The sequence below is a fragment of the Pacificoceanicola onchidii genome (assembly GCF_004804335.1).
Classification (GTDB): Bacteria; Pseudomonadota; Alphaproteobacteria; order Rhodobacterales; family Rhodobacteraceae; genus Pacificoceanicola; species Pacificoceanicola onchidii.
In genome coordinates this window covers 55,013-281,185 of the sequence record NZ_SRXY01000003.1, presented here as the reverse complement: position 1 = coordinate 281,185, position 226,173 = coordinate 55,013, and the positions used below count along the sequence as shown (strand labels likewise).

Genomic DNA, 226,173 nt, shown 5'->3' with positions numbered 1-226,173 from the left:
GTTCAAGCATCTCACGCGCCCAGAAAGACGTGGCAACAACGACATGGCCCGCGGTCACCTTGCCCTTCGGCGTATCCAGAACCCATTTACCGGCCTCCCGGACCAGAGCCTTCACAGGACAGTGGCGCTCGATCAAAGCCCCATGCTGCCGCGCGGCCTGTGCCAGCGCGTTTGTCGCCCCGGTCGGATCCACATGGCCGTCGGTGGGGGTGTGTGCCGCGCCATAAATCGCAGTGGTGTCGAGAAAGGGATGAAGCTCGGCCACCGCCTCGGGACTTCTGATGTGAAACGGGATGCCCAATTGAGCGTATCGGGGCGCATAGGCATGAAACAGCGCCAACTCCCGTTCGGTGGCGGCGAGGCGCAAGCTCCCCGTCTGGTGAAACCCCACGGACTGCCCGGACTCCGCCTCGGCTTGCAGGTATGTGCGGATGGAGCCCGCAAAAAGCGCGGTCATCTTGGGATAAGGGCCGAAATAGGTCGTGTTGCCAGCGGCGTGCCAGGTTGAGCCGGACGTCAGCTCCCGCCGCTCCAACAGAACACTGTCGGTCCACCCCATCTTGGCCAACCAGTACAAAACGGACGCGCCAACGATCCCGCCACCGATCACGGCGACCTGTACATCCGTCTTCATGTCTCCCCCCTGTTCATTGCCCCTGCCCGGTGCAAAGCCTAGGTCACATCCAGATAGGCCCGCGCCTGCGCGCTGCTCTCGAATATGTGGGTGCGCGCTTCGGGGAAAACCTCGCGCAGTTTCATGCGCATGAAGGCCGAACCCGAATAGCGCGAGACATTGCGGTAATACCGCTGCGTCATGGCATTGACCATTCGGGCCCAGTCCGCCTCAAGCGTCTCGTCTATCCGGAAGCCGTCGTAGTTGACGATGACATCCACCCTATCGGTCAGCGGCGCGCAAACCTCGGCAACAAGGCGTCCGACAAGATCAACATCTTCGCGCGTGCGCACGCGCATCTTCTCGAAGTTCAGGTAAAGCTTGCCGTCCGATGCGTCTATGGCGATCCGATCCGGCAGATCGAGGTGCAACAGATCCGTGCGCAGGTCCATTTCCTCCGGCCGGAACACCCGTGGATCCATCAGGGCAATCTCTTCGGTGATCGGGGCCACTTCCATCAGCGCCAGGATGTCGCGCTCTACGTCGATGCCGGGCGCGACTTCGGTCAGTTTCAACCCCTGCTCCGTCAACTCGAAAACACAGCGTTCCGTCACGTAGAGCACAGGCTGGCCAAGCCGGGCGGCTCGGGCGCCCGAGAAGGTGATTTGCTCAACTGCCTTGAGAAACTTGCGGGATCGGCCTTCCTCGCGGATCTCCACCGCGCCGTCGGTCACAGCAATGTCGAGGTCCAGCGCCGTAAAGGTGCCGGCAAAAACAACCGAACGTGCGTTTTGCGAGATGTTGATGAAGCCACCCGCGCCAGCCAGACGCGGACCGAAGCGCGAAACATTGACGTTGCCCGCCACATCGGCCTGCGCCAGCCCGAGACAGGCCATGTCGAGACCGCCCCCGTCGTAAAAGTCGAACTGGTTGTTCTGCGGGATCACCGCGTCGGTATTGATCGCCGCGCCGAAATCAAGGCCGGAGGCAGGCTGTCCACCGATCACGCCGGGTTCGGCGGTCAGGGTCAGATGGTCGAGCAGCCCCTCTTCCGCAGCCACGGACGCCACCCCTTCCGGCATGCCGATGCCTAAGTTCACCACGCCATTGATCGGCAGTTCAAAGGCACAGCGCCGCGCGATGATCTTGCGGGCGTTGAGCGGCATGGCCGGAATCTCGCCGTCCGGCGGGCGAATGCGATTGGTGAACGTCTGGCTGAACCGGGTTCCGTAGGTCTGCACATGATTGTCCGGCTCCGCAACGACAACCGCATCGACAAAAATTCCCGGAATGTGGACGTCGCGCGCGGGCAGCGTTTTTGCCCGGGCCACCCGTTCCACCTGAACGATCACCACACCGCCGGAGTTCTTGACCGCCATCGCCTGCGCGAGGTTGTCCATGATCAGCGCTTCCCGCTCCATGGTGATATTGCCCGCCTCATCCGCCGTCGTGCCACGCAAAAGCGCGACCGTCAGCTTTCGGGCCGGATAGAACAGCACGTCCTCCCCGCCGATCTCCATCAGTTCGACCTGCGGCTCGGTGGAAATATCGTTGATCGCACCGCCCCCGTTGCGCGGGTCAACAAAGGTGTCCAGCCCGACCTTGGACAGCATGCCCGGCTTTCCGGCGGCGATGTCGCGATAGAGTTGGCTGATGCAGCCTTGCGGCAGGTTCCAGCCTTCGATCTTGCCTGCCACCGCAAGCGCCGCCACCTTGGGAATGAGGCCCCAATGCCCGCCGATCACGCGCTTGAGCAACCCGTCATGGCCCAGCCGGTTCAGTCCCCGCTCCTTGCCATCGCCCTGACCTGCCGCAAAGAACAGCGTCAGATCCCTTGGTGCGCCTGTTTCGACAAAACGGGCCTCGATGGCCATAAGCAACTGGTCCGGCACACCGATCCCGACAAAGCCGGAGGTCGTAACCGTATCGCCGTCCTTTATCAGAGCGGCAGCATCGGCAGCGGTGACTATCTTGTTGCGCATGATGATCCTTTCAAGCTGCCGCCCACATGCCGCGCGCCCTCACAGCGTCCGGGATCTGGCATGCGACCAGCGGGTCAGGGGTGAGCCGGGGTAAATCGCGATACATGGGATCCCCGCTTCAGCCACGTCCGGCGCGCTGGTTTTGCCCTGCCAACAGCGCCATGCTTCAAGGCAGCGTAGGCGGAGTTGAAAGGCGAGGCAACCAGACCATGCGCCGGGGTCATGCTTCCTCTGGTTACGGTCCCGGCAAGGTCCGCCTGTGTCTGCGCCTCGCCGAGTATCCAACGGTGTTTGACGCGCCTCCACGGGAAGACGTGGCTTTGACGGTTTTCCGGGTCATGACGCGGCACGCCCTGCCATCGCCATCTGGCTTTCCTATACGGCTGGGATTGGACGGTACCTTTTTTGGATGTGGGCCATTGCAGCGGAACCCACATCCGTTACCGATCTCGCTTTTGCCGGGCTGATGCAATTGGCCTGCAGCAGCCATTGAGTTCACCCCGTCCCGGACTTGATCCCGGACCTCAGGGTTAGAGCACAAGCCGCGCCTATCGGCGGGCCGTGGTACGGCGATCCTACCTCTGATCCCCTTGATTTATCCCTGCCACTGGCGCGCTAGGCCGGTGTGGTGCCCAGCACCAACCCAATCGCCGTGCCGCAGGGACGGCCCGTCGATGGGCGCGGCGGCCTGCGGCCTTGTTCCGCGCCTGTGGTGAGATGACCATCCGTTTCAGGCCAATTTCGAAACCGGAACGGCTCACGGTCAGCGACACCTATGTGCGCGCAACCGCCTCTCCCCCTCAGCTGTCCAGCACAATGCTGATCCGGCGGTTCTGTTTGCCCTTGTTCTCGACTTTGCGGATCCGCACCGCGCCGATCTCGCCGGTGCGGGCGACGTGGGTGCCGCCGCAGGGTTGCAGATCGACCCGCCCCTGCCCTTCGCCGATCCAGACGAGCCGCACCGCGCCAGAGCCGCGCGGCGGTTTGACCGAGAGGGTTTTCACGAGGTCGGGGTTGGCATCAAGATCCGCTTCGGTGATCCAGTCCTCGCCCACAAGAAGGTCCTGATCGACCATCTGGTTCAGCGCGCGTTCCAGCGCATCCTTGTCGCTTGGCGGCTCCGGCATCATGAAATCGAGCCGGCCACTGCCCGCCCCGATCTGACCGCCGGTGACCGGCAGGGGCACCACCACGCTGAGCAGATGCAGCGCCGTGTGCACCCGCATGTGCTTGTGCCGCCGCTCCCAGTCGAGCACCTGCACCACATGCGCGCCCTCGGGCGGCAGCGCCGCAGGCTCGGCGGGCACCAGAACAGAGCGCGCGCCGTCGTCATGTTTGACCGCCGTGGCGATGGGCAGGCGCTTGCCATCCCATTCGAGCCAGCCGCTGTCGCCCGGCTGGCCGCCGCCCTTGGGGTAGAACAACGCAGGCTCGACGATCACGCCGCCCTCGTCCGTGTGGCCGGTTACGCGGCCCTTGGCCTCGCGCAGGTAAGGGTCCGTTCGGTAAAGCGCGTCGCTCATTTGTCTGCATCCCCGTCGTCAAAAGCCGGTCCCGAGGCCGCGCGGCGCGCCACTGGATCGACAGCCGTGTAGTCCGGCCCTTGGTCCGGTGCAGGCTTTTCCCCGACCAGAGCCTCCGGGTTCCGGATCCAGATATCGCGCTGCGCAAAGGGTATCTCGATCCCCTCGTCGGCAAAGCGTTCGTTGATCTGGTGGTTCATTTCGGTCTTGACCCCAAGCCCCTTGTTGATGTCGCGCAGGATGGCGCGGATCTCGAAATCAAGGCTGTCCGCGCCAAAGCCCTTGAACACCACGTAAGGCGCGGGGTTCATCAAAACCATGTCGTGATGGCGCGCGATGTCCAGCAGGATGCGCTCGACCTTGCGGGTGTCATTGCCATAGGCCACGCCCACCGGCACGATGATCCGCCCCAGCACGTTGCCGCGCGTGTAGTTCGTCACTTGCCCGGACACCAGATCGGCGTTCGGGACAATCACGTCAAAGCGGTCAAAGGTCTCGATGCGGGTGGAACGGACGGAGATATCCTTGACGATGCCATGCCGCCCGCCAACCTCGATCCAGTCGCCTTCGGAAATCGGGCGCTCGATCAAAAGAATGATGCCGGAGACAAAGTTCGACACGATATTCTGCAGGCCGAAACCGATACCCACCGACAGCGCACCGGCCACGATGGCGAGCGACGACAAGTCCAGCCCCCCGGCGGTTACCGCGATCACAGCGGCAAGGAATATCCCGATATAGCCTACGCCGGAGACCACGGCGTTCTGCGCGCCCTGATCCAGTTGGGTCTTTGGCAGGACGGTGCTGCGCAGCCCCCCCTGCAGCAGCCGCGTGAGCGTCAGAAGCGCGACAAAGACCACCGCGACCAGCAGGAAATCGGTGGGAGAGATGCGCGTCTCGCCCATCTGGAAGCCTTCGCGGAACTGCGTCCAGAGTTCCGTCAGATCCGCCACCCGCGCGCCCCAGATCAGGGCCAGCGCGGGGATGGCCGCGAGGATCAGCAGGATCCCGGCAAAGACCGGAAGCAGGCTGCCGGAGTCCTCGGCGCATTTGCCGGTGACCAGCTCATAGAGGTCATTGACCACCCGCTGCAGCACCAGCACGAGCCCCACCACCGCCAGCGTGGCGATGAACGGGTAGATCAGCATCTCGCCGACGCGGAAGTAGCCGATCGCCGACATCAGCGGCCCCAGCACCCCCAGCACCATAGCCGCGCGCCCCAGCAGGCGGGCAAAGCGCAGGCGGAACGGGCCTTCGTCCTCGCGCGCGGCCTTGGTGCCTGCCAGCGGCGCGTGGTTGCGCACGCGGCCCAGACGGAACAGGAAGAAGCCGGACAGCGCCAGAAGCGGGAAGTCCATCACCGCCGTGGCGGCCTCCGGGATGTTGTCAAACTCCACCAGTGCCTGCAGCACGGAGCGCAGCACGTATGTCACCGCGAGCAGGTTGGCATAGGTGCGCGCCCGGTGGCGTTCGTCTCGCGCCAGCGGCATGGTGGCGATGTCTTCGTCGTCGTTGAAATTCTGATCCGCCAGCCAGCGGATGGTCAGCATGATCAGCGCCCACGCAGGCACCAGCTCAAGGATCACAGTCCAGCGCTGCCCCACCATGCCGGTGGCGAACAGCGCCTCGGTCAGCGCGTAAATCCCGGCAAAGGGCAGAATGATCTGCCCCAGAGACAGCACAAAGCGCCAGATGCCCGTGCCCCGGCGTGTTGCGCCGCGCAGCTTGTCCACAGCCGTTCGCGCCCAGCCCTGTCCGCGCATCAACAGGGTAACCGCCAGCGCCACCAGAAGCAGGATCAGCGGCAGGTTTTGCCGTGCTTCGGCCTGCAGGGCAGCAGAGCCGACATTGCGTTTAAGTTCCGACCACGCATCGCCGATGGCCGAGTTCAACGCCTCCAGCGCGTCGTCCCAATGCGCCGGGTTTAGCGGCGACGGGCCGAGGTTCAGAAGCTCTTCGGTCTGGCGGTTGCGGATGGTCAGGTCGATCTCGGAGATGATCCCGTCCGCCCGCGTATAGGCCTCTTCGGCACGGGTCACGGGCGCGCGCAGGCGGGTCAGTTGATCGGTCAGGTCGGCACGGCGCGCGGCCAGTTCTTCGTCTTCGCTCTCGCCCTCGGCCGGGGCGGGGCCAAGCGCGGCAAGCTGCGCCTCCACACTGCTGATGCGCGGCGCATTGGCATCCTGCGCCGCCAGAAACGTATCGCGCCAGCCGGTCAGCTCTGCGCGCAGCGATTCCAAAGCCGTGTCGGAAGCCCGGCCCACCTCCACGGTGGTTTCCGCGCGCACGGCCAGAGCGGCCCATGCGTCATAGTCGAGCCTCTCGGCGTCCTGGGCGAAAACCGCCCCCGCCAGAGACAGAAACAGCGCTACAAGGAGCGCTGCTGTCCGATATGCTACTTGTGTCATTGGTCCTCAAAGACACCCGGTATGCTGGCCGGCGCCCGGGTCAGCCATGGCGGCGTCGGCAGGCCTTTTTCAGCAAGGAATTCCGGGTTGTAGAGTTTGGATTGATAACGTGTGCCGTAGTCACACAGAATGGTCACGATGGTATGGCCCGGCCCCATTTCGCGCGCCATGCGGATCGCACCGGCCACGTTGATGCCCGACGAGCCGCCAAGGCAGAGCCCTTCGTCCGCGAGCAGGTCAAAGACCACCGGCAGCGCTTCGGCATCGGGGATGTTGTAGCACATGTCCGGCGTGAAGCCTTCGAGGTTGGCGGTGATGCGCCCCTGCCCGATGCCCTCGGTGATGGAGCCGCCCTCCGCCTTGTGCTCGCCCGTGGTGTAATAGTTGTAGAGCGTCGCGCCGTCCGGGTCCGCAAGGCCGATCTTCACGCCTTTGGGCTGCAGCGCCATGCCGACGCCTGCCAGCGTGCCGCCCGAGCCCACAGCACAGACAAAACCATCGACCTTGCCGCCGGTCTGATCCCAGATTTCCGGGCCGGTGGTTTCGATATGCGCCTGACGGTTGGCGACGTTGTCGAACTGGTTGGCCCAGATCACGCCTTCATTGGTGGTGCGCGCCAGCTCTTCGGCCAGACGCCCGGAGTAGCGCACATAGTTGTTCGGGTTGCGGTACGGCGCGGCCGGCACCTGCACCAGCTCCGCCCCGGCAAGGCGCAGCATGTCCTTCTTTTCCTGGCTCTGCGTCTCGGGGATGACGATGACCGTCTTGAAGCCCATCGACGCCCCCACCAGCGCAAGGCCGATGCCGGTGTTGCCCGCGGTGCCTTCAACGATGGTGCCGCCGGGTTTCAGCAGGCCCTTGTCGATGGCGTCCTGAATGATGAAGAGCGCGGCACGGTCCTTGACGGACTGGCCGGGGTTCATGAACTCCGCCTTGCCGAGGATCTCGCAGCCGGTCTCCTCCGACGCCTTGTTCAGGCGGATCAGGGGGGTGTTGCCAACGGCCTGAGCCAAATCCTTCGCGATCCGCATGCGGTGTCCTTTCAATTCGCTTGTCCGTAATGGTGTAGGGCCGGGACTGGGGGAACTCAAGGGGGCGTGGGGGGTGCGCAGAGTATCCGAGGCTGGCCAAACGTCCTCAAAGCTTTTTCCCGAGAGTCGACTGGCGGTGCGAACGGCCCCAAGTAGCCCCCGGATCGCCTTGCGATCCGGTTCGCGCATGCACTTTGCATGCCTCCGGCATGGCCTCGCCCCCGTTTCGCCAGAGGCGAACCTTTGGTTCGACGGCGGGTGCGAAATGGTGGGACGGTGCAACTGGTTGTAAAGTGGATGCTTTGAAGGGATGTCGGTGCCAATGACATGGCCGCCCTCGAGGCCGGGCGCGAACCTCTGTTTCGCTCAGACCGCCGCCCGCAGCCCGTCCCGCTTTGTCGCCAGCCACAGCAGCATCATCGCCAGAGGCACCGCGTTGACCTCGCCGCTCTCGATCAGCGCCATGGCCTGATCGAAGGGGATCACGTGGTTGCGGATGTCTTCGTTTTCCGACGCCAGACCGCCCTGCCCCTGCGCCGCGCGGTCCGACAGATCGCAGACCCCGAGGAACATGTGAAAGAACTCCGTGGAGTAACCGGGAGACGCATAGCCGTTCAGCATCGGCTCGATCCGGTCGATCTTCAGCCCCGCTTCTTCTACCGCCTCACGGCGCGCGGTCTCCGACGGCGGCTCGCCCACATCCACCAGCCCGGCAATCGGCTCCAGCACCCAGGGCGCGGGATCGCCGCGCTGGATCGGGCCAAAGCGCAGCTGTTCGACCAGCATCACCCGGTCCGTCACCGGATCATAGGGCAGCACCAGCGCCGCATCGAAGGCCACAAAGGTCTCGCGCGGGATCTCACCGCTTTGGCCGCCGTCAAAGCGTTTGTGGGTCAGGTTGAAGGCCTTGATCCGGAAGAACCCGTCATAGCCCTCGCGCTCGCGCACGATCCGGACGTCGTCCATGGTCATCGGGTTGCGCAGGGTCTGCGGCGCGGCCACGCGGGCCATCTGCCGCGCCCAGGCGCGGGCGCGGAAAAACGGCAGAAGGGTCTGAATCAGAGCGGCGTCCTGCTTGCCATAGCGGTCCATGACCTCTTGCGCGGCGATCATTGTCATGTCCGCCCATTGCGCGGCCCAGGCCTCCAGCGACCAGAGCGGACCGGTCTGCCAATGCCCTTCGCGCGGGAAATAGACCTGCGCGGGGCGCGGGCCGTCTTCGGTTTGAACGGTCACCTCGATCAGGTCGTAAGCAAAGCCGCCCTCGTAGAAATCGAGCCGCTTGACGTCTTCCTCTGACAATCCCGGCATCAGGACGCCCTGCGCCGCGGCCTCGGGGTTTCGGACGATCATCGGGAAAGGCTGATCCTTGGCCTGATGCGCGGCAAAGCCGGGCAGGCTGGCTTCGACGCGCTCCGGCACATCGCGCCCCAGAACCAGCGACAGCAAAGGCACATGCCGCAGCGTGCCGTAAAAAAACAGGTCAGGCAGAGGTTATCTCCAACGTCCGGCAGCAATTTCCGAAAAGAACCCGGTCACCAGCGCGCCGCAGATCAGCGACATGAGGACCGTGGGGTTGATCAGCACCTCGCCGAACTCCACCATAATCTGGAAGGTGTCGGCAAAGGCCTCTACGGGCCCTTCATAGCGGTGCTTCATGGCCTGTCCGACCATTTCGTTCACCGCCTGTACAAACAGCCCCCAGAACACCAGCGCCACCACCCCGGTGATGCCGTTGCCCACTGCCGCCGACTGCCCGCGCCCGGCGCGGTTGCCCACGACGATCCAGCCGATCACGAGGCCAAGGCCTGCGTTGATGATGCTGAAGATGCCGAAGGCCGTGGAGGCGGGCAAAAGCGTCTTGATCAGTTCCGACACGCCAAACCCAAGCGCCGCAAGGCACAGGGCGGCAACAAGTTTGGCGGCGGTGGGCATGAGAGGCTAGCTCGGTTTGGTGACTGTTATCTGTGTTACATCACAGTTACCGAAGTGAAACGTCGCCGCGCAAGCGGTAAGATAGAAATTCCACATTCTTTGAAAACGAGTGTCGAATCCCTGCCGCGCAATCTGGGGCCACTGTTCGTTGAAGTCCTTGTACCAGCGGCGCAGGGTGATCGAATAGCTCTCGCCAAATTCCTGGCTTCCGCCGTCCAGCAGCCCGGCCTTGGCGATCTCTTCGCGCAGGATCACCGGGCTGGGCAGCATGCCGCCGGGGAAGATGTACTTCTGGATGAAGTCAACCCCGTTGCGGTAGACCTCCCAGCGGCGATGCTGAACGGTGATGATCTGCAAGGCAGCAGAGCGCCCCGGTTTCAGGCATTTCTTCAAAGTGCCGAAATAGACCGGCCAGTATTTCTCGCCCACCGCTTCGAACATCTCGATGCTGGCGATGCCGTCATAAACGCCGGTCTCGTCGCGGTAGTCCTGTAGTTTGAAGGTGACTTTGTCCGACAGGCCCGCCGCCTTGATGCGCGCCTCGGCATAGTCGAACTGTTCTTTGCTGATGGTCAGGCAGGTGACGCGCAGGCCGCGCTCGGCGGCGGCATATTCCGCAAATCCGCCCCAGCCGCAGCCGATTTCCAGCACGTGATCACCGGGGCGCACCCCCATGCGGTCCACGAGGGCCGCGTATTTGGCGATCTGCGCCTCTTCGGTGGTCTCTGTGCCGGTCTCAAAGAGCGCGGAGCTGTAGGTCATCGTCTTGTCGAGCCACAGCCCGTAGAAGTCATTGCCCAGATCATAGTGGTGCGCGATGTTCTTTTTCGAGCCGCGTTTGGAGTTGCGTTGCAGCCAGAAGCGCAGCTTTTCATAGGCGCGGACCAGCCCCATGCCGGGATAGCCATCGTACAGCTCGTCATTGTCCGCATGCACCAGATCAAGGAAGGTCTGCAGGTCCGGCGAGGACCACCATTGCTCCACATAGGCCTCGCAAAACCCCAGATCGCCTTCGCGGATCAGCCGGGCAAAGACATCCGGGTTGTGGACATTCAGCACCGCTTCGGGCCCTTGCTGTTTGCCCGTCGCACGGAACACGCGGCCATCGGGCAGGACAAAATCGATCTGTCCTTTCTGCATCTCCGAGGCCGCCTTGAAGACCTGCGCAAAGTAGCGTGGCAGGCCGGCTTGTCCGTCGGTGCTAGTGAGCACTTCCACGAACTGGCTTTCATCAACGTGTTTCATCAACATCCCTCCCCGGGGCTAGTGTAGCAGAAAAAGACGCCTCTGGGGGCCGCGCTGTGTTTTTTGTCGGTCTCAAGGGTCAGAAGCCCCTGTTTTCATAGGCATTCAGCGCCGCCCTGCGCCCGGCATCCAGCGCCACAACAGGGGCCGGGTAAGGATCGGAGGCGGCGATAGGCCAGCTTTGCGGGATGGCGTCGAAGTAGCTCAGGGCGGTTTCGGACGGGATCAGCCGCCCTTCGCTGAGCCAACGGTCCCGATAGGCCTTGTCCGGGTCGAACTTCTCCGCCTGCGTGTCGGGGTTGAACACGCGGAAATAAGGCGCGGCATCCGGCCCGCACCCCGCAACCCATTGCCAGCCCATGGCGTTCGAGGCCGGATCCCAGTCAATCAGGCAGTCCTCGAACCAGCGCATGCCGATTTTCCAATGGGCCATCAGGTGCTTGGTCAGGTAGGAGCCGACAATCATCCGCACGCGGTTGTGCATCCGCCCGGTCACATACATCTCGCGCATCCCCGCATCGACAAAGGCGATGCCGGTGCGGCCCTGTTTCCAGGCGATGACCTCCGGGCGGCTCTCGTCCCCGGACCATGGGAACGCCTGCCATTCCTCGCGCCAGTTGTCGCTCAGCATATGCGGCGTGTGCCACATCAGGTGGTAGGCAAACTCGCGCCAGGCCAGTTCCTTGAGGAAATGCTCCGCCCCGGCTGCGCCTTCTTGCATGGCGCGCTGGCCTGCGTGCCAGCAGGTGGCCGGGCTGATCTCACCCAGCGCGAGATTTTCCGACAGGCAGGAGGTGGCGTCTACCCCGGGAAAATCGCGGCGCGCTTTGTAACCGGAGGCCTTTTCCGCGATGAACGTCTCGAGCCGCGTTTGCGCCGCCGCCTCCCCCAATTGCACGTAAGGGCGCACCACCGCCGCGCCCCGGCGCATGGCATGGCCAAGGGTCCAGTCCGCGAGGGTTTCGCTGGCGGGCCAGCTCTCGGGCACGGGCAGTTTTCCGGGTGCGGGCAAAGGCGCGGGCACGTCATGGGTGCGCGCCTCGCGCCAGAACGGGCTGTAGACGCGGTAAAACCCGCCCTGCTTGGTCTGCACCGTCCACGGCTCGAACAAAAGATGCCCGGCAAAGCTCTCTGCCTCTACACCGTCCTGGCTCAGCATGGCCTTAACGGATTTGTCGCGCGCCACGCTTTGCGGATCATAGGCGCGCATCCAGTACACCGCCCCTGCACCAGTTTCGGCAATCAGCGCCTTGAGCACCGCCTGCGCCGGGCCGGAGCGCAGGATGAGGCGGGAACCGACGCTGGCAAGCGCTTGCGCGAAATGCTCCAGCCCAAGCCCGAACCGCCATTTTGGAGCGGCGCCAAGACCGTCGACGCTTTCGTCGCGGATGAAGACGGGGATGACCGGGCGGCCCGATTTTGAAGCGTTAAAAAGCGCGGCATGATCACTGAGCCGCAGATCACGTCTGATCCAGACCAAAATGGGGGATGTGTGCGGCAAGCCTGCCTCCGAGGTTCTGTTTCAACGGTTATCAAGCCGCTGTTTGTCATGTGTACGGAGGAGGTTACCGGCTGGATCAAAACTTGTCGCAGCAGATTTGCCCGCCACGGCGGGGTCTGCCGGACGGGGGTTCGCCGATATGTGATGTAAGAGCCTGAAAAAGGCGGCCGCCAAGATACGGATAGTCATGGCCGGGGCGTTCAAACCCGGCATATTCGTCTGATCAGATCGAACATCCCCCAGGTGGGGCTGCCCGCATGGCTGGTGAGGGCCGCGCGGATCAATCCGAGTTTTCAGTTGGATCCGGGGAGAAACCTGCCTTGCGTTCGTGAACAAGGGGTTAGTGGAGCGTGCGGTGGCCTGGAGGCCCCGGGTCATGCCCGGGGCGGGAAGGAATGGTTTGTTCCGCGCCAAAGCCGTCACAGCCAAGGCCCCTCCTCCGGCATGAACACGATATCCGACACCGGGGCATCGCTTCCGGCGGCGGTCAGCATGGCGTGGATTTGCCCCCGGTGGTGGGTCTGGTGGTTGAACATATGCATGATGCAGAGCCCCAGCGGTTTCTCCAGCGTGCTGTCACTCAGGGCCGAATACCATGTGAGCGGCCCGGTCAGGTCAATCGCCTGCAGCCCTTCGGCCCATTTGAGCAGCGCGGCATCGGTGCGGAAGCGGTCCACCGCCCAGGCGTCGCTCCCGTCGGTCATATCGGTTCCCGGCGGCGGTGTGTCTGGCGCCTCGCCCACCCCGAAGCGGTTCAGCCACATCCTGTCCCCCCAGAGCAGATGGTTCGCAGTGCCAAGGATCGAGCCAAAGAACGCCCCCCGCTCCTTGGTCAGCGCGCCTGTGTCCAGCGCGTCGAAACAGGATTTGAGCTGGCGATTTTGCCAGCCATTGTAGCGCGCCATCGTCACGCAATACTCTGGTGTGATCATCTTCGGCAGTCCTTTGGTGGTTTGAAACAAGGGTGCGGCACGTCTTGCCGCAACGCAAGGCACAAGGGTCAGGATGCGTGGTTGCAGAGCGGGCCGTGTGTTGGCATGCTCCGAACGCTGAAAAAACGGAAGTTCCATGACCGACCTGCCCGATTTTGATCTTGCGCGTTTTACGCCTTACCGTCTTGCCGTTGCCGCGCAGGCCACGTCCGAGGAACTGTCACGGCAGTATCGGGACCGGTTCGGCATCTCGATTCCCGAATGGCGGGTGCTGGTGCATCTGACACAGGCGGATGATGTTTCTGTGCGGGACATCGAAGCGCGGGTAGCGATGGAAAAAAGCAAGGTCAGCCGCGCCGCGTCACGGCTGGAAGCGGCCGGGCTGATCACCAAACGGGCGCATGAGACGGACCGGCGTCTGCTGCGGCTGTCGCTGACCGGCAAGGGGCGCACGATGATGGCGGAACTGCTGCCGGTGGCGGAAGCCTACCAGCGTGAGATCGAAACCCGGCTCGGCCCGGCTTTCGAAGCGCTTGAGGCGGGGCTGGCCGCGTTGCTTGAGCAGGAGAAGTAGGGCTGCCTTTGACGGGCATAGATTTGCGCAAGCCATGAGGTCCCGGATCAGGTCCGGGATGGGGTGTGCTCAAGTACAGCCCTAAAGCCATGACCCGCTCATCATCCAACAGCAATTGAAAGGAAAATGGCGCACCTTAGAGGATTCGAACCTCTGGCCTCTGCCTTCGGAGGGCAGCGCTCTATCCAGCTGAGCTAAAGGTGCCTGAAGGGGCGTATAACGCCCCTCTTTCGGCCCTGCAAGACAGAACCGCAGATCAGCCGAAGAGTTCCTGCGCCAGTTCCAGCGCATCCACCAGAACGTCCACTTCCTGCTTCGTGTTATACAGGCCAAAAGACGCGCGGCAGGTGGCCGTTACCCCGAGGTGATCCATCAATGGCCCGGCACAATGGTGGCCTGCGCGCACCGCGACGCCCTTCTTGTCGAGGATCGTCGAGATGTCATGCGCATGGGCCGCGCCCCTCATGGTGAAGGAGAAAATCGCCGCCTTGTCCGCCGTGGTGCCCTGAACGTTGAGCCAGTTCAACCCGCCGAGCTTTTCGCGCGCATAATCACGCAAGGACGCCTCATGCGCCGCGATGTTCTCCATCCCGAGGCCCATCATGTACTCAAGCGCCACCCCAAGCCCGATCTGCTGGACGATGCCGGGGGTGCCGGCCTCGAACATCATGGGCGGGTCGTTATAGGTGACCTCCTCCTTGGAGACCTCCTTGATCATGTCGCCGCCGCCCAGGAAGGGGCGCATCTCGGCCATGCGGGCCTTGCTGATCCAGATCGCGCCGGAGGCGGAGGGGCCATAGAGTTTGTGCCCGGTGATGGCGTAGAAATCGCAGCCGATCTCTTCGACGTTGACCGGCATATGCACCGCCGCCTGAGAGCCGTCGACCAGAACCGGCACGCCCTGCGCCCGCGCCCCGTCACAGATCGCCTTGACGTCAACAACCGTGCCCAGAACGTTGGAGCATTGCGTGACGGCAATCAGTTTGGTCTTGGGCGTGATGGCATCGAGCACCTTTTGCGGGTCCAGCGCGCCGGTGGCGTCCACATCCACCCATTTGATCACCACCCCCTGCCGTTCGCGCAGGAAGTGCCACGGCACGATATTGGCGTGGTGCTCCATCACCGACAGGATGATCTCATCCCCCGCCTCAAGCCGCGGCATGGCCCAGCCGTAAGCGACAAGGTTGATGCCCTGCGTGGTGCCGGTGGTGTAGACGATCTCTTCGGGATCGGAGGCGCCAAGGAAGCGGGCGATGGTCTCGCGCACGGCTTCGTATTTGTCGGTGGCGAGGTTCGACAGGTAGTGCAACCCGCGGTGGACGTTGGCGTATTCTTCGGCATAGCCGCGCGTGACCGCGTCGATCACCACCTGCGGTTTCTGCGCCGAAGCCCCGTTGTCGAGGTAGACCAGCGGTTTGCCGTTTACCTCGCGGGAGAGGATCGGAAAATCACGGCGGATTTCGGTGACGTCATACATTGCCTGTAAGCCCTGTTGGAGTGAAGCCCATGAGGCCGAGAAGGAAAGACAGCCCGACCGTCGCGGCGACAAGGCCGAGGATCAACACGGCGACCGCCTTGATCGGGCTGGAAAACCCGTGCGCCTCGTCAATGAAAGCGACGCAGATATACGCGCCAAGCGCGGCGACGCCAAAGGCGAGAAGATTGGTGATACCGCCGAAGAGCGGTTGCAGTAGGCTGAGCGCCGCCTGCGGGACAAGGCCGATCAGGTTGAGCCAGATCAGCAGCAGCGCGATGTCGCGGAACTTTGCCTTGCCGCCAAGGAACAGGCCCACAACCGTGAAGCCGGCCATGGTGGCCAGCATCAGAACCGCGCGCAGCCCCATCAGCGCCAGCGGGCTGCCGAGCGCACCTGCGAGCCCGGCCGGTGCGGTCAGCACGATGGCCATAGCATAAATCAGCGCGTTGCAGATGATGGCCAGCGCAAAGCCCAGAAGCAGCGCCTCGGTCGGCAGGCGCAGGCTGAGCAGCAGCCGCGCCACCTGGTTCGGGGCGGTGACGGTTTGCACGCCAAGCTTGATCAGCCCGTCCATGCCTACGCCCCCTGCCCGCTGCCTGCGCGATGCGCGCCGCGCATGCCCTGCACCCAGAACCACGCAAAGACGGCAAACCAGACCGCGCCCACGATGCTGAGCGCCGGGCCTGCGCCGATGAACCCGGCCACAAGCCCGTTCAGCAGAACCAGCGGCGAAGAGGCCAGCAAGGCCCAGACCAGCGCCAGCCGCGCGCCAAAGCCGCCGCCGCGAAAGCCCAGCGGTGTGCCGATGACCCCGGTGAGAAACCCTACCGCGTAAACGATCAGCGGAAAGATAAAGACAATCGCCAGAAGCGTGCCGCCGAGCAGCATGTTCAGGTCCTTGTCCGCAAGATGCGCCTCGCGCGCCAGCGCAGGCCAGCGCGCAACAAAGAAGATCACGCAAGCGCCCATGACAAGCGCCAGAAGCCGGTCCTCGCGAGGACCGGCTTGCAGCAGGCGTTCAACCACCTTGCCGGGGCCGCGATAGGTCGCGACGATGTCCTGTGTGACAGGCATCAGCCGCGACGACGCGCCAGCCAGCCGGCAACGCGGCCGTTGATCTCTTCCTGCAGGTCTTCGTCCTCGATCTCCTGCACCGCTTCGGCGATGAAGGCGATGGTCAGAAGGTCCTCGGCGATGCCGCGCGGCACGCCGCGCGCGCGCAGGTAGAAAAGACCGTCCTCGTCGATCGCGCCAGAGGTGGAGCCGTGCGAGCAGGCCACGTCATCGGCGTAGATCTCCAGCTCGGGCTTGGCGAGGAACTGGCTGTCGTCATCCAGAAGCAGCGACTGGCTGATCTGGTAGCCGTCGGTTTTCTGGGCGTCGGGCTTCACAAGGATCTTGCCCTGGAACACGCCGGTTGCGCCGTTGCGCAGCACCTTCTTGAACACCTGGCGGCTTTCGCAATTCACCGCGTCATGGGTGATGAACACCGTGTCGTCGTGGTGAAAATCACCATCGCCCATGCAAGCGCCCGCCACATGCGCCACCGCGTCATCGCCGGTCAGCTCGATCACGCACTCATTGCGCGTCATCACGCCGTTGGCGGTCAGGGTGAAGCTCTTGAAGGTGCTCTCCTTGCCCAGCCGCGCAAAGGTGTGCGTGGCCGCGCGGCGCTCGTGATCGCGCCCCTGCGTGCGGACATGGTGCAGCGCGCCGGTGTCGGCGATGTCCACTTCCATGACCTTGTTGAAGCGTGCCGCCGCCGGGCCGTTTTCGAGGATCGTCACCTCGGCATCGGCATCTACCTTGATCACGTGATGCAACATCACGTCGGAGGTTTCAGAGGCGTGGCTGTAAATCAGGTTGATCGGCTTCGACGGCTTGCCCGTGACGTGGATCAGCACGCCATCGCTGGCAAACGCCGTGTTCAGCGCCGCAAGCGGGCGTTCCACCGGATCCTGACCATTGGTTTCCAGAACACCGTAGATATCCTTGGCCCAGTGGATGTCCGCGACATCGGCCAGACGCGCGATGCTCACGCCTTCAAGGCTCAGATCGTCCGAGGCTTCGGCGTCAAAGACACCATCGACAAAGACGATTTTGAGCCGGTCGCGCGCGCCGAACATGTCTTCTTCTTCGCCGTCAAACAGCGCCGCCGGAAGCGGCTCTGCGCTGACCAGCGATTGCGGCTTGGTGTATTTCCAATACTCGTCGCGCGAACCCGGCAGGCCCATCTGGCGCACCCGCGCCAGCGCGTCCTGCCGCGCGGCATCCGACCAGCCGCCCGCAGGCAGGGTCAGCGCCGCGATGCGTGCTTCGGTTGCGTCTGTTTTGACTTGTGCAACAGCCATTTACGCCTCCTCAAGCAGATGGGCGTAGCCCTGCGTTTCGACCTCAAGCGCCAGCTCGGGGCCGCCGGTCTTGATGATACGGCCATTCGCCATGATGTGCACGACGTCCGGTTTGATGTGGTCCAGAAGGCGTTGGTAGTGGGTGATCACGAGGAAAGAGCGGCCCGCATCACGCAGCGCGTTCACGCCATCGGCGACCAGCTTCATCGCGTCCACGTCGAGGCCGGAGTCGGTCTCGTCCAGGATGCACATCTTCGGCTCAAGCATGGCCATCTGCAGGATTTCGTTACGCTTTTTCTCACCACCGGAGAAGCCGACGTTGACCGGGCGCTTCAGCATGTCGGCGTCGATCTTCAGATCCTTGGCCTTGGCGCGGATCACCTTGAGGAACTCGGCAGAGGTCATTTCCTCTTCGCCGCGCGCCTTGCGCTGTGCGTTCACGGCGGTGCGCAGGAAGGTCATGTTGCCGACGCCGGGGATCTCCACCGGGTACTGGAACGCCAGGAACAGGCCCGCTGCCGCGCGCTCTTCGGCTTCCATCTCAAGGATTTCCTCGCCCTCAAGCGCCGCCGTGCCTTCGGTCACCTCGTAACCGTCCTTGCCCGAGAGCACATAGGAGAGCGTCGACTTGCCCGACCCGTTCGGGCCCATGATCGCGTGCACTTTGCCAGACTCGACGGTCAGGTCGACGCCTTTGAGGATCTGCTTGTCCTCGTCTTCGAGCTTCACGTGAAGGTTCTTGATTTCCAGCATCTCGGTTTCCTCTTCGTCCAGATGCGCCGCTCAGGGCCGCAGCATGAAATTGACAAACCAGAGCAGCCGCTCCGGCTCGATGGGTCTCGGGGTCACATGGAACTGGGCCATGCGCCCGGTGATTTTCGGCTGGCCGAGGATTGCCTCGACCTTGTGGTAATGTTTGCGCTGCACATAGTCGTCGAACAGCACGGTAACAGGCTTTTGCGCCATGTAGGCGGCGGTCAGGGCGCAGGCCTGCCGGAAGCGGCCGTCGACCAGGATCACATCGGGCTGTTTGAAACCCGCCCTGCCCCAGACATCGAGCGCGTAGCGCGGGTAGCGCTGGAACTGCTCGTGATCCACAGGATGACCCCATTCCTTCGTGGCACCGATGTCGGACCAGAGGATCTCCACCTCGGTGCCCGCCGCCGGTGGGTTGTCCGCCAGATAGCCGCGCATCATCAGCGCCCAGTCCTTGCCGGATTCGACGGAATAAACCGTCTTGCCCGGCAGTTCGGAGGCGAGCACGGTCGAGCCGCCGGAGCCATACTCAAGGATGACATCCGCCGCCGTGTAGGCCGCACGCACCAGCGCGCCCTCGGCCTCCGGAAGGGTCAGTTCCGGGCGTGTTATGGTGGTCTGGGTGCTCACCCGAGCACCACCGCCGTGCCCGAAGCGCTGACCATCAACATGCTGTCGCCCACCACTTCGTAGTCCAGATCCACACCCACGACCGCCGTGGCCCCGCGCGCCGCTGCGCGCTCTTCCAGCTCACGCAGCGCGGTTTCGCGCGCGTCCTGCAGCTTGCTCTCATAAGCGCCGGAGCGGCCGCCCACGATGTCGGTGATCCCGGCAAAGAAATCCCGCACGACGTTTGCGCCCATGATCGCCTCGCCCACAACGATGCCCTTGTAGTCGGTGATCTTGTAGCCTTCGACGGATTGGGTTGTGGTCAAAATCATTGCTGTTCTCCAAAGATTTGCGCGCGATGCGCCGGGTTGGAACCGGTTGTGGCCCGATCTGCGATCCTGCGGCGCATCACTTCCCCCGCTTCATCACAAGCTGGGCAAAGAGGCTGCCGCAAAAGCCAGACACAAAGGACAGGCCGATCAGGACGGGCGGCGACAGCGCCATGCTGAGCGCCCCGACAACAACCGAGAAGAGCGCACAAAAGACGCCAGTCAGAACCGAAGTCATCAGGACCGCCCGTGCCATGGCTCAGCCCGCCTTCGACACGGCAGCGGCCTTGCGCAGGACGCCCTGCGCCAGCCGCCGGGCCTTGCCCGCGCCCACGGTTTGACTGATGGCTGCGACGAACACTGTGCGTCTCCCTTGCCCGGCTGTCCCGACTGTCCGTAGGGCGGGGCTCTGCCCCGGCCCTGCCCGGGCCTTAGCCCACCGATCCTTCCAGCGAGATGGCCACAAGCTGTTGCGCTTCCATGGCAAATTCCATCGGCAGAGCCTGCAGAACCTCACGGCAGAACCCGTTCACAACCAGCGCCACGGCTTCTTCTTCGTCCATGCCGCGCTGGCGGCAGTAGAAGAGCTGATCGTCGTCCACCTTCGAGGTGGTCGCCTCGTGCTCGACGCGCGAGGAATTGTTCTTCACCTCGATGTAAGGCACCGTATGCGCCCCGCATTTGTCACCAATCAGCAGGCTGTCGCACTGGGTATAGTTGCGGCTGTCCTTGGCCTTGGGGTGCATGGACACAAGACCACGATAGGTGTTCTGGGCCACGCCCGCGCTGATGCCTTTCGACACGATGCGCGATTTGGTGTTCTTGCCCAGGTGCACCATCTTCGTGCCGGTGTCGGCCTGCTGGTGGTTGTTGGCAATCGCAATCGAGTAGAACTCGCCCTGGCTCTCTTCACCGCGCAGGATGCAGGACGGGTATTTCCAGGTCACGGCAGAGCCGGTTTCGACCTGCGTCCACATCACCTTCGCCCGGTCGCCCCGGCAGTCGGCGCGTTTCGTGACGAAGTTGTAGATGCCACCCTTGCCGTTCTCATCCCCGGGGAACCAGTTCTGCACGGTAGAGTATTTAACCTCCGCGTCTTCCTCGATGATGATTTCAACCACAGCGGCGTGCAGCTGCGAAGTGTCGCGCTGCGGCGCGGTGCAGCCTTCGAGGTAAGAGACATAAGAGCCCTTGTCCGCGATGATCAGCGTGCGCTCGAACTGGCCGGTGTTTTCGGCGTTGATGCGGAAATAGGTGCTAAGCTCCATCGGGCAGCGCACGCCCGGCGGCACGTAAACAAAGGACCCGTCAGAGAAGACCGCACTGTTCAGCGTGGCATAGAAGTTGTCCGAAACCGGAACCACCGAGCCGAGGTATTTCTTCACCAGCTCGGGATGTTCGCGGATCGCCTCGGAGATCGAGCAGAAGATCACGCCCGCCTCTTTCAGCTCCTTTTGGAAGGTCGTGCCGACAGAAACGGAATCGAAAACCGCATCCACGGCCACCCGACGCTCGCCCTCCTTGGCCTCGGCAGGGGAGCCATCGGCCCCCTCGACCCCGGCAAGGATCATCTGTTCTTTCAGCGGAATACCAAGCTTTTCGTAGGTCGCCAGAAGCTTGGGATCGACCTCGTCGAGGGACTTGGGCTTCTCGGTCATGCTCGCCGGGCGGGCATAGTAATACTGATCCTGGAAATCGATTTCCGGATAGTCGACCATCGCCCAGTTCGGCTCTTCCTTCTGCAACCAGCGCTCGTAGGCAGCCAGACGCCACTCGGTCATCCACTCCGGCTCGTCATTCTTGGACGAAATCAGGCGCACGATGTCTTCGGTCAGCCCTTTTGGGGCGTATTCCATTTCGATCTCGGTGTCCCAGCCGTATTTATACGTGCCGACAGACTTCACCGCATCCACGGTTTCCTGATCCACGCCATCCTTGACGGTGACTTCATCCATAGCTGACATTCACGTTTCCTCTCGGTCAGGCGCCCCGCGCGCGGTGCTTCCGGTATTTCTCGGCCCAGACGTCGGCGAAACGCAGGACCTCTTCTTTGGTTGTGGATGGGCCAAGGCTCACCCGAATGGCACTCGACGCAACCGCGTCGTCATACCCCATCGCTGTCAGCACGCGGCTGGCGCGCACCTTGCCGCTGGAGCAAGCGCTGCCGGCGCTGATGGCAAATCCGGCGAGGTCCATCTGCATCACCTGCGTCTCCCCTTTCCAACCGGGAAGGGCAAAGCAGGATGTGTTCGGCAGGCGGTCCGCGGATTTCCCGATGAAAATAGTCTCTTTTGCAAAAGCCTCAATAGTTATTTCTAGAATATTTCTAAATTCTTCCACCGGCTCCCAGACGCCATCCGCCAAATCCCGCGCCGCCGCCTGCGCTGCGGCACCGAACCCCGCGATTCCAATGACATTTTCCGTCCCGGAGCGCCGTCCCATTTCCTGACCGCCGCCCTTGATCTGCGCGGCGATGTCCGTGCCGCGCTTGATCACCAGCGCGCCAATGCCTTTGGGCCCACCCAGCTTGTGCGCGGAAATCAGCGCCATGGTGCAGCCCATCCAGTTGAAAGCCACAGGTAATTTTCCAAAAGCCTGGGTGGCATCCACCACCGCCAGACCCTGCGGCAGGGCCTGGATCACCCCGGTCTCCGAATTGGCGGCCTGCAATACGGACCGCGCGGGATCCGCGACCTGAACGGCGCCCGCCTGATCCACGGGCAGGCCATCGTCCACCCAGGCCGCAACCGCGTCATGCTCGATCGCCGCGCCAAGATAACCCTGACCGGCGCAAGCCAGCGCTGCCGCCTCCGTCGCGCTGGAGACAAAGATCACATCCGCCCCATCCGCGCCAAAGGCCGTGGCCACCTGCGCCCGCGCCTTTTCGACAATCGCCTTGGCGGCACGGCCTTCCGCATGCACGGAGGACGGGTTCCCGACCACGTCCATCGCGGCCAGCATGGCCGCGCGCGCCTCTGCCCGCAAAGGCGTTGTCGCGTTCCAGTCAAGATAGGTCCGGCTCACCGCTGCCCCTGCTTCTTCTCTGTTCAAATATCCAAAACGCCGGGGCGCAGCCCCGGCCTACCGACCGGTGTCACTTGTCCTCATCGACAACCGCAAAAATCGACGGCACCGCCGGGCACGGGGCCAGCGTGTTGTCGATCACATCCGCAAGTCGCGTCTGGTGCAGGTACACATAGACCTGCGCCGAGAGGCTCTGCCACAGACGGTTCGACAGCGACTGCGCGCGCGAGCCGGAGGCCGCGCCGGAGGCCCCTGCCCCCTTGTGCATCGCGTCCACCGTTTCATCCACGGCGCTCAGAACATCCACAACACGAATGTCAGACGCGGACTTGGCCAGCTTGTACCCGCCACCCGGACCGCGCACCGAATCGACAAGACCGGCGCGGCGCAGCTTGACGAAAAGCTGTTCGAGGTACGGCAGCGACACGTCCTGCCGCTTGGAAATCTCGCTCAGCGTGACAAGGGTGCCTTCGGGTTGCAGGGCGATGTCGGTCAGCGCCACCATGGCATAGCGCCCCTTCGTACTCAGTTTCACGGCATTCCCCCTTCCCGCACCCGCGATTCGGGTGGCAATTCAATTGACCTCAGCCTGTCAATTGCTTATCTGCAATCCAGCCTGATCGAAACCGTGTACCACAGCGGCGCTCGATTTAGAATGTTTCTAATATTGCCGACTGAATTTGTCAAGAATTCACCTGAGGCCGCAAGAGGAAAACCCGTTTTATGCCCGAGGTCATCTTTCCCGGACCCGAAGGCCGCCTGGAAGGCCGCTACCACCCGCAAAAAGACCGTGACGCGCCGATTGCCATCGTGCTGCACCCGCATCCGCAGTTCGGCGGAACGATGAACAACAAGGTTGTCTACAACCTGCACTATGCGTTCTACAAAATGGGGTTCACGGTTCTGCGCTTCAACTTCCGGGGCGTGGGCCGGTCTCAGGGTGAATATGATCAGGGTGTGGGCGAGTTGTCCGATGCGGCCTCCGCGCTCGATTACCTGCAGTCAATGAACCAGAACTCCAAGCACTGCTGGGTGGCCGGTTTCTCCTTTGGCGCCTGGATCGGCATGCAGCTGCTGATGCGCCGCCCGGAGATCACAGGGTTTGTCTCGGTGTCGCCGCCGGCGAACATGTACGACTTCTCTTTCCTCGCGCCCTGCCCGTCTTCGGGTCTGATCATCAACGGCACCGCCGACAAGGTGGCCCCGCCCGCCGATACGCGCGCGCTGGTGAACAAGCTGCACGAGCAGAAGGGTATCACCATCACCCATGACGAGATCGACGGCTCCGGGCACTTCTTTGAAGAGCCCTACATGGACACGATGATCGACAACGTCACCGGCTACGTGAAACGCCGCCTGACAGAAAACACGCGCTAAGCCAGAGGCTTAGCGCAGAAGTTGCAAGAGAACCTGCGGGCTGCTGTTGGCAATCGACAGCGCCTGCACAGCAAGGCTCTGCTGGACCTGGAGCGCTTGCTGGCGGGCAGAGACCGCGGTCAGATCCGCGTCAACCATCGTGCCAACCCGCGATTTCAGCACCATCGCCATATCGTCTGCAAAGCGCGCCTGCACGTCGATCTGACGCTCTGCCGCCCCAAAGGCGCTCGCCGCCCGCGCGGCCACATCGACGGCAAGATCAATCCGGTCGAGCGCCGCCGTGCGGTCCGAGGCCTGCGTCAGGTCCAACCCGTTCAGAAACCCCAGGCCGCCCCCGCTGCTATCGGTGGCATCATATTGCCGGACGCGCACGGTGAAACTTCCCGATGGGGCATCTGCGCCAACCGAAATGGTCATCTGACCCGTCGCGGCGCCCGCCGTGGCGGTGATTCCGCATCCCGATAACCCACTGTCCGTAATATGTTTATTGAAGGCCGAGATCAGCGCCGTCTTGACGTCATTGCCGGTGGCGCTGTTGCCCGCAACAAAAGCCAGATCGCTTTCGGAGGTGGTGTTCAATCCCGAAAACCCGCCGCTCGCGCCGGTGATCTGCAAGGAAAACCCGGTCCCTGCGGCGAAGGAATCGCGGACGGTCACGGTGGAGGAGCCCCCGGCGGACAGGCTGGCCCCGCTTTCCATCGCACCTGACATCGCATTCAGCGCGTCGAAGACCGCGGTTGACCCGGCCGTGATCTCTGCCGCGTCCAGACGCAGGTCCTGTCGGGCCACGTTGAATTTCAGCGAGTCGGCGAAGCGTCCACCCGCAAAGGCCATCACGTCGAAATCGCCGGTTTCTTCGCCGGCCCCTTCGTCGCGCAACAGGTTCAGACCGTTGAACTGCGCCGAGCGCACCACGGTTTCCACCTGCGCCATTTGTGCCTCGAAGCGGGCTTGCAGTTTTTCCGCGTCCGCCGCCGGAGTATCGGCAGCGATGATTGTTTGCTTCATGTTCCCCAGCGTGTCGACAAGGGATTCCGCCCCGGAGCGCGCAACCGATATCGTCGCCTTCCCCATGTCGAGGCTGGATTGGACCGCGACAAACCCCGCGACATCCGCTTCCACCGTTTTCGAAAGCGCCCAGAACGCGGCATTGTCCTGCGCGTTGGCCACCCGTTTTCCCGTCCCAAGCGCATTTTGCACGCGGTCGGCATCTGTCGCGATGGCTTGCAACGTGCGCAACGCCACCTGCGACGACATATTCGTCACAAAGCTTGTCATTTTCACCCACCCAAAGTGATGCGGGCGCAAAACACGCCCGGATCTCATTCATTCCGCTCTCACCCAAGAGCGAGGTCCAAAAGAGCAGCCCAGTGTTAAAATAGCCTGAAGCCCGCCAAGTTTTTTGCAGCGGGTTGAGCTTCATCTGCCCGCTGGGCATAGTGCCGCGCATCCGCCCCGTTACAGGAAAGATCGCACCCGCATGTCATCCGTGCTCGAAGACCTTGCAGACAAACTCGCCGCTGACACCATCAAAGCGATGGACGCGCTGGATGAAGACCGGCTGTACGAACAGGTGGCCAAGGTGCTTGGGGCCTCGTCGCAGACCGCCGAAGAAGCGTATCTGACGTCGATCCGAATTCGCCTTGCGGAGCGCCGTGGGCGGGAGTTCCTCACCAAACACGTCAAAGAGGCGTTGGAGGCGAGGAAGCGCGGCGAGGCGATCCCCGAGGCTATCGCGCCCGGATCGGACAACGAGAATCTGTGATCTACGGCTCCGCGCGGACCGGCCAGCGTGTGTTCAAATCGTCCAGCCCGGCCCGGATCAGCTCCGCCAGAACATCCTGATCCACCTGGCTGAGCCGCCCGAGATAGAGGCAGGACTTGCCCAGCTTGTGCGGCCCAAGCCTTTGCAGAATATCGGAAAAATCCGAATACCCCGGCATGATGTAAACCACCATGTTGGCTTTGCGCGGGGCAAATCCGGTGGCCAGGAAATCGCCCTCGCGGCCGCTGTCATAAACGTAGTGATAGGCGCCGTAGCCGATGATGCTCGGTCCCCAAAGGCGCGGGGTGAAGCCCGTCACGCGGCGAAACAGGGCGTCGAGTTGCAGCGCATCTTCGCGGCGCCCCGGCGGCTCTACGGCGTGCAAGAACGTCGGCACATCCGTGCCCGTTGCCTGCGTCTTGTTCTGGGACATCTTGCCCTCCTGCGCGCTTGGCGTCACACCTTGGTCATGATGCAGTCTGACACATCCCGCCTCGACGCCCAAATGGCCTTTCTCATGGAAGCCGACCGGCTGAAATCCGTCATCCGCGCCACCAAGCTGGCCGATGGCTCGCGCAAGGAAACCACTGCCGAACATTCATGGCAGGTGGCGCTGTTCGCGCTGACCCTGGCCGAGCATGCGCCGGAGGACATCGACACGGCGAAGGTGGTCACCATGTTGATTTTGCACGACCTTGTGGAAATCGACGCGGGAGACGCGCCGGTGTTCGGGGAGCACGACGCGGCGGCGATCGAGGCGCAGGAACAGGCGGCGGCGGATCGGATTTTCGGGTTGTTGCCAGAGGATCAGGCGATGCGGTTCCGCGCGATCTGGGACGAATTTGAGGCAAATAAGACGCCCGAGGCACGGTTCGCCAAGTCACTGGACCGCTTCGTGCCGCCAAACCTGAACCTTGCGAACGGCGGCGGGTCCTGGGTGGACTACAACGTCAGTTTCGAGACCTTCGAGACCCGTGTCGGCGCAAAGATCCGCAATGGCGCACCGGCGCTTTGGGATTGGGTCAGGCCACGGGCGGCGGCGTTTTTTGACAGGCTGGGGATGCGGTGATGGCCTGGAGTTGTCATTGAGCGCACACCCGTCTCGGACTTGTTCCGGGACCTCATCGTCAGTGCGCAAGCCGCGCCCATCGACGGGCTGTGGTACGGCGATCAAACCTCTGATCCCCTCGATTTATCGTAGAAACTGGCGCGCTAGGCCTATGTGGTTCGATACACAAACCCAATCGCCGTGCCGCGGGGACGGCCCGTCGATAGGCACGGCGGCCTGCGGCCTTGATTCCGCGCCTGAGGTGAGATGAACGGCCGCCAAAGGCCAAACCTGACGCATCAAACGTCAGAAATGGATCGCCCGGCCAAAGGCGTCCAGCACGCTTTCGTGCATCATCTCGGACAGCGTCGGATGCGGGAAGACCGTGTTCATCAGGTCCTCTTCGGTGGTCTCAAGTTGCCGCCCGACCACATAGCCCTGAATAAGCTCGGTCACCTCTGCCCCAACCATATGCGCGCCCAGCAGCGCGCCGGTTTTGGCGTCGAAGATGGTTTTGATCAGCCCTTCCGCTTCGCCCAGAGCAATGGCCTTGCCATTGCCGATGAAGGGGAAACGGCCTACCTTGATGTCATAGCCCTGCTCCTTTGCCTGCGCTTCGGTCAGACCAACGCTTGCAACCTGAGGATGACAATAAGTGCACCCTGCGATGCTGTCCGGATCAACCGCATGCGGATGCCCGCCCGCGATCAACTCTGCCACCATCACCCCCTCATGGCTGGCCTTGTGCGCAAGCCAGGGCGCGCCTGCGACGTCGCCAATCGCATAGAGCCCGTCCACGCCGGTTCGGCACATGGGATCGGTCACAACATGGGTCCGGTCGAGCTTCACACCCAATCCCTCAAGCCCCAGCCCTTCGACATTTCCAATAATTCCAACCGCTGAAATGACCGTATCAAAGGATTCTTTTGTGATTTTTCCACCTTTTTCGAGATGCGCCGTCACCGTACCCTCGCCGCGATCCAGTTGCTTGACCATGCAGCCCTCGCGGATGTCCATGCCCTGCTTCTGGAACTGCTTTTTGGCAAAACCGCTGATCTCGGCGTCTTCGACGGGCAGGATGCGGTCCATGACCTCGACCACCGTGACCTCTGCGCCAAGCGTGCCGTAGAAGCTGGCAAACTCGATGCCGATGGCTCCGGAACCAATCACCAGAAGCTTCTTGGGCATACGGGGCGGTTGCAACGCATGCTTGTACGTCCAGACCAGATCGCCGTCCGCCTCAAGCCCCGGCAACTCCCGCGCCCGCGCGCCTGTGGCCAACACAATCGACGGTGCGGTGAGCTGTTCTTCGCCCTTGTCCGTTTTGACCGTCACCTTACCCTTGGCGGGCAGATGTGCCTCGCCCATGATCACAGTGACCTTGTTTTTCTTCAAAAGATGGCCGACGCCGGAGTTCAGCTGCTTGGCCACGCCGCGCGAGCGTTTGACCACCGCGTCGAGATCGAAGCTGATGCCTTCGGCCTTCAGCCCATACTCGCCAGCGCGCTTCATGTAGTGGAAAATCTCTGACGACCGTAGCAGCGCCTTGGTCGGGATGCAGCCCCAGTTGAGACAAATGCCGCCCAGATGCTCGCGTTCCACCACGCAGACCTTGAGGCCCAGTTGCGCGCCCCGGATCGCGGCGACATAGCCACCCGGCCCCGCGCCAATCACGATCATGTCAAAGCTCGATGCGCTCATCCGGCCCTCCCTGCCTTATCGTCTTGTCTGACGCTAACGCAGGCTGCGGCAAAAGAAAACCGCGCCCCGACGAGGACGGGACGCGGTTCATATTTCAGAGGCTGGATCAGGCGGCGACTTGCTGCATGTCCCGCAGAACCGCGCCATAGCCGCCACGATCAAAGAACGCCTGTTCCGCAGCGGTTGTGGTGCGGCCCAGTGCTTCGTTGCGATAAGGGAAGCGGCCGAACATGCGGATGATCTCGCGGTGCACCCGTGCGTGGAGCAGATTGTCCGGCCCGCCGGGCATGCGATCCTTCAAAAGGCGCACGCAGCGGTCCTGATCACACAGGTTCTCCGAGTGCATCAGCGGCAGATAGAAGAACTGGCGCGCGGGCGGGTCGATCTTGAGATCCCACCGGCGATGAATGGCCTGTTTGGCCGCCGCAAGCGCGACACTGTCGGAGGCAAAGGCCTTGGCGTCGTCGCGGAACATGTTGCGGGAGAACTGATCGAGCAGGATGATATAGGCCAGAGTGCCGCTCGGGTAAGTGAGCCAGAGGCCATAGCGTCCTTCCATCGCGGCGTTCCAGGTTTCCCCGAACCGGGTGCGGATGGTCTCATCCCGCGCGTCTTCCTGCTTGTACCAACCACCCGGACCGACCTCGTCGAGCCAGAATGCCAGGATATCCTCGGGCGTCGCCATACCTACTCCTCCGTGCGGCCTACGCAATACTGTTACAAAAACGTTAACGCCTGAGCGGACTCAGGGGTAATCACGATTTTTGTCATAGCTGACATGAAAAGAAAGTCAGGGATTCCGGAAGTTTAGGGACAGGCGGCCAGAGCGTGCGCAAACATCAGTTGCTCGCCCCGGCTTCCTCTTCTTCCGCCTCTGCTTCTTCGGCGGCTTCGATCGCGTATTCCTGCGCGGCCTCCATGAAGACCGGCGTCGCGCTTGGGGTGATCGGCGCGTAGCTGCCGGTGTCTGCCACGGGCAGCGCGGCACGGCGGGTCATGCGGAACAACGCATAGAGCGCCATGGTGCCCAGCAGCACCGCGAGCAGAACAAAGAAACCGTAAGGACCAACAACTTCCATAACGTAGCCGATAACCAGCGGACCGGTGATCGCGCCGAGCCCGTTGATGAACAGGAGCCCGCCCGAAGCGCTGGCCATGTCCTCCGGTTCCAGAAAGTCCGTCGTATAGGCAATCAGCAGCGAATACAGAGGGTTAGAGCACCCTCCGATGACGAAGGCGGCGGCAGTGATGGCGTAGAACCCGCCCCCCGAAAGCACCGCGTAGACCGAGGCCGCGCCGCCGAATGCCGCGACCAGCATGATGAGTTTGCGGCGGTCGGTGCGGTCCGACAGCCAGCCCAGCGGGTACTGCATCACCATCGCGCCGACATAGAAGGTCGCGACGAAAATGGAGATCTGGCCGAGGGTCAGACCCGCTTGCGTGCCGTAGACCGCCGCCATGCCGAACTGGGCCGAGAAGATCCCGCCGAGCAGGAACATGCCGACCATGCCAAGGGGCGAGACATCGTAGAGTTCCTTGAGCGTCATGGGCTTGGTCGATTCAAACGCCGGGGTGGGTGTAATTGACAACAAAATGGGCGCAAAGGAGATGGAAACGAGCACGGACGGGATCACGAAAAGCAGGAACCCGCTGGCATCTGGCACTACGAGAAGTCCCTGACTGGCAATAACGCCAGCCATCTGAACAATCATGTAGGCCGAAAGCGTCTGGCCGCGTGTCTCGTTTGTGGAGGCATTGTTGAGCCAGCTTTCCGCCGTCACATAGACCCCGCAGAAGCAAAACCCGATCACCATGCGCCCGAACGTCCAGGCGATGGGGTCCTGGAAGGCGGGGAACAGGATGAGCGCTGCCGAGACGAAAGAGCCAAGCGCGGCGAAGACCCGAACGTGTCCCACCCGGCGGATCATCCCCGGCACCATGCGCGAGGCGACGAGGAACCCGGCGAAATAGGCGGACATGATGATCGACATGGTGCCTGCGCCAAAACCGGCTTCGGCCCCACGCACACCCAGAAGCGAGCCCTGAAGGCCGTTGCCCACCATGAGCAGGAGCATACCGAGCAAAAGCGCCCAGGATTGTCTGATTACGTCGAACATGCCTGCGCCCTTCAGATACGTTGTTCGGAATCACTAACACGGCGCGCACCGCCATCCTATGCCACGAGCGACCCATTTGCTCTTTTGCGACGTCGCGGGCGCGCCCGTTGATGAATTTTTGCCATCAGGCTCGGGGTTTACCCTTGGTTTGTCATCCCTAGGGCAGCAAAAGCGACGCGTCCCCATAAGAGAAGAAGCGATAGCGTTCGGTGACTGCGTGATCATAGATAGCGCGGATCCGCTCCTGCCCCATCAGAGCCGAGACCAGCATCATCAGCGTGCTTTTGGGCAGGTGGAAATTCGTCATCAGCGCGTCGGCCACGTGGAAGGTGAAGCCGGGGTAGATGAAGATGTCGGTCACATCGCGGTACGGCTGAATCGTGCCGGAGCGGGCAGCGGTCTCGATGAGGCGCAGCGCAGTGGTGCCGACCGGGATCACCCGTGCGCCGCGCGCCTTTGCGTCCGCGATGGCCTGAGCGGCTGCTTCAGAGACCTCGCCCCATTCGCCGTGCATCTTGTGCTGGGTCACATCGTCGACCTTGACCGGAAGGAAGGTGCCCGCCCCCACGTGCAGAGTGACATGGGTGAACAAAACGCCCTTGGCGCGCAGGGCGTCCAGCAGAGGTTCATCGAAATGCAGGGAGGCCGTGGGGGCGGCCACCGCGCCGGTTTTTTCCGCCCAGACAGTTTGATAGTCCTCGCGGTCCTGCGCATCCGCCGCGCGTTTGGCGGCGATGTAGGGCGGCAGAGGCATGGCTCCGGCGGCGTTCAGCGCCGCGTCGAAGTCCTCGCCTGTGAGGTTGAACCGCAGGTAGCCCTGCCCGTCGCCGCGTCCTTCGACACAGGCTGACAGGGCGTCCGAAAAGATCACGGTCTCGCCGTCCTTCACCTTTTTCAAAGGCTTGACCAGGGCGCTCCACGTCCCGTCGGCGCGCGGCTCCAGCAAGGTGACCTCGATCTTCGCCTCGGTTGCGCCCGCCTCGCCCATGCGCCGCCGCAGACCGGAGAGCCGCGCCGGGATCACGCGGGTGTCGTTGAGCACCAGCAGGTCGCCGGGGTTCAGCCAGTCCACCAGATCGGAGACGCGCGCATCGGTGATCGTCTCAGGTGTCGCCACCAGAAGACGCGCGGAGGAGCGCGGTTTGGCCGGGCGCGTTGCGATCAGCTCATCGGGCAGGTCAAAGTCGAAATCGGAGAGATGCATGGGCGGACTCATGTGGTTTGCGCCCCTCTACCGCAGGCGCGCCTACTGCGCCACCCGTGGCGGCGGCCTGCGGAAGATGTCGCGGAACATGCCCGGTGTGAAAACGGAAAGCGGGTTCACGCTGACACGCGGCCCCGAAACCGGCCCCCGCAGGTTGAAGTTGAAACCGATCAGCCCTTCGCCCTTGCGCGCGATCAGACGTCCGATGCCGTTGAGGATATAGATCGGCGAGAGCACCCCTTGCATGTCCATCGAGCCGCTGTTCATATCGTAATAGCCGTCCATGGAAATCCCCATGGAAGGGCCAACCGCCGCCGCTTCGGTCAGGATCACGGTGGAGGGGGTCAGGCGGAATTTGGCGTCCACTTCGGTGAAGAAGATCCCCGGCCCATTGGCCTGATCCAGAAGGCCGACAATGGAAATCGCATCGAGCAGCGCGCCGATGGCCGGGGCGTTGCGCAGGCGCGGGCCTTTGCTTTGCATACGGCCATCATAAGCCCCCACCTGCCCCGGCACCGGCTTGAGATCGAGTTCAAACGTGCCGTTTTGCACGGTTTTGAGAATGCCTGCCGCCTTGAGGATGTCGCCCGCGTCCTCACCCTTGACCCGGAACGCGCTGCGCCCGCCCTGCGGGATCACCTCGCCTTCGACCGGGGCCTTGCCGCCCAGACGCCCGTCAAAGCGCCCTTCGAGCCCGCGCGCGGTGTCGAAATTGCCCCGGAACTGGTCAAGGTAAATGCTGTCGGTGATCTGCAGCCGGTCCAGCGTCAGGGCCAGCGGTCCGCCGCCCGAAGGATCGCCGCCGCTGCTGCCACTGCTGCTGCCGGAGGTGCCAAAGGGCGCGGTTCGCATGTCGGCGCGGCCCTGGCTGACCTCGATCGCTGGGGCCCGCCCCCCACCGCGATTGCGCAGGACAGCGCTGGCGTCGAGCCAGTTCCCCACTTTGATCCGGGCTAGGCGCAGCGCGTCAAAGCTGCCGCTTTGGGTCAGCTCCACCGTGCCGTTCGCCTCCAGCCCGGCCCCGCTGAGGGACATGCCATCCACGGCAATCGGCTTGCCCAGGCTACCGGCGATCTGGAAACGCCCGGTTTGCCCGGTGCCCAGCCCCCAGCCCAATTGCGGCACGCTGAGACCAAGGCCCGCCAGCGTGCTGGTCACCGTGAAGCCGGGACGCTCGCCCTTGCGCAGGGTCAGTTCCAGCTTGCCCGTGCCCTTGCCGCGCACCATGCCGGACGGCAGGGAGATCCCGGCGGCGCGCAACGTCTCGTCCGTCACGGTCACATCCGCAGACACCCGGCCCGCGCCACCGTTCAAAGGTTGCCGCCACGTGCCGGTGGCGGGCACGCCCGAGAGCATGACCGGCCCGGTCAGCGTCACCGCCGCACTCGACAGGGCCATCTCCAGGCGCTCCGCCGTCAGCACCCGGTCCGGCACCAGCGTGTCGCTCCTCACATCACGCAGCACGCCTTTGAGCGCGAGCGAGACATCGTCGCGCGTCACCCCGCGGCGCAAAGGCAGGGAAATGTCGCCCGAGACCTCCGCATCGCCCGAGGCAATGCTCGGATCACGCCCGATCCGGCCCAGCACCTGCCATTTTTCATTGTCGATGAAGGCAAGCCCCGCCGTGACCCCGCCACGCGCTTTCAGCCCCACGACGCCAAGCGCCGGGCGCGCGGTGATGTCGGGAATGATGAAATGCGAGCCGGACAGGTCGATCATCCCGCCCTGCCCCGGATCGCTCTGGCCTTTCTCCACATAGACCGCGAGCCGATTGCCATTGATCGTCATGCGCCCCACACCATCGGTGATCACCGGCAGGACCGGGTTGTAACGCACGCGGCCCTCTTCGAATTGCAGATCGAGATAGGGCACGGGTTTCTCGCCCGGCGCGCGCCGCAGGGCGAAGGCGGCGCTGTGGATGCGCCCGCCGAGAATGTTCTGACTGACCCAGTTGCGGGTCTTGGGCACGACGGTTTCGGGCCAGAAGCTGAGAACCTGATCCTTGTTGGTTTCGGCGACACGGGCATCAAGCGCCACCTGCCAGCCGTCGGAAAAGGCGCTCAGCCGGCCGCTGGCCTGAAGGGGATAGTCCGGATCGCTGATCCTGAGCGATCCGACGGTCACGGCAAACGGATCGAAGGTCAGTTTGAAGGCCGCATCGGCACCGGTGATCTCAACCGCACGATCCAGAAACGGCGCTTCGGAGAGCGCAATGCTCGGCAGGCGCACCTGCGCGGTCAACCCGCTGGGCCAGCCGCTTTCCCAGCCGTCCAGCGTGGCGCGGCCTTCGGCGCTGAGCTGCAACTGGTCGGAGCTGACGGAAATCTCGTCAAACCGCAGGCTCTCCTGCGCCGGATCATAGGTGAAATAGGTGCGGGCGCCTTCAAAGGGGATCGGCTTGAGATCGCGGTTCGGCTGCAACACGCCTTTGCCGATCTGCAAGGTGGCATTGAGCGGCGTCAAGCTGCCGCTCTCGTCCAGCCCAGCCCGCAGCGCGCCGGAGATTGGCGCGTCAAGCAAGTCCATCCAGGCCATGGCAGGGGACTGCGTGGCGATGTCGCGTGACCACAGATCGCCGAGGCGCAGGCCGAACTCCAGCGTCGGCGCGCCGATGGGGCTTTCGGCGCTGACCTCGATGGTGGACACGCGGTTGCCGCCGCCGAGCACCGCCACATCGCCGGAAATGCGCAGTTTGCCGTCCTCGCGCGCAAAGCGGATGCGCCCGCCATCGGCGGTCCAGCCGCGATGGGCGCGGATGTCCTCATAACGCAAGGTCAGCGCGTCGGCCTCGAAGGCGTTCAGCCCGGCGAGGCGCGGATCGGCCAGCGCCTGGTCAATCCGGGTGAGGATTTCGGGAATGTCCGGGGCTGCGGTGCCCGAGGCAAAAACATCGCCAAGCGCAAGGCCGAACCGCCCCTGCGCATCGCGCCGCATGGTCAGGAAGGCACCGGAGACACGCGCGCTCTGCAGAACCGGCTTGCCGCGCAGGAGCGCGAGCGGGGAAAAGCCCGCCTCGATATCGGACAGGGCTGCTATCGGCTCCCCCCGGGTGTTGCGCAGGTCCACATCCCACAGGATCACGCGCGGCTGGCCTTTCCGGCTGAGCGCCACGCTCATGCGTCCAAAGCCCAGCTTGGCGCCGGGCACGCTTTTGTCGATCCGCGCCTCGATCCGTTTGCGCAGCCAATCGGGGGCGGCCACAGGCTCGGCCAGCGCAATATAGGCAGTCAGAAGCAGGCCGAAGAGCACCACAAAGGGTGCAGCAAGAATTGCCGCGCGTTTCCGGCGGCTGCGGCGTTTCTTGACGGGTTGCTCGGTCTCGCTCACTGGACCTGCGGCCTCTGGGGTTTATTCTTGTGGTCTGATCTGATCTTACCTTATCGCAAGCCTCGCAAGGAGACACCCACCGATGACGCAAATGGCACCTGATTTTACCTTGCCCGCAACAAATGGCGAAGTTTCGCTGAGCGGGCTGAAGGGCACGGCCTTCGTGCTGTTTTTCTACCCGCGCGATGACACCTCGGGCTGCACGAAGGAAAACGAGGCCTTCACCGCGCTGCAGGGGGACTTCGAGGCTTTGGGGGTGAAGCTGTTTGGCGTGTCCAAGGACAGCATCGCCAGCCACGAGAAATTCATGAAGAAAAAGGCGCTGGAGGTGCCGCTGATCTCGGACGAGCACGGCACCCTGTCCGAGGATTTCGGTGTGTGGAAGGAAAAATCCATGTACGGCAAAAAATTCATGGGGATCGAACGCTCTACGTTTCTGATTGGCGCGGATGGCGCGATTGTGCACGAATGGCGCAAGGTGAAAGTGCCCGGCCACGCCGAGGCGGTTCTGGAGGCGGCGCGCGCGCTCTGACGCCGGGGGAAAATTTTGCCGGGACAAAATTTTCGTTCGGGGCGCTGCCCGTCCATCCCACAAACGCTCCGCAGGAGCGTTTGCCGCGTTGCGGACAGGGATGAACCCCCGAGGTATTTTAAGCCCAAAGAAACAAGGACGCATGCGACATGGCGATGAGCCTTTGCGAGATGGCGGTGGATGTTCTGACCACCGCCGATGGCCGGGAGAAGACGGCGAAGTCGCGCGCTTATGCGGCGCTGTGGTTTGCCGCGCGCAAGGCGGGTGAGACGCTGGAGATCGGGCGCGCGGAGCCGCCTTTGCGCCCGTCCCGGCCGGAAAAGCCGGAGCTTCTTGATCCGCGCAAGGTGCCGAAGCGCAAGCCCGGCAGCCCGCAGGGGCGCATCGCGCTTCTGCATGCGGTGGCGCATATCGAGCTCAATGCGGTGGATCTGCATTGGGACATCATCCCGCGGTTTGCCCATATTCCGATGCCGCTCGGGTTTTATGACGACTGGGTCAAGTCGGCGGATGAAGAAAGCAAGCATTTCAATCTGATGTGCGATTGTCTTGAGGAATTGGGCAGTTTCTACGGCGCACTGCCGGCGCACGCGGGCATGTGGCGCGCGGCAGAGGATACGGCGGAGGATCTGCACGGGCGTCTGGCGGTGGTGCCGATGGTTCTGGAGGCACGCGGATTGGACGTAACCCCCGGCATGATCGAGATTTTTCGCAAAGGGAATGTGCCGCGCGCCGTGGAAGCGCTGGAGGTGATCTATTCCGAAGAGGTTGGCCATGTGGCCTATGGCTCCAAGTGGTTCCACTTCCTGTGCGGACGGCACGAACAGGACCCCAAGGACGTCTTTCACGCGCTTGTTCGGACCTATTTCCACGGCCCGCTGAAGCCGCCCTTCAACGAGGAGAAGCGCGCCGAGGCCGGGTTGCCGCCGGATTTCTACTGGCCGCTCACAGAGGTGACCTAACCTAAAGAACAGGTCCGAAGCCGTTGGATATCGGCGGAATTTCGCCATTTGCGCAACAGACCGCGCGTGTTCGCGAATCACATATTCAAAAAGCTTGCGGAAATGTGACCGGCTGGATAAGCCCTTTCTTCGTGGGATCGTGGGCTTTGGGGAGCCCCTCTTCCATGGGGATGGAATTGAGAAGGGCGTTCAGGTGAGAACACGTCTGGCTATCAAGACTCATGCGCTGATCGAGCGCTTTTTTCCGGAACGCCGTCTGTTCTTGCGATCAGACACCGACACCCGCTTCATTCGCCTTCGGCCCGAGACGCAGGCTTTTGCCTTTGCAGGCTCTGCGGTCATCGTCGCCTGGACCATTGTCGCCACCGCCATTTTGCTGATGGACTCCATCGGCTCCGGCAACTTCCGCGAACAGGCGCGCCGCGAGCAGGTGACTTATCAGCAGCGTCTGAATGCGCTGTCCGCCGAACGTGACAAGCGCGCCGGGGAGGCCTTGGCGGCGCAGGAACGTTTCAACGCCGCGCTGCGCCAGATTTCCGTGATGCAGAGCGAGCTTCTGGAAAGCGAGACCCGTGGCCGGGAGTTGGCGACAGGGATCGACGTCATTCAGGCCACGCTGCGCGAAACCATGAAAGAGCGCGAAGCGGTGTCTGACCGGCTGGCCGCGCTGGAAGAGCAGATCGAGACCGGCAGCACGCAGGTTGCCTCCGCCGGGCAGAGCGACAGCACCATGGATTTCCTCGCAGATGCGCTCGCCCGCACCGCCGAAGAGCGTGACAAGGTGGTGGCCGATGCGCAGGCCGCACTGATCCGCGCCGCAGAGATGCAGGCCGAGATCGAGCAGATGGAAGACAAGAACGACCGCATCTTCCGCCAGCTCGAAGAGGCAATGACGGTTTCGGTCAAGCCACTCGACAAGATGTTCGAGAAGGCGGGCATGAATCCCGACAGCATCCTGAGCCAGGTGCGCAAGGGCTATTCCGGCCAGGGCGGCCCGCTGACCCCCCTCTCCTTCTCCACGCGCGGCGAAGAGCCGTCCGAGGACACCAAGCGCGCCAACCGCATTCTGGGTGAGATGGACCGGTTGAACCTCTACCGGATCGCCGCGCAGAAAGCGCCTTTTGCGACGCCGCTCAAGGATCCGTTCCGCTTTACCTCCGGCTTTGGCTATCGCTGGGGCCGGTTGCATGCGGGCACGGACTTTGCCGCGCCGCATGGCACCCCGATCTATTCTACTGCTGATGGTGTGATCACCTTTGCGGGCTGGTCCTCCGGCTATGGCCGTCTTGTGAAGATCCAGCACGAGTTCGGCATCGAGACCCGCTACGCCCACCTGTCGAAAATTCGCGTGAAGGTTGGCCAAAGGGTCTCGCGTGGACAGCGCGTAGGTGATATGGGGAACACTGGACGGTCGACCGGGACCCATCTTCACTATGAGGTCCGCGTCGGCGGCAAACCTGTTAATCCGATGATCTACATCAAGGCTGCGAACGATGTTTTCTAAAAGCAAAATCAATGAACCCGGCAACAAGGCCGAAGACACCGGCGCGGCAAAGCCCGCAGCCCCGGCAGAAGCGCCCCGCGCCCCGGCTGGCGATTTCGCCAAGCCCGCCGCGCCCAAGGCCAAGCCGCCGGCCTCCGTGCTGTCGAACGATCTGCACATCACCGGCAACATCCGCACCACCGGTGACATTCAGGTTGAAGGCACGGTTGAGGGTGACATCCGCGCCCACTTGCTGACCATCGGCGAGAGCGCAACCATCAAGGGTGAAGTGATCGCCGACGACGTGGTTGTGAACGGCCGCATCGTGGGCCGTGTCCGTGGCCTGAAAGTCCGCCTGACCGCCACTGCGCGCGTTGAGGGTGACATCATCCACAAGACCATCGCCATCGAGTCCGGTGCCCACTTCGAAGGCTCCGTGCAGCGTCAGGACGATCCGCTCTCCGGCGGCAAGAAGCCTGCCCCGGCAGCGCCTGCGGCACCGCAAGAAGGCTGAGTGCTTTCAACTCATTCGCGAAAGGCCGTCCTGTTCAACAGGGCGGCTTTTTTCTTTGTTTAGAGGACGTCGGGAGGGAGGGGTTCTATTGGGGGCTTGTGCAGACGATGTACGCGTTCCGCCGTGACCGCGACCCGGGCCTAATGACCAACGCTTCATCCGGAGAGAAAGCCGCGCTATCGGCGGGCCGTGGTATGGCGATCCCCGCTTTGGTCCCCTTGATTTATCCCGGCCACTGGCGCGCTAGGCCGGTTTGGCACGATACATCAACCCAATCGCCGTGCCGCGGGAACGGCCCGTCGATAGCGCGGCAGCCTGCGGCCTTGATTCCGCGCTAGCGGTGAAACGAACGAGCGGGAGGCGGCCCTCGCCCTCAAAACCCGCATTTGTCCCGCAAGAACGCCAGCGCCACGCCAAGCCCGTCCGGGGAAATCCCGTGGCCGGTGCCTTCCATGACGTGACCATAGATCTCTTTCCAGCCTGCGCCCTGAAGCGCCTCGGCGGCCTGCGGCATGGATTGCGGCGGCACCACGTCGTCCTGATCGCCATGCACGAGCAAGATCGGCGGGCGCGAGACGACTTCATCGGACAAAAGCTCCGGCTCCAGCAGGCGGCCCGAGAAACCGACAACCCCGGCCAACTCGTCCTCGCGGCGCGGGGCAACGTGCAGGCTCATCATCGTGCCCTGGCTGAAACCGACCAGCGCCACCTGCTCGGGCAGGAGGTCTTCGTCGACCATCAAGGCATCGAGGAAGGCGTTCAGATCGTCGACGGCGCGGTCCATGCCCGCCCGCGACTCTTCCTCGGATGAGCCATCAATCCATGGGATCGGGAACCACTGGAAACCCATGGGCGAGCCTGCGCAGTCCTCAGGCGCATCGGGCGCGACAAAGAGCGTGTCGGGCAGGTGCTCTCCCAGAGGATCGGCCAGCCCGAGCAGGTCTGCGCCGTTGGCGCCGTAGCCGTGCAGGAACACCACGCAGGACCGCATTTCACCGGATACCGGCCCTTTGCGTCCGGTCTTGAGCACTCTTGTCACCTAGATACCCTCTCTGTTTTTCTCGACATGGTAGTAGGCCCAGAGGATGCGCGCCGCAACCGATCTCCATGGGCTCCAGTCCTCCGCCATTTGCCGCAGCGCCTTTTCCTTGGGCCGCTCGTCCAGTGCAAAGAGGATGCGGGCGCCTTCCTGCAAGGCCAGATCGCCCGGCGCAAAGATGTCTGCGCGGCCAAGGCTGAACATGGCGTAGATCTCGGCGGTCCAGATGCCGATGCCCTTGACCGCCACAAGCGTTTTGACCACCTCGCCCGCTGGCAGGCCGCGCAGTGCGTCATAGTTGATGTCGGCCTCGGCGAGCGCGCGCGCATAAGCGGCCTTCTGGCGGCTGAGGCCAAGCCCGCGCAGCTCCTCTTCGCTGACACGGAGGATCGCCTCGGGCGTGACCATGCCCGCCGCCTCCAATTTGGCCCAGATCGCGCGGGCGGAGGCGACGCTGACCTGCTGGCTGACAATGGCCGAAAGCAGCTGGCCAAACCCGTCCGGGCGCAGGCGCAGCGGCAGCGGGCCGGTCTGATCCAGCGCAAAGGCGAACCGGGGGTGCCGCTCTGCCAGCCAGGCCGCACCTTCCGCCACGCAGGAGTCACCGCGGATGATCCGTTCGTTCAGCGCTGTATCCACCGCACAGCCTCCTCTACCGATGTCACGCGCGGCCCGTCCGGTCGGCGTGGGCGGTCCAGCATGGCAACCGGCAGGCGCAGGTGGCGCGCGGCTTCAAGCTTGGGCCAGCTGCCACGCCCGCCTGCATTGCGCAACAGCAGCCAGTCGATGCGCTCGCGGCGCATCAGGGCGATTTCATGCGCAAGGCTGAACGGCCCTTCCCCGCAAAGATACCGGGCGCGCGGCAATGGCGGGTAGCCTCCGGGATGCGCGCCGATGTGCCGAACCAGACAGGTGGCCCGCACCCTGCGCAGTCCGGGCAGCAGCGCCCGGCCGGTTGTGACCAGAACATGCGCCGAAGGCGGGATCACAAGCGCGGCGTCCTGCGGCGCCTTGAGCGAAACCCAGGTGTCCCGTGCGGTGGCGCGCCAGGGCGGGCGCACAAGCTGAACATGGTGCACCCCGGCGGCGCGGCAGGCGCGGGCCACGGCAAAGGCCGTCTTGTCGTCGCAGGGATGCGCGGCCTCAACCACCGTGTCCGTGCCGTCAAGCCAGCCGTCGGGCAGCGGCCCCGCCTCGACCGGGCGCGGCCAGGGGCCGGGTGTGCGTTCCGGGACAGGCAACAGCACCCGCGCCCCGGGCAAGGCCCGGGCCAGATCGCGTGCTTCCGCCGCGCCGCCAATGATGGTGATCCTGCGCATGATGCCCAAGACCTATCCGGCGCGCGGGCCATGTACAATTATATTGTACCAAGCTTTGCGCCGGGGCTTGCCCATGTCTGCAACAGATCATACGCAATGCATATGACAGACACGACCGCCTCATCCTCTGACCGCACCGCACGCCGCAACGTGATCGTTCTGGTCCTTGCCCAGGCCATTCTTGGCGCGCAGATGCCGATGATTTTCACCGTCGGCGGGCTGGCCGGTCAGGCGCTGACCACAAACCCGTGCTTTGCCACGCTGCCGATCTCGCTGATCGTGCTGGGCTCCATGCTTTCGGCGACGCCGCTGTCGAACCTGATGCAGAAACACGGCCGCCGCGCCGGGTTCTGGGCCGGGGCCGCGGGCGGCGCTGTGGGTGGGATCATCTGCTTTGCCGGACTGTTCTATGGCTCTTTCCCGCTCTTTCTGCTGGGCTCGCTCTGCACCGGTATCTACATGTCCGCGCAGGGTTTTTACCGCTTTGCCGCCGCCGACAGCGCCTCGGACGAATTCCGCCCCAAGGCGATTTCCTACGTCATGGCCGGCGGGCTCATCTCCGCCTTTGTCGGCCCGCAGCTGGGCAAGCTTGGCAACGGGCTGATTGACAGCCCGTCGGCGGTGGTGACGGCCTTTGCCGGGATCTACATGTTTGTGATTGCTCTGAACGTGATCGGCTCGGCACTGTTCCTGTTGCTCGACATCCCCAAACCGCCGCAGCCTTCCGAAGACGCGCCGCGCGGGCGGACCCGGATGGAATTGCTCAAGACGCCGCGCATCGCCGTGGCGGTGATCTGCGCCATGGTGTCCTACGCCTTGATGAACCTCGTGATGACCTCGACGCCGCTGGCGGTTGTGGGCTGCGGGTTCGAACAGAACGATGCCGCCGATGTGGTTTCAGCCCACGTGATCGCCATGTTCCTGCCGAGCTTCTTTACCGGTCACCTGATCGCGCGCTTTGGCGTGGAAAAGATCGTGGCGACGGGCCTGGTGATCCTGGCCGGTGCCGGTGCCGTGGCGCTGTCCGGTGTGGAGCTGGAACAGTTCTTCATCGCGCTGATCCTGCTGGGATTGGGCTGGAACTTTGGTTTCATCGGAGCCACGACCATGCTGGCAGGCGCGCATGAGCCGCATGAGCGCGGACGGATGCAGGGGCTGAACGACCTGCTGGTGTTCGGCGGCGTAACCTTTGCCTCGCTGGCCTCGGGCGGTTTGATGAACTGCTCTGGCGGCTCGGCGCAGCAAGGATGGGTTGCGGTGAATATCGCCATGGCGCCGTTCCTTGTGCTGGCCGGTGGCGCGCTGATCTGGCTGGTCATGCGACCCAAGGACGAAGCCACCGTTTGACCCCAAGGCGGGCGAAAATTTTGCCGGGACAAAATTTTTATTCGGGGCTCGGCCCCGGACCCCGGGATATTTCCGGCACAAAGAAACGGGTCTGAGCCGCCTCAGCGCAGCGTTGCGGCGAGAAGGCGCGCGCGTTTGGAGAACTCGCTCAAGGCAAGTGTGCCGTCCTTGACCCGAACCGGCGATTTGGCTGCGAGGCGCAGAAGCGGCGCGGTCTGCCAGGCCGCAAGGCGCGCGGGCTTTGCCGGTTTGGGCCGGGAGGCGGTTTTGGCCAGACGGTTCAGGCCCTGCTGTGCCAGCGCGGCCACGGCCTCCGGCCTGCCGTCCGGCAGCGGTTGGCGTCCACGGGCTTCAAGATCGGGAATGGCGCGCAGGTAGCCCGCAAGACCCGTTGCCGTGCCAAGCGCCTGCGCCGCAGCTGTGTCCGTTTCTCCGAAGCATCGCGCGGCGGCGGCCATCAGGCTTCCACCGGTTTTCTCAAGATAATCCCAAAGCGCCGCCTCATCCGTGAAAGGCACGCGTTCGATGTCAAGGCGGCGCGCGTCGACAAGCGATTGCAGCTGTTCCGCGCTTGTGCTGTCCAGGATCATGGCCAGTGGCGTGACCACCTCGTGACGCCGCACGATGCCGCCGTTGCGGATCTCTTCCAAGGCATCCCACCACCATTGCAGGCGCATCTGGGCGATCATCGGCTCCTGCGTCACCCAAGGCGCGCGGCTGACCTCGACGTTGAAGGCGTAGAGCGGAAACAGAATGGTACGCGCCTGAACCGGCGCGGCCATGGTGGCGACAAAGCGCTCCGGATCCCCCTGCTCGACCAGCTTGGCGCAGGCGATCAGGTCCGGGTTGTTGGCAAACGGATCGCTCACCGCGCGCGCAGAACGCTGAGCGCGTAGCCGAATTCTTCGTTGTGGGCCCGCCAGAGGGCGGCTTCGGCCGCGCCTTCATCGAGCACGGCAGCAAGCGCCGCATCGGCACCGGGGCGCAGCCTCGCGATGCGTTGATCCATCGGCCCGTAGTACGCTTCCCAAGACGCGCGGGGCAGCATCTTCTGGGCGACAATCTCGAAGCCCTCGGCCTCGATGATGCCGTTCAGGCGATGGGTCGTGCCTATCGCCGGGTATTCTTTGGTCAAAGTGCACCGCACCGGCTCTGACGGCTCCGGCACCCGGAACACCAGTTCGGAGAACACGAGCGTGCCGCCCGGGGCCAGCTTGCCGCGCATGGCATCGAGCCCGTCGCGCAGCCCGAGGAAATACAGCGCGCCTGCACACCAGATCACGTCAAACGGTCCTTCCGCCGCGCGCATATCACCGGTGGTCAACGTCACGCGGCTGTCCCGGCCCCAGCGTTTGGCGGCTTGTTCGATGAAGGGCGCATGAGCATCGACGGCGGTCACATGACCTCCCGGCGCGGTTGCCAGCAAAAGCGCCTGAATGTCCGCCCCCGGTCCGCACCCCGCATCGAGAATGCGCGCACCCGGCTTCACCCCGGCCACCCCCAAGGCCCAGGCGACATCCTCCGGCCGGCCCGGCCCTTCGCGGGGCAGATCCTTGTGCAGCTCGAAGAAAGCAGACCAATCCATGTCACGCACTCCACTCATCCCGCATCAGACGGCTCCCCGTCGCGCACCAGCTTCCAGCGTACCGCATCCAGCAGCGCTTCGAAACTGGCATCCACGATATTGGCGCTGACGCCAACGGTGGACCAACGGCGGCCGGAGTTGTCTTCGCTGTCGATGGTGACGCGGGTGACGGCCTCCGTGCCGCCTTGCGTGATACGCACTTTGAAATCCACCAGGCGCATATCGTCAATCAGGGCCTGGTAGCGCCCCAGATCCTTGGCCAAAGCCTTCGACAATGCGTTCACCGGCCCGCGGTCACAGCCCAGCGTGTCCATCGATTCCGACACCGAGAGCTTCTTCTCGCCGTCAACTTTCACCACCACAACCGCCTCCGACAGGCTGACCATGCGGTTATACTTGTTCTTGCGCCGCTCCACCGTCACCCGGTAGCGCTTGACCTCGAAGAAATCCGGCAACACGCCCAGTTCCTCGCGGGCGAGGATCTCGAAGCTGGCCTGCGCCGTGTCGTAGGAATAGCCTTCGCTCTCCCGCGCCTTGACCCGTTCGAGGATCCGCGACAGCGCCGGATCGCCCTTTTCGACCTCGAGCCCGGCTTCTGCAAGCCGCCGCCGCAGGTTCGACTGACCGGCCTGGTTCGACATGGGGATGATGCGCTCGTTGCCGACGCGCGCCGGTTCCACATGTTCATAGGTGCTCGGATCCTTGAGGATCGCGCTGGCGTGCAGCCCGGCCTTATGCGCAAAGGCAGAACCGCCCACGTAGGGCGCCTGCTTGACTGGAACACGGTTGAGAATGTCATCGAGCATCCGGGCCGTGCGCGTCAGCCCCTGTAGCGCGTCCTGCGTGACGCCGGTGTCAAACTGGCTGGCAAAGGGCTCCTTGAGCAGCAGGGTCGGGATGATCGAGGTCAGATTGGCGTTGCCGCAGCGCTCGCCAAGGCCATTCAGCGTGCCCTGCACCTGCCGTGCCCCGGCCAGAACAGCGGCCAGCGAGCCAGCCACGGCGTTTTCCGTATCATTGTGCGTGTGAATGCCCAGCCGCGCGCCCTCAACCCCGGCCGCGATCACCTCCTGAACGATCTGCCCGATTTCATGCGGCAGCGTTCCGCCATTGGTATCGCACAGCACAACCCAGCGCGCCCCGGCCTCCAGAGCCGCCTTCAGACAGGTCAGCGCATAGGCCGGATTGTCCTTGTAGCCGTCAAAGAAGTGCTCGGCATCAAACAGCGCCTCGCGCTCGGAGGCCACCAGATGCGCCATGCTGGCGGAAATGTTTTCAACATTCTCGTCCAGCGTGACCCCAAGCGCCTTGGTGACATGGTAATCGTGGCTTTTGCCCACAAGACAAACCGCCCCGGTTCCAGCGTTCAGAACCCCGGCCAGCACATCGTCGTTCTCCGCCGAACGCCCCGCCCGCTTGGTCATGCCAAAGGCGGTCATACGCGCCTTCGTCTCGCCGACCTCGTCGAAAAACGCGGAGTCCGTCGGGTTTGCCCCAGGCCAGCCGCCCTCGATATAGTCCACGCCCAATTCATCCAGCGCCGCCGCGATGCGCAGCTTTTCGGCGGTCGAAAACTGGACACCTTGCGTCTGCTGCCCGTCCCGCAGCGTGGTGTCATAGAGATACAGGCGTTCTTTCATGAGCCCGCTCCCTGCTTCTTCTCTGTCAAAATATCCAAGCTCCCGGCGTGGCCGGGACAGCGCCCGGAAAGCCGGGTCCGGTCAAACGGGTTTGCGCCCCCACTCATAGCAAAGCCTCCAGCTTGCCCGCATCGAACCCCGCGCCGGGGACAAGATCCACACCCGCCTTGCTCATGCGCACTTCGACGCCAGCCTCGACCAGAGCCGATTTCAGACGGTCAACCTCGGAGAAGTCCTTGCTTTCCATGGCCGCCGCGCGTGCGCCTGCCAGAAGCTCGGCAAATGCGCCCAGATCCACGTCCACGGCGGCCCATCCGCCCAGGGCCTCGGTCAGCAGACCGAGCAGCCCTGCCCCGGCCCTGAGACCCGCCGCATCCCCTGCCGCCGCGAGCCGGTGCAGCTTCGCAATCGCGCCTGCGGTGTTCAGATCGTCCGCGACACAGGTCAGCACCGCCTCCGGGATCGGACCTGCGTCGACGCCATCGGTCAAGGCCCGCCACTTGCGCAGCGTCGCTTCCGCCTCGCGGGCCTTTTCCGCTGTCCAGTCCATCGGCTTGCGGTAGTGCGTCGAGAGGAAGACAAAACGGATCACCTCGCCCGGCACGCCGGGTTGTCCGTCATGGCCATCAAGCAAATCGCGCACGGTAAAGAAGTTGCCCAGCGATTTGGACATCTTCTTGCCTTCAACCTGAAGCATCTCGTTGTGCATCCAGATATTGGCAAAACCGCCCTTGGGGTTCGAGCAGCAGGACTGCGCAATCTCGTTTTCATGGTGCGGGAACATCAGATCGTTGCCGCCGCCGTGAATGTCAAAGTTGGCCCCAAGCAGATCCTGCGCCATGGCCGAGCATTCAATGTGCCAGCCCGGACGCCCCCGGCCCCAGGGGCTGTCCCAGCCCGGCACGGTTTCATCAGACGGCTTCCACAGGACAAAATCCATCGGATCGCGTTTGTAGGGGGCCACTTCCACCCGCGCGCCCGCGATCATGTCATCGACAGAGCGCCCGGAGAGAGCGCCATAGTCCTTGTAGCTGTCCACCGAGAAGAGCACATGGCCTTCCGCCGCATAGGCGTGACCCGCTTCGATCAGCCCTTCGATCATTTCGACCATCTGCGGGATGTAGGCCGTTGCGCGCGGCATATGGGTCGGCTCCATGGCGCCAACTTCGGCCATGTCATCGAGATACCATTGCGTGGTCTCCGCCGTGATCTCGCCAATGCTGCGCCCGCTTGCAGCAGCGCGTGCGTTGATCTTGTCATCCACGTCGGTGAAATTGCGCACGTAAGTCACGTGATCCGCGCCATAAACTTCGCGCAGCAGCCGGAACAGCGTATCAAAGACAATCACCGGCCGCGCGTTGCCGATATGCGCGCGATCATAGACCGTCGGACCGCAAACATACATCCGCACGTTCTCAGGATCGATCGGTTCGAACCGCTGTTTCTTGCGGGTCATCGAATTGGTGAGACGGATCTCCATGGCGCGCTCCAGGCTAGGGTCGCGGCGGGCTTAGCAACTTCACTTGAGGATTGGAATAGAAGACAGGCCCGCCGACAATGTCAGAGGGTAATGCAGCAAATGCAGAGGGTGCGTGCAGTCTTCATGAATCGTTGGGTAACACGAAATGCGCGCCCCGCATAGGGGCGCGCTGACTTCATTTCAGGAACCAGGGCCGCACACAGGGCCAACCCAGACGGCTTCGGATCACATGACAGTGGATGCGGTCCGGGTAGCCGACGAAAAACAGAGCGTCAGTCATATTGCACCAACTCAAACTCCACCCCGTCGGGCCCGTCGAAATAGAAGCGGCGACCAGGTTCGTAATCCGCGTGGCTGTGGGTCTCGAAGCCAGCCGCCCGGACCCGAACTTCCATGGCGTCCAGATCATCCACCACGATCCCCACATGGTTCAGCCCGCCTTCCGGGCTGTGCCGGGGCGCTGCTTTCGTGCTGCCGGATCCCGGACGGTAGAGCGCGAGGTAGCTGCCTTCGCCGCCCACATGCACCGAGTAACCATTGTCGATCGCCGCCCCTTCCCAGCGCACGGTCCAGCCGAACAGATCGCACAGGATAGCGGCGCTGGCCTTGGGATCGGAGACGGTGATGTTTGCGTGTTCCAATGTTGCACTCATGGGTTTTCTTCCTTCTTTGCGATTTGATGCTGACAAGCTTACTTCTTCAAGTTAACTTGAAAGCAAGAGCTCAGAATTAAATGAAAACAATGATATGCCGAACACCGGACTGACAATTGGCGATGTGGCAGAGCGGGTTGGCCTGGCAACATCCGCGATTCGACACTACGAGGCTGAGGGTCTCGTCTTTCCGGCGCGCAGCGCTTCGGGCCAGCGGCTCTTTGCGCGGTCCGACATTCGCCGCCTGTCATTTGTGCTGATCGCCCAACAGCTCGGCTTCACGCTTGCGGAGATCAAGACACAGCTGGACGGCCTGCCCCATGACCGCGCCCCGACCAAGCGGGACTGGGAACGGATTTCGCGCCGCTTTGGCCGCGTTCTGGACCAGCGCATCGCGACGATGGAGCGTTTGCGTGACAAGCTGGACGGCTGCATCGGCTGTGGCTGCCTGTCGCTGCAGAGCTGCCATCTGTACAACCCCGAAGACCGGGTCGGGCTGAAAGGACCGGGGCCGGGATTGGTTCTGGGTGGGCGGTGACGGGTGGTCCGGACTTTGGCGGATGCCCGGCGCGCCCGCCCTGCGCCTGAGCGATGAGGTCCCGGTGCAAGTCCGGGACGCGAGACCGCCCTTTGCCAACCTCCCCCTTGCCCATTCCTCCAAACCAAAGCATCCTCCCCCAATGTCCCGTGACACCGTCAATTCGATCTGCAAGAGCTTCCCCGGCGCCGAATGGTCGGACCCATGGGGCGGCGGGCATGACGCGTGGAAGGTGGGCGGCAAGATGTTTGCCTGTATCGGCGCGGTTCAGGATGGCGTGTCGGTCAAGACCCCGTCCATCGAAGACGCGCAGCTGTTGATCGAGATGGAGCGTGCGATCAAGGCCCCCTATTTCCACCGCTCCTGGGTTCGCATCGATTGGGATCACATCCCCGAAGACGAGTTGCGGGACCGGCTGCAAACCTCCTACGATCTGATCTTCAAGAGCCTGACGAAAAAGGCGCAGCGAGCCATTTCCGGCACATGACTCCGCTTTACCTGCACGGTCTGCCCGGCAGCGGCGCGGAACTGGCGCTTGGCGGGCGGTCCATGCCTGTGCTGGATCGGAACGCACCGAGTTTCGCCCAAACCGCGATCCGCCTGCCCGCAGGTCCGCTGCATCTGATCGGCTTCTCGCTTGGGGCCGCCTGCGCGCTGCGCCTTGCCGTGCTTGCGCCGGAAAAGATCGGACGGGTGACGCTCATCTCCGCTGCCGCCCCGCTGGAGCTGGGGGACTTCCTGCCTGCCATGGCCGGAGCGCCGGTGTTCCGGCTGGCCCGCAGCCATGCGCGGCTGACCATGCTGACAACGATCCAGAGCACCCTCGCCCGGCTCAGCCCGGCGCTGATGCTCAAGCTGTTGATGAAAGGCGCAGATCCGGCGGATCTGTCCCTCTACGCGGGCCCGGACGGAGCGATTGTCCGCCGCGCCGTGACCGAAGGGCTGACGCATCACAAAGCCGTCTACTTGCGTGAAGTCGCCGCCTACGTGCAGCCCTGGGCGCGGCATCTGGCCTATGTGCGCTGTCCGGTTGATCTTCACCACGGCCGTGCAGACCGCTGGGCGCCTTTTGAGATGGCGCAGACCCTGACCAAAGCGCTCACCCGGGCGGACGTCACGCTGCACCCGCACGCGGACCTTGGCCACTACAGCACCTTGAAACAGGTCCTGCCCACGCTTTGATCCGGCGCGCGGGCTGGAGGGCGGGCCGCTGAGCCACAGGCTCAGTCGGGGCGGACGGAGGCCGCGCGTCAGTTGCGCTCTGCCTCCAGCCGACGATACGCCGCCACGTTTGCGTTATGCTCTTCAAGTGTCTCGGCAAAGTTGTGCCCGTCGCGCGGATCCAGCGTTTTGGCCACGAAGAAGATGTAATCCGTACTGGCCGGGTTCAGCGCCGCCTCGATGCTTGCGCGTCCGGGATTGGCAATCGGGGTCGGCGGCAAGGCCGGGATGACATAGGTGTTCCACGGCGTCGCGCCGCGCAGTTCCGAGGCGCGCAGGCCCCGGCCCAAAACGCCCTGCCCCTTGGTGATGCCATAAATCACCGTCGGGTCCGTCTGCAGCCGCATGCCGCGATCCAGACGGTTCACAAAGACCGATGCCACATCAAAGCGCTCATCCGGCCCGCCCGTCTCTTTTTCGATGATCGAGGCGAGGATCAGCGCCTCTTCGGGGCTGTCCAGCGGCAGGCCATCCGCGCGGTTTTCCCAGGCCTGCGCGAGGATCAGCTCCTGCGCCTGCTGCATGCGCGCAATCACGCTTGCACGGGTGTCGCCCGGCGCCACTTCGTAGCTGTCCGGCGCAAGCGCACCTTCCGCGGGCACCTCTACGGTGCCGTCCAGCACGTCCACCTGCGCCAGCTCCTGCACCACTTGCCAGCTGGTCACACCCTCGGCCAGAGCAACGCGGTAACGTGTGTCGCTCTTCTCACGCACCTGCGTATAGACCGCAGGCACGTCGCCCTTGCCGGGGTTGAAGGAGGCTTTCTCTTCGTAACGCCCGGTCGCCGGATCAATCTCGCGGACCTGCACGGTCGCGCGGGTGATGCCGATGCGGTAGACCACTTCGGTGCCGCAGGTGCTTGCGCCGCCTTTGGTGACGATGTCGACGATCTCGGACATGCTCGCGCCGTTCGGCACAAGGTAGCTGCCCGCCTTCAGCAGTTGCGTGCGGTCGGTGTAATCCGCCCCGAGCCGGAACATCGGCGCGTTCGAGATTGCGCCGCGCTCCGCCAGATCCTCGGAGACGCGCTTCATGTTGGTGCCGCGCGGCACCTCAAGGCAGATCGCGGCGTCCAGCGGCCCTTCGGCGCTGTATTCGTTCTGCGCCCAGATCAGCACGCCGCCAAAGAGGAACACCGCGACAACCAGAAAGGTCAGCGCGTTCGAAGCGATGTTGCGCCACATGGGCTTAGCTCACTTTCCCGAAGATCACCGACGCGTTGGTGCCGCCAAAGCCGAAGGAGTTGGACAGGGCATAGCTGATCTCGCGCTCCTGCTTGGCGTTCGGCGCAAGGTTCAGCGCCGTTTCCACCGCAGGCGTGTCGAGGTTGATCGTCGGCGGGGCGACCTGATCGCGGATCGCGAGGATCGAGAAGATCGCCTCAATGGCACCCGCCGCGCCCAGAAGGTGGCCGGTGGCGGATTTGGTCGAGGACATGGTCGCGGTGCTTGCCGCATCGCCCAGCAGGCGTTCAACCGCGCCCAGCTCGATGGTGTCGGCCATGGTCGAGGTGCCGTGCGCGTTGATGTAGTCAATCGCCGCAGGCTCCAGCCCCGCGTCCTTCAGGGCCGCACGCATGGAGCGCTCGCCGCCTTCGCCGGTCTCGGACGGTGCGGTGATGTGATACGCGTCCCCGGTGAGGCCGTAGCCGCAGACCTCGGCATAAATTTTCGCGCCGCGCGCCTTGGCGTGTTCATACTCTTCGAGCACCACAACACCGGCGCCCTCGCCCATCACGAACCCGTCGCGGTCCGCGTCATAGGGGCGCGAGGCCTTTGTCGGCTCATCGGCGCGTTTGGTCGAAAGCGCTTTACAGGCGTTGAAGCCCGCGATGCCAATCTCGGAGATAGCCGCTTCCGCGCCGCCCGCCAGCATCACATCCGCATCACCGTATTTGATCAGCCGCGCCGCATCGCCGATGGCGTGCGCACCCGTCGAACAGGCAGTGACAACCGCGTGGTTCGGACCTTTGAAGCCGTATTTGATCGAGACGTTGCCGGAGATCAGGTTGATCAGCGCCCCGGGGATAAAGAACGGCGAGACGCGGCGCGGGCCTTTTTCCTTGATCAGGATGGCCGTGTCCGCGATGGAGTTCAGCCCGCCAATGCCGGAGCCGATCATCACACCGGTGCGCTCGCGCGCCTCATCGTCTTCGGGCGCCCAGCCGCTGTCAGCCACAGCCTGCGCCGCAGCCGCCATGCCGAACTGGATGAACTCATCGACCTTGCGCTGCTCTTTCTTGTCAAGATAGGCGTTCGGATCGAAGGTGCCGTCCGAGCCATCGCCATAGGGCACTTCGCAGGCATAGGTCGTGGCCAGATGGCTGGCATCGAACTTCGAGATGGTCCCGGCACCCGACTGTCCATCAAGCAGACGGCTCCATGTCTCTTCAACACCGCTTGCCAGCGGTGTGACCAGCCCAAGTCCTGTAACGACAACCCTGCGTGCCATGGCTTTGCCCTTCCTCATGTATCCTTTCGCTGCCTATAGCCTGTCAGAGCAAGAATGGGCAAGAGCGGGACTGCCCCTGCCCCGCGCGGGATGTTGCCCATGCTGGCTTTCCGGCAGGCAGACGGCCTGCGCCCTTTATTGATGGGCCGCCTCAACCCGGCTCAACGCGTCTTTGAGCGCGGCCAGCGTATCCCCCTCGCGCAGCACTTCGCGCTGGAACCAGTCTTCATGCACGGCCACGATCTTGAGTGGAAAGCTTGGCAGATCAAGCACCTGCGACATGACAAACCGGTGGTTGCCGGAGCCGGACTTGGCCAGCCGGCCGTCTGCGTCGATCACGGCTGTCGATTCAAACCCGGTCTTGTCCGGGCGAAACCCGTCCTTGCGCAGGCTGGCGATCAGCGGCTGCACGTAAGTGCGGAAAAATGCGACGATCTCCGCCTCGCTGCGCATCTCGACCGTTTTGTGCCGGGCGATGCCGGTTTGCCGAAGATCTTCGCAGAGGTCCTGAAACCAGAAGGTTTCCTCAAGCTGCCTGTCCCGCCCGATAAAATCGGCGATCTTGCGAAAGCGGTCCGTGCGCTCCACAGGCACCGGCTCTTTGAAATGCTCCGCCGGGATTACAAAAGGCTCCTGCCTTTTGAGCGCAGGACGGATCAGGTTGACGAGCGGCTTGGGCCAGCGCGCTTCAAGCCGCTTGATCCGGCCCTTGGCCACCGGCCACTTGGTGCCGACATAACCGGGCACACGGGACGGCCGCACCCCCAGCACAAAACTGTCGCGAACCCGGGCGCTCATGGCGCGCTGCTTCATTTGTGAAGGTTTCATGACAGTAATGTAACAACGCAGCCGGGGAGTGCAATTGGGGTTGGCGCAAGGCCAGGGCCTTGACGTTGCGTTGCACACCGTCCGCGAAATACGCCACTATCGCGGCGTTCATATCTTCAGAGCAAGGATCGCAGGTCAGTATGGTGCATAATGTGTTCGGTTCTTTCGGAGCCTTGTTTTCGCTGCTGAGTTTGTCCGCCGTTTTCTCATTTGGTCCGGTGTCAGCCAAGGCGGCCTGCACAGATGAGAAGACCGCCCTTGAGATGTCCTTGGAGCAGCTTGAGCGCATTGATCCATGCAACGCGGTTGTCGAAATGTTTCGCGGCGGGTTCGCTACATCGGCCATTCCGAAGAGGCCGCACTCTTCCAAAGACATCGAGAAATACAAGTATTACCCGATGATACGGCTGTACCTGCAGCGAAAGGAAAACCCCCACTCTGCCGATTTTTCCATTGAATTTCGCTACTTGATCTCAGCCAGCCTGTTTGTGAGCGCGGAGAACTCGCGCCGCCAAGCCGCTTACGCGGCCTACATTATGAATGAGTATTGGAGCGATCTAGGAGAGGTTCGGGGGGATGGTGCCGCCTGGATGGAAATGTCCTTGCAGGAAGCCTTCATCGCAACGGGATTTCCGGACATCGCGAGCCTGTATTGCTTCATCAAGTACGATATGCCGAGTTTGGACTTTGAAACCATCACCGGCTCAAATGCGTTCAGGTCTTGCGTAAAGCCGTGACTCTCAGGCCCAGTCCGCGCCCAAATCCGCGTTGGCCCGGTCAATCCAATGCTCGCGCAGCCAGTCGCAAGGTTTGGAGTGACGGATGAAAGAGCCGTTCCAGCCTTCCAAGGCGTCCGTCATCTTGGGCCGACCGTGGAAGCATACCACGCGGGCATCCGTCGGCAGTCGCGGGGCGTGGAGCCAGTTGCCGGGGAACGGGTTGCAGTCGTATTTGAACGAGACCACCCACTCTTCGGGAATATAGGTGAAGCAGCCGCGGTCCATGGCCTTGTGCGAGGTGTAGCGCTGCTCGGAGCCGCGGGCTTTTTCAACCTCTGCATAGGCGTTTGCCGCAAGGTCTTCGTAAAGGAAGCCATGCTCTGCCGGATCGAAACGGAAGACAGAGCCGTGTCCTGTCGGGCGGCCTTTGCGCTTTTCCGTCCAGTCATGGCGCATCGCCACCGTTCGCGGCGCGAGATCGTGGATGTCGTCCAGCGCCCCGGTGATCACCACGTCGAGATCAAAGCCCAGAACCGGCCCTTTCAGATCAGGCACCAGATCGGGCCGGAAGAGCGAGACCTTGCGCATCGCCCCTTGCCGGTTCGCCACCGCCAAAGCCTCTGCCATCGGCTTGGCAAACGGCTCCACCGGCAGGTCTAGGACCTCGATATCCGGGTGCAGGCCTTCGCTGTGTTCCGTCATGCACAGGAACCGCACCGGGCGTTTGAGATTGCGCCGCACCCCGGAATAGAGGCGGTTGACGTATTCGGGGCCAAAGAGGGTGCCCCACTTGATGCACATGATGTTGACTGGATCGCTCATGGCTGCTCTCTACTCTGAGGGATGTGCCGTGACCAGTGGAAAGACTTATGAAACGCCTGCTCCTTGCTTTGCTGATTGCTGGCTCGCCTGCTTTGGCGGAGGACGTGACCTTCGAAGAGTTTATGACCGGTGGGCTGCACTTCACGGATGAGTTGACCGAAGGGGCTGCGTTTTTTCGCAGTCTGCCGGTGGAGATGCAGGACAAGATTCTGGTTGGGCTCGGCGCGATTCTTTTGGATCTCGGCGGCCAACGTCTGTTTCTTGATGCCGGGATCATGACACTGGGACAAAGAGCCTTGATGGAACTTCGGTTCCCGGAATTGGACCCGGACAATGGCGCCATTTTCTACCGCGTTTTTCGGGAAAAGCAGCAACTCGGAGAGCATGATGCCTACCGAGGCGCACTTGTGGGCTTTGGCCGTTTTGGACGTGACCACATCGGTTTGGAGGCCGCCGCTCAAGGGTTCTTTGGCAAACCGACTGAGACGCTCAACGATCATGAGTTGGCCTATTGCCTCGGACACGGCCCAGACCTTTTGATTGCTTATGTCCCGCCTAGGCGCGAACTGCGTTATAGAGAGCAACGGATAGCACGCGTCTGGAACGATTGGGTTGACCAAGGTTTGATCACCGTCGCAGAGGGCACCGACGCTGTGGACAGGCTGACCGCAGAAACCCTCGCTCTGCAAACCCTCCCCGAATAACCCACCCTTGCGCGTCCCGGCTGGGGCTTCTATTCTGCACCTGCAATCCAACTTCGGAGACTTGATGGAGCTTGCATTGATCCTCCGGGCCCGCGCCCCGCGCGCATGAGGTCCGAGACCACATCTGACCCCGCCGCCCGCGGGGCCAAAAGACATGTCTTATCAGGATCGATCCATTGACCGACATCACCCTTGCCAGCCTTGGCTGGTCCGACTTTTTTGAAAACCAACTGGAACCCACCGAAACCCTGCTCACCCCTGCCCGCGTGCATGAGGTCCAGCGCGACCGGATTCGCGTGTTGACCGAGCAAGGCCCGCTGCAACTCTTCCCCACCGAAGCGGCGGGGAACTATGCGGTGGGCGATTGGGTGCTGACCGACGGCACGCAGGCGCTGCGCATTCTGGAGGCGCGTACGGCGCTGACGCGCAAGGCGGCGGGCCACGTGGCCTATACCCAGCGCATCGCGGCCAATGTGGATACGCTTGGGATTGTCTCGAGCTGCAATGACGACTTCAACCTTGCCCGGATTGAGCGCTACTTGGCACTGGCCGCCACGGCGGGCTGCACGCCGCTGCTGATCCTGACCAAAGCAGACAAGAGCGAAGACGTGGCGCATTACGCCGCAGAAGCGCGGACCTTGTCTGAAGACCTGGGCGTGCTTGCTCTGAACGCCAAGGATGCGGGCGAGGCCGCCCCGCTCCACCCTTATGCCAGCGAAGGCCAGACACTTGCGTTGCTCGGCTCGTCCGGGGTGGGCAAGACCACGCTGCGCAACAGGCTGACCGGCGAGAGCGCTGCGACGCAGGGCATTCGCGAGGATGATGCGAAAGGACGGCATACGACGACCTACCGCAGCCTTGTTCAAACCCAGACTGGCGGCTGGCTGATCGACACCCCCGGCATGCGCGAGCTTCAACTGGCGGATATGGCGGAAGGGATCCAGGAGGTCTTTGACGATCTTCTGGAGCTGTCGGCGCAGTGCAAGTTCCGCAATTGCGACCATGTCAGCGAGCCCGGCTGTGCGGTTCAGGCGGCGATTGCCGATGGTACGCTCGATCCGGCCCGGCTGGAGCGCTGGCGCAAATTGCAGGCCGAGGACGCGCGCAACACCGAGTCGATTGCGCGGCAGCGGGCGCGGGGAAAGGCGTTTGCCAAGATGGTGAAAGGCGCGAAGAAAGCCAAACGCGTGCGGTGACGCCCCTCTGGGGCGTGCAGGAGGCGCTGCCTCCTACGGCTCGATGAGCCTACCTCCGAGGTATTTTGGGCCCAAAGAAACCAAGTCGGGCGCGCTTCGGGACGGTGGGCGGGGCGACGTGCCTTGGCACAAGCGTCGCCCCGTCCCTTTTTTATGCAGGCATGCGCTGTTCGACGATCTCAGCCCACCACGAACAACCGGCCGGGATGGTTTCATCGTTGAAGTTGTATTCGGGGTGGTGCACCGGTGCGGTATCGCCGTTGCCGACCAAAATGTAAGCGCCGGGCCGTTCTTCGAGCATGAAGGCGAAGTCTTCGCCGCCCATGACAATCGGGGCCTCATCACATTGACCGGAAATGGATTTTGCCACCTGGGCGGCAAATTCCGTCTGCTCTTCGGAGTTCACCATCACCGGATAGCCGAGGTAGTATTTCACTTCCGCCTCACCGCCGTAGGTGGCGGCCACGCCAGCGCAGATCGCCTTGATCCGTTCTTCGGCCAAGGCGCGCATGTCCTTGGACTGCGTGCGCACCGTGCCTTTCAAATGCACCCGCTGCGGGATCACGTTAAAGGCTTTGGAGGAGGTTTCAAAAGATGTGACCGACACCACAACCGGGTCCACGGGATCGGCGTTGCGGCTGGAGATGGTCTGCAGGGAAAGGACGAGCTGCGAGGCCATGACGGTCGTGTCGACCGCTTCCTGCGGTTTGGCCGCATGCCCGCCCTTGCCTTCCAGCAGGATTTCGAACTGATCCGTTGCGGCAAAAAACGCGCCCGGGCGGATGGCAAAGGATCCGACCGGACGGCCTGGCCAATTGTGCATGCCGTAGACTTCCTGAATGCCCCAACGATCCATCATGCCGTCGTCGCACATCTCCTTGCCGCCGCCGCCGCCCTCTTCGGCGGGTTGGAAAATCACTACAACCGTGCCGTCGAAATTGCGGGTTTCGGACAGGTATTTCGCCGCCCCGAGCAGCATCGCCGTGTGCCCGTCATGCCCGCAGGCATGCATCGCACCGTCTGTTTTCGAGGCGTAATCCAGCCCCGTCTGCTCATGGATGGGCAGCGCGTCCATGTCGGCACGCAGCCCGATGACCGCGCCCTTGGTGTCTGTTTTGCCTTTGATCACACCCACAACGCCGGTCCGCCCGATACCTTCTGTCACCTCTTCACAGCCAAACGCGCGCAGTTTTTCCGCGACAAGCGCGCTGGTGCGGTGGGTTTCAAACAGGATTTCCGGGTTTTCGTGGATGTCCCGACGCCAGGCGATGATGTCCTGCTGCAATTCGGCAAAGCGATTCTTGACGGGCATGAAAGCTCCTTGGGGTGCTGTGATGAGGAATTTGATCAAACCCTGCCACCACGCCACGCGCACCGCAAGCGGTCTGCTTATAAATTCGGGCCGGGGACGAGTTTTGAGCCATCACGGAAGCGTGTGATACGGAACCGGCTCAGATCATGGCCCGGGTCCTGGCCCATGGCGAGGGCCACCGCGATGCGGCCAAAGGCCGGACCAATGCCAAATCCATGGCCGCACATGCCGGTCACAACCGTGAGGCCAGGGAGGGTTGGTTCATTGTCGACAATTGGTACAACGTCGGGCAGGACATCGATCATCCCGCCCCATTCGGCGCGGCTGTTGACGGTTTCCACCGCAGGATAGATCGCTTCAAAGCCCTCCTTCAACGCCTTGGTCTTCTTGGCATTTGGAGAAGGGTCGAGCACGCGCATCCGCTCAAACGGCGTTTCCTCTCCGTCCGACCACTTGCGCGCGGTGCGCAGGGCGTCCGGGTAGTCAGCGGGCGCAGGACCGCAAAGTTTCACATCGAATTCACCGGACAAGGCCAAAGGCAGGTAGCGCCGCAGATGGCGTACCGCATCCGGCCCGACAAAGAGTTCTGCAAAGGCCGCAGGCGCCAAGGTGTAGCCGCCGTCGGCGCGCGGGCGAAACGCGATGCGATCGTCTACGGCGGCCGCGGAAACCACCTGCGGCAAAGGCTGCGTTGCCAAAACCGTTGAGCGTACAGAAAGCTGTGGAATATCAATGCCGTGCCGTCTGAGGAACAGGCTGGACCACGCCCCGCCTGCGAGCACGACACGCTCGGTTCTGATCGCACCGGCTTCTGTGACAACGCCCGTTATCTTGCCAGAGGATCGCAGCAACCCGCGCGCGGCGCAGCGTTCCCGGATCACGGCCCCCTCAGTCACGGCCAGGCGCGCCAGTTCGGGCACCGCGACCCATGGCTCTCCCTTCATATCCGTGGGCGTGTGCAAGGCCCCGATCCAGGGGGCTTTCGGTTCACCCAGAAGAGCAGATGTTTCCTTTTCTGTCAGAAGCTTGGAGGACACACCTAAGGCCTCGGCCTCCTGTAGCCACGCCTCAAAGGCAGCCATTTCGCCAGCAGTCCGGGCAAGATAGGTCACGCCCGTTTGCCGCACGCCCAATCGGCCTTCGCAGGTTGTATCGAGTTCCTGCCAGAGCCGCTGCGCTTCCAAAGCAATCGGGATTTCAGCAAGGTCGCGCCCCTGAACGCGGATCCAACCCCAGTTGCGGCTGGATTGTTCTGCGGCGACGCGGCCTTTCTCAAGCACGATGACGGAAAGCCCCTGCCGGGCTGCAAAAAGTGCTGTGGAGATTCCGATCACACCGCCGCCAATCACAACAAGATCAACGGCTTGCGGCAAGTCTGCGCTGTGTTCGATCGGTCCTTCGTCCCGGATGGGAAAGCTCACGCCAGCCGCTCCACCAAGCGCTCCATGAAGCGCTGCCCTTTGTTGAACTGTGCAACGGTGATGTATTCGTCCGGCTGATGCGCCACGTCGATGCTGCCCGGCCCGCAGACGACAACGTTGTAGCCTCCGGCCTGAAAATGGCTGGCTTCGGTGCCGTAACTGACAAAACCGTCGGAGTTGTCGCCGGTGATTTGCCGGACCAGAGCTTCGGCGGTGTTGTCTTCAGACGGGGCAAAGGGCGGCAGGGCGAACTTTTCTTCGACCTCGATCCACGCCTCCTCACGTATCGCTTTCATTCCCGCTTCCAGATCTTTGACTTTACTCTCAAAAAGCTCTTTCCAGCGATCAGGGTTCTCTCCCGGAACGATGCGGAATCCAAAGCCGAACTCGCAGTCCTTTGCAGCGATATTATGTGCTGTGCCGCCGCTGATCTGACCGACATGCGCGTTTGTGTAGGGCGGATCAAACAGCGCCGCCATGCTGGACGGCGGTGTGTCCTCCTGTGATGCATTCACCTGATTGGCCCAGTCGATCAGCTTTGCCCCCCACATGATCGCGCTGACGCCGGTGTGCAGAAGCGAGGAATGGACCTCGAAGCCGTGCATGTGCACCCACCATGTCAACCCGCCCTTGTGGCCGGTGACCGCTTTCAGCATGGTCGGCTCACCGACGATCACGTCGCTGGCTTTTGGCAATATTTCCATGGCCTTGACGAGCGGCGGCGCGCCGGTGCAGCCGATCTCTTCGTCGTAGCTCAGGGCGATCTGCAACGGGCGTGAGACCCCGCGATGCTGCGCCTCGACCATGGCCCAGACCGCGAGCGCGTCAAATCCCTTCATGTCCGTGCAGCCGCGTCCGAAAAGCCGGCCGTCGCGTTCTGTCACCACAAATGGATCGCTGGACCAGGCCTGCCCTTCAACCGGCACCACATCCGTATGCCCGGAGAGCACGACGCCGCCTTCCACCTCTGGGCCCACATGAGCAAAAAGCGCTGCCTTGTCGGAGGTTTCGTTGTAATGACGATGGCAAGTGATGCCATGACCGGTCAGGTAGTCTTCGACCCAGTCGATCAGAGGCAGGTTGCTGTCGTGGCTGACCGTCGGAAAGCCGACGAGCCGGTCCAAGATCTCACGTGGCGAAAGCCTGTCCATAGCGGCCTCTGTTTCTTTGTGCTCAAAATATCCCGGGGAGCGCGAGGGGCTGGCCCCTCGCTCCCGTCCTATCCATCAGTAGCCGCTGTCTGTGATCAGAACCCGGTGACCGGGCGATACCTCGCGGTATTCCGAAGGTTCAGCGGTGTAGTCAACGGAGTGGATTGGAGAGGGAATTGGTTTGAAATTCAAATCCTTCTCGGACTTTCTTTGAGTCGGATCAGCAATGGGCACCGCCTTCATCAACGCCTGTGTATACGGGTGCTGAGGGTTCTCAAAAACCGCCTGACGCGGGCCGATTTCGACGATCCGCCCAAGGTACATCACCCCAACCTGATGGCTCACCCGTTCCACAACGGCCATATCGTGGCTGATGAAGAGGTACGACAGGCCAAGGTCGGATTGCAGCTCCATCATCAGGTTCACCACCTGCGCCTGCACTGACACGTCGAGCGCGCTGACCGCTTCATCTGCGACGATCAGCTTGGGGCGGAGCGCCAAAGCACGTGCGATCGCAATGCGTTGGCGCTGGCCGCCGGACAATTCGTGCGGGTAGCGCCGCATGAAACTGCGCGGCAGTTCGACCCTGTCGAACAGCTCTCCCACCCGGTCCATCACCGCACTGCCGGTTTCGGTCTGGTAGTTGTGGATCGGCTCTGCGACCTGATCGGCCAACTGGATCTGTGGGTTCAGCGAGGCAAAGGGATCCTGAAAGATCATCTGCATTTCGCGCCGTTCTTCGCGCAGTTCCTTGGGGCCGAGCGACATGATGTCGACCCCATCGAGCATCACCTGCCCGGCCACCGGCTCCACCAGACGCAGGATCGAGCGCCCGGCGCTGGACTTGCCACAGCCGGATTCGCCCACGAGACTCAGGGTCTGGCCCTTGTTGATCTGGAACGAGACATCCTCGACCGCGTGCACGTTGGAGATATGCCGACGGAAGAAGCCGCCCCGGACCGGGAAGCGTGTGGTCAGCCCTTTCACATCGAGCAGAACCTCGTCCTGCCCCTTGATCGGCTGCACGTCATGCTCATCCGAGCCAAGCAGCTTCATCGGTTCCGGCAGCGCCTTGCCGGTCATCTCGCCCAGCTTGGGCACCGCCGCCAGAAGCGCCTGGGTGTAAGGGTGCTGAGGGTCTTCGAAAATCTGCTGAACCGGCCCTTCTTCAACCTTGTTGCCACGGAACATGACAACGACCCTGTCGGCCATCTGCGCGACCACGGCCATGTCATGGGTGATGAACATCACCGCGGTGCCGGTTTCGCGCTTGAGACGGTCGATCAGCGCCAGAATCTCGGCTTGAATGGTCACATCAAGCGCCGTTGTCGGCTCGTCTGCGATCAACAGGCGCGGCTCGCAGGCCAGCGCCATGGCGATCACAACACGCTGACGCATACCACCGGACAACTCGTGCGGATATTGCTTCAGGCGGCGTTCCGGTTCGGGGATTCGCACTTGGCGCAGCAGGTCCAATGCGCGCTCCTCGGCCTTGGCTTGGCTGAGTCCTTTGTGCACGCGCAGCCCTTCGGTCAGTTGGCGGCCGACCGTGAACACCGGGTTCAGAGCCGTCATGGGCTCCTGGAAAATCATGCCGATTTCATTGCCGCGAATGGTGCGCATCAGGCTGTCGCCGGCTTCGGAGAGGTCCACTTCGTCCCCCTCGCGGCGGTCGAAGAGCAAGCGCCCGTTGGCAATTTTGCCGCCGCCGTATTCGACAAGGCGCATGAGCGAGAGCGAGGAGACCGATTTGCCGGAGCCGGATTCGCCCACGACGCAAACCGTTTCGCCCGATTTGATGTCGAACGAGACGTCCTCGACGCCGACAATCGTTCCGGCCTTGGTCTGGAATTCGACTCGCAGGCGGTCGATCCGGGCCACTGTGGCAGCGTTGGTGTCGTCGAGCATGATAGGTCCCCTGTTTGTCCCCCGACGGTAAGGCTATGTTTTCAGCACTGTCAAACCCTCGAATGCTTAACCCGAAGGCAATGCTTGCAATTTGCGCAAATCCTGTTTCGATGGGGGGCAGTGTGGGGATGCTGACACGTTCTGCCTATAGTGGAGAAATCGGCCTGTCCGGTCGTTGATCCGCGTGGACGAATCGAGCTTATCCCACTCAAACAAAGAAAAAATCCGAACCTGAGTTCGGATCAACAAGGAGAGTGACATGAAACTCAAAACCCTGATGATGGGGGCTGTTGCATCTATGGCTCTGGCCCCGGCGGCCTTTGCCGAGCGTGGCAGCGATGGCGAAGTCAAGATTCTGTATTGGCAGGCACCGTCGATTCTGAACCCCTTCCTCTCGGGCGGCACGAAGGACGTTGAGTCCAGCTCGATGATCATCGAACCGCTGCTCCGCTACGACGAAACCGGCACGCTGGTGGCTTGGCTCGTTGACGAAGTCCCGACCGTTGCAAACGGCGGCTTCAGCGAAGACCTGACGCAGATCACCTACAAGCTCACGCCGGGCCTCAAGTGGTCGGACGGCACGGATTTCACCTCCGAAGACGTGAAATTCACCTATGAATACTGCACGCACCCCGAAGGCGGCTGCGCTCAGCTGACCAAGTTCGAGGGAATCACCTCGGTCGAGACGCCGGATGCGACCACCGTTGTGGTCAACTTCGCCTCGCCGATGCCGAACCCCTATCTTGCCTTTGTTGGCGGTGAGAGCCCGATTCTGCAAAAAGCGCAGTTCGAGAGCTGCATGGGCGCCGCGGCCTCCACCTGCACCGAGCAGAACTTCGGCCCGATCGGCACCGGCCCGTTTGTCGTGGACGAATTCAAGCCGAACGACGTGATCTCCATGTCCGCCAACCCCAACTACCGCGATCCGGCCAAGCCCGCCTTCGCCTCCGTGACCTTCAAAGGTGGCGGCGATGCAGCGGCGGCGGGCCGTGCGGTTATGGAAACCGGCGAATTTGACTACGCCTGGAACCTTCAGCTGGCGCCCGACGTGATCGCCAAGATGCAGGAAGGCGGCAAGGGCACGCCGGTTGCAGGCTTCGGCCCGCTGCTTGAGCGCATCATGCTGAACAACACCAACCCGTCGGCTGATCTTGGCCCGGACGAGCGCTCCGTGGTGCGTCCGCACCCGTTCCTCGGCGATCCTGCGGTCTACAAAGCCATGTCCATGGCCATCGACCGTCCGCTGCTCGTGGAAGTGGGTTATGGTCAGGCGGGCCGCGTAAGCTGCTCCTGGGTTCCGGCTCCGGAAGCCTTTGCGGTCACCGACATCGAAGGCTGTGACGTTCAGGACATCGACGGCGCCAAGGCCATGCTTGATGCGGCTGGCATCGTAGACAGCGACGGCGACGGCGTGCGCGAGAAGGACGGTGTGCCGCTCTCGATCCTGTACCAGACCTCCACCAACGCCGTGCGTCAGGACTTCCAGGCTCTGATCAAGGACTGGTGGGGCCAGATCGGCATCGAAGTTGAACTGCGCAACATCGACGCTTCGGTGTTCTTCGGCGGGGACGCGGGTTCGCCCGACACCTTCCAGAAGTTCTATGCGGACGTGGAAATGTACGCCAACACCTTCAACGGCACCGACCCGCAGGCTTATCTCGGCAACGGTCTGTGCGACAAGGCCCCGAGCCCGGACAGCCAGTGGCAGGGTGAGAACATCTCGCGCTTCTGCGACGAAGAGTTTGACGCCATGCACGCCGAACTGTCCAAGACCGCAGACATCGCAGAGCGTTCGCGCCTCGGCAAAGCCATGTCCCGCATGGCCTTCGAGCGCGGCATGATGATCCCGCTTGTGCACCGTGGCCGCCTGTCGGCTCACGCCAACAGCCTTGGCGGCGTGAAGCTCAACGTCTGGGACAGCGAGCTGTGGAACGTCGCGGACTGGTACCGCATGAAGTGATCTGACGCGGGGCGGGGCTTTGGCCTCGCCCTTCGTATTCAGATCCTGCAGGGCGGGTCTCGTCCCGCCCTTCTCTCCTTCCTTCCTTTCGGAAACTTCTGACCCGAGGCGCCGATGCTCTCTTATGCCACGCGACGGTTGATCCTATCGATCCCGACGCTTCTGTTCATCAGTTTCGTGATCTTCATGTTGCTGCAACTCGCCCCAGGCGATCCCATGGCCCAGGTGCCACTCACCGTGCCGGACGAGGTGAAGCAAAAGATGCGGGAGGCGCTTGGCGTCGGCCAACCCCCGCTTGTGCAATACTGGAAATGGCTGGTTCAGGTCTTCTGGATCGAACCGCAGGTCATGTTTGACTGGATGTTCGGCACGGACTTCTCCGAAGGCAAACAGCGTGTGATCTCCTGGCAGACCCGCAGCCCGGTGATGGACATCATTATCCAGCGCATTCCGCAGACCCTCTGGGTGGTTGGCGTGGCCTATGTGGTGGCGATCCTCATCGCCCTGCCCGTGGGCATCTACTCCGCCTATCGCCAGTATTCGGTCTTTGATCAGGCGGGCACTTTCGTGACGATGATCGGCTTCTCGATCCCGCCGTTCTTTACCGGTCCTTTGCTGATCGTGATTTTCTCGGTGCAGCTTGGCTGGTTCCCCTCGATCTATGACACAACCCACGTTGTCACCGATTGGGCAAGCTTCAAGGTGCAGCTGATGCAAATGGTTCTGCCGGTGATGGTGCTGGCGCTGCAGATCACGGCCCAGCTCAGCCGCTACATGCGCGCGACCATGCTCGACAATCTCAAACAGGATTACGTCCGCACCGCCCGCGCCAAGGGCCTGTCCGAAGCGGTTGTCGTGATGGTCCACGTGCTGCGCAACTCGATGATCCCGGTGGTCACGGTGATTGCGCTTGGCATTCCATCGATCTTTGGCGGGGCCATCATCACCGAGAACGTCTTCAAGGTGAACGGCATTGGCCAGCTTCTGCTGACCTGGCTGTTTGCCAATGACCTGCCGGGCGTGATGACGCTGACCTTCATCTTTGCCGTACTCATCGTTCTGTTCAACCTGATCGCCGACATCCTCTACGGTGTCCTGGACCCGAGGATTCGCTATGACTAATTCGGCCCCCTCCCCGATCGAAGCGCTCAAGGACACAGGCCCTCTCGCCCCGCCCACCTCTCGGGCACGCGATGTCTGGGATCAGTTCCGCAAACACAAGGGCGCGCTCTTTGGCCTCGGGTTTCTGATATTCATAACGCTGGTTGTGCTCATCGGGCCGTACCTTTGGACGGTGGACCCGCAGAAACTCGACATCCGGTCCAAGAACATGCGCCCCATCTACACCGCAATTTGGGACTCGACGGCAAATGTCGGCTGGAACAAGCCGCTCGGCTCCGATCAGCTTGGCCGTGACAACCTTGCACAAATGATCGCCGGGGGCCGCGCCTCCATGGCCGTCGGCTGGGCCGCGATGATCCTCAGCCTTGTCATTGGCACGGCGATTGGCGTTCTGGCGGGGTTCTACCGGCGCATTGACGGTCTGCTCATGCGCACCACGGACCTCTTTCTCGCACTGCCGATCCTGCCGCTGCTGCTGCTGGCAGTGACGCTTTTCCGGCAACCCCTGCGCAATCTGGCTGGGCCAGAGGGGGGGATGTTCATCCTGATTGTGACGATCATCGCGATCACCTCGTGGATGCCCACGGCGCGCATCGTGCGCGGCGATGTTCTGGCGATCAAGGAACGCGAGTTCGTGCTCGCCGCCCGCTCCATCGGCTCGCAGGATGGCAAGATCATCCGCCGTCACCTCCTTCCAAACGTGCTCTCGCCGATCATGGTCTCCGCTGCGCTTGGCCTTGCCACCGCAATCATCACCGAAAGCGCGCTCAGTTTCCTTGGGGTCGGTTTCCCCTCGGACTTCCCCACATGGGGCAAGATGCTGGCGGATGCGGTGGTGCGGATGGAAGAGTATCCCGAACGGGTGCTGCTGCCCGGCTTCGCCATTTCGCTGACGGTTCTGTCAGTGAACTACATCGGCGACGGGCTTCGGGACGCGCTAGATCCGCGTGTTCGCGGGCGCTGAGCCAAATAAGGACAGTCCAATCCCAAACCAAAGAGGCGGCAGAACACGGGCCGCCTCTTTTTCGTTGCGGGGAACGTCCATTCTGATGCGGCGCAGAAATCGGAACGCTGTTCTCCCTCAGAAACTCCCGCCCATAAGAGCGGTGCTTGCAATGCCCGCAAACCCTCCTTCATAGGAACAGAATTCCTGAACTGGAGGCAAACCGATGTTTGAGTCCCTTGGCTTTGAAAACCTGACCGCACCGCAAGTCGCCGTGTTCTTCGCCCTCGCGCTTGGCGCGCTCTTCGGGCTGTTTGCCGAGCAAACCAAGTTCTGCTTCCGCCGCGCTTTGATCGGCGAGGACCGCCGCTCTGCCGCCGGTGTCTGGCTCACCGCCCTCGCGGCCGCCTTGATCGGCACGCAAGCGTCCGTCGCGCAAGGCTGGATCAGCTTTGACGAGCATCGCTTCCAGAACGTCGAACTGCCATGGCTGGCCATTGCCGTGGGCGGGGTGCTCTTTGGCGCGGGCATGGTTCTGACCCGCGGCTGCGCCTCGCGCCTGACCGTGCTGGCCGCGTCCGGCAACCTGCGCGCCGTGTCTGTTTTGGTGGTTTTTGCCATCGCAGCCCATGCGACCATGAAAGGCGTTCTGACCCCTGTCATGACCGCGCTGACCGAACCGACGCTGGCCATTGGCGGCGCCTTGCCAGGCAACCCGCTGGCCTGGACCGCTGTTCTGGCGCTGGCCGCCTTTGCCTTCGCCCTGCGGTCCGGCGCGCGCCCCTTCACACTGGTTCTGGCTGCGCTGCTTGGCCTTCTGGTGCCGCTCGGCTGGGTCGGCACGGGCTTTGTCCTCTATGACGACTTTGACCCCATCGCGATGGAAAGCCTCAGCTTCACCGCACCCTGGAGCGAAACCTTGTTCTGGGGCATCGCCTCGACCTCCATCCCGGCAGGCTTCGGCGCAGGCCTTGTCGGCGGTGTTCTTGGCGGCGCTCTGATCTCTTCGCTCGCCGCCCGCCGCTTTGCCTGGCAGAGCTTTTCAAGCCCGGCGGAAACCGGCCGCTATATGACCGGTGCCGTATTCATGGGCGTCGGCGGCGTTCTCGCGGGGGGCTGCACCGTGGGGGCGGGCCTTTCCGGCGTGCCGACGCTCTCGATCGCTGCCGTGTCTGCCCTTGTCGCCATCGCGGCTGGCGCAGTGCTCACCCATGCGCTGCTGAACAGCCGTTCGGCTTCTGTCAGCGGGGTCGTCCCGGCGGAATAAGCTTCGGCTTCTTTGGGCTGAAAATACCTCGGGAGGGGTTCGGGGAGGGCGCTGCCCTCCCCGCTTTGCGTCAGAGATCCGGCCCGTGATCATCCATGGATGACCGGATGCGCCGGATCATTAACCAGACCAGCAGAACCACCGGGATCACCGCGCTGGCAGTCAGCATGCCTTTGGACATGCCCAAAGGCGCGGCAAGCGGATATAGCAGATACGCGACAAGCGAGACCGCGTAGTAGCTGATCGCCACCACGGACAGCCCTTCAACCGTCTTTTGCAAATGCAACTGTGCCTCCGCGCGCCGATCCATACTCTCCAACAGCTGTTGGTTCTGCGCCGAGCGCTGCACCTCGACCCGCGTTCGGAGCAAATCGCCCGCGCGCATCGCCCGATCCGCCATGGCCCCAAGGCGCACCTCGCTGCTTTTGACCGTGCGCATTGCGGGCAGGTAGCGCCGCGTCATGAACTCCGCAAAGGTCTGCCGTCCCTCGAACCGGTCCTCGCGCAGCACCTCGATGCGCTTGTGCACCAGCGCCTCATAGGCACCGGTTGCGCCCAGCCGGAAGGAACATTGAGCAGACAGGCTCTCAAGCTCCGCCGAGACGGACAGCAGCGCCTTGAGCGTGTTTTCCTCAGGCGCGCTGCTGGCCTTCATGTCCTCCATGAGCCGCGACAGGTCCGCGTCGATCTCACCCATGCGCGGACCGATCTGGTGCACGCGGCTGAACCCGAGCATGGACATGGTCTTGTAGGTCTCGATCTCGCACAAGCGCTGCACCACCCGGCCCACACGCCGTTCGCCCACGCCGCCGGAGGTGAACACCGCAAATCGCTGATGGCCAGCCTGATCGATCCGGAAATCTCCGGCGATGACCACATCATCCTCAAGCGCCCGGCTGACCGCAACGCTCTCTGCCACCATCCAGTCGTCGACCTTGTCGCTCAGCTCCGCATCCGTTTCCGGGCGCGGCATGACCCGGATCATCGCCGAGGTCACCCGCACCCCCGGCGCCGTTTCGAGCCAGTCTTCCGGGAAGACCTCGAAGTCCGAGGGATCGTAAGGCCGGTGCCCAAGGCCGTTCATGAACACCGTGTAGGTCACGAACTCCGTGTGCTGTTCCCATTTCAGCGTGTTCTGGCCGATCTGCGCGGTGAAATGCGTTGCGCCCGGTTGCGGATGCGCCGTGCCGAACCGATCCAGCAGGTCAATCAGGTGCTTGAGATCCTGAGACTTGTCACGGCTGGCAGCCGCATAAGGCTGCTTGATGGCGAGGTACATCGCCCGGCAGGGCGGGGTCAGCGTCTGGAACGGCCGCGCATGCAGCTCATTGGCCAGCGCATAGCGCAGCGGGTGATCTTTGATGGGAGCCATCGTCGCGTGTCCTTGTCCGTTCCGCGATAGATACAAGCAGCTTGCGCATGATGAAAGTGTTAAATTGTTTATTTTCAGTGCGTTAGACGAATACTTTTGTATACCGCGAGCGAGGAAAGCGTAATCGTCTTGCTTATCAACGCCTTAGCTGCGCCGATAGGTGGTGGTCATTTTGTAGTCTTTGCGCGGGCCTTTGACGACCCAGGTGCTGGACCACTCCGGCCAGCGTGAGAAATCGTAAGTCACATCGTATTGGTCCGGATCACACCAATGCGCTGCCTGCGGCTTGCCCTGCCCCAGATCCACGCTGTGAAACGGACGGCCATCGTCAAAGAACACATCTGCCCCGCGTGCCGCAGGACGCCAGAGGTATCGGCGCGTGTTCTTCATTTCCGGAGTTGCGGCAAAGGACAGCGTGCCGCTTTCATCGTAGCGCATCTCGCCCGCAACTTCGGTGAAGATCGCCTCCCCCTTGCCATGGCCTTCGCCAAGCCCGGTTCGGTCGTCGATAAACCGCTCATAGGTCCAAAGCCCTGCAAAATCCCTGATTGTCAGCCCTTGCGTCATCAAGCCCTGCCCCTTTCCCTTGTTCGTCTCGGGCGCTCAGTCTAGAAGGCCCGCAATCCCGAACTCAACGCGAAAGTCTGCCGATGATCCCCCGTTATTCCCGTCCCGACATGGTCGCCATCTGGTCGCCGGAAACCAAGTTCAAGATCTGGTACGAAATCGAAGCGCATGCTTGCGATGCTCAGGCCAATCTGGGGGTTATTCCAAAGGAGAACGCCGAGGCGGTCTGGAAAGCCAAGGACGTGGAGTTTGACGTGGCGCGCATCGACGAGATCGAGGCCGTGACCAAACACGACGTGATCGCCTTCCTCACCCACCTTGCAGAACACGTGGGCAGCGAAGAGGCACGGTTCGTGCACCAGGGTATGACCTCCTCGGACGTGCTCGACACCTGCTTCAACGTGCAGTTGGTGCGCGCCTCCGACATTCTGATCAAAGACCTCGAAGGGCTGCTGGCCGCGCTGAAAAAGCGCGCCTATGAGCACAAGGACACGGTCCGCATCGGCCGCTCCCACGGCATCCACGCGGAGCCGACCACCATGGGTCTGACCTTCGCCCGCTTCTATGCCGAGATGGACCGCAACCTCAGCCGCATGCGCGACGCTCGGGCCGAGATTGCCACCGGCGCGATCTCCGGCGCCGTTGGCACTTTTGCCAACATCGACCCTGCGGTGGAAGAGCACGTCTGCGATCAGATGGGTCTCGTGCCCGAGCCGATTTCGACGCAGGTCATCCCGCGTGACCGCCACGCAGCCTTCTTTGCGACGCTGGGGGTGATTGCGTCTTCGATCGAGAACATCGCCATCGAGATCCGCCACATGCAGCGCACCGAAGTGCTGGAAGCCGCCGAGTTTTTCTCCATGGGGCAAAAGGGCTCGTCCGCAATGCCGCACAAGAAGAACCCGGTTCTGACCGAGAACTTGACAGGCCTCGCGCGTCTGGTGCGTATGGCCGTGGTCCCGGCGATGGAGAACGTGGCGCTCTGGCACGAGCGTGACATCTCGCACAGCTCGGTTGAGCGCAACATCGGACCGGACTGCACCATCACGCTGGACTTTGCGCTGGCGCGCCTGACCTCGGTGATCGACAAGCTTCTGGTCTACCCGCAGAACATGCTCGACAACATGAACAAGTTCCCCGGTCTGGTCATGTCGCAGCGCGTGCTGCTGGCGCTGACGCAGGCAGGTGTGTCGCGTGAAGATGCCTACCGGCTGGTGCAACGCAACGCGCTGAAGGTCTGGGACACTCGCTCGGACTTTCGCGAGGAGCTTCTGGCGGACGAAGAAGTGCGCGCGGCGCTCTCCGAGGAAGAGATCAACGAGAAGTTCGACCTTGGCTACCACACCAAACATGTCGACACGATCTTTGCCCGGGTGTTCCACGAGGACTGAAGGATTTCGCCCCGGCAACGCCGGGGCGACCCGCGCGCCTTCGGCGCGGTTTCAGCGCTGAACCTGTTTCGTGGATGGGGTGGCTTGGCCTGAAGCGGTCATTGAGAGGACGCGTCCCGGACTTGATCCGGGACTTCTCGGCTAAAGCACAAGCCGCGCCTATCGACGGGCCGTGGTGCGGCGATGCACCCTCTGAACCCCTCGATTTATCCCTGCCACTGGCGCGCTAAGCTGGTGTGGCTCGATACGACAACCCAATCGCCGTGCCGCGGGAACGGCCCGTCGATAGGCGCGGCGGCCTGCGGCCTTGATTCCGCGCCTCTGTTGAGGGGAATGTCCGCTCAAGGCCACTACATCCTACATAGAACCGCCTCTGGACGCAGGCGGGATCTGATGTGACAGTCGGGGTGCGGGGCAGAGCCCCGCCCTACGGATCGGAGGAGACATGCCCAAACGCTTTCGCCTGACGCGGCGGTTTCAGGTTGCCATGACCGAGGACGGGTATCGCGGCCTGCGGCGGTTTTCAGACGCGGCGGGGCTGGACGAGGGAGAGGCGCTCTCGTTCCTGTTCGAGCATTTTGACAGCGTGACGGATGAAGACGCGCTGGCGCATCGGCTGCGCCTGTTCAATGCCGAGCTTGAGGCGCGCAAGCGCTGAGGCAACCGCCCGGCGGCTACCCGGCCACAAAACTCTTCACCTCGACGGAGCTGACCACGTGGCAGTAGATCATGTTGATGATCTCCAGTTCGTGCCGGTGCAGCGCCTCGGTGGCGGCGGCGCAGCAGTCTTCGACAACAACCACCCCAAAGCTTTCGTCACACAGCGAGCGCACGGTGGAGCTGACGCATTGGTCGGTGAAGATCCCGGCGACAATTACATCACGAATCCCCATGTTGGACAGGATCAGCCGCAGGTTTGTCCCGGTCAGGGCGCTGTCGGTTGTCTTGGTCACCACGATTTCATCGCCCTTGGGGGCCAGCGCGGGCACAATCTGGCTGTCTTCGCGGTTTTTTGGCAGGAGCAGGTGGTTGAAGCCGGGTTTCTTCTGACTCAGGGAGCGGTCGCGGCCATCGTCCTTGTGGCAGGCGATGCGGGCAAAAAGCACCTCGATCCCCTTGCCCCGCGCCCAGTCCATCAGCGCGGCGGTGCCCGGAATGACGGTTCCGTGCATCCTGTCGAAGAACGGCTGCCAGCGGGCCGCTTCGGCCGGATCAGACGGTGTCTCAAGGTAGGTGTTCTGGACGTCGATCACCAAAAGCGCGGTTGCCTCCGGATCGAGCGTGATGTCCTCGGGCGGTTCCGCGTTCTGGTAGTAGAAGCTGCGAAAGGCGGTTTTCCAGCTCATGCCAAACCGTCCATCCAGGTCTGCCCCAGCCGCGCGGTGGTTGCGGCGAAACCGGCGGCGAGGGCCTGTGGTTCGGGCGCTTCGATATGGCTGCCGATCCATGCCAGAAGGGCCATGCGGCGAAGCATGATGAAGGTGTCGATCTCTGCCAGATCCGCAGCCGCCAGCGGGCGAACAGATTGATAGCCCGCGATCCATGCGGCCTTGCAGGCGGGAATGCGCGGATCGTCCTCCATGAAGCTGATGGCGGCTGCGAAATCATACAGGAACCAGCCAAAGCCGCAGTCGTCGAAATCAATCAGACGGGTGCCCTCGGCATCAACAAGAAGGTTGGCCAGCCGCATGTCCGCATGGATGAGATTGTAGCGCTCCGGGGCCTTGCCGTAGGCATTGAGACGGCTGCGGATGGTCCGTTCAACCTGTTCGAGAATGGCGCGGACCTCCGGGGTGACTTCGGGTGCATCGCGCCAGTTGCCCCAGGTTGGCGCGGCACCAAAGACCGCGTCCACGTCCCAGGTCAGCCGCTCGAACGGCGCGGGCCGGGTCCAGGACAGCACGTGCTGGTGACAACGGGCGGCGATGACGCCGAGCTCTTCGAAACCGGCGCTCATGTCGCCGCTTTCATCCGGCGGGCTGCCCGCAACGAAGTGGAACAGCACCATGAAGCGCGGCTCGGGCAGTCCGGGGGCGCGGGCCTGCTGGATCGCCGCGCCGTCCTTGCCGGTATAGTAGCCGGGAATGGTGACCACATCCGCCGCGCCCAGCGCGTCGATCCAGGCCAGCTCGCATTCGATGGCCCGGCGCGTGTGATAGCCTTCGCGGTGAATGCGCAGGATCGAGCGATGCCCGCCGGAGGCTTCGACAAGGTATGTGGCGTTCTCGGAGACGTTGATAAGCCGCGCCGTGGCGTCCTGCGGCAGATCCCAGAGCGTCAGCGCGTCATTGGCCAGCCCGTTCAGGTGGCCGAGCAGCTCTTCGAGCGGCATGTTCGATCCGTCCATTGCGTCTGTCCCCTCTGCTCAGATTTCTTCGATGGCTTCCAGCGATTCCGGGATGATCTGACCACCATCCACCACGATCTGCTGTCCGGTGATATAACCGGCCTCGTCCGAGGCAAAAAACAGCGCGGCATTGCCGATGTCTTCGACATCCCCGAGGCGTTTGAGCGGGATCGAGGCAGCCATCGTGTCGAGATACTCCTGCCCGAGATCCTGCAGTCCTTCGGTGTAGATATTGCCCGGCATGACCGCGTTGATCGTGGTGCCATAGCGCGACAGTTCCATCGCGGCGGTCTTGAGAAAGCCCAGCTGACCGGCCTTGGATGCGCCGTAATGGGACCAGCCGGGAAAGCCTGTGACCGGGCCTGTGATCGACGAGGTGAGCACAACCCGGCCCTTCCCGGCCCTTTCGAAATGCGGGATGGCGGCTTTCACGCAAAGAAAGGACGAACGCAGGTTCGTCGCCATGACACCGTCCCATTCCTCCGGGTCCATGTCGACGATCTTGGTCTGAGGAAAGGCCCCGGCGTTGGCGCAAAGCACGTCCAGCCCGCCCTGCGCCGCGGCGGTGGCGTCGACCATGGACTTGACCGAACCCCAGTCCGAGACATCGCAGGTTGCATAGCGCACATCGCCCTCAATCTCGCTGGCGGCGGACTTGAGATCGGCCTCGTTACGCGCGGCGATGGTCACCTGTGCGCCCTGCCGGGCAAAGACCGTGGCGATGCCGCGGCCAATGCCTTTTGAGCCGCCTGTCACAATAACGGATTTTCCCTTCAGTGATGTCAGCATGGTCGTCTCCTTTGTGTTCAGTGTTGTGCCGCGCGGCTGTCCCGTATGGTTCTGATCAGCCAGCCGAAGGCGAAGGCGGTCAGGATCAAAAGGATCGAGCCGACAACCGACAGGATACCCAAGGTCGGCACAAGCGGCGAGTATCCCGAGACCATCTTGGCATAGAGCCATTCCGGCAGGGTCGAATCTGCGCCCGTGGTAAACAGGGACAGCGGAAAGTTGCCCCAGCTCAGAAGAAACGCAAACAGCCCCGCCGAGACCAGCCCCGGCATCAGCAGCGGCAAGGTGATTTCACGCAGGATGGTAACGGTGTTCGCGCCCATGTCCCGCGCTGCCTCTTCCAGGGCAGGATCAAAACTGTAGGCGCGAATGGCGACGATCAGGGTGGCGATCGGAGCGATCCAGACCAGATGCGCCACCACGGCGGTTTTCCAGGACGGGATCACCCCCAGCGCGTTGAACCACATCAGCAGGGCCAGCCCCAGCACCGTTTGCGGAAAGAAGATCGGCAGCAGGATCAGTTTCTGGAAGGTCGAGCGATAGCTCCAGTCATAGCGCGCAAAAGCCAGCGCGCCGAAAAAGGCGATCACAACCGACAGGATCGTCACGATGGCGGCGACGGAGAGCGAGGTCAGCAGAAGATCCCGCACCGTACCGCTTTCCAGAACCTCGCCGTACCATTTGTAGGAATAGCGCTTGATCGGGAAACTCAGGTAGCGCGCCTTGGACACGGAGGCGAAACCGACGGACACCAGCGGCAGATACAGCAGCGCGATGACCAGCAACCCGTAGATCAGCAGAACGGCGCGGGTGAGAGCGGATGCGGGCATCAGCGTTTCCTCCCCATGATCTTGTCGAGATCGACGCGAGAGACGCCGAAAAGCGCAAGCGATCCGATGATGACGATGAGAATGACCGACAGGGCAGAGCCGAGCGGCCAGTCCTGTCCGAAGGTGAAGGCGGTTTCGATGTCATCGGCGATGGTGATCACCGCCTGCCCGCCCAGAATTTTCGCCTCGGCCACCGCCCCCGCGGCCAGCACAAAGCTCAACAGGCAGCCCACCACGATGCCCGGCGCAGCCAGCGGAATGTCGATCTGGGTGAAGATCTGCCAGCGGGTGGCCCCGAGGTCCGCCGCCGCCTGACGCGCATCATCCGGCACCATGGAAATGCCCTGCGCCAGAGGAAACAGCATGAACGGCAGGTAGACGTAGACCAGCCCCGAGATGATAATCGGCACACCGTAGAGCGGGCTGTCAAAGCCGTTGCCGGTCCATGCGCGGATATGGCCTTCGATCAGGCCACCTTTCATCAAGGTCAGGACCCAGCCGAACAGGCGGATGTTTTCGGACACGAACAGGCTCATCACTACGGCGATGGTCAACACCAGCGTAAACCCTTTGAAGACCTTGGCCATGCCGAAGGCCAGCGGCCAGCAGACCACCAGAAGCACAAGAGTTGAGGCCAGCGCCATGCCCAGCGACCACAGCAGCGACTTGTAATAGCCTTGCTGGAAAAACACCGCGTAGGCCGAGAAATCCGGCGCGTTGGAGAGGCTGAAAACCTTGGGTGGCATGATCGAGAACAGGGCAACAACGATGAGCGGCGCGAAGAACGCCATGGCGAAAATCGCCAACATCGGCAGCGAGGACAGATAGCCCAGTTTGTTGTTCAGCTTTTGCATCAGCGTTCCGCGATCAGGTGCGTGTTGGCGGCATCAAACCCCAGCGTGACATCAGAGCCGAGGCGGACGGAGGCGCGATCCTCGCGTAGTTTTTCGACGGTGATGATCTGACCATCGGTGGTTTCGACCTCATACTGGATCCGGGAGCCGAGGGCGTACTCTTCCAAAAGCCGACCGGAGATGGCGTAATCAAAATGGCTGTCCGCATCGCCGAACTGCACGTATTCGGGCCGGACCATCAAAAGCCCCTCTTCGCCGTCCGCCAGTTCGGTCTGCCGCGCCTCCGGCCCGACACTCAGGCCCGCGCCGGTCAGCGTGCCTGCGCCGCCGGTGACTTCGAAGAGGTTCACCTCGCCCATGAACTCCGCCACGAAGCGGCTGACCGGGCGGCTGTAGATGTCATCGGCCACGGCAATCTGCTCGAACCGGCCCGCTTTCATGATCGCGATGCGGTCGGACATTACCATCGCTTCTTCGAGCGAATGGGTGATGTAGACAAAGGTCTTGCCGGTGCGGTGGTGCAGGTCTTTGAGCTCTTTTTCCAGCGTCTTGCGCAGCCGGTAATCGAGCGCCGAGAGCGGCTCGTCAAAAAACAGGATCTCGGGATCGAAGGCCAGCGCGCGGGCAAGCGCGACGCGCTGCCGTTCGCCGCCGGAGCATTGCGAGATCCGCTTGTCATAGTAGTTACGCGGCAGGTGCAGAAGGTCCAGCAGTTCCAGCGCGCGCGCCTTGCGGGCCGCAGGCGCGACGTTGCGCAGCTTGAGCGGGAACTCGATGTTCTGCCCAACGCTCATATGCGGAAACAGCGCCAGCGACTGGAACACCATGCAGGTGGGGCGCAGGTTGGCCGGGGTTTCGTCGATCCGCTCGCCGCGCAGCCAGATTGCGCCGTCCGTGATTTCATCCATCCCGACAAGCAGACGGATCATCGTCGATTTGCCGCTGCCGGAGGGGCCGACGATGGTGAAGAACTCACCTTCGTTGATGTCGAGGTCGACCCCGTGCAGGGCCGTGAAGGTACCAAATGTCTTGACGACGCCTTGAAGACGCAAAAGAGCGTTTGAAGCCATGGGGTCTCTCGCATGATGGCGCGCGGCGCCGGGAGCGTTCGCCGCGCGCGATTTCAGGCAGATCAGGAACGACGCGCCTGTGTGTAGATGTCGATCAGCGTGTCGTAGGAGGCGACGACCTCGTAATCGAGTGATCGGGCCATTTCTTCGGAGAGGCTGTCCATCTGGATGGCGTCCAGCTCTTCGGCATCGAACAGCGCCATGACCTCGGGATTGCCCATCTGGCTGACCGGGTTGTAGGTGCCTTCGGTGAAGGCCACCGCCTTGGACGCCTCCGCCCCCTGAACGTAGTCGAGGAAGTCCTCGGCCAGCGTGCTGGGGTCCGGGTTGTTCACGGCAGAAGTCAGCTCGACCCACACAACGCCGCCTTTGCCGTCCACCGGACCGCTGCGCGGCGTGATGGCACGCACATTTGTGGCCCCGTCGTAGCGCGCGGGCGAGGCAGTGTAGGTGCCGCCGGTGAAATAGGCGTCGATTTCGCCATTGATCAGCGCGGTGTTCATCGCCACCAGATCATCGGTCAGCAGCTTCGCCCCGCCAAAGATCGCCTCGGCGGTGGTTTTGAAAATCTCCAGATCGGCCCCTTCAACCGGCGCAAACGGGTTCAGCCCCGCCGTCAGGCACATGTGGTTGACGTTCCAGTTGTCATAGGTCAACACGCCGTAGCGGTCTTTCATCGCCGGATCGAGGAACAGGTTCCAGCCCTGATCTTCGGCCATGTCGCGGCTGATAACATCGGTGTTGACGACAAAGCTGAACGGGCCGTAGCGCTGCGGCATGCCGATCAATTCGCCATCGCCCGCAAAGGCCAGCGGATAGTCCTGGAACTCCGGCAGCATGTTGTCGAAGTGCGGCATGAACCGCTCCTTGTTCAGCGGTTTGATCAGACCTTCGGGATAGAGCTGATCGCGCGCCCAAGGCTGGTTCACGTTGATCAGGTCCCAGACGTTGATCTCGCCGGCGCGCAGCTTGTTGATCATGTCCGGATCGGAGGTGCCGCTTTCGGCGCGCACGGTTGATCCCGCCTGCGCCGCTCGGAACGGATCAAGGATGGCATCGGAGTTGTAGCCTTCCCAGCACAGGATGTTCAGCTGGTCATTGCGGCTGGCAAAGGCCGGTCCGGCCAGCGGGCCAAGCGCCGCGGCCCCGCCGAGGGCTGCGGTGCGGCTCAGAAAGTTCCGTCGTGACAGTGTCATGTTCTCTACTCCTTTGCTGGTTTGGCTTGGGCCGGTGCTTTTGTGTTCAGCCCTTTCGTCCCTTGATGGTGCCCAGGACCTCGGTGATCCGGTCCCGGGCGATGGTCATTTGCTCGACGCTGCCCGACAGGAAGACGCGCCCGGTTGCGCCCATCATCTGCACGTCGTTGATGGTCAGCCCCGGCGCTGCCTTTTCCGCTTCATTGGCGGCAACACAGGCAAACAGCGCAGGCGCCATTTCGTAGATCAGCAGCGCCACGCCGGGCACGAGGATCGAGCCATCGCGCGAACGGTTCAGGATAATGGCGTGCTGATCGGACAGGTCTTCGATGATGTCGTGATAGAGCACCGTCGGGGCCAGCTGATCGCTGGCCTTGGCTCCGATCCCCTTCAGGATCGCTGCGCCCGCCGTATCCAGATCCGCCATCTCGTCCGCATGCAGTTCCAGCAGCCCGAACTGCCGTTCGGTGAACAAAATGCCCGGCTCCATGTCCGGCGCGGCCTTCAGCGCCAGATCCGCAATGCGGTGAATACTCAGTGCCGGGGCGACCTCGATGATCAGCGAGTTCTGCCCCTTGAATGGCGGGTAGGCCCGCGCGCGGGTTGGCGATGACAGGTAGGCCGCGAACTGCGGCTGAAGATCAGCGATCGGGAGATAAACGCGCAGTTCGGTCATGTCTTGCCACCACCACCCTTTGCTGATCACTTCGCCGCTTCGAAGTGCTTGCCCAGATCGCCATGCGGGCGCGGGATGACATGCACCGCCGTCACATCGCCAACCGCGCTGGCCGCCTGCGCGCCCGCCTCGGTGGCGGCCTTGACCGCGCCGACGTCGCCCTTGACCACGACGGACACGAGACCGCCGCCAACCTCGTTGCGCGCCACGATCTCGACATTGGCGGCCTTGACCATCGCGTCGGCGGCAGACAGCGCCGGCACGTAGCCTTTGGTTTCGATCATTCCGATTGCCAGATTTGCCATGGGTTTTCCCTTCCAGAGCTTACTTGTCAGTTGTTTCGTCAATTGAGCCGATGATCAGCGCATCCACCGGGGCGACGCGCCCGGTGAAATAGGCAGCGGCGACCGAGCCTTGGGTGATCAGCACCGCTTCGTCGGTGGCGCAGCCCAGCGGGTCAAAGGCGATAAGCCGCCCGCCGCCGTCCACTTCCACCTCGAGCAATGCGCCGCAGGGCAGTGTGTCCACATGCCGCGAGGACCAGATTTTTCCCTTCACGCGCCCTTTGATCATGTCTCTATCCTCTCAATCCGGATGCCTTTGCGCCGTGCTTCGTCCTTGGCCAGGGGCGTGAGCCGTGCGTTCTGCGGCACGCGCAAGGGCCCTGCCCCGAACCGCGCCAGATCGGCCTCGGTCACCAGTTTCTGGTCGAGCATCGGAGCCACGGGTTTTGGCTCTGTGCCGACCGGGATCGGCGCGGCGGGAAGGCTTGGCGCGTGCGCCACAGGTGCGGCTCGGTCCAAAGCAAAACGGATCTCGCCGCTCTGGACCCGGCTTGCAAAATCCGGTGTCGACAGCCGTTCCAGCAGGTGCCGGGCAAAGGCGGTGAGATCGTCCGACGTCTCGATGCGGACGGTTTCGACATGCGGCCCGGCCTGCTCCGCCAGCAGCGCGGACAGCTCCTCGCGCAGGATGGCGCGGATTTCGTCGCGTATGGCTGACATCAGACCGCCCCGACATCGCGCAGGGCCTGTTCCGCCGCATTGCGCGCGTTGCGCACATCGGCCTCGGTCCCGGCGAGGTAAACCCGACCATTGGCACCGATCATCCGCATGTCGATCACCTTGATGTCGGCCTCCTTCTCGGCCTCGTTGCAGGCGAGAATGGCGTAGGCCGCCGATTGGCATTCGAGCAGGTAAATGCTGTCCCCGCCAATAACCATGGAGCCCAGCTTGTTGCGGTTCATCAGGAAGGCGTGCTGATCGTCCACATTGGTGACCAGCTTCGAGGCGAGGATTTTTGGCGGAGCCACGTCCTGCATCGTCTTGCCCAGCGCATCGAGGATCGCAGCGGCACCGGAGTGCACCTCGGCGGTCGAATGGGCGTGGAACTGCAGCGTGCCGAACTGCCGTTCGACCACCAGCAGGCCCGCGCGCACCTCGGCGCTTTTGAGCACGATGTCGGTCAGGGCCTCGACGTCCAGACCGGGCGCGATTTCGACAATCTGCGCGGCCATGCGCAGCCGTGGCAGGGTGCCCCGCATCCAGGTCGAGATATAGGCCAGCGTTTGCGGCTGCAGCTGGTCGATGAAGATCGAAGCGCGAAGATCGGTCATTCGGATGCGCCTTTCAGACTGCGGAGTTCTTCTAGGATCATGGCGCGCAGCGCGTCCCGGTTCAGATCGGGTTCGGCGGCGGAGGCAGTTGTGGCCGCCATGACCGGAACCGGAGCCGAGGCCGGTTTGCGGGCTAAAGCCTCGATATCCAGCGCAGAGAGATCGGCAGGCACGTCGCGCCCGAAGGCGATGCGGGTCCAGTGCACGAGATGCTGCGGCCCGACGTTTTCCCCGACCGAAGAGCGCCCGGCAAAGCCTGTCCCGATCATGAAGGCGGGCGGCAGATGGGTGGCAAAGCCCGCAGCGCCCTGACTGCAGGGCGCGTTGACCACAACCCGGTTCACCGGCACGGCGCTGGAATAAGCAATCAGACGCCGCTGATCGGTGCCATGGAAGGCCGCTGAATGCCCTGCACCGCGTTTCGCCGCCTGCGCCGCGAAGGTCACGGCCTGATCGAAATCCGTGGCGGCGGTCAGGGTCAGCACCGGGCAGAGCTTTTCCCGGAAGAGCAGGTCGTCCTGACCCGGATGCTCGACCACGGGCACCAGAATTTTCGCGGCGTCGTTCGCGCGGATCCCGGCCTGTTTCGCAATCCAGACGGCGGATTTTCCAATGGCCTCGGCGTTGAACGCTCCGTCCTGCCATAGGTAGTCCCGCAGCCGGTCAGTCTCATCGGCGCTGCAAATGTGCGCGCCAGCGGTGCGCAACGCGCGCTCCATGTTGCCACGGTTCTGCTGCTGGGTGAGGCAGATGCTTTCGTTGGTGCACAGGATCGAGTTGTCGAAGCTTTTGCTGTCGACAAGGCAGCGCGCCGCCGCATCCACCGCAGCGGAAGGATCGACATAGGCGACCGCATTGCCCGGCCCGACGCCCAGCGCCGGGTTGCCCGAGGAATAGGCCGCCCGCACCATCGCCGTGCCGCCGGTGGCCATGATGACGTTGACCTTGTCCGAGGCCATGATCTCCTCGACCAGCGGGACCGAGGGCTCTTCGACACATTGGATCAGGCCCGAAGGCGCGCCGGCCGCTTCGGCGGCAGCGGCCAGATGGCGCGCGGCTTCGGCAGAGCAGGTCTTGGCCAGCGGATGCGGGCTGAGCACGATGGCATTGCGGCTCAGGATCGCCAGCATCGCCTTGTAATAGACTGTCGCAACCGGGTTGGTGACCGGTGCAAGGGCAAAGACAACACCGGCGGGGGACGGCAGTTCGATGATCTTGCGGTCCGCATCCACACGCGGCGAGACCAGATCGAGATCACGGTAGTGGTTCAGCAATTCGAAGGTGCACAGCTGGTTCTTGAGCGTCTTGTGCGCCACCACGCCATAGCCCGTTTCGCGCACTGCTGCTTCGGCGAAATGACCGGCCTTGTCATGGCCTGCTTTTACGACGGCCCCGGCGATGCGCAGCACCGCGTCGCGGTCAAAGCTGCGGTAATACTTCGCCGCCCAGGCGGCGCGCACCACCTTCATCCGCGCCGAGGACAGGTCCCGGTCCGGGACGTTCAGACGCGCCATATCCATCACCACGTCCTCCCCATCTCGCTCAGCAACTGGCGCGCACGGGGCATGGCGGTGTCAAAGCGGTCGATGATTTCCTGGCACAGGTCCACATCCTTCAGGACCCCCGGCTTGAATTGCAGAACCCGCTTGTCGAGCGACGAGAAAATCGCCCAGACCCCGTTTTCATAGAGTGCCCGCGACACGGCGACGGCCCCCTCGGGGTGATCAAACTCCAGCCCCAGAACCACGCCGCGCTGGCGCACGCCACAGAAGATGTCGCTGTGCCGGGCCATCATCTCGGCCATGGACTGGGCAAAGAAGCGGGCCACAAAATCGATGTTCGAGACAGTCTCGGGCCGTTGCAGCATCTCGATGACATGGTGCCCCACAAGACAGCCGAGTTCGGAGCCGCCCGCTGTCGAGATATGCGCCGCGCCGTCCTCGACCTGCCACTGACCGCATTCTTCGGTCACCATGCAGGCACTGATCGGATAGATGCCGCCGCCCAGTCCTTTGCCGCAAACGAAAATGTCCGGTTTCAGCCCGTAGCCCTGCCAGCCCCACATGACACCGGTGCGCATCAGCCCGGTCTGTACCTCGTCCGAGATGAACTTGGCACCGTATTTGTGGCACAGGTCCTGACAGGCCTTGAGATATCCCTCTTCCGGCATCGGAAAGCCGTAGGTCGCCGGGATGGTTTCGATGATGAAGGCCGCCACGTCGCCATTCTTCAGCACACGTTCCAACGCGTCAGGATCGTTGAACGGCACCTGGATGAATTCTTCGGGGCGGTCGGCCAGGAAAATCTTGCTGAAGCGCTCGTCCCCGGTGGCGACGGACAGGCCGGAGTGGCCATGGTAGCCCTTGATGATGGAAACGATCTTCTTGCGCTTGGTCGCATAACGGGCGGTCTTGATGGCCAGCTCTACCGCCTCTGCCCCGCCCGCGCCGAAGATGGCGTATTTCATGTGCGGCGCGGTTTTGACCAGCTTCTCGGCAAAGGCGGCGCGCGCCACTGACGGGAACCAGTGGTTGCCCATGTCGAAGTAATCCAGCCCGGATTTCAGCACCTCGACAAGCTCCGGATGCCGGTGGCCGAAATTGTAGGTGCCACCGTTGAGATGCAGATCGATCAGGGTTTTGCCCGACATGTCATGCAGCCGGTACCCCTCGCGGCGGTCAATCACCATCGGGGTTCCGGCGTCCTGCCAGAATTTGACCTTGCCGGGATTCCAGTATTCCGCCGCCTTGCTCAGCAGCTCGTCCTTGGACGCAAAAGAGAAGTAGCCGTAGTTGAACACACGAATCTCCATCGAAGTTGGTCAAAACCAATCATCAATAGTGACCGCTTGTAAACAATTTTTGTGGCAAGTCGGGCATTTTAGTGATCGACCACCCAACATTTTTTCGCTACTTTGATTACCTGGAGGTGTATTTTGCCCAAAAATCAGTCGAAAAAATCACGCAGGCATGACCGGATCCTCGACGTGCTCCGGGTGGACCCGGCCAAACGGGTGAGCGAGTTGGCGCGCGATCTCGGGGTCTCGGCCGAAACGATCCGGCGTGACCTCGCCGATCTCGACGCGGCGGGCAGCATCAAGCGCACCTATGGCGGCGCGGTGCGTCGGTCGAATCTCGAACCGGCGCTCTCGGAACGGCTCAAGCTGCATGTGGCAGAGCGCGAACGCATCGCGCGCGCCGCCGTTGGCCTGCTGGACGGCGTCGAGAGCCTGTATATCGGCGGCGGTGCCACAACCCTGCTCTTTGCGCGCGCGATGAGCGCGGTTGACCGGCACCTGACGGTGCTGACCGCCTCCTTTCAGGTTGCCATCGAACTGGCCGCCAACCCGCAATTTGACGTGATCTCCCTGCCCGGCAATATCGAGCTTCAGGAGGGCCTTCTGCACGGCCCCGAAACCTTGCGTTTCATTGGCGAATACAATGTCCATTGCGCAATTGTCGGCGCCTCTGCGGTGGACGAAATCGGCGTAAGCGAAGCACTGCCTTCGGCGGCGGGCGTCTATACGGCAATGATCGGACAGGCGCAGCAGACCATCGTTGTGGCGGACCGGTCGAAGCTGGGGACAAAGTCTCTCAAACGCATCCTGCACTGGGGCGAAGACACCACGCTTGTAACCGACAGCCCCCCGTCCCGCGACATGGCCCTGAGCCTGACCGGCAAGGGCGTGCGGATTGTTGTCGCCTCCGATGCGGCCGATCCCTGATCCCCGGCGGAAATCACCCAACGTTACTTGTGACCCCTGCCCCGGAATGGGGCATGCTGCGGTCAGGAGGAACGGGCCGGCGCGCTGGCCCCGTTGAAGGCGAGGACCGATATGACCTGGATGAGTGACGAGCACACCATGCTCGGGGAGATGACCGCAAGGTTCATCGAGACCGAATGGATGCCGCTCTACGACAAGTGGCGCAAGCAGGGGCAGATGGATCCCGAGACCTGGCAGCAGGCCGGGGCGCTGGGGCTGCTCTGCCCGTCGATCCCCGAAGAATACGGCGGCGCGGGCGGCGATTTTGGCCATGAGGCGGTGATCGTGATGGAGGGCAGCCGGGCCAACCTGGCGTCCTGGGGCGTGTCGATCCACTCGACCATCGTGGCGCATTACATCCTAGCCTATGGCACCGAAGAGCAGAAACAGCGGTGGTTGCCGAAAATGGTGACCGGCGAGCTGGTGGGCGCCTTGGCGATGACGGAGCCTTCAGGCGGGTCTGACGTGCAGGGGCTGAAGACACGCGCGGTTCTGGACGGCAACGCCTACCGGCTGTCGGGGCAGAAGACCTTCATCACCAATGGACAGCATGCGAACCTGATCGTGGTGGCAGCCAAGACCGACCCCGCGATGGGCGCCAAGGGGCTGTCGCTGATGGTGGTCGAAACCGATGGCGCGGCTGGATTTGAACGCGGGCGCAACCTTGAGAAAATCGGCTGCCACGCGGCGGATACGTCAGAGCTGTTCTTCGACAATGTGGAAATTGCCCCGGAAAACCTGCTGGGCGGCGAAGAAGGGCGCGGGTTCTACCAAATGATGAACCAGCTGCCACAGGAGCGGTTGATCATTGGCGTCGGCGCGGTTGGGGCGATGGAGGGCGCGGTGGCGCGCACGATTGCCTACTGCAAGGAACGCGAGGCCTTTGGCGGGCCGCTGACCCAGTTCCAAAACACCCGCTTTAAGCTGGCGGAATGCCAGACCAAGACCACCGTCGCGCGGGCATTTCTCGACGCCTGCATCGCGGAACACCTGCGCGAAGAACTGACGGTCGAGAAGGCCGCGATGGCGAAATACTGGCTGACCGATACGCAGGGCGAAGTGTTGGACGACTGTGTACAACTGCACGGCGGCTATGGCTTCATGCAGGAGTACGCTGTGGCGGAAATGTGGGCGGATGCGCGGGTTCAGCGGATCTACGGCGGCACAAACGAGATCATGAAAGAGCTGATCGCGCGCGGGCTTTGAGAGCGGATTTGGATATTTGGACAGAGAAGAAACAGGAAGGTCGCACATCGAGCCCGATGCCTGGGCAGCAGTCGACCTCCCTGACGTGCCCGCAGCTTTGGATGGCCTCGGGGCTTCTCCTCTGACGGTCATCGGCTTCCCAGCCTGTACCGTGAAACAAAGATGACCGATTCGTGCTTAACAGGACGTTAGGACGGGGTTGCGGGGGCTTCTTTTCTGCAAAAATATCCCACGGGGGTGCGGGGGTGTGAAACCCCCGCCTCGGTTCAGAACACAAGGCGCGACAGGAGGACTTAGCGCATGACAATCAAACTTCATTGCTTTGGAGAAAGCGGGAACGCGTATAAGGCAGCGCTGGCGCTGGAGCTGTCCGGGCTCGATTGGGAGCCGGATTACGTCGACTTTTTCAATGGCGCGACACGCACGCCAGAATATCTGGCGGACGTCAACGAAATGGGCGAGGTGCCCGTTCTGGTCGATGGCGAGACCACATTGACCCAATCCGGGGTCATTCAAGGGTATGTGTCGGAAAAGAGCGGCAAGTTTGGCGGCAGCTCCCCGGAGGAGGCGCGCGAAGTGATGCGCTGGATGTTCTGGGACAATCACAAGATGTCCTCCCAAGCTGGGATGACGCGATTCTTGATGAACTTTCTGCCTGAGGACAAACGCCCTGCCCCTGTGATCCAGTTCATGCAAGGCCGTCTCAAGGCCGCTTACACTGTTCTGAACGCACATCTTGACGGAAAGGACTGGATTGTCGGGAACGGTGTGACCAACGCGGATCTGAGTTGCTGCGGGTATTTGTTCTACCCTGAGCCTTTCGGGTTTGTGCGCGCGGACTGGCCCAATATTGATCGCTGGCTGGCCAACATCGAGCAGCTTGATGGCTGGAAGCACCCCTACGATCTGATGCCGGGCAGCCCCGCTGATCGGGCCTGACGCGAAGGCAAGCAAAAGTTGACGTGACGGGCACTTTACGCAAACCTCCGTCACGTCACTGTTGCATCAACAGGCCCGTTGCCCCCACCTGACACACAACGAACACGATCCGACAGGAGCCCATCGATGACCGAAGCTTATATCTATGACGCGTTGCGCACGCCCCGGGGCAAGGGCCGCAAGGACGGCAGCCTGCACGAGGTGACAAGTCTGCGTCTCTCGGCAGGTGTGCTGAACGCCGTGAAAGAGCGCAACAATCTCGAAGGCCACGCCGTGGAGGACGTGATCTGGGGCAATGTCACACAGGTGGGGGAACAGGGTGGCTGCCTTGCGCGCTCGGCCGTGCTGGCCTCTGATCTCGACCAGAGCATCCCCGGCCTTGCGATTAACCGCTTTTGCGCGTCGGGCATGGAGGCGGTGAACCTCGCGGCCAACCAGGTCAAGGGCGGCGCAGGCGAGGCGTACATTGCGGGCGGCGTCGAAATGATGGGCCGCGTAGCCATGGGCAGCGACGGCGCGGCGATTGCCGTCGATCCGAGCCTTGCCATGGAGACCTACTTTGTCCCGCAGGGTATCAGCGCCGATATCATCGCCACGGAATATGGCTTTTCCCGCGATGACGCGGACGCGCTGGCCGTGCAGAGCCAGAACCGGGCCGCTGCGGCCTGGGCCGACAATCGCTTTGCCAAGTCCATCGTGCCGGTCAAGGACATCAACGGGCTGACCATTCTGGACACCGACGAGTACATGCGCCCCGGCACAGACATGCAGAGCCTTGGCGCGCTGAAGGCGAGCTTCAAGGATATGGGCGAGGTCATGCCCGGCTTCGACAAGGTCGCCATGATGAAGTACCCGCATCTGGAGCGGATCAACCACATTCACCACGCGGGCAACTCGTCAGGCATCGTGGATGGGGCCGCCGCCGTGCTGATCGGCAACAAGGAATTCGGCGAAAAGCACGGGCTCAAGCCGCGTGCGCGCATTCGCGCCACGGCCAAGATCGGCACCGATCCGACCATCATGCTGACCGGCCCGGTGCCCGTGACGGAAAAGATCCTCGCGGACAGTGGCATGAGTATTTCCGACATTGATCTGTTCGAGGTCAACGAAGCCTTTGCCTCCGTGGTGCTGCGCTTCATGCAGGCCTTCGATGTGGATCAGGACAGGGTCAACGTGAACGGCGGCTCCATCGCCATGGGGCACCCGCTCGGTGCAACCGGAGCCATCATCATCGGCACGCTGCTGGATGAGTTGGAGCGTACGGGCAAGGGCACAGGTCTTGCCACACTGTGCATTGCGTCGGGCATGGGTGCCGCGACGATCATCGAGCGGGTGTAAGGCCAGTGCCGCAGGCAAGGGACACATATCAGGTCGAGCTGGACGCCCTCACGGCGTCAGTTATGGACCGGGATGTGGACGCCTTCCTGCGGCGCATCCGCTTGCCCCACACCATGGCGACAGTGGACAGCATGGTCGTGCATGAGACCGAGAAATCTGCTGCCTGCGCCTTTCATCGATACCTTGACGTTCTTGAAGAGCGCGGCGTGACCCGCGTGGTGCGGAACTGCATTTCTGCGCGGGTGGACCCGCTGGGCATTCTGGAGGGCTACCACCAGACAAGGCTTTTTGCCGGAGAGAAACTCGCCACGCCCCCTTTCAGCGCGCAGATGCGGTTCGAGCGGCAGGCGGACGGGCGCTGGCTCAATTTCCTGTCGCAGACCGGAAATTCGATCACCGTCTTTCCGTTCCTGCCCGAAGAAAGCGCCTGCCCGCCCCCGGATGGTGTCGCGGCCAAGGATATCGAAGCCTTCGGCATCTTTCAGGACCTGCTGAACGTTGTCACACAACATTACCTGACGGGGAATGTCGAAGGGCTGCACGCCGCGATTGCCTATCCGATCTCCATGGTGTCCCGGCAGGGCGAGACCCGGTTCGAGAGTTTTGAAGAGATGAAAGCCGATTTCGATCTCTATATGCAGGAATTCCGGATTTACGGGGTGACAGACATCGTAAGGACCGTGAGCACCGCGCGGCCTTTGGGGCCGGATCGCATCAAGGGCCGGTACAAGACTTACGTGATGAACCATGAGCGCATTCTCGTGGATCCCTACGAGAGCGAGATGACCCTGGAACGGCAGGAAGACGGCACATGGCGGATGCGCGAAGTGCTGCACGCTCTGGGACATATGAACTGGCACCGGGATTTGGTGCAATGAACGGCACGTGTTTCGGGAACAGGGAGGCTGGCCATGCCGAAGATTGATCTGTCGCAGATCCCGGTGATCTCCAAGACCGGATACCCGCCGCCGCATCACAAGGCAGTGGACGGGCGGCACACGCAAAGGCTTGGTGCGGAATCGGGGATCACCCAGTTCGGCGCAAACCTCGTGACGCTTGACCCCGGCGCAAAGTCCTCGCTGCGGCATTGGCACGAAGAACAGGACGAGTTCCTGATGGTAACCGAAGGGGAACTGACGCTGGTGGATGACACAGGGTCTACCCGGATGGGGCCCGGCGATTGTGCCGCCTTCCCGGCCGGGGACGCGAATGGTCATCACATGGTCAACCGTTCGGAGGCCCTCGGCCGCTTTCTGGTGATCGGCACGCATACGGCGACGGAAACCGGCCATTACTCGGACGTGGACATGATGGTGAAAGCCCGGGACGGGCAGTTCACTTTTACCCGCCGGGACGGCACGCCACTGATCGACCCCGATGCGGTGTTCCAACCGCTCAGCGAAGCGCTGACACGGGCGCTGATCATCGGCGATTTCGCACTGTATCGTTCGGTGTTTGTCTTGCCCACGCAGGTCCGCAAACGCGGCAGCGACAGCTACGAACTGATCACAACCGAAGAATTGAAGGCGGATTTTCAGCTATACCGCAAGAGCATCGCGACGCACAGCGTGACGGACATCTTCCGGGAGGTTCTGAGCACGGAGTTCAGCGAGGACGGACGCCGCTGTCACGTGCACACAAGGGTCCGCATCCTGAGCGGCACGACGCTTGTGCTTGACCCGTTTCATGTGGACTTCGACCTAGAGAAGACCACCGAAGGCTGGCGTATCCGGGGCCTGACTAGCGCAACGGAACACATCGATTGGACGTTGGGGCACTGGCAATAGGCCCCCGCCCCGACCCCGCATAACACAACAGACAACACGCCCGGCCAAGAGCGCGGCGCAACAGGACGACAGACGGAGAAACGAGATGAACGATTTTACCATGGTCAAGGGCGACGACGGCGTCGCGGTCATCACATGGGATGTTCAGGGCAAGTCCATGAACGTGATGAGCATGGAGGCCTGGCCGCTGCTGGACAGCCTTGTGGACGACGCGCTGGCCGATGAGGCGGTCAAGGGGATCGTAATCACCTCGGGCAAGGACAGCTTTGCCGGCGGCATGGATCTCAATGTCATCGCCAAGATGAAGGAAAGCGCCGGGGACAACCCGGCGAAGGGGCTGTTTGACGGCATCATGAACGCCCATGGCATCCTGCGCAAAATCGAGCGCGCCGGGATGGACCCGAAGACCAACAAAGGCGGCAAACCGGTGGCGGCGGCGCTGCCCGGCACGGCGCTTGGCATTGGTCTGGAGATTCCGCTGGCCTGCCATCGCATTTTCTGTGCCGACAACCCCAAGGCCAAGATTGGCCTGCCGGAGATCATGGTCGGCATCTTCCCAGGCATGGGCGGCACCACGCGTCTGGTGCGCAAGATGGGCGCGATGGCGGCCTCTCCCCTGCTGCTGGAGGGCAAGCTGAACGATCCGCAAAAAGCCAAGATGGCTGGGGTTGTGGACGAGGTCGTGGACGATCCGCTGGCGGCGGCGAAGGAATGGGTTCTGAGCGCCAAAGACGCGGATATCGTCAAACCGTGGGATGCCAAGGGCTACAAGATGCCCGGCGGCGCACCCTATCATCCGGCTGGTTTCATGACCTTCGTCGGGGCTTCGGCAATGGTGAACGGCAAGACCAAAGGCGTCTATCCGGCGGCCAAGGCGCTGCTCAGCGCGGTCTATGAAGGCGCGATGGTGCCCTTTGACACGGCGCTTCAGGTCGAGGCGCGCTGGTTTGTCAACGTTCTGATGAACCCGTCGTCCGCTGCGATGATCCGCTCGCTTTTCATCAACAAGGAAGCGCTGGAGAAAGGCGCGGTGCGCCCGGCGGATGTGGCGGATCAATCGGTGAAAAAGGTCGGCGTGCTTGGCGCGGGCATGATGGGTGCAGGGATTGCTCTGGTTTCGGCGCAGGCCGGGATCGAGGTGGTTCTGATCGACCAGAAGCAGGAAGCCGCGGACAAGGGCAAAGCCTATTCCGAGACCTATGCGCAGAAAGGCGTGCAGCGCAAAAAGATCACGGAAGAGAAGGCGCAGGCCATGCTTGACCGGATCACCGCGACCACGGATTACGCGGCGCTTGCGGGCTGCGATCTGATCATCGAGGCGGTTTTCGAGGATCCGAAGATCAAGGCCGAAGTGACCAAGGCCGTGGACGCCGTGACAGGTGACGATTGCATCTTTGCCACCAACACCAGCACCTTGCCGATCTCGCAATTGGCGAAAGCGTCGAAGAATGCGGAGAACTTCATCGGCATTCACTTCTTCTCTCCGGTGGAGAAGATGCTGCTGGTGGAGATCATCAAAGGCAAGGCAACCGGCAGCCGCGCGGTGGCCAAGGCGCTCGATTATGTCCGGCAAATCCGCAAGACACCGATCGTGGTCAACGATGCGCGCTTCTTCTACGCCAACCGCTGCATCATCCCCTACATCAACGAAGGCATTCGCATGGTCAAAGAGGGTGTCTCCCCTGCCCTGATCGAGAACGCCGCGAAGCTGGTCGGGATGCCGCTGGGGCCGCTGCAACTGGTGGATGAGACGTCGATTGATCTTGGGGCGAAGATCGCGCGGGCGACCAAGGCCGCCATGGGCGACGCCTATCCTGACGCGGCGGTGGATGATGTGATCTTCTGGATGGAAGGTGAAGGGCGTCTGGGCCGCAAGTCCAGCGCGGGCTTCTATGACTATGACGAGAAAGGCAAGCGCACAGGGCTGTCTGCCGTTGTGGCGGCGCAATACCCGGAGGCCGAGGACCAGCCCGATCTGATCACGGTGCAGCACCGCTTGCTCTTTGCCCAGACGCTTGAGGCGGTTCGGGCGCTGGAGGAAGGTGTGCTGGAAGACATCCGCGAAGGCGACGTGGGCGCGATCCTTGGATGGGGTTTTGCCCCGTGGTCCGGTGGCCCGCTGTCCTGGCTCGACATGATCGGTTCGCCCTATGCGGCGGAGCGCTGTGATCAGCTGGAAGAAGCCTTTGGCGCGCGCTTCCAATGCCCCGCGCTGCTGCGCGAGATGGCAGGCAAAGGTCAGAGCTTCTATGGCCGGTTTGGCGGGGAAGCCGCAGCGGCGTAACCTGAAAGACGTGATGTTCTGGACGGCCTCCGAAGGTGACTTCGGGGGCCGTTTGTTTTTGCTGACGATCCGGCCCGGGTGCGTAGGAAGTAATTCCTTTGCACCCAAGCGCAGAATCAAGGCCGCAGGCCGCCGCGCCATCGACGGGCCGCCCCACGGCACGGCGACTGGGTTGATGCTGAGAACTACACCGGCCTAGCGCACCAGTTTCTGAGATAAATCGAGGGGATCAGATGGAGGATCGCCGCACCACGGCCCGTCGATGACGCGGCTTGCTCTTTGGTCGAGAGGTCCCGGATCAAGTCCGGGACGGAGTGTGCTCAATGTCAGCTTCAAGCCAAAACAAACGCGCCCCTACCCGGCCAGAGCCGCTTCCAAAGCCGGAAGAAACCTCTGCTCATAGTCTGACCCCACCAGCGGGCCGACAAACTTGAACAGAACCGTGCCATCGCCATCGAGGATAAACGTCTCGGGCGGCCCCGTCACACCCCAGTCAATGGCCGTCCGCCCTGCAGGATCAAAGGCCACCGCAAGGAAGGGATTGCCATCTTCTTCAAGATAGTGCGTTGCCTGATCCTGCGTGTCCTTGAAGTTCACGCCAACAACGCGCAAGCCGTCCGCCTGCATCTGCAACAGGCGCGGATGCTCCGCCCGGCACGGCGGGCACCAGCTGGCCCAGAAATTCACCAGGGTAATCTCGCCTGCAGCCAAGACCTCCGGTGTGATCGGATCATAGCCCGGCAAAGCCACCTCGGTCATGGCCGGTGCAGGCTTGCCGGTGAACTTCGATTCAAGCTCGTTTGCCCCCTCGCGCCCCAGCCCGAAGAAGAACATCGCCCCCAGCGCCAGAAAGATCACCGGCGGCAGGATCATCAGCGGAGAAATGCCCTTGCGATCACTCATTTCTTGAGCCTCTCCTCAATGTCCCGAAGCTCGGCCCGCACCCGCCGCGCGCGCAGGATCGACACCGCCACAAGAGCAATGATCAGCCCCAGAGAGACCGCGTAAGAGGACAGAACCGCGTCCGCATATTTTCCAAGATCCGGCATCACACAGCCCGCTCCCGTGCCAGCAGCGCCCGAGACCGGCGCGCACGAATTTCCGTTTGGGTGCGCAAGAACACCAGCGCAATGAACAGCAGGACAAAGCCGCCAATACACACCAGCAGCGGATACCAGAAGACATCCGCCACGTTCTCTTCCTTGTCGAGCGAAAGCGACGCACCCTGATGCAGGCCCTGATTCCAGAAATTGACCGCATAGCGCGACAGCAAGGCAAACACGGAGCCCACGAGGCACAGGATGGATGTCAGGTCAGCGGCCGTGTCGTCGTCATCAATAGCCGACCAAAGCGCCATATAGCCGAGGTAGAACAGGAACAGGATCAAAAAGGACGTCAAGCGCGGATCCCAGGCCCACCAGGTCCCCCACATCGGCTGGCCCCAGATCGCGCCGGTCGCCAGCGCGATAATCGTCATTGTTGCCCCGATCGGCGCGGCGGCCCGTGCCGCCAAAGCGCTGACATGGTGGCGACGCACAATCCAGATCAGCGAGGCGACCAGCATCATCAGCCAGGCATTGATCGCCATGAGCGCGGAAGGCACGTGCAGGTAGATGATCTTCACCGTGCTGCCCTGCCGGAAATCATCGGGCGTAAAGAAGAAGCCCCAGACCAACCCGAACACAAGGCAAAGCACCGCCCCCGCGCTGAGCCAAGGCAACAGGCGGTCCGTGGTCCGGATAAACTTGACCGGATTGGCGTATTCCCAGATCGACATGGTGCGTGGCTACCTCCGTTTGCCCAGCTTTACACATCAAATATGCGTAAGGCGCAATACATCGCCGGGCCTGCGGGGGCGGCGCATGTCGTCACAGGCACTGGATTTCTGGCCCGAACCGATGCCCGAGAAACATGGCCCTTACCGCAGGTTGATCCGAAGCACCGCTGCCGAGGCGAACGGCAGGATCGCCATGGCCCCAAAGCTGATCCCGGCCAGCATCAGAAGCGGCGTTTCAACGGCCAGCCCATCCGCCCCGCGCCGCGCCACTTCCGCGCCGAAAATGAGGGTCGGCACATAGAGCGGCAGAACAAGCAGGGACATCAGCAGCCCACCGCGCTTGAGCCCGACAGTCAGCGCCGCACCAAACGTGCCGATCACGCTGAGCGCGGGCGTGCCAAGCGCAAGGCTGATCACCACCCAAAGATAACCGCCCTCCGGCAGGCTGAGCAAAACGCCAAGTACCGGCGCTGCAAGCACCAGCGGCAGCCCGGTGGTGATCCAATGGGCCAGTGCCTTGATGCTGACGATCCCCTCCATGGGCAGCGGCGCCGTGGCCAGCAAGTCAAGCGAGCCATCCTCCCAGTCGAGCGCAAAAATCCGGTCCAGCGACAAAAGACACGCCAGAAGCGCCCCAATCCACAAAACTCCCGGCGCAATCTTGCTGAGCAAGCCGGTCTCCGGCCCCACACCAAAGGGCACCAGAACCGTCACGATCAGGAAAAACGCAAGGCCAAGCCCAAAGCCGCCACCCGCCCGCACCGACAGGCGCAAATCCCGAAGCAGCAGCGCAATCACAGGAAGACCTCGTCGGCGCTGGAGACGCGGGGTTCGGCTTTGTACGGCGTGACATCAAAGACATCGGCCTCGGCCAGTCCCAGATCGATATGTGTCGCCATGAGCGCGCTGCCGCCCCCCGCTAGATGCCCGCGCACGGCCTCGGCAAAGAGCTGAACAGAAGCCGCATCGAGCGAGACCGTCGGCTCGTCCAGCACCCAGACCGGCCGCCCGGTGACCATCAGTCTCGCAAGCCCAAGCCGCCGCTTCTGCCCGGCGCTGAGCGTTCCGGCAGGACGGCGCGCGAGATCCTCAAGATTGAACCCCGTCAGGGCGGCGGCAATGTCCGCAGTCCCAAACGCCTGCGCCCAGAACGTCAGGTTCTCGGCCACGCTGAGCATCGACTTCAGCCCATCCGCATGGGCGGCATAGGCGATGCGCTCTCCGGCCCCGGCGATCTCGCCCTCAAAAGCAGGTTGCAACCCGGCGATGGTGCGCAGCAACGTTGTCTTGCCTGACCCGTTCGGCCCGCGCAGCACAAGGGCGCGCCCCGGTGTCAGGCCGAAACTCAGCCCCTCCAGCACAGGCACCCCGCCCCGGGCCACCGCAAGATCACGAACAGTCAAATCCATGGGGAAGGCTTACCGCGCCGCGCTCTCGCGGGAAAGCGGCAAAACCGCGCTGTTTCTTTGTGCTGCAAATATCCCCGCCGGAGGCAACTGTGGGACGGTGGGCGGGGCGATGCCTGCAAGGCGAGCGCCGCTCCCGTCACACCGGCAAAACCGCAAGCGCAACGCGCCGCCCTTCGCTCAGGAGAACATTGTAGGTCCGGCAGGCTGACGGCGAGTTCATCACTTCAACCCCAAGCCCCGCCGCCTCCAGCGCAGACCGCAGATCAGCCGGCAAGTGAAAGATCTCGGACCCCGTGCCCACAAACAGCACATCCACCTGCCCTGCCAGCGCCAGCAGGGTCGCGCTGTCCTCAAGGCCATCCCAGTCCTGCGCACCCGCACCGGCCATCAGCATCGGGCCCGCGTGCACCTCGCCCCCAACCCGGAAGAAACCCGGTCCGTAGCCATCGACAGGAACCGCATCGGTAAAGCTGATTTCATTGATCCGCATGCGGCCTTTTACCCCCAGATCGGCAATCCGGACAAGGCCGAGAGCGCAATCACCCCGTAGGCCACTCCGCGGTAGACCCGCTCATAGGCCGGGCGGAACAGCCAGCCGCCCAGCGCATTGCCCGCCATCGCAGGCAGGGCAAGGGCCAGCCCCAGAACCGCAGCCGTCCCTTCCCAGCGCCCGAACGCGCCCATACCCAGGATGACCAGCAAATCAAAGGCAAACAGATAGTAGAGCGTCGTGGCCCGGATCACCGCCGTGGACAGGGGCCGCGCCATGTAGAACAGGATCACCGGCGGGCCGGGCAACCCGGCCACACCGCCCAGAAACCCTGCAGCGCCGCCAATGCCGAACACCATGGGCCGCGTCACTGTGCCACCGTAGCGCAGCCCCCCCGCCAGAATGGCCAGCATCAGGAGCGCAAGCCCGCTCACCGCGAATCGAAACACCTCCTGGGCCACGAATGACAGCACACCAAGCCCGATCGGCAGCATGAGCGCCGTGGCCAGCACAAGCCGCCACAGGTCCCCCTTCTCAACAGCAGGCCACGCCCTGCGCAGGATCGGCAGCGGACCAAAGATATCCATGAATGTAAGGACAAGAATGGCCTGGAAGGGAGGCAGGAACTGCGCTGCCACCGGCAGAAAGACAAGCGCCGTGCCAAACCCGGCAAAGCCCCGCACCAGACCGCTGACAAATGCCGCCAGTGCGAGAAAGCCGAGGCCCGGGATCGCCAGGGCCTCGGCCAGAATATCAGGCATCAATGTTGCCGAACTGCGTACCGGCCCCATCCACCGGTTTCGACCAGTCGCGTTTTACACCCGTGCGCAGCAGCATGGCCGAGGCCACAAAGATGGACGAATAGGTGCCGACGATCACGCCCCAGATCATCGCGAAGACAAAGCCGCGGATCACATCCCCGCCCAGCACAAACAGCGCGATCAGCGCCAGCAGCGTGGTGAAGGAGGTCATGAAGGTCCGGCTCAGCGTTTCGTTGATCGACAGGTTCAGAACCTCCTTGAGGTCCTTGGATTTGAACTTGATCAGGTTCTCGCGCACCCGGTCAAACACAACCACAGTGTCGTTCAGCGAGTAGCCGACGATGGTCAGAAGCGCCGCGATGATGGCGAGGTCGAACTTGATGCCAAGCTCGGAGAAGATGCCAATGGTCAGGATGACGTCATGCACCAGCGCCAGAACCGCCCCCAACGCAAACTGCCATTCGAACCGCAACCAGATGTAGATCAGAACCGCCCCAATGGCGAGCGCCACGGCGATGGCGGCCGTCTGGATCAGCTCACCCGAGACCTTGGGCCCGACGCTTTCGACGGAGACAAACTTGATGTCCGGTGCCACGCCCTGAAGCGCGCCGCGCGCAGCTTCTATCACCTCGGAGGTCACCGATTCCTGCCCGTCCTGCGCGCCAATGCGCACCATGGCCACGTTCTGCTCCGGCCCGAAGGTCGGGTCAAACACTTCCGAGATGGTCATGTCGCCCAGTTCCAAGGCCGTCAGAGCATCGCGGTACGCGCCCACATCCACCGGCTGCGCACTTTCGGTGCGGATCGTTGTGCCGCCCCGGAAGTCGATGCCGTAGTTGAGGCCCTGGATCAGGAAGCTGGCAAAGGCCGCAACCATCAAGAATGCCGAAATCCCGAGCCATACTTTGGACCGCGAGAAGAAATCCCATTTGGTGTCTTTGGGAACCAGTCTCAGTCTCATCTCACACCTCGATGGTTTTGGGTCGGCGGCGCTCGAACCACATGACGATCAGGAGCCGGGTGACGAAGATCGCCGTAAAGACCGATGTCAGGATGCCGAGGCCAAGCGTAATGGCAAAGCCGCGCACCGGGCCGGAGCCCATGACATAAAGGATCACAGCGGTGATGAAGGTGGTGATGTTGGCGTCGATGATCGCCGACAGCGCCTTCTCATAACCCAGCTCAATCGCCCGTGCCGGCCCTTTTGCCGTCTTGAGCTCTTCGCGGATGCGTTCAAACACCAGCACATTGGCATCCACCGCCATGCCGACGGTCAAGACGATCCCGGCAATGCCCGGCAAGGTCAGCGTCGCCCCGATCAGCGAGAGCATGCCAAAGATCAGCGCAATGTTCATGATCAGCGCGATATTGGCAAAGATGCCAAACAGGCCGTAGCTGAGCACCATGAAGACCAGCACCGCGGCAAAGGCGACAATCGTCGCGATCTTGCCCGCGTCGATGCTGTCCTGCCCCAGTTCCGGCCCGATTGTCCGCTCTTCGAGGAAATCCATCCCCGCAGGCAGCGCACCGGCGCGCAGCAGAACAGCAAGGTTCGTGCTTTCCTCGACAGTGAAGTTGCCGGTGATGATGCCCGAACCGCCTGCGATATGGCTTTGAATGACGGGATCAGAGATCACCTCATCATCCAGCACGATGGCAAAGGGAGAGCCAATGTTTTCGGCCGTGTAATCCCCGAACTTGCGCGCACCCGATGGGTTGAAGCGGAAGTTGACCGCCGGGCGGCCGTTCTGATCAAAGGCGGGCTGCGCATCTACAAGCTCTTCACCGGTGACAACCGGCGCTGCTTCGAGGATCGCGTAAGCCCCCTCGCGGTCAAGATAGGGAAGCACCTCGTTGCCGACACCTGGCGCGGCCTCGGGATCGTCGGTACGGCTCACAACCGGCTGGAACGTCAGCTGCGCCGTGGTGCCGATGATTTCCTTGAGTTCCTGAGCCGAGCCGATGCCCGGCACCTGGATCAGGATCCGGTCCGCACCCTGACGCTGGATTGTCGGCTCACGCGTGCCGACCTCGTCAATCCGGCGGCGGATGATCTCAAGGCTTTGCTGGATCGTGCGTTCGTCCGTGGCCTGCTGTTCGGCCTCCGACAGGGTGACAACGATCTGATCGCCATCGCTGCTCACGTCCAGATCCGTCGCCCCCGCCCCGGTCAGGGACACAACCGGTTGCGCAAGGCCACGCACCAGTTCCAGAGCCCGGCTCATGCCGTCCGCTTCGGAAATGCGCACGCGCAGCTCGCCCGGTTCGGACGGGATCAAACGAATGGTGCCAACCGTGGCGCGCTCGGGGCGCAGCACATCGCGTACATCCGGCCAGAGCGCTTCCATGCGGGCGGCGTAGACATCTTCGACCTGAACCTCGGCCAAAAGATGCGCTCCACCCCGCAGGTCAAGCCCGAGGTTGACGAGGCCAGAAGGCAAGAAACCCGGCCACTGGGCGGCGAGGCTCTGGTTCTCCTGCGTGTCCGCACCAAGGTCTATGGCCGCGACAGCGTCATTGCGCTGCTCGACCCGCGTGTAAAACCCGTTGGGCAGCGCCAGCACAATTCCAAGTGCCAGCGTCGCCCAGATCAGCACACGCTTCCAGGTTTCAATTTGCAGCATGTGGGATCAGCTTTCCGCTGGTTCGGTTTTCGAAAGCACCTGGGCGATGGTCGCACGCACAACGCGGATTTTCACGCCTTCGGCGATTTCCACCTCGATCTCGTTGCCTTCCTTGACCTTGGCCACCTTGCCGATAATCCCGCCTTGCGTGACCACCTGATCGCCGCGGCGCAGGGCCTCGACCATGGCCTGGTGTTCCTTCATCTTCTTCTGCTGCGGCCGGATCAAAAGGAAATACATGATCGCGAAGATCAGGATAAGCGGAAGAAACTGGCCAATTGCTGAGGCGTCCATCGGGGATGCTCCTGTCAGTGTTATGGCGGGGCACCCGCCGTTTTTTGAGTTGCGCGGAACCTATGCGCGGGTGAGGCCGGATGCAAGGTGAGCGAAGGCGGCGCTTGGCATGAAAAACGGTCTCAGCCGGACTTCTTTTGCCCTCGGGCGAAAGAACCACGCACCGCCTGCCCTGTTTGCGCTCGGGACAGGCTTGCTGCGGTCTTGTGCCCGACAGCGATTCGAGCCAGCAAGCCCCGCCCCGCGGATTGCCGCCGCGTGCGCGTCTCAAACCGATCAAATTTTATCTGATTGCTCGAAAAATCGTGAGAACAAAGCACGGGCAACGGTGGCGCATTCACCTGAGCGAAAGACCTATCAGATAAACCCTTGCCAGTTTTGCAATGGAGGCAGGCCAATGTGGCTGGGCAAAAAAACCGCGCGCTCGGAACCATCCGGGCTGTTACGTTCTGACGCGATCTTGCAGATCGTGGAGCGCACACAGGCCGTGATCCATTTCAGACCGGACGGAACCATCCTCACCGCAAACGAGAATTTCCTGAATGCCGTTGGCTATACAGAGGCGGAGATTGTCGGCCAGCATCACAGCATGTTCGTGGCGCGCGAACTGCGCGAAACCAAGGATTATGAAACCTTCTGGGAGCGTTTGCGGTCCGGCGATTTTTTCACGGACGAGTTTCCCCGCATCACCAAGGAAGGCAATGTCATCTGGATTGCCGCGACTTATGCTCCGGTGTTCGACGAGGCCGGTGACGTGGTGCAAATCACTAAAATCGCACGGGAAATCACCGGTCAGAAAGAGGCGATCCGGGCCATTTCCGACGGGCTCGACGCCCTTAGTCAAGGTGACCTGACCCAAAGGGTGACACTGCAACAGGAAGATCGTCTTCGCGAAGTGGCAGACAGTTTCAACGCAGCGGTCGACAATGTTTCGCAACTGATCCGGCAAGTCATGCATGCGACCGTGACAATCGACGGCATGTCAGAGCAGATCTCTGCAAACTCGGGCGAACTTTCCCAGCGCACCAAGACGCAAGCCGCCACGCTGGAAGAAACCGCAGCCGCGATCGAGGAGCTCAGCACCACCGCGCAATCCGCCGTCGATTATGCAACCGAGGTCAACAGGGAATCACAAGACACCAAGGCCGCCGCCGAAGGCAGCGGCCAGGTGGTGGACGACGTGACCGCGGCCATGACCCGGATCGAGGAATCGTCTGATGCCATTTCAACGATAATCTCGGTTATTGACGACATCGCCTTTCAAACGAACCTTCTCGCTCTGAACGCAGGTGTAGAGGCAGCGCGCGCCGGAAGTGCGGGGCGCGGCTTTGCGGTTGTCGCCGCAGAGGTTCAGTCCCTAGCGCAGAAATCCGCAGATTCTGCTCAGGAAATCAAAGACCTGATCAGCGAAAGCGGCGAGCATGTCCGGTCTGGGGTCACGCTTGTGAACCGGGCCAGCACGGAACTGGGCGGCATTTTCTCCAGCGTCGATCGCATCACGGAACGTATCAGCGAAGTGGTCAAGGGACTGGAGGAGCAGACCGTGACGCTTGGGGAGATCAACACGGCGATCAGCAGTCTCGACGAAGTCACGCAACACAACGCAGCCATGGTCAATGACACGGCCAGCGTCACTCAGGCTTTGTCCTCACACAGCGCATCCCTGTCGGACGGGGTATCGGTCTTTCGGATCGAGACCTTGCCGGAGGAAAAAGAGGAGCTGGGCTCGCAACCGCAGGTGCTCGCAAGCTGACGCCCCTCAAGGGACCGGCGCAAGCGCGCAGCACTGCCGGAAATCTTGCCCCACTTGCCAGAGCTTGTTCTTGAAAACCCGTTCTTGCGCGGTAGGTTAGAGCAAACGCCTCGTCACTCCGGAGCGGCCTTTGCGCGCACTGATTGCCAGCTTGTGTCTTCTTGCCCTGCCCGTACACGCGCAGAGCGTGGGGCGGATTACGTCCGCGAGCAGCCCTGATGGCGGACACTGCTCCGGCACGCTCGTCGCGCCCAACCTCGTGCTGACCGCCGCCCATTGCGTGGCCCGGGTGGAAAGCGCCGGGATCCGGGTTCTCGATCGTCAGGTGTTCGTGTTGCCGACCGAGGCGGGCGAGCTGCGCGCAGACATGGTGTCGGTGACGTTCCACCCCAGCCTGATGCCCGTCGGCGATCGTCTCAACCCGCGGGCTGACATCGCCTTCGCGCAACTGTCCGCCCCGTTGGACGCTGATCCGCTGGCGCTTGGCAAGGCCGTGCTGGATGGTCCTGTCAGTTTCGTCAGTTACCGCCGCGAGGCGCCAAAGGAACGACTGAGGCAGGATTTCTGTTACGGAACAGAGACTTCTCCCTTCTGGCGCCTGGGTTGTCGCGTCTCGTCAGGGCAATCGGGCGGCGCGGTTCTCAAGGACGGCGCTTTGCAGGCGGTCATTGTCGCGCGCCAGGGCGGACTGGCGCTGGCGCTGCCTGTCGATGAATGGGTGCGTGGCGCGCCCGGTGTCACGCTGGACCCTGTCGCTGCAACGCAGTGAAGCCCTCTACACTCCGTCCTCAAAGTCGGGCATAAGGCCTGCGACTCAAACACTTTCACTGCCCCTAATAATCTGGAGGATCCGATGCACGACATCCGCACCATCCGCGAAAACCCCGCCGCTTTTGATGCGGCGATGGCCCGCCGTGGGATGGAGCCGCAGTCGTCTTCTATCCTCGCCCTGGACGAGGCCCGGCGCAGCGCGATCCAGACCGCAGAGACCGCGCAGTCCGATCAGAAAAAGGCCGCCAAGGAAGTAGGCAAGGCCAAGGCGAGCGGGGACGACGCCGAATTCGAACGCCTGCGCGCGCTTGTGGCCGCCAAAAAAGCCGAAGTGGCGGAAATGCAGACCAAGGCCAAGGAGCTTGATGCAGAGCTGAGCACCGCGCTCATGGCGCTGCCGAACTTCATGCACGCCGATGTGCCGGACGGCGAAGACGAGGATGATAACGTCGAAATCCGCCGTTGGGGCGCGCCGCGCCAGTTCGATTTCGAACCGAAAGAGCATTATGAGCTGGCCGCGACCAAGGATGGTCTGGATTTCGAGACCGCCGCGAAACTGTCCGGTTCGCGCTTTGTGGTGATGAGCGGCGGCGTCGCGCGGGTGCACCGCGCGCTGGCCCAGTTTATGCTGGATACGCACATCGCGGAGCATGGTTTGACCGAGACATGGGCCCCCGTGCTGGTCAAGGAAGAGATGATGTACGGCACGGGTCAGTTGCCGAAGTTTGGCGATGACAGCTACCAGACCACCAATGGCTGGTGGTTGATCCCCACGTCCGAGGTGACGCTGACCAATATCGTGAACGGTCTGATCGTGGATGAGGGCTACCTGCCCCGCCGTTACGTAGCCCATTCCCAGTGTTTCCGCTCCGAGGCGGGCAGCGCGGGCAAGGACACCGCCGGGATGCTGCGCCAGCACCAGTTCGAAAAGGTCGAAATGGTCTCGATCACCCATCCGGACAAGTCCATGGAAGAGCATGACCGCATGACCGGCTGTGCCGAAGCAATCCTGCAGAAGCTGGGTCTGCCCTACCGCACCGTCGTGCTCTGCTCGGGCGACATCGGCTTTGGCATGATCAAGACGCATGACATCGAGGTCTGGCTGCCGGGACAGAACACCTATCGCGAGATTTCCTCGGTGTCCGTTGCCGCCGATTTCCAGGCCCGCCGGATGAACGCCCGTTTCCGTCCTGCAGATGGTGGCAAACCGCAGTTCCTGCACACGCTGAACGGCTCTGGCCTTGCGGTGGGCCGCTGCCTGATCGCGGTTCTGGAGAACGGTCAGAACGCCGATGGCTCCGTGACCCTGCCCGAGGCGCTGCACCCGTGGCTTGGTGGCAAGACCACGCTGACGGCGGAGGGCACGCTGGCATGAATCGCCTCTGGGCGATCCTGTGTCTCGTGGCGGCGGTGGCTTTTGCGGCCTCGCCGCTGCTCGCGCCGGGTTTCAACGGGTTCGAATCCGGCCAGTTCCCGGTTCAGATCGACGCGCCGCCGGTGCAGCCCGCCGGATATGCTTTTGCCATCTGGGGGCTGATCTTTGTCTGGCTGGCCATCGGCACCGGATTTGGGTTCCTGCGGCGCATGGATGATCCGGACTGGGCCGCCATGCGCATGCCTTTGTTTGTCAGCCTTGCGGTTGGGGTGAACTGGTTGCCGGTGGCGCAGATCGCGCCGGTGGCGGCCACGGTGATGATCTGGATCATGCTGGCAGGCGCGCTCCTGAGCCTGTTCCGCGTGGGCGATACGGACCGTTGGATGCAACAGGCCCCGGTGGCGATCTACGCGGGCTGGCTCACGGCGGCCTCCTGCGTGGGGCTTGGCGTTGTGCTCGGCGGTTATGGCTTGCTCGCCCCGACCCCGGCGGCGCTTGTGGCACTTGCCCTGGCTTTGGTCATTGCGATTGTGGTGCAGTACCGCCTGCACCGGGCCCCGGAATACGGCGTGACGGTGATCTGGGCCCTGATCGGTGTGATCGTCGCCAACTCCGCGCCTTTGAACGCGGCCGTGGCCGGGCTGGCCTTGCTGGGGATTATCGTGATCCTCGGGCTGCGCGGCACGGACACGGAATAGACGCAGCACAAGCAAAGCCGCCACCGTCCCGGACTTGATCCGGGACCTGCGCGAAAACCGTCACAGCCCCGTTACGCAAGCGCCCTATTGCGGTGCGTATGAAAGACCGCATCGACCCATTGATTCAGGACCGCGCGCCGTGGTTGTTCTCCGGCCGCCCCGGCACCGCCGCAACCCGCGCGCTGCTCAACCGCCTTCTGAGCCATGAGAAAACGCTCGACATCGCAGAAGCGGTCAAGGATTTGCCTTCTGCCGAAATCATGCGCTCTCTTGCCGCCCTTCTGGCGCTCAGAGCCGTGTATCAAGGGCAGGCAAACATCCCCCGGAGCGGCGCAGCGCTGATCGTGGCGAACCATCCGACAGGGATTGCGGACGGCATCATCCTGCATGACCTGCTGCAACGCATCCGGCCCGACAGTTATTACTTCGCCAATCACGACATCCTGCGGGTGCTGCCGCAGATGGCGGACATGATCGCCCCGGTGGAATGGCGCAAGGAGCGCCGCAGCCACGCCAAGACGCGCGAGACCATGAGATTCACCCGGCGCGCTGTGGACACCGGACGGCTCGGCGTGATCTTTCCATCCGGACGGCTGGCCAAACGGGTGGGCCTGAGGCTGCATGAACGTCCGTGGATGGGCTCCGCCGCGATGATCGCGCGCAAGTTCGATCTGCCGGTGATCCCGGTGCACATCGAGGCCCGCAACTCGGCGCTGTTCTACCTGTGTGATGTGATCCACCCGAGCCTGCGCGACATTACCCTGTTCCATGAAACTCTGAACAAGGCCCGGCAGACCTTTGCGGTCACGGTGGGCGAGCCGATTTCGGCAAGCGCCCTGCCCGATCAATCGGACGCGGCGATTGCCTTGCTGCGTGAGGCGACGCTTGCGCTTGGCGCGCAGCATGAGAGCGCAAAGGCGCTCAAACCGCCACGCTTCGGCCTGACCGCGTAGTCAGCCGCCCTGCGTGCTCAACACCGGGGCCGTACCAGAGGGCGCGGGCGCATCCGCTGTCAGACCAACCGGCTGAATGAAACCTTCGGGGCGGGCTTGAGGCCGGAAACTGACGTATTTGTCGCGCGGGCCGGGAATCTCAAGCGTGTCCGGTCGCGCCACCGGGCGTAGCGACTTGGTCATGCCCTGGCAGTAGGACTGGTTCAGCATGTAGGCGCGCATGTCTTCGCGTTTCTTGCGCGAATGGAACGGCCCCCAATCAGCGGCAACGCCGCGCATTCCGGCGCTGATCACCTGATCGCGCGGGACCGTCACGGCCATGATACGCATCGCGCATGTCAGATTGTCTTCGGGATCCTTCAGCGCCTCGCCTGACCTGGCTTTGCAGCCATAGCCGCGTGCGGTGCCGGGCAGGATCTGCACCAGACCGTACCAGAGCCCGCCACCACCGACGGCCGTGGGGCGATAGGTGCTCTCGTGTTTGGCAAGGGTCGAGACAAGCCCAACCCAAAACGCCTCGCGCCCGGCGCGGGATGCGGTCGGATAGGCCGGGCACCATTGCGCAATATCGCGCGGAACGGTCTCGGGCAGCACCTTGGCATGGCTGCGCAGGCTTTGAACAATGGCCATCGCCCAGGAGGGCTTTCCCCCGTATTTGTCCCAACGCGCGCTTGGCACAACAAGCGGCGCGCGCGCTTTGGGGCGCGGGGATTGGAAGACGGCAAGGGTCGAATACTCCGGTGCGGCGGCAGAAACCGCGCCGGGTGCGGCATCGGGCAGTGGGGCTTGGGCTGGTGTCGCCGTAACCTGTGTCGCCAGAAGCGCAAGAAAAAGGGCAGCACGCATCATGACCGGCGCAATTTGCCCGAAGTTGGGGATTCTTTCAACCGTGGCGAATCCACGCGCGTGATGAACCGCCAAACGCCACCCCGGGGCTGGCTTTGTTTACGGTGAGGCAACGCATTGTCCCTCATTCGCAAACCAACGCCTTTCACAAGCCGAATGAACTCCCCGGTGCTGCCCTGATTTGGCCCGGATTGCCCGGCAAATTGTAATCATGATATTGAACGAGTTGCTGCCTGATATGCCTTCCCTTTCCAACAGATTCGCCCTTCGGATGTCGCCCCGACCGGCCCCGCGCAAACGCCCCATTACGGTGATGCGCCATGTCGAGCCATTGGGCCCGCGCGTCGACATCCCGGTTCGGGATCCTTCGCCGGATTGGGAAGAGGCGCAGGCCCTGCTTGCCCGTGGTCAGCATCTTGCCCGTCAGGATGCATGGGAAGACCTCGCGCCCGAGATTTGCGAAGCCGACCGGAACCAAACCATGACCTGCGGCCTGACGTCTGTCGCCGCACTGCTCTCGCAAGGCGCGCGCAGCGATGCGGTCCGCGCCGGACACGCGGCTGCTGGTAAAGGAGAGGTTGGTACCGCCCGGGCTATTCTGGCGACGCTGGAGCTGAACCTTGAGGACAGCCCCGAGTGCCCCGCCATCGCGCATACAGTCGCCATGGCTCATATCGAGGTGGCGCGCGCCTGGGCCGGATCCTCACGCGCGGATCAGCTCTCCCCCCCGCGCCGGGATGCTTATGAGTGGCACATGCAGACCGCCGCGTCCTTCGTGGATCGGTTCGATCCGTTTGAAACCCATTCGGCCCTTTGGGCGGAAGTGCGGTGCGAGGTTCTGGCGATCGATCCAAAACCGGGACAGCGGCTTGCCGATGACTATGAAGATCTCATCGATCTCGGGCCGGAAAACCCGGACTATTTGCGCGCCTTCGGACGGGATCTTTTGCCCGGTCGGTTCGGCAACCGCGAAGTTCTGGACCGCGAAGCGCGCAGAACCGCGGTGCGGACAGCGGATGTCTGGGGCATGGGGGCCTATAGCTGGATCATGATCGGCGCGATTGAAAATGACCCGACAGCGCTGCGCTGGGTCGATGCCGAGCTTTTTGCCGAGGGGCTGCACGACATCCTCGCCCGGCACCCCGGCCAGCATATGGTCAACCGCCTTGCAGCGTTTTGTGGACTGACCGCCTCGTCTGTCACTATCCCCGGCACAAGCGAAGCCCGCATCTCCAACTGTTTCAACTGGATTGCGCAAGATCACCTGTACGAAATTCACCCTGCCGTCTGGGCCACCGCGCCCGCGCCCGGCCTGCAGGACCGCGACGTGGCCGGCTCCCGCGAGGATGTGATCAAACGCGGTCGCACCCGCGCAACTTCGGCGCTGGCCGAGCATTTTGCCGCTCTTTTGAACAATGGCCGGCGGCTTGTGTTCACGCCAGACGGATTGCAGATGCCGCGCATGGCCTGATCCATGCATCGCCCCTTGCTCCGCGCGCCCGCTCGGCCTAGAACGCGGCCAATTGCGAGCCAAGGAGCGCCACATGCTGGATCATCTGTCCTTTGAATCCCCCAAGCCCAAGCTCATTTCCGGGGCAAAGCATGATTGGGAACTGGTCATTGGTATGGAGGTGCACGCGCAGGTGGCTTCCAAGGCCAAACTGTTCTCCGGTGCCTCCACCCAATTTGGCGCCGAGCCGAACTCCAACGTGGCCTTTGTGGACAGCGCCATGCCGGGCATGCTGCCGGTGATCAACGAGTATTGCATCGAGCAGGCCGTGCGCACTGGTCTTGGCCTGAAGGCAGAGATCAACCTCAAGTCGGCCTTCGACCGCAAGAACTACTTCTACCCTGATCTGCCGCAGGGGTACCAGATTTCCCAGCTGTATCATCCGCTTGTGGGTGAAGGCGAAGTGATCGTGGATATGGAGCCGGGCGTCGCTCGCCTCGTGCGCATTGAGCGCATTCACGTCGAGCAGGACGCGGGCAAATCCGTGCACGACATGGACCCGAACATGTCCTTCGTCGATCTCAACCGGACCGGCGTTGCCCTGATGGAAATCGTCAGCCGCCCCGATATTCGTGGCCCGGAAGAGGCCGCCGCCTATCTCGCAAAGCTGCGTCAGATCCTGCGCTATCTCGGGACCTGCGACGGCAACATGCAGAACGGCAACATGCGTGCGGACGTGAACGTCTCCGTCTGCCGCCCCGGTCAGTATGAGAAGTACCAGGAAACGCAGGACTTCTCGCACCTTGGGACGCGCTGCGAGATCAAGAACATGAACTCCATGCGCTTCATCCAGATGGCGATCGACTATGAGGCCAAGCGCCAGATCGCGATCCTCGAAGCGGGCGGCAAGATTGACCAGGAAACCCGTCTTTATGACGCGGACAAGAACGAAACCCGGTCCATGCGCTCCAAGGAAGAGGCGCATGATTACCGCTATTTCCCTGATCCGGACCTGCTCCCGCTTGAGATCGAACAAGCCTGGGTGGATGACATCGCGGCCTCTCTGCCGGAACTGCCGGACGAGAAAAAGGCACGCTTTGTCAAAGACTTTGGCCTATCCGAATACGACGCCGATGTTCTGACCGCAGAGGTTGTGAACGCCTCCTATTTCGAAGAGGTCGCAGGCGCAGCGGGCGACGGCAAGCTGGCGGCGAACTGGGTGATCAACGAGCTGTTTGGCCGCCTCAAGAAAGAAGACCACTCCATCGAGGAAAGCCCGGTTTCCCCGACACAGCTGGCTGGCATCATCAAGCTGATCAAGTCGGATGCCATTAGCGGCAAGATCGCCAAGGACCTCTTCGAAATCGTTTATACCGAAGGTGGTGATCCCGAGGTGATCGTAGAAGAACGTGGCATGAAACAGGTCACGGACACCGGTGCCATTGAGGCAGCCGTCGACGAGATCATCGCGGCCAACCCGGCGCAGGTCGAAAAAGCCAAGCAAAACCCGAAGCTTGCGGGCTGGTTTGTTGGTCAGGTCATGAAAGCCACGGGCGGCAAGGCGAACCCGAAGGCGGTGAACGAGCTGGTTTCGAAAAAGCTGGCTGATTTAGGGTAAGTCTTTCTGGCGTTCCGAGGCCGCAACGAACACTCTAACGCCGGGCGCCCTTCCCACCTCGCATTAAACCAAAACGGGCAGCCAAAGCTGCCCGCGAGAACCGTTCAACTTATACCGGCCGGCGAAACGTCAGGCTTTCTTTCGGCGACGCGCCGCTAGGCCCAGCCCCCCAATCGCGCAAACCAACAGCGGCAGGGCCGCAGGCAGCGGAACAGCGCTCATTGTGCTGGGAGCGGCCGAAATGTTCCACGTGATCGTGTCGCCATTCAGCAGCGTTTTGGTCATCGACGACCCTGCGACAAGGCTCAAACTGGCAAAGCTGCTGCCCACCATCGTGAACCCACCAGAAATCAGCTCACCACCATACCCCGAAGCCACCGCCAAGTTGGAATTCCTGAAGAAGAAGGGATCGCCCGTATGACCGATGCTGTTGAAGTTATATCCTGAGTTGACACCGTTATAAACCGAACCCGTCGTACCGCTGTAAGGAGAGTCGTAGAAAACAACGATCGTATCGCTGAGATTTCCGAAATAGGGTTCGTGTGCCCCCAACCCGGCGAATGTACCTACGTATGCTGCCGGACCCCCGCCGCTAAGCCCGGACAAATCTAATGTGCCGGAGTAGCTGAACACCACATCCGAGTTCACCTCTTCAGAGTATATCACAATTGCGGCATTCGCCTGAGTTGTCAAAATGCCGACTGTCAATGCCGCCGCTGAACACAAACCCAAAATCTTGGAAAACACACCCCCACTCAAGTTATTGATTTTCATATTATTTTCCCCAGTTCGTTTACAAGCCCCAAAGATTGGAAAGCTTCGTACCTTCATGGTCTTGAGAACAAATCTTTGAGTCAACGGCGCTGCGTCCGAACCGCTGCCCTGCATTCCGCCGCGCGCCGCCCCCTGAACGCGGTCAATCACTCAAGATTTGACAAGTCTCCTCGCCTTTTGACGGAATACGGATTTCGACAATGACGCAACTTAAAGGAAACTCCGCAGGGAGGGATCGTCAAGGGCGCTCCGCGTCGGGAACTCAGTGATACATGCTCAAGACACCGGCAACTTCCGGAGCAGATCATCAAGGTTCCCTAAGGTCAGGAATCCCTCACTTCCCAAATCCTCTACCATTTGGTAAAGTTTTTGGGTCAGCAGCGCATTTTCGCCGACACGCCCGATGCATTCGAGGGGCACAAAACAAGACTTTTGACAGGGGGATTTTATCCGTTTGTTTTTTCAGATCAGGGGTGTGGCCATTTTCGGCCCGCCCCTTTTTTCATATGAACGGGGGTCGTATCGATCGAACAGAATGTGATCAAGGCCGGCCATTTTTTGCCCGCCGCCCCCTGTAAACTCCGGGCGTTTAGTCTAAACTCTGGCCTCCGACTCGGTAAGGTGTGAATGATGAGCAGCTCAGATCCCTTCGGCTTTGACATGTCGGTCAAATCCGCCAAGAAAAAGAACCCGCGCGGCCGTAGAAGCATGTCCGGGGAACAGGAAACCTCCACGCGTATTTGCGATCATGAAGGGTGCAATGAACCCGGCAAATACCGCGCGCCGAAAGCGCCGGACGTGCTGGACGAGTTCTTTTGGTTCTGCAAGGACCATGTGCGCGAATACAACGCAAAGTGGAGTTTCTTCGACGGCAAGACAGAAGCCGAGATGAACGCACAAGAAAGCTCGGACAAGGTTTGGGAGCGCAAGACCAAGGATTGGCGCGACCCCGAGGCCAAGGCCTGGGCCCGTCTGGGCATCGAAGATCCGCATCAGGTTCTGGGCGACAACGCCACGCGCAACCCCGGGCGCAACAAACCCGGCGGCGGGCGCAAATTGCCCCCGACCGAGCGCAAGGCGATCGAGATTCTCGAGGCCGAAGACACGATGACCAAGGCGGAAATCCGCAAGGCTTACAAGAAGTTGATCAAGGTGCTTCACCCAGACATGAACGGCGGCGACCGCTCTCAGGAAGAGCAGCTGCAGCAGGTGGTCTGGGCCTGGGATCAGATCAAGGATTCGCGCAGCTTCAAATAATGCGCAGCTCCCAACAAGAGGAAGGCCCGCCAAACCGACGGGCCTTTTTCGTTTGTGAGCGAGTCGTTGTGCGCTCGGCTCTGTCAGGACTTGCGCTTGCGGCGCGCCAATCCGAGCCCGCCCAGCCCTGCCAGCATAAGGCCCAGAGCGCCCGGCAACGGAACCGCTGCTGTTTCTATCAGCACCAAACCGGCAAAGTTGGTGGTACTTGACGAGGTGCCGCCCTCGTAGAATGAAAATTGCCCGGCATGAAGGAAATGATCGGTTGCCGCACTGTCGCTTGCGCGAAAGAAATACCGCCGATGGCCTTCCCAAGTGTACCCAGCCCAGCCCCCCTGACTGTAGTAATTGTAATTGTAGAGTTTTGAGTTAGCCACACTTGGCACGAACGCATCGAGGATTTCTTGTGTCGTGGCCCAACGATAGCCCGGCATAATTTCGTAGGTATCAGCCGGATTCCATGTGGTGGACTTGGAGACCGCGAAATAGAAAGTCGGATCGTATTCGCTTTGCTTCAAACCACCAAAGCTATCGGTGGTGAGCCACCAATCATTCAACGAATGATGCAACGCTTGCGCGGGTGCCGATGACAAGGCGGTGAGAAGGGCTGCAGCAAAAAGCGATTTCAAAGACATGGTGGCGCGATCCGTGTTGAGATGATTTGCATGAATGGAAAAGCAGCGATGCCATTGACGCAAGGTAAATGATTAAAATGGGATGCGATTACATCCTAGGGCCAGAGGCCGCAAACTTGACCACAACCGCAGACAGGTAAACCGCTAAATCCTACATCGTATAAATGGCTGTTTGGCCTTTCAGATACGAATCGGAAAGGCCAAGCAGCGCTGCGTGTAACGATTTCCGGCACGTTCAAAGAAGCCGGCGCAAACTCAAAACTGGCTAACAAAAGCACTGGACGTACAAGCAGGGGTTGTGCTAGCTTGACGCCAAAGCGCGACAGAAAGCAATCACTCACGGACACGACCTTCACGGCTGCGCCGACATATCGGGGCGGCCGTGATTTTATCTGGTGACTTGACACGCAGTCGCGTTCGGCGCTCTCAGGCAGCTTTGAATTTCAACGACACGCCATTGATGCAATGCCGTTTGCCCGTCGGCTTTGGCCCATCGTCGAAAACATGGCCAAGATGCGAGCCACAGCGGCGGCAATGGCATTCGGTGCGCATACCGAAAATCCCCGGATCGGGCTTGGTGCCAACGGCGCGGGGCAGAGCCTTCCAAAAGGACGGCCAGCCGGTGCCGCTGTCAAATTTGTGTTTGGACGAATAGAGCGGCAGATCGCAGCCCCGACACAGGAAAGTGCCTGCGCGTTTTTCCGTGTCGAGCGGCGAGGTGAAAGCGCGCTCTGTCCCTTCCTGACGCATGACCTTGTATTGCAGCGGCGTCAGCATGGCCTTCCATTCGGCTTTGCTGCGCGTCACTTCGAAGGTCGCGGCGCGCGCCCTGGCCGGGATCGCCCCGGTCAGAACGGCGGAGAATGCGGCGGCTTTGGTCAGAAATGCTCTGCGGATCATCGGCGGGCCTTTCATTTGCGCTTGGCGATTGAGCTGTCATCAAAGAGCGGACATCACAAACCTGCGAAGAGCATGCGTCCCGGAAGCACCTTGGGCAAGTCACACCCCGTGCACATTTGCGCGAGCCGCATTGCATGGCCTCACATCAGGGGGTCGGCGCGAAAGTCAGCAGATCGAAGTAAAACGCGGCAAAGGTGCAGGCCGAAGCAAGGACGGCCCCGGCGGCATAAGGCCAAAGAATTTGCCAAAGTGGTTTGCGTTTTTCGCCGCCAAAAGCCGCCGCCTCGATGCGCCGCCAGAGCTGCGGCGGCGGCGGTATCTCTTCGAGATCATCGGCGAACGTCGCGAAATATGTGCGCCAGGCCGCCACGTCCTGCTCCAGATCCGCATCCACCCGTAGTTGCGCCTCAAAAGCCGCGCGCTCCGCCTCATCGAGCAGCCCAAGAACGTATTCTGCCGCCATGGTGCCCTTCACGTCAGGGGTATTGCCGCCGCGTTGCACAGTCATCCGCCCAGACAGACCTTGAGCTGTTTCAGACTTTGGCCCAGTCCGTTGCGCAGATCGCCCGCCGCCCGCCCCGTGGGCTCGGCAAGCGCGGCATAGCCCGCCCCGTGAAGGTAGGCCCGGCGCAAGGCAGTTGCGTGGTCGCCGGGCAGTTTGCTGAGACACTGACGAAACCGCAGCGCCGCTTCGCTCTGCGCACCGCGCAGGCCCGCGTCTTGCTCAAACGCCCCTTCATCAGGCAGTGGCGGGTGGCCTCCTGAATGGGTGTCTGTCCGCCGCTTGTCGACCGCCGCGTCCCGCGTCAAACTGATCAGCCAGGCCATAGGCGCAAGCCCATCGCCGCGATACTGCCCCGCGCGCTGCCAGACGCGCAGATAGACCTCCTGCAAAACCTCTTCGGCCTCGGCATCTGTTTTCAAAACCTGCAAAGCGACGGCAAACAGTGCCGGGGCCGTGTGCGTGTAAAGCTTGGCAAAGGCCTGCCGGTCTGCCATCGCCACGCGTGACATCAGACGGTCCATATCGTCTTCCAGCACCATTCAACCCCGACCCTTTTTCCTTTGCCTCGGGCAGGATGGCACAGCAGGCTTGGGTTGCAAGGGGGAAGCGGCGGCGAGCATGGGACCTTTTGCCAACGCACAACTGTTTCTTCCCCTTGCCCCTGCGCCACTTTTGATGCACCACGGGCCGGACAGACGCCGGGATAGAAGGACAGGACCGAAGATGGCCAGTGGTGAAATCGACATCAACGCTAAACCCACCGAAGAAATCTCGGTGCGCGAAGTCTTTGGCATCGACTCGGATATGGTCGTGCACGGCTTCCCGGAAGCGTCGGACCGCGTGCCGGATATCGACAGCACCTACAAGTTCGACCCGGACACCACGCTCGCCATTCTCGCCGGTTTCCGCAACAACCGCCGCGTGATGATCCAAGGCTATCACGGCACCGGGAAATCCACGCACATCGAACAGGTCGCCGCCCGTCTGAACTGGCCCGCCGTGCGTGTGAACCTCGACAGCCACATCTCCCGGATCGACCTGATCGGCAAGGACGCCATCAAACTGGTGGACGGCAAGCAGGTCACCGAATTCCAGGAAGGCATCCTGCCTTGGGCGCTGCGCAACCCCACCGCCATCGTTTTTGACGAATATGATGCGGGCCGCGCGGATGTGATGTTCGTGATCCAGCGTGTGCTGGAGACCGACGGCAAGCTGACCCTTCTGGATCAGAACAAGGTCATCAACCCGCATCCCTATTTCCGCATCTTTGCGACAGCCAACACCGTGGGCCTGGGCGACACCACGGGCCTGTACCACGGCACGCAGCAGATCAACCAGGGCCAGATGGACCGCTGGTCACTTGTGGCCACGCTGAACTATCTCTCGATTGATGCGGAAACCCAGATCGTCCTGTCCAAGACGCCGCATTACAACAATGAAAAAGGTCGCAAGACCATTCGCCAGATGGTCACCGTTGCGGACTTCACCCGCCGCGCCTTCATGAACGGTGAGCTTTCCACCGTGATGAGCCCGCGGACCGTGATTGCCTGGGCGCAAAACGCGGAGATCTTCCGCAACGTGGGCTATGCCTTCCGCCTGTCCTTCCTCAACAAATGTGACGAGCTGGAGCGCCAGACCGTGGCGGAGTTCTACCAGCGCTGCTTTGACGAAGAGCTGCCCGAAAGCGCGGCGAGCCTGAGCCTCGGGTGATCCACGCCGCATTGACGATCAAGAGCGCCCCGGTTTCGGGGCGTTTTTCATTTGGAGAGACCAAACCATGAGCATGTCCCTGACCCTGCGCCGTTTTGCCCTCGATGACGCGCCACAAGAGCCCGGTGATGAGGCGGCGGAATTTGCGCTTGGCCTGAAGGGGATCAAGCTGCTCGATGGACCGGAGTGCCTGCACTTCTTTGACCCGTGGCATGTTGTGCATTTTCTCTCCTCCGGGACGGAGTGGGACACCGCCCTGCCTGCCGGGTTCCTTCTGGGCGGCAGCGCATGGCATGAAATCCACCCCGAAGAAGAGCCGCCGCGTATCCTGAGCCCGAAAGAGGTGAAGGCCGCCCATGCCCATTTGATCAGCCTGCCCCATGATCTTCTCGACAGCCGACTCTCGGCGATGAAAGCGCCCGGCTGCGAGATTTACCATGCCGCACAAAGCGACGCGGAGGATGGTTCTGTTCGCGCAGCCTTTGGTCAGATCCGCGATTTTCTCGGAGCCGCAGCAGAGGCGGATCAGGCGGTTTTGACGACCATGGCGTAACGCTGTGGATTTCATGACACTTTTATCAAGAGTTTTCATTTCGATTAACAGGACAGCAGAACAAATCGTGTAACGTCCATTTTATGGGCGTTCTGAAAACACTTGTTTTGAGCCTCATGCTCACTCTTGGCGCAAGTCTCGCCACGATGCCGCTGGCGGCCATGCCATCGGGTGTTCGCGAACAGGCAGAGCATTTTGCCTCCTGCCTGGGCCGGTTTTCCGCAGCAATGGAGCACGAATGGCTGATGGGCCGCGACGGGGCCGATGCGCTGGAAAGCCGCCGTCTGTTCGAAAGTCTGCTCGAAGCAGTGCAGCCGGACGCACGGGCCGAAGGGCTCAGCGGCTCCGACATTCTGCACCTGCGCATTGAAGCCAAGTTCGCGCAGGCGCGCCTGATGCAACTGGCTGCTTTCTCCGATGATGACCGGCGCGCGCGCCACGCACGGCTGCGCGCCACACATTTGCTCGGCAACTGCCAATCGCTGGTTTTCGGCTGAACCCGCGCGCCATCAGCCGGGCTTTGCCGATCATAGCGCAGAGCGGTTTTCGCGCCCCCGCCCCCATGTTACTATGGCCCCAAGTTCCGCAGCAGGACGGAACGACAAGATGGCAGGACCAGACATGACACGCACACTTCAGGCCCTTGTGGTCGCAGCCGCCCTTAGCCCCTTTTCGATGCCGGCGGCCGCCGAAGAGACGCCGCTGAGCGCTCAGGACTTTCAGACACGTATCGACGAGGCCGCAACCCCGATCGGCAAGGCCAAGGCACCGGTTGCCTGCGCGGGACTTGTCGCCGCGCTGCGCATCGCATCCCCGGACGAGTCGAATGCCAAGGAAATGTTCAAGACGCTGGAAGAGGAAATGGTCTTCTACGCCATGATGACCCGTCGGCAGGATGCGGGCGAGGAACAGCAGGCCGCGCTCGACGCAACGGTGCCGCTCGTGCGCGATGTCAGCGCGATTTATCTCGAATGGTTCAACCAGAACCAGCGTCTGAACGGCGAGCTGATCAACAGTGCGCTGCGCACCAATTTCAGCTTCTGCGAAAGAATGCGCGACGAGATGAAGGCGGCGCTGGAAAGCCAGTGACCGCCGCATCGGCCTGATCCGCCGAACATAGACGAATTTCCCCGCTCGCCCCTCTTGCCAAAACCGCGTGTCCGGTGGAAACGTAGCTTATGAGCAAGCCAAGCGACAATCCCGCCGATCCGTTCAAGAAGGCCCTCGCCGAGGCCACCAAGGTCATGGCCGATGATCCCGAATTGACGGTTTCCTACACCGTCGATCCCTCCGGGGTTTCAGGCGATGCCATGCGCCTGCCGCAGGTCTCGCGCCGCATGACCCGCGACGAGGTGCTTCTGGCGCGGGGCACGGCGGATGCTTTGGCCCTGCACCGCCGCTATCATGACGCAGGCACGCACAACCGCTATGTGCCGCCCGGCGACATGGCGCGCGAGCTCTATGAGGCGATGGAAACCGCCCGCTGCGAAGCCATGGGCGCGCGCGACATGCCCGGCACCGCAGGCAACATCGACGCCAAGATCGGCTCCGAAGCCATCAAGCGCGGCTATGCCCAGATTCGCGAGAAATCCGAGGCCCCCCTGCCCGTCGCGGCAGGCTACCTGATCCGCCATCTGGCGACCGGGCGCGATCTGCCGCCCGAGGCCGCCAATGTCATGGATCTCTGGCGCGGCTACATGGAGGAAAGCGCGGGCGCGACGCTGGAAAACCTCGACGCGGTGCTGAACGATCAATCCGCCTTTGCCAAACTGGCGCGGCAGATGATTTCCGATCTCGGCTACGGCGATCAGCTTGGCGACGATCCCGATCAGTTGGACGACGAGGCCGAGGACGACGGACAGGAAGACGGGCAGGACGAAGAAGAGCAGCCCGATTCCAACGGCGACGACGAGGATCAGGGCGAAGAGGCTGAAGCCTCGCCGGAGCAGTCTCAGGAAGAGACCATGGACCCGTCCCAGGCGCAGGTCTCCATGGATGACGCCGCTGATCAGGACATGAGCGACGAGACGGAAATGCCCGAAGGCGAAGCGCCGCTCGAGCCGCCTGCCCCCGCGCCCTTCTCCGAAGCGGACCCCGATTACCGGGTCTATTCGACCGAACACGACGAAGAGGTTCTGGCCGAAGACCTCGCCGAGCCTGCGGAACTGGAACGGCTGCGGGCCTACCTCGATCAGCAGCTTGAGCCGCTCAAAGGTGCGGTCTCACGGCTTGCGAACAAACTGCAGCGGCGGCTTCAGGCACAGCAGAACCGCAGTTGGGAGTTTGACCGCGAAGAGGGCATTCTGGACGCGGGCCGTCTGGCGCGCGTGGTGGCGAACCCGACCACGCCGCTGAGCTTCAAGGTCGAGAAAGACATGGAGTTCCGCGACACGGTGGTGACGCTGCTGCTCGACAATTCCGGCTCCATGCGCGGTCGCCCGATCTCCATCGCGGCGATCTGCGCGGATGTTCTGGCACGGACACTGGAACGCTGCAACGTGAAGGTCGAAATCCTCGGCTTTACCACGCGGGCGTGGAAAGGCGGACAGGCGCGCGAGACATGGCTCAATGCCGGGCGCGAACAGCAGCCGGGCCGCCTGAACGACCTGCGCCACATCATCTACAAGGGCGCCGATGCGCCGTGGCGGCGGACGCGGGACAACCTCGGCCTGATGATGAAAGAGGGCCTGCTGAAAGAGAACATCGACGGCGAGGCGCTGGAATGGGCCCACCGGCGGATGGTGGTGCGGCCCGAGGCGCGCAAGATCCTGATGGTCATCTCAGACGGCGCGCCGGTGGATGATTCCACCCTGTCGGTGAACCCGGCGAACTACCTTGAGAAACACCTGCGCGACGTGATCGACATGGTCGAAAAGCGCAAACAGGTGGAGCTTCTGGCCATCGGCATCGGCCACGACGTAACGCGCTATTATGACCGGGCCGTCACGATCACCGATGTGGAACAACTGGCCGGGGCGATGACCGAGCAGCTTGCCTCGCTGTTTGACAGCGATCCACGGGCGCGGGCGCGGGTCATGGGCATGAAGCTGAGCGCTTGATGAAGGGTTTCGGCTTGGCGTGGCCAAGCCGACCAGCGCGCACGGCGCGAAATTTTTGTCGGGGCAAAATTTTGGTTTGGGGCGCTGCCCCGCCGCAGCCAGGGCTGCGACTCCCCGGGATATTTGTCGGCACAAAGAAACGGGGCATGGCGAGTTGGCCAGCCGCTTGCGGCTGATAAGCAATCGTGATCTTGTCCTGCGCAAGACAGGAGGCGCCCCATGTTTCAGACCTTTACCGAGACTGCATCTGCGGACACGGGCCCGGCCCGGCTGCAAGCTCTGCGCGCCGCCATGGCGGGAGCAGACGTCGATGGGTTCCTGATCCCGCGCAGCGATGCCTTTCAGGGGGAATATGTGGCCCCTTGCGATGAGCGCCTCGCATGGCTCACCGGGTTTACCGGCTCCGCAGGTTGGGGCGTGGCTTTGGCGGAGCGCGCGGCGGTGTTTGTGGATGGGCGCTACCGCGTTCAGGTGAAGGCGCAGGTCGCGGATGTATTCGAGCCCGTAGACTGGCCGGAGATTTCTCTTGGTGATTGGATTTCCGCCGCGATGCCGGACGGTGTCATGGGATTTGATCCATGGCTCTTGACCGTTGAACAAAAACGGGGGCTCGACAAGAAAGGCATCGCGCTCAGGCCCGTTCCGAACCTTGTGGACGCCATTTGGGAAGACCGTCCCGCGCCCCCCATGGGCAAGGTTTTTGCGCAGCCTGTGGCCCTGTCCGGCGAGGCGCATGTGGACAAGATCACGCGGTTGGCCGGCGGCCTTGGCAAAGCGCGGGCAGCGGTTGTCACCCTCCCGGACAGCATCGCCTGGCTCCTGAACATTCGCGGCAGCGACATTCCGAAGAACCCGGTTCCGCATGGGTTTGCAATCCTGCATGCAGATGCGCGCGTGACGCTGTTCATGGCCGATGAGAAACTCTCGGATGTGCGCGATCACCTTGGAGACGCGGTGACGGTCGAGCCGGTTGAGGCGTTCGAAGAGGCCTTGCGCGCGTTGCAAGGCCCGGTGCGGATCGAGCCGGGCACCTGCCCTGTGGCCGTGGTGGACGCTCTGGAAGGGCGCGAGATCATTGAAGCGGATGATCCCTGCGTTCTGCCCAAGGCACGCAAGAACACGGTCGAACTCGAAGGCAGCCGTGCGGCGCATCTGCGCGATGCGGCGGCAATGGTGCGGTTCCTCGCCTGGTTGGACCGGGAAGCCCCGGGGGATCTGTCCGAGATCGCCGTGGTTAAACAGCTCGAAGAAGAACGCCGCGCCACCAATGCCCTGCGCGACATCAGTTTTGACACCATCAGCGGCTCCGGCCCGAACGGGGCCATCGTGCATTACCGGGTCACGGAGGCCACGGATCGGCCGCTCAAGGCCGGGGAGCTTTTGCTGGTCGACAGCGGCGGGCAGTATGTGGACGGCACCACCGATATCACGCGGACGGTTTCCATCGGTGAGGTCGGCGAGGAAGAGAAACGCAATTTCACGCTTGTTCTCAAAGGGATGATTGCGATCAGCCGACTGCGCTTTCCAAAAGGCATGGCCGGGCGCGACATTGATCCCTTTGCCCGCCACGCGCTCTGGCAAGCCGGGCTGGACTATGGACATGGCACGGGCCATGGCGTCGGCTCTTACCTTTGTGTGCACGAAGGCCCCGCCCGTATCAGTCGTGCCGGGACCGTACCGTTCGAGCCGGGCATGATCCTCAGCAATGAGCCGGGTTTCTACCGCGAAGGGGCTTACGGCATCCGCATCGAGAACCTCGTTGTGGTCGAAGAGGCCCCCACCCTGCCCGGCCAGACAATTGCGCAGCAGTATCGCTTTGAAACCCTGACCTGGGTGCCCATCGATCGGCGCCTGATTGTGCCTGACATGCTGACGATGGAAGAGCGCGATTGGCTCAATGCTTACCACCGGGAAGTTGAGGCAAAAGTCGCTCCCTTGGTCGATGATGTCGCAGGGGGGTGGTTGTCTGACGCCTGCCGGGGTATTTGACATATCTACGTTACGTCAGCGATGTCTTTGGAGTTGAAAGCAAAGCCCAAAAGTAAGCCAGACGCCCGAGTGGAGGACAGACATGAGTCAGGGGGATATCACCATGAGCAAGATCACGATTACACCGGCAGAAGGCACCTGGGTTGTCCGCGCAGGCGGCGCGGTCATCGGAGAGAGCACGCGCGCTCTTGAACTGGACGAAGGCAACCTGCCGTCCGTCATCTATTTCCCGCGCGACGACATTGCGATGGCCTTCCTGGACACGACCGAGCACAAGACATCCTGCCCGCACAAGGGTGAGGCGAGCTACTTCTCGATCATGTCGAAATCCAAGACGTATGAGAACGCTGTCTGGTCTTACGAGGCCCCGAAAGAAGGCGTCTCTGCCATCAAGGACCACCTTGCATTTTATGCGCAGGAAGGCGTGACCGTAGAGCAGATCTGACGCTCACCGGTCAGAGAATACAATGTGCAGGCAGGGGTTTCCCTGCCTATTTTGTTTTTGCGGGATCGAAGGATCTGCTGCGCATCTTCTGCACGAAACGGGCGGAAACTTGCCGAGTCCGCCGCAAAACCCTTTGAAAACGCGGGGATCGCGATAAACACACCGTTAACACTCAACATGTGACGGGGCAGTATTCCATGACGATGACCGCTTTTGGGACGTTCTCCAAGCCGCTTGGCCTGAGCCTTTTGGTTGTTGGCCTCGCCTTCACCTCGGCCTGCTCCAAGCAGCCAAGGACCAAGGCAGACATCGTGTATGGCATCCCGGACGGCGTTGATCTGGACAAGCGGGCCTTTGCCCTGCGCGAGGTCAAGGTGCTTCAGAATGCGGGTCGCCGCGTCTGGTGCGTCCCGTTTGCCCGCAATGCCTCGGGTATCCAGATCCGCGGCGATGCGCATACCTGGTGGGCCTCGGCCAAAGGTGTGTATGATCGCGGCTCCAAGCCCAGAGTCGGCTCTGTCATGTCGTTCAAATCGACCAGCGGCATGTCCCTTGGCCACGTGGCCATGGTCTCCAAGGTGGTCTCGGAGCGCGAGGTTCTGATCGATCACGCCAACTGGTCGCGCAACAAGGTCTCTCTGGGCATGTCGGTGATCGACGTCTCTGACAAAGGGGACTGGAGCCGCGTGCGCGTGATGTCGAACCCCGGCTCCTATGGCAAGGTCTACCCGGTGAACGGCTTCATCCATGCGGACCGCATCGACGCCTGATCCTGATTGTGGAGGGTCGGTGCTTTAACCGTCCAGCAGGGCGCGTGCCGCCGCGCGCGCCTCATTTGTAACTGTATCGCCGGACAGCATCCGGGCGATTTCGCCTTCGCGGTCTTCCAACCCCAGCGGCACCACGGTTGAGGTTGTGATCTCGTCTTCCACCCGCTTTTCCACGCGCCAGTGATGCCCGCCAAGCGCCGCCACCTGCGGGCTGTGCGTGACAACAAGCACCTGACCGCCGTCCGCCAACGCCTTGAGCCGCCGTCCAACCGCATCCGCCGTTGCCCCGCCGACGCCTCGGTCAATCTCGTCAAAAATCATCGTTGCGCCGCCGCCCTGCTCTTCTGACAGGCAGACTTTCAGCGCCAGAAGGAAGCGCGACAGCTCCCCGCCCGAGGCGATCTTGTTCAGCGGTCCGGACGGTGCGCCGGGGTTGGTCGCCACGGTAAACTGCACCGCATCGACGCCCTCCAGCCCAGCCGGCGCTTCCGTGATACGCGTGGTGAACACGGCGCGTTCCATCTTGAGCGGGGCCAGTTCATCCGAGACAGCTTTGTCCAGCCGCACCGCCGCAGCGCGCCGCGCTTCGCTCAGTGTTTTCGCCGCATCGTCGAATGCGCGGTCCGCAGTCCGCACCGCCGTTTCCAGATCGGCAATCTGTGCTTCACCCGCATCCAGCGCCGCCAGCCGCGCCGAGAGTGTCTCGGACAGCCCCGGCAACTCATCCGGCATCACCTGATGTTTGCGCGCCAGCGCCCGGATCGCAAAAAGCCGTTCTTCCGCGTCTTCCAAATCGGCAGGATTGAACTCCAGCGCATCCAGGCAATCCGCAACCCCGCGCGCCGCCTCGTCCAGTTCCGCCATGGCCCGTGTCAGGGCCGAAATCGGTGCATCGAGCCGCCCTTCGGCCTTGTCCGACGCCCCTTCCAACCAGCGCAATGCGCCCGCCATGGCTCCTTCTGCGCCGTCGTAGCCAAGCGCATTGGAGGCCTGCCCAATGTCGTCGCGGATCTTTTCCGCCGCCTGCATCATGCGCCGCCGCGCATCCAGTTCCGCCTCTTCGCCCGGCTGTGGGTCAAGCTTGCCCAGCTCATCGACCGCATGGCGCAGGAACTCTTCTTCGGCCTGCACTTCGGCCAAAGCGGCCCGCGCCTGATCCAGCGTTTTGCGCGCCGCCCCGCGTGCGCGCCATGCCTCCCGGACCGGAGCCATCAGCCCGCCAAGATCCCCGTAGGCATCCAGAATATCCCGGTGCCCTTTCGGGTCGAGCAATCCGCGGTCGTCATGCTGGCCATGCAGTTCAACAAGTGTCTCAGACAGTCGGCGCAGAACCTCGCCGGACACCCGGCGATCATTGATCCAGCCGGTTTTACGCCCGTCCGCCGTGTTCACCCGGCGCAGGATCACCTCATCCTCGATGGGCAAACCGCTGTCTTCGAGCACCGCACGGCCCGCGTGTCCTTCGGGCAGATCAAAGACCGCCGTGACCTCGCCCTGCGCCGCGCCTTTGCGCACCAGTTCAGCCCGCCCACGCCAGCCCAGCACAAACCCAAGCGAATCCAGAAGGATCGACTTGCCCGCGCCGGTCTCGCCGGTCAGCACATTGAGACCCGGCTGAAACCCGAGGTCCAGCCGCTCGATGATGAGCATGTCGCGAATTTCAAGCGCCCGAAGCATGACGGTCCGTAGGGCGGGGTTTTACCCCGCACCCCCTCGATGGATCAAAGCCATTGGCCCTTGATCATTTGGCGATAGACCTTCGACAGCCAGTTGTTGCCGAACACTTTCATCTCAAGCCCCTGCCCGCGCAGAAGCTCGTAGCTGTCTTCGTACCAATCGGTGGACTGGAAGTTGTAGCCAAGGATCGCCCCGGCGGTCTGCGCCTCTTCGGTCAGACCCAGCGACAGGTAGGATTCCACAAGGCGGTGCAGCGCTTCGGGCGTGTGAGTGGTGGTCTGGAAATCCTCGACCACCACGCGGAAGCGATTGATCGCCGCGCCGAAGTGATCGCGTTTCAGGTAGTACCGCCCGATTTCCATTTCCTTGCCCGCAAGGTGATCAAAGGCGAGATCGAACTTGAGAATGGCAGAGCGTGCATATTCGCTGTCAGGATAGCGCTCAATCACCGTCCGCAGCGATTGCAATGCTTGGAACGTCAGCCCCTGATCGCGGCCCACTTCCTCGATCTGATCATAGTAGCTCAGCGCCAGAAGATACTGCGCGTAGGCCGCATCATCGTCCGCCGGATAGAAATCAATGAACCGCTGCGCGGCAGCGCGGCTGTTCTCGTAGTCCTTGTCCTGATGGAACGCATAGGCCTGCATGATCAGCGCGCGCTTGGCCCATTCGGAATACGGGTAAAGACGTTCGACCTCGGAGAAGAACATTGCCGCTTCTTCGTTGTCTTTCTTCTCGATCTCGTATTCGCCACGTTCGAAGATCTGCTGCGCGGTGTATCCTTCCAGAGAGCCGCCACCCGGGGCAGTCCCCTTGCTGCGAAACTCGTCGCACCCGGCGATGGCGAGTGCCGCCACACCAAGGATCACAAACTTACGTGCCCTGCCTGCCGTCATGCTTGACCGTCTCCCGAACCCAACCGAAGACACGCCTCTTTTCGGGCGCATCTTTTGAGATGGCTTAGCACAGAAAATTCCGGTGCAAAATGTCTTAAGCGCGATTTGTGGCAGGGAGTTGCCGGGACGTGATCCGAAGGCCAGCGTCAGCCGGGCGCGGTTTTGCGCCGAGTGGGGGCTGCGAATGGTTTCTGTCAATGAAATCAAGCCGGACTCCCGAGCGTCATCCGATGCCCCTATCGGCCCCATGATGTCACGATTGGGTGAAGCGGGATCACGCCACCGCCGTGGCGATCACCTCGTCCATGGTCACCCCAGCGCCCGGCAGGCGCGCAGCGATGTCCGCATCACAGGTAATCATGCGGAAGGCCGACGGATCGGCAAACAGTGCGCGCAGCAGCGCGTTGGTCAGGGCGTGCCCTGCCTTGTGCCCTTCGTAAAGGCCAAGGATCGGCGCACCTGCAAGGCTGATGTCTCCCAGCGCGTCGAGCATTTTGTGGCGCACGGCCTCATCCGCGTGGCGCAGACCACCCGGGGAAAGCACCTTGTCGCCATCCACGACAACCGCATTGTCGTAAGTCCCGCCAAGCGCCTTGCCCGCCCGGTGCATCGCGTCGACATCGGAAGCGCGGCAGAAGGTACGGCTGTCGCACAGCTCACGTACAAAGGTGCCATTGGCCAGGTTCAGACGCTTGTTCTGAACCCCGATGGCCTCATCCACAAAGTCGATATGGAATTCCATGAAACAGCCCGCCGCCGGGGACAGACGCGCCCAGCCGCTTTCGGTTTCAAAGGTCACGGGCTTGAGAATCTCGATGGCGCGAACCGGCGCGCTCAGACGGCGCACACCGCGCTGCATGATGCCAACGACAAACGGGGCGGAGGAGCCGTCGAGGATCGGGCATTCCGGCCCATCGATCTCGACCAGCGCATTGTGTACGCCGCAACCGGCCAGCGCCGCCATCACATGTTCGATGGTCGACACGGAGGCGCCTGTCTCGTTTCGGATCAGAGTGCAAAGCGGGGAGGTTTCCACGGTGTCGAACCGCGCAGCAATCAGAGTGTCCCCCACAGCGATGTCGGTCCGCTTGAACCAGATGCCGTGATTGGCAGACGCCGGACGGATGGTCAGCCGCGCCGGTTTGCCGGAATGAAGACCGACACCGTCAAAGCTGACTGCACTGCGAATGGTTGTCTGCACGGGATGATCCCTGTCGTTGTTAGCAAAGACGCCTACCCCCCAAGGTCTCTGCGCCTGACAATGGGATACGAAGATGGGGCGGATTGCTCAAATCAAGTATTGCAACCAAGTGAAACATCCCGCCCCACAGACCGGCGGACCCCCGCCAAAACTCGAAAATATCCAATTAAGCTGCTGTATTTAAAAACGAATTACCGGAGCGCCCACAGCGCGTTTTCGCTATCATTTTATGCCTGACACGCGGGTTTCGCCGGGAATGTTGCAACAAAAAAGCGCCGGATGTGATCATCCGGCGCCTCTTTGTTACAGTTTGTGTGCGACGAGTCAGTTGGCCTGGCGGCGCAGGAAGGCCGGAATTTCGATCTTTTCCTGCTCCGGATCCGGCTCCACATCCTGCACGGGGGCAGGACGCTGGGCCTGAACCGGGGGCTGACGACGGGCCGGTTGGGCCGGTGCTTCGTTGCCCTGACCATGGCCGGTCATGCGACCGATGAGCGAGTTGACCGAGAAGCGCGGCTTCTCTGCTTCCGGGGCCGGAGCCGGTGCCGCTTGTGTCGGAACCGAACGGCCCGCTTCGGCGTTGCGCTGTGCTGCAACATGGCGCAGACGGGCCAGCGCTTCGGGGCTCGGGGTGCCCGGTGCCGGGGCGCGCGGCGCAACGAAGTCTTCAGGGTCCGCTTCCAGCGTATCCTGCGACGGTTGGAACTCTGCAACGCGCGGCTGGTAAGCCGGGGGGGGCAGATCGTCTTCCGCGGTCTCTTCATAGACTTCTTCGGTCTGAACCGGCGGCATGTCGGAGAAGAGCGACGGCTCTTCCGCTTCATACTCGGGCTCTGCAGGCGCGGCTTGTGCGGCAACCGGCGCGGGTGCTTCTGCGACCGGAGCGGGCTCTTCCACACGCTGCGTCGGCAGCGGTTGTGCGAGGCTGCGGCGCGGCAGCGGGATGTCGGAGTTCACATCGGCGGCCGCGTCGATGCCGGTGGCAACCACGGAGACGCGCATCATGCCGTCCATACCATCATCCAGCGTCGAGCCGACGATGATGTTGGCGTCCTGATCCACCTCTTCGCGAATGCGGTTGGCCGCCTCGTCCAGTTCGAACAGAGTCAGATCGCCACCGCCGGTGATGTTGATGAGAACACCTTTCGCGCCCTTGAGGCTGATTTCGTCGAGCAGCGGGTTCGCGATGGCCTTCTCGGCGGCCTGAATGGCGCGATCTTCGCCCTCGGATTCGCCGGTGCCCATCATGGCTTTGCCCATCTCGTCCATCACGGCGCGCACGTCCGCAAAGTCGAGGTTGATCAGGCCAGGGCGGACCATCAAATCGGTCACGCCTTTGACACCTTGATACAGAACGTCATCCGCGAGGCTGAAGGCCTCGGTGAAGGTGGTCTTTTCGTTCGCAAGACGGAAGAGGTTCTGGTTCGGGATGATGATCAGCGTATCCACAACCTTCTGGAGAGCTTCGACGCCATCCTCCGCCTGCTTCATCCGCTTGTTGCCTTCGAACTGGAACGGCTTGGTGACAACGCCCACGGTCAGAACGCCCAGTTCACGCGCGGCCTGCGCGATAATCGGCGCAGCGCCGGTGCCCGTGCCGCCGCCCATGCCGGCGGTAATGAAGCACATGTGCGCGCCCGCGAGATGATCGACGATTTGCTCGATGCTCTCCTCGGCGGCGGCGGCGCCAACGGTCGCCCGTGCGCCTGCCCCAAGGCCTTCCGTAACTTTCACGCCCAGTTGCACACGGCTCGAAGCCTGGCTCTGCTGCAGGGCCTGTGCATCGGTATTGGCCACGACGAAATCAACGCCTTCCAGCGCTTTTTCGATCATGTTGTTAACCGCGTTGCCGCCTGCGCCGCCCACACCAAACACGGTGATGCGTGGCTTGAGGTCTTCCTGTCCGGGCATGGAAAGGTTCAATGTCATCGATCTGTCCGCCTGTTTTATCTGCCCCTGTCCCGGGGGTTTACGTACACCTATTCTCGGCAATCCTAACCAAGGGTTGCTGAAAGGTCACGCGAAAAACAGGGTTTGGACACCAAATATAGGCTTTTTCAAGGCCCTTTTCGCGGGATTTCGCCGAAACCCCAAGATGAAGTGGCGCACGCCACGTTAACCACAAACAAAGAGAGGCCACCCAAGATTCGGCACCCTGGGAGCATGCAGTGTTCAGCGATGACATGGGGTCTGCTCGACCCGCCTTGTGCCTCTGGTACTTGGTGGCCCCTCTTCCGGGAGCCTGCCCTTAGTCTTAACCGATACAGAAAAGTGCGTCACGCGGTTTTTCGCGGTCTCGCGGTCGAAAGAACCTCCCGCGCACCCTGACCTCGCTTACCTTCACTCCCGACGGCTCAAGTGCCCAGTTTAACTGAACGGCTCGCCCGGTTTCAGCATCTGACGCAGATAAGGAAGGACATCCTCGATCCCGCAGAACCCAACCGTGCGCGCCGCCGCCAGAACCTTTCCAGTGTTGCGCCCAAGGTGTTCGACCACCTGCCGCTCCACCCTGCGACCGGCGACATCTTCGCGCACCGTGCGGGTGACGTAGCCAACCCAGAAGTTGTTTTCAAAGGAGGGCACCCGCGCGAGGTAATTAAAGGACGCGGTTTGCGCGCCGCGCCTGCTGAGCATCAGCGCAACACCATCTTCCTGCGGCATTACCACCGCCCGGAATTCACGCTGATTGGGCGCCGTGGGCAATCCCTGATCGGCCATTGCCTGTTTCGCTTCGAATCCGCGCAGGAATGTATGGTCATCCCGGCGATATACGTAGGCAAGCCCCTGCACATACATATCATCATGAATGAAGCTGCGCCGGGCAAAGCGATAAAACCCGGACGGGAAGGACTCTTCGGCCACCTTGCCAGCCGAATGACCTACGAAATCGGCAACCTCGGCGTGTTCGAATAGCCCGGCGCTGACAGAGACAATGTTTTCCACCGGCTCCAGCAAAATACGGGCGTCGACACCAAAATAGCTGCATATCCGGTGAAGCACGTCAGGACGCGGAAAACTCTCCCCCGCGAGATACCTGTTATATTGTGTCCGATTTATCCCGAGCTCCCGGCACAGGGCCGAAATGGAAACCGCTTGTTGAGACAGTTGACGCAGATTGGCACCGAGCATGCTACGCAGCTCGGCCGGGCTTGGGCGTCGGGAAGGCGATTTGGGCATACCACCTGGCATTTGATCCTCGCGCTAAGAGTGTATACAACAAACGCGCAACTCGCTATGATTAAAAATGACGCTACTTGGCGTCTCATGTGGTGCTAAAGAGCGTCAAGTGCGTCGCTCAATAGCGCCAACCCTGCATTCTTACGACACAAAAATCAAGACGCCGACGCGCGAAAAAACGTGTCGAAATGGCGTCAATTGGGCCACGCTTGTGACACAGAAAATAAAAGGCTTGTCATGGAAGAGCGTATGTACGGTGTCGTCCTCTGGGCGGATGCAAGTGACCGCAAAGCGGTGATCTGGTGCGAAGATCACGGGAACCTGGCCTTTTACTCGGGCCCGGAGCCAAGTGCGCATCAAGGTATGGATCTGGATGCAGGCGATCTGATCCAGTTTGAAATTCGGGAAGAGCGGGATTACCGCCGCGCGCGTAATCTACGCCGCGTGGATTCGGGATATGCTCCGGACTTGCCCGATAAACTAAGGCGTTCCGGCGGTATTGGCAGGCCGGGAAACGTCGTGGCCTTTCCAACGGCCTGCGCGTGCTGAAACCCCAATCCAGACCCTAGCGCACGCGCGGCCAGGCCGCTCACCCCCCAGAGCCGCAGGAAACGCCAGTAAACCCCGCCTTTCCCTCGTGAGGCGGGGTTTTCGTTTGGCTTGTTCAGAGGATGGACCGACGCCGGATAGCGCCAAGCCCGCCGACGCCAAGGAGCAACAAGAGCGCGGAGGCAGGCAACGGAACCGGCGCAAGCGCATCTGCGGACACGGTCACAGAAGCACGAAAGGCCTCGAATCCGCCCAGATCCTCCGCCTCGAAGCGCAGCGTGTTCAACCCTGCATTGAACAAAGAGGCGTCACTGGTTCCGTAGTCGTGCAGGAAATTGAAGTTGTCGACCACAGTGCCAGTCAAAGACGCGATCAGCGTACCGTTGAGATAGGCCCAGGCGTTGTTGTCCACAGCCCACTGCCCTTCCAGCGCAGCGGTGCTGACATCAAATCCAGCCATATCGAATTCAAACTCGAAAACCGGCGTGTCTGGAGTCGCCCCGTTGTTCGCCCAGACCCAGACGGACGCAGGATCGGTCGGGTCCATCGTCAATCCGCCGAACACGGCTGCGCCGTAGTTGACCGCCGCGCCTTCTGCGTTGATCCCGCCGGTGTCACCAACAAGCGTCGAACCGGTTGCAACGGTCGCAGCCGGAGCCATCGTGGCGCCGGCCGCAAAGAAGGCGGCAATAGCAAATGCTTTCATCGAAAAATCTCCTTTGACAATCCGCGACCAAGCGGCCGCTCAAGGAGAGCTTAGCACGACACAAACAATTGCGGGTAGCGCAGCGCGGTTTCGATCCAGGCTCTTACCAGTTGTCGCGGAACCACTGCACCGCGCGTTTCAGGCTGCGGGCCGGGTAGCGATCCACCGGGATTTCGAAATCCCACCATTCGTCCTGCGGGTGCGCGGCAAAGAGACAAAGCCCCACGGCACTGGCAAAGCCCGGCCCGGTCGCCGCCTGTGGTAGTCCGTGCACCCTGAGCGGACGCCCGAGTCGCACTTGTTGGCCGAGGATCTTGGAGGCGAGGCCATCGAGGCCGGGAATTTGCGACGCTCCGCCAGTCAGCACGATCTGCTGCGAAGGCAGATGATCGAAACCGGCCGCATCCAGCCGCACGCGCACTTCTTCGAGGATCTCTTCGACCCGAGGCCGCATGATCCCGATCAGTTCCGCCCGGCTCACCGTGCGCCGATCATGTTCCCAATCGCCCGTCTCGCCGCCACATTCGATCATTTCGCGGTCATCCATGCCGGTGGCGACCACCCCACCATAAAACGTCTTGATCCGTTCCGCCGTCGCCATGGGAACCTGAAGCCCCATGGAAATATCGGATGTCACGTGATCCCCGCCCATGCGCACCGCGTCAGCATAGATCATGTGTTTCTTGATGAAGATCGACACGCCCGTTGCGCCGCCACCCATGTCGATACAGGCAGCGCCAAGCTCCTGTTCGTCCTCGACCAAAGCCGCCGCGCCTGAGACATAAGCCGAGGAGGCAATCCCGGCCAGTTCCAGATCGCAGCGCTTGACGCAATGCGCGAGGTTCTGAACCGCCTGCGCATCAACCGTCAGCATGTGCATGTCACAAGACAGCTCATTGCCGATCTGACCGCGCGGATCGATCAACCCGCTGCGATGATCGAGGGCGAAATTCACCGGCTGCGCATGCATGACCTCGCGGCCCATTCCGTAATCGGGCACGTCGCAGGCAGACAGCACCCGCGCCACGTCCTGCTCATCCACGTTCACACCGTGCACATCCACCTGCCCTGCAAGGCCGTAACTGCGCGGATCAGCGCCAGAGAAACAGGCGATCACGTGATCAACGCGAATGCCCGCCATCTTCTGTGCTGCCTGAACTGCCGTGCGGATCGCCCGCTCGGTCTCGCCCATGGCGTTGATCTCGCCAAAGCGCACCCCGCGCGAGCGCGTGGTCGCCGCGCCAATGACGCGAAAGCCCGACTGCCCGGCGAGACTGCCAATGCCTTCGTCCGAAGGGTCCGTGCCGTCAAAACGCAGAACAAGGCAGGCGATCTTGGAGCTGCCCACGTCCAGGATCGCAATGACACCGCGTTGCATCGCCGCCTTGCGCATGTTGCGCATGGCCCGTTGAGATTCGTATAGCTCGATCATTCCAGCCTGTCTCCGCCTGCCTCGAACGCCTTGATACGCAGCAGTTCCTGCACGGCGTTTTCCTTCATTCTTATGGTTGGTCTGCGTGGAAGCCGCAGGTCCACTGCCGCGATATCCCGCGCCAGCATGTCCACCGCCTCATCCATCGCAATAGTTCTTTCAAACGCGATCACCGCGCCGTCTTCGGGCAGCATGATCCGCTGGTCACGGTCGAGCACCACGTCCCAACGCCGCCCGCCCATGCGCTCAAGCCCACGAATGCGGGCCTTGAGCGGGCCGGAGACGGCCACCAGATCAAGCGTTTCGCGCGTGTTTTCTTCCAAGGCCTCAGCCGCCTGCCCGGCCAGTTGGGTCTCGCGCGCGGTCAGTTCATCCCCTTCGTCGAGCGCCCCCGCCGCCGCCAGCCGCGCCCGTTCGCGCGCTGCAATCTGCACATCCGACAAGACCGATCCAGCCATCACCGGCAGATCCGGCCGGTCAAAGCGGCTCTCCAACGGGCCAACAACAAAGCCTTTGCGATCCAGCATTTCCAAACCGTCGGGCCCGCGCCAGAGCACCGCCGGAACCCGCTCGGTCACATCAATCTGCAACGTGCCGCCCTGCTTGATCCGCAGGTTCGCTTCCCTGACCGCATCCAGGGCAGCCACCGTCTGCTGCATCTCTTCGAGCGGCAGATCAAAGGAGCTGATCGGAAAGTCGATCGGCAGCAGCGTGCGGATGTCTTCCGCCACCTCGGCGCTCGCCCCGTCAATTGCCATCAGCTTGACCTGGAACTCCGGGCGGCTTTCGACAGCGGCGCGTATGTCCGACAGCATCAGGTTAAATGCGGCACGGTTGTCCTCAACCGCAAACCAGGCCAGCCCGCAGCCAAGGCAAATCCCGAACGGCAGAACCACCCGCAGCGCAAAGCGAAAGAGCGGCGTCAGCAAGAGCCGCTCGAACCGGTATTTCAGCTTGGATGCGCTCGGGTCGAGCTTCGCCATCTGTGGCGCGTCGTCTTCGTCAAATCCGGGATGGTCTAGCGGTTGCATGAGGCGTCCTCCACCATCCATGCACAGAACTGCCCGAAGCTCAGCCCGATCAAAGCCGCATGTTCCGGCGAGAGCGAGGTCGGCGTCATGCCCGGCTGTGTATTGGTTTCCAGAAGGATCAGCCCTTCCAGTCCTCGCTCCTCATCCCAGCGAAAATCCGTCCGGCTCACACCCCGGCACCCGAGTGCCTGATGCGCGCGCAGGGCGTAGTCAAGGCAAGCCTGTGTAATCTCAGCCGGAATGTCCGCCGGACAAACGTGTCGCGAGCCGCCTTCCCTGTATTTGGCGTCATAGTCATACCAACCATCGGTCACGATCTCGGTCACGCCAAGGGCGCGATCCCCCATGACACTGGTCGTCAACTCGCGGCCCGGAATGAACTTTTCGACCATAACGGTCTTTGGCATGTCTTCGGACAGTTGCGGCGGCGTATTGGCCGCCTCATTGACGAGATACACCCCGACGGAAGAGCCTTCGTTGTAGGGCTTCACCACGTAAGGGGGCGCCATGACATGCGTGGCCATCACCTCGGCTTTGTCCGCCAGAAGGCTCTGCGCCACCGGCAATCCCGCCTCGCGGTAGATGACTTTGGTGCGTTCCTTGTCCATCGCAAGGGCAGAGGCCAAAACGCCGGAGTGCGTGTACGGAATACCAGCCCATTCAAGGATCCCCTGAACGCAGCCATCTTCACCCCAGCGCCCATGCAGCGCATTGAACACCACATCGGGTTTCAGCGCATCGAGTTGCGCGGCGAGGTCCGGCCCCGCGTCCACTTCGGTGACTTCAAATCCCTCTGCCCGCAAAGCGGCGGCACATTCCTTACCGGAACTCAACGAGACCTCGCGTTCAGCCGAAGGCCCGCCCAATAATACCACCACTTTCGGGAGCGTCCTGCTCGACATTCCCAAAACCGCCTTACCTATGCGCGGGGTCTTGCGCCCCGCTCTCTGCCTCAGGAGCCTACAGCCCCACGTTCACGCCCGGATTGGTCCGGGTCCTTGTCGGCTGAACCCTTGTTTCCGGGCCCTAACCTATTCTTCATTCTTTATAGTTAACAGGGGGTTAAGCAAGCCCATCGGTGACGGTTTCACCGGGCAAAAAATCACCCACCCGTTTGATTTCCCACTGTAACTCTATTCCGCTGTGTTGGAAAACCTTTTTTCGGACGTCCTCGCCCAAAGCCTCCAAATCGCGCGCGGTTGCCTCACCGGTGTTCACAAGGAAGTTCGAATGCATCGGGCTCATCTGCGCCCCGCCGATCATCGCGCCGCGCATGCCCGCCTCGTCAATCACCTTCCAGGCCTTCAGATCGTGGACATCATCTGCCTTGCCGGTGCTGCTGAAACCCGCCGGATTGCGGAACGTGCTGCCCGCCGTCCGATCCTTTGTCGGTTGTGTCTCATCCCGCTTCTTGAGCTGCGCTTCCATGCGCGCACGCAGTTCCTCCGGATCGCCAGTTTCGCCTTCGAAAACCGCCTCAACAATCACCCAGCCTTCGGGCAATTCGCTCTGGCGATACTGGAACTTCAGGTCTTCAGAAGTCAGCGTGACAAGCGCCCCGTCCCGCGTCACCGCTGTTGCCTCTACGAAATGGTCGGCAACATAAGAGCCATAGCAGCCCGCATTCATCCGCACGGCCCCGCCAATCGCTCCGGGAATGGTGCGCAGGAAGGTCAGATCAACGCCCGCCTCCGCTGCCGCCTTCGCCACATGCGCATCAAGCGCCGCAACCCCGGCCCGTACCTTCGTGCCGTCGATCTCGATCTGGTTGAACCCGCGCCCCATGCGAATGACCACGGCGCGAATACCGCCATCGCGCACGATCAGATTACTGCCCACCCCCATCGGGAAAACAGCCACAGACGGGTCCAGCGCCCGCAGGAAATCCCGCAGGTCATCCACATCAGCCGGTTGAAACAGGAAATCCGCAGGCCCACCGACCCGCAGCCATGTCAAAGAGTTCAGATCGCGGTTCGGCGTCAGCCGCCCGCGCGGGGTCGGTAGATCATACATGCGCTCTTGCTACGGCTCCGGACTCGCAGGTGCAAGCCCTGTCAGGCCAGAGTTTCAGGCCCGGCTCACCGTCCGTTTGATCCATGCCGCAAGGTAACGCATAGGCCAGCGCAACACGCTCATGCCCGCGAGCAAAACCAAAAGGCCAATCCACGGTCCATTTTCATATGTGACATAGCCAATGAGCGGGATTCCCAGTGCAATCAACACATAGGCCCGCGTCCAGTGGTTGTCCTTGGATGGCAACATAGCCAGCACGTTCGCGAGAACAGCCCAGCCGCAAGCCAGTATCAAGGAAGTCGTCATCGTCCTGCCCTCCGCATCCCCCGGGTGGCGCAAGCCTATAATGCCAAGATGAACAATTTCAGACAAGCCCCCCAAAAACTGCGAGGATCGAGAGGACAAGGCCGGTCACCGGCACCGCCATTGGCACCTCGAACGCCGCCCGCTCGCCGCGCCGCTTGGTCAGGATCAGAGCGAGGTTCACCAGCACGAAAACGCAAAGCAGCACCGTCGCCGTCACTTCCGCAAGCACCGCCACCGGCAAGGCCAAGGCCGCCGTGATCACCGCCAGACCGATCAGAACCGTTGCCCGACCGGGCGTGCCAAAGCGCGGGTGTGCATGTTGAAAAACGCTCAGCGCCCCACCCCGCCGGCCAAGGCCGAACAGCACCCGCGCGGCCATGACGATCTGCGCCAAGACCCCGTTGAGCGCCGCGAACACCGCAATGGCCGACAGGAAGCGCCCATCGCCTCCCTCGCCCGAGGCCCAGACCATGGCGAGCGGCTGCTCGGACGAGGCGAGCATCTCCGGCGTCACCGCCCGCACCGCCACCCAGGCCACCAGCGCATAGAGCAGGCTTGTGATGGCCAGCGAATAGAGGATCGCCCGCGGCAAGGTCCGCTCCGGCTCGCGCACCTCTTCGGCCATGTTCACGATGTCCTCGAACCCGATGAAGGCAAAGAAGGCCAGAACCGCCCCCGCCCCGATCCCGCCCCACGGAATATCGACTTGGTCGTACGGGACCGGCTCCACCGTAAACCCGGCCCAGACCACCAGCGCGAGGCCAATCACCTCGATCGCCGTGAACAGCGCCGCAAGGCTGAGGCTCTCCAAAACCCCAACAAGCGCCACGCCAATCAACAGACCCCCCAGGCCGACAATCACCGCAACCGCGGGCAACGGAACAAGGCCAAGCATATATCCCGCCCCGCCCCGCAGCACCGCCGCCGCCGAAATCGTCCCGGCCACAACGATGGCCAGCCCGACCAACACACCCAGCCAATCGCGCTGAAAGCCCCGGCCGACATAGATCGCCTCCCCGGCGGCTTCCGGGTAGCGCGTTGAAAACTCGGCGTAACTCAGCGCGGTCGGCGCCGCCACGATCCCGGCGAGCAAGAACGCATAAGGCGCCCAGGCGCCCGCCACACCGGCCACGGCCCCGATCAGCACATAAATTCCGGCCCCCACCATGACCCCGACGCCATAGGCAGTCAGCAGGGGCAATCCGATACGGCGTTTGAGATGATCCATGGGCGAGACTCCTGATGATGGCAGAAGCGTAACCCGAAGCGCCAAACAGGCGCATGATCTGGATCAGGAGTCACGGTGACGTCGCGGCACGTGCCTGCCTCTTCTTCTCTGTCCAAATATCCAAAACAAAAAGGCCCGCCACCCAAAGCAGGTGGCAGGCCCTGTAAGCTCCGGAATACCGAAAGCGTTACTTCGAAAGCCGCGCAGGCAGCCCGTTGGCCCAGGCCGAAATGGTCCCTGCGCCGAGGCAGACAACCATGTCGCCCGGCTGCGCCTGTTCGCGGACCAGCCGTTCCAGATCGTCTTCGCTGTCCACGGAGCGCGCGTGGCGGTGGCCGTGGCGGACAAGGCCAGCAACCAGATCATCCCGGGACGCGCCCGGGATCGGCTCTTCGCCAGCGGCAAAAACTTCGGCGATCGCCACAACATCCGCCTCGTTGAAGCAGGTGCAGAAGTCTTCGAAGTGGTGGCTCAGGCGCGAGTAGCGGTGCGGCTGATGCACGGCGATCACGCGCCCTTCGGTGGCCTGCCGGGCCGCCTTCAGCACGGCTGCGATCTCCACCGGGTGGTGGCCGTAGTCGTCGATGATCGTCACACCGTTCACTTCGCCAACCTTGGTAAAGCGCCGGTTCACACCGCCAAATGCCGCCAGCGCCGCGCGGATTTCTTCGCCGGTCATGCCAAGATGCCGTGCCACAGCCACAGCGCTCAGCGCGTTGGAGACGTTGTGATCGCCCGGCATCGGCAGGGTACAGCCTTCCAGCGTTACCCCGTCCGCCTGGAACAGCACGTCGAAATGCGCAACGCCTTTGACATAGTGCAGGTTTACGGCCCGCACGTCCGCCTGCGCGTTAAACCCGTAGGTCACAACACGGCGGTCGGACACACGCCCCACAAGCGCCTGCACCTCCGGGTGATCGGTGCAGCAGACCGCCAGCCCGTAGAAGGGGATGTTCGAGACAAAGTCATAGAACCCCTGCCGCAGGTTCTCGATGGTGCCCCAATGCTCCATATGCTCGGGGTCGATGTTGGTGACGATGGCGATGGTTGCTGGAAGGCGGTTGAAGGTGCCGTCGGACTCGTCCGCCTCGACCACCATCCACTCGCCCTGCCCCATCCGCGCATTCGATCCATAGGCGTGGATGATGCCACCGTTCACCACCGTGGGGTCAAACTTGCCCGCATCCAGCAACGTCGCCACCATGGTTGTGGTCGTCGTCTTGCCGTGGGTGCCGGCAATGGCGATGTTCGACTTGAGCCGCATCAGCTCGGCCAGCATTTCCGCGCGGCGCACCACCGGCAGCCCGCGCCGCCGCGCCTCGTCCAGTTCCGGGTTGCCCGGTTTGATCGCCGAAGAGATCACCACAACCTCCGCGCCTTCGAGGTTCTCCGCCCGCTGCCCTTCGAAGATATGCGCGCCAAGCTCTTTCAAACGATTGGTGATTTTCGTGGCCTTCAGATCCGAACCCTGCACCACGTAGCCATGGTTCAGCAGAACTTCGGCGATGCCGGACATGCCAATCCCGCCAATGCCGACAAAATGGATCGGCCCCACGTCACCGGGAAGTTTCGTTGCCCCGTTCAAAGCCATACCCCGTTCATGCTCCAGATCCTTCATCGCCTGCCCCTTTCGTTTTCTTGTTATCCGCCAAATCTTCAATCAACTGTGCCAGCGCCTCTGCAGCCTCCGGCTTTGCCACCCCAAGCGCGGCCTGCGCCATCTGGCTGGCCCCTTCCGGCGTGTCGAGGATTGTCAGGATCGCATCCGTCATCGCCTCGACCGTCAGTTTGCTTTCGGGAATGCGGATCGCCGCGCCCGCTTCTGTCAGGGCCTGTGCATTGACAGTCTGATGGTCGCCCGTCGCATGTTTGTACGGGATCAGGATCGCGGGACGCCCGATCACACTGATGTCCGCCACCGAGGACGCACCCGACCGCGAGATCACCATCTGCGCCTCGGCCATCCGTTCCGGAACGTCCGAGAAAAACGGCTGGACGTCGGCGTTGATCGCATGATCGATGTAGAACTGTGTAACGCGCTCTTCGTCCTCGCCGCGCGCCTGGTGGCTCACGCGCAGCAGGTTGATCGCCTCCATCGGCAGGGCTGCAATCGCTGGCGGAACCACGTCCGACAGGATGCGCGCGCCCTGGCTGCCGCCGATGACCAGGATCGACATCGGATAGAGCCCTGGCGGAATGTAGGGCGCCGCAGCCCGGTCCATCACCGCAGAGCGCACCGGGTTGCCCACATGCTCGCCTTTTACACCTTCCGGCAAATCGGTGGGCCATGTCCCGCAGGCCACGGCGTTCACCCGTGATGCGAAGATCTTGTTCACCCGGCCCAGAACGCCGTTCTGTTCGTGAATCAAACGCGGGAGCCGAAGCAGAACCGCCGCCGACAGCGCCGGGATCGACGGATAGCCGCCGAAACCGACCACAACGTCGGGCTTGTCCCGCATCATGCGCAGCGCCATGGAGACCGCGCCGCCTGCAATGCGGAACGGCACAAGCGCCTTGGCCAGAAGCCCGCCGCGCGCAAAGGTCGCCGAGGAGACCTGTTCGATCTCGACCCCTTCCGGGAAGGCTCCGGTGTAGCGCGCACCCCGCGCATCGGTCGACAGCTTGACTCGCCAGCCCCGGCTCAGCATCAGTTCCGCCAGCGCTTGCGCCGGGAACATGTGCCCGCCGGTCCCGCCGGCCGCCATCACCAAAAGGGGCTGCTTGCCACTCATCCGCTCAATCCCTCACCTCGTGAGGCTCGCCAGTACAACACGCACACGCGCCCGTCCATCCTGCGGCACAAACCGGCGGCATTTCGCCCATCTTGTGCTTCTTCCTGGCTCAATACCCGAAACTCCCCTGTCTGCCCGCACAAGGGCTGAGCACTCAGCGCAACCGACCTCGCAGAATATCCCCGATCTCGCCTTGGGGCCGGGTTCGGGTGAAAGCCAGCAACATGCCAACCGCAATCCCGCCCGCAATCAGCGACGAGCCGCCATAGCTGACGAAAGGCAGCGTCATGCCCTTGGCAGGCAGCAGACGCACGGCCACGCCCATGTTGATCATCGCCTGAACACCGAACATGCAGGCAAGGCCGGTCCCGGCAAGACGAATAAACGGATCGCGTTCCCGCATCAGGCGGATCATCGAGCGCACCACAATTGTGGCATACAAAGCAATGATCGCGAGCACGAGCACCAGCCCGTATTCTTCGGCGGCCACGGCGATGATGAAATCCGTATGGGCATCCGGCAGGGACCATTTCACCTGCCCTTCACCGACGCCGACGCCGAAGAACCCGCCTTCGCGGATCGCATCGGTAGCGTAGCCTAGCTGCGTGGTGGGATCGACATCGGGCGACAGGAAACCATCGATACGGCGCGCGAAGTGTTCGGAGTTGTTATAGGCAAAGCTGCCCGCCAGCACGACCAGTCCGGCAAGACCGATCAGCAAGAGCATGGGCGCGCCGCCGACGAACCACATGACGCCCCAGCCAAACAGCACCAGCGAGGCCTGCCCGAAGTCTGGCTGCAAAGCCAGCATCAGGACAATCGCCACCATGAGTGCAAAGGAGTAAAGCCGTCCCGGAGGCCCGCCCAGGTCCTGCGCGGCGGCCATGAGCCAGGCGGCGACGATCACGAAGGTGGGTTTCAGAAACTCCGAAGGCTGCACCGAGGCAAAGCCGAGCGAGTACCAGCGCACGGCGCCTTTGCCGAAGTCCGTGCCCAGAAACGGCAGCAACGCAAGCGCCACAAACGCGCCGAGAAAGCCCAGCACCGCAAGGCGGCGCACCACCGTAGGCGACATCATCGAGGTCAGGATCATGGCGAGCATGGCCATGCCGCCAAACAGCGCCTGTCTTTGCACGTAATGGAAAGGCGCGAAATTGTTGCGTTCCGCCAGCGGCGGAGAGGCGGCGAGCCCGAGAAGGATCCCCACACCAAAGAGCATCAGGATGCAGGACAAGGTCCACTTGTCCACCGTCCGCCACCATTTCGGAAAAACCGGCTCGCCATCGCGCACCGGCACCGATCCATAGACCATCTCAGTCATGGGAACACCGCTCGTACTGCCTCACATCGCCCGGTTTTCCGGGTCTGAGAGGGAGTCTAGCGCAGTTTTGGCCGTGAAGCCAGAGTTTCGTCAACGGGGCGGGCCAGAGATGGGGGTAAAGAGGTGTTGAGACTCGGTTGATCAGTTCTGGTCATCGAGCAGACCCCGTCCCGGCCTTAGTCCGGGACCTCCTATGCAAGGCACGAGCCGCGCCGATGGTGAGATGAGACGCCTTTCACGCCAGGATCCGTCACCCACTCCCCGAAATCAGGCACAAGACATACTTCGCCCCCTGCCCCGGCCGCGTCGCGAACCGCAGCGCGCCGTAGGGCCGAAAGCGCAGCGCGTCTCCCGGCTCCAGATCATAACCCCGCCCATCAACCTCCGCCGCCATATACCCCGAGATCATCACCAGATGATGCTCCTGTCCCGGCACAGGCGGCAAAGCTTGCTCCAAATGCGCGCCGGGCGAGAGGCGGCACTCCAGAACTTCTGCTGCCAACGCGCGAGCCGCCGGGGAAACCCTGCGCTGCGACGCGCCCGTGGTGGCCGCACGGGTCACGGCCTGATCATCTCGGCGGATGTGGGCGACGAAACCCTCTTCGACCATGCCAAGCAAGCGCGACGGGGTCACCCCATAGGCCCCGGCGAGACGCGACAGGACATCGGCAGAGGGGCTGACCTCGGCATTTTCCAGCCGCGACAGCGCTGCGCGGCTGACCCCGCTTTCAGAGGCCAACCGGTCAAGCGTCCACCCCCGCGCGGCCCGCAGGGATGCCAGACAATCGGACAGCCGTTCAGTCAAATCAGTTGCCATGGCACTCACTCGATTTGGCGAAAACACGGGAATCCTTCCCGGATCCGAGATTACCTTAGGGAAGGCATACGAGGCAAAGGCATTCCCATATTGTTTCTCCAGGCCACCTAATTCCTGCTCAAACCACCAATTGTTTCCAGCTATATACGGCCCAGTCGCCCCAAGGTGACTTGCGATACTCGTGACCTTTTCCAGCCGGGGCTTTGCGCCCACCCGCGCTGACCCGCTGCGCAAGATGGACGAAACCTCCGCCCGCTTGCGCCAAAGCCACGCTCTTCCCGCATGCGCCTGCGACACTTTGTACTGGACGGATGGCCTCCGGAATGGTCACTTGCGGGCATGGCAGACCCAAAGGCCCGGACATGACGACAAAGAAACCCGAAGACCTGCGCAGCGCGCGCTGGTTTGCCCCCGATGACCTGCGCTCCATGGGCCACCGCTCCCGCGCCATGCAAATGGGTTGGTCCGCCGATGACTGGGAAGGCAAACCCGTCATTGCGATCATCAACACGTGGTCGGATCTTTCCCCGTGCCACCATCACCTGCGGGACCGCGCCGAATGGGTCAAACGCGGTGTGTTGATGGCGGGCGGAACGCCCGTGGAAATGCCGGTGCATTCCTTTGCCGAGCAGTTCCTGAAACCCACCTCCATGCTGTATCGCAACATGGGGGCCATGGAGGTCGAGGAAACCCTGCGCTCGCACCCGATTGACGGGGCTGTTCTGCTTGGCGGATGTGACAAATCCACCCCGGCGCTCGTGATGGGTGCGGTTTCGATGAACCTGCCGTTCATTTTCCTGCCCGCCGGGGCCATGCTGCGTGGCAACTACGCCGGGCAAAAGCTCGGCTCCGGGACGGATGTCTGGAAATACTGGGACGAGCGCCGCGCGGGCACCATCGGCAAAGAGGAATGGTTGGGTGTGCAGGGTGGCATCGCGCGCAGCTATGGCACCTGCATGACCATGGGCACGGCCTCGACGATGATGTCCATCGCCGATGGCTGGGGACTCACCTTGCCGGGCGCATCCTCGATCCCCGCCCCCGACGCGAGCCACAAACGCATGTCCTCGGAATGCGGGCGGCGCATCGTCGACATGGTCTGGGAAGACCTGACCCCGAACAGGATCATGACATGGGAAAGCACACGCAACGCCGTGACCGTGGCCATGGCCACGGGCTGCTCGACCAACGCGATCATCCACCTGATCGCCATGGCCCGCCGCGCCGGGGTTGATCTGACGCTGGAACATCTGGACGAAATCGGCCGTACCACGCCTGTCCTCGCCAACATCCGCCCCTCCGGCAAAGACTACCTGATGGAGGACTTCTTCTATGCCGGCGGTTTGCCCGCTTTGATGAAAGAACTGGAGGGCAAGCTCGATCTTTCGGTGATGACGGTGAACGGCAAAACCATGGGCGAGAACATCGCGCCCGCGGTCAACTACAATGACGATGTGATCCGGCCTCTGTCGAACCCGGTCTATCACGAAGGCTCCCTCGCGGTGCTCAAGGGCAACCTCGCCCCCGATGGCGCGGTGATCAAACCCGCCGCCATGGACCCGAAGTTCCAAACTCATCGCGGCCCGGCCATCGTGGCGGACAGCTATGACGCCCTGAAATCCATCATCAATGATGAGAATTACCCGATGACACCAGATCATGTTCTGGTTCTGCGCAATGCCGGACCCTTGGGCGGACCGGGCATGCCGGAATGGGGCATGATCCCGATGCCAAAAGCGCTGCTTAAAGACGGCCACCGCGACATGGTGCGCCTGTCGGATGCCCGCATGTCCGGCACCTCTTATGGCGCCTGCATCCTGCACGTGGCGCCCGAAGCCTATATCGGCGGGCCGCTGGCCTTGATCCAAACCGGCGACATAATCGAAATGGACATCCCGAACCGCATTCTGCGGGTGGATGTCCCGGACGAGGAATTGGCCGAGCGCCGCAAGGCGTGGTCGCCGCCGCCGCCGCGCTTTGAGCGCGGGTACGGTCAGATGTTCAGCAAGCATGTGGAACAGGCGGACAAAGGCTGTGACTTCGACTTCCTGCGCACGGATTTCGGCGGGCCTGTGCCGGAGCCGGAGATCAACTGACACGCACGCAAGCGCGGCCAAGCAGATTGCAGAGCAACCGCGCCGCATTCCCACGCCATCGTAGGACGGGGCTCTGCCCCGGCCCATCCAAAGGACAGACAGATGACCGACGTATCCCCTGACACCATCGAAAAGCTGCGCCATGTCAGCGTCGCCACGCTGGCCACCGCGCTTTACAAACGCGGGTTGCGCAATCAGACCATTCAGGACGTGCGCCCATTGTCACAAAAGGGCCGCAACATGGTCGGCCCGGCCTTTACCCTGCGCTACATGCCCGCGCGCGAAGACCGCAATACGCTGGCCGAATTCCGCAACCCGGAGCACCCGCAACGCCAAGCGATCGAGCAATGCCCAGAAGGCCATGTTCTGGTTATGGACAGCCGCAAGGACGCCCGCGCCGCCTCCGCCGGGGATATCCTGATCACGCGCCTGATGATGCGCGGCGGCGAAGGGGTGGTGACAGACGGCGGTTTTCGCGACGCCCAGACCATCGCGGCGCTGGACATCCACGCCTACCACAGCCGCCCATCCAGCCCGACGAACCTGACAATCAACGAAGCCATCGACATCAATGTGCCGATCGGCTGCGGCGACGCGCCGGTCTTTCCCGGCGATATCGTCGTGGGTGACGGGGACAATGTGATCATCATTCCGGCACATCTTGCCGATGAGATCGCAAATGAGGCCACCGAAATGACCGCTTACGAGGACTTCGTGGTCGATCGCGTCAAAGCGGGCCAGTCGATCATTGGCCTGTACCCCGCAACGGACGAAGCTAATCTCACCGCCTTCGAAGCCTGGCGCAAGGAAAACGGCCGCTGAACCGCGGATCCTGGGCCAAGGCGCCGATGCTCAGTGCGCCTGAACGGCCACAAGAACAACATCAAGTTCGTCTTCCAGCGTTTTCAACTTCTGGAGTTTTTCGCCGGACAGCTTGGCGGTATGCGCCTCGATCGCTGATAGCGCAACAACCGGCGCGCCGATTTCGGCTTCCAGATCCTGCAGGGCCTTGAGCTTGTCTCCGTCCAGGTTGGCAACAGGGTAGAGCATGGCAAACGTCCTTTCTCATGGATTGATGAGCTCAATCTGTGAGACAAAAGGATAGCGCGAACCGGCTGCACATCAAACATCGGCCACCTTGGGGCCTCTGCCTGTTTCATCTTCCGAAGGGGGAGAGATGGTGCGGTCGAGAAGACTCGAACTTCCACGGGAGTTACCCCACAGCGACCTCAACGCTGCGCGTCTACCAATTCCGCCACGACCGCACTGTCTTGACTTGGTGGAGGCTCTCTACAGAAGGCCGCTGGGGATGTGAAGAGGAAAAATGCGCCTTTTTGCGGTTTCTTCAAACGCGCTGAACCGGGCTGCCAATCCGCGCCTTTGTGCGGGGTTTCCGGCTCATCCACCATTGTGCGAGGAGGGCCAGACCGCCAAGGACGATAACCCCATATCCAAGCGATTGCGCCTCGGGGAACACCATGCGGGAGAGCGTACGGCCGGGCAGAAAGATGAACAGCCCCGCCACGCAAAGCCCGCGCCAGTACAGCCCCTGCATCGCCGCCCGGTGCCCGGCAATATCGCCCGCGAAAATGCAGCGCATTCCCTGCCAGAGCGACCAGAGCGCCAGCACAGCCAGCAGATGCAGCGGGCTAAACGGGCCGATGAGGCCAAAGCCGTGAATGCCAAAGGACGACAGCGCCGTGATCGCCATGGCGATCACCCAAGTGTACCCGGCCAGTTTGTGAAGCCGGTCGCGGCGCTTGCGCAGCAGGGCAAGTGGCCCGAGCACAATCGCCAGAAAGGCAGAAGCTGCATGGATCTGGATGATGAACGGGGCGGTCAGGAAAGGCTCGAAGGTCATGAGGTCCTCGCGGTCTGAAGGGGTCATGCCTGCCTAGACAAGCCGCGCCGCGCCATGCCATGTCCATTGCGTGAAAAAGAGGGATCCGTTCGTGAGTGACAGCCAGCCGCAATCCGCGCTTCGTGAATGGCGGACACATTTTTCCCATCCGGTGACGCTTGTGGTGACGGGCGGTGTGGGGGTGATCCTTGCGCTGGCAGGCCCGTTTGGCACCGATGATCTGCTGTCCTTGCCTGGGCGCGTCCTTTATTGGCTGGCACTTGTCCTTGCGACCTATTCAGCGGGTTTTCTGGTCAGCACGCTGGTGCGCAAGGCCGTGCACAGCATGCCCCTGATCCCCGCCGTCGCAATCGAAGCTTTGGCCATCGGGGCGGTGATCTGCGTCCTTGTTATGGGTGTGAATGCCCTTGTGTTCGGCTGGGTGCCGTCGCCCAAAGACCTGCCGGAGTTCCTTGGCACGGTGTTCGGCATCGCGGTGATCGTCACGGGCGCGCTGCACGTGGCGTCCCGGCACGTCCGTCCCGATGCCGTAGCGCCGCAAGACACCGCGCCCCCTGCCCCGCCGCCCATCCTTGACCGTTTGCCTTTGGACAAACGGGCTGCGCTGGTGGCGCTTTCGGTGGAAGATCATTATGTGCGTGTTCGGACGCTGCGCGGCGAAGAACTGATCCTGATGCGCCTGTCCGATGCGGTGCGCGAGATCGGGGCGACCCCGGGCGCGCAGGTGCACCGCTCGCACTGGGCGGCCTTTGATCAGGTGACAAGCGTCCGGCGCGAAGGCGACCGGGCGATTTTGACAATGACAACCGGCGCGGAGGTGCCGGTCAGCCGGGCGAATGTGCCCCGGATCAAGGAGGCGGGGCTGTTGCCCCGGTAACGCATGGTAGAGTGGAAGATCAGCGACGGGCTGACCGATTACGAAGAGGCTCTGGCCTTCATGGAAGCCCGTGCCACGGCGATTGCCAAAGGTGAGGCCGAGGAGTGCGTCTGGCTGCTGGAGCATCCGCCGCTCTACACCGCCGGATCAAGCGCCTCGCCCGAAGACCTGCGCGATCCCGATCGCTTTCCCGTTTATGAAACGCGGCGCGGCGGCCAGTACACCTACCACGGTCCCGGCCAGCGCGTGGTCTATGTCATGCTGGACCTGACCAAACGCGGCCGCGATGTGCGCTGCTTCGTGCGCGATCTGGAGGCCTGGGTGATTGCGACGCTGGGTGAATTTGGCCTTACCGGGCACATTCGCGACGGGCGCGTCGGCGTCTGGATCGAACGGCCGGACCGACCCAAGACGGCGTCTGGGCTGATGGCGGAAGACAAGATCGCCGCAATCGGCGTTCGCCTGCGCAAATGGGTGAGCTTCCACGGGATTTCCATCAACGTGGAGCCGGACCTGTCGCATTTCGACGGAATCGTGCCCTGCGGCATCACCGAGTTCGGGGTGACTTCTCTCGTCGATCTTGGCCTGCCAGTTGGTATGGACGATCTCGACGTGGCGTTGCGGCGGCAGTTTGACGAGGTCATGGAAGCCCGGCGCGATCACGTCTGTGATCAGGCCGGGTAAAATTTTGTCGGGGCAAAATTTTTCTACGGGGCCAGCCCCGTCGCAGCAGGGCTGCGACTCCCCGAGGTATTTACCGGCCCAAAGAAACCGGCTGCGCGTGGGGTCAGATCGACAGGCGTCTGGACCGTGCGCCGCCGCGGCGTTTGGCTTTGGGTAGCGCAAGATCGAGCGGCTGCAGTGGTCTGTGCTGCGAAGCGCGCACCAGGGCGCAGAAGGCGGCCACCGCCGGGTCCGTGTCGATGAATTCCTCCGCAAAGGCATAGGCTTTGCCGGCTTCTTTCACGTAGTCCGCATTGGCCGGAAGCGTTCCCAGCCATTGCATATAGCCCAGCTGGCCCAATTCGCGGGCGCGGTCTGGTGTCAGGTTGCGGGCCATAAGCCCGTTCAAGGTTCTTGCGATGTTCATTGCGCCCTCCGCGCGATGGGTTCAGGCAGAAAGCCGGGACAAGACAAAGCAAAAGCGCGGAATCTGCCCGCGTCAAAGCCTGCATCCTGCCCGAGGCACCCCGCCCGGGTTACGTTGCGTGCCGCCGTGGGTCGGCGGCGTTTGACAGCAGGTTTCCTGACTTGCGGGTCATCGCTCCCCGTCCCTTCCCGGCATAGTGCCAGTGGCTTTGACGGATCGCTCACCGCTTACAGTTGCGGGGGCAGTCCCGGACTTGGCTCACAGAGCCGCACCGGCGTTCCCTTTTCAGACCTGCCCTCGGTGAGGCAGGTCACTGTCATGGGTGGAGGGTGGCAGAGAGGGCGCTGCAACGCAACATCGAAGTGTTGCGGCGCGGCAATTGGTGTCAGCGCGCGGTCTGGCGCTTGAACACATGTGGCAGGATGGTGTCCCGGGTCAGCCCCAAGGCCGCAAGGTCCGCATCCGAGAGGCTGCGCAGATAGGCGGCGCGTTCGGCGATCGCGCGGCTGCGCTGATCAAACGGGGTCTCCAGCAGCCGGGACAGGCGGCTCAGGAGCGACGGGCGCGGGGTCAGGGCGGTGTCAAAGAGGGCCATGGCAGCGGGTGTCCTTTAGGGTCGTCGGTGTAGCAGATGGACCCAACATGCCGCAGCCAACCGCCCGGCGGCAGTCAGGAAAGCCCGACCCAAGCGCCAGAAACGGCCCATTTCGGGTGCGGAATTCCTGACCATTGACGGCAAAACCCCTGATCCCGCGCGCCCTGGTCGCCCTGATCCAGATCAACCGGGGTGCGACAAAAATGTTTGACCTGTGTCAAATACCGCCATTGCCCAGCCCCACCTCACATTCTAAAACACGATTGGAATGACGCATGCGCCGGGGGATTCCCCCCGTCGGGCTGCGTTTGGCAAGAGGCAACCAGGAGGCACCCAATGGCAGACGCCGCCATTCACGGCCACGACCATCACGACGACCGCGGGTTCTTTACCCGCTGGTTCATGTCGACGAACCACAAGGACATCGGGATTCTGTATCTGATCGTGTCCGCGTTCGCCGGTCTCGTATCCGTTATCTTTACTGTTTACATGCGCATGGAGCTCATGGAGCCCGGCGTGCAATACATGTGTCTGGAAGGCTGGCGCCTGACGGCCGCCGCCGCAGGCGAGTGTACCCCGAACGGACACCTTTGGAACGTGATGATCACGGGCCACGGCATCCTGATGATGTTCTTCGTCGTCATCCCCGCCCTCTTCGGCGGTTTTGGCAACTATTTCATGCCGTTGCAGATCGGCGCGCCGGATATGGCGTTCCCTCGGATGAACAACCTGTCGTTCTGGCTCTACGTGGCCGGTACCTCGCTGGCGGTTCTGTCGGTCTTCTCCCCGGGCGGTAACAACCAGCTCGGCTCCGGTGTGGGCTGGGTGCTCTACCCGCCGCTCTCCACCGGTGAAGGCGGCTACTCCATGGACCTCGCGATCTTCGCGGTGCACGTCTCCGGTGCCTCGTCGATCTTGGGCGCGATCAACATGATCACCACCTTCCTGAACATGCGGACCCCGGGCATGACCCTGTTCAAGGTCCCGCTGTTCTCCTGGTCGATCTTCGTGACGTCCTGGCTGATCCTGCTGTCCCTGCCGGTTCTGGCGGGCGCGATCACCATGCTGCTGACCGACCGTAACTTCGGCACCACCTTCTTCGATCCGTCGGGCGGTGGCGATCCGATCCTGTACCAGCACATCCTCTGGTTCTTCGGTCACCCGGAAGTGTACATCGTGATCCTGCCGGGCTTCGGCATCATCTCCCACGTCATCGCAACCTTCAGCCGCAAGCCGGTCTTCGGGTACCTGCCGATGGTCTGGGCGATCATCGCGATCGGCGCGCTTGGCTTTGTCGTGTGGGCGCACCACATGTACACCGTCGGCATGTCCCTGACCCAGCAGTCCTACTTCATGCTGGCCACCATGGTCATTGCGGTGCCCACCGGGGTGAAGGTCTTCTCGTGGATCGCCACCATGTGGGGCGGCTCCATCGACCTCAAAGCTCCGATGCTCTGGGCCTTCGGCTTCCTGTTCCTCTTCACCGTGGGCGGCGTGACCGGCGTGGTGCTGAGCCAGGCAGGTGTCGACCGGGCGTACCATGACACGTACTATGTGGTTGCACACTTCCACTACGTGATGAGCCTTGGTGCCGTGTTCGCAATCTTCGCCGGTGTGTACTTCTACCTGCCGAAGATGACGGGCCGGATGTACTCCGAACCGCTCGCCAAGATCCACTTCTGGCTGATGTTCATCGGTGCAAACCTCACCTTCTTCCCGCAGCACTTCCTGGGCCGTCAGGGCATGCCGCGCCGCTACATCGACTACCCGGATGCCTTCGCATTCTGGAACTACGTGTCGAGCTGGGGTGCGTTCATCTCCTTCGCCTCGTTCCTGCTGTTCTTCGGTATCATCTGGCACGCACTCACCCGCGGCGCCCGCGTGACCGAGAACAACCCGTGGAACGAGTACGCGGACACCCTCGAGTGGACCCTGCCCTCGCCGCCGCCGGAGCACACCTTCGAGCAGCTGCCGAAGCAGGAAGACTGGGACAAAGGCCACGCGCACTAAGCGCCGGGACCTTTGAAAGAAAACCGAAAGGCCCCGCTGCGAAGCGGGGCCTTTTGTTTGAAGCGCCTCTGCCCCCTTTGTCAGGTCACGCCATGGATTTCTTTTCTTTGTTGCTCTCGCTGCAAACCGGCTACCTTGAGCGCTTTGAAGCCGGCCTCGCCGAACTGCAGACCAAGCACGCCGGAGTGCAGGCGGAAGTTGGGTTTGAACTGAGTCAGAAGGCAGAAGTCTATAAAAAGCTCTACGTCGTCGATGCTTTGACCGAAGACGGTTCTGTTGTGGAATTCGCACCATCGGAAATGAACTACAGTCCCAGAGGCAACTACGGCTATAAGTCGCTTGAAATCAGCGCCGCCCCACTGACTTGGGACGCGATTTGCCTTTCACCTGTCACGTCGGACCTTCCCGGATTTGAGAAGTGGTTCACTCACTGGCTAGATATTGAAGCCAAACGATATGACGTGGAGGCAGGCCACGGCGCTGCAATTCATTCAGTTGTTTTCAACGGGGAGGCTGCATGTATCGATTTCGGCACAGCCCCTATCGCTGCAATGACGGATCTGCTTGATTTGTTGATAGCGGGCGACATCTCCCATCTCATCCTGACAGACGCACGAACCGACTAAACCTATGCCCCACACCTGGACCGACACCTCAGACAATACCGCCGAGCTGCGCGCCTGGCCGCATAATTCGCTGCCGCCTGCGGGATTTGCCGCGTTGATCCTTGGCTTCTTTCTGTTTGCCTCGCTGCCGCTCTACGCCATGCTTGGCACTGTGCTGCTCTGGGGGTTGCTGCCCTTCATGCTCGCCGCAACCGCCGCGCTGTACTACGCGCTTCGACGCAACGCGCGGGATCGGGAAATCCTCGAAGTGTTGACGATCAGCCATGAGAACACGCACCTGAGTCGCACCAATCCCAAGGGTGATGTGCAGGAATGGGCCTGCAATACCTATTGGGTCGAGGCCAACCTGCACCCGAAAGGCGGTCCGGTCCCCTTCTATGTCACGCTCAAAGGCGGTGGACGAGAGGTTGAGGTTGGCGCGTTTCTGAGCGAAGACGAGCGCAAGGCGCTGTATTCCGAACTGGACGGCACCCTGCGGCGTATCAGCCGCCCCTGATCGCATCCAAGAAGGACCGCCCATGGCGCAGGTTCCGGCCACTCCGAAAAGTCACCGCGCAATGATGCGCCTGTCGGCAGCCCTGTTTGGCCACGCCGCCACGCAAGGGCGGGCCAAGGCCGAGAGCGAACGGGCGGCCTTGGCCTTGCGGGCCCTGCCCATGCCCACGGGGCGGCGCGAGACAGTGACCTTTCTTATCCCGCTTGTCGGCCCCGGTCCGGTCAAGGACTGGCAGGCGGTGACCGATCGTCTTCAGGCAACGCTGCTCAGCTTCCTTGCGCAGGACAATCCAAACTGGCGCGCCGTGATCTGCTGTCAGGAGCGCCCGCCTCTGCCGGACGACCCGCGCATCAGCTACCTGCCGTTTGACGATCCGACGCCGGGCAATGACAAGTGGCGCAAACTCGCGGCGCTTTGCGACCACCTGAGCCAAATGGAGCTGCCACTGGGTTACGTGATGAGTTTCGACGCGGATGACCTGCTGCGGCAAGGTGCCGTGTCCGAGATGCTGACCCGGCAGGCCCCCGGCGGCTATCTCGTGGAGAGCGGCTTTGTCATGGACCACGCCACGGGCGCATATGCGCTGGCGGGGCCGCGCAGCTTTGCCAAGCCGATGCGCAAACCTTTCTGGAAGCTCTGCGGCTCCTGCGCCGCCGTTGTGCACGATCCGTCACAGCCGGAAAGCGCTGCGTTCCTCAAGGCGATGACCGCGCATGAACACCGCATGTTCCCCTACCTCGCGGCACTGGCCACGCGCGCGCTCAGCCCGCTGGCGCGTCCGTCCGTGCTTTATGTGCTGAACCATGGGGAGAACTTCGGGGCGCGCCGTGGCCGCGTCGGCTTCAAGACCCGCTTTGTCGAACGGTTTCGCGTGACCGATGAGGCCACGCTGTCGGCCATCGCAGACGAGTTTCCGCCGGTGTAAGCGCCAAAAAGTCTTTCCAAGACTTTTCCGCGCCGCCGCAGGCGGCGCGCCGGTCGGCCCGCGCCAGCGGGCCGAAACCACTCAGGATGCGAGCTTCTGTTTGACCAATGCGCCGGTTGTGCCGAAGTCCATCTGCCCGGTGTACTTGGCTTTCAAGGCGCCCATGACCTTGCCCATGTCCCGCAGCGATTCCGCTCCGGTTTCCGCAATGGCCGCCGCAACCGCTTCGCCCACTTCCGTCTCGCTCAACGCGCGCGGCAGGAATTCCTCGATCACCTCGATCTCGCCAAGCTCGCGCTCCGCCAGATCCAGACGTCCGGTCTCTTCGTAAGTCTTGGCGCTTTCCTTGCGCTGCTTGACCATCTTGCCAAGGATCGCAAGCACTTCGGCCTCGCCGACGCCCTGTTCGTTGCCATCCCCCCGGGCCGCGATGTCCCGGTCCTTGATCGCCGCATTGATCAAGCGCAGCGTCGACAGGCGGTCCTTGGCCTTGTCTTTCATCGCCTGCTTGACCGCCTCGTTCACTTTGGCGCGCAATTCCATCAGCCTCACATCCCCTATTTCGGCACAAGTTCGGACACTATCGAATGCACCCGCCTGACGCAACTGCAACGCAATCACCTAACATACTGTTTTTGAAGGAAAACACAAATTTCACAGCCCCTTGACCCTCTGCTGCGCCCGCATTAGGTTCCGCGCAATTTGCCCCACATGACCGGAGTCGCTGCCATGTCCTCTGCGCCAAAACCGACCGCCTGCCTCGCGCTTGCCGACGGAACTCTTTTTTACGGCCAAGGCTTTGGCGCAACAGGCCAATGCACTGCCGAGCTGTGCTTCAACACGGCGATGACCGGCTATCAGGAAATCATGACGGACCCCTCTTACGCGGGCCAGATCGTGACCTTCACTTTCCCCCACATCGGCAACACCGGCGTCACGCCGGAGGACGACGAGACCGCCGATCCCGTGGCCGAGGGCATGGTTGTCAAATGGATGCCAACGCAGAGCTCCAACTGGCGCGCGGTTCAGGAACTCTCTGACTGGCTCGCCTCGCGCGGCCGGATCGCCATCGGCGGCGTCGACACGCGCCGACTGACCCGCGCCATCCGGGCGCAGGGTGCGCCGCATGTGGCCATGGCGCATGACCCGGAGGGCAACTTCGACATCGAGGCGCTCGTGGCCGCCGCGCGCGGGTTTTCCGGTCTCGAAGGGCTGGATCTGGCCAAGGAAGTCACCTGTTCGCAAAGCTACCGCTGGGACGAGATGCGGTGGGCCTGGCCCGACGGCTACAAGCCGCAAACCAATCCGCAGCACAAGGTTGTGGCCGTGGACTACGGCGCCAAGCGCAACATCCTGCGCTGCCTCGCCTCTGCCGGCTGTGACGTGACGGTTCTGCCCGCCACGGCAACCTTCGAGGATGTGATGGCGCACAAGCCCGATGGCGTGTTCCTCTCCAACGGTCCCGGCGATCCGGCAGCGACAGGCGCCTATGCGGTCCCGATGATCCAGAGCCTTCTGGACAAGACCGAACTGCCAGTCTTTGGCATCTGTCTTGGCCACCAGATGCTCGCGCTCGCGCTTGGTGCGAAAACGATCAAAATGAATCACGGCCACCACGGCGCGAACCATCCGGTTAAGGAAAATTCCTCCGGAAAAGTTGAGATCACGTCGATGAACCATGGCTTTGCCGTGGACAGTCAGAGCCTTCCCGAGGGCGTTGTCGAAACTCACATTTCTCTTTTTGATGGAAGTAACTGCGGAATTCGCATGGAAAATCGCCCGGTGTTCAGTGTTCAACACCACCCAGAGGCGAGTCCGGGGCCGCAAGACAGCTTCTATCTCTTCGAGCGTTTCGCTGCGTCAATGGCCGCTGCATAAAAGGTTAATTTAACAAAGTCTTAAGCCTTTTTGGTGTTGATGGGTGCATCGGGAGAGATGTGGCCCATGAGCACACAGAGCCATAGGACAGACGATCGCCTCGCGCAGGCAGACAACAACCGCGGCAAACCCTTGTCGCAGTTGATGATAGACGACGGCCGCGTTGCGCCGCGCACGATGGTGGGCGCGCTTGCGGAAGCCAAGCGCACCGGTCAGACGGTTGCCCATGTTCTGGAAGCGGAGGCGCTTGCCAGCCGCGAGGACATTCTGAGCGCGCAGGCGCAGACCTATGCCGCCATGATCGTGCGCCGGGAAACCACGCCGCCTGACCCGGCGCTGAGTACGCTGCTGCCCCCGGAATTCTGTCTGGCCCATGGCGTGTTGCCCTGGATGCGCGTGGGCGAGACACTGCTGCTGGCCACGGCGCGGCCGGACGCATTTGAGGCCCTGATGGACAAATTGCCGGGCGACATCGGCCCGGTGATGATGGGCCTGACGCTTGAGGCCGACATTCACGACGAAATTGCCGAGACCTACGGCGCGGCTCTGGCCGAACAGGCCGAATCCTGGCGTGCGCCCGAAGACAGCTGCCGCGACATGAACAGCGCGGATCGGCGCGGCATCGTGATCGCGGCGCTGGCCACCACCCTCTGCCTTGTCGGACTGGCCTTTGCCCCTGCCCTGTTTTTCGGCACCGCGCTATTGCTGGCGCTTGGCTCGCTGATCGTAACACAAGGCATGAAGCTGCTGGCGCTCTTGGCCCTGCCCCGGTCCAAAACCGCGCCAAAGCCGCCGAAACTGCCGTCCAACCCGCCATCGATTTCGATCCTTGTCCCCTTGTTCAAGGAAGAAGAAATCGCGCGGTCTCTGATCGCGCGCCTGACGCGCCTGACCTATCCCAAGGCCTTGCTGGACATTGTTCTGGTGCTGGAAGCGGAGGACAAACAGACCCATGAGGCGCTGGCCCGCACGACCTTACCGCCGTGGTGCCGCGTGATCGAAGTGCCCCCCGGCACCGTCACAACCAAACCCCGCGCCATGAACTACGCCCTGAAATACACGCGGGGTGACATCATCGGGGTCTATGACGCAGAGGATGCGCCCGCGCCCGACCAACTCACCCGCGTCGCTTCCCATTTCAGCCGGGCACCGCCGAACGTGGCCTGCCTGCAAGGTATTCTGGACTTCTACAACCCGCGCGCCAATTGGCTGTCGCGTTGTTTTGCTGTCGAATACGCCAGTTGGTTCCGCATTCTTCTGCCCGGTCTCGCGCGGATGGGACTGGCCGTGCCTCTGGGTGGCACGACGATCTTCTTTCGTCGCGAAGCGCTGGAAGCAGTTCAGGGCTGGGACGCCCATAACGTGACCGAAGATGCTGATCTCGGCTTTCGCCTCGCCCGCATGGGTTTTGTCACCGAACTGATCCCCACTGCCACCCGCGAGGAGGCGAACAACCGGTTCTGGCCCTGGATCAAGCAACGATCGCGTTGGCTCAAGGGCTACGGCATCACCTGGTGGGTTCATACAAGACGGCCGCGCAAGTTATGGCAGGAACTGGGGGCAAAACGGTTTGCCGGAATGCAGATCTTGTTGCTCGGCACGCTGATACAGTTCGCCCTCGCCCCGGTGCTCTGGTCGTTCTGGCTTGTGATGTTTGGCCTGCCGCACCCGCTGGACGGCTACCTGACCCGCGGCACAATCGTGGCCCTGACCGTGATTTTCCTGACCGCGGAAGCCATTTCCATCGTGATCGGCCTTGCCGCCGTGGCGCGCAGTCCGCATCGCGGTTTGACGCTCTGGGTGCCGACCCTCTTCGCCTATTTCCCGCTCGGGACAATTGCGCTCTACAAGGCTCTCTACGAGACCCTGTTCCGCCCGTTTTACTGGGACAAGACGCAGCACGGGCATTCCGCCCCGGACACGCCGGGGTCGGACGTGCCTACCGATCACTGACGGATCAGTTGTGGTTCAGCGAATCAAGCTTGAGCCGCGTCACGAAAGCCACCGAAATATGGTTCTTGAGCGCCGCGTATGCCGCGTCCTCATCCCGCTTCGAAATCGCGTCAACAATCGCCGCATGTTCCGCCAAGGCCACCTCGCCCCGACCATCCGCCGCGAGCGACGTGGTGGCCATGAGCGCCATGGAGCGATGCACAAGGTCCAGCTGCTGCACGAGGAATCGGTTGTGCGAGGCGAGATGGATCATCTTGTGAAACCGCCGGTTGGCCCGGCTGAGTGCGCTGGGATCATCCAGAAGCGCGCGATCTTCTTCGATCATGTCCGTCAGAACCTGGATTTCTTCCTCGGTTGCATGCCGCGCCGCAAGCCGCGCCGCCAGACCTTCAAGCTCGCAACGCACCGCGTAAAGCTCGGCCATCTGATTGTGATCGAGCGAGGCAACAATCAGCGAGCGCCCGTCCCGCGTGAGCAGGTTCTGGGTCTCAAGCCTTTGTAATGCCTCCCGAATTGGCGTTCTGGACACGCCGAAACGCTCCGCAAGCTCCGATTCCACCAGCCGATCGCCGGGGCGATAGACGCCACTGTCGATCGCCTCCAGTATCAGGGTGTAAGCGTCTTTTTGCGGCATGCGCGTATGCGCCATGTCTGTTCTCCCAATCTCGCGTCCGCGCAGCCTATCCCCATAGGTTTAGCGCAAGCAAGCGTCCCTTTGCCACAGGGGGCAGAAGCGCTTAGGGTCTGCCCCATGGCCAGATCGTTTTTCTCTCATGTCCGCGCGTGGGTCTTTGACCTCGACAATACGCTTTATCCGCCGGCGGTGCGCCTCTTCGATCAGATCGAAGTCAAGATGACGGATTTTGTCATGCGGGTCACCGGCGAAGATCGCCCCGAGGCCAACCGTCTTCGCAAGCATTACTGGGCCGCGCACGGCACCACGCTGGCGGGCCTCATGCGCGAGCACAAAATTGATCCCGATGCCTACCTCGAAGAGGTGCACGACATCCGCTTTGACGCGTTGACCCCGGATCCGCATCTCGCCGATCTGATCGCCGCCCTGCCCGGCCGCAAGATCGTCTATACCAATGGCAGCGCCCCTTATGCGGCGCAGGTTTTGCAGGCCCGCGGGTTGGATGCAGCGTTTGACGCGATCTATGGTGTGGAACATGCGGGCTATGCGCCGAAACCGGAGCGCGCCGCCTTTGAGACCGTGTTCAGACGCGATGGGCTCGATCCGGAAGAAGCGGCGATGTTCGAAGATGACACCCGCAATCTCGCCGCGCCGCATGCCATGGGGATGCGCACGGTGCACGTAGCGCCGGATCCTGCCCCGCACCCGCATATCCACCATCACACGGACGACTTGGCAGAATTCCTATCGCAGATTTCGCCTCGCACGTAACGCGCAACCCGGCATCCATGACAGCTTGACACATGCGACATTTCGCACGTGTTCGCACGCCCGAAAACCATTAAGTGTCTGCGCAAATCATCTTTGCAGGAGACACCTTATGTCCATGACCGACGCCCAGACCGCGCCCCAGAGCACAGCCACCGAGAAAACGAAAGGCTTCCTGTCCGGCGACATGGGCATCCTTCTGGTTGTCGTTCTGTTCGTGGCGCTGGTGGCCGTGATCACCGCAACCTTCGGCCTGCCCGGCCTCGCCATGTCCGGACTGGCCATGGTTCCGGTTGTCTATGCGGTGCTGCTTCTGCTCACCTTCGGCAAGTAAGCCGCATGGTCTTTTTGCTCCAAGCGCCCTAGATCAGGGGCAAGGAGAAAGACCATGGATCATGACATCGTCATTTCGGGCGGCGGCATTGCGGGATTGACCGCGGCCGCCGCTTTTGCATCCGCAGGGTTTGACGTGCTCTGCGTGGACCCCAGCCCGCCGGTGATGGACGGCGGCGCGGAGGGGGCGGATCTGCGGACAACCGCGTTCTTGCAGCCCGCGCAGACTTTCCTCAGAAACGCCGGGCTTTGGGAGCGGCTCGCACCCCATGCCATGCCACTTGAAGTCATGCGCATTGTCGACGCGGGCGGCGAGACGCCGGAACCGCGTGTTATCAAGGACTTCGAAAGCCAGGACATCTCGGACGAACCGTTTGGCTGGAACCTGCCCAACTGGCTGTTGCGCCGCGAAATGGTGGCCCGGCTGGCGGAGATGGACCGCGTTACCTTTCGCCCCGGCACCGCAACAACCTCGCTCTTCACCCGTGAAGGCGAGGCACGCGTTGGCCTGTCCGATGGCACCCGTGTGCGCTGCCGTCTGGTGATTGCCGCCGACGGGCGGGCCTCGCCGATGCGGCAGGCGGCCGGGATCGACGTCAAGACAACCCGCTTTGGTCAGAAGGCGCTCGCCTTTGCCGTCACCCATCCTATCCCGCACGGCAATGTCTCGACCGAGATTCACCGCACCGGCGGGCCATTCACGCTGGTGCCCCTGCCCGATCGTGACGGACGCCCCTGCTCCGCGATTGTCTGGATGGAGGAAGGGCCAAAGGCAGAGCGCCTCCTGGCGCTTGAGCCGGACCAGTTCGAGGCGGAAATGTCCGAACGGTCCTGCCATCTCTTCGGGCCTCTGAAACTCGCTTCGCGCCGGACCATCTGGCCGATCATCGCGCAGGAGGCCGAAGCGCTCTGCGGTCAACGGCTTGCGCTTGTGGCCGAGGCCGCGCATGTGGTGCCGCCCATCGGGGCGCAGGGGCTGAACATGTCACTGAAGGATATGGCGGCGCTGCTGGACCTCGCCGTGGCCGCGCCGGAGCGGCTGGGGGATGCCAAAATGCTCGACGCCTACAGCCGCAAACGCATGCCCGACATTCGCGCGCGCGTTGCCGGGATCACGCTTTTGAACAAGACGTCGATGCTGTCGAACCCGATGATGCGGGATGCGCGGGCCAAGGCCCTGGACGCGCTTTATACATTAAAGCCGGTGCGCAAAACCTTGATGCAATTGGGTTTGGGCGCCGGATAGCAAGAGACGGCCCCGGACCTGATCCGGGGCCTTATCGGGTTTTGCTGTTTACAGGACCTCGTCCGCCACGGTCTTGAGGCGGGACACGGTGCCGTCCACGTCATAGAGCTTGTCGAGACCAAAAAGGCCGATCCGGAAGGTCGAAAACCCGTCCGGTTCGTCACATTGCAGCGGCACACCCGCCGCGATCTGCATGTCCTTCGCCGCAAAGGCCCGGCCCGACTGGATCTCGGGGTCGGCGGTGTAGCTGACCACCACGCCGGGCGCGCCATACCCATCCGCAGCCACGGACTTTATCCCTTTGGCCGCAAACATCGCGCGCACTTTCTCGCCCAAAGCCCATTGCGCCGATTTCAACCGGGCAAAGCCATAAGCCTTGGTCTCCGCCATGGTGTCGCGGAACATCTTGAGCCCGTCCGTCGGCATTGTGGCGTGATAGGCATGACCACCGTTTTCATAGGCTGCCATGATCTGCTGCCACTTCTTCAGGTCGACAGCAAAACTGTCGCTTGTGGTCTCTTCCAGCCGCGCCATACCGCGTTCGGAGAGCATCACCAAACCGGCGCAAGGCGTTGAAGACCAACCTTTTTGCGGCGCCGAGATCAGCACGTCGACCCCTGTCGCCTGCATGTCCACCCAGATGCAGCCCGACGCGATGCAATCGAGCACCATCAGCGCCCCGACCGCATGCGCAGCCGCAGCCAAGCGGGTGATATAGGCGTCCGGCAGGATCACCCCGGCAGAGGTTTCCACATGCGGCGCAAAGACCACGGCCGGTTTGACCTCGGCGATCTTGGCCTCGACCTCTTCGATCGGCGCGGGCGCGAAAGGTGCGTCCTTGGCGTTGCCGGTCTGCCGCGCCTTCATCACCGTGGCGGATTTGGTCAGGTCAGCCGATTCGACAATCTGGCTCCAGCGATAAGAGAACCAGCCGTTGCGCACGACCAGCACATCTTCCCCACGCGCAAACTGCCGCGCGACGGCTTCCATCGCATAGGTGCCCCCGCCGGGGATCAGCGCCACGCCATCCGCGTGATACACCTCGCGCAGCATGGATGAAATATCGCGCATAACCCCCTGAAAATCTACGGACATATGGTTCAGGGAGCGGTCCGTAAAGACCACGGAAAACTCGTCCATTCCATTCGGATCAACAGTGTCAAGCAAAGCACCCATGGCGCGTCCTCCCAATTGGTTTGCCCTTGCCTAGCGCAGCCGGGGGGGCGCTGTCAGCCCGTAATGGCGCAAAACGGCAAATCGCAAGGATTTCTCAACCGGTCGCTGACATGCTGGGCCGTGACGAAATGATGATGAGGGCAGAATGCCTCTGATGTTCCGCGTGCTGCTGTTTGCCGTGCTCTGTCTTGTCGGCCTTACCGTGCCGCACCTTGGCCGGGCGGAGCCGATTGGCGTGTTCCTGCATGGGGGCGGCGGACGGCCACTTGTGGCCTTGGCTGAGCCTGCAAAAAGCGGTCCGGCCACGGCCAGCCTGTTTACCGGACAATCAGGCGGCAGTTTCTTTGCCCCTTTGCCGCCCCGTCCGCGCCCCGAGCCTGCGCGCGCGGTTGGCCCAATAGCCGCTCCTACGGTTGGCGGCACGCCCATCCAGCGTCTGCGTCACCTGATCGCCCAGGCCGAAGCCGGAGCCAAGGGCTATGACGCCGTGGTCTGGGCGGCGAAGATCAAACCGCCAAAGCGGCCCACCGCCATGACGGTGCAGGAGATCTACACCTGGATCAAGGCGACGCCGGGCCAGCATCATGCCATTGGCCGTTACCAGTTCATCCCGGCCACCCTGCGGCGGCTGGTCAAGAAACTGGGCGTCGATCCGTCCGAGCGGTTCTCGCCACAGCTGCAGGACAGGCTCGCCGATCAGTTGCTCGCCGAGGCGGGCCTGAGCGGCATGATGGCGGGCCGGATCTCGCGCCGCGATTTCATGAACAACATCGCCAAGATCTGGGCCGGGCTGCCAAATTCCACGGGCAAATCACATTATGCGGGTTATGCCGGGAACAAGGCGACGATGAGCTGGGCCCGCTTCGAGCGCGAGATGAAGGCGATTTTCCCGGAAGCGTGAAGCCTATAATGGCCCCGGTCGGCGTTCTTCACTGAGCAGGACATTGGCATCGATGTTCCCGACCCCCGGCAAGGTCAGCACCCGCCGCCGCAGCACCCGCTCGAAATCCGAAATGTCCCGCGCCACCACCCGCAGGCGGTAGTCATAGGCGCCGAGCACATGCTCCACCGTCTGCACCTCCGGGATCGCCGTCACCGCGCGTTCGAAATCCTCAAGGCTCACCTGCCCCTTCGCGGCGAGTTTCACCCCCAGAAACACTGTCACGCCAAACCCCAGCGCCGCCGCATCCACGTCGAGCCGCGCCGCGCGGAACACGCCCGCTTCGCGCAACCGTTTGATCCGCCGCCAGCAGGCCGGTTGCGACAGGCCCAACTGCCGCCCAAGTGCCCCAGCGCTTGTTGTCATATCCGCCGACAAGGCACGCACGATGGCACGGTCGGTATCGTCCAGAGCGATCATAGCGGCAGGCTTTCTTGCGTCTTGAGCTGGGCCACATGCATGAGCGCCTCGATGTCCGCGATATGCGGCAAGGTCAGAAGCCGCTCGCGATACAGCTGCTGGTAATGGCCCATATCGCGGGCAATCACCGACAGGCGCACATCCACCTGCCCCAGAAACGTCTGGATCTCCAGCACCTCCGGCACGTCTCTCGCCGCGTCCAGAAATTCGTCAAACGCCCGCGCCTGCGTCTTGTCCAGCGTCACGCGCAAAGACACCGCCACCTCGTACCCCAGCGCAGGCCAGTGAATGACCCCGCGCACCCCGCGCAGGATCCCCTTGTCGCGCAGCCGCTCCAGCCGCCGAGCCAGCGTCGAGGTCGTCACGCCAGCCCGCTCTGCAAGATCCGCCGAGGCCGATTCCGGATCGGACTGGTAGTAGCGCAGTATGCGCCGATCCGTGTCATCAAGCATGAAAAACCCGCCAATCCAAGAAATGGGGAATGATTTCTCATCTCTTTGGCAAAAACACTCGAAGAACGCAAACACTCTCGCCCTGCAAAGCCTAAAGTGCGCGTCAACCAAAATAACAAACGCAAAGAATGAAGGAAGGACCCGACATGCGCGTTTACTATGATCGCGATTGCGATGTGAACCTGATCAAGGACAAGAAAGTTGCCATCCTCGGCTATGGCTCCCAGGGCCACGCCCACGCGCTGAACCTGCGCGACTCCGGCGCGAAAAACGTCGTTGTTGCCCTGCGCGAAGGCTCCCCGTCCGCCAAGAAAGCCGAAGGCGAAGGCCTCGCGGTCATGGGCATCGCAGAAGCGGCGGCCTGGTGTGACGTGATCATGTTCACCATGCCCGACGAACTGCAGGCTGAAACCTACAAGAAATACGTGCATGACAACATCAAGCCGGGCGCAGCCATTGCTTTCGCCCACGGCCTGAACGTGCACTTCGGCCTGATCGAGCCGAAAGAAGGCGTTGACGTCATCATGATGGCGCCCAAAGGCCCGGGTCACACCGTGCGCGGCGAATACACCAAAGGCGGCGGCGTGCCCTGCCTCGTGGCTGTTGACACCGACGCCACCGGCAAAGCGCTGGAAATCGGTCTGTCCTACTGCTCCGCCATCGGTGGCGGCCGCTCGGGCATCATCGAAACCAACTTCCGTGAAGAATGCGAAACCGACCTCTTCGGTGAGCAGGCGGTTCTCTGCGGTGGCCTCGTCGAGCTGATCCGCTGCGGCTTTGAGACGCTGGTCGAAGCCGGGTACGCACCGGAAATGGCCTATTTCGAATGCCTGCACGAAGTGAAGCTGATCGTGGACCTGATCTACGAAGGCGGCATCGCGAACATGGATTACTCCATCTCCAACACCGCCGAGTATGGCCAGTACGTCACCGGTCCGCGTATCCTCAAGTACGACGAGACGAAGGCCCGGATGAAAGAGGTTCTGACCGACATTCAGGAAGGCAAGTTTGTGCGTGACTTCATGCTCGAAAACGCCGTCGGCCAGCCGACCATCAAGGCATCGCGTCGTCACAACGACGAGCACCAGATCGAAGCCACCGGCGCGAAACTGCGCGGCATGATGCCGTGGATTTCCGCAGGCAAAATGGTCGACAAGTCCAAGAACTGATACCAAATCTTTGTGGATTTGATAGAGACTGGAGACGGCGCAGCAATGCGCCGTCTTTTCTTTGAGGGATTTGAGCGCGCATGTCGCTGGAGATCATACCGGCCGGACCGGATGTTCAGGACGAAATTCTCGCTGCCGCGAAAGAGACCTTCCGGATTCACCGGGCGGCGACAACCGGCGGGAAAGAGCGATTCGAGGACTCGGATTTGCAGGTCTTCCTGATGGACGCTCTGACGGGCAGCGCGCGCCACCGGGTCTTTGCGGCGCGCTCTGACGCGGCTTTTGCCGGTTACATGCTTCTGACCGCGCCCGAGGACGGCAGCACCATTGCCTTCGTCAACGACATCTGGGTCGACCCGCAGCACCGCGGCAAAGGCATCGCGCCTGCGCTTCTGACCGAAGCCATCGCCGCGCAGGACGCGGACGGCTGGCCCTATCTCGCGGCGACAATCGCCGATTGGAACCTTGCCTCCCGCGGCGCGTTCCGCAAGTCCGGTTTTCTGGAATGGCGCGAGCACGGGTTCACCGATGTGGACAAACCGATCCACATCATGATCCACCCCGGCAAAGGACTTGGCATGCCAAACGCAGGCCAGCGCAAGCCATGGATCTATTGGGCCTGCGGCGCGGCTCTGCTTGTCACCGCATTGGCGTTTGTGAGCCTTTAAGGCTTTACCGTCTGCCCCGGTTTTGGATTCCAACGCGAATCATGTAGCCTTACGCGGTGACTATTCGACTCGCGTACAATTTTTGCGCGTATTTTGCTTTGGAGATTGATATGAAAATTACCACCCTGGCCGCTGCTGCGGCCCTTTTTGCCACGCAAGCCTCTGCGGTAGTTGTCGGCGGCGCGATCACCGGAGGCGCGGCCCTGACCAACGGCGGCTCTTTCCTGGAGTTGAGCGGCGGCGGCTTCAGCGTCGGCAACGACACCTTCAACAACTACAACCTCTACGCCTTCAACGAAGACCAGAACATCGTTATTCCCTCCGAGATTTCCGTTGATATCGGCACCAACCCTCTCGCCGGGCAAACAGTGGCGAGCCACTACGTGTTTTTCGACCCGCCGGGAACAGCGACACGGCAGGCCTTGGGCTGGGTCGAGTTTGACGCAGAGATCTACGGCGTGGCGACCTCGACGGTAAACCTCGCGGCCTCCGACTTCCTGATCAATAACAGCGTGACTTACCTAAACCCAAGCCTGCGCGGGCTCGAATCGGTGGATTCCGTCTGGTTCACCTCCGGCGAGCCAAACCGTCTCTACATTGATCTGCGCGCCGGAAGCCCCGGCGATTACGTCCGTGTTTTCACAATGGAATCCCCGACCGCCGCCGCAGTGCCAATTCCCGCGAGCGGGCTGCTGTTGCTTGGCGCTTTGGGACTGGGATCCGTGCTGCGCCGCAGAGACAAAACCCGCTGACCGCCGCTTGCGAAGGGCGGCGTTTGCCGATACGCCGCTCTTATGCAAACACCTGAGATCACGCCCAAAAGCTGGGCCATGGTGCTGGCGCTCGGGCTGGTCTGGGGCGCCACCTTCATGTTCATCGACATCGCGCTGGAGGGGATCACCCCCTACTGGCTCGCCGCCGGGCGCATCGGGTTTGCAACCGTGTTGACCGTGGCTGTCTGGCTGTGGATGGGTGGCCGTCTCTTCCTGACCGAGGAACGCGCCTGGGGCGCGATGCTGAACGTCGGCCTGCTGTCCACCGCCGTGCCTTTCATGCTGCTGTCCTGGGGGTTGCAATATGTCACCTCGGGTTTTGCCGGGGTCTCCATGGCGACCGTTGCGCTGATGGTGCTGCCGCTGGCGCATTTCCTCGTCCCCGGAGAACAGATGACCCTGCGGCGGTTGATCGGCTTTCTCATCGGTTTTGTCGGGGTCGCGGTGCTCATCGGCCCGGAGGCGCTGGCCCCGAGCGGCAGCGCATTGGAACCCTTTGGGCGGCTCGCCTGTGTCGCGGCAGCGAGTTGTTACGCGATCAGTTCCGTCACCATGCGGCGCATGCCTGCGGTGGATCCCATTGGCCTGTCGGCGGTGCCTTTGATCATCGGCAGCGCCCTGGTCATTCCCGTGGCCTTTGTCATGGAAGGCCCGCCGCCCCTACCGGACAGGGACACTTTGATCGTGGTCGCGGTTCTCGGACTTTTGCCAACCGCCGGGGCGAACCTGCTGCGCGTTCTGGTGATCCGCAGCGCCGGGCCCGTGTTCATGAGCCTGACAAATTACCAGGTGCCGCTCTGGTCGGTCTTCCTTGGCGTGCTTGTGCTGGGTGAGCCGCTGCGGGCGAGCCTTCTCGTCGCCCTCGTGCTGATCCTCGCAGGCGTTTTCCTGAGCCAATGGGGGGCGCTCAAACGGCTGTTCGGGCGGTGAACTTCCAAACGTTCCGCTCACCACGGGCGCGGAATCAAGGCCGCAGGCCGCCGCGCCTATCGACGGGCCGTCCCCGCGGCACGGCGATTGGGTTGTCGTATCGTGCCACACCAGTCTAGCGCGCCAGTGGCTGGGATAAATCGAGGGGATCTGAAGACCCATCGCCGCACCACGGCCCGTCGATAGGAGCGGCTTGTTCTTAGGCCATGAGGCCCCGGGTCAGGCCCGGGGCGCAGACGCTCTTACCCGTCCAGCTTCGTCAGATCCGCCACCTGCGAACAGGTCTCGCGAATACGCGACAGCAGGTTCAGGCGGTTGCGACGCACGATGCTGTTGTCTGAGTTGACCTGCACCGCTTCAAAGAAAGCATCAATCGGCGCGCGCAAAGCCGCCATGGCTTCCATCGCCTTGGCGAAATCCTCGCCCTCCATCGCAGGCTTGATCACCTCATCCGCAGCGTCCAACGCGGAAAACAGCGCCTTTTCAGCCTCTTCCTCGGCAAACTTCACATCCGCGCCATAGGAGTATTCCACCCCATCCGCCGCCTCGGCTTGGCTCAGAATGTTGTTCGCGCGCTTGAAGCCCTGCACGAGGTTGGTGCCGTCCTCATGGCCAACCATCGCCTGCAAGGCCTCGGCCCGTTTGACCAGAAGCGTCAGGTCATCCGCGTTCGGCATGGCCAGACAAGCGTCAATCACGTCATGACGAATGCCCTGATCGCGCAGGAAGACTTTCAGGCGGTCGTGGAAGAAGGACAGCAGATCGTCGGACAGATCACGGCTGTGCTCGGTGACCTTGGCCACCCACTCCGGCGCGTCACCTTCGATCTGGTCGACAATCGCGCGCACGGCAGAGCCGAACACCCCGTGGCGGGCGATCTCTTCGAGCAACTCGTCGCGCAGCGCCACCTGCTTTTCGTCGCCATTGGTGTCGATCTGGTGCCGCAGAAGTTGCGCGTCGATCAAACGGTCAAGATGCAGACGCAGATCATTGGTCAGCACAAGACGGATCACACCCAAAGCCGCACGGCGCAGGGCAAAGGGATCCTTGGAACCGGTCGGCTTCTCGTCAATCGCCCAGAAGCCGGTCAGCGTATCAAGCTTGTCTGCCAGAGCGACCGAAACGGATGTCGGCGCGGTCGGCACATCGTCGGAAGGACCAAGCGGCGAGTAATGCGCTTCACAAGCCGCCGCCACGTCAGCCGGAAGCCCGGCTGCCTCGGCATAATACCGCCCCATAAGCCCCTGAAGTTCCGGGAATTCATAGACCATCTCAGACGACAGATCGGCCTTGGCCACCTCGGCGGCCAGCGCCGCAGCCCCGGCCTCGGCCCCAACCATCGGCGCAATCTCACGCGACAGGGCCGCAATCCGGTCAATCCGGTCTTTCTGGCTCCCGAGCTTGTTGTGGAAGGTCACGTTGGACAGACGGTCGGTCCAGGCCGTCAGACCCGCGCCCTTCGCCACGCGCAGATCGTTCTCCCAGAAGAATTTCGCATCCGACAGGCGCGCCGCCAGAACCTTCTGGTTGCCCGCGAGGATCGTCGCGCCGTTGTCGGCGGTCTCGATATTGGCAACGGTCACGAATTTCTCGATCCGGCCGGTCTTGGGGTTCTTCACGGAAAAGAATTTCTGATGCTCTTTCATCGAGGTCTGCAGCACCTCCGGCGGCAGGCCAAGGAAGTCGTCATCAATTGTACCCATGAGCACAACCGGCCATTCCACCAGCCCTGCGACTTCCCGCAAAAGGCCAGCATCCTCAACCACTTCGAGCCCCTGAGCAAAAGCCTGCGAGGTGGCTTCCTGCCAGATCGCATCCGCCCGCTCGCCCGCGTTCAGGATCACCTTTGCGCGTTTCAACTTGGCCTCGTAGTCCTCGAAAGACGTCACCTCAAAGGCATCCGGCCCCATGAACCGGTGACCGCGCGTCGTGTTCCCGGATCTGATCCCGTCAATGTCGAGATCAACCACCTCGGCCCCGGCCTCATCCACCAGCAAACAGACAATCGAATGCAGGGGACGCACCCAGCGCAAACTGCCGCTGCCCCAGCGCATAGATTTCGGCCAGGGGAAGTTGCGGATGGTCTTTTCCAGCACTTCGGCGACAATCACCTCGGCCTTGCGACCCGGCGTTGTGACCTTCGCATAGTAAAAGCTGCCCTTTTTCTCGGTCCGCTCTTCAAGCTGATCGCGCGTGACACCGGCCCCGCGCATGAAGCCTTCCAGAGCTTTCTCCGGCGCGCCCACCTTCGGGCCGCGCCGCTCTTCGGTCAAAGTCGGGCTCTCGGCGGTCAGGCCATCGAGGGTCAGCGCCAGACGGCGCGGCGTGGAAAACGCCGCCGCCCCGGCATAGGTCAGACCCGCCTCAACGAGACCATCCGTCACCAGCTTTTTCAGATCATCACCGGCCTTGCCCTGCATGCGGGCCGGGATTTCCTCGGAAAAGAGTTCGATCAGCAGATCGGGCATGGGTCAGTTTCCTTCTCGGGGTGGGCAATCATCGCCCAGCGGCGTGCCGTCATAGGTCTTGTCGCCGCACTCATTGATTTCCTGCCAGACATAGCCGCGCCCGTCGCCGGTGATCGCGACCACGCGGTCGATGCCAAATTCGATATTGCGCTGGCTGGTGAAGACCAGCGCAGTGCCTGCCTTGATTTCATCGCCAATGGCCTCGGCGTCGAAACATTCGAACCAATCGGGCGCAAGCCGTGGCTCGCCGCCTTCATAAGGCTCAAAGGTTTCGGTCAGCATCGGCAGGCTCAGCGTGGTTGTGAAACAGGCGCGATAGCGGATCGGGGAGCTGTCCGCATCAATGGCTTCGAAGCTGTCATAAATGATCGGCTCCGACTCCCCGGTGACGAGGTTCGTGAGCAGCACATCGGTCAAGCCATTGGCCTCGACCGGCTCATAGAACTTGTAAACCTGCGCGTAGTAGACCACCGCGCCAAAGATCAAAGCACTGATCACAATGGCCCCCGCCATAAGTTTTCCGGTCATTCAGGTCGTTCCTTCATGGAAAGGCCGAACAAACGGCCGACCGACTGCGAAGCACGCCCTCCTAAAATCCCCGTTGCAAAGCCGGTGGAGTACCGCGCCCACATCAACAGAGTCTTTAAACGATCTTTTGGTCGACACAGTCATATTCATGTTCAGCACGCCGCTGTCTCGTTCGGCTTCGTGAAGCATGTCTTGAAGCCAGTCGAACATCGCCATGGGAAAGGTGAAGAAACACTCGAAATGGGTCAATGTCTCCTCAAGAGGAGAAAACTCATATTTGGCGATCTGGCAAGCGCTGCTGCACGTGATATCTGCAGTTGCGAAACCATTGGCGTCGATGCCGTCATCCAGTCCCGTCCCGGCGGGCCAGATTGCAAACGGCCCCGCCGCCTGCAGTATGGGCTTGGTTTCGCGCGGGGTGTCCTGAGCGCCCGTTTCAAAGCAGCAAAGCCCTCGCGACCATTTCTCGAACTGGAACGAGACTTCCATCACGCGGCGTGCCCCCCCGCCTCGGTCAGCACAAAGGCGTCGGCGCACATCTTGGCCAATGCGCGTACGCGGCCGATATAGGCCTGCCGTTCGGTGACAGAGATGACGCCGCGAGCGTCGAGCAGGTTGAAGATGTGGCTGGCCTTGATGCATTGATCATAGGCCGGATGCGCCATGATGATGCGCTTGCCGGTTTTCGGGTCCACATGCTCTGCGGCGATGATCGCGGCGCATTCGGCCTCCGCATTCTCGAAATCCTTGAGCAGCTTTTCCGTGTTCGCCACGTCGAAGTTGTGGCGCGAGTATTCCTCTTCGGTCTGGCGGAACACATCGCCATAGGTCAGCGCAATCGGCGCGTCCGGGTCATTGAACGGCATGTCCATGACGTGATCGACGCCCAGCACATACATCGCCAGACGTTCCAGACCATAGGTCAGCTCACCAGAGACCGGGTGGCAATCGTGCCCGCCAACCTGTTGGAAATAGGTGAATTGCGAGACTTCCATCCCGTCGCACCACACTTCCCAGCCAAGACCCCAGGCACCCAGTGTCGGGCTTTCCCAGTCATCCTCGACAAAGCGCACATCATGCAACGCCATGTCGATGCCGATCGCCTCAAGCGAGCCGAGATACAGCGCCTGCAGATCCGGCGGCGAGGGTTTGATCAGCACCTGGTACTGGTAATAGTGCTGCAGCCGGTTCGGGTTTTCGCCATAACGGCCATCGGTCGGGCGGCGCGAGGGCTGCACATAGGCCGCCGCCCATGCGTTCGAACCCAACGCCCGCAGGGTTGTGGCCGGGTGAAAGGTGCCTGCGCCCACTTCCATGTCATAGGGTTGCAACACGGCGCAGCCCTTGGTCGCCCAATAGGTCTGAAGCCGCAGGATGATCTCCTGAAAACTGCGCGGTTTGCTGGTCGTGTCGGCCATGGCGTCTATCCCGTTTCGGTGCTCGGGCCTGATTAGGGTTCCAGCCCGCGAAGATCAACCCGGATGGCGCGGGGTGCAAGCCGTACACATGTTTCCTCCATTGGCCAAGGTATGGATATTTTGACGTGCACCCTTGGGTGCATCTGTTAAACATGTTTTCAATCAAGACATGGAACAGGCGACCCAGAGGCCCAAACGGTAATGAAAAGAAATATTTTTGTGGCGCTCGCAGCAGCCAGCTTTGCCGCGAGCGCAGCTTTTGCTCAGGAAGAGACCGTCTTTATTCAGGTGGAGGCCCGCACCAGCCTCAATGGCGCACAGCAAAGCATCCGCAGCTTTTCCGAAGAGTTGCAGGATGTGAACGGCTTCTCGCTGGGCGGCGGCTGGTATGGCATTGCGCTTGGCCCCTACACGCGCACGCAGGCACAGGCCCGTTTGGGTGAGCTGTTGCGCAGCGGCGCGATCCCGCCCGATTCCTACATCGCCACCGCGCAGTCCTATGGGCAGCAGTTCTGGCCCGTGGGCGCGCAACTGGCACAGACTGCCCCGGCGCAGCCAGAAGCCGAACCCACCTCCGAGGCCCCACTGCCCGACGCGCCCGTTGTGGCACAGCTCGAACCCACGCCGGAGCCCGAACCCGAGCCTGCGGCAGAACCGGAACCAGAGCCGGAAGAGACCGTGCGCGAGGCCCGCGCCTCCGAACGCGCGCTCAGCCGCGCGGAACGTGACGAGCTTCAGATCGCCCTGCGGTGGGCGGGCTTCTACAACTCCCGCATCGACGGTGCCTTTGGCCCCGGCACCCGCCGCGCCATGGCGGCCTGGCAGGGCGCAAATGATCTGGAGACCACCGGCGTTCTGACCACCCGCCAGCGTGCGCAGCTTCTCGGCCAGTATTACGCCATTCTCGAAGGCATGGAGCTGACCCGCGTCGCCGACGCCCGCTCCGGGATCGCCATGGAATTGCCCATGGGTGTGGTCGAGTTTGACCGCTATGAGGCGCCTTTCGCCCTGTTCAAATCGAAGTCCGATCTTGGCGCGCAGGTGCTGCTGATCTCGCAGCCGGGCAACCGGCAGACCATGAACGGTCTCTACGAGATCATGCAAACGCTTGAAATCGTGCCGTTTGAAGGGGAGCGCAAGCGCGAGGCGAATGGCTTCCTGCTGACCGGCGAAAACCCCCGCATCCACAGCCACACCGAAGTCACCCTGCGCAATGGCGAGTTGAAAGGCTTCACGCTGATCTGGCCTGCGGGTGACGAAGAGCGCCGCACCCGGGTTCTGGGTCTGATGCAGGCGAGCTTTGAGCGCCTGGATGGTGTGCTCGATCCGGCAACGGTGACCGATCAGAGCCAGTCCGTTGATCTGGTTTCCGGCCTGAAGGTGCGCAAACCCAAAGGCTCCGCTTCCGGCTTCTTTGTGGACACGCGGGGCACGGTGCTGACCAGCGCTTCAACCGTCGTGGGCTGCGAGCGGGTCACGCTCGAAGGGGCTTATGACGCCGAGCTTGTGGCCTCGGACGCAGCGCTTGGCGTTGCGGTGCTGCGGCCCAAGACCAGCCTCGCGCCGCGCAAGGTGGCCCAGTTCAACGTCGATGCCCCGCGCCTGCAATCCGAGGTCGCCGTGTCGGGCTATTCCTTTGGCGGCGTGCTGGGCGCGCCTTCGCTGACCTTTGGCACGCTCGAAGACCTCTCTGGCCTTGGCGGCGAGGCAGAGCTGAAACGGCTGGCCCTCGCCACCCTGCCCGGCGACGCGGGCGGCCCTGTGTTCGATACCGGCGGCACCGTGGTGGGCATGTTGCTGCCGCGCGAAGAAAGCGGCACCCGCCGCCTGCCCGAAGAGGTCAACTTCGCCACCAAACCCAAAGCCATCCTTGATTTCCTGCGCGCGCAGGGCATCTCCCCGGTGGCGCGCGGCACCGCCAGCCCGATGGCCCCCGAAGACCTGACCGCGCTTGGCAAGGACATGACGGTGCTGGTCAGCTGCTGGTAAGCCTTTGCCAAGGGACCGAAATCACAAAGGATAGCCCGCCCGGGCTATCCTTTTTTGTTCCAACCGGGACACTATTCCAACTTGTCTGTTAACCGCTTCTGGCTATGCTGCCGGGCATGAAAAACGCCGCACCGCAGAAACCCAGTCCGGAGAACCCGCACGTCACGCTGATTTCGCCGACCTCACCCATGGCTCCGGCAACCCATGGCGGGCGGGCGAAGTGTTTGCAAAGGCTGGTCCGTCTCGACCTGCCCGTCCCGCAAACCGTCGCGCTCTCCTTTGACGCGGTGCATGGCATTGCAGCGGGCGAATTGCCGGATGTGGCGGCGGTAGTGGCCAGTTTCCGCGACAGCGCCCTGCTCTGCGTGCGCCCCTCCTCCGAAGACCCCGATTGGGGCGGCCCCGGCTCGATCCTGAACATCGGCATGAACGATGCGCGCTTTGTCGAACTGTCGGACCGCATCGGCGCGGAGGCCGCGGCCTCGCTCTACATGCGCTTTGTGCAAAGCTACGCGGTTCACGTCGCCCGGCTCGACCCGGATATGTTCGACGACATCGACGAGGCCGGCCAGGCCGGGCTGACCACGGCGCTTGCCGCCTATGAGGACGAGGCCGAAGAGCCGTTCCCGCAGGATCCCGCCGATCAGCTGCGCGAGGTTCTGCGCTCCATGGCCCGCGCCTGGGAAGGCACCACCGCGCGGCTTCTGCGCCAGGCGCGCGGCGCGCCCGCGGATGCGGGGCTTGGCCTTGTGGTTCAGGAAATGACCCTTTTGGGGCTTGGTCAGGGCGAATGCGGCTCCGGCGTGCTGCAACTGGTGGACAGCGTCACCGGCCTGCCGCAGATCACCGGGCGCTACCTCAGCCAGAGCCAGGGCCGCGAAGCGCTTGAAAACAAAGGCCACAGCCTCTTTCTCACCCGTGATCCGCGCGGGCCGTCACTCGAAGAACTGGCCCCCGAAGCCTTCTGTGACCTCAAGGCCCATGCCGAACTGATGCGGCACAAACTGCGGGCCGAGATGCAGGTCGAGTTTACGCTGGAAAACGGCGCGGTGCATATCCTGGACGGTGTCCGGGTTGAGCGCTCGCCGCGCGCGGCGGTGCGGATCGCGGTGCGCCTGGCCGAAGATGGGATCATTCCCCGGCAGGAAGCCTTGATGCGGGTTGATCCGCATTCACTGTCTGAACTGCTGCACCGGCAGGTTGCCCCCGAAGCGCCGCGTGACCGCATCGGCTCTGGCATTGCCGCCTCTCCGGGCGCGGCCACCGGGCGGATCGTCTTTTCCGCCGCCGAAGCGCAGGCCAGCGCGGCGCGCGACGAGGCCTGTATCCTCGTGCGCCGCGAAACTGCGCCGGAAGACATTCGCGGCATGCATGCCGCCGTGGCGGTGCTGACCGAACGCGGCGGCATGACCAGCCACGCGGCGGTGATCGGGCGCGGCCTTGGCCTGCCTTGTGTTGTCGGCGCGGCGCGGATGAAATTCCAGATGAAGCGCAAGGTTCTCGTGGCCGAGGATGGCCGCACCTTCCGTGCAGGCGACATCATCACCATCGACGGCACCCACGGCGAGATCCTCGCCGGATCGCCGGAGATGATCGAACCGGTCATGGATGACAGCTTCCAGACCTTCATGTCCTGGGCTGATGACGCGCGGGACATCGACGTGCGCGCCAATGCCGACACGCCGGATGATGCCACCACCGCCCGCAACTTCGCGGCGCAGGGCATCGGGCTGGTCCGCACCGAACATATGTTCTTCGAAGAAGACCGCCTCACCCCTATGCGCGAGATGATCTTTGCCGACAGCGCGCCAGACCGTGAAGCCTCGCTGGCCGTGCTTTTGCCCATGCAGCGCAAGGACTTCACCGAGCTTTTCCGCATCATGGAAGGCATGCCGGTCTGCATCCGCCTGTTTGACCCGCCCCTGCACGAGTTCCTGCCGACCAACCGCGCGGGCCTGCGCGATCTGGCAGAGGCGCTGGACCTGCCGATCAGCGATGTGACACGGCGTGTTGAGGCCATGGGCGAATATAACCCCATGCTGGGCATGCGTGGCGTGCGGCTCGGCATCACCGTGCCGGAAATCTACGACATGCAGGCGCGCGCAATCTTTGAGGCCACGCTCGACGCCTCCCGCGTGGGGGCACCGGTGGTGCCGGAGATCATGCTGCCGCTGGTCTCGGCCAAACGCGAGGTGGAAATCCTGCGCGCCCGCATTGATGCCGTGGCCGCCGCCGTGCGCGCAGAACGCGGCGCGGAGTTCACCTACCGCCTTGGTGTCATGGTCGAAACCCCGCGCGCCTGCCTGCGGGCCGACGAAATCGCGGCACACGCCCATTTCCTGTCTTTTGGCACAAATGACCTGACCCAGATGGCCTACGGACTGTCCCGCGACGACGCCGGGCGCTTCATGTCGGACTATGTGCATCAAGGGGTGTTCACCGAAGACCCGTTCCATGTGCTGGACATCGAAGGCGTGGGCGAGCTTGTGGCTGTCGGCGTGGAACGTGGCCGGCAAGCGCGCAGCAACGTCACCCTGTCGATCTGCGGCGAACATGGCGGCAACCCGGAATCGATCCAGTTCTGCCGCGCCCTTGGCATGAGCTATGTCAGTTGCTCGCCCTTCCGCGTGCCCGTGGCCCGGCTCGCGGCAGCACAGCTCGCCATCCGGGACCGGCTGGGCGAAAACCTCTGAGGCCGCGAAAATTTTGCCGGGACAAAATTTTTGGGTCGGGGCGTTGCCCCGTCGCAGCGAAGCTGCGACTCCCCAGGATATTTCACGCACAAAGAAGGCCCGACGTCAGGCGAGCTGGGTGGTAACCTGCGCGATGAAGTCGTCGCCGCGTTTTTCGAAGTTGTCGTATTGATCGAATGAGGCTGCGGCCGGAGCCAGCAGGACCACGTCGCCGGGCTGCGCCTCTGAGACGGTCGCTGCGACAGCGTCCTGCATCGTGGTGCAGATCTGCGCCTCTACGCCCGGCAAGCCCAGTGAAAACCGCTCCGCTTCTCGCCCGATAACATAGGCTTTGGTCACGTTGGAAAGCCCCGGGGCGAGCGCCTCCAGCCCACCTTCCTTCATCAGCCCGCCGCAGATCCAACGGATGTTGCGGAAGGCCTCCAGTGCTTTCAGGGCACTGTCCACGTTCGTCGCCTTGCTGTCGTTGACAAAGCGCACGCCGTTCGCTTCGGCGATGGTTTGGCTGCGGTGCGGCAGGCCTTTGAAGCTGTGCAGGCCTTTCTCGATCTCGCGCGGCCCCAGACCCAGTGCGCGGCAGGCGGCATAGGCCGCACAGGCGTTCTGATGGTTGTGCGCGCCCGGCAGTCCGCCGATCTCGCGCAGGTCAATCGACGCCACCTGCCGCCCTTTGCGCCATTCGGAGAGAAAGCCCTTCCTGGCAAAGACCTGCCAGCCCGGTCCACTCAGTTTGCTGGCCGCCGAGACACGGATCACCCGGTCATCTCCCGGCCCTTCGCTGAGCTGGTTGGCGAGGTATTGCCCTTCGACCTCATCAACGCCAATCACCGCCCGATCCGGCCCCCCTTCAGCGAAAAGCCGGCGTTTGGCGGCGAAATACCCGCCGAGACCAGAGTGGCGATCCAGATGGTCGGGACTGAGGTTGGTGAACACGGCAACGTCCGGTGTCAAAGCGCGCGCCAGGTCGGTCTGATAGCTGGACAGCTCCAACACCACGACGCTGCCGTCTTCCAACGGATCAATGTCCAGAACGCCACGCCCGATGTTCCCGGCCAACTGGCTGTCCCGCCCCGCAGCGTGCAGCAGATGGTGGATCAGCGCCGATGTCGTTGATTTGCCGTTGGAGCCGGTCACAGCAATGATCTTGGGCGTGCGGTCGAACATCTCCCACCCTCGCCCCATGGAGCGGAAAAACAGGCCGATGTCATTGTCCACGGGCACGCCCGCTTCCAATGCTGCCGCAATCACCGGGTTGGGCGCGGGGTAAAGATGCGGAATGCCGGGTGAGACGATCAGTGCGGCAATGCCCTCAAACGCCCCGGCCCGCGTCAACTCCCTCGCCTCGAACCCTTCGACTTCGGCCCGCGCCCGCGCCGCCGGATTGTCATCCCAGACCAACGCCTCCGCCCCACCTTCGCGCAACGCCCGCGCCGCGGACAGACCAGACCGGCCAAGGCCCAACACCGCCACTTTGTGGCCCTCAAATCCGACAACTGGAATCATGTCACCCCCGCAGACCGTCAGAGCGCCCGGCCTTGTGCTTCTTCTCTGTCAAAATATCCAAAGCCCGACCCACCACAAGCGGTTCTGTGCATGAGACGCGCACGATCCGCCACGCGCGCCCACCCGAGGCACAGCGCCAAAGGCGATGGGCCGAGAACACTGCGCGCCGCAAGGCGCTCCCTCAGCGAACTTTCAGCGTGGCAAGACCCACGATGGCGAGGATCAGCGAGATGATCCAGAAGCGGATCACGATCTGCGGCTCTGCCCAGCCCTTCTTCTCATAGTGATGGTGGATCGGGGCCATCAGGAACACGCGCTTGCCCGTGCGTTTGAAGTAAAGCACCTGGATGATCACCGAAAGCGCTTCGACCACAAAGAGCCCGCCGACAATCGCCAGAACCAATTCGTGCTTTGTCGCCACAGCAATCGCGCCCAAGGCGCCGCCCAAAGCCAGCGACCCGGTGTCCCCCATGAACACCGCAGCCGGCGGCGCGTTGTACCACAGGAAGCCCAGGCCCCCGCCGACAACGCCCGCGGCAAACACAAGGATCTCCCCGGTGCCCGGCACGTAGTGCACATCGAGATATTCGGTGAAATCGACGCGCCCCACCGCATAGGCGATCACGCCCAGCGTGGAGGTCGCGATCATCACAGGCATGATGGCCAGCCCGTCGAGACCGTCGGTCAGGTTCACCGCGTTGGCAGAGCCGACAATCACGATCACCGCAAAGGGCACAAACAGGAAGCCAAGATTGATCAGCGTGTCCTTGAAGATCGGCAGGGCCAGTTGATTGGAAAGCTCTTCGGGGTGGAACTGCGCTGCCCAGAACCCGGCAATCGCTGCGATCAGAAGGCCAAGCGCCAGGCGTACCCGGCCCGAGACCCCGGCGGTGTTCTGCTTGGACACCTTAGCAAAATCATCCGCAAAGCCGATGGCCGCATAGGCCACGGTCACAAACAGAACCATCCAGACAAAAGGATTATCAAGCCGCGCCCAGAGCAATGTCGACGTGGTCAGCGCCCCGATGATCAACAGCCCCCCCATGGTCGGGGTGCCTGCCTTGACGAAGTGGCCCTCGGGACCATCATCGCGGATCGGCTGGCCCTTGCCTTGTTTGCGGCGCAGCACGTTGATCAGCGGCAGGCCAAAGAGGAACCCAAAGATCAGCGCGGTCAGAAACGCCCCGCCCGCGCGGAAGGTGATGTAGCGGAACAGGTTGAACACATCCCCGCCGTCGCTCAATTCCGTCAGCCAATACAGCATACAGCCTTCCTCACTCTTCCTGATCCGCGGGGCCTTGGCCCATTTTGCGGATCGCGTCAACCACGCGGGCCAGCCCCATGGACAGCGATCCTTTCACCAAAACCACGTCACCCGCGTCCAGCGCGTGGCCCAGCCGGTCGACCATATCGGCCGCGTTGTCTTCCCAGCGCCCGCGCTTGTCCTCGGGCAGCGCCTCCCACAGGTGGCGCATCAGCGGCCCGACACAATGCACCCGGTCGATCCGCGCCATGGCAGGCAGATCGGCTATCCCGGCGTGCAACGCGGCTTCGGTCAGGCCCAGTTCCTTCATGTCGCCAAGGATGGCAATCCGCCGCCCCTGCCCGACACGGCCCACTTCGTTCACCGGCTCTGCCGCCGCCAGCACCTCCAAAGACGCGCCAAGCGACGCCGGGTTGGCATTGTAAGCGTCATCAATCAGCTCCAGAGCCGCGCCCCTCTGCGCCGGGTCCAGAACCACACGCTCGCGCGCGCCGCGTCCCGCACCGGGATTCCACTGCGCCAGCGCCATGACCGCCTCGGCCCTGTCCAGCCCAAGCGCATCCGTCACCGCCAGAACACCCATGGCGTTCATCGCAAAATGCCGCCCCGGCACCATGACCTTGTAGAGCACCTCATCCGCGCCGATCTGGCCATGGGCCACGGTGACTGTATCGCGCAGCGTGACCTCTTCGACATGGTGCGTGTTTCCGCTTTTCTCACCAAATTCAAACACCTGCGCCGCATGAGCCTGCCCCGCGTCGCGCAAGATACCCGAAACCGGCAGATCACCGTTCAGCACCGCCGTGCCCTCCGGCTCCAGCCCGTCAAAGATCGCCGCCTTCTCGCGTGCGATCCCTTCAAGGCTCTCAAAAGCTTCCAGATGCGCAGGCGCGACGATGGTGATCATCGCCACATGCGGACGGGCAAAACCCGCCAGCGGAGAAATCTCTCCGGGATGGTTCATGCCGATCTCGATCACGGCAAAATCCATGTCCTGCGGCATCCGCGCCAGCGTCAGCGGCACACCCCAATGGTTGTTGTAGCTCTTCTCGGCGGCGTGGACCGTGCCCATCGCGCCCAGAACCGTGCGCAACATTTCCTTGGTCGAGGTCTTGCCGACCGAACCGGTCACCGCCACAACCCGTCCCTCAAACCGCGCGCGCGACGCTTTGCCAAGGTCTTCCAAAGCGGTCTGCACATCGTCGACGAGAAGCAAAGGCGCATCTTCAGCCACGCCTTCAGGAATGCGGCTGACCAAGGCCGCGCCAGCGCCCTTTTCCAAAGCCTGCGCCACAAAGTCATGCCCATCACGCGCCGCTTTCAGCGCCACAAACAGATCACCGGGCGCAATCGTGCGCGTGTCAATCGACACGCCATCCACCGAAAACGGCACAAGCGCCCGCCCGCCGGTCGCCTCAGCGGCCGCCTCGGAAGTCCAGAGTGTCATGACAGCCTCCCATCCAGTGCCGCCACCGCGACACTTGATTGTTCAACATCGTCAAAGGGATAGACCGTATCCCCGACCGTCTGCCCGCTCTCATGGCCCTTGCCCAGAACCAGCAGGGCGTCACCCGGCTCAAGCGCGTCCACGCCGCGCAGGATCGCCTCGGCCCGATCGCCAAACTCCAGCGCATCCGGCGCGCCCGCCTTGACCGCCGCGCGGATCAGGCGCGGGTCCTCGCTGCGCGGATTGTCATCCGTCACGATCACCAAATCCGCATGCTCCGCCGCCGCCTTGCCCATCAAAGGCCGCTTCGACGTGTCCCGGTCCCCGCCCGCGCCGACGATGGCCACCAGCTTGCCCATTACATGCGGCCGCAGCGCCTGAATCGCGGTCGCCACCGCATCGGGCGTATGAGCGTAGTCAACAAATACCGCCGCGCCATTGTCGCGCGTTGCGGCAAGCTCCATCCGGCCTCGCACCGTGCCAAGCCGTGGCAGCACGTCAAACACATCGGACGGATCCGCCCCGCAGGCAATCACCAGACCGGCAGCCAAAAGCACGTTTTCCGCCTGGAACCCGCCAATCAGATTGAGCCGCGCCTGACGGACCATCCCGTTGAAAGACAAACGGATTTCCTGCCCCGTGGAATCAAAGCGCTGCCCTTCAAGGCACAGGTCCGCCGCCTCGCGCCCCACGGTGATGATGTCTTGCCCCCGCGCCTTGGCGATGGCGAGCATGTCCACGCCGCGCGGGTCGTCAATGTTGATGACCGCCGTGCCGTCCTCCGGCAGAACCCGCGCAAACAGGCCTGCCTTGGCATCGAAATAGGCCTCGAAACTGGCGTGATAATCCAGATGATCCTGCGTGAAATTGGTGAAGCCAGCCGCCTTGAGTTGCACCCCGTCCAGCCGCCGCTGCTCGAGCCCGTGTGATGAGGCCTCCATCGCCGCATATTCAATCCCGGCGCCTTGCGCGCCTGCCAGCATGCGGTGCAGCGTGATCGGCTCCGGCGTCGTATGTGCCAATGGCGCTTCCCAGTCGCCCTCCACCCCGGTTGTCCCGAGGTTGACCGCAGGAAGGCCCAAAGCCTGCCAGATCATCCGCGTGAAGGTCGACACCGAGGTTTTGCCATTGGTGCCCGTGACCGCCGTCATCACATCCGGCTGCCCGCCGAACCACAGCGCCGCCGTGAAGGCCAGCGCCTGTCTCGGATCCGCAGCCACGACCAGCGCCGCATCGGACCCGGCCAAGGCCGCCTCGGCCATCTCGGCTCCGTCCTTGTCGGTCAGAACAGCCGCCGCGCCCTGCTCCAGAGCCATGGGAATGAACTTTGCGCCATGCACCTGCGTGCCGGGCATCGCGGCAAAAAGCGTGCCGGCCTCTACTGCCCGGCTGTCCACGGAAATCCCGGTGATCTGCGCTTCGCGGCCTGCGCGCGCGGTCAGCCCCAACTCCGCCAGAGACTTGGCCTTGGTCCCCATATCTGCCCCCTGCTTCACTCTGCGCTCTCCTAGGGTCCGGATGCATGGAATGCACCCTCTCAGTTCGTCAGAATTTGTGTCTGACAAGGAACGGGGTCGCAGGAATAGTGATCTATTTCAAGGCCCGGTGACGCAGTAAGGCGCAAATTCCGCCGAACCCGAAAGGGCGCCAAAAAATGCACGATCTCAGAGGCGTACTTCCCTTGCCATGACGCGAAGTCGTGACTTCGGAAAGTAAACATCTGATCTCGAGCATTTTTTGGCGCTGAGAGAGTGCATTCCATGCTTCCGGACCCTATGCCAAAGCTTGCCGGGTTGCCATATGGGGCCGCTCAGTTGGACGTCTGGTAAACGCGCTCAACCTGCATCCGCGCAACATCCGGGCGCAGCCCCAGAAGCGGCGCAACGCGGCCAATCATCTCCGCCGCAACAGGCACCGCCGTCCAACCGGCGGTCCGGCGCGGTTTCTTGCCGGAGTTTTCGCTCGGCTCGTCCAGCGTCACGATCAACACGTAACGCGGATCGTGCGCCGGGAAGAGGCTGGCAAAGGTGGTGATGGTCTTGTCTTTGTAATAGCCGCCGCCGCGTTCCTTGGGCTTGTCCGCCGTGCCGGTCTTGCCGCCGACAAAATAGCCCGGAACCTCGCCGAAGCTCGCGGTGCCCTCGGTCACAACCTTGCGCAGCATGGTCCGCGCCGCCGCCGCAGAGCGCTCGGACATGATCCGCGCGCCGTTTTGCGCACCGCTGGTTTTCAGAAGCGTCGGCTTGACGTAAACACCGCCGTTGGCAATCGCCGCATAACCCGCCGCGAGGTGCAAAGGCGAAGCCGACAGCCCGTGGCCATAAGAGATCGTCACGGCGCTGAGATCCGTCCAGCGTTTTGGCAAAAGCGGCTGGCCGCCCTTGGCTTCTACAATCTCAAGCGGAGTAGGATCAAAGAACCCCAGCCCTTTCAGGAACTCTTTCTGCCGCGCGGGTCCAATGGCAAGCGCCATTTTCCCGGTGCCCCGGTTGGAGCTTTTGACGATGATCTCCTCGACAGAAATCTCGCCGTAATTGTGGTTCTCGAACTCGCCGATCTTGTGCCCACCGACCTTGAAGGGCGGGCGCGTGTCGATGATCGTGCTGGCGTTGAACAGGCCGAGATCAAGCGCCTGCGCGGCGGCGAAAATCTTGAAAGTGGAGCCAAGCTCATAAACCCCCTGCACGGCACGGTTGAACAGCGGACTGTCGGAGGCATCGCCTTCGGTCAGGGGGCGCGGGCGTTTGTTCGGGTCGAAATCAGGCAGAGACGCGATGGCGATGACCTCGCCGGTGCGCACATCCATCAGCACCGAGGCCGCGCCTTTGGCGTTCATCAGCTTCATGCCGACGTCGAGCACCTCTTCGGTGACCGACTGCACTGTCAGGTCCAGGGAAAGCTGCACCGGCGCACCTTCGCGGGCCGGGTCACGCAATTCGTCATCCAGAAATTTTTCGATCCCGGCGGTGCCGACAACCTCTGCCGCGTGCACGCCTTCGCGGCCAAAGCTGGTCCCGCCTAACACATGCGCCATCAGCGCGCCATTGGGATAAAGCCGCATCTCGCGCGGACCAAAAAGCAAGCCCGGCTCGCCGATGTCGTGCACCTGCTGCATTTGCTCGGGGCTGATTTTCTTCTTCACCCAAAGGAACTTGCGCTTTCCTCCGGTGAAATCCTTGACCAGCCTCTCCTGATCGAGATCGGGAAAGATGCGCACCAGTTCCTGTGCCGCGCGCTCTGGTTCGATCATCTGGTGCGGGTGCGCATAGAGGCTGTGGGTCGACATATTCGTCGCCAGAACGCGGCCATGGCGATCGGTGATATCGGCGCGGCTGTTGATGATTGACGCGCCCGTGGCATAACTGCGCGGCTCACGCGGCTCGCTCGCCGCCAATGTGCCCATACGCGCGCCAATCACCGCAAAGGCGCAGAAGAACGTCAGCCCCAGAACAAGCAGCCGTCCTTCGGCGCGCACCCGGCTGGAGTCGCGTATCTGCTCGTGGCGGATGCGCAGGTTCTCGCGCTCGATGGCGTCCGGATTTTCACCCTTTTCGCGTGCATCGAGGATACGGGCAAGCGGGCGAAGCGGTGTGCGGATCATTGGTCTGCCCCCGCGCTGGTCACGTCAATCGGTTGGGTGATGTCGATCTGCTCCGGCATCGGGAAGGCCACTTGATCGACCCGCCCAAACTGGTCCGGACGCAGCGGCAGAAGGCCAAGCCGGTCAAAGTTCAGGTTCGCCAGATCACGCAAGCGATCCGGTCGGTTCAGATAGGCCCATTCCGCGCGCAAAATCGCCAGACGCTCTCGCGCCGCACCAATCTCGCGGCGCAACTCTTGCGTGCGGTCAAGCTCGGCCTGCGTCGCGTAGTTCTCACGGTAAGCCCAGAAACCGGAGCCGATCACGGCCAGCGCGGTCAGAAGAAACAGCAAGGTGCGCATGGGTCATGTTCTCCTGTTGTGGTCCGGGGTCGCGATGGCGTCGGCGTCCAAATCCATGGCGGGAACCTGCGTGCGCCGCCCCACCCGCAGTTTCGCAGAGCGGGCACGCGGATTGTCCGCCAGCTCTACCGCATCCGGCCCCACGGCCTTGCGGGTGATCACGTCAAACGGCGCGGTGGCCTCGTGCACCTCGTCGGAATAGCGGTTCTTGTGCCGCTTCGCCTCGCCATGGGCCTGGAAAAAGCGTTTGACCATACGGTCTTCGACGGAATGGAAAGTCACAACCGCCAGCAAACCGCCCGGCTTCAGTACCCGTTCCGCCGCCAGCAAACCCTGCCAAAGCGCCTGATATTCTTCGTTCACTGCAATGCGCAGCGCCTGAAAACTGCGGGTCGCCGCATGTGCCTGCCCCGGCTTGGTCCGGCCCAGCGCGCCTTCGATCAGTTCCGCCAGCTCCAGCGTCGTCTCAAACGGCTTTGCCTCGCGCGCCCGCACGATGCGGCCTGCGAGTTTGCGGGACTGCCGCTCTTCGCCGTAGTGATAGAGAATGTCGGCGATCTCCGCTTCGGGCAAATCGTTCACCAGATCCGCCGCCGAGCGTCCCGCCTGCGCCATGCGCATATCCAGCGGACCGTCCTTCATGAAGGAAAAGCCGCGTTCCGCCTGATCAAGCTGCATGGACGAGACGCCCAGATCGAGCACCACGCCGTCCACGACCTCCGCCACCTGATCCATTTCGGAGAAGTTGCCCTCAACGAGCGTCATCCGCTCTGCATAAGGTCCGATCCAGTCCAGAGCCAGGTCATGCGCCAGCGGATCGCGGTCGATCCCGATGACGTGCTCTGCCCCGGCTTCCAGAAGCCCGCGCGTATAGCCGCCAGCCCCCAATGTCCCGTCAATCCACGTGCCAGAGACCGGCGCCACAGCTTCAAGAAGCGGGCGCAGCAGGACGGGAATATGCGGCGCGCCCTCACTGGCCATCACAGCACCTCGTCTTCCTCGTCAAGAAGCTGGGCGAGATCAAAGTCTTCCGGCAAGTCTTCCAGCAGCGCCTCCGCATTGGCGCGATTTTCTTCTTCAAACGCCGCAGGCTGCCAGATCTGGAAGGTGTCCAGGTTCGAGGCAAAATACGCCTCCCCCGAAATCCCGGCCTTCTTGCGCAGCGCGGCGGACAGAACGATGCGCCCCGTCTCATCAACCGAAGTTGTCACACTCTGCGTGGAATAGATGTATTCGAGCAGCTTACGTTTCTTGGAACCGCGCGGCATGGCGGCGATGCGATCTTCGACCGCCTCCATTTCCTCAACGGTAAAGCATTCGAGATAGGGCTTTTTCGGGTCGCCATAGACGATGACAAAGTTCGGGTTCAGACCCTCGGTCCAGTCCGGATCACCGGCCTGAAGCACACGGCGAAACGGGGCCGGGATGCTGACCCTGCCCTTTGTGTCCACCTTGTTGGTGAACTCGCCTCTGAACCTCAGCCTGCGGCTCACTCCGCCTGCCCCTCTTTATCCGCCCCCTTGAAACGAAAGACGGCGGGTTGATCTGCTGCCACTGACCAACCCGCCGCTGACCCGCGATGCGGGTATCTCCGACTGCGCGCGCCACCTGGGGGGATGTCTGCTCGCCCGCGCGCCGGATCCTTGTGTTCAGAATGAAAAGCGGTGCCTGTATGATACCTGCTCTTATTTTTGTTTTTGAACTTGGTGCGGGGTCTTGTGCCCCTTACCGCTCTTCATCCTGTGCATATAGGGATGCCATGGGAATTCATGGTAATCAACTGTTTTTTGCGGGAATTGGGCACATCATCTTGTCCACAGGGGGTGTATAAAACTACATATAGCGTCCGAAAATCGGCAAAAACCGGCCGATTTGGTGCTTGTTCACAAAAGTTCTCACCACATGTAGTTTCCGCAACGTCAGAAAATCTTGCCCAAATTTTTCCCACGAAATCCCGGGAATTCTTGCCGCTGCTGCGGAAATCCCACCGATGGACCACGAAACACCCGGTATTGCGGCCAATTTCGCCGCGGATTCCCCGAGTTTTCCACCCTTGCGATTCGAAAACCGACCCGTTTCCCACTCTTCGCCCATAAATTCCCATGGCGCATCCCATGGCATCCCATGACAGGCCAGCGCCCCCCTCTCCTGTTGCAGGAATGCAGCCATTATTGACGCAGCTAAGCACTCCCCCGTTGTGCGCGCGCTGAAGGCACCGTATTGGGGACTCGCTTTGGTCCGGGTTCGCCCGGTTAAAAGGGAACGCGGTGCAAACCCGCGACTGCCCCCGCAACTGTAAGCGGAGAGCGATGTCGGCACAGCCACTGGGGCAACCACCCCGGGAAGGCCCGACCTTCGCCTCGACCCGCAAGTCAGGAGACCTGCCAAGGTGATCACCCATTCGGGACGCGGGGCGCGTTCGCGAATTCGGTTCTCCGGCGTGGTGGCATTCTTTCATCGTTCTGGAGGACCAAGCGGTTCTTCGGGAAACATCTGCGTTGTCGTCCTGCCTGCAAATCGGCGGGGCACATGAACAAGGACACAAAGCCATGATCCGCTACAGGCTCTCCGCCTCGGTTCTCGCCCTCGTCGCCTCCTCCGGTTTTGCACAAGCCGAAGCTTTCGATCTGGGTACCCTCACTCTTTATTCCAGCCAGGTTCCCCTGACGCTCAGCGAGAGCAGCAGCACCGTGACTGTCGTCGAAAAAGAAGACCTCGACGAAGCCCCCACAACCTCCGTTGCCGACTACCTGTCAACCGTGCCGGGCGTGTCCGTGGCCACCAACGGCGGCGTTGGCGGGCAAAGCACCCTGCGCCTGCGCGGCCTGTCGGGCAAATACGTGCCGGTGCTGATCAACGGCATCGACGTGACGGACCCCTCTTCCACACAGACCAGCTTCAACTGGGGCGGCCTGACCCTGGGCGGTGTCAACCGTATCGAGGTTCTTAAAGGCACGCAGTCGGCGGTCTACGGCTCCGAAGCGGTCGGCGGCGTGATCAACATCACCACGCTCGATCCCGAAGCGGCCCCCGGCACCTCGGGAAGCTGGGGCTTTGAGCTGGGTGGCAACGCCACCAAGTCCGGCCAGTTCGCCATCGCCCACAACGGCGAGCGCGCGGGCCTCGCCTTTACCGCCAATCACCTCGAAACCTCCGGCATTTCCGCCAACGCGGCAGGCACCGAAGAAGACGGCTTCTCCGGCACCCAGCTGACGCTCGAAGGTTATTATGACCTGACGGACACGGTGCGTCTGGGCGCAAGCCTGCTGTACTCCCGCAACACCGGCGAGTTTGACCCCTTCGGCGGCGACGGCTTTGCCCCTTATGATCAGGTCTACACCAGCGAAGTGCACGCAGCGCGTCTCTATGCAGAGTTCGAAACCGGCGCGGTGCAGAACACCCTGTCCTATTCGACCTTCACCAATGACCGCACCTCGACCTCCACAGGCCGCACCGATCCTTTCCAGGGCACGCGCGAGAAGGTCGACTACAAAGGCGTCTGGGACATCAATGATGATGTGACCCTCTCCTTCGGCGCGGACTGGACCCGCGAAGGCTTCAAGACCACCGAACAGGAATTCCTGTTTGACGCGATGTTCAACTTCCTCGGGATCAACCTGCTCAACACCTCCGAAGAGATCGAAACCCTGGGTGTCTTCAGCGAAGTGCTGTGGCAGCCCAATGACGCGCTGTCGCTGTCCGGCTCGCTGCGTCATGACGACCACTCCGAGTTCGGCAGCTTCAACTCCTGGCGTCTCGGCCTGGCCTATGACTTCGGCAACGACACCGTGCTGCGCGCCTCTGCCGCCAACGGCTTCCGCGCCCCGTCGCTCTACGAGCTGCACTCGCAGCTTTACGGCAATGCCACGCTGGAGCCGGAAACCAGCCGCACCTTCGAGCTGGGCATCGAAAAGGGCTTTGCCAACGGGTTTGTCAGCGCCACGCTGTTCTACACCGAGATCGAAGACCTCATCGGTTTCGTCGGGGCGGGCTACACCCAGATCAGCGGCACTTCCAAAAGCCAGGGCATCGAACTGGCCGGGGAATATGACGTGTCCGATCGTCTGACGGTCTACGGCAACTACGCCTATACCGACAGCGAGGACGCCAACGGCAACCCGCTGCCGCGCACGCCCAAGCATGATGTCACCCTTGGTCTGACCGCCGACATAACCGATGCGCTCAGCATGGGCCTGACGGTGCAGCACCTCGCGGATCGCCCGCAGGACGGTTTCCCGGCACGCGACATGGACGATTACACGCTGGTCAACGCCTCCGTGTCTTATGACATCGCACCGCAGACCGAAATGTACCTGCGGGTCGAGAACCTCACCGACGAAGACTACCAATCCGTTGCCGATTACAACACGCTCGGCCGGACCTTCTTCTTCGGCGTCCGTGGCTCGTTCTAAGATCATACCTCTGGCTGCGGCGATGTTCGTCGCCGTGGCCTCCTTTGTCCGGGCGGAGACGCCCGTGCGCGTGGTTTCGGTCAACGTCTGTACCGACCAGCTGCTGCAACTGCTTGCACAGCCCGCGCAAATCGCCTCTCTGTCGCCCCTCGCCCGTGATCCGCGCAGCTCCAAGCTCGCGCAGGAGGCCGGGGCCTATCCGCAAAACGACGGCAAGGCGGAAAGCATCGCGCTGCAGGAGCCCGATCTCATCGTGACCGGGCTCTACACCGCCAAGGCCACCACCGAAATGCTGCGCAGCCTCGGCCACCGGGTCGAGATCTTCCCGCCCGCCTATTCGCTGGACGAGGCGCGCGACGCCATCGCCCGCATGGGCGGCCTGCTTGGCCCCGAAGCACAATCCCGCGCCGATAGCCTGCTGGCCGCTTTCGACAGCCGCCTTGAAGCGCTCAAGGCCACGCCCGGACCGCGCCCCCGCGTCGCCTTCTACTACGCGCTTGGCAATACGGCAGGCTCCAAGTCCCTGGCCGGGGACATGATGGCCGCCGCAGGTCTGACCAACATCGCCATCGAGCTGAACCGCCCCTACGGCGGCGCGCTGCCGCTGGAACAGCTGATCCTCACCGATCCGGACCTGATCCTGACCGGCCAGCCCTATGACGCGCCCGCCCGCGCGACGGACCTGCTGGACCATCCCGTCCTGAAAGCCACCGGCACCCTGCGCGAGATCAAAAGCGGCGCGTCCTGGCTCTGCGGCACGCCCTTTGTCCTTGATGCGGTCGAGGAACTTGTCACGCTCCGTCTCGACTGGAGCGCCCGCCAATGACCCGCGCCGCGCCCTCGTGTCCGCCGGCCGGGACCACCCAAACCCCTGCCTCCGCAGGAGCCTTCCCATGAAGCCCCTTCTCGCCCTTTCGGCCCTCACCGCCGCGCTCTTTCTCGCCTCGCTGCTGATCGGCTATAGCCCGATCCCCCTTGGCACGGCGCTTGCGGCGCTTTTCGGCGCGGGGGATCCGCTCAATGCCATGGTCATGCAGGACATCCGCCTGCCCCGCGCCCTCCTCGCCGCTCTTGTCGGGGCCGCCTTGGGCATGTCCGGCGCGGCGATGCAGGGCTTTTTGCGCAATCCGCTGGCCGAGCCGGGGCTGATCGGCGTCTCTGCCTCTGCGGCCCTCGGCGCAGTGCTTGCCCTGCAAACCGGCCTCGCCGCCGCCTACGCGCTCGCCCTGCCGCTGACCGCCCTGGCCTTTGCCTTCGGCGCCGTGCTTCTGGTGGTCCTTCTGGCCGGGCCGCGCGGCGCGTCGCTCACGCTGATCCTTGCGGGCATCGCCATCTCCGCCCTCGCCGGCGCGCTGACTTCGCTCACGCTCAATCTCTCCCCCAATCCCTACGCCGCCTCGGAAATCATCTTCTGGATGATGGGCAGCGTCGCCGACCGCTCCATGAGCCATGTCTGGCTCGCCGCCCCGCTGATCCTCGGCGGTCTGGGGCTGCTGCTCACCCTGCGCGGCGGTCTGGATGCGCTGACGCTGGGCGAAGACGCGGCCCACAGCCTCGGGGTCTCGCTCGGCTCGATCCGCACGCGTCTGTTGATTGGCAGCGCCGCTGCCATCGGCGCGGCCACCGCCGTGACCGGCGCGGTCGGCTTTGTCGGCCTCGTCGTGCCGCATATCCTGCGGCCGCTCGTTGGCCACATGCCCTCGCGCCTCCTGCCCGCCTCGGCCCTTGGCGGCGCGGCCATGCTGCTCGCCGCCGACATCGCCACCCGGCTGATCCTGCCCGAACGCGATCTCAAGCTCGGCGTGCTCATGGCCATCGTCGGCGCGCCGCTGTTCCTGCACCTGATCTACAAAACCCGGAGGGAAATCGGATGAGCCTTCTCAGCCTCACATCCCTCACCGTCCGGCGCGGTGCCTGCCCGGTGGTTGACGATGTCAGCCTGACCATCGGCACCGGCGAATGCGTCGGCCTGATCGGCCCCAACGGCGCGGGCAAGACCACGCTCATGCGCGCCGCCCTTGGCCTGCTGCCGCATGAGGGCCAGTCCTCCCTCGCCGCGCTCAGCGCCGCGGAGCGCGCCCGCGCGGCCGCCTGGATGCCGCAGAGCCGCGAAATCGCCTGGCCGATCGCCGTCGAGGACATCATCCGCCTTGGCCGCATGCCCCATGGCACCCGCCTGACCCCGCGCGACACGCAGGCCGTTGAGGCCGCCATCAGCCGCATGGAGCTGGACAGTTTCCGCGCGCGCCCCGCCACCGAGCTTTCCGGCGGCGAACAGGCCCGCGTCCTGATTGCCCGCGCGCTGGCGCAGGACACGCCGTTGCTGATGGCCGACGAGCCCACCGCAGGCCTCGATCCCGCCGCCCAGCTTGGCACGCTCGACGTGATGCGCCAGATCGCCGACGAGGGGCGCGGCGTGCTGCTCTCCCTGCACGATCTGTCGCTCGCCGCCCGCTCCTGCACCCGGCTGATCCTGCTCGACAAAGGCAGGCTCCGCGCCGACGGCCCTCCCCAGGAGGTGCTCACCGAAGAGACGCTGGCCGAGGTGTTCCACCTGCGCGCCCGCATCCATGCCACCCCGGATGGCCCCCTGTTGCAACCTCTGGAGCGTCTATGAAAGGCCCGAAACGCATCGTCTGCCTAACCGCCGAAACCGTTGAAACCCTCTACATGCTGGGTCAGGAAGACCGCATCGCAGGCGTCACCGGCTATGCCGTGCGCCCACCCCGCGTGCGCCGTGAAAAGCCCCGCGTCGGGGCCTTCACCTCCGCCGATACCGCCAAGATCCTCGCGCTGGAGCCGGACCTCGTCCTCACCTTCTCCGATCTGCAAGCCGACATCGCCGCCGACCTGATCCGCGCCGGGATCGAAGTCCACGCCTTCAACCAACGCGACGTGGCGGGCATCCTGCGCATGATCGAAACGCTGGGCCAGCTGACCGGTGCCAGCGCCGAGGCCACGGAATTTCTGGACAGCTTCGAGGCGCGCTGCGCGACCCTCGCCGTCCAAACCCCGGCCCGGCGCCCCAAGGTCTGGTTCGAAGAATGGGACACACCGCTGATCTCCGGCATCGGCTGGGTCTCGGACCTGATCCACAAGGCGGGCGGCACCGACATCTTCGCCGATCTCGCCTATTGCCCGAATGCCACGGACCGCATCGTCACGGAAACCCAGGTGGCCGAAAAAGCCCCCGACCTCATCCTCGCCTCATGGTGCGGCAAGAAAATCGCCCCGGAACGCATCAAGTCCCGGCCCGGCTGGGACCGGATCCCGGCGGTCCAGAGCAACCGGATCCACGAGATCAAGGCCCCCTTCATCCTCGCCCCCGGCCCCGCAGCCCTCACCGACGGGCTGGACCAGATCGCAATGCACATCGCGGCGGCAGCACAGAGCTGAGACCGCGCAGGTCTCGTGCCCGTCGCGCCAAACCACACATCGCATATCAATCGAACGGGCCCCCAAGGTTTCTTTGTGCCCCAAATATCCCCGCCGGAGGCAAACCGCGGGACGGCGGGCGGGGCGCATTTTGGCATCGCCAAAACAGCGCCGCCCCAGCCGTCCCCGTCAAAACGCCCCGCGCCGCCCTTCAAACGCCTGAACCGCGATCCCGGCCTCTTCCAATCCGGCCCGCACCGCACGCGCAATCTCCAGCGCCGTGGCCCCATCCCCATGCAGACAGATTGTATCCACCGCCGCCGGGATCGGATCGCCGGTCTCTGGCAGGATCGCTCCCGCCTCGACCATCTTCACGATCCTCGGTGCCGCAACAGCCGCGTCATGGATCACCGCCCCGGGCAGGCCCCGGTCGACCAGCGTCGCATCCGCATTATAAGCCCGATCCGCAAAAATCTCGCCAGCCCAGAGACACCCAAGCTTCTCCGCCGCCCGTTGCTGCGCCGTCGCCGCCAGCACCATGACGATGATCTCCGGAGCCACTTCCAGCGCCGCGCCATAGCAGGCCTGCGCCATGGCCTCATCTTCGGAGGCCATATTCGCCAAAGCCCCGTGCAATTTCAGATGCCGCACCGAAGCGCCTTGCCCCGCCGCCACTGCCAGCGCCGCCCCAAGCTGATACTGCACCATATGACGCAGGCTCTTTTCCGGCAGGTGCATGCGCCGCCGCCCAAAGCCCTGCAGATCCGCAAATCCGGGATGCGCGCCGATCCCGACGCCATTGGCCGCCGCCGTCTTCATCGCCCCGGCCATCACATCCGGGTCACCCGCATGAAACCCGCAAGCAATGTTGGCCGACGTCACCACCTCCAGCAAAGCCGCATCCTGCCCCATGACCCATGGGCCAAAACTCTCGCCCATGTCTGCATTCAGATCGACCGTCTTCATGGCTCTTCTTCCCCCGTTATCATCCCGCTGATCAGCGTATAGGACAGCAAGTCCTGCATCATGGCCGGATCCCGCACCAAAGGCGCAATCCGCCCAGCCAGCCCTTTGACATCCCGCACAAACCCCGCCTGCGCCGCCAAAGCCTCATCGCGCGAAACAAAGCGAAAGCGCACCTTGGCCCCCGCCGGGGCCTGCGCCACTTTTGGCAGGTCCGCCGGGATCACCGTGCCGATGCGCGGGTAGCCTCCCGTGGTCTGGCACTCGCTGAGCAACACGTAAGGCGCGCCGTCGCCGGGGATCTGAATGTCGCCCGGCGTGATCACTTCCGACAGGATCGTCTGCCCCGCATCAAGCCCGAAACCCGCGCCGCCCGGATTCATCCGCGCGCCCATGCGGTTGGCCCGCGCATCGCGGGTAAACTCCATCTGTTCAAACCGCGTTTGCTCCGCCCGCGGGTAGAGATCGGTCTGAAGGCTCGGCAAAATCCGGATCTCGCCCCCGGCCCAGCGCGGCGCAGCCTCAAGCAACATCCCCGTCTCACCGCCCCGGTCCTGACCCAAGGCCAGCGCATCACCCGCCTGCACCGCGCGCCCAAGCCCCGCCGCCAGATGCGCGCTTTGTGCGCCGAGCCGCTCAGGCTCGGCAAACCCGCCCCCCACGCTCAGATAGCCATAGGCCCCGGCAGTGACTCCGCCGATCTCGAGCACACTGCCCGCAGGCAGCAAATGCGAGGCGTGCCAGCGGAGCGGCGCACCATCGAGGCTCGCCTTCATCGGCGCGCCGGTCAGGGCAATGCGCAGCGGTGCGTCACAGGAGAACCGCCCGCCCATTCCGGCCATTTCCAAAGCCGTGCGAGCGGGTTGGCCGAGCAAGGCCGCGCCTTCTTCCAAGGCGAGCCGGTCCACCGCGCCGCCGCGCGACAACCCCTGCGCCAGAAAGCCAGCGCGCCCGCGATCCTGCACCGTCACGCCGGGGCCGCAAGACAGAACACGCAAGACGCTCACGCCAAAACCTCCGCCGTCAGCCCGCCGGACGGGTCTTCTTTCATGCGCTCGAACACCGCCCGCGAGACGGCGGGAAACCGCACCTCATCGCCGGGCCGGAGCAGGAAAGGTGTCTCGCTTTCGGGCTGAAACAGCCGCGCCGCCGTCTGCCCCACGTGCCGCCACCCGGTTGGCGTGGAGACGGAAAACAGCACAAGCTGCCGGATCGCCACCACCAGCGCGCCCACCGGCACCTGCGGCGTCAGCGCGGTCTGGCGCGGGATGTTCCAGGCCTCGGGCAAGGTGCCCATATAAGGCTGGCCGGGCGCGAAACCGATGGCCGTGACCCGCACCTGCGCCTGCGAAAGCGATGTGATGGCCTCCTCTTCGGACATCCCCGCCGCCGCCGCCGCCTCCGCCAGTTGCGGCGCCAGGTCTGTGCCATAGACCGCCGGGATGGTCACAAGCCGCCGCCCCTCGGGCAGCGCGGCCGCGTACCAATCCTGTGTCTTGACCAGTGCGCCGAGCCGCGCCGACAGGTCCTCGGGCGCAACCGCCAGCGGATCGAAGCGGACATAGCAAGAAACCAGTGAAGTCGAACACTCCTCCACGCCGTCCGGCCCGGCCCGCTCAAGCGCGGCGCGAAAGGCCAGAGCCGCACGGTTGGCAGGCTCGTCCAGCGTCTCGCCAAAACGCACCAGAAGGCCGTCGAGGCCGACGCTGTCAATGCGGGGAAATCCGGTGTCAGATGGGATCGTCATGCGCGCATCAAGGCATGGGTCGCGGGCACTGTCCAGAGCCTGCGCACGGTGCCGCAACCTCTTGTTCACACCTGCCGCGCAGTCTTGCCCCCGGTACCACTGAACTTCGGATTGATCCGCATCGGCCCTGACAAGGCCAAGGCGGGCAGCCCCATCGGGGGATGTTCGATCTGATCAGACGAATAAGCCGGGATTAAACGCCCCGGCCTTGCATATCCGTACCTGGGCGGCCGCCTTTTTCAGGCTTCATACAATAAAAACACGAAACCCCGTCCGGCGAATGCGTGCCGAGGCGGGCCAGAGGCGTGCTCCCCTCAGACTTGGTTTCTTGCTCAGAGGAAATTTTTGTCGGGGCAAAAATTTTCCCCGGGGCGCTGCCCCGCCGCAGCAAGCTGCGACTCCCCGGGATATTTTCTGGCACAAAGAAACAAGGGGGCGGTTACATCGGCCCTGCGAGAAAGGTGGCCAGTTCGCGAGCCGCGCCGCCTTGCGTGATCTGCTGCCAAAGCGCTGAGGCATCATCGCCAATCATCGCATTGCCCTTTCGCAGGAGCGCGGTCTGTAGAGCCGCTTGCGGGATGGGCGCGGCGAGGTCGAAAGAAAATGGTACCTGCTTGCCGCCTGCCCGCACATATCCTTCGGCCTGCATATCGCTCAGGCTGTCATCGCCTTCTACCGTGACCTGTCCTGCGAAGCTTTTGAGCGCCTCATCCGCCGCCAAGTCATCCGAATAGACCCGGTCATCCCCCGTCGCCATGCCGCGCAGCACCATGCCCGCCAGCCAGCCGTAGCTGAACTTCACCTCAAGCCCGGTCTGCGGCGTTTTCTTGTCGCAGACGATGAGCCAGCGCGGGTTGGTCCTCAGATGCACGGCCTCCGCCACCGAGCGCACCTGTTCGGGCAGCGCCAGCAGGGCTTCGATCATCGCATGGGTGCCGTGGCAGCAGGCGTGGAATTTGTACTTGATGTCTTCGAACAAAAAGCGCTCCACAGGCGGATCACGCCAGAAGGCGGTTACATCGGGCGCATCGGAATGCGTGCCAACAAACCCTTGCGGCCCCGTCAGACCGTCCTCGGCGCTTGTCATGCCCATGGAAGCAAGCTGTGCGCATTCCACCCCGGCACTGGCCGCGATCCCGGCGTTGTAAGGTTTGCCCATGGTGCCGAACTGGGATTTCAGGCCGGAGGCGCGCGTGGCGCAGAGCCCCACCGCGTGGCGCATCTCTTCGCGCGACAGGCCCAAGAGCCGTCCCGCAGCCACCGCCGCCCCAAAGGCCCCTGCCGTCGCGGTCATGTGAAAGCCCCGGTTGTAGTGGCAGGCGGTCAATACAAGCCCCACCCGGATCGCCACTTCGGCGCCAACCACGAAGGCCGAGATCACCTCGGCCACCCCGCACCCGCGCGCCTGCCCCATGGCCAGGGCCGCCGGGTAGACCCCAACCGACAAATGGCCAATATGGGCGAAATGCGTGTCGTCGTAATCGAGCGCGTGGCTGACCGAGCCATTGACCAGCGCCGCCACACGCGCCGGATAGAGACCCGGCAGGCCAAAGACCGATGCTTCCTCAGCCCCGCCTTCGCGGGTTGCCATCTCCTGCAGGATGCGGGCCAGAGGCTCACCCTGCCCGCCGCGACCGCAGATCAGCCAGTCATAGAGCGAATTGCGCGCAGCTTGCGTTGCGGCTTCGGGGATTTCCGCGCCGGGCATGCCCGCCAGATCCAGAAGATGCTCCATCACGCTCATGCCATGCCCCGCTCCAACCCTTGCCGTTGCGGCATCCTAACCGGGCGGCGCGGCGGTGCAAGCGGCTCAGGCGATCGCGGCCATGGCACTGAGGAAGGCGCGCACCTCTTCAGGGCTGTTGTAATGGGCGAGGCTGACCCGGATGCAATCGGGCTGGCCCAGAGGGGTGAGGATATTGCCCGAGTAATGGTCCGCCTTGCGGATGTGCGTGCGAATGCCCGCGTCGTTCAGCGCCGTGACAATCTCACCCGACGGTTTGCCCTCGATCCAGAAACTCACCAGCCCCTCGCGCGCGTCATTGTCGGCCCCCGCCACAATCCGAACACCCGGCAGATCCGCGAGGCCCGTCAGATTATCTGCCCCTTCGAGCATCAGTTGGACCAAAGCCGCCTCATGGGCGTGGATCGCCGCGCCCGCCGCCTCGATGCGTTTGCGCGGGTCGGTTTCCGTGCTGACCTGACTGCCAAGCCAGTCGAAATAGCCCACAACGTCCGAAGCCGTCGCATAGGCCCCGGTGTCGCGTGTGCCCAGCTCCCAATTCCCATCCGGCCCGCCGACCAGCGCGTCATGGGCCAGCATGGTCAGCCGATCCGAGGCCCAGGCCACGCCGTAACCGTGCCGGGAGAACACCTTGTAGGGCGAGATCACATAGCCGTCCGCGCCCAGCGCCGCGAGGTCGGTCCGCCCGTGGCAGGCGTGCTGGATGCCATCGACGATGATATAACAGTCGGGGCTCACCGCCCGGATCGCCTGCACAATCGCGGCCACGTCATTGCTCATACCGGTCACCGGCGAGGTGTGCAGAATCGTGGCGACGCGGGTATCGGGCGTTACGTGTTCGGCATAAGCCTCTGCCGTCACGCGCCCCGAAGCGTCGTCATGCGGGATAAGCACATGGGCGCGCCCGCTCATCGCTGCCCAGCGGGCCGCCGCACTGCGCGACGCCGGGTGTTCGACGGTGGAGCCGAGCACGATCCCACCTTTCTCGGAGCCAAGGCAGGCGTCCTGCACGAGGCGGAACAAAAGCTCCGTGCCGCTCTCACCCCACAATACCGCCCCGTCCGGCGCGTTGAAGAAGACCCCCAGATCGGCGCGCGCCTTGTCGATCACCGCGACCAGCGCTTTGGAGGCCGGATTGTCCCGCCCCTGGTTGTCCGGAATGGCGGCGAATTTGCCGGAAGTCTCCACCACCGATTTGAGCGTCAAAGCCCCGCCTGCGTTTTCAAAGAACACGCGCGGGCCGGTGAAGGGGCAGTCATCCACATGGGCAAAGCGGGCGCGCACCTGCGCCAAAAGGTCGTCGGAAAACATCAATGGGGCTTTCTGTTTTGCGCTTCAAGATGGCGGAGGGTCTCTTCGGCGGCCTGTTCCATGTCCTCGGGATCGGTCGAGGGCACGGCGTAGCTGCCGCCCAGCCACTTTGCCAGATCCACATCGGCGCAGCGTTTGGAGCAGAACGGACGGTACTTGGCGTCCGTCTCCTTGGAACAGATCGGGCAGCTCATTTCAGCAGGCCTTTGAGCGGTTGGCGGTCGCGTTTGCGCTGGATTTCCATCAGGCCAAGCGTGGTCCAGCCGGTCAGAACCGACTCGGTCGCCTCTTTCTTGAAGCCTGCGCGCAAAAGCCCCTCCAGCTGTTTGCGGTCTTTCTTGGGGCACGGAGCCGGATCGACGATGATCTGACCGCCAAGGCCACGCAGACGCATCTGGCGCGGCAGATCGCGCATGGCGGCCAGATTGGCCTTCAGCCCTGCCGCCGGGGACGTGTCCCCGCCGGTGTTCACATCGACGGCCACAAGCGCGCTCGTTGGTTCGATGATCATCGAATAGCCACCCGGAAGGCGCACATGCGCACCGCGCAAGTCGTCGATCATCTCATCCGCGCCATGGCGGGCAAAGCTGCCGGGATCGGGGTCCACCTCTGCGGCCTCCACCCATTCGCGCCACGCCAGCGCATGCGGCCCGTCCCCTTCAACCAAAGTTTCAGCCTCGCGCCCCTCATCGGCCAGAACATGCGCCGCAAGCTGGCACATGGCGATGACGTCTTCGGTGATTTCATCCTGCGAGGCCTCGGCGCAGGAAGAGCGCAGGATCAGCCCCGCGCCCTCGGGCAATTCTGCCTCGGCAAAGCCGTCGTGCGCGGCTTCCATAGCCGCATCGCGGGCCGCGTCATCCTTGATTGCGCGGGAGACATTCACCCCCGGTTTTCCCGGTGTGACAATGGCATAGCGGGATTTGAACAATACATTCTGCGTGACCGGAATCGCCTTTCCCGGCTCCGCAAAGCCGGTGACCTGCACCAGCAGAGCCTGCCCCGGCACCAGCCCCTTGACCTGCCGCAGAAAAGCCGAGCCATCCGGCGTGCGCAGGAACATGCCGCCCTGCCCTTTGACGGGCCGCTCAGCGATGCCGCGATAGATCGTGCCGGGACGCGGGGCGTCGCTGTCGATCAGCAGATCGTCCAAAAGCCCGTCCCGGATCAGCGCCGCTGCCTCGCGCCCGCCGATCTCGTCCAAAGCAACCGTCAAACCTTTCATGTCTCACCTCTGTACAAAGGAAATCCCGCCGCGCTCAGCAGGTTTGCCGTCTCCGCCAGCGGCAGGCCAACAACCGCCGTGAACGATCCGTTGATCCACGGGATAAACGCCCCCGCCATGCCTTGGATGCCGTAACCGCCTGCCTTGCCGCGCCAGTCACCCGAGGCAAGATAGGCGTTCAACTCCAGTTCAGACAGGTTTTTCATTTTGACCTGTGTGACCACGTCCTTTTCCCAGACCTTCTCGCCCCTGCGCACGGCCACGGCGGTGATCACGCGGTGCCTGCGGCCCGAGAGCATGGTCAGAAAGGCGGCCGCTTCTTTTTCGTCCTCGGGCTTGCCAAGGATGCGGCGACCCAAAGCCACGGTGGTATCGGCGCTCAGCACGATCTCATCGGGCGCGGCCTCGATTGCCAGCGCTTTTTCGCGGGCAAGACGCACGCAATAGGGGCGCGGAAGCTCGCCTTTGGCCGGGTCTTCATTGATGTCGGGTGGTCGGATGGCGTGCGGGGTCACGCCGATCTGCGAGAGCAGCTCACGGCGGCGCGGGCTGCCGGAGCCGAGAATCAGGTTGGGGGTCTGGGTCATATATTCCGTGTCCTTTGCCCCGCCTTACCGCGTTTTGCGGAAGACTGGAAACGCGGAGCTTGCAAAAGCTGCGAAGGTGGGTGAACGGCGGGTTGCTTCACAATTTGAAACACCCCGCCCCGGACTTGATCCGGGACCTCTTGGCCATCGCACAAGCCGCGCCTATCGACGGGCCGTGGTGCGGCGATCCAACCGTTGACCCCCTCGATTTATCTTGGAAACTGGCGCGCTAGGCCGGTGTAGCTCCATTCGACAACCCAATCGCCGTGCCGTGGGGACGGCCCGTCCCTCTCGACAGACTTTGCATAGCAAAGTCGTCTGCCGGGCGTTGGATAGGCGCGGCGGCCTGCGGCCTTTGCTCCGCGCCTGTGGCGCCTGAAACCAAAACTGCTGATGACCCGTCTCAGGCCCCGTGATCCGGCACCTTGCCCGACGGGGCCACGTAGGGCCGGGTCACATCCCGCAGGCCCACTTCCAGCGCCTCCACCTCGGCCCGGATCGCGCCATCCCCGGCCAAAGTCAGCACCAGATGCCCTCCCGGCGCGTCCCCCGGCTCAAAACCAAGGGACAAGACCGACAGCACCGTTTCCTTGTCAGAGCGATCCACGCCCTGACTGGAAATTTTCAAAGCGTTCTCAACAACAAGCAGCGACTGCACCCGCTCCACGGGCCGTCCGCGCTTGTTCGCGGCCTCCACGTCTTCCCAGCGCAGACGGTTGATCAAAAGCCCCAGACGGCGCTGCGCCGGTTGCCATTTGATCTCCGTCACCGGCAGAACCGCATCCTGCACCAGCGCGGAAATCACGCCGAGGTCTTCGTCATCGAAAGCCCCGAGGTTCAGCGGGTGTTCGCCGCCGTCTTCAAACCGTGCGTCTTCGCTCATTCGCCCCTCACCCGTTCGATTTTCGCGCCCACGGATGACAGTTTGCGCACCACGTGCTCATAACCGCGATCAAGGTGATAAACCCGGCTGACAACCGTCTCCCCTTCCGCCGCGAGCCCTGCGAGAATCAGCGAAACCGAAGCCCGCAGGTCCGTCGCCATGACTGGCGCACCACGCAGACGCTCGACCCCGTGCACCTTGGCCGTGCCGCCGTGCACTTCGATATTCGCACCCATCCGCGTCAGTTCCGGCGCGTGCATGAAACGATTCTCAAAGATTTTCTCTTCGAGGTTCGAGGTCCCCTCTGCGGTGCACAGAAGCGCCATCATCTGCGCCTGCAAATCGGTCGGGAAGCCCGGGAACGGCTCGGTGACCACATCCACCGCCTGAACGCGATCACCCCGGCGCGAGACCTTGAGGCCTTTTTCGGTTTCTTCGACAGAAATTCCGGCGGCGTCCAGACGCTCGACAAAGGCCTCGACCAAGGAAAGCTTGCCCCCCAGACAAGTCACTTCGCCGCCGCAGATCGCCGGAGCGAGCATATAGGTGCCAAGCTCGATCCGGTCCGTAACCACGCGGTGAGTCGCGCCGCCAAGCCGGTCCACGCCCTGAATGGTGATGTCCGGGCTGCCGTCGCCTTCGATCTGAGCGCCCATGGCGCGAAGGCAATCGGCCAGATCAACAATCTCCGGCTCGCGCGCCGCGTTCTTGATCACCGTGGTGCCCTTGGCCAGCGTTGCCGCCATCAGCGCGTTTTCCGTCGCCCCGACCGAGGCGAAGGGGAACTCGATGACCGCGCCTTTGAGACCGCCGGAAGGCGCCTTGGCATGGACATAGCCATCACGCAGGTCCAGATCCGCGCCCATGGCTTCAAACGCCTTGAGGTGCAGGTCTACAGGACGTGCGCCAATGGCGCAGCCGCCCGGCAGCGAGACAACCGCCTGCCCTGCCCGCGCCAGCATCGGCCCGAGCACCAGAATCGACGCGCGCATTTTGCGCACAATGTCATAATCGGCGTGCAGGTTGCTGAGATCGTGGCTGCTCATCGCCAGAACCTGCCCGTCCTGCAGCCCCTGCACCTCCGCGCCCAGCGATTGCAGAAGCTCGGTCATCGTCTTGATGTCCGACAGGCGCGGCGCATTGGTCAGCGTCAGCGGCTCATCGCTAAGCAGCGTTGCCGGCATCAAGGTCAGGCAGGCGTTTTTCGCGCCCGCTATGGGGATGTCCCCGTTCAGCGGGCCATTCCCCGTCACTACAATCGAATCCATGCCTGTCAGTCCTTGTTACCGCTGCTCTTGTCTGCCGTGCCTGCGCCATCCGCCGCCCGCGCCTTGGCCTGAGCCTTGCGACGTCCCAGATTCGCTTTGAGGGCGGCTTTGAGCCGATCCTCTCTCGCGTTTTGCGGGTTTTTCGGGGGTGTGTTTTTGCGCTCCATGGCCTCTCTCTACATGAGGTTAAAAAAACCGTCCAGTTTGCGCTTGCACTCGAAAAAGTTTGCGGCTAATCACCGCCCACGCTGAACGGCGACGCTGCTGTAGCTCAGAGGTAGAGCACTCCCTTGGTAAGGGAGAGGTCGAGAGTTCAATTCTCTCCAGCAGCACCATTCCCCGGAAAATCTGATTGGACTGGTGCTTTTCAGCGGAAAAGGACCTCATGTGATACATGAGAGTCGCGCCGCACCGCTCTGTTTCAAAAATGAAAATCGCGATTCGCCCCACCACCTTGCTTGACCGGCGACTTGCCAAGCAGGGCGCGGGCGTCTTATGCCGTGCCATCTGCATTCCGTTTGGGACACTTTACCTGCCGTGCTTTTCTACCGCGTCTTGATCAGCCTGTTTGCTGCTGTCGTTCTGGCCAAAAGCCAGGGGCGCGCGGAGCGTCGGGCGCGGCTGGGGCGGGATTTGCCGGACTTGGGCGACACGGTTTGGCTGCACGGTGCATCAAACGGAGAGCTTGCTTCTGCCCGCCCGCTGCTGGCGCGGCTGATCGCGGCGCGCCCCGATCTGCACTGGCGCATTACCGCGAACACCGCGACGGGCGTGGAGATGGCGCGCGGCTGGGATTTGCCGCGCACCCATGTGGCGCTGGCGCCGGTTGATCTGGCGCGGGTCAGTGCGCGGGCGATGAAGGCCGGGCCCGTGGTGGCGCATGTTGCTTTGGAATCAGAGCTTTGGCCGCACCGGTTCCGCCTCTGCCCCGGACCCGTGATCCTTCTGGGTGCGCGCATGTCGGAGAAGACCGCGCGCGGCTGGGGCAAAGTGCCGGGGCTGGCGCGGCGGGTTTTTGGGGCGGTGTCCTTTGCCACGGCGCAGGATGCGGGAAGCCTGTCGCGGCTGGGCGATTTGGGATTGCCGACCTCCTCGCAAGGGCCTGTCGTCGATCTCAAGGCGCTCTACACGCCGCAAGACCTGCACCCGGACTCCGCGCTGCGCGCCGCTTTTCCAAGGGGCAAGACATGGCTCGCCGCGTCGACCCACGAGGGCGAAGAGGAGATCGTTCTGGAGGCGCATCTGAAAGCCTTGCAGGCCGCGCCGGATCTGAAGCTGATCCTCGCCCCGCGCCATCCGCGCCGGGCCGATGCGATAGAAGCGATGATTGCGGCCAAGGGCCTGACCTGCGCGCGCCGCACGCGCGAAGATGCGCCGGATGCCCAGGTTTATCTGACTGATACCATGGGAGAAATGCCGCTTTGGTATGCTCTGGCCGGACGCGTCTTTGTGGCCGGGAGCCTGACGGATCGCGGCGGGCACACACCTTATGAGCCTGCCCATTTTGGCGCGGCCATCCTGCATGGGCCGGATGTGCGGAACTTCAAAGCAGCCTATGGCCGGCTGAAAGACGCGCAGGCGGCACGGGGGGTTGCGGATGCCGCGTCTTTGGCCGATGCCTTGACCGCGCTGACCTCTGCCGAGGCACAGGAAACCCTTGGCGCAGCGGGGCAAGCGGCGCTGGCGCAAGAGACCGATCTGGAGGCCCTGATATCGCGGCTGCTGGACGCCTTGCCACAGAGACAAGCTTGAACGGCCTGCATTTAATCGTATCTTTAAAGAGAGAAGCCAAGGTTCACAGATGATCCGCTACACCCTCAAATGCGCCGAAGGGCATCAGTTCGACAGCTGGTTCCAGTCTGCCGGTGCGTTCGACACGTTGAAGGCCGCAGGCCACGTGTCCTGTGCGATCTGTGGCGGCACGGATGTGGAAAAGGCGCTCATGGCGCCGCGCGTGAACCAATCGGGCAGCGCAGCCGAGCCGGAGGCAGACACCAAAGGCGATCTGAGCGCCCCGGCGAGCCCGGCGGAGCAGGCTCTGGCCGAGCTGAAGCAGCATGTCGAGAAGAACTCGACCTACGTCGGCGGCAAATTTGCCGAAGAGGCCCGCGCCATGCATCTGGGCGATGCGCCGGAGCGGCCGATCTGGGGGGAGGCCAACGCCAAGGACGCCAAATCGCTGATCGACGATGGCATTCCTGTCGCGCCCCTGCCCTTCACCCCGTCGCGCAAGAGCAACTAAGCCCCCCGCGCAGATCGTCCCATCTGCGATTGACACCTTGCTCTTTGGGCCAACCCCGCCTAAACCCGCGCGCAACGCAATTCCGGGGGGATCCGTATGCCCGTCCTAGTGATGAAATTCGGTGGCACGTCTGTTGCCACGCTGGATCGCATCCGCCGCGCTGCCAAGCGTGTCGGGGTCGAAGTCGCCAAAGGCTATGACGTCATCGTCATCGTCTCTGCCATGTCGGGCGAGACTAACAAGCTTGTGGGCTATGTCGAGGAAACCTCGCCGCTGTTCGACGCGCGCGAGTATGACGCGGTTGTCTCTTCGGGTGAGAACGTGACGGCGGGCCTCATGGCGCTGACCTTGCAGGAAATGGACGTGCCCGCGCGCAGCTGGCAGGGCTGGCAGGTGCCGGTCAAGACGACCAACGCCCACGCCAACGCCCGGATCGAAGAGATCCCGACGGACAACATCACTGCCAAGTTCGACGAAGGCATGAAAGTTGCCGTGGTCGCAGGCTTCCAGGGCATCAGCGAAGAAGGCCGGATCACCACGCTGGGCCGGGGTGGCTCTGACACCACCGCCGTGGCCTTTGCCGCCGCCTTCGGTGCGGAGCGCTGCGACATTTATACGGATGTGGACGGCGTTTACACGACCGACCCGCGCATCTGCGAGAAGGCCCGCAAACTGGACCGCATCGCCTTTGAAGAGATGCTTGAACTGGCCTCGCTGGGTGCGAAGGTCTTGCAGACGCGTTCGGTGGAACTCGCCATGCGCTACAAGGTGAAGCTGCGGGTTCTGAGCAGTTTCGAGGAACAATCTGACGAAGCAGGCACGTTGGTCTGCGACGAGGAGGACATCATGGAAAGCAACGTTGTGGCCGGTGTGGCCCATTCCCGCGACGAGGCGAAAATGACCCTCGTCTCCGTCGCCGACCGTCCGGGCATTGCCTCGGCGATCTTCACCCCGCTGGCCGACGCCGGTGTGAACGTCGACATGATCGTGCAGAACATCTCGGACGAGGGCCGCACGGACATGACCTTCTCCTGCCCCACCAACCAGGTGGCGCGCGCAGAGCAGGCGATGGAAGCGGCCAAGGAAGCCGGCGACATCAACTTCCATTCGATCATCGCCGACGAGAGCGTGTGCAAGGTGTCCGTTGTGGGCATCGGCATGCGCAGCCAGTCAGGCGTGGCCGCCAAGATGTTCCGCGTGCTGGCCAATGAAGGCATCAACATCAAGGTCATCACCACCTCGGAAATCAAGATCTCCGTACTGGTCGAGCGCAAGTACATGGAGCTTGCGGTGCAGGCGCTGCACGACGCGTTTGATCTCGACAAGGTTGCCTGAATTTCAGCGACGGGCCTACGGCCTTCGCACGTATCACCCTGGAACGGGCGGCTCTTTCCGGGCCGCCTTTTCTTCATGCAGCAGGTGAGGAGTGCGCGACATGATACTGAAACTGGTCACATTTTCATCCCTGATGGGTCTTGCCACAACGAGCTACGCCATCACGATCTCCGGCACGCTGGAGGCATCGGACTGCGCGCTGTTCTCTGTGCCGTAAGGTCAAGATGATTCCCGTTTAACGGGAATTTTCTGTTGTGCTTTGGATAGAGGACTGCCATCTCTACAGGGACGGTTCCCGGTGATGGAGTACAGTCGGTGTACAAAGTTTTGCCCCTTGCCCTTGCGTTGAGTTTTGGCGCGCTGTCCCCTGCCATTGCGGCGCCGCCGTTCTATTCTTCCGTCACCTCCAATGACATCGACTACATCCGCACCAGCGATCCTTCGGCGCTGATCTGTCTGCGCCTCCTGGGTCGGGACCGGCGCGAGATGCCGCACAAAAGCCGCTCCCGGCTTTTTGCCGATGATGTGTTTGTCTTCGAGGCCCGCTACACCGATGGCCGCCGCCTGGAATTCTGGGCAGACCCGAGGTTCCGCAGCGAGACAAAGGCGCTGGATACGGTGCATCCGGTGGCGCGCTCCGTGGGCCGCTTGCCGACGCCGATGCGAACCAAACTGGATCACGTGGTGGTCAACACCGGCAATCACACCGCCAATTCCGAAGATCAGGGGCGGTTCTTTGTGGTCTATGACCGCAACGTGAAAAAGCGCCTTGGCACCCATGATCTGGACGAGACGGTCTTTCACGAAAGCGTCCATGCCACGCTCGACATCCCGCACGCCAAAAGCCGCCGGTGGCGGCAGGCGCAACAATCCGACAAGGGCTTTGCCACGGGTTATGCCGCCGAAAACCCCGGCCAGGAGGATCTCGCCGAAACTGCGCTGATTGCTTACACGCTGATGACGCACCCGGCCCGCCTGCCGCCTTCGGTCAAGCGCTACATGGAGCAGACGATTCCCGACCGGCTTGCCGCGCTGCGGCATATCCTGCCGAGGAACAAAGCACCGGCCGGACCCGCCCAAAGGCTGTGCAAATGACCGCAAAACAAAGGGTTTCCCCCAAATGCATGTTTCCTTAACCGCGCCAACTCGCCTATACCTGACAGTCGAACCCGCATGAGGGATGAGGGAATGGCAGACGGTCTAGAAAGCGAAAGCCGCAAGCTGCTCGGGCGGCTGCGGGACACCATGGCCGAACAGGCCGCGGGCCAGGAACGGCTTGACAAGATCACCCATCTGACCGCGGACAGCATGGGCACCGAGGTGTGCTCGATCTATCTGTTCCGCGATACGGAGACGCTGGAACTCTGCGCCACACAGGGTCTGAACCCCGAGGCGGTGCATGAAACCCGGATGAAGCTGGGCGAAGGTCTGGTGGGCCGCGTGGCGCGCACCGGCAAGACGGTAAACGCGGCCGATGCGCCCTCCGCACCCGGGTTCCGCTACATGCCGGAGACCGGCGAGGAGATCTATTCCAGCTTTCTCGGCGTGCCGATCCAGCGCCTTGGCGAGAAGCTCGGCGTGCTTGTGGTCCAGTCGAAACAGGCGCGCGAGTTCAGCGCCGACGAAGTTTACGCGCTCGAAGTGGTGGCCATGGTGCTGGCCGAGATGACGGAACTGGGCGCCTTTGTTGGCGAAGGCGCGGCGCTCTCTGCCCGCCACACCCAGCCGGTGATGCTCCGGGGCTCCACCGGGCAGGAAGGCACCGCCATGGGCAGCGTGTGGCTGCACGAGCCGCGCGTTGTGGTGACCAACCTTGTCGCCGACGACCCGGAAAAGGAACGCGAAAGACTGCGCAAGGCGGTCGACGATCTGCGCATCAGCGTCGATCAGATGCTCGCCGGGGCCAACAGCGACGGCGAAGAGGTGCAGGTGCTCGAAGCCTACCGCATGTTCGCCAATTCCAAGGGCTGGATGCGCCGCATGGAAGAGGACATCGACCGGGGCCTCTCAGCCGAAGCCGCTGTCGAGAAAGAACAATCCCAGGCGCGGGCGCGCATGAGCCAGGTGGCGGACGCCTACCTGCGCGAGCGGCTGCACGATCTGGATGACTTGTCGAACCGCCTGTTGCGGATCCTGACGGGGCAAGGCCGCGAAACCGGCAGCGACATGCCCGGCGATCCGATCCTGATCGCCCGCAACATCGGCCCCGGCGAGCTTTTGGAATACGGTCGCTCGCTCAAGGGCATCGTGCTCGAAGAAGGCTCCGTTGGCAGCCATGCGGCGATTGTTGCGCGCGCGCTGGCGATCCCGCTGGTCATTCACGCCAATCGCATCACCAACGAGGCGCTGAATGGCGATCACATCATGGTGGATGGCGATCAGGGCATCGTGCACCTGCGCCCGGACGACACGGTGGCCACCGCCTTCCGCGACAAGATGGCGATGCAGGCCGAGGCGCAGGAGCGCTATGCCTCGATCCGCGATACCGCCTGTGTGACGAAAGACGGCCAGCGCATCGAATTGCACATGAACGCGGGACTGATGGCGGATCTGCCGTCGCTGGAAAGCTCTGGCGCGGAAGGTGTGGGCCTGTTCCGGACCGAACTGCAGTTCCTCGTGCGAAACCAGATGCCGCGCCGCACCGAACTGGCCAATATCTACGCCCGCGTGTTGGATGCGGCCAAGGGCAAGCGGGTGGTGTTCCGGACGCTCGACATCGGCTCCGACAAGGTGCTGCCCTACATGAAGCCGCAGGACGAGCCCAACCCGGCGCTTGGCTGGCGCGCGATTCGCGTGGGGCTCGACAAACCCGGCGTGCTGCGCATGCAGCTTCAGGCGCTGATCCGGGCCGCCAACGGCCGCCCGCTTTCGATCATGTTCCCGTTTGTCGCCGAGGATTCCGAGTTTGCGGATGCCCGCGCGGAGATGGACAAGGTGCTGGCCCGCGAGGAGCGGCTTGGCCATCCGGTGCCCTCGCGTCTTGAGGTTGGCGCGATGCTGGAGACCCCCAGCCTTGCCTTTGCCTCCAAGCGGTTCTTCTCGGAGGTCGAGTTCCTCTCTATCGGGGGCAACGATCTGAAGCAGTTTTTCTATGCCGCGGATCGGGAAAACGAGCGGGTGCGCCGGCGGTATGACACGCTGAACGCGTCGTTCCTGAACTTCCTTGAAGGCATTGTCGGGCGCTGCACCGTGTCCGGCACGCGGCTGAGCTTCTGCGGCGAAGACGCGGGACGTCCGGTTGAGGCGCTCTGCCTTGCGGCCATCGGTTTTCGCACGCTGTCCATGCGTCCCGCCTCCATCGGGCCGGTCAAGTCCATCCTGATGAAGACCGATCTGGGGGAAGTTCGCAAAGCGCTGCACGCAGCGCGCGACCTGGGCGAGCAGAACATGCGCGGCGTGGTGATGGAGCACCTGCGCAACAACGGCTGGGCCGTGACCTGATGGCGCTGAGGGCGCTTACCTGAACGAAAAACGCCCGGCCTCGGATTTTTTCCTTTGGCCGGGCGCAAAGACTGTGACGTCTGGCTGTACCTTGGCCTTCTGGCCTTTGGCACTTATCCCGCGCGTTCTGCGCAGTTTTCAGGCCTGCGATGGCATTCCTCGGCAAATGTGTGCGGGTCCATCACACATCCCGGGTCAGTTTCCCATCGGACCGATCAGGGAGCGGCGCAAACCGCCCCTTCACCGATCACGTTAGGCAAAATCTCCTAAAACTTTCTGAACAGTTTTCGGAAAAGGCGGTTTTTTCCGCTTATAGCGTTTCGAGAAAAGTCTGAATCGCCAATACTCTGCCGCGCCATGGGCGCTCTCAAGGCATTGGCGATCCATTGACTCAAATTTATCTCGAAACGCTTTAGTCTTCGAGTCTTGCCGAAAGCATCTCGACCAGTTCCTCGAACGGCGTGCCGGTCTGTTCGGACAGGGCGCGCAGGCCAAAGACCACCGCCGCCATTTCCTGATAATAGCCGGAATAGGAGTAGTTCGTCGCCGCCGCCGTGGCCGCCCCGATGACGGGAATCGTCTGCGCGGCAAGTTTGCGGCCCAGCACCAGCGCAAGGCGCGGCGCGATCAGGCCAATGCCGACATAGACATTGACGCCGGTCAGTGTGACCCGCGAAGACAGGAAGGTAAGATCCGGGGTTTTGCCCTGCACCAAAGGTCCGGCGGCGGCAAAGACAAGCAGTGCATCCTTGCGCGTCTGCTCTTCATCCGGGTCAAAGCCATGCTCGGCCGCAACTGCCTGCACCGAGCGCATGAGCATGGTCACGGTCACCGGCAGTTCCGCCAGCGCCGTGGTCAGACCACCCAGACCCCCAACAACGCCAACGGCGGTGGTGGTGGCGGTGTTCACCCAGTTTTTTTGATCCTTGATGAGGCTGCGTGTCCCGGAGGCCGCGCTCATCGCCGCCTCAAGCCCGCGTACCGTGGCGGTCTCCAGCTTGGCGCGCGCGTTTTCCGGCAGCCGTTCTATCAGGCTCTCAGCGGGCCAGTTGAGCACGTTCAAAACCTGAACGCCAAAGTTTCCCGCCGCCGTGTAGCGCGCAGCCAGATCGGCAATCGCCTTTTCGACGTCTACCGTTTCCTGAACCAGATCGGAGTTTTCCATTCCGTAACCCTCATAACGCCCCACTCGCTAATAGCTGGTAAACCTTTGGTGATATTTCAACCCTTTTGAGGAATCCTTGTGACTTCGCCGGTTATTCCGTCCCAGGCACCCGCCTGCAAAGCGAGACCCAGAACACGGTCCGGGTTGGTGGGCGGCGGCATGATCACCCCGGTCAGGCGCTCAAAGCCGAAACGCGCATAATAGGGCGCGTCCCCGACCAGCAGGATGCGGGCAAAGCCCTGTTCGGTGGCGCGGGCGATGGTGTCGCGGATCAGCGCACCGCCCAGCCCCTCGCCCTGCGCGGTGGGGTGTACGGCAATCGGGCCGAGCAGCAGGACCTCCGCCTCACCGATGCGCACAGGCCAGAACCGGATCGCACCCCCGACAAAGCCGCCCTCGTCACGCGCGACAAAACACAGGCTTTGCACGGGATCCACGTCCTCGCGCAGACGATAGGAGCTGAGCGCCGCACGGCCGGGCGCGAAACAGTGGTCGAACAAGGCCTCGACCTCCCACCAATCCTGCGGCTTTTCCTGTGCGAGGGTGAACACTTCGGGCCTCGTGCATTCCGTTCGGATTGCGCGTATCACGGCGAAAAGCGCTGCGCAAACAACGCCCCTCAGGAGTTACCCATGTTCTACCGCCCCGAAGACGGCCACGGCCTGCCTCACAACCCGTTCAACGCCATTGTCACCCCCCGCCCCATTGGCTGGATTTCGACGCGCGGCACGAACGGGCGGGACAATCTCGCCCCCTACAGTTTCTTCAACGCCGTGGCCTATGTGCCGCCTCAGGTGATGTTTGCCTCCACCGCGTCCAAGCCCGACCGGGGCGACACCAAGGACAGCGTGGCGCAGATCCGCGAAACCGGCGTGTTTTGCGTGAATGTTGTGGAATTTGCCATGCGCGACGCGATGAACGCGACCTCGGCGTTCTTTGACGCGGGTGTGGACGAATTTGCCGAAGCCGGAATCGAAAAAGCCGCCTGCGAGACAATTGACTGCGCACGGGTGGCCAACGCACCGGCCAATCTGGAATGCAAGGTCACGCAGATCATTGAGCTTGAGGGCGCATCGAATTTTGCGGTCTTCGGCGAGGTGACCGGCATTCACATGCGGGACGATTGCATGACCGATGGCATGTTTGACGTGCTGAAGTTCAACCCGCTGAGCCGCATGGGGTATCGCGATTATACGGTTGTGCGCGAAACTCTGGCGCTGAAACGGCCGGGGGAGTAGGCCGAAAAAGCCCCGGCTTTTCCGCTGGTGACAAGGTCGCACTTTAGCCCGCGAAAGTGCCGACGCCACACCTTTGGACATTCCTGGCAGCGAGACGGGGCCGCGGGCGGGCGCTTTTCGGCAAGGCCGAAACAGTGCGCCCGGCGCCCCTCGCCTGCCGATCCATCTTCTGCTATTCTGGCACGGCAACCGATGGAGGCCGACATGGACCTGACCCTTTGAAATCCTGACGATCCCCAGTTTTCAAAGGAGGCCCCATGCCCTTCAAACTCCCCTCTGCGCAGCAGACGCATCCCATCACCCTGCCCGACGGCACCGCGCATCCCGGCACGGTGTTCCTCAGGGCGGTCATTGATCATCCCCGGATGGAAATCGGTGAATATACCTACGCCAGCGATTTTGGCGAAGTCGGCGATTGGGCCGGGCATCTTGCGCCTTACCTGTTTCCTTTCAGCCAGGAGACCCTGAAGATCGGCAAGTTCTGCCAGATCGCCCACGGCGTGCGTTTCATCACCGCTTCGGCCAATCACGCGACGCGCGGGCCAAGCACCTTTCCGTTCCCGGTGTTCGATCCAGACACCATGGTCGGCTATCAACCGGACCAGCGCGATACCGTCATCGGCAACGATGTCTGGCTGGGATACGGCGCGCTGGTGCTGCCCGGGGCGCAAATTGGCAATGGTGTGATTGTCGGCGCGGGCGCGGTGGTGCGCGGCAAAATCCCGGACTATGCGGTTGTGGCTGGCAATCCGGCGCAGGTCATCCGTCAACGCTATCCCGAAAGAGAAGTCGCAATCCTGAACAGACTCGCCTGGTGGGATTGGCCCGCCGAGGTGATCAGCGAGGCCGCGGAAAGCCTTCAAAAGGACGCGCCAGACGATCTGCTTCGGTACGCGGAAAAGCACGGGTTGCTGTGACAAATGAAAAGGGCGGCCCAAGGAGCCGCCCTTTTTTGTTTTGATGCCTGGTTCAGCAGGTATCAGTGACCGCCCAGGATCCCAGTCCGAACCCCGTAGTCCACGGCGATCTGGTAATCCGGGTCGTCGTCACTGTCGACCATGAGGTGGCCCGCCTTGGTCAGCAGGCGGTGGCAATCGCGGCTCAGGTGGCGCAGCTGGATCGACTTGCCCGCCGCCTGATATTTCGCCGCCACGGCCTCGATTGCCTGCAAGGCGGATTGGTCCACTACGCGGCTGTCGGCGAAGTCGACGATCACCACGGAAGGATCCCCCTCCGGCTCGAACATCTCGATAAACCCGTCAGAGGAGCCAAAGAACAGCGGCCCCTGCACCTGGTAGACCTTTGCCCCTTCGGGTGTTGTGTAGGTCTTGGCGTGGATGCGGCGCGCGTTGTTCCAAGCATAGGCCAGCGCCGAGACGATCACGCCCACAACCACCGCCACAGCGAGGTCTTCCATCACGGTCACGACGGTCACAAGAATGATGACAAAGGCGTCCATGGCCGGGACTTTTGCGAGGATCTTCAGGGAGTTCCAAGCAAACGTGCCGATCACCACCATGAACATCACCCCCACCAATGCGGCCAGCGGGATCAGTTCGATCAGTGGCGAGGCAAAGAGGATGAACGCCAGCAGGAAGAGCGCCGCTGCAATCCCGGCAATGCGCGTGCGCGCACCGGATTTCACGTTGATCATCGACTGGCCGATCATGGCGCAGCCGCCCATGCCGCCGAAGAAGCCGGTGACGATATTGGACGCGCCCTGCGCGATGCACTCCTGCGAGGCACCGCCGCGCTTGTTCGTCATCTCGCCCACGAGGTTCAGCGTCAGCAGGCTCTCAATCAGGCCAATGGCGGCGAGGATCACCGCATAGGGCAGAATGATCTCCAAAGTCTCGAAGTTCAGCGGCACAGCGGGGATGTGGAACGGCGGCAGGCCGCCCTTGATCGAGGCCATATCCCCCACGCGCGGCACATCAAGGCCAAAGGCGATCACGATCGCCGCGACAATGCCGATGCCCGCGAGCGGCGCGGGAATGACTTTGGTCAGTTTGGGCATGCCATAGATGATGCCCATGGTCAGCGCGGTCAGCGCCAGCATCATGATCAGCGGGCCGCCCGAGAGCCATTCACCGCCCCCCGGCATGCCTGCGCTGCCCGGCACCTTGAACTGGCTCATCTGCGCGAGGAAAATCACGATGGCGAGGCCGTTTACAAAACCCAGCATCACCGGATGTGGCACCAATCGGATGAACTTGCCCCATTGCATGGCGCCCGCGATGACCTGCAGAATGCCCATGAGCACAACCGTGGCAAAGAGATATTCGACACCGTGTTGGGCCACGAGCGCCACCATGACAACGGCCAGCGCTCCGGTTGCGCCGGAGATCATGCCGGGCCGACCGCCAAAAAGCGCCGTGATCAGGCCGACAAGGAAGGCGGCATAAAGGCCGACCAGCGGGTGCACCCCGGCGACAAAGGCAAAGGCCACCGCTTCGGGCACAAGCGCCAGAGCCACGGTCAGGCCAGCCAGAATTTCGATGCGCAGGCGCCCCGGCGTGAGTTTCTCGTCCGAAGCCAGTGACAGCTCCGTCAAATCGAGCCGCTTGGCGAAACTCGCCAGAATGGTGTTCTTCATTGGGGCTGTCCTTTTGAATCGCGCACTGCCCCATACTGCACAGCAGCATGAAAGGCCAGAGCGGGGCCGATGCGGCCCGTTATCGCTCGCATAGCCTATGCGGCACCTGAGATCACGGAATACTTTGGTGTTCTGCGTCGCGGCCTGATCACGGAGTGTTCACCATGAGTTTGCTTGGCGCGGGGCGCGGGCCTGTGTCAGGGATTTGAGCAACGTCACAACCCGGGCCTCCTCATGAAATTCCTGCTTCCCGCTTTTGTCTGCCTCACCGCCCTGCCCGCCCATGCGCAGGGCCTCAACGGCGAGGACACGCCGAGCAACTGGCGCGTCACCCATACGGAGCGTTTCGGCATCTGGGAGAGCCTGTGCGACGAACGGACAGAGCCAGCGGGCCTGCATCAGCGCTGCTACATACGCCATGTGGATGTTTTCTCGCCCCGTCCCGCCTTTGGCGCGCTCTTTACCTTTGTGCACCGCCCCAAAGGGACACTTGAGGTCGAATTTGGTCTGGAGCCGGGGACGCTGTTTGGTCCCAACGGGTTTCGCATCGAGAAAGACGGCGCGGTGATGTGGCGCACGCGCCGCCCCGGCTGCCTGACCGGGGTGTCCTGCACCTTTGCCGAAGAGGCGGCGCAGGAGGTGATCGGCGTCATGGCTGCAGGCGGCGCAGTGCGGCTGGAATTCCGCGACCGCCACGGCGCAGCGCAGGACCTGACATGGCCGCTCGAAGGCTTTGCCGCCGCGCTTGCGGATTTCGAGTCCGAAAGCGCAAAGCGCAATATTCAGGCTGGTGGGTGAATGCCCGCGCTGAGCGCGCCGCCGCAGCCTTGAACTCAAGTTTGCGGCGTGGCTAACTGCGCGTCGGACGGTGGCACAAAACAAGGATCCCTTATGACCGACACCATGATCGCCGTGATCGGCGGCTCCGGTATTTACGACATTGACGGCCTGGAGAACGCGGCCTGGACCGCGGTGGAGAGCCCCTGGGGCACGCCGTCGGATGAGATCCTGACGGGCACGCTCGATGGCGTGAAAATGGCCTTCCTGCCGCGCCACGGCCGCGGCCATGTGCATTCCCCCACCGATGTGCCCTACCGCGCCAATATCGACGCGCTCAAGCGGCTCGGTGTGACGGATGTGATCTCGGTCTCGGCTTGCGGCTCGTTCCGCGAAGAGATGGCGCCGGGGGATTTTGTGGTTGTGGATCAGTTCATTGACCGCACCTTTGCTCGCGAGAAATCGTTCTTTGGTTCGGGCTGCGTGGCGCATGTCTCGGTGGCCCATCCGACCTGTCCGCGCCTCGGCGAGGCCTGCCATCAGGCAGGACAAGCGGCCGGGATCACCATGCACAAGGGCGGCACCTATCTCGCCATGGAAGGCCCGCAGTTCTCCACGCTGGCGGAATCGAAGATGTACCGCGAGCATTGGGGCGCGGATGTGATCGGCATGACCAACATGCCCGAGGCCAAGCTCGCCCGCGAGGCGGAGCTGTGTTACGCCTCCATCGCCATGGTCACCGACTACGACAGCTGGCATCCGCAGCATGGCGAGGTCGACGTCACCGAAATCATCAAGGTGCTGATGGGCAATGCCGACAAGGGCCGCGAGATGGTGCGCCGTCTGCCCGCACTTCTGGGCGCCGAGCGCGACGCCTGCCCGCACGGCTGTGATCGCGCGCTGGAATTCGCCATCCTGACCGCACCGGAGATGCGCGATGCGGCGCTTGTGCAAAAACTCGACGCGGTCGCGGGCCGTGTTCTGAACGCAGGATAAGATCATGGCTTTTGACGTCTGGCTGACCTTTGTCGCCGCCTCCACCGCACTTCTCTTTATCCCGGGCCCAACCGTGCTTCTGGTGCTCTCCTATGCGCTCTCAAAAGGGCGCAGCGTGGCCGTGGCCTCGGCGGCCGGTGTGGCCATGGGGGATTTCATCGCCATGAGCCTGTCGCTTCTGGGGCTGGGCGCGCTTGTCGCCACCTCGGCGCTGCTCTTCACCGCCCTGAAATGGGTCGGCGCGGCGTACCTCATCTGGCTCGGCATCAAGCTGATCCGTTCCGCCCCTTCGGACGGGCTGTCCCTGCCGCAGGCCGAGGTCAGCGCCAAAGGCGTGTTCTGGCACAATGCCACGGTGACCGCGCTGAACCCCAAGAGCATCGGCTTCTTCATCGCTTTCGTGCCGCAGTTCATCGATCCCGGCGCGGCGCTCTTGCCGCAGTTCGCCATTCTGATCGCCACCTTCGTCGGCCTCGCCGCGTTCAATGCGCTGCTCTATGCGCTGGCCGCCGACAAGCTGCGCCAGACGATCCAGAGGCCTTCCGTGATCACCTGGATCACCCGCGCCGGCGGGGCGACGCTGATCGCCATGGGCGCGCTCACAGCCACGCTGCGGAGGGCGGCATGACATTGGAAAAGAAACAGGTTCAGGATTACATCCGCACGATAGTCGACTTCCCGCACGAAGGCATTCTGTTCCGCGATGTGACCACGCTGTTTGCCGATCCGCGCGGGTTTCGGATTGCCATCGACCAGCTTCTGCACCCCTACGCCGGAGTGCGGTTCGACAAGGTTGTGGGGCTGGAGGCGCGCGGGTTTATCCTTGGTGGAGCCGTGGCGCATCAGCTCTCTGCCGGGTTTGTGCCGATACGCAAGAAAGGCAAGCTTCCCGGGGCGGTGATTTCCGAGGAGTATCAGCTGGAGTACGGCGAGGCCGTGGTCGAGGTGCATGACGACGCGATACTCGCCGGCGAGAAAATCCTGCTGGTCGATGATCTTCTGGCCACGGGCGGCACCGCGGAGGCCGGGATCAAGCTTGTGGAACGGCTTGGCGGCGAGATCATCGGTTGTGCCTTTATCGTGGATCTGCCGGACCTTGGCGGGCGCGCGAAGCTGGAGGCTTTGGGCATGGAAGTGCACGCGCTCTGTGCCTACGAGGGGCTTTGAGCGGTTTCGCCTTCGGCGCGTGTTGGGGCGTTGCCCCACGGCTCTGCGAGCCTTCCCCAAGGTATTTGGAGCCCAAAGAAACCCATGAGGCGCAAACGAAAAACGCCCCGATCCAGACAGGCCGGGGCGCTTTTTTGTTTTGTATAGGTCGGCTTAGACGATGGTGGCCTGAGTGGCCGCGCGCAGTTCGTCTTCGGTGACGCCATCGGCGCATTCGACAATTTTCAGGCCGCCTTCGACCACGTCCAGAACACCGAGATTGGTGATGATCCTGTCCACCACGCTCTTGCCGGTCAGCGGCAGGGTGCATTCCTTCAGAACCTTGCTATCGCCGTGCTTGTTGGTGTGATCCATGACCACAACCACGCGGCCCACGCCCGCGACGAGGTCCATCGCCCCGCCCATGCCTTTGACCAGCTTGCCCGGGATCATCCAGTTCGCCAGATCGCCGTTCTCTGCCACTTCCATTGCGCCCAGGATCGCGGCTGCGATCTTGCCGCCGCGGATCATGCCGAAGCTGGTGGCGCTGTCGAAGTAGGAGGTGCGGGACAGTTCGGTGATTGTCTGCTTGCCGGCGTTGATCAGGTCCGGGTCCTCTTCACCCTCGAAAGGGAACGGACCCATGCCGAGCATGCCGTTTTCGGACTGCAGCGTGATGTCCTTGTCACCGACGTAGTTGGCAACAAGCGTCGGGATGCCGATCCCGAGGTTCACATACATGCCGTCTTCGAGTTCCTGCGCGGCGCGTGCCGCCATCTGATTGCGATCCCAGGGCATTATGCTTCCTCCCGCTTGCGGACGGTCCGCTGTTCAATACGCTTTTCGTGCTCGCCCTGGACCAGGCGGTGCACGTAGATGCCCGGCAGGTGGATCAGGTCCGGGTCAAGCGAGCCGCGCGGGACGATCTCTTCGACCTCGGCCACGCAGATCTTGCCGCACATGGCGGCGGGCGGGTTGAAGTTGCGGGCGGTCTTGCGGAAAATCAGGTTGCCGGTGTCGTCGGCCTTCCAGGCCTTGACGATGGACAGATCCGCAAAGATGCCCTCTTCGAGGATGTAATCCTGACCGTTCCAGGATTTCACCTCTTTGCCTTCGGCGATCACCGTGCCCACGCCGGTCTTGGTGTAGAAGCCCGGGATGCCCGCGCCGCCGGCGCGCATGCGCTCGGCCAAGGTGCCCTGGGGGTTGAATTCCAGTTCCAGCTCACCGGAGAGATACTGACGCATGAACTCGGCGTTTTCGCCCACGTAAGACGACATCATCTTCTTGATCTGACGCGTCGTGAGCAGCTTGCCGAGGCCGAATTCATCGACGCCCGCGTTGTTGGATGCCACTGTCAGATCCTTGACGCCGCTTTCGACAAGCGCATCGATCAGCAGTTCAGGAATGCCGCAGAGGCCAAAGCCGCCCGCTGCAATCAACATCCCGTCGTGCAGGATGCCGTCGAGGGCCTCCGCCGCCGAGCCGTATACCTTTTTCATGGAAATCTCCCCTGGGGTCATGAAGTGCGGGAGTTTTCGCCGCAGGGCAGCGAAGAGTCAATGACGGCTGCGACACTATGCGCGCTAACAGTGCGCATCGCTCTGCAATTGAAGGGCAAAATGTCCGGGCATCCCGGGGATGACGCGCCGCGGGGCCTTATTTCTTGGCCTTCTTGGGGGCGGCTTTCTTGCGCGTGGTCTTCTTCTTGCCGCCCTTTGCCGCCTTTTCGTTGACCAGTTCGATCGCCCGTTCCAGCGTCAGCTTTTCGGGCTCCACGTCATCGGGAAGGGTCGCGTTGACCTTCTCCCATTTCGCGTAAGGCCCATAGCGACCCTCGTAGAGCGCGATCTTGCCGCCGTCAGGATGCTCACCCAGCTCGCGCAGGGCTTTGGCTGCAGAACCCCTGCCCCGGCCGGGGTTGGCGCGTTTTTCGGCCATCAGTTCGACCGCGTGGTTCATGCCGATTTCGAAAACCTCGACGAGCTCCTTGAGGTTGACGTAGACCGGTTTCTCCTCGCTCGGCAGCTGGTGCATGATGTAGGGGCCAAAGGGCCCAAGCGCGGCCTTGATGTTGCCGCCTTCCGGGTGTTCGCCAACAATGCGCGGTAGGGTCAGCAGAGTCACGGCCTTCTCCAGCGTGATCTCCTCCGGCCCCCAGCCGGGCAATGGCTTTTTGTTGCGGTCTTTGGGCAGGTTCGCGCGGTGGGGCTTTTCCTTGGACTGCGGGTGCACTTCGCCGCGCTGCAGATAGGGGCCGTAGCGCCCGCTTTTGAGCCAGATTTCATCGCCGTTGTCTTCGCCAAGCAGCTTTTCCTCGGCCTCGGTGCCTTCGCCGGTGATCGGGCGCGTATAGGTGCACTCGGGGTAGTTGCCACAGCCGACAAAACCGCCGGAGCGGGAGGTTTTCAGGTGCAACTGCCCCTGCCCGCACTTTGGGCAGACGCGCGGATCCGTGCCGTCTTCGCGCGGCGGATAAAGCTGCGGGGCGAGCGCCTCGTCGAGAACATCGAGCACTTCGGCGATGCGCAGATCGGACGTTTCGGCGATGGCAGCGCTGAAATCGCGCCAGAACTTGGCGAGCAGGTCCTTGTAGTCTTCTTCCCCGGCGGAAACATGGTCCAGTTCCGTCTCCAGGGCGGCGGTGAAATCGTATTCCACGTAGCGTTTGAAGAAGTTGAGCAGGAAAATCGTCACGATCCGGCCCTTGTCTTCGGGGAACAGGCGGTTCTGCTCCTTGCGGACGTATTCGCGGTCCTGAATCGTTGTAATAACAGAGGCATAGGTCGAGGGACGGCCAATGCCCAACTCTTCCATCTTCTTGACGAGCGTGGCTTCGGTGTAGCGCGGGGGCGGTTGGGTGTGGCTTTGCAGGGCCAGAACCGCGCCATTCTGGGCCAGAACCGCAACGCCGTTTTTCTGCATCCCGGCGGGGGCGGCCTCTTCGATCACGGACGTCGCTTTTTCCCCGGCCTTGTCATAGGCCGCTTCAAGCGCGCCGCCTGCGAATTTCGCGGGCTCGCCCATCATGATTTGCGGCAGGCGCTTGTCATCGCCATCATCGACCGGTTCATCCCGACCTTCTTCATAGACCTTGAGAAAGCCATCAAAAACAACGACCTGGCCGGTTGCGCGCAGGCCGACCTGCTTGTCGTCGCTGTCAATCTCCACGGTCGTGCGCTCAAGGCGCGCGCCCGCCATCTGGCAAGCCAGCGTGCGTTTCCAGATCAGATCGTAGAGGCGGCGCTGATCCTCATCCTTGAGTTTGAGCGAGGCCGTGTCGCGGGTCATATCCGTGGGGCGGATACACTCGTGCGCCTCTTGCGCGTTTTTGGCCTTGTTCTTGTAGATACGCGGCTCTTTGGGCACGTAATTCGCGCCATAGCGATCCGCGATGGCGTCGCGGCAGGCGGCGACGGCCTCGGGGGCCATGTCGATGCCGTCGGTCCGCATATAGGTGATGTGCCCGGCTTCATAGAGCCGCTGCGCCGCGTTCATGCACTGGCGCGCGCCCATGCCGAACTTGCGGCTGGCTTCCTGCTGGAGCGTGGAGGTCATGAAAGGGGCAGAAGGGTTGCGGCTGGCCGGTTTGGCCTCGACGCTTGCGATCTTCAGGGCGCGTTTCTCGACAGCGCTGACAGCCATTTCGGCGTCGGTCGCATTCGCCAGATCGAACTTGTCGAGCTTCTTACCCGCGAGCGTGGTCAGGCGTGCCTCAAAGGACTGGCCGCGCGGGGTGGTGAGCTGGGCCTTGACCTGCCAGTACTCGCGCGGATTGAAAGCTTCGATCTCGGTCTCGCGCTCCACGATGAGCCGCAGGCAAACGGATTGCACCCGCCCGGCAGAGCGCGCGCCCGGCAGTTTGCGCCAGAGCACAGGCGAGAGGTTGAAGCCAACGAGATAGTCGAGCGCACGGCGGGCCAGATAGGCCTCGACCAGCGGCGCGTCGATGTCGCGCGGGTTGGCCATCGCCTCGGTCACCGCTTTCTTGGTGATCGCGTTGAAAGTCACGCGGCTGACCTGCGTCGATTTCTTGATCGAGCGGCGTTTGGTCAGCGCTTCCTTCAGGTGCCAGGAAATGGCTTCGCCTTCGCGATCGGGGTCGGTTGCGAGGATCAGCGCGTCGTCGGTTTTGAGCGCGGCGGCGATGGCTGCGACATGTTTGCGACTGTCGTTCGCGATCTCCCATTTCATCGCGAAATCGTCTTCGGTGTCGACCGATCCGTTCTTTGGCGGCAAATCGCGCACGTGGCCATAAGACGCCAGGACCGTGTAGTCGGAGCCGAGATATTTGTTGATTGTCTTGGCTTTAGCAGGAGACTCGACGACAACGACGGGCATGTTTCGGAAAACCTCTTACGGCGAAATCAGGGCGTTTATAGCCAGCGTATGGCGCTCAGCGATGTGGGGCGCAAGGGGGAAATGTCAATCCTCACCCCGTGACGTGGGGCGTTGGGCTGCGCTTTGCTCAAGGGAAAAGCGCTCACGAGCGACGCGCAACCAATGAGAGCAAACCGCCGGGTTGACGTTCGATCCGGCCATCGAGTTCGAGGTCCGTCAGCACCGGGGAAACCGCGCCGGAGGGCGCGCCGATGTCGCGGATCAGCTGGTCTTCGGCCAGTGGCGAGGGGCCGAGCCGGGCGAGAATTTCGCGGTGCAGGCGGGCCGCGTCCTGCAGGCTGCGTTTTGGCTTCTCCGGCGGGGGTGGCGGCGTTTGGACCGCCATGTCGGGCAAGGGCAGCTCGGGCTGCTCGGCGGGCGCAGGCGCGTTCAGGTCCGGCAGAGCTTCCAGCACATCCTCGGTAGAGCGCACGAGGCGCGCCCCGTCTCGGATAAGCATGTTGCAGCCGGCAGCGCGGGCATCGAGCGGGTGGCCGGGCACCGCCAGCACGTCCCTGCCCTGATCCAGAGCATTGCGCGCGGTGATCAGGGAGCCGGACTTTGCCGCTGCCTCGACCACCACGATGGCCCGGCTGAGGCCGGAGATGATCCGGTTGCGCATCGGGAAATGGCGCGCGATGGGCTGCATGCCCATGGGCTGTTCACTGATGCGCGCGCCGCCGTGGTTGATGATCTGTTCGGCCAGTTGCGTGTTTTCGGAAGGGTAGAGCACGTCCACGCCGCCCGCCATGACGGCAACGGTGCCGCCGTGCAAGGAGGCCAGATGGGCAACGGTGTCGATGCCGCGGGCGAGGCCGGAGCTGACCACATACCCCGCCTCCGACAACCCTTCGGCAAGGCCACGCGCCATGCGAAGTCCAAGCGAGGACGCGTTGCGCGCGCCGACAAGGGCAACCATGGGCCGGGTCAAAATCGCCGGGTCCCCCACCATCCAGAGGATCGGCGGCGCGTCGGCAACCGGGCAAAGATCCGGCGGGTAAAGAGGATCGCCAAGGCAGACCATGCGCGCGCCGCGTTGCCGGGCTGCGGCCAGTTCGGCCTCGATCACCTGTTCGGGACAGGGCTCATACCCCTGAACGCCCGCCGCGCGGGCGACATCCGGCAAAGCCTCCAGCGCCGCCTGCGCGGAGCCATGTTCTTTCATCAATCGCCAGAAAGTGGTTACGCCAACGCGGCGTGATCGCAAGAGACGGAGCCACGACACCCGATCGTCTTCCGTGGTGGGTGGGAGTGGGGGGTGAGTGGAAGAGTGATTGTCCTCGAACATCCCGGCTCCGTCGTCTTGCATACACAGGTTTAACGCGAGCGCAGTTAATCAAAGGTAAACCGCAGGGCGCAAATTTGGCAGAAATTTCCAACACATTGAAAAAGCGGGCCTTTGCCGAGATTTTATCTTGGTTTTTTGGCTTTCCGGGGCCGCCATGGTCTCCGCGGCGCTACATCACCCGCATACGCGCCAGCACGCCGCGCCGCAGCGCCCAGGCCTGAACCGGGCCGGAGGCCAGCGCGTAGGGGAGTGCAATCGGCAGGCTCATCACTTCGGACCAGAAGCCGCCGATCCCGCAGGAGACGGCCAGCACAACCAGCCAGCCGCCAAGGTCTCTTTTCATCATCCAATGCAGGGCGAAGGCCAGAGGGATATGCCCCAACCAGCTGAAAACAAAGGACATGGTCACGACCCAGCCAACGCCTTGGATTGTATGCCCAAGGGTTGGAGAAGAGGGCGCGGCCAGGCTCCCGGCGATCATCAGGAACAGGCCGAGGCCCACGATGCAGATCACGCTGAGCACAATGGACGAGACGTGATGCCCGAGGCGCGGGGCGATCAGGTAGGTGGTGCGTATCGGCCTCCAGCCGTCAGACACCCGATCCCCCGACGGTCAGCCCGCCGATCATCATGGTCGGCTGACCAACCCCAACGGGCACCCATTGTCCCTGCTTGCCGCAGTTGCCCATGCCGGGATCCAGCGCCATGTCGTTGCCGATGGCGCGAATCTGCTTCAGCGCGGTAGCCCCGTCACCGATGAGCGTGGCCCCCTTGACTGGAGCGCCGACCTTGCCGTCCTTCACGCGGTAGGCTTCGGTGCAGGAGAAGACGAATTTGCCGTTGGTGATGTCCACCTGCCCGCCACCGAAACCGACGGCCCAGATGCCGTCCTTGAGATCGGCCACGATGTCCTTCGGATTAGTCTCGCCACCCAGCATGTAAGTGTTGGTCATCCGCGGCATTGGAATGTGGGCATAGCTTTCGCGGCGGCCATTGCCGGTGGAGGCAACGCCCATGAGCCGCGCGTTCTGGCGATCCTGCATGTAGCCGACCAGCTTGCCGTCCTCGATCAGGACGTTCTTGCCAGACGGCGTGCCTTCGTCATCCACGGTGATCGACCCGCGCCGGTCCGGGATGGTGCCGTCGTCCAGAACGGTCACGCCCCTGGCGGCGATCTGCTCGCCCATCAAACCGGCAAACGCGGACGATCCTTTGCGATTGAAGTCCCCTTCCAGCCCGTGGCCGATGGCCTCGTGCAGCAGAACACCCGGCCAGCCCGGTCCGAGCACGATGTCCATGACGCCCGCCGGGGCGGCTTCGGCTTCGAGGTTGACCAAAGCCACGCGCAGCGCTTCGCGCGCCTTGGACTGCCAGTCCTGCGGCTCAAGCAACCCATCGAGGGTGACGCGCCCCCCGCCCCCGGCGCTGCCGCTCTCGCGGCGGCCGTTTTCCTCGACGATGACGCTGACGTTGACGCGGGTCATGGGGCGCACATCGGTCACAAGCCCGCCTTCGGGGCGCAGAATCGCAACCTCCTGCAAGGAGGCCGCGATGGAGGCGGTGACCTGAACCACGCGCGGATCGAGATCGCGCAGGAAGGCGTCCATCTCGCGCAACGTCTCAACTTTAACCGGAAAGGATGCCCCGGCGATGGGATCGGCATCGGTGTAGAGCGTGCGATTCGTGCCTGCTGGTGGCGGGGCCATCACGCCGCCGCCATCGCCCACCGCAAGCCGCGCGGTTTCGGAGGCGCGCTTCAGGGCGCTTTCGCTGATGTCCGTGGCATGGGCATAGCCCGCGACTTCCCCTTTGACCGCGCGCAGGCCGAATCCCTCGGACGCGTCATAGCTCGCGGTCTTGATCCGACCGTCGTCCAACACCAGGGTTTCCGAGCGTCGACGCTCCAGAAACAGCTCGCCATCCTCTGCTCCGGACAGCGCATCACGCAGGATTTTCGTGGTGGACCCCATGTCCAGATGGGTCTCGAAAGGGCGGAAAGGCGCGTCTGCCATGGATACCTCGGTTTGATCTAGATCAAAAAAAGCGGCGCTTTGCCGCAAGACTCTGTCTTTAATGGTGCGACAGAATATGGTTTTAAGCACAAGATACGCAATGGGAGGTGCGGATTCTGAGTCTCGGAATTCACCTTAACCCTTTCCATGCTGACGTGACATACTGTTAGACGCACAACCGATCAGGGTAGACATATGCAACTGAAATCGATGCTGACCGGCCTCGCCACAGCTTTCCTCGCCACACCAGCGCTGGCGCAAAACCTCGAAGTGATCGGCACTCCGAAAGACGCCGGTCTCGGCTTCCAGCCGGCGGCGACCGAGCTGGCGCGTGATCTTCAGTGGCTGGACGGCCTGCTGCTGTTCATCATCACCGTGATCTGTATCTTTGTCGTTGCGCTGCTGGCGATCGTCTACATGCGCTTCAACGAGCGTGCCAACAAGACCCCCGGCACCTTCACCCACAACACCCCGCTGGAGATCGCCTGGACCCTCGGCCCGATCATCACGCTGGTGTTCATCGGCGCTTTCTCCCTGCCGGTTCTGTTCAAGCAGCAGGAAATCCCGGAAGGGGACGTGGTCATCAAGGTCACCGGCTACCAGTGGTACTGGGGCTATGAATATGTCGGCACCGATCTGGGCTATGACAGCTACATGATCGGCCACCCGGCGACGATGGCGGATGAGGATTACGAGGCCGGTGCGCAGGACTTCGTCCGCTCCGACGCCATGAACGCCCGCCTGCAGCGCTCCGGCTACACCGCAGAGGACTTCCTGCTGGCCACCGACACCGCCGTTGTTGTGCCCGTGGGCAAGACCATCGTGATGCAGATCACCGCAGGCGACGTGATCCACTCCTGGACCATTCCGGCCTTTGGCGTGAAGCAGGACGCGGTGCCCGGCCGTCTGGCGGAACTGTGGTTCGAAGCCGAGCGTGAAGGCGTCTACTTCGGCCAGTGCTCCGAGCTGTGCGGCAAGGACCACGCCTACATGCCGATCACCGTCAAGGTTGTCAGCCAAGATGCCTATGACGCCTGGCTCGCCCGCTCCATTGAGGAAGGCGAATACGTCGACGTTCGTGAAGTTCTGACGAACTGATCCGGACCGGGGCCACAGCGCCCCGGACCATGCAAAACGGCCGCAACCCGGTGCCCCGGGGGCGGCCTGATCCGAAAACATCCTGACGATCCCAAGGGAAAGCCATGAGCGACGCAAGCTTTCACAGCCAGCCCATCGAAGGCGAAGCCCAGTTCGGCGATTATTTCGCGCTTCTGAAGCCGCGCGTCATGACGCTCGTTGTCTTTACCGCCTTTGTCGGATTGCTTGCCGCGCCGACGCCTGTGCACCCGTTCATCGGCTTTGTGGCGATCCTGTTCATCGCCCTGGGCGGCGGTGCCTCCGGCGCGCTGAACATGTGGTATGACAGCGACATCGACGCAGTGATGAAGCGCACCATGAAGCGCCCGATTCCCGCCGGGAAAGTCACCCGCGAGGAAGCCTTTGCCATCGGCCTGACCCTGTCGGTCTTTGCCTGCGTCTTCCTCGGCCTTGCGACCAACTGGCTTGCGGGCGGGCTTCTGGCCTTCACCATCTTTTTCTACGTGGTGATCTACACCATGTGGCTGAAGCGCCTGACGCCGCAGAACATCGTGATCGGCGGCGCGGCGGGCGCCTTCCCTCCGATGATCGGCTGGGCCGCGGCCACCGGCGACATCTCGACCGCTTCGGTGCTGATGTTCTGCCTGACTTTCCTGTGGACGCCGCCGCACTTCTGGGCGCTCGCCCTGTTTGTCCGCATGGACTATGATAACGCTACCGTGCCGATGCTGACCGTGACCCACGGGCGCCGCGCGACCCGCACCCATATTCTCGTCTACACCATCCTGCTCGCCGCGTTCGCCATGGCGCTCGGCTTCACGCAGGTGGGCGGACCGATCTACCTCGTTGTTGCCCTTGTGCTGAACGCGCTGTTCCTCAAAGGCGCGTGGCAGATCTGGCGCCGGGACGAAGACGCCTCCGAGGCGGACAACTTCAAGGTCGAGAAGCGCTTCTTCAAGCTCTCCCTGCTCTATCTCTTTGCCCACTTCGGCGCGATCCTCATCGAGGCCGGCCTCGACAAAATCGGTGTTTTCGCATGAGCCTGAGCAAGCAGCACGAAATTCACACCCGCCGCTTCAGCCGCAACCTCGGGCTTGGCCTGACGCTGGCCGCGCTTGTGGCCATCTTCTTCGGCATGACCGTGGTCAAGGTCACGCGCGGCGATTACCAGATGCAACCGAGTGAGGTTCAGAATGGCAATTGATCCGATCAAGAAGACCCTGTTCCAGACCGTGGGTGTCGTGACGTTCATGGGCGCGATGGCCTGGGCCTCGGTGCCGCTTTACGATTGGTTCTGCGCGGTGACGGGCTATGGCGGCTCGACCGCCACCGCCGAGGGCAGCAGCGGTGAGATCCTCGACCGCACCATCAAGGTCCGCTTTGACGCCTCGAAAGAGCGCGGCATGGCGTGGGAATTCAAGCCCATGCAGGAAGAGATGGAGCTGCGCATCGGTGAAGAGGGCATGGCCTTCTACGAGGCCTACAACCCCACCGACCGCCCGATCGCAGGACAGGCGTCTTACAACGTCGCGCCGTTTGACGCGGGCAATTACTTCTACAAGATCGAGTGTTTCTGCTTTACCGAACAGGTGCTGATGCCTGGCGAGCGGGTGGAAATGCCGGTGATGTTCTTCGTGGACCCCGAGATCGTCGACGATCCCGACGCGAAGTTCGCAAACCACATCACCCTGTCGTATACCTTTTACGAGATCGACCTGCCCGAAGACGCGCAGGCCGCTCTTGCCACCGAAAATGACGCGCAAGCGTCCTACAACTAAAGCCTAACGAGGACTGAAGATGGCGCATGAAAAAAACCACGACTATCACATCCTGAACCCCTCTATCTGGCCGCTGGCCGGGTCGGTGGCAGGGTTCATCATGCTCTACGGCGCGGTCCGGTTCTTCCACGATGGTGGTCCCTGGATCATGCTCATCGGCCTTGTCGGCGTGCTTTACGTCATGTTCGGCTGGTGGTCTGAGACCGTCAAGGAGAACAAGGCAGGCGATCACACGCCGGTTGTTCAGATCGGTCTGCGCTATGGCTTCATCCTGTTCATCATGTCCGAGGTGATGTTCTTCTTCGCCTGGTTCTGGTCGTTCTTCAAACACGCCATGTACCCGATGCACCCCGATGGCATCAGCCCGGCGGTTGACGGTGTCTGGCCTCCGGCTGGCATCGAAACGTTTGACCCGTTCCACCTGCCGCTGATCAACACGCTGATCCTGCTGTGCTCCGGCTGCGCGGCCACATGGGCGCACCACGCGCTTGTGCATGAGAACAACCGCAAGGACATCAAGTCCGGCCTGATCCTCGCCGTTGTGCTTGGCCTGATCTTCACCGTCTTCCAGGCGTATGAGTACAGCCACGCAGCCTTCGGCTTCTCCGGCAACATCTACGGCGCCAACTTCTACATGGCGACCGGCTTCCACGGCTTCCACGTGATCGTCGGCACCATCTTCCTGGCGATCTGCCTGCTGCGTGTTTACGCAGGTCACTTCACCCCGGAATCGCACATCGGTTTCGAGGCGGCTGCCTGGTACTGGCACTTCGTGGACGTGGTCTGGCTCTTCCTCTTCGCCGCTGTTTACATCTGGGGCGGCTAACCCCCGGCGAACCGGCCCGTAGGACGGGGCTCTGCCCCGCCCCCCTTTTAGGAGGTTGAACACCGGGCCATGGAATGAAACAAGCAAAGGCGCAGCGCAGGCTGCGCCTTTCTTCTTGAGAGACACGGACGTGACACGGCTTATCGCCCCTCTTCTCTTTGGCCTTTCCGGTGCCGCGATCCTGATCGGGCTTGGCACCTGGCAGTTGCAGCGTCTCGACTGGAAACGCGGCGTGCTGGAGCAGATCGAGACCACCATCGCAGGTTCGGCCAAGCCCCTGCCCAGGCTGGTCTCGCCGGAAGATCAGAAATACCAGCCCGTCAGCCTGAGTGGCACCGTCGGAGAGGGCGCGCTTTATGTGCTGGTCTCCGCCAAGCGGATCGGCGCAGGCTGGCGCGTGATCTCGCCTTTCACCACAGAGGATGGCCGGACGGTTCTGCTCGACCGCGGCTTCACCCCTGTGGATCTCAAACAGGCCCCAGCCCGCGCGGAGACGCTGACGATCGAGGGCAACCTGCACTGGCCCGATGACCGCAATTCCTCGACCCCGGCGAACGACACCGAAGCGAACACCTGGTTTGCCCGCGACATCGGCCCCATGGCCGAGGCGCTGGGGACCGAACCGCTGCTTGTCGTCACCCGCTCGATGACCCCGCCGGATCCCGGCCTGACCTTGATGCCGGTGGACACCGCCGGTATTCCCAACGACCATCTGCAATATGCCATCACCTGGTTTTCCCTCGCCGGGGTGTGGCTGCTCATGACCGGCGCTTTTGTCTGGCGTCGCAGCAAGGAAGACTGACCGATGCGTTACGTATCCACCCGTGGCCAAAGCCCGGCCCTGACCTTTGAAGAGGCGATGCTCTCCGGCCTCGCCCGCGATGGCGGTCTGTATGTGCCGGAAACGATCCCGCAGATCAGCGCCGATGAGATAAGGGCGCTGCAAGGGCTGAGCTATGAGGAAACGGCCTTCCGCATCATGCGCCCCTTCGTGGGGGAGACCTTCACCGATGAGGTTTTTGCCGATTTGATCGCCAAGGCCTACGCCGGGTTTGGTCACAACGCCCGCGCGCCGATGGTGCAGTTGGCCCCGAACCATTTCCTGCTGGAGCTGTTCCACGGACCGACACTGGCGTTCAAAGACTTCGCCATGCAGCTGATTGGCCAGCTCTTTCAGGAGGCGCTGGAGCGCCGTGGCGAGCGTGTCACGATCGTGGGCGCGACCTCGGGTGACACCGGCTCTGCCGCGATCGAGGCCTTCAAGGGGCTGGATAACGTCGATGTCTTTATCCTCTTCCCGCATGGTCGCGTGTCCGAGGTGCAGCGCCGCCAGATGACCACACCGCCGGAGGCGAACGTGCACGCGCTGGCGCTTGATGGGCATTTCGACGATTGTCAGGCCCGGCTGAAGGATATGTTCAACCACTTCGAGTTCCGCGATTCCGTGCGGCTTGCCGGTGTGAACAGCATCAACTGGGCGCGGGTTCTGGCGCAGGTGGTCTACTATTTCTCTTCCGCCGTGTCGCTTGGCGCGCCGGATCGCAAGGTCAGCTTCACCGTGCCAACCGGCAACTTCGGGGACATTTTCGCGGGCTATATCGCCAAGCGGATGGGCCTGCCGATTGACCGGCTTGTGGTGGCGACAAACCAGAACGACATTCTGCATCGCTGCCTGTCGGAGGGCGCGTACAAGACCTCTG

General features: G+C 62.7%; 222 protein-coding genes, 3 tRNA genes, 1 pseudogene and 2 riboswitches (2 of these 228 only partly in view). Of the genes and pseudogenes, 89 read left to right on the top strand and 137 right to left on the bottom strand.

Translation table 11 applies throughout. The features are described 5' to 3' along the window. The 10 genes from E4662_RS09585 to E4662_RS09540 form a co-directional block, all read right to left on the bottom strand. Positions 1-634, bottom strand: the 5' portion of a protein-coding gene (locus E4662_RS09585) for an NAD(P)/FAD-dependent oxidoreductase (protein WP_136441314.1). It extends 593 nt beyond the left edge of the window; only the first 634 of its 1,227 coding nucleotides appear in the window; its start codon is at positions 632-634; the stop codon falls past the left edge of the window. Between the two features lie 38 nt (positions 635-672). Further along, positions 673-2,595 carry an acyl CoA:acetate/3-ketoacid CoA transferase gene (locus tag E4662_RS09580; RefSeq protein WP_136441313.1) on the bottom strand — a complete coding sequence of 641 codons (1,923 nt, stop codon included), beginning with the start codon at positions 2,593-2,595 and terminating at the stop codon, positions 673-675. An 800-nt stretch (positions 2,596-3,395) separates the two neighbouring features. After that, complete coding sequence (locus tag E4662_RS09575) at positions 3,396-4,118, bottom strand: alanyl-tRNA editing protein (protein WP_136441312.1); 723 nt, start codon at positions 4,116-4,118, stop codon at positions 3,396-3,398. Then, a complete protein-coding gene (locus tag E4662_RS09570) occupies positions 4,115-6,526 on the bottom strand; it encodes a DUF3772 domain-containing protein (RefSeq protein WP_136441311.1) in 2,412 nt (803 codons plus the stop codon). The genes E4662_RS09575 and E4662_RS09570 overlap by 4 nt, the downstream gene beginning before the upstream one ends. Further along, positions 6,523-7,557 (bottom strand): cysteine synthase A, encoded by a 1,035-nt coding sequence (locus E4662_RS09565; protein ID WP_136441310.1) that lies wholly within the window; start codon positions 7,555-7,557, stop codon positions 6,523-6,525. Before E4662_RS09565 ends, E4662_RS09570 begins: the two co-directional genes overlap by 4 nt. 366 nt (positions 7,558-7,923) lie before the next feature. Further along, entirely contained in the window at positions 7,924-9,039 is a 1,116-nt protein-coding gene (locus E4662_RS09560) for a gamma-glutamylcyclotransferase (RefSeq protein WP_276606307.1), read from the bottom strand. A 12-nt stretch (positions 9,040-9,051) separates the two neighbouring features. Beyond that, a complete protein-coding gene (locus E4662_RS09555; protein ID WP_136441308.1) occupies positions 9,052-9,492 on the bottom strand; it encodes a TrgA family protein in 441 nt (146 codons plus the stop codon). A gap of 6 nt (positions 9,493-9,498) precedes the next feature. Further along, positions 9,499-10,737, bottom strand: coding sequence for an SAM-dependent methyltransferase (locus E4662_RS09550; RefSeq protein ID WP_136441307.1), 1,239 nt, complete (start codon positions 10,735-10,737; stop codon positions 9,499-9,501). 79 nt (positions 10,738-10,816) lie between these two features. Further along, positions 10,817-12,238, bottom strand: a complete 1,422-nt coding sequence (locus tag E4662_RS09545; RefSeq protein ID WP_136441306.1) for a cryptochrome/photolyase family protein — start codon at positions 12,236-12,238, stop codon at positions 10,817-10,819. 419 nt (positions 12,239-12,657) lie between these two features. Next, positions 12,658-13,170 carry a DinB family protein gene (locus E4662_RS09540; RefSeq protein WP_136441305.1) on the bottom strand — a complete coding sequence of 171 codons (513 nt, stop codon included), beginning with the start codon at positions 13,168-13,170 and terminating at the stop codon, positions 12,658-12,660. Between the two features lie 136 nt (positions 13,171-13,306). On the opposite strand from E4662_RS09540, the gene E4662_RS09535 reads away from it, so the two are divergent. Continuing rightward, positions 13,307-13,744 carry a MarR family winged helix-turn-helix transcriptional regulator gene (locus tag E4662_RS09535; RefSeq protein WP_136441304.1) on the top strand — a complete coding sequence of 146 codons (438 nt, stop codon included), beginning with the start codon at positions 13,307-13,309 and terminating at the stop codon, positions 13,742-13,744. 127 nt (positions 13,745-13,871) lie between these two features. On the opposite strand, the gene E4662_RS09530 is transcribed toward E4662_RS09535, so the two are convergent. The 12 genes from E4662_RS09530 to iscR all read right to left on the bottom strand — a co-directional run bounded on the left by E4662_RS09530 (position 13,872) and on the right by iscR (position 22,825). Then, positions 13,872-13,948: transfer RNA gene (locus E4662_RS09530), tRNA-Arg, on the bottom strand. Between the two features lie 52 nt (positions 13,949-14,000). Continuing rightward, positions 14,001-15,221 (bottom strand): cysteine desulfurase, encoded by a 1,221-nt coding sequence (locus tag E4662_RS09525; protein WP_136441303.1) that lies wholly within the window; start codon positions 15,219-15,221, stop codon positions 14,001-14,003. Continuing rightward, a complete protein-coding gene (locus E4662_RS09520) occupies positions 15,214-15,795 on the bottom strand; it encodes a hypothetical protein (protein WP_136441302.1) in 582 nt (193 codons plus the stop codon). Before E4662_RS09520 ends, E4662_RS09525 begins: the two co-directional genes overlap by 8 nt. 2 nt (positions 15,796-15,797) lie before the next feature. Continuing rightward, positions 15,798-16,295 (bottom strand): YIP1 family protein, encoded by a 498-nt coding sequence (locus E4662_RS09515; protein ID WP_136441301.1) that lies wholly within the window; start codon positions 16,293-16,295, stop codon positions 15,798-15,800. Further along, on the bottom strand, positions 16,295-17,572 hold the full coding sequence (locus E4662_RS09510) for a SufB/SufD family protein (protein WP_136441300.1): 1,278 nt from the start codon (positions 17,570-17,572) through the stop codon (positions 16,295-16,297). Before E4662_RS09510 ends, E4662_RS09515 begins: the two co-directional genes overlap by 1 nt. After that, positions 17,573-18,325: a Fe-S cluster assembly ATPase SufC gene (gene sufC, locus E4662_RS09505; protein WP_136441299.1), complete on the bottom strand. Its 753-nt coding sequence runs from the start codon at positions 18,323-18,325 to the stop codon at positions 17,573-17,575. Positions 18,326-18,355: 30 nt separating this feature from the next. Beyond that, positions 18,356-18,958, bottom strand: coding sequence for a hypothetical protein (locus tag E4662_RS09500; protein ID WP_136441298.1), 603 nt, complete (start codon positions 18,956-18,958; stop codon positions 18,356-18,358). Beyond that, positions 18,955-19,269: a heavy metal-binding domain-containing protein gene (locus E4662_RS09495; RefSeq protein ID WP_136441297.1), complete on the bottom strand. Its 315-nt coding sequence runs from the start codon at positions 19,267-19,269 to the stop codon at positions 18,955-18,957. Before E4662_RS09495 ends, E4662_RS09500 begins: the two co-directional genes overlap by 4 nt. 76 nt (positions 19,270-19,345) lie before the next feature. Continuing rightward, entirely contained in the window at positions 19,346-19,522 is a 177-nt protein-coding gene (locus tag E4662_RS24060; protein ID WP_168797945.1) for a hypothetical protein, read from the bottom strand. A 175-nt stretch (positions 19,523-19,697) separates the two neighbouring features. After that, a complete protein-coding gene (gene sufB, locus E4662_RS09490) occupies positions 19,698-21,230 on the bottom strand; it encodes a Fe-S cluster assembly protein SufB (protein WP_136441296.1) in 1,533 nt (510 codons plus the stop codon). Positions 21,231-21,246: 16 nt separating this feature from the next. Next, a complete protein-coding gene (locus tag E4662_RS09485) occupies positions 21,247-22,290 on the bottom strand; it encodes a cysteine desulfurase family protein (protein WP_136441295.1) in 1,044 nt (347 codons plus the stop codon). Between the two features lie 70 nt (positions 22,291-22,360). Further along, positions 22,361-22,825, bottom strand: a complete 465-nt coding sequence (gene iscR, locus E4662_RS09480) for a Fe-S cluster assembly transcriptional regulator IscR (RefSeq protein ID WP_136441294.1) — start codon at positions 22,823-22,825, stop codon at positions 22,361-22,363. A 188-nt stretch (positions 22,826-23,013) separates the two neighbouring features. Here iscR and E4662_RS09475 point away from each other — a divergent pair, with 188 nt between their 5' ends. Next, a complete protein-coding gene (locus E4662_RS09475) occupies positions 23,014-23,667 on the top strand; it encodes an alpha/beta hydrolase (protein WP_136441293.1) in 654 nt (217 codons plus the stop codon). Between the two features lie 9 nt (positions 23,668-23,676). Here the strand turns inward: E4662_RS09475 and E4662_RS09470 are convergent, their stop codons facing one another. Beyond that, positions 23,677-24,945, bottom strand: coding sequence for a flagellin (locus E4662_RS09470; RefSeq protein ID WP_168797944.1), 1,269 nt, complete (start codon positions 24,943-24,945; stop codon positions 23,677-23,679). 202 nt (positions 24,946-25,147) lie between these two features. Here E4662_RS09470 and E4662_RS09465 point away from each other — a divergent pair, with 202 nt between their 5' ends. Then, positions 25,148-25,432, top strand: a complete 285-nt coding sequence (locus E4662_RS09465) for a hypothetical protein (protein ID WP_136441291.1) — start codon at positions 25,148-25,150, stop codon at positions 25,430-25,432. Between the two features lies 1 nt (position 25,433). On the opposite strand, the gene E4662_RS09460 is transcribed toward E4662_RS09465, so the two are convergent. Beyond that, on the bottom strand, positions 25,434-25,865 hold the full coding sequence (locus E4662_RS09460) for a DUF1801 domain-containing protein (RefSeq protein WP_136441290.1): 432 nt from the start codon (positions 25,863-25,865) through the stop codon (positions 25,434-25,436). A 72-nt stretch (positions 25,866-25,937) separates the two neighbouring features. Here E4662_RS09460 and E4662_RS09455 point away from each other — a divergent pair, with 72 nt between their 5' ends. After that, complete coding sequence (locus E4662_RS09455; RefSeq protein ID WP_240705160.1) at positions 25,938-26,501, top strand: HD domain-containing protein; 564 nt, start codon at positions 25,938-25,940, stop codon at positions 26,499-26,501. A gap of 285 nt (positions 26,502-26,786) precedes the next feature. Here the strand turns inward: E4662_RS09455 and lpdA are convergent, their stop codons facing one another. The 5 genes from lpdA to E4662_RS09430 all read right to left on the bottom strand — a co-directional run bounded on the left by lpdA (position 26,787) and on the right by E4662_RS09430 (position 34,829). Next, positions 26,787-28,181 carry a dihydrolipoyl dehydrogenase gene (gene lpdA / locus E4662_RS09450; protein WP_136441289.1) on the bottom strand — a complete coding sequence of 465 codons (1,395 nt, stop codon included), beginning with the start codon at positions 28,179-28,181 and terminating at the stop codon, positions 26,787-26,789. A 106-nt stretch (positions 28,182-28,287) separates the two neighbouring features. Continuing rightward, on the bottom strand, positions 28,288-28,866 hold the full coding sequence (locus E4662_RS09445; RefSeq protein ID WP_136441288.1) for a DUF924 family protein: 579 nt from the start codon (positions 28,864-28,866) through the stop codon (positions 28,288-28,290). A gap of 154 nt (positions 28,867-29,020) precedes the next feature. Beyond that, positions 29,021-30,298, bottom strand: coding sequence for an MFS transporter (locus E4662_RS09440; RefSeq protein ID WP_136441287.1), 1,278 nt, complete (start codon positions 30,296-30,298; stop codon positions 29,021-29,023). Between the two features lie 157 nt (positions 30,299-30,455). Next, on the bottom strand, positions 30,456-31,502 hold the full coding sequence (queA, locus tag E4662_RS09435; RefSeq protein WP_136441666.1) for a tRNA preQ1(34) S-adenosylmethionine ribosyltransferase-isomerase QueA: 1,047 nt from the start codon (positions 31,500-31,502) through the stop codon (positions 30,456-30,458). 42 nt (positions 31,503-31,544) lie between these two features. Further along, a complete protein-coding gene (locus tag E4662_RS09430; protein ID WP_136441286.1) occupies positions 31,545-34,829 on the bottom strand; it encodes a YhdP family protein in 3,285 nt (1,094 codons plus the stop codon). Between the two features lie 82 nt (positions 34,830-34,911). On the opposite strand from E4662_RS09430, the gene E4662_RS09425 reads away from it, so the two are divergent. The 4 genes from E4662_RS09425 to E4662_RS09410 all read left to right on the top strand — a co-directional run bounded on the left by E4662_RS09425 (position 34,912) and on the right by E4662_RS09410 (position 38,320). Then, positions 34,912-35,361 (top strand): peroxiredoxin, encoded by a 450-nt coding sequence (locus tag E4662_RS09425; protein ID WP_136441285.1) that lies wholly within the window; start codon positions 34,912-34,914, stop codon positions 35,359-35,361. 149 nt (positions 35,362-35,510) lie between these two features. Continuing rightward, entirely contained in the window at positions 35,511-36,323 is an 813-nt protein-coding gene (locus tag E4662_RS09420) for a ferritin-like domain-containing protein (RefSeq protein ID WP_136441284.1), read from the top strand. Positions 36,324-36,516: 193 nt separating this feature from the next. Beyond that, positions 36,517-37,827, top strand: coding sequence for a M23 family metallopeptidase (locus E4662_RS09415; protein ID WP_136441283.1), 1,311 nt, complete (start codon positions 36,517-36,519; stop codon positions 37,825-37,827). After that, positions 37,817-38,320 carry a bactofilin family protein gene (locus E4662_RS09410; RefSeq protein WP_136441282.1) on the top strand — a complete coding sequence of 168 codons (504 nt, stop codon included), beginning with the start codon at positions 37,817-37,819 and terminating at the stop codon, positions 38,318-38,320. Before E4662_RS09415 ends, E4662_RS09410 begins: the two co-directional genes overlap by 11 nt. A 373-nt stretch (positions 38,321-38,693) precedes the next feature. Here E4662_RS09410 and E4662_RS09405 read toward each other — a convergent pair whose 3' ends face one another. Genes E4662_RS09405 through E4662_RS09395 form a run of 3 tightly spaced genes read right to left on the bottom strand, consistent with a single transcriptional unit; the run spans position 38,694 to position 40,678 of the window. Next, positions 38,694-39,359 (bottom strand): alpha/beta hydrolase, encoded by a 666-nt coding sequence (locus E4662_RS09405; protein ID WP_136441281.1) that lies wholly within the window; start codon positions 39,357-39,359, stop codon positions 38,694-38,696. Further along, positions 39,360-39,998, bottom strand: a complete 639-nt coding sequence (locus E4662_RS09400) for a DNA-3-methyladenine glycosylase family protein (protein ID WP_420819263.1) — start codon at positions 39,996-39,998, stop codon at positions 39,360-39,362. Beyond that, positions 39,983-40,678, bottom strand: a complete 696-nt coding sequence (locus tag E4662_RS09395; RefSeq protein ID WP_136441280.1) for a precorrin-6A/cobalt-precorrin-6A reductase — start codon at positions 40,676-40,678, stop codon at positions 39,983-39,985. The genes E4662_RS09400 and E4662_RS09395 overlap by 16 nt, the downstream gene beginning before the upstream one ends. 102 nt (positions 40,679-40,780) lie before the next feature. Between E4662_RS09395 and E4662_RS09390 the strand changes: the two genes are divergently transcribed. Beyond that, entirely contained in the window at positions 40,781-42,025 is a 1,245-nt protein-coding gene (locus E4662_RS09390) for an MFS transporter (protein WP_136441279.1), read from the top strand. Positions 42,026-42,126: 101 nt separating this feature from the next. Here E4662_RS09390 and E4662_RS09385 read toward each other — a convergent pair whose 3' ends face one another. The 5 genes from E4662_RS09385 to E4662_RS09365 form a co-directional block, all read right to left on the bottom strand. Next, entirely contained in the window at positions 42,127-42,894 is a 768-nt protein-coding gene (locus E4662_RS09385) for a squalene/phytoene synthase family protein (protein ID WP_240705159.1), read from the bottom strand. After that, on the bottom strand, positions 42,891-43,610 hold the full coding sequence (locus tag E4662_RS09380; protein ID WP_136441278.1) for a class I SAM-dependent methyltransferase: 720 nt from the start codon (positions 43,608-43,610) through the stop codon (positions 42,891-42,893). The genes E4662_RS09385 and E4662_RS09380 overlap by 4 nt, the downstream gene beginning before the upstream one ends. Before the next feature lie 14 nt (positions 43,611-43,624). Next, the gene (gene cimA, locus E4662_RS09375) at positions 43,625-45,250 is read right to left on the bottom strand and encodes a citramalate synthase (protein WP_136441277.1); all 1,626 of its coding nucleotides are present in this window, start codon (positions 45,248-45,250) and stop codon (positions 43,625-43,627) included. Positions 45,251-45,353: 103 nt separating this feature from the next. Continuing rightward, the gene (cysS, locus tag E4662_RS09370; protein ID WP_136441276.1) at positions 45,354-46,730 is read right to left on the bottom strand and encodes a cysteine--tRNA ligase; all 1,377 of its coding nucleotides are present in this window, start codon (positions 46,728-46,730) and stop codon (positions 45,354-45,356) included. A gap of 272 nt (positions 46,731-47,002) precedes the next feature. Further along, positions 47,003-47,383 (bottom strand): VOC family protein, encoded by a 381-nt coding sequence (locus E4662_RS09365; protein WP_136441275.1) that lies wholly within the window; start codon positions 47,381-47,383, stop codon positions 47,003-47,005. A gap of 94 nt (positions 47,384-47,477) precedes the next feature. Here E4662_RS09365 and soxR point away from each other — a divergent pair, with 94 nt between their 5' ends. From soxR to E4662_RS09350, 3 genes are all read left to right on the top strand, one after another. Then, positions 47,478-47,921: a redox-sensitive transcriptional activator SoxR gene (soxR, locus tag E4662_RS09360; RefSeq protein ID WP_136441274.1), complete on the top strand. Its 444-nt coding sequence runs from the start codon at positions 47,478-47,480 to the stop codon at positions 47,919-47,921. 142 nt (positions 47,922-48,063) lie between these two features. After that, positions 48,064-48,408, top strand: a complete 345-nt coding sequence (locus tag E4662_RS09355; protein ID WP_136441273.1) for an MmcQ/YjbR family DNA-binding protein — start codon at positions 48,064-48,066, stop codon at positions 48,406-48,408. Then, positions 48,405-49,103 carry an alpha/beta hydrolase gene (locus E4662_RS09350; protein WP_136441272.1) on the top strand — a complete coding sequence of 233 codons (699 nt, stop codon included), beginning with the start codon at positions 48,405-48,407 and terminating at the stop codon, positions 49,101-49,103. The genes E4662_RS09355 and E4662_RS09350 overlap by 4 nt, the downstream gene beginning before the upstream one ends. A 68-nt stretch (positions 49,104-49,171) precedes the next feature. Here the strand turns inward: E4662_RS09350 and mltG are convergent, their stop codons facing one another. From mltG to E4662_RS09335, 3 genes are all read right to left on the bottom strand, one after another. Next, complete coding sequence (gene mltG / locus E4662_RS09345) at positions 49,172-50,326, bottom strand: endolytic transglycosylase MltG (protein ID WP_136441271.1); 1,155 nt, start codon at positions 50,324-50,326, stop codon at positions 49,172-49,174. A gap of 4 nt (positions 50,327-50,330) precedes the next feature. Then, entirely contained in the window at positions 50,331-51,593 is a 1,263-nt protein-coding gene (gene fabF, locus E4662_RS09340; RefSeq protein WP_136441270.1) for a beta-ketoacyl-ACP synthase II, read from the bottom strand. 135 nt (positions 51,594-51,728) lie between these two features. Next, complete coding sequence (locus tag E4662_RS09335; RefSeq protein WP_136441269.1) at positions 51,729-52,391, bottom strand: hypothetical protein; 663 nt, start codon at positions 52,389-52,391, stop codon at positions 51,729-51,731. Positions 52,392-52,561: 170 nt separating this feature from the next. Between E4662_RS09335 and E4662_RS09330 the strand changes: the two genes are divergently transcribed. Continuing rightward, positions 52,562-53,158: a hypothetical protein gene (locus E4662_RS09330; protein WP_168797943.1), complete on the top strand. Its 597-nt coding sequence runs from the start codon at positions 52,562-52,564 to the stop codon at positions 53,156-53,158. Between the two features lie 3 nt (positions 53,159-53,161). On the opposite strand, the gene E4662_RS09325 is transcribed toward E4662_RS09330, so the two are convergent. Continuing rightward, complete coding sequence (locus E4662_RS09325) at positions 53,162-53,962, bottom strand: glycosyl transferase (RefSeq protein WP_136441267.1); 801 nt, start codon at positions 53,960-53,962, stop codon at positions 53,162-53,164. Between the two features lie 47 nt (positions 53,963-54,009). Between E4662_RS09325 and E4662_RS09320 the strand changes: the two genes are divergently transcribed. Beyond that, positions 54,010-54,666, top strand: coding sequence for a hypothetical protein (locus E4662_RS09320; RefSeq protein ID WP_136441266.1), 657 nt, complete (start codon positions 54,010-54,012; stop codon positions 54,664-54,666). A gap of 176 nt (positions 54,667-54,842) precedes the next feature. Further along, positions 54,843-55,862, top strand: a complete 1,020-nt coding sequence (gene rsgA / locus E4662_RS09315; RefSeq protein WP_136441265.1) for a ribosome small subunit-dependent GTPase A — start codon at positions 54,843-54,845, stop codon at positions 55,860-55,862. 151 nt (positions 55,863-56,013) lie between these two features. Here rsgA and E4662_RS09310 read toward each other — a convergent pair whose 3' ends face one another. The 4 genes from E4662_RS09310 to E4662_RS09295 form a co-directional block, all read right to left on the bottom strand. After that, positions 56,014-57,174, bottom strand: coding sequence for a M20 aminoacylase family protein (locus E4662_RS09310; RefSeq protein WP_136441264.1), 1,161 nt, complete (start codon positions 57,172-57,174; stop codon positions 56,014-56,016). A gap of 77 nt (positions 57,175-57,251) precedes the next feature. Next, positions 57,252-58,595: an NAD(P)/FAD-dependent oxidoreductase gene (locus E4662_RS09305; RefSeq protein WP_136441263.1), complete on the bottom strand. Its 1,344-nt coding sequence runs from the start codon at positions 58,593-58,595 to the stop codon at positions 57,252-57,254. Further along, the gene (gene argE / locus E4662_RS09300; RefSeq protein WP_136441262.1) at positions 58,592-59,746 is read right to left on the bottom strand and encodes an acetylornithine deacetylase; all 1,155 of its coding nucleotides are present in this window, start codon (positions 59,744-59,746) and stop codon (positions 58,592-58,594) included. Before argE ends, E4662_RS09305 begins: the two co-directional genes overlap by 4 nt. A 75-nt stretch (positions 59,747-59,821) precedes the next feature. Further along, positions 59,822-61,654, bottom strand: a complete 1,833-nt coding sequence (locus E4662_RS09295; protein WP_136441261.1) for an ABC transporter ATP-binding protein — start codon at positions 61,652-61,654, stop codon at positions 59,822-59,824. Positions 61,655-61,913: 259 nt separating this feature from the next. Between E4662_RS09295 and E4662_RS09290 the strand changes: the two genes are divergently transcribed. From E4662_RS09290 to E4662_RS09275, 4 genes are all read left to right on the top strand, one after another. Beyond that, positions 61,914-63,614, top strand: coding sequence for a peptide ABC transporter substrate-binding protein (locus E4662_RS09290; RefSeq protein ID WP_136441260.1), 1,701 nt, complete (start codon positions 61,914-61,916; stop codon positions 63,612-63,614). 114 nt (positions 63,615-63,728) lie between these two features. Beyond that, positions 63,729-64,736 (top strand): ABC transporter permease, encoded by a 1,008-nt coding sequence (locus E4662_RS09285; protein WP_136441259.1) that lies wholly within the window; start codon positions 63,729-63,731, stop codon positions 64,734-64,736. Next, positions 64,729-65,700 (top strand): ABC transporter permease, encoded by a 972-nt coding sequence (locus E4662_RS09280; protein ID WP_136441258.1) that lies wholly within the window; start codon positions 64,729-64,731, stop codon positions 65,698-65,700. Before E4662_RS09285 ends, E4662_RS09280 begins: the two co-directional genes overlap by 8 nt. A 205-nt stretch (positions 65,701-65,905) precedes the next feature. Then, positions 65,906-66,946: a YeeE/YedE family protein gene (locus tag E4662_RS09275; protein ID WP_136441257.1), complete on the top strand. Its 1,041-nt coding sequence runs from the start codon at positions 65,906-65,908 to the stop codon at positions 66,944-66,946. A 70-nt stretch (positions 66,947-67,016) separates the two neighbouring features. On the opposite strand, the gene E4662_RS09270 is transcribed toward E4662_RS09275, so the two are convergent. Next, on the bottom strand, positions 67,017-68,318 hold the full coding sequence (locus E4662_RS09270; RefSeq protein ID WP_136441256.1) for a DUF3422 family protein: 1,302 nt from the start codon (positions 68,316-68,318) through the stop codon (positions 67,017-67,019). Between the two features lie 144 nt (positions 68,319-68,462). Next, the gene (locus E4662_RS09265) at positions 68,463-68,885 is read right to left on the bottom strand and encodes a DUF6314 family protein (RefSeq protein ID WP_136441255.1); all 423 of its coding nucleotides are present in this window, start codon (positions 68,883-68,885) and stop codon (positions 68,463-68,465) included. A gap of 83 nt (positions 68,886-68,968) precedes the next feature. Here E4662_RS09265 and purB point away from each other — a divergent pair, with 83 nt between their 5' ends. Both purB and E4662_RS09255 read left to right on the top strand, forming a co-directional pair. After that, positions 68,969-70,276, top strand: coding sequence for an adenylosuccinate lyase (gene purB, locus E4662_RS09260; RefSeq protein ID WP_136441254.1), 1,308 nt, complete (start codon positions 68,969-68,971; stop codon positions 70,274-70,276). A gap of 445 nt (positions 70,277-70,721) precedes the next feature. Then, positions 70,722-70,934 carry a hypothetical protein gene (locus tag E4662_RS09255; protein WP_136441253.1) on the top strand — a complete coding sequence of 71 codons (213 nt, stop codon included), beginning with the start codon at positions 70,722-70,724 and terminating at the stop codon, positions 70,932-70,934. 16 nt (positions 70,935-70,950) lie between these two features. On the opposite strand, the gene E4662_RS09250 is transcribed toward E4662_RS09255, so the two are convergent. The 14 genes from E4662_RS09250 to E4662_RS09185 form a co-directional block, all read right to left on the bottom strand. Then, positions 70,951-71,622, bottom strand: a complete 672-nt coding sequence (locus E4662_RS09250; RefSeq protein ID WP_136441252.1) for a cysteine hydrolase family protein — start codon at positions 71,620-71,622, stop codon at positions 70,951-70,953. Beyond that, entirely contained in the window at positions 71,619-72,623 is a 1,005-nt protein-coding gene (locus tag E4662_RS09245; protein ID WP_136441251.1) for a phosphotransferase enzyme family protein, read from the bottom strand. Before E4662_RS09245 ends, E4662_RS09250 begins: the two co-directional genes overlap by 4 nt. Positions 72,624-72,641: 18 nt before the next feature. Beyond that, positions 72,642-73,412, bottom strand: a complete 771-nt coding sequence (gene fabG, locus E4662_RS09240) for a 3-oxoacyl-ACP reductase FabG (protein ID WP_136441250.1) — start codon at positions 73,410-73,412, stop codon at positions 72,642-72,644. 17 nt (positions 73,413-73,429) lie between these two features. Next, positions 73,430-74,242, bottom strand: a complete 813-nt coding sequence (locus tag E4662_RS09235; protein ID WP_136441249.1) for an ABC transporter permease — start codon at positions 74,240-74,242, stop codon at positions 73,430-73,432. Then, positions 74,242-75,096, bottom strand: coding sequence for an ABC transporter permease (locus tag E4662_RS09230; RefSeq protein ID WP_136441248.1), 855 nt, complete (start codon positions 75,094-75,096; stop codon positions 74,242-74,244). Before E4662_RS09230 ends, E4662_RS09235 begins: the two co-directional genes overlap by 1 nt. After that, on the bottom strand, positions 75,096-76,166 hold the full coding sequence (locus E4662_RS09225) for an ABC transporter ATP-binding protein (protein ID WP_136441247.1): 1,071 nt from the start codon (positions 76,164-76,166) through the stop codon (positions 75,096-75,098). The genes E4662_RS09230 and E4662_RS09225 overlap by 1 nt, the downstream gene beginning before the upstream one ends. A gap of 62 nt (positions 76,167-76,228) precedes the next feature. Next, positions 76,229-77,362: an ABC transporter substrate-binding protein gene (locus E4662_RS09220; protein ID WP_136441246.1), complete on the bottom strand. Its 1,134-nt coding sequence runs from the start codon at positions 77,360-77,362 to the stop codon at positions 76,229-76,231. A 46-nt stretch (positions 77,363-77,408) separates the two neighbouring features. Beyond that, a complete protein-coding gene (locus E4662_RS09215; protein WP_136441245.1) occupies positions 77,409-78,038 on the bottom strand; it encodes a microcompartment protein in 630 nt (209 codons plus the stop codon). Between the two features lie 26 nt (positions 78,039-78,064). Next, positions 78,065-78,343: a BMC domain-containing protein gene (locus tag E4662_RS09210; protein WP_136441244.1), complete on the bottom strand. Its 279-nt coding sequence runs from the start codon at positions 78,341-78,343 to the stop codon at positions 78,065-78,067. Between the two features lie 19 nt (positions 78,344-78,362). After that, entirely contained in the window at positions 78,363-78,611 is a 249-nt protein-coding gene (locus tag E4662_RS09205) for a EutN/CcmL family microcompartment protein (protein WP_136441243.1), read from the bottom strand. Next, a complete protein-coding gene (locus E4662_RS09200; protein WP_136441242.1) occupies positions 78,608-79,042 on the bottom strand; it encodes a hypothetical protein in 435 nt (144 codons plus the stop codon). Before E4662_RS09200 ends, E4662_RS09205 begins: the two co-directional genes overlap by 4 nt. Continuing rightward, positions 79,042-79,653, bottom strand: coding sequence for a BMC domain-containing protein (locus E4662_RS09195; RefSeq protein ID WP_136441241.1), 612 nt, complete (start codon positions 79,651-79,653; stop codon positions 79,042-79,044). The genes E4662_RS09200 and E4662_RS09195 overlap by 1 nt, the downstream gene beginning before the upstream one ends. Beyond that, entirely contained in the window at positions 79,650-81,173 is a 1,524-nt protein-coding gene (locus E4662_RS09190; RefSeq protein ID WP_206080281.1) for an aldehyde dehydrogenase family protein, read from the bottom strand. Before E4662_RS09190 ends, E4662_RS09195 begins: the two co-directional genes overlap by 4 nt. Beyond that, positions 81,173-82,465 carry a class-III pyridoxal-phosphate-dependent aminotransferase gene (locus tag E4662_RS09185; protein WP_206080280.1) on the bottom strand — a complete coding sequence of 431 codons (1,293 nt, stop codon included), beginning with the start codon at positions 82,463-82,465 and terminating at the stop codon, positions 81,173-81,175. The genes E4662_RS09190 and E4662_RS09185 overlap by 1 nt, the downstream gene beginning before the upstream one ends. 123 nt (positions 82,466-82,588) lie before the next feature. On the opposite strand from E4662_RS09185, the gene E4662_RS09180 reads away from it, so the two are divergent. The 7 genes from E4662_RS09180 to E4662_RS09150 all read left to right on the top strand — a co-directional run bounded on the left by E4662_RS09180 (position 82,589) and on the right by E4662_RS09150 (position 90,970). Continuing rightward, positions 82,589-83,377, top strand: coding sequence for a DeoR/GlpR family DNA-binding transcription regulator (locus E4662_RS09180; RefSeq protein ID WP_168797942.1), 789 nt, complete (start codon positions 82,589-82,591; stop codon positions 83,375-83,377). Positions 83,378-83,488: 111 nt separating this feature from the next. Next, positions 83,489-84,622 carry an acyl-CoA dehydrogenase family protein gene (locus tag E4662_RS09175; protein WP_136441239.1) on the top strand — a complete coding sequence of 378 codons (1,134 nt, stop codon included), beginning with the start codon at positions 83,489-83,491 and terminating at the stop codon, positions 84,620-84,622. Positions 84,623-84,922: 300 nt separating this feature from the next. Next, complete coding sequence (locus E4662_RS09170; RefSeq protein WP_136441238.1) at positions 84,923-85,561, top strand: glutathione S-transferase family protein; 639 nt, start codon at positions 84,923-84,925, stop codon at positions 85,559-85,561. 126 nt (positions 85,562-85,687) lie between these two features. Then, a complete protein-coding gene (locus tag E4662_RS09165; protein ID WP_136441237.1) occupies positions 85,688-86,899 on the top strand; it encodes an acetyl-CoA C-acetyltransferase in 1,212 nt (403 codons plus the stop codon). Between the two features lie 5 nt (positions 86,900-86,904). Continuing rightward, on the top strand, positions 86,905-87,777 hold the full coding sequence (locus tag E4662_RS09160) for a hypothetical protein (protein WP_136441236.1): 873 nt from the start codon (positions 86,905-86,907) through the stop codon (positions 87,775-87,777). 33 nt (positions 87,778-87,810) lie between these two features. Further along, a complete protein-coding gene (locus E4662_RS24470) occupies positions 87,811-88,686 on the top strand; it encodes a cupin domain-containing protein (RefSeq protein WP_136441235.1) in 876 nt (291 codons plus the stop codon). 85 nt (positions 88,687-88,771) lie between these two features. Then, positions 88,772-90,970, top strand: a complete 2,199-nt coding sequence (locus E4662_RS09150) for a 3-hydroxyacyl-CoA dehydrogenase NAD-binding domain-containing protein (protein ID WP_136441234.1) — start codon at positions 88,772-88,774, stop codon at positions 90,968-90,970. Between the two features lie 354 nt (positions 90,971-91,324). Here the strand turns inward: E4662_RS09150 and E4662_RS09145 are convergent, their stop codons facing one another. From E4662_RS09145 to yajC, 10 genes are all read right to left on the bottom strand, one after another. Continuing rightward, complete coding sequence (locus E4662_RS09145; protein ID WP_240705158.1) at positions 91,325-91,873, bottom strand: DsbE family thiol:disulfide interchange protein; 549 nt, start codon at positions 91,871-91,873, stop codon at positions 91,325-91,327. Then, positions 91,870-92,019, bottom strand: a complete 150-nt coding sequence (ccmD, locus tag E4662_RS09140; RefSeq protein WP_136441233.1) for a heme exporter protein CcmD — start codon at positions 92,017-92,019, stop codon at positions 91,870-91,872. Before ccmD ends, E4662_RS09145 begins: the two co-directional genes overlap by 4 nt. Continuing rightward, positions 92,019-92,747: a heme ABC transporter permease gene (locus tag E4662_RS09135; RefSeq protein ID WP_136441232.1), complete on the bottom strand. Its 729-nt coding sequence runs from the start codon at positions 92,745-92,747 to the stop codon at positions 92,019-92,021. The genes ccmD and E4662_RS09135 overlap by 1 nt, the downstream gene beginning before the upstream one ends. 141 nt (positions 92,748-92,888) lie before the next feature. Then, positions 92,889-93,545, bottom strand: coding sequence for a heme exporter protein CcmB (ccmB, locus tag E4662_RS09130; RefSeq protein WP_136441231.1), 657 nt, complete (start codon positions 93,543-93,545; stop codon positions 92,889-92,891). After that, positions 93,542-94,156, bottom strand: a complete 615-nt coding sequence (gene ccmA / locus E4662_RS09125) for a heme ABC exporter ATP-binding protein CcmA (RefSeq protein WP_136441230.1) — start codon at positions 94,154-94,156, stop codon at positions 93,542-93,544. The genes ccmB and ccmA overlap by 4 nt, the downstream gene beginning before the upstream one ends. Positions 94,157-94,292: 136 nt before the next feature. Beyond that, the gene (locus E4662_RS09120) at positions 94,293-94,646 is read right to left on the bottom strand and encodes an Mth938-like domain-containing protein (RefSeq protein ID WP_136441229.1); all 354 of its coding nucleotides are present in this window, start codon (positions 94,644-94,646) and stop codon (positions 94,293-94,295) included. A gap of 8 nt (positions 94,647-94,654) precedes the next feature. Further along, on the bottom strand, positions 94,655-95,407 hold the full coding sequence (locus tag E4662_RS09115) for a sulfite exporter TauE/SafE family protein (protein ID WP_136441228.1): 753 nt from the start codon (positions 95,405-95,407) through the stop codon (positions 94,655-94,657). After that, entirely contained in the window at positions 95,400-96,368 is a 969-nt protein-coding gene (gene secF, locus E4662_RS09110) for a protein translocase subunit SecF (RefSeq protein ID WP_136441227.1), read from the bottom strand. Before secF ends, E4662_RS09115 begins: the two co-directional genes overlap by 8 nt. A gap of 1 nt (position 96,369) precedes the next feature. Beyond that, positions 96,370-98,031 carry a protein translocase subunit SecD gene (secD, locus tag E4662_RS09105; RefSeq protein WP_136441226.1) on the bottom strand — a complete coding sequence of 554 codons (1,662 nt, stop codon included), beginning with the start codon at positions 98,029-98,031 and terminating at the stop codon, positions 96,370-96,372. A 6-nt stretch (positions 98,032-98,037) separates the two neighbouring features. After that, a complete protein-coding gene (gene yajC / locus E4662_RS09100) occupies positions 98,038-98,325 on the bottom strand; it encodes a preprotein translocase subunit YajC (protein WP_136441225.1) in 288 nt (95 codons plus the stop codon). A gap of 397 nt (positions 98,326-98,722) precedes the next feature. Between yajC and E4662_RS09095 the strand changes: the two genes are divergently transcribed. From E4662_RS09095 to E4662_RS09075, 5 genes are all read left to right on the top strand, one after another. Next, on the top strand, positions 98,723-100,078 hold the full coding sequence (locus tag E4662_RS09095) for a methyl-accepting chemotaxis protein (RefSeq protein WP_136441224.1): 1,356 nt from the start codon (positions 98,723-98,725) through the stop codon (positions 100,076-100,078). Between the two features lie 130 nt (positions 100,079-100,208). Next, on the top strand, positions 100,209-100,847 hold the full coding sequence (locus E4662_RS09090) for a trypsin-like serine peptidase (RefSeq protein WP_136441223.1): 639 nt from the start codon (positions 100,209-100,211) through the stop codon (positions 100,845-100,847). 84 nt (positions 100,848-100,931) lie between these two features. Next, a complete protein-coding gene (gene serS, locus E4662_RS09085; RefSeq protein WP_136441222.1) occupies positions 100,932-102,224 on the top strand; it encodes a serine--tRNA ligase in 1,293 nt (430 codons plus the stop codon). Beyond that, positions 102,221-102,922 carry a hypothetical protein gene (locus tag E4662_RS09080; protein WP_136441221.1) on the top strand — a complete coding sequence of 234 codons (702 nt, stop codon included), beginning with the start codon at positions 102,221-102,223 and terminating at the stop codon, positions 102,920-102,922. The genes serS and E4662_RS09080 overlap by 4 nt, the downstream gene beginning before the upstream one ends. A gap of 98 nt (positions 102,923-103,020) precedes the next feature. After that, a complete protein-coding gene (locus E4662_RS09075) occupies positions 103,021-103,875 on the top strand; it encodes a lysophospholipid acyltransferase family protein (protein WP_136441220.1) in 855 nt (284 codons plus the stop codon). Here the strand turns inward: E4662_RS09075 and E4662_RS09070 are convergent, their stop codons facing one another. Then, complete coding sequence (locus tag E4662_RS09070) at positions 103,876-104,724, bottom strand: lytic transglycosylase domain-containing protein (protein WP_136441219.1); 849 nt, start codon at positions 104,722-104,724, stop codon at positions 103,876-103,878. A 268-nt stretch (positions 104,725-104,992) separates the two neighbouring features. Here E4662_RS09070 and E4662_RS09065 point away from each other — a divergent pair, with 268 nt between their 5' ends. Continuing rightward, positions 104,993-106,192, top strand: coding sequence for a hypothetical protein (locus E4662_RS09065; RefSeq protein ID WP_136441218.1), 1,200 nt, complete (start codon positions 104,993-104,995; stop codon positions 106,190-106,192). 73 nt (positions 106,193-106,265) lie between these two features. Beyond that, the gene (gene gatB / locus E4662_RS09060) at positions 106,266-107,789 is read left to right on the top strand and encodes an Asp-tRNA(Asn)/Glu-tRNA(Gln) amidotransferase subunit GatB (RefSeq protein WP_136441217.1); all 1,524 of its coding nucleotides are present in this window, start codon (positions 106,266-106,268) and stop codon (positions 107,787-107,789) included. 129 nt (positions 107,790-107,918) lie between these two features. Here the strand turns inward: gatB and E4662_RS09055 are convergent, their stop codons facing one another. Beyond that, on the bottom strand, positions 107,919-108,563 hold the full coding sequence (locus E4662_RS09055; protein WP_168797941.1) for a VPLPA-CTERM sorting domain-containing protein: 645 nt from the start codon (positions 108,561-108,563) through the stop codon (positions 107,919-107,921). A gap of 630 nt (positions 108,564-109,193) precedes the next feature. On the opposite strand from E4662_RS09055, the gene E4662_RS09050 reads away from it, so the two are divergent. Beyond that, on the top strand, positions 109,194-109,820 hold the full coding sequence (locus E4662_RS09050) for a J domain-containing protein (RefSeq protein WP_136441215.1): 627 nt from the start codon (positions 109,194-109,196) through the stop codon (positions 109,818-109,820). A gap of 83 nt (positions 109,821-109,903) precedes the next feature. Here E4662_RS09050 and E4662_RS09045 read toward each other — a convergent pair whose 3' ends face one another. From E4662_RS09045 to E4662_RS09030, 4 genes are all read right to left on the bottom strand, one after another. Next, positions 109,904-110,455 (bottom strand): VPLPA-CTERM sorting domain-containing protein, encoded by a 552-nt coding sequence (locus E4662_RS09045; RefSeq protein WP_136441214.1) that lies wholly within the window; start codon positions 110,453-110,455, stop codon positions 109,904-109,906. Between the two features lie 426 nt (positions 110,456-110,881). After that, positions 110,882-111,355, bottom strand: a complete 474-nt coding sequence (gene msrB / locus E4662_RS09040) for a peptide-methionine (R)-S-oxide reductase MsrB (protein ID WP_136441213.1) — start codon at positions 111,353-111,355, stop codon at positions 110,882-110,884. A gap of 145 nt (positions 111,356-111,500) precedes the next feature. Continuing rightward, on the bottom strand, positions 111,501-111,863 hold the full coding sequence (locus E4662_RS09035) for a hypothetical protein (protein WP_136441212.1): 363 nt from the start codon (positions 111,861-111,863) through the stop codon (positions 111,501-111,503). Further along, positions 111,860-112,399, bottom strand: coding sequence for a sigma-70 family RNA polymerase sigma factor (locus tag E4662_RS09030; RefSeq protein WP_136441211.1), 540 nt, complete (start codon positions 112,397-112,399; stop codon positions 111,860-111,862). Before E4662_RS09030 ends, E4662_RS09035 begins: the two co-directional genes overlap by 4 nt. Before the next feature lie 184 nt (positions 112,400-112,583). Between E4662_RS09030 and cobS the strand changes: the two genes are divergently transcribed. The 8 genes from cobS (at position 112,584) to E4662_RS08990 (ending at position 120,386) form a co-directional block, all read left to right on the top strand. Continuing rightward, positions 112,584-113,570, top strand: coding sequence for a cobaltochelatase subunit CobS (gene cobS / locus E4662_RS09025; protein WP_136441210.1), 987 nt, complete (start codon positions 112,584-112,586; stop codon positions 113,568-113,570). A 67-nt stretch (positions 113,571-113,637) separates the two neighbouring features. Then, on the top strand, positions 113,638-114,123 hold the full coding sequence (locus E4662_RS09020) for a DUF1877 family protein (protein ID WP_136441209.1): 486 nt from the start codon (positions 113,638-113,640) through the stop codon (positions 114,121-114,123). Between the two features lie 107 nt (positions 114,124-114,230). Continuing rightward, positions 114,231-114,620, top strand: a complete 390-nt coding sequence (locus tag E4662_RS09015; RefSeq protein ID WP_168797940.1) for a hypothetical protein — start codon at positions 114,231-114,233, stop codon at positions 114,618-114,620. Positions 114,621-114,744: 124 nt separating this feature from the next. Next, entirely contained in the window at positions 114,745-115,212 is a 468-nt protein-coding gene (locus tag E4662_RS09010) for a hypothetical protein (protein ID WP_136441207.1), read from the top strand. Between the two features lie 89 nt (positions 115,213-115,301). After that, positions 115,302-117,182 (top strand): cobaltochelatase subunit CobT, encoded by a 1,881-nt coding sequence (gene cobT, locus E4662_RS09005; RefSeq protein ID WP_136441206.1) that lies wholly within the window; start codon positions 115,302-115,304, stop codon positions 117,180-117,182. Positions 117,183-117,401: 219 nt separating this feature from the next. Next, entirely contained in the window at positions 117,402-119,171 is a 1,770-nt protein-coding gene (locus tag E4662_RS09000; protein ID WP_136441205.1) for an aminopeptidase P family protein, read from the top strand. A gap of 103 nt (positions 119,172-119,274) precedes the next feature. Continuing rightward, positions 119,275-119,616, top strand: a complete 342-nt coding sequence (locus E4662_RS08995; RefSeq protein WP_136441660.1) for a DUF427 domain-containing protein — start codon at positions 119,275-119,277, stop codon at positions 119,614-119,616. 197 nt (positions 119,617-119,813) lie between these two features. Then, complete coding sequence (locus E4662_RS08990; protein WP_240705157.1) at positions 119,814-120,386, top strand: CHAP domain-containing protein; 573 nt, start codon at positions 119,814-119,816, stop codon at positions 120,384-120,386. A gap of 24 nt (positions 120,387-120,410) precedes the next feature. Here the strand turns inward: E4662_RS08990 and recN are convergent, their stop codons facing one another. The 6 genes and pseudogenes from recN to E4662_RS24465 all read right to left on the bottom strand — a co-directional run. Then, on the bottom strand, positions 120,411-122,063 hold the full coding sequence (recN, locus tag E4662_RS08985) for a DNA repair protein RecN (protein ID WP_136441204.1): 1,653 nt from the start codon (positions 122,061-122,063) through the stop codon (positions 120,411-120,413). Positions 122,064-122,107: 44 nt separating this feature from the next. Beyond that, on the bottom strand, positions 122,108-122,959 hold the full coding sequence (locus E4662_RS08980) for an outer membrane protein assembly factor BamD (protein WP_136441203.1): 852 nt from the start codon (positions 122,957-122,959) through the stop codon (positions 122,108-122,110). 274 nt (positions 122,960-123,233) lie between these two features. Continuing rightward, positions 123,234-124,160, bottom strand: a complete 927-nt coding sequence (gene lpxC / locus E4662_RS08975; RefSeq protein WP_136441202.1) for a UDP-3-O-acyl-N-acetylglucosamine deacetylase — start codon at positions 124,158-124,160, stop codon at positions 123,234-123,236. A gap of 324 nt (positions 124,161-124,484) precedes the next feature. Beyond that, positions 124,485-126,089: a cell division protein FtsZ gene (gene ftsZ / locus E4662_RS08970; protein ID WP_136441201.1), complete on the bottom strand. Its 1,605-nt coding sequence runs from the start codon at positions 126,087-126,089 to the stop codon at positions 124,485-124,487. Between the two features lie 438 nt (positions 126,090-126,527). After that, the gene (locus E4662_RS08965) at positions 126,528-127,103 is read right to left on the bottom strand and encodes an XRE family transcriptional regulator (RefSeq protein ID WP_338113508.1); all 576 of its coding nucleotides are present in this window, start codon (positions 127,101-127,103) and stop codon (positions 126,528-126,530) included. A 27-nt stretch (positions 127,104-127,130) separates the two neighbouring features. After that, positions 127,131-127,289, bottom strand: a pseudogene (locus tag E4662_RS24465) (helix-turn-helix domain-containing protein); the annotation flags it as partial. Positions 127,290-127,574: 285 nt separating this feature from the next. Here E4662_RS24465 and E4662_RS08960 point away from each other — a divergent pair. Beyond that, a complete protein-coding gene (locus tag E4662_RS08960; RefSeq protein WP_136441199.1) occupies positions 127,575-127,886 on the top strand; it encodes a hypothetical protein in 312 nt (103 codons plus the stop codon). A gap of 115 nt (positions 127,887-128,001) precedes the next feature. On the opposite strand, the gene E4662_RS08955 is transcribed toward E4662_RS08960, so the two are convergent. From E4662_RS08955 to E4662_RS08905, 11 genes are all read right to left on the bottom strand, one after another. Further along, the gene (locus tag E4662_RS08955) at positions 128,002-128,592 is read right to left on the bottom strand and encodes a VPLPA-CTERM sorting domain-containing protein (RefSeq protein ID WP_240705156.1); all 591 of its coding nucleotides are present in this window, start codon (positions 128,590-128,592) and stop codon (positions 128,002-128,004) included. 103 nt (positions 128,593-128,695) lie between these two features. Then, complete coding sequence (gene ftsA / locus E4662_RS08950; RefSeq protein ID WP_136441198.1) at positions 128,696-130,024, bottom strand: cell division protein FtsA; 1,329 nt, start codon at positions 130,022-130,024, stop codon at positions 128,696-128,698. Further along, complete coding sequence (locus tag E4662_RS08945; RefSeq protein ID WP_206080278.1) at positions 130,021-131,055, bottom strand: cell division protein FtsQ/DivIB; 1,035 nt, start codon at positions 131,053-131,055, stop codon at positions 130,021-130,023. The genes ftsA and E4662_RS08945 overlap by 4 nt, the downstream gene beginning before the upstream one ends. Continuing rightward, positions 131,043-131,963: a D-alanine--D-alanine ligase gene (locus E4662_RS08940; protein WP_136441197.1), complete on the bottom strand. Its 921-nt coding sequence runs from the start codon at positions 131,961-131,963 to the stop codon at positions 131,043-131,045. Before E4662_RS08940 ends, E4662_RS08945 begins: the two co-directional genes overlap by 13 nt. 154 nt (positions 131,964-132,117) lie before the next feature. Further along, complete coding sequence (murB, locus tag E4662_RS08935; RefSeq protein ID WP_136441196.1) at positions 132,118-133,068, bottom strand: UDP-N-acetylmuramate dehydrogenase; 951 nt, start codon at positions 133,066-133,068, stop codon at positions 132,118-132,120. Positions 133,069-133,122: 54 nt separating this feature from the next. Continuing rightward, on the bottom strand, positions 133,123-133,374 hold the full coding sequence (locus E4662_RS08930; RefSeq protein ID WP_136441195.1) for a DUF2484 family protein: 252 nt from the start codon (positions 133,372-133,374) through the stop codon (positions 133,123-133,125). Positions 133,375-133,432: 58 nt separating this feature from the next. Beyond that, positions 133,433-134,602, bottom strand: a complete 1,170-nt coding sequence (locus E4662_RS08925) for an APC family permease (RefSeq protein ID WP_136441194.1) — start codon at positions 134,600-134,602, stop codon at positions 133,433-133,435. Between the two features lie 187 nt (positions 134,603-134,789). Further along, entirely contained in the window at positions 134,790-136,220 is a 1,431-nt protein-coding gene (gene murC, locus E4662_RS08920) for a UDP-N-acetylmuramate--L-alanine ligase (protein WP_420819262.1), read from the bottom strand. Further along, a complete protein-coding gene (locus tag E4662_RS08915; RefSeq protein WP_136441193.1) occupies positions 136,201-137,334 on the bottom strand; it encodes a UDP-N-acetylglucosamine--N-acetylmuramyl-(pentapeptide) pyrophosphoryl-undecaprenol N-acetylglucosamine transferase in 1,134 nt (377 codons plus the stop codon). The genes murC and E4662_RS08915 overlap by 20 nt, the downstream gene beginning before the upstream one ends. A 154-nt stretch (positions 137,335-137,488) precedes the next feature. Beyond that, the gene (gene ftsW / locus E4662_RS08910; protein WP_136441192.1) at positions 137,489-138,655 is read right to left on the bottom strand and encodes a putative lipid II flippase FtsW; all 1,167 of its coding nucleotides are present in this window, start codon (positions 138,653-138,655) and stop codon (positions 137,489-137,491) included. A 250-nt stretch (positions 138,656-138,905) separates the two neighbouring features. Continuing rightward, positions 138,906-139,472 carry a helix-turn-helix domain-containing protein gene (locus tag E4662_RS08905; RefSeq protein WP_136441191.1) on the bottom strand — a complete coding sequence of 189 codons (567 nt, stop codon included), beginning with the start codon at positions 139,470-139,472 and terminating at the stop codon, positions 138,906-138,908. A gap of 362 nt (positions 139,473-139,834) precedes the next feature. Here E4662_RS08905 and araD point away from each other — a divergent pair, with 362 nt between their 5' ends. Together araD and E4662_RS08895 are read left to right on the top strand one after the other, a co-directional pair. Further along, positions 139,835-141,568 carry an L-arabinonate dehydratase gene (gene araD / locus E4662_RS08900; RefSeq protein WP_136441190.1) on the top strand — a complete coding sequence of 578 codons (1,734 nt, stop codon included), beginning with the start codon at positions 139,835-139,837 and terminating at the stop codon, positions 141,566-141,568. A 102-nt stretch (positions 141,569-141,670) separates the two neighbouring features. After that, positions 141,671-142,390, top strand: coding sequence for a ribonuclease activity regulator RraA (locus tag E4662_RS08895; protein WP_136441189.1), 720 nt, complete (start codon positions 141,671-141,673; stop codon positions 142,388-142,390). Between the two features lie 30 nt (positions 142,391-142,420). On the opposite strand, the gene E4662_RS08890 is transcribed toward E4662_RS08895, so the two are convergent. The 3 genes from E4662_RS08890 to E4662_RS08880 form a co-directional block, all read right to left on the bottom strand. Next, positions 142,421-142,618 carry a hypothetical protein gene (locus E4662_RS08890; RefSeq protein ID WP_136441188.1) on the bottom strand — a complete coding sequence of 66 codons (198 nt, stop codon included), beginning with the start codon at positions 142,616-142,618 and terminating at the stop codon, positions 142,421-142,423. 128 nt (positions 142,619-142,746) lie between these two features. After that, positions 142,747-142,833: transfer RNA gene (locus E4662_RS08885), tRNA-Leu, on the bottom strand. A gap of 80 nt (positions 142,834-142,913) precedes the next feature. Next, positions 142,914-143,456, bottom strand: a complete 543-nt coding sequence (locus tag E4662_RS08880; RefSeq protein ID WP_240705155.1) for a DUF2306 domain-containing protein — start codon at positions 143,454-143,456, stop codon at positions 142,914-142,916. A gap of 64 nt (positions 143,457-143,520) precedes the next feature. Here E4662_RS08880 and E4662_RS08875 point away from each other — a divergent pair, with 64 nt between their 5' ends. Together E4662_RS08875 and lipB are read left to right on the top strand one after the other, a co-directional pair. Further along, positions 143,521-144,306, top strand: coding sequence for a LytTR family DNA-binding domain-containing protein (locus E4662_RS08875; protein ID WP_136441187.1), 786 nt, complete (start codon positions 143,521-143,523; stop codon positions 144,304-144,306). 3 nt (positions 144,307-144,309) lie between these two features. Beyond that, positions 144,310-144,990, top strand: a complete 681-nt coding sequence (gene lipB, locus E4662_RS08870) for a lipoyl(octanoyl) transferase LipB (RefSeq protein ID WP_136441186.1) — start codon at positions 144,310-144,312, stop codon at positions 144,988-144,990. 103 nt (positions 144,991-145,093) lie between these two features. Here lipB and E4662_RS08865 read toward each other — a convergent pair whose 3' ends face one another. Together E4662_RS08865 and E4662_RS08860 are read right to left on the bottom strand one after the other, a co-directional pair. Beyond that, complete coding sequence (locus E4662_RS08865) at positions 145,094-145,396, bottom strand: hypothetical protein (protein ID WP_136441185.1); 303 nt, start codon at positions 145,394-145,396, stop codon at positions 145,094-145,096. 129 nt (positions 145,397-145,525) lie between these two features. Continuing rightward, positions 145,526-145,729: riboswitch (cobalamin riboswitch) on the bottom strand. 52 nt (positions 145,730-145,781) lie between these two features. Beyond that, the gene (locus tag E4662_RS08860) at positions 145,782-145,991 is read right to left on the bottom strand and encodes a hypothetical protein (RefSeq protein WP_136441184.1); all 210 of its coding nucleotides are present in this window, start codon (positions 145,989-145,991) and stop codon (positions 145,782-145,784) included. 336 nt (positions 145,992-146,327) lie between these two features. Between E4662_RS08860 and ctaD the strand changes: the two genes are divergently transcribed. The 4 genes from ctaD (at position 146,328) to E4662_RS08840 (ending at position 150,048) form a co-directional block, all read left to right on the top strand. Then, complete coding sequence (gene ctaD, locus E4662_RS08855; RefSeq protein WP_136441183.1) at positions 146,328-148,001, top strand: cytochrome c oxidase subunit I; 1,674 nt, start codon at positions 146,328-146,330, stop codon at positions 147,999-148,001. Between the two features lie 92 nt (positions 148,002-148,093). Next, positions 148,094-148,627 (top strand): hypothetical protein, encoded by a 534-nt coding sequence (locus E4662_RS08850; protein WP_136441182.1) that lies wholly within the window; start codon positions 148,094-148,096, stop codon positions 148,625-148,627. A 4-nt stretch (positions 148,628-148,631) separates the two neighbouring features. Further along, on the top strand, positions 148,632-149,123 hold the full coding sequence (locus E4662_RS08845; protein ID WP_136441181.1) for a DUF2244 domain-containing protein: 492 nt from the start codon (positions 148,632-148,634) through the stop codon (positions 149,121-149,123). Positions 149,124-149,145: 22 nt separating this feature from the next. Then, positions 149,146-150,048, top strand: coding sequence for a hypothetical protein (locus E4662_RS08840; RefSeq protein WP_136441180.1), 903 nt, complete (start codon positions 149,146-149,148; stop codon positions 150,046-150,048). Between the two features lie 81 nt (positions 150,049-150,129). Here E4662_RS08840 and E4662_RS08835 read toward each other — a convergent pair whose 3' ends face one another. Continuing rightward, positions 150,130-150,591 carry a GatB/YqeY domain-containing protein gene (locus tag E4662_RS08835; protein ID WP_136441179.1) on the bottom strand — a complete coding sequence of 154 codons (462 nt, stop codon included), beginning with the start codon at positions 150,589-150,591 and terminating at the stop codon, positions 150,130-150,132. A 186-nt stretch (positions 150,592-150,777) separates the two neighbouring features. Between E4662_RS08835 and carA the strand changes: the two genes are divergently transcribed. Further along, on the top strand, positions 150,778-151,926 hold the full coding sequence (gene carA / locus E4662_RS08830; RefSeq protein ID WP_136441654.1) for a glutamine-hydrolyzing carbamoyl-phosphate synthase small subunit: 1,149 nt from the start codon (positions 150,778-150,780) through the stop codon (positions 151,924-151,926). 66 nt (positions 151,927-151,992) lie between these two features. Next, the gene (locus E4662_RS08825) at positions 151,993-153,879 is read left to right on the top strand and encodes a glycosyltransferase family 2 protein (protein ID WP_240705154.1); all 1,887 of its coding nucleotides are present in this window, start codon (positions 151,993-151,995) and stop codon (positions 153,877-153,879) included. A 4-nt stretch (positions 153,880-153,883) separates the two neighbouring features. Here E4662_RS08825 and E4662_RS08820 read toward each other — a convergent pair whose 3' ends face one another. Further along, positions 153,884-154,528, bottom strand: coding sequence for a GntR family transcriptional regulator (locus E4662_RS08820; RefSeq protein WP_136441178.1), 645 nt, complete (start codon positions 154,526-154,528; stop codon positions 153,884-153,886). Positions 154,529-154,630: 102 nt separating this feature from the next. Between E4662_RS08820 and E4662_RS08815 the strand changes: the two genes are divergently transcribed. The 3 genes from E4662_RS08815 to E4662_RS08805 all read left to right on the top strand — a co-directional run bounded on the left by E4662_RS08815 (position 154,631) and on the right by E4662_RS08805 (position 156,860). Beyond that, positions 154,631-155,284, top strand: a complete 654-nt coding sequence (locus E4662_RS08815) for a pyrimidine 5'-nucleotidase (RefSeq protein WP_338113501.1) — start codon at positions 154,631-154,633, stop codon at positions 155,282-155,284. A 109-nt stretch (positions 155,285-155,393) separates the two neighbouring features. Further along, positions 155,394-155,615, top strand: a complete 222-nt coding sequence (locus tag E4662_RS08810) for a hypothetical protein (protein WP_136441176.1) — start codon at positions 155,394-155,396, stop codon at positions 155,613-155,615. Positions 155,616-155,669: 54 nt separating this feature from the next. Then, the gene (locus tag E4662_RS08805; RefSeq protein ID WP_136441175.1) at positions 155,670-156,860 is read left to right on the top strand and encodes a UbiH/UbiF family hydroxylase; all 1,191 of its coding nucleotides are present in this window, start codon (positions 155,670-155,672) and stop codon (positions 156,858-156,860) included. A 48-nt stretch (positions 156,861-156,908) separates the two neighbouring features. Here the strand turns inward: E4662_RS08805 and E4662_RS08800 are convergent, their stop codons facing one another. Next, positions 156,909-158,036: an aminotransferase class V-fold PLP-dependent enzyme gene (locus E4662_RS08800; RefSeq protein ID WP_136441174.1), complete on the bottom strand. Its 1,128-nt coding sequence runs from the start codon at positions 158,034-158,036 to the stop codon at positions 156,909-156,911. Positions 158,037-158,181: 145 nt separating this feature from the next. Here E4662_RS08800 and E4662_RS08795 point away from each other — a divergent pair, with 145 nt between their 5' ends. Then, entirely contained in the window at positions 158,182-158,937 is a 756-nt protein-coding gene (locus E4662_RS08795) for a lysozyme family protein (protein WP_136441173.1), read from the top strand. A 3-nt stretch (positions 158,938-158,940) separates the two neighbouring features. Here E4662_RS08795 and E4662_RS08790 read toward each other — a convergent pair whose 3' ends face one another. Both E4662_RS08790 and E4662_RS08785 read right to left on the bottom strand, forming a co-directional pair. Beyond that, positions 158,941-159,396, bottom strand: coding sequence for an Lrp/AsnC family transcriptional regulator (locus E4662_RS08790; RefSeq protein ID WP_136441172.1), 456 nt, complete (start codon positions 159,394-159,396; stop codon positions 158,941-158,943). Then, the gene (locus E4662_RS08785; RefSeq protein WP_136441171.1) at positions 159,393-159,848 is read right to left on the bottom strand and encodes an Lrp/AsnC family transcriptional regulator; all 456 of its coding nucleotides are present in this window, start codon (positions 159,846-159,848) and stop codon (positions 159,393-159,395) included. The genes E4662_RS08790 and E4662_RS08785 overlap by 4 nt, the downstream gene beginning before the upstream one ends. A gap of 146 nt (positions 159,849-159,994) precedes the next feature. Here E4662_RS08785 and ilvC point away from each other — a divergent pair, with 146 nt between their 5' ends. The 4 genes from ilvC (at position 159,995) to E4662_RS08765 (ending at position 163,388) form a co-directional block, all read left to right on the top strand. Then, positions 159,995-161,017 carry a ketol-acid reductoisomerase gene (gene ilvC / locus E4662_RS08780; protein ID WP_136441170.1) on the top strand — a complete coding sequence of 341 codons (1,023 nt, stop codon included), beginning with the start codon at positions 159,995-159,997 and terminating at the stop codon, positions 161,015-161,017. Between the two features lie 80 nt (positions 161,018-161,097). Continuing rightward, positions 161,098-161,685, top strand: a complete 588-nt coding sequence (locus E4662_RS08775) for a GNAT family N-acetyltransferase (RefSeq protein WP_136441169.1) — start codon at positions 161,098-161,100, stop codon at positions 161,683-161,685. Positions 161,686-161,795: 110 nt separating this feature from the next. Next, positions 161,796-162,437 carry a hypothetical protein gene (locus E4662_RS08770; protein WP_136441168.1) on the top strand — a complete coding sequence of 214 codons (642 nt, stop codon included), beginning with the start codon at positions 161,796-161,798 and terminating at the stop codon, positions 162,435-162,437. A 42-nt stretch (positions 162,438-162,479) separates the two neighbouring features. Further along, the gene (locus E4662_RS08765) at positions 162,480-163,388 is read left to right on the top strand and encodes a DMT family transporter (protein ID WP_240705153.1); all 909 of its coding nucleotides are present in this window, start codon (positions 162,480-162,482) and stop codon (positions 163,386-163,388) included. 242 nt (positions 163,389-163,630) lie between these two features. Here the strand turns inward: E4662_RS08765 and glyS are convergent, their stop codons facing one another. Genes glyS through E4662_RS08745 form a run of 4 tightly spaced genes read right to left on the bottom strand, consistent with a single transcriptional unit; the run spans position 163,631 to position 167,802 of the window. Then, the gene (gene glyS / locus E4662_RS08760) at positions 163,631-165,856 is read right to left on the bottom strand and encodes a glycine--tRNA ligase subunit beta (RefSeq protein ID WP_136441167.1); all 2,226 of its coding nucleotides are present in this window, start codon (positions 165,854-165,856) and stop codon (positions 163,631-163,633) included. 3 nt (positions 165,857-165,859) lie between these two features. After that, positions 165,860-166,384: a DUF6446 family protein gene (locus tag E4662_RS08755; RefSeq protein ID WP_136441166.1), complete on the bottom strand. Its 525-nt coding sequence runs from the start codon at positions 166,382-166,384 to the stop codon at positions 165,860-165,862. Continuing rightward, positions 166,385-166,876, bottom strand: a complete 492-nt coding sequence (locus E4662_RS08750) for a hypothetical protein (RefSeq protein ID WP_136441165.1) — start codon at positions 166,874-166,876, stop codon at positions 166,385-166,387. It abuts the gene before it with no gap. Then, the gene (locus tag E4662_RS08745) at positions 166,873-167,802 is read right to left on the bottom strand and encodes a glycine--tRNA ligase subunit alpha (protein ID WP_136441164.1); all 930 of its coding nucleotides are present in this window, start codon (positions 167,800-167,802) and stop codon (positions 166,873-166,875) included. Before E4662_RS08745 ends, E4662_RS08750 begins: the two co-directional genes overlap by 4 nt. Before the next feature lie 201 nt (positions 167,803-168,003). Between E4662_RS08745 and E4662_RS08740 the strand changes: the two genes are divergently transcribed. Then, complete coding sequence (locus tag E4662_RS08740; RefSeq protein WP_136441163.1) at positions 168,004-169,791, top strand: serine protease; 1,788 nt, start codon at positions 168,004-168,006, stop codon at positions 169,789-169,791. Between the two features lie 116 nt (positions 169,792-169,907). After that, positions 169,908-172,484 carry a putative PEP-binding protein gene (locus E4662_RS08735; RefSeq protein WP_136441162.1) on the top strand — a complete coding sequence of 859 codons (2,577 nt, stop codon included), beginning with the start codon at positions 169,908-169,910 and terminating at the stop codon, positions 172,482-172,484. A gap of 105 nt (positions 172,485-172,589) precedes the next feature. On the opposite strand, the gene murD is transcribed toward E4662_RS08735, so the two are convergent. From murD to E4662_RS08690, 9 genes are all read right to left on the bottom strand, one after another. After that, on the bottom strand, positions 172,590-173,987 hold the full coding sequence (murD, locus tag E4662_RS08730) for a UDP-N-acetylmuramoyl-L-alanine--D-glutamate ligase (protein ID WP_136441161.1): 1,398 nt from the start codon (positions 173,985-173,987) through the stop codon (positions 172,590-172,592). Between the two features lie 181 nt (positions 173,988-174,168). After that, a complete protein-coding gene (mraY, locus tag E4662_RS08725; protein WP_136441160.1) occupies positions 174,169-175,251 on the bottom strand; it encodes a phospho-N-acetylmuramoyl-pentapeptide-transferase in 1,083 nt (360 codons plus the stop codon). 10 nt (positions 175,252-175,261) lie between these two features. Further along, positions 175,262-176,698, bottom strand: coding sequence for a UDP-N-acetylmuramoyl-tripeptide--D-alanyl-D-alanine ligase (locus E4662_RS08720; protein WP_136441159.1), 1,437 nt, complete (start codon positions 176,696-176,698; stop codon positions 175,262-175,264). Continuing rightward, a complete protein-coding gene (locus tag E4662_RS08715) occupies positions 176,695-178,176 on the bottom strand; it encodes a UDP-N-acetylmuramoyl-L-alanyl-D-glutamate--2,6-diaminopimelate ligase (RefSeq protein ID WP_136441651.1) in 1,482 nt (493 codons plus the stop codon). The genes E4662_RS08720 and E4662_RS08715 overlap by 4 nt, the downstream gene beginning before the upstream one ends. Positions 178,177-178,508: 332 nt before the next feature. Beyond that, entirely contained in the window at positions 178,509-180,299 is a 1,791-nt protein-coding gene (locus E4662_RS08710) for a peptidoglycan D,D-transpeptidase FtsI family protein (protein ID WP_136441158.1), read from the bottom strand. Further along, positions 180,296-180,640, bottom strand: coding sequence for a cell division protein FtsL (gene ftsL, locus E4662_RS08705; protein ID WP_136441157.1), 345 nt, complete (start codon positions 180,638-180,640; stop codon positions 180,296-180,298). Before ftsL ends, E4662_RS08710 begins: the two co-directional genes overlap by 4 nt. A gap of 3 nt (positions 180,641-180,643) precedes the next feature. After that, positions 180,644-181,621, bottom strand: coding sequence for a 16S rRNA (cytosine(1402)-N(4))-methyltransferase RsmH (gene rsmH, locus E4662_RS08700; RefSeq protein WP_136441156.1), 978 nt, complete (start codon positions 181,619-181,621; stop codon positions 180,644-180,646). Continuing rightward, positions 181,621-182,133, bottom strand: a complete 513-nt coding sequence (mraZ, locus tag E4662_RS08695) for a division/cell wall cluster transcriptional repressor MraZ (RefSeq protein WP_136441155.1) — start codon at positions 182,131-182,133, stop codon at positions 181,621-181,623. Before mraZ ends, rsmH begins: the two co-directional genes overlap by 1 nt. Before the next feature lie 340 nt (positions 182,134-182,473). Then, entirely contained in the window at positions 182,474-182,809 is a 336-nt protein-coding gene (locus E4662_RS08690; RefSeq protein ID WP_136441154.1) for a hypothetical protein, read from the bottom strand. Positions 182,810-182,857: 48 nt separating this feature from the next. Then, positions 182,858-183,043, top strand: a riboswitch (cobalamin riboswitch). Between the two features lie 146 nt (positions 183,044-183,189). On the opposite strand from E4662_RS08690, the gene E4662_RS08685 reads away from it, so the two are divergent. The 5 genes from E4662_RS08685 (at position 183,190) to E4662_RS08665 (ending at position 188,448) form a co-directional block, all read left to right on the top strand. Further along, on the top strand, positions 183,190-185,052 hold the full coding sequence (locus E4662_RS08685) for a TonB-dependent receptor plug domain-containing protein (RefSeq protein WP_136441153.1): 1,863 nt from the start codon (positions 183,190-183,192) through the stop codon (positions 185,050-185,052). A gap of 22 nt (positions 185,053-185,074) precedes the next feature. After that, a complete protein-coding gene (locus E4662_RS08680) occupies positions 185,075-185,878 on the top strand; it encodes an ABC transporter substrate-binding protein (RefSeq protein WP_136441650.1) in 804 nt (267 codons plus the stop codon). 67 nt (positions 185,879-185,945) lie between these two features. Further along, a complete protein-coding gene (locus E4662_RS08675) occupies positions 185,946-186,926 on the top strand; it encodes a FecCD family ABC transporter permease (RefSeq protein WP_136441152.1) in 981 nt (326 codons plus the stop codon). Then, positions 186,923-187,669 (top strand): ABC transporter ATP-binding protein, encoded by a 747-nt coding sequence (locus tag E4662_RS08670; protein ID WP_136441151.1) that lies wholly within the window; start codon positions 186,923-186,925, stop codon positions 187,667-187,669. The genes E4662_RS08675 and E4662_RS08670 overlap by 4 nt, the downstream gene beginning before the upstream one ends. After that, complete coding sequence (locus E4662_RS08665) at positions 187,666-188,448, top strand: cobalamin-binding protein (protein WP_136441150.1); 783 nt, start codon at positions 187,666-187,668, stop codon at positions 188,446-188,448. The genes E4662_RS08670 and E4662_RS08665 overlap by 4 nt, the downstream gene beginning before the upstream one ends. A 168-nt stretch (positions 188,449-188,616) precedes the next feature. Here E4662_RS08665 and E4662_RS08660 read toward each other — a convergent pair whose 3' ends face one another. From E4662_RS08660 to E4662_RS24055, 11 genes are all read right to left on the bottom strand, one after another. Beyond that, positions 188,617-189,393, bottom strand: coding sequence for a LamB/YcsF family protein (locus tag E4662_RS08660; protein WP_136441149.1), 777 nt, complete (start codon positions 189,391-189,393; stop codon positions 188,617-188,619). Further along, positions 189,390-190,397 carry a 5-oxoprolinase subunit C family protein gene (locus E4662_RS08655; RefSeq protein WP_136441148.1) on the bottom strand — a complete coding sequence of 336 codons (1,008 nt, stop codon included), beginning with the start codon at positions 190,395-190,397 and terminating at the stop codon, positions 189,390-189,392. Before E4662_RS08655 ends, E4662_RS08660 begins: the two co-directional genes overlap by 4 nt. Further along, positions 190,394-191,137 (bottom strand): 5-oxoprolinase subunit B family protein, encoded by a 744-nt coding sequence (locus E4662_RS08650; protein ID WP_136441147.1) that lies wholly within the window; start codon positions 191,135-191,137, stop codon positions 190,394-190,396. The genes E4662_RS08655 and E4662_RS08650 overlap by 4 nt, the downstream gene beginning before the upstream one ends. 439 nt (positions 191,138-191,576) lie before the next feature. Then, complete coding sequence (locus E4662_RS08645) at positions 191,577-192,881, bottom strand: MmgE/PrpD family protein (RefSeq protein WP_136441146.1); 1,305 nt, start codon at positions 192,879-192,881, stop codon at positions 191,577-191,579. Between the two features lie 66 nt (positions 192,882-192,947). Continuing rightward, positions 192,948-194,192 (bottom strand): aminotransferase class V-fold PLP-dependent enzyme, encoded by a 1,245-nt coding sequence (locus E4662_RS08640; protein ID WP_136441145.1) that lies wholly within the window; start codon positions 194,190-194,192, stop codon positions 192,948-192,950. Beyond that, a complete protein-coding gene (locus E4662_RS08635; protein WP_136441144.1) occupies positions 194,192-194,386 on the bottom strand; it encodes a DNA gyrase inhibitor YacG in 195 nt (64 codons plus the stop codon). The genes E4662_RS08640 and E4662_RS08635 overlap by 1 nt, the downstream gene beginning before the upstream one ends. Continuing rightward, positions 194,383-195,417, bottom strand: coding sequence for a ribonuclease E/G (locus E4662_RS08630; RefSeq protein WP_136441143.1), 1,035 nt, complete (start codon positions 195,415-195,417; stop codon positions 194,383-194,385). Before E4662_RS08630 ends, E4662_RS08635 begins: the two co-directional genes overlap by 4 nt. Next, a complete protein-coding gene (locus tag E4662_RS08625) occupies positions 195,414-196,004 on the bottom strand; it encodes a Maf family protein (RefSeq protein ID WP_136441142.1) in 591 nt (196 codons plus the stop codon). Before E4662_RS08625 ends, E4662_RS08630 begins: the two co-directional genes overlap by 4 nt. A 403-nt stretch (positions 196,005-196,407) precedes the next feature. Then, the gene (locus tag E4662_RS08620) at positions 196,408-196,887 is read right to left on the bottom strand and encodes a DUF2948 family protein (RefSeq protein WP_136441141.1); all 480 of its coding nucleotides are present in this window, start codon (positions 196,885-196,887) and stop codon (positions 196,408-196,410) included. Beyond that, positions 196,884-198,155 carry a UDP-N-acetylglucosamine 1-carboxyvinyltransferase gene (gene murA, locus E4662_RS08615; RefSeq protein ID WP_136441140.1) on the bottom strand — a complete coding sequence of 424 codons (1,272 nt, stop codon included), beginning with the start codon at positions 198,153-198,155 and terminating at the stop codon, positions 196,884-196,886. The genes E4662_RS08620 and murA overlap by 4 nt, the downstream gene beginning before the upstream one ends. Positions 198,156-198,160: 5 nt before the next feature. Next, positions 198,161-198,322: a hypothetical protein gene (locus E4662_RS24055; protein WP_168797939.1), complete on the bottom strand. Its 162-nt coding sequence runs from the start codon at positions 198,320-198,322 to the stop codon at positions 198,161-198,163. 93 nt (positions 198,323-198,415) lie between these two features. Here E4662_RS24055 and E4662_RS08610 point away from each other — a divergent pair. From E4662_RS08610 to ptsP, 6 genes are all read left to right on the top strand, one after another. Next, positions 198,416-198,490 (top strand) — tRNA-Thr (locus E4662_RS08610). A 202-nt stretch (positions 198,491-198,692) separates the two neighbouring features. Then, positions 198,693-199,907: a 3-deoxy-D-manno-octulosonic acid transferase gene (locus tag E4662_RS08605; protein ID WP_136441649.1), complete on the top strand. Its 1,215-nt coding sequence runs from the start codon at positions 198,693-198,695 to the stop codon at positions 199,905-199,907. Between the two features lie 49 nt (positions 199,908-199,956). Beyond that, positions 199,957-200,397 carry a DUF1178 family protein gene (locus E4662_RS08600; protein ID WP_136441139.1) on the top strand — a complete coding sequence of 147 codons (441 nt, stop codon included), beginning with the start codon at positions 199,957-199,959 and terminating at the stop codon, positions 200,395-200,397. Positions 200,398-200,493: 96 nt separating this feature from the next. Next, the gene (locus tag E4662_RS08595; protein WP_136441138.1) at positions 200,494-201,732 is read left to right on the top strand and encodes an aspartate kinase; all 1,239 of its coding nucleotides are present in this window, start codon (positions 200,494-200,496) and stop codon (positions 201,730-201,732) included. A gap of 315 nt (positions 201,733-202,047) precedes the next feature. Further along, on the top strand, positions 202,048-202,827 hold the full coding sequence (locus E4662_RS08590) for a hypothetical protein (protein ID WP_136441137.1): 780 nt from the start codon (positions 202,048-202,050) through the stop codon (positions 202,825-202,827). A gap of 93 nt (positions 202,828-202,920) precedes the next feature. Further along, entirely contained in the window at positions 202,921-205,173 is a 2,253-nt protein-coding gene (gene ptsP / locus E4662_RS08585; RefSeq protein ID WP_136441136.1) for a phosphoenolpyruvate--protein phosphotransferase, read from the top strand. 412 nt (positions 205,174-205,585) lie between these two features. On the opposite strand, the gene E4662_RS08580 is transcribed toward ptsP, so the two are convergent. Continuing rightward, positions 205,586-206,338, bottom strand: a complete 753-nt coding sequence (locus tag E4662_RS08580; protein ID WP_136441135.1) for an EcsC family protein — start codon at positions 206,336-206,338, stop codon at positions 205,586-205,588. 56 nt (positions 206,339-206,394) lie between these two features. Next, positions 206,395-206,889, bottom strand: a complete 495-nt coding sequence (locus tag E4662_RS08575) for a GNAT family N-acetyltransferase (protein ID WP_136441134.1) — start codon at positions 206,887-206,889, stop codon at positions 206,395-206,397. A gap of 81 nt (positions 206,890-206,970) precedes the next feature. Between E4662_RS08575 and E4662_RS08570 the strand changes: the two genes are divergently transcribed. Together E4662_RS08570 and E4662_RS08565 are read left to right on the top strand one after the other, a co-directional pair. Then, complete coding sequence (locus E4662_RS08570) at positions 206,971-207,576, top strand: flavin reductase family protein (RefSeq protein ID WP_136441133.1); 606 nt, start codon at positions 206,971-206,973, stop codon at positions 207,574-207,576. Between the two features lie 257 nt (positions 207,577-207,833). Beyond that, complete coding sequence (locus tag E4662_RS08565; RefSeq protein WP_136441132.1) at positions 207,834-208,493, top strand: CatB-related O-acetyltransferase; 660 nt, start codon at positions 207,834-207,836, stop codon at positions 208,491-208,493. A 62-nt stretch (positions 208,494-208,555) separates the two neighbouring features. Here E4662_RS08565 and E4662_RS08560 read toward each other — a convergent pair whose 3' ends face one another. After that, complete coding sequence (locus E4662_RS08560) at positions 208,556-210,172, bottom strand: SulP family inorganic anion transporter (protein ID WP_136441131.1); 1,617 nt, start codon at positions 210,170-210,172, stop codon at positions 208,556-208,558. A 234-nt stretch (positions 210,173-210,406) separates the two neighbouring features. Here E4662_RS08560 and E4662_RS08555 point away from each other — a divergent pair, with 234 nt between their 5' ends. The 4 genes from E4662_RS08555 to E4662_RS08540 all read left to right on the top strand — a co-directional run bounded on the left by E4662_RS08555 (position 210,407) and on the right by E4662_RS08540 (position 213,112). Then, positions 210,407-210,970: an invasion associated locus B family protein gene (locus E4662_RS08555; protein ID WP_136441130.1), complete on the top strand. Its 564-nt coding sequence runs from the start codon at positions 210,407-210,409 to the stop codon at positions 210,968-210,970. A 93-nt stretch (positions 210,971-211,063) separates the two neighbouring features. Next, on the top strand, positions 211,064-211,945 hold the full coding sequence (locus tag E4662_RS08550; RefSeq protein ID WP_136441129.1) for an S-methyl-5'-thioadenosine phosphorylase: 882 nt from the start codon (positions 211,064-211,066) through the stop codon (positions 211,943-211,945). Between the two features lie 4 nt (positions 211,946-211,949). Next, positions 211,950-212,573 carry a LysE family translocator gene (locus E4662_RS08545; protein WP_136441128.1) on the top strand — a complete coding sequence of 208 codons (624 nt, stop codon included), beginning with the start codon at positions 211,950-211,952 and terminating at the stop codon, positions 212,571-212,573. Next, positions 212,570-213,112, top strand: coding sequence for an adenine phosphoribosyltransferase (locus E4662_RS08540; RefSeq protein WP_168797938.1), 543 nt, complete (start codon positions 212,570-212,572; stop codon positions 213,110-213,112). The genes E4662_RS08545 and E4662_RS08540 overlap by 4 nt, the downstream gene beginning before the upstream one ends. A gap of 153 nt (positions 213,113-213,265) precedes the next feature. Here the strand turns inward: E4662_RS08540 and E4662_RS08535 are convergent, their stop codons facing one another. From E4662_RS08535 to tldD, 6 genes are all read right to left on the bottom strand, one after another. Beyond that, positions 213,266-213,889 (bottom strand): 3-oxoacid CoA-transferase subunit B, encoded by a 624-nt coding sequence (locus E4662_RS08535; RefSeq protein ID WP_136441127.1) that lies wholly within the window; start codon positions 213,887-213,889, stop codon positions 213,266-213,268. Then, the gene (locus tag E4662_RS08530; protein WP_136441126.1) at positions 213,889-214,593 is read right to left on the bottom strand and encodes a CoA transferase subunit A; all 705 of its coding nucleotides are present in this window, start codon (positions 214,591-214,593) and stop codon (positions 213,889-213,891) included. The genes E4662_RS08535 and E4662_RS08530 overlap by 1 nt, the downstream gene beginning before the upstream one ends. A 157-nt stretch (positions 214,594-214,750) precedes the next feature. Next, positions 214,751-217,432, bottom strand: a complete 2,682-nt coding sequence (topA, locus tag E4662_RS08525; RefSeq protein ID WP_136441125.1) for a type I DNA topoisomerase — start codon at positions 217,430-217,432, stop codon at positions 214,751-214,753. Positions 217,433-217,574: 142 nt separating this feature from the next. Next, complete coding sequence (gene dprA / locus E4662_RS08520) at positions 217,575-218,759, bottom strand: DNA-processing protein DprA (protein ID WP_136441647.1); 1,185 nt, start codon at positions 218,757-218,759, stop codon at positions 217,575-217,577. 169 nt (positions 218,760-218,928) lie between these two features. After that, complete coding sequence (locus tag E4662_RS08515) at positions 218,929-219,357, bottom strand: hypothetical protein (RefSeq protein WP_136441124.1); 429 nt, start codon at positions 219,355-219,357, stop codon at positions 218,929-218,931. Then, a complete protein-coding gene (gene tldD / locus E4662_RS08510; RefSeq protein WP_136441123.1) occupies positions 219,350-220,771 on the bottom strand; it encodes a metalloprotease TldD in 1,422 nt (473 codons plus the stop codon). Before tldD ends, E4662_RS08515 begins: the two co-directional genes overlap by 8 nt. Before the next feature lie 195 nt (positions 220,772-220,966). Between tldD and coxB the strand changes: the two genes are divergently transcribed. The 7 genes from coxB to thrC all read left to right on the top strand — a co-directional run. Then, positions 220,967-221,869 (top strand): cytochrome c oxidase subunit II, encoded by a 903-nt coding sequence (gene coxB / locus E4662_RS08505; protein ID WP_136441122.1) that lies wholly within the window; start codon positions 220,967-220,969, stop codon positions 221,867-221,869. A 104-nt stretch (positions 221,870-221,973) separates the two neighbouring features. Further along, on the top strand, positions 221,974-222,909 hold the full coding sequence (gene cyoE / locus E4662_RS08500; RefSeq protein ID WP_136441121.1) for a heme o synthase: 936 nt from the start codon (positions 221,974-221,976) through the stop codon (positions 222,907-222,909). Then, positions 222,906-223,073 (top strand): hypothetical protein, encoded by a 168-nt coding sequence (locus E4662_RS24050; RefSeq protein WP_168797937.1) that lies wholly within the window; start codon positions 222,906-222,908, stop codon positions 223,071-223,073. The genes cyoE and E4662_RS24050 overlap by 4 nt, the downstream gene beginning before the upstream one ends. Further along, on the top strand, positions 223,063-223,647 hold the full coding sequence (locus E4662_RS08495; RefSeq protein ID WP_136441120.1) for a cytochrome c oxidase assembly protein: 585 nt from the start codon (positions 223,063-223,065) through the stop codon (positions 223,645-223,647). Before E4662_RS24050 ends, E4662_RS08495 begins: the two co-directional genes overlap by 11 nt. 19 nt (positions 223,648-223,666) lie before the next feature. Further along, a complete protein-coding gene (locus E4662_RS08490; protein ID WP_136441119.1) occupies positions 223,667-224,473 on the top strand; it encodes a cytochrome c oxidase subunit 3 in 807 nt (268 codons plus the stop codon). A gap of 130 nt (positions 224,474-224,603) precedes the next feature. Next, on the top strand, positions 224,604-225,275 hold the full coding sequence (locus tag E4662_RS08485; protein WP_136441118.1) for an SURF1 family protein: 672 nt from the start codon (positions 224,604-224,606) through the stop codon (positions 225,273-225,275). Between the two features lie 3 nt (positions 225,276-225,278). After that, positions 225,279-226,173, top strand: the 5' portion of a protein-coding gene (gene thrC, locus E4662_RS08480) for a threonine synthase (protein ID WP_136441117.1). It continues 494 nt past the right edge of the window; only the first 895 of its 1,389 coding nucleotides appear in the window; the start codon lies at positions 225,279-225,281; the stop codon falls past the right edge of the window.

Coding starts and splice junctions, on each gene's coding strand:
- E4662_RS09175 (WP_136441239.1), top strand. CDS start 83,489: ATGACCTGGATGAGTGACGAGCACACCATGCTCGGGGAGATGACCGCA.
- recN (WP_136441204.1), bottom strand. CDS start 122,063: ATGCTTCGGGCGCTTGAAATTCGCGACATGCTCATCATCGAGCGGCTG.
- E4662_RS09170 (WP_136441238.1), top strand. CDS start 84,923: ATGACAATCAAACTTCATTGCTTTGGAGAAAGCGGGAACGCGTATAAG.
- E4662_RS24055 (WP_168797939.1), bottom strand. CDS start 198,322: ATGGAGCGCAAAAACACACCCCCGAAAAACCCGCAAAACGCGAGAGAG.
- E4662_RS08645 (WP_136441146.1), bottom strand. CDS start 192,881: ATGAGCGTGATGGAGCATCTTCTGGATCTGGCGGGCATGCCCGGCGCG.
- cimA (WP_136441277.1), bottom strand. CDS start 45,250: ATGAAAGAACGCCTGTATCTCTATGACACCACGCTGCGGGACGGGCAG.
- serS (WP_136441222.1), top strand. CDS start 100,932: ATGCACGACATCCGCACCATCCGCGAAAACCCCGCCGCTTTTGATGCG.
- E4662_RS08915 (WP_136441193.1), bottom strand. CDS start 137,334: ATGAGTGGCAAGCAGCCCCTTTTGGTGATGGCGGCCGGCGGGACCGGC.
- E4662_RS09395 (WP_136441280.1), bottom strand. CDS start 40,678: ATGCGCAGGATCACCATCATTGGCGGCGCGGCGGAAGCACGCGATCTG.
- carA (WP_136441654.1), top strand. CDS start 150,778: ATGTCCTCTGCGCCAAAACCGACCGCCTGCCTCGCGCTTGCCGACGGA.
- E4662_RS09380 (WP_136441278.1), bottom strand. CDS start 43,610: ATGGATTGGTCTGCTTTCTTCGAGCTGCACAAGGATCTGCCCCGCGAA.
- E4662_RS09555 (WP_136441308.1), bottom strand. CDS start 9,492: ATGCCCACCGCCGCCAAACTTGTTGCCGCCCTGTGCCTTGCGGCGCTT.
- fabG (WP_136441250.1), bottom strand. CDS start 73,412: ATGCTGACATCACTGAAGGGAAAATCCGTTATTGTGACAGGCGGCTCA.
- E4662_RS09325 (WP_136441267.1), bottom strand. CDS start 53,962: ATGAGCGATCCAGTCAACATCATGTGCATCAAGTGGGGCACCCTCTTT.
- E4662_RS09230 (WP_136441248.1), bottom strand. CDS start 75,096: ATGCAAAAGCTGAACAACAAACTGGGCTATCTGTCCTCGCTGCCGATG.
- E4662_RS08600 (WP_136441139.1), top strand. CDS start 199,957: ATGATCCGCTACACCCTCAAATGCGCCGAAGGGCATCAGTTCGACAGC.
- E4662_RS08825 (WP_240705154.1), top strand. CDS start 151,993: ATGAGCACACAGAGCCATAGGACAGACGATCGCCTCGCGCAGGCAGAC.
- E4662_RS09365 (WP_136441275.1), bottom strand. CDS start 47,383: ATGAGTGCAACATTGGAACACGCAAACATCACCGTCTCCGATCCCAAG.
- yajC (WP_136441225.1), bottom strand. CDS start 98,325: ATGGACGCCTCAGCAATTGGCCAGTTTCTTCCGCTTATCCTGATCTTC.
- E4662_RS09195 (WP_136441241.1), bottom strand. CDS start 79,653: ATGACCGATCTTCGCGCTTCGATCTTCATCGACCAGCTGCAGCCGCAA.
- fabF (WP_136441270.1), bottom strand. CDS start 51,593: ATGGCACGCAGGGTTGTCGTTACAGGACTTGGGCTGGTCACACCGCTG.
- E4662_RS24060 (WP_168797945.1), bottom strand. CDS start 19,522: ATGGCACGGGCGGTCCTGATGACTTCGGTTCTGACTGGCGTCTTTTGT.
- E4662_RS09000 (WP_136441205.1), top strand. CDS start 117,402: ATGTTTCAGACCTTTACCGAGACTGCATCTGCGGACACGGGCCCGGCC.
- E4662_RS08710 (WP_136441158.1), bottom strand. CDS start 180,299: ATGATCCGCACACCGCTTCGCCCGCTTGCCCGTATCCTCGATGCACGC.
- ptsP (WP_136441136.1), top strand. CDS start 202,921: ATGGCAGACGGTCTAGAAAGCGAAAGCCGCAAGCTGCTCGGGCGGCTG.
- E4662_RS08840 (WP_136441180.1), top strand. CDS start 149,146: ATGGCGCAGGTTCCGGCCACTCCGAAAAGTCACCGCGCAATGATGCGC.
- dprA (WP_136441647.1), bottom strand. CDS start 218,759: ATGTTCGAGGACAATCACTCTTCCACTCACCCCCCACTCCCACCCACC.
- E4662_RS08595 (WP_136441138.1), top strand. CDS start 200,494: ATGCCCGTCCTAGTGATGAAATTCGGTGGCACGTCTGTTGCCACGCTG.
- murD (WP_136441161.1), bottom strand. CDS start 173,987: ATGATTCCAGTTGTCGGATTTGAGGGCCACAAAGTGGCGGTGTTGGGC.
- ftsZ (WP_136441201.1), bottom strand. CDS start 126,089: ATGACATTGAACCTTTCCATGCCCGGACAGGAAGACCTCAAGCCACGC.
- cobS (WP_136441210.1), top strand. CDS start 112,584: ATGGCCAGTGGTGAAATCGACATCAACGCTAAACCCACCGAAGAAATC.
- E4662_RS09235 (WP_136441249.1), bottom strand. CDS start 74,242: ATGCCCGCATCCGCTCTCACCCGCGCCGTTCTGCTGATCTACGGGTTG.
- E4662_RS09200 (WP_136441242.1), bottom strand. CDS start 79,042: ATGTCAGCCATACGCGACGAAATCCGCGCCATCCTGCGCGAGGAGCTG.
- E4662_RS08545 (WP_136441128.1), top strand. CDS start 211,950: ATGGCTTTTGACGTCTGGCTGACCTTTGTCGCCGCCTCCACCGCACTT.
- topA (WP_136441125.1), bottom strand. CDS start 217,432: ATGCCCGTCGTTGTCGTCGAGTCTCCTGCTAAAGCCAAGACAATCAAC.
- E4662_RS08755 (WP_136441166.1), bottom strand. CDS start 166,384: ATGACCGGAAAACTTATGGCGGGGGCCATTGTGATCAGTGCTTTGATC.
- lpdA (WP_136441289.1), bottom strand. CDS start 28,181: ATGAGCGCATCGAGCTTTGACATGATCGTGATTGGCGCGGGGCCGGGT.
- E4662_RS08960 (WP_136441199.1), top strand. CDS start 127,575: ATGGAAGAGCGTATGTACGGTGTCGTCCTCTGGGCGGATGCAAGTGAC.
- E4662_RS09445 (WP_136441288.1), bottom strand. CDS start 28,866: ATGGCGACGCCCGAGGATATCCTGGCATTCTGGCTCGACGAGGTCGGT.
- E4662_RS09580 (WP_136441313.1), bottom strand. CDS start 2,595: ATGCGCAACAAGATAGTCACCGCTGCCGATGCTGCCGCTCTGATAAAG.
- E4662_RS08820 (WP_136441178.1), bottom strand. CDS start 154,528: ATGGCGCATACGCGCATGCCGCAAAAAGACGCTTACACCCTGATACTG.
- E4662_RS08490 (WP_136441119.1), top strand. CDS start 223,667: ATGGCGCATGAAAAAAACCACGACTATCACATCCTGAACCCCTCTATC.
- E4662_RS08690 (WP_136441154.1), bottom strand. CDS start 182,809: ATGGCTGCATTCCTGCAACAGGAGAGGGGGGCGCTGGCCTGTCATGGG.
- E4662_RS09565 (WP_136441310.1), bottom strand. CDS start 7,557: ATGCGGATCGCGAAGGATTTGGCTCAGGCCGTTGGCAACACCCCCCTG.
- E4662_RS08745 (WP_136441164.1), bottom strand. CDS start 167,802: ATGGCCGACACGACCAGCAAACCGCGCAGTTTTCAGGAGATCATCCTG.
- E4662_RS08550 (WP_136441129.1), top strand. CDS start 211,064: ATGACCGACACCATGATCGCCGTGATCGGCGGCTCCGGTATTTACGAC.
- E4662_RS09535 (WP_136441304.1), top strand. CDS start 13,307: ATGACCGACCTGCCCGATTTTGATCTTGCGCGTTTTACGCCTTACCGT.
- E4662_RS09280 (WP_136441258.1), top strand. CDS start 64,729: ATGACTAATTCGGCCCCCTCCCCGATCGAAGCGCTCAAGGACACAGGC.
- mltG (WP_136441271.1), bottom strand. CDS start 50,326: ATGTGGCGCAACATCGCTTCGAACGCGCTGACCTTTCTGGTTGTCGCG.
- E4662_RS08570 (WP_136441133.1), top strand. CDS start 206,971: ATGTTCTACCGCCCCGAAGACGGCCACGGCCTGCCTCACAACCCGTTC.
- E4662_RS08775 (WP_136441169.1), top strand. CDS start 161,098: ATGTCGCTGGAGATCATACCGGCCGGACCGGATGTTCAGGACGAAATT.
- E4662_RS08620 (WP_136441141.1), bottom strand. CDS start 196,887: ATGAGCGAAGACGCACGGTTTGAAGACGGCGGCGAACACCCGCTGAAC.
- E4662_RS09075 (WP_136441220.1), top strand. CDS start 103,021: ATGAAAGACCGCATCGACCCATTGATTCAGGACCGCGCGCCGTGGTTG.
- E4662_RS08640 (WP_136441145.1), bottom strand. CDS start 194,192: ATGTTTTCCGACGACCTTTTGGCGCAGGTGCGCGCCCGCTTTGCCCAT.
- E4662_RS09080 (WP_136441221.1), top strand. CDS start 102,221: ATGAATCGCCTCTGGGCGATCCTGTGTCTCGTGGCGGCGGTGGCTTTT.
- E4662_RS09220 (WP_136441246.1), bottom strand. CDS start 77,362: ATGACACTGTCACGACGGAACTTTCTGAGCCGCACCGCAGCCCTCGGC.
- E4662_RS08925 (WP_136441194.1), bottom strand. CDS start 134,602: ATGGATCATCTCAAACGCCGTATCGGATTGCCCCTGCTGACTGCCTAT.
- E4662_RS08880 (WP_240705155.1), bottom strand. CDS start 143,456: ATGACCCCTTCAGACCGCGAGGACCTCATGACCTTCGAGCCTTTCCTG.
- E4662_RS24050 (WP_168797937.1), top strand. CDS start 222,906: ATGAGCCTGAGCAAGCAGCACGAAATTCACACCCGCCGCTTCAGCCGC.
- E4662_RS08685 (WP_136441153.1), top strand. CDS start 183,190: ATGATCCGCTACAGGCTCTCCGCCTCGGTTCTCGCCCTCGTCGCCTCC.
- E4662_RS08815 (WP_338113501.1), top strand. CDS start 154,631: ATGGCCAGATCGTTTTTCTCTCATGTCCGCGCGTGGGTCTTTGACCTC.
- E4662_RS09225 (WP_136441247.1), bottom strand. CDS start 76,166: ATGGCTTCAAACGCTCTTTTGCGTCTTCAAGGCGTCGTCAAGACATTT.
- E4662_RS08660 (WP_136441149.1), bottom strand. CDS start 189,393: ATGAAGACGGTCGATCTGAATGCAGACATGGGCGAGAGTTTTGGCCCA.
- E4662_RS08995 (WP_136441660.1), top strand. CDS start 119,275: ATGAGCAAGATCACGATTACACCGGCAGAAGGCACCTGGGTTGTCCGC.
- E4662_RS08720 (WP_136441159.1), bottom strand. CDS start 176,698: ATGACACTCTGGACTTCCGAGGCGGCCGCTGAGGCGACCGGCGGGCGG.
- E4662_RS09020 (WP_136441209.1), top strand. CDS start 113,638: ATGAGCATGTCCCTGACCCTGCGCCGTTTTGCCCTCGATGACGCGCCA.
- E4662_RS09350 (WP_136441272.1), top strand. CDS start 48,405: ATGACTCCGCTTTACCTGCACGGTCTGCCCGGCAGCGGCGCGGAACTG.
- E4662_RS08630 (WP_136441143.1), bottom strand. CDS start 195,417: ATGAAAGGTTTGACGGTTGCTTTGGACGAGATCGGCGGGCGCGAGGCA.
- E4662_RS09185 (WP_206080280.1), bottom strand. CDS start 82,465: ATGGAGATTCGTGTGTTCAACTACGGCTACTTCTCTTTTGCGTCCAAG.
- purB (WP_136441254.1), top strand. CDS start 68,969: ATGATCCCCCGTTATTCCCGTCCCGACATGGTCGCCATCTGGTCGCCG.
- E4662_RS09265 (WP_136441255.1), bottom strand. CDS start 68,885: ATGACGCAAGGGCTGACAATCAGGGATTTTGCAGGGCTTTGGACCTAT.
- E4662_RS09520 (WP_136441302.1), bottom strand. CDS start 15,795: ATGGACGGGCTGATCAAGCTTGGCGTGCAAACCGTCACCGCCCCGAAC.
- E4662_RS08955 (WP_240705156.1), bottom strand. CDS start 128,592: ATGAAAGCATTTGCTATTGCCGCCTTCTTTGCGGCCGGCGCCACGATG.
- E4662_RS08785 (WP_136441171.1), bottom strand. CDS start 159,848: ATGCTTGATGACACGGATCGGCGCATACTGCGCTACTACCAGTCCGAT.
- rsmH (WP_136441156.1), bottom strand. CDS start 181,621: ATGGCCAGTGAGGGCGCGCCGCATATTCCCGTCCTGCTGCGCCCGCTT.
- E4662_RS09525 (WP_136441303.1), bottom strand. CDS start 15,221: ATGTATGACGTCACCGAAATCCGCCGTGATTTTCCGATCCTCTCCCGC.
- murC (WP_420819262.1), bottom strand. CDS start 136,220: ATGAAGGATCTGGAGCATGAACGGGGTATGGCTTTGAACGGGGCAACG.
- E4662_RS09290 (WP_136441260.1), top strand. CDS start 61,914: ATGAAACTCAAAACCCTGATGATGGGGGCTGTTGCATCTATGGCTCTG.
- E4662_RS09250 (WP_136441252.1), bottom strand. CDS start 71,622: ATGAGCTGGAAAACCGCCTTTCGCAGCTTCTACTACCAGAACGCGGAA.
- E4662_RS08800 (WP_136441174.1), bottom strand. CDS start 158,036: ATGGGTGCTTTGCTTGACACTGTTGATCCGAATGGAATGGACGAGTTT.
- E4662_RS08805 (WP_136441175.1), top strand. CDS start 155,670: ATGGATCATGACATCGTCATTTCGGGCGGCGGCATTGCGGGATTGACC.
- E4662_RS08495 (WP_136441120.1), top strand. CDS start 223,063: ATGGCAATTGATCCGATCAAGAAGACCCTGTTCCAGACCGTGGGTGTC.
- cyoE (WP_136441121.1), top strand. CDS start 221,974: ATGAGCGACGCAAGCTTTCACAGCCAGCCCATCGAAGGCGAAGCCCAG.
- sufC (WP_136441299.1), bottom strand. CDS start 18,325: ATGCTGGAAATCAAGAACCTTCACGTGAAGCTCGAAGACGAGGACAAG.
- E4662_RS08530 (WP_136441126.1), bottom strand. CDS start 214,593: ATGAAAAAGGTATACGGCTCGGCGGCGGAGGCCCTCGACGGCATCCTG.
- E4662_RS09070 (WP_136441219.1), bottom strand. CDS start 104,724: ATGATGCGTGCTGCCCTTTTTCTTGCGCTTCTGGCGACACAGGTTACG.
- E4662_RS09270 (WP_136441256.1), bottom strand. CDS start 68,318: ATGGCTCCCATCAAAGATCACCCGCTGCGCTATGCGCTGGCCAATGAG.
- E4662_RS09150 (WP_136441234.1), top strand. CDS start 88,772: ATGAACGATTTTACCATGGTCAAGGGCGACGACGGCGTCGCGGTCATC.
- ftsA (WP_136441198.1), bottom strand. CDS start 130,024: ATGATCGAGCTATACGAATCTCAACGGGCCATGCGCAACATGCGCAAG.
- E4662_RS09550 (WP_136441307.1), bottom strand. CDS start 10,737: ATGAAACACGTTGATGAAAGCCAGTTCGTGGAAGTGCTCACTAGCACC.
- ctaD (WP_136441183.1), top strand. CDS start 146,328: ATGGCAGACGCCGCCATTCACGGCCACGACCATCACGACGACCGCGGG.
- E4662_RS09145 (WP_240705158.1), bottom strand. CDS start 91,873: ATGAGTGATCGCAAGGGCATTTCTCCGCTGATGATCCTGCCGCCGGTG.
- E4662_RS08905 (WP_136441191.1), bottom strand. CDS start 139,472: ATGGCAACTGATTTGACTGAACGGCTGTCCGATTGTCTGGCATCCCTG.
- murA (WP_136441140.1), bottom strand. CDS start 198,155: ATGGATTCGATTGTAGTGACGGGGAATGGCCCGCTGAACGGGGACATC.
- E4662_RS09050 (WP_136441215.1), top strand. CDS start 109,194: ATGAGCAGCTCAGATCCCTTCGGCTTTGACATGTCGGTCAAATCCGCC.
- E4662_RS08835 (WP_136441179.1), bottom strand. CDS start 150,591: ATGGAATTGCGCGCCAAAGTGAACGAGGCGGTCAAGCAGGCGATGAAA.
- E4662_RS08680 (WP_136441650.1), top strand. CDS start 185,075: ATGTTCGTCGCCGTGGCCTCCTTTGTCCGGGCGGAGACGCCCGTGCGC.
- E4662_RS08650 (WP_136441147.1), bottom strand. CDS start 191,137: ATGACGATCCCATCTGACACCGGATTTCCCCGCATTGACAGCGTCGGC.
- E4662_RS08560 (WP_136441131.1), bottom strand. CDS start 210,172: ATGAAGAACACCATTCTGGCGAGTTTCGCCAAGCGGCTCGATTTGACG.
- E4662_RS09215 (WP_136441245.1), bottom strand. CDS start 78,038: ATGACCGAACTGCGCGTTTATCTCCCGATCGCTGATCTTCAGCCGCAG.
- E4662_RS09295 (WP_136441261.1), bottom strand. CDS start 61,654: ATGCTCGACGACACCAACGCTGCCACAGTGGCCCGGATCGACCGCCTG.
- E4662_RS08850 (WP_136441182.1), top strand. CDS start 148,094: ATGGATTTCTTTTCTTTGTTGCTCTCGCTGCAAACCGGCTACCTTGAG.
- E4662_RS09570 (WP_136441311.1), bottom strand. CDS start 6,526: ATGACACAAGTAGCATATCGGACAGCAGCGCTCCTTGTAGCGCTGTTT.
- E4662_RS08945 (WP_206080278.1), bottom strand. CDS start 131,055: ATGCAACCGCTAGACCATCCCGGATTTGACGAAGACGACGCGCCACAG.
- E4662_RS09540 (WP_136441305.1), bottom strand. CDS start 13,170: ATGATCACACCAGAGTATTGCGTGACGATGGCGCGCTACAATGGCTGG.
- E4662_RS09510 (WP_136441300.1), bottom strand. CDS start 17,572: ATGGCTGTTGCACAAGTCAAAACAGACGCAACCGAAGCACGCATCGCG.
- ftsL (WP_136441157.1), bottom strand. CDS start 180,640: ATGCGCACCTTGCTGTTTCTTCTGACCGCGCTGGCCGTGATCGGCTCC.
- E4662_RS08895 (WP_136441189.1), top strand. CDS start 141,671: ATGACCGACGTATCCCCTGACACCATCGAAAAGCTGCGCCATGTCAGC.
- E4662_RS09425 (WP_136441285.1), top strand. CDS start 34,912: ATGACGCAAATGGCACCTGATTTTACCTTGCCCGCAACAAATGGCGAA.
- E4662_RS09475 (WP_136441293.1), top strand. CDS start 23,014: ATGCCCGAGGTCATCTTTCCCGGACCCGAAGGCCGCCTGGAAGGCCGC.
- E4662_RS08735 (WP_136441162.1), top strand. CDS start 169,908: ATGAAAAACGCCGCACCGCAGAAACCCAGTCCGGAGAACCCGCACGTC.
- E4662_RS09190 (WP_206080281.1), bottom strand. CDS start 81,173: ATGGATATGGCGCGTCTGAACGTCCCGGACCGGGACCTGTCCTCGGCG.
- E4662_RS08930 (WP_136441195.1), bottom strand. CDS start 133,374: ATGACGACTTCCTTGATACTGGCTTGCGGCTGGGCTGTTCTCGCGAAC.
- E4662_RS09285 (WP_136441259.1), top strand. CDS start 63,729: ATGCTCTCTTATGCCACGCGACGGTTGATCCTATCGATCCCGACGCTT.
- E4662_RS09095 (WP_136441224.1), top strand. CDS start 98,723: ATGTGGCTGGGCAAAAAAACCGCGCGCTCGGAACCATCCGGGCTGTTA.
- secF (WP_136441227.1), bottom strand. CDS start 96,368: ATGAGACTGAGACTGGTTCCCAAAGACACCAAATGGGATTTCTTCTCG.
- argE (WP_136441262.1), bottom strand. CDS start 59,746: ATGGACAGGCTTTCGCCACGTGAGATCTTGGACCGGCTCGTCGGCTTT.
- E4662_RS09165 (WP_136441237.1), top strand. CDS start 85,688: ATGACCGAAGCTTATATCTATGACGCGTTGCGCACGCCCCGGGGCAAG.
- E4662_RS09065 (WP_136441218.1), top strand. CDS start 104,993: ATGTCGCCCCGACCGGCCCCGCGCAAACGCCCCATTACGGTGATGCGC.
- E4662_RS08890 (WP_136441188.1), bottom strand. CDS start 142,618: ATGCTCTACCCTGTTGCCAACCTGGACGGAGACAAGCTCAAGGCCCTG.
- ilvC (WP_136441170.1), top strand. CDS start 159,995: ATGCGCGTTTACTATGATCGCGATTGCGATGTGAACCTGATCAAGGAC.
- E4662_RS08790 (WP_136441172.1), bottom strand. CDS start 159,396: ATGATCGCTCTGGACGATACCGACCGTGCCATCGTGCGTGCCTTGTCG.
- E4662_RS09275 (WP_136441257.1), top strand. CDS start 65,906: ATGTTTGAGTCCCTTGGCTTTGAAAACCTGACCGCACCGCAAGTCGCC.
- E4662_RS09205 (WP_136441243.1), bottom strand. CDS start 78,611: ATGATCAAAGGGCGCGTGAAGGGAAAAATCTGGTCCTCGCGGCATGTG.
- E4662_RS09035 (WP_136441212.1), bottom strand. CDS start 111,863: ATGACTGTGCAACGCGGCGGCAATACCCCTGACGTGAAGGGCACCATG.
- E4662_RS08535 (WP_136441127.1), bottom strand. CDS start 213,889: ATGCCCTGGGATCGCAATCAGATGGCGGCACGCGCCGCGCAGGAACTC.
- E4662_RS24470 (WP_136441235.1), top strand. CDS start 87,811: ATGCCGAAGATTGATCTGTCGCAGATCCCGGTGATCTCCAAGACCGGA.
- E4662_RS08845 (WP_136441181.1), top strand. CDS start 148,632: ATGCCCCACACCTGGACCGACACCTCAGACAATACCGCCGAGCTGCGC.
- ftsW (WP_136441192.1), bottom strand. CDS start 138,655: ATGACTGAGATGGTCTATGGATCGGTGCCGGTGCGCGATGGCGAGCCG.
- E4662_RS09390 (WP_136441279.1), top strand. CDS start 40,781: ATGACAGACACGACCGCCTCATCCTCTGACCGCACCGCACGCCGCAAC.
- E4662_RS09410 (WP_136441282.1), top strand. CDS start 37,817: ATGTTTTCTAAAAGCAAAATCAATGAACCCGGCAACAAGGCCGAAGAC.
- soxR (WP_136441274.1), top strand. CDS start 47,478: ATGCCGAACACCGGACTGACAATTGGCGATGTGGCAGAGCGGGTTGGC.
- ccmA (WP_136441230.1), bottom strand. CDS start 94,156: ATGGATTTGACTGTTCGTGATCTTGCGGTGGCCCGGGGCGGGGTGCCT.
- E4662_RS09440 (WP_136441287.1), bottom strand. CDS start 30,298: ATGTTCGACGTAATCAGACAATCCTGGGCGCTTTTGCTCGGTATGCTC.
- E4662_RS08635 (WP_136441144.1), bottom strand. CDS start 194,386: ATGAGCTGCCCGATCTGTTCCAAGGAGACGGACGCCAAGTACCGTCCG.
- E4662_RS08795 (WP_136441173.1), top strand. CDS start 158,182: ATGCCTCTGATGTTCCGCGTGCTGCTGTTTGCCGTGCTCTGTCTTGTC.
- E4662_RS08565 (WP_136441132.1), top strand. CDS start 207,834: ATGCCCTTCAAACTCCCCTCTGCGCAGCAGACGCATCCCATCACCCTG.
- E4662_RS08980 (WP_136441203.1), bottom strand. CDS start 122,959: ATGACGGCAGGCAGGGCACGTAAGTTTGTGATCCTTGGTGTGGCGGCA.
- E4662_RS09465 (WP_136441291.1), top strand. CDS start 25,148: ATGTCATCCGTGCTCGAAGACCTTGCAGACAAACTCGCCGCTGACACC.
- lipB (WP_136441186.1), top strand. CDS start 144,310: ATGGTAGAGTGGAAGATCAGCGACGGGCTGACCGATTACGAAGAGGCT.
- E4662_RS09470 (WP_168797944.1), bottom strand. CDS start 24,945: ATGACAAGCTTTGTGACGAATATGTCGTCGCAGGTGGCGTTGCGCACG.
- E4662_RS09030 (WP_136441211.1), bottom strand. CDS start 112,399: ATGGTGCTGGAAGACGATATGGACCGTCTGATGTCACGCGTGGCGATG.
- ccmD (WP_136441233.1), bottom strand. CDS start 92,019: ATGCCGGATCTTGGAAAATATGCGGACGCGGTTCTGTCCTCTTACGCG.
- E4662_RS09460 (WP_136441290.1), bottom strand. CDS start 25,865: ATGTCCCAGAACAAGACGCAGGCAACGGGCACGGATGTGCCGACGTTC.
- cobT (WP_136441206.1), top strand. CDS start 115,302: ATGAGCAAGCCAAGCGACAATCCCGCCGATCCGTTCAAGAAGGCCCTC.
- E4662_RS09010 (WP_136441207.1), top strand. CDS start 114,745: ATGACACGCACACTTCAGGCCCTTGTGGTCGCAGCCGCCCTTAGCCCC.
- E4662_RS08990 (WP_240705157.1), top strand. CDS start 119,814: ATGACGATGACCGCTTTTGGGACGTTCTCCAAGCCGCTTGGCCTGAGC.
- E4662_RS09045 (WP_136441214.1), bottom strand. CDS start 110,455: ATGTCTTTGAAATCGCTTTTTGCTGCAGCCCTTCTCACCGCCTTGTCA.
- E4662_RS09120 (WP_136441229.1), bottom strand. CDS start 94,646: ATGCGGATCAATGAAATCAGCTTTACCGATGCGGTTCCTGTCGATGGC.
- E4662_RS08860 (WP_136441184.1), bottom strand. CDS start 145,991: ATGGCCCTCTTTGACACCGCCCTGACCCCGCGCCCGTCGCTCCTGAGC.
- msrB (WP_136441213.1), bottom strand. CDS start 111,355: ATGATCCGCAGAGCATTTCTGACCAAAGCCGCCGCATTCTCCGCCGTT.
- E4662_RS08580 (WP_136441135.1), bottom strand. CDS start 206,338: ATGGAAAACTCCGATCTGGTTCAGGAAACGGTAGACGTCGAAAAGGCG.
- gatB (WP_136441217.1), top strand. CDS start 106,266: ATGCTGGATCATCTGTCCTTTGAATCCCCCAAGCCCAAGCTCATTTCC.
- E4662_RS08625 (WP_136441142.1), bottom strand. CDS start 196,004: ATGACCCAGACCCCCAACCTGATTCTCGGCTCCGGCAGCCCGCGCCGC.
- E4662_RS09495 (WP_136441297.1), bottom strand. CDS start 19,269: ATGATTTTGACCACAACCCAATCCGTCGAAGGCTACAAGATCACCGAC.
- E4662_RS08675 (WP_136441152.1), top strand. CDS start 185,946: ATGAAGCCCCTTCTCGCCCTTTCGGCCCTCACCGCCGCGCTCTTTCTC.
- E4662_RS08765 (WP_240705153.1), top strand. CDS start 162,480: ATGCAAACACCTGAGATCACGCCCAAAAGCTGGGCCATGGTGCTGGCG.
- E4662_RS09420 (WP_136441284.1), top strand. CDS start 35,511: ATGGCGATGAGCCTTTGCGAGATGGCGGTGGATGTTCTGACCACCGCC.
- E4662_RS09255 (WP_136441253.1), top strand. CDS start 70,722: ATGCCCAAACGCTTTCGCCTGACGCGGCGGTTTCAGGTTGCCATGACC.
- glyS (WP_136441167.1), bottom strand. CDS start 165,856: ATGCCCGATCTGCTGATCGAACTCTTTTCCGAGGAAATCCCGGCCCGC.
- E4662_RS08810 (WP_136441176.1), top strand. CDS start 155,394: ATGTCCATGACCGACGCCCAGACCGCGCCCCAGAGCACAGCCACCGAG.
- sufB (WP_136441296.1), bottom strand. CDS start 21,230: ATGTCAGCTATGGATGAAGTCACCGTCAAGGATGGCGTGGATCAGGAA.
- E4662_RS08865 (WP_136441185.1), bottom strand. CDS start 145,396: ATGAACATCGCAAGAACCTTGAACGGGCTTATGGCCCGCAACCTGACA.
- E4662_RS09210 (WP_136441244.1), bottom strand. CDS start 78,343: ATGGCAAATCTGGCAATCGGAATGATCGAAACCAAAGGCTACGTGCCG.
- E4662_RS08670 (WP_136441151.1), top strand. CDS start 186,923: ATGAGCCTTCTCAGCCTCACATCCCTCACCGTCCGGCGCGGTGCCTGC.
- coxB (WP_136441122.1), top strand. CDS start 220,967: ATGCAACTGAAATCGATGCTGACCGGCCTCGCCACAGCTTTCCTCGCC.
- E4662_RS09335 (WP_136441269.1), bottom strand. CDS start 52,391: ATGAGCGCCCGGGTTCGCGACAGTTTTGTGCTGGGGGTGCGGCCGTCC.
- queA (WP_136441666.1), bottom strand. CDS start 31,502: ATGCATCTCTCCGATTTCGACTTTGACCTGCCCGATGAGCTGATCGCA.
- E4662_RS09355 (WP_136441273.1), top strand. CDS start 48,064: ATGTCCCGTGACACCGTCAATTCGATCTGCAAGAGCTTCCCCGGCGCC.
- E4662_RS09320 (WP_136441266.1), top strand. CDS start 54,010: ATGAAACGCCTGCTCCTTGCTTTGCTGATTGCTGGCTCGCCTGCTTTG.
- E4662_RS09455 (WP_240705160.1), top strand. CDS start 25,938: ATGGCCTTTCTCATGGAAGCCGACCGGCTGAAATCCGTCATCCGCGCC.
- E4662_RS09310 (WP_136441264.1), bottom strand. CDS start 57,174: ATGCCCGTCAAGAATCGCTTTGCCGAATTGCAGCAGGACATCATCGCC.
- E4662_RS08770 (WP_136441168.1), top strand. CDS start 161,796: ATGAAAATTACCACCCTGGCCGCTGCTGCGGCCCTTTTTGCCACGCAA.
- E4662_RS08715 (WP_136441651.1), bottom strand. CDS start 178,176: ATGGGGACCAAGGCCAAGTCTCTGGCGGAGTTGGGGCTGACCGCGCGC.
- E4662_RS09515 (WP_136441301.1), bottom strand. CDS start 16,295: ATGCCTGTCACACAGGACATCGTCGCGACCTATCGCGGCCCCGGCAAG.
- E4662_RS08555 (WP_136441130.1), top strand. CDS start 210,407: ATGAAATTCCTGCTTCCCGCTTTTGTCTGCCTCACCGCCCTGCCCGCC.
- cysS (WP_136441276.1), bottom strand. CDS start 46,730: ATGGAGATCCGTCTCACCAATTCGATGACCCGCAAGAAACAGCGGTTC.
- secD (WP_136441226.1), bottom strand. CDS start 98,031: ATGCTGCAAATTGAAACCTGGAAGCGTGTGCTGATCTGGGCGACGCTG.
- tldD (WP_136441123.1), bottom strand. CDS start 220,771: ATGGCAGACGCGCCTTTCCGCCCTTTCGAGACCCATCTGGACATGGGG.
- E4662_RS09575 (WP_136441312.1), bottom strand. CDS start 4,118: ATGAGCGACGCGCTTTACCGAACGGACCCTTACCTGCGCGAGGCCAAG.
- E4662_RS09245 (WP_136441251.1), bottom strand. CDS start 72,623: ATGGACGGATCGAACATGCCGCTCGAAGAGCTGCTCGGCCACCTGAAC.
- mraY (WP_136441160.1), bottom strand. CDS start 175,251: ATGCTGTATTGGCTGACGGAATTGAGCGACGGCGGGGATGTGTTCAAC.
- E4662_RS08540 (WP_168797938.1), top strand. CDS start 212,570: ATGACATTGGAAAAGAAACAGGTTCAGGATTACATCCGCACGATAGTC.
- E4662_RS08740 (WP_136441163.1), top strand. CDS start 168,004: ATGAAAAGAAATATTTTTGTGGCGCTCGCAGCAGCCAGCTTTGCCGCG.
- araD (WP_136441190.1), top strand. CDS start 139,835: ATGACGACAAAGAAACCCGAAGACCTGCGCAGCGCGCGCTGGTTTGCC.
- E4662_RS09055 (WP_168797941.1), bottom strand. CDS start 108,563: ATGAAAATCAATAACTTGAGTGGGGGTGTGTTTTCCAAGATTTTGGGT.
- E4662_RS09115 (WP_136441228.1), bottom strand. CDS start 95,407: ATGCCTGATATTCTGGCCGAGGCCCTGGCGATCCCGGGCCTCGGCTTT.
- E4662_RS09330 (WP_168797943.1), top strand. CDS start 52,562: ATGGTGCATAATGTGTTCGGTTCTTTCGGAGCCTTGTTTTCGCTGCTG.
- murB (WP_136441196.1), bottom strand. CDS start 133,068: ATGTATGATCTACCGACCCCGCGCGGGCGGCTGACGCCGAACCGCGAT.
- E4662_RS08665 (WP_136441150.1), top strand. CDS start 187,666: ATGAAAGGCCCGAAACGCATCGTCTGCCTAACCGCCGAAACCGTTGAA.
- E4662_RS09135 (WP_136441232.1), bottom strand. CDS start 92,747: ATGTCGATCTGGGAATACGCCAATCCGGTCAAGTTTATCCGGACCACG.